The organism is Ureibacillus chungkukjangi (assembly GCF_044795995.1).
Classification (GTDB): Bacteria; Bacillota; Bacilli; order Bacillales_A; family Planococcaceae; genus Ureibacillus; species Ureibacillus chungkukjangi.
The window spans coordinates 1,283,430-1,514,115 of sequence record NZ_CP085009.1 but is presented as its reverse complement, the minus strand read 5'-3'; the positions used below and the strand labels follow the sequence as shown (position 1 = coordinate 1,514,115).

Annotated in this window: 219 protein-coding genes (2 of these 219 only partly in view); 29 read left to right on the top strand and 190 right to left on the bottom strand. The window is 37.9% G+C overall.

Annotated elements, in window-relative coordinates; all coding sequences use genetic code 11:
* The 4 genes from LG296_RS07410 to LG296_RS07395 all read left to right on the top strand — a co-directional run.
* On the top strand, positions 1-194 hold the 3' end of the coding sequence (locus tag LG296_RS07410) for a PspA/IM30 family protein (protein WP_251397678.1). The gene continues 448 nt to the left of window position 1, outside the view; only the last 194 of its 642 coding nucleotides appear in the window; its start codon lies off the left edge, out of view; its stop codon occupies positions 192-194.
* 139 nt (positions 195-333) lie between these two features.
* Positions 334-1,014, top strand: coding sequence for a cell wall-active antibiotics response protein LiaF (liaF, locus tag LG296_RS07405; RefSeq protein ID WP_404427830.1), 681 nt, complete (start codon positions 334-336; stop codon positions 1,012-1,014).
* The gene (locus tag LG296_RS07400) at positions 1,011-2,141 is read left to right on the top strand and encodes a sensor histidine kinase (RefSeq protein ID WP_404427829.1); all 1,131 of its coding nucleotides are present in this window, start codon (positions 1,011-1,013) and stop codon (positions 2,139-2,141) included. Before liaF ends, LG296_RS07400 begins: the two co-directional genes overlap by 4 nt.
* 271 nt (positions 2,142-2,412) lie before the next feature.
* Complete coding sequence (locus LG296_RS07395) at positions 2,413-3,045, top strand: response regulator transcription factor (protein ID WP_251397672.1); 633 nt, start codon at positions 2,413-2,415, stop codon at positions 3,043-3,045.
* Between the two features lie 56 nt (positions 3,046-3,101).
* On the opposite strand, the gene LG296_RS07390 is transcribed toward LG296_RS07395, so the two are convergent.
* The 5 genes from LG296_RS07390 to LG296_RS07370 form a co-directional block, all read right to left on the bottom strand.
* Positions 3,102-3,860: a CPBP family intramembrane glutamic endopeptidase gene (locus LG296_RS07390; protein ID WP_404427828.1), complete on the bottom strand. Its 759-nt coding sequence runs from the start codon at positions 3,858-3,860 to the stop codon at positions 3,102-3,104.
* A gap of 667 nt (positions 3,861-4,527) precedes the next feature.
* Complete coding sequence (locus tag LG296_RS07385; protein WP_404427827.1) at positions 4,528-5,619, bottom strand: GGDEF domain-containing protein; 1,092 nt, start codon at positions 5,617-5,619, stop codon at positions 4,528-4,530.
* Between the two features lie 114 nt (positions 5,620-5,733).
* Positions 5,734-7,728, bottom strand: a complete 1,995-nt coding sequence (gene tkt, locus LG296_RS07380) for a transketolase (RefSeq protein WP_404427826.1) — start codon at positions 7,726-7,728, stop codon at positions 5,734-5,736.
* A 126-nt stretch (positions 7,729-7,854) separates the two neighbouring features.
* Complete coding sequence (locus LG296_RS07375; protein WP_404427825.1) at positions 7,855-8,085, bottom strand: DUF896 domain-containing protein; 231 nt, start codon at positions 8,083-8,085, stop codon at positions 7,855-7,857.
* A 245-nt stretch (positions 8,086-8,330) separates the two neighbouring features.
* Positions 8,331-9,371, bottom strand: coding sequence for an NAD(P)-dependent alcohol dehydrogenase (locus LG296_RS07370; RefSeq protein WP_404427824.1), 1,041 nt, complete (start codon positions 9,369-9,371; stop codon positions 8,331-8,333).
* Positions 9,372-9,669: 298 nt separating this feature from the next.
* Here LG296_RS07370 and LG296_RS07365 point away from each other — a divergent pair, with 298 nt between their 5' ends.
* Positions 9,670-10,074, top strand: coding sequence for a MerR family transcriptional regulator (locus LG296_RS07365; protein WP_251397662.1), 405 nt, complete (start codon positions 9,670-9,672; stop codon positions 10,072-10,074).
* A 59-nt stretch (positions 10,075-10,133) separates the two neighbouring features.
* Here the strand turns inward: LG296_RS07365 and LG296_RS07360 are convergent, their stop codons facing one another.
* Both LG296_RS07360 and LG296_RS07355 read right to left on the bottom strand, forming a co-directional pair.
* Positions 10,134-10,793 carry a recombinase family protein gene (locus tag LG296_RS07360; protein WP_107933100.1) on the bottom strand — a complete coding sequence of 220 codons (660 nt, stop codon included), beginning with the start codon at positions 10,791-10,793 and terminating at the stop codon, positions 10,134-10,136.
* Positions 10,790-11,128, bottom strand: coding sequence for a LysM peptidoglycan-binding domain-containing protein (locus LG296_RS07355; RefSeq protein ID WP_404427823.1), 339 nt, complete (start codon positions 11,126-11,128; stop codon positions 10,790-10,792). Before LG296_RS07355 ends, LG296_RS07360 begins: the two co-directional genes overlap by 4 nt.
* 171 nt (positions 11,129-11,299) lie before the next feature.
* Between LG296_RS07355 and lexA the strand changes: the two genes are divergently transcribed.
* A complete protein-coding gene (lexA, locus tag LG296_RS07350) occupies positions 11,300-11,920 on the top strand; it encodes a transcriptional repressor LexA (RefSeq protein WP_107933099.1) in 621 nt (206 codons plus the stop codon).
* Between the two features lie 233 nt (positions 11,921-12,153).
* Here the strand turns inward: lexA and LG296_RS07345 are convergent, their stop codons facing one another.
* Both LG296_RS07345 and LG296_RS07340 read right to left on the bottom strand, forming a co-directional pair.
* Positions 12,154-12,888 (bottom strand): gamma-glutamyl-gamma-aminobutyrate hydrolase family protein, encoded by a 735-nt coding sequence (locus LG296_RS07345; protein ID WP_404427822.1) that lies wholly within the window; start codon positions 12,886-12,888, stop codon positions 12,154-12,156.
* An 88-nt stretch (positions 12,889-12,976) separates the two neighbouring features.
* On the bottom strand, positions 12,977-13,420 hold the full coding sequence (locus tag LG296_RS07340; protein ID WP_404427821.1) for a hypothetical protein: 444 nt from the start codon (positions 13,418-13,420) through the stop codon (positions 12,977-12,979).
* A gap of 305 nt (positions 13,421-13,725) precedes the next feature.
* On the opposite strand from LG296_RS07340, the gene LG296_RS07335 reads away from it, so the two are divergent.
* A complete protein-coding gene (locus LG296_RS07335; RefSeq protein WP_404427820.1) occupies positions 13,726-14,469 on the top strand; it encodes a hypothetical protein in 744 nt (247 codons plus the stop codon).
* Between the two features lie 61 nt (positions 14,470-14,530).
* Entirely contained in the window at positions 14,531-15,892 is a 1,362-nt protein-coding gene (locus LG296_RS07330) for a polysaccharide deacetylase family protein (RefSeq protein WP_404427819.1), read from the top strand.
* 108 nt (positions 15,893-16,000) lie between these two features.
* Here LG296_RS07330 and LG296_RS07325 read toward each other — a convergent pair whose 3' ends face one another.
* The 10 genes from LG296_RS07325 to LG296_RS07280 form a co-directional block, all read right to left on the bottom strand.
* A complete protein-coding gene (locus tag LG296_RS07325; RefSeq protein ID WP_404427818.1) occupies positions 16,001-16,753 on the bottom strand; it encodes a prepilin peptidase in 753 nt (250 codons plus the stop codon).
* A gap of 83 nt (positions 16,754-16,836) precedes the next feature.
* Entirely contained in the window at positions 16,837-17,556 is a 720-nt protein-coding gene (locus LG296_RS07320; RefSeq protein WP_404427817.1) for a potassium transporter, read from the bottom strand.
* On the bottom strand, positions 17,556-18,143 hold the full coding sequence (locus LG296_RS07315; protein ID WP_404427816.1) for a PilN domain-containing protein: 588 nt from the start codon (positions 18,141-18,143) through the stop codon (positions 17,556-17,558). Before LG296_RS07315 ends, LG296_RS07320 begins: the two co-directional genes overlap by 1 nt.
* Complete coding sequence (locus LG296_RS07310; protein WP_404427815.1) at positions 18,140-18,661, bottom strand: hypothetical protein; 522 nt, start codon at positions 18,659-18,661, stop codon at positions 18,140-18,142. The genes LG296_RS07315 and LG296_RS07310 overlap by 4 nt, the downstream gene beginning before the upstream one ends.
* 8 nt (positions 18,662-18,669) lie before the next feature.
* Complete coding sequence (gene pilM, locus LG296_RS07305) at positions 18,670-19,119, bottom strand: type IV pilus biogenesis protein PilM (RefSeq protein WP_404427814.1); 450 nt, start codon at positions 19,117-19,119, stop codon at positions 18,670-18,672.
* Between the two features lie 100 nt (positions 19,120-19,219).
* On the bottom strand, positions 19,220-19,720 hold the full coding sequence (locus LG296_RS07300) for a prepilin-type N-terminal cleavage/methylation domain-containing protein (RefSeq protein ID WP_404427813.1): 501 nt from the start codon (positions 19,718-19,720) through the stop codon (positions 19,220-19,222).
* A 48-nt stretch (positions 19,721-19,768) separates the two neighbouring features.
* Positions 19,769-20,977, bottom strand: a complete 1,209-nt coding sequence (locus LG296_RS07295; RefSeq protein WP_404427812.1) for a type II secretion system F family protein — start codon at positions 20,975-20,977, stop codon at positions 19,769-19,771.
* 18 nt (positions 20,978-20,995) lie between these two features.
* A complete protein-coding gene (locus LG296_RS07290; protein WP_404427811.1) occupies positions 20,996-22,039 on the bottom strand; it encodes a type IV pilus twitching motility protein PilT in 1,044 nt (347 codons plus the stop codon).
* An 8-nt stretch (positions 22,040-22,047) separates the two neighbouring features.
* A complete protein-coding gene (locus tag LG296_RS07285) occupies positions 22,048-23,706 on the bottom strand; it encodes a GspE/PulE family protein (RefSeq protein WP_404427973.1) in 1,659 nt (552 codons plus the stop codon).
* Between the two features lie 23 nt (positions 23,707-23,729).
* The gene (locus LG296_RS07280; RefSeq protein WP_404427810.1) at positions 23,730-25,124 is read right to left on the bottom strand and encodes a VanW family protein; all 1,395 of its coding nucleotides are present in this window, start codon (positions 25,122-25,124) and stop codon (positions 23,730-23,732) included.
* A gap of 523 nt (positions 25,125-25,647) precedes the next feature.
* On the opposite strand from LG296_RS07280, the gene LG296_RS07275 reads away from it, so the two are divergent.
* The 7 genes from LG296_RS07275 to LG296_RS07245 all read left to right on the top strand — a co-directional run bounded on the left by LG296_RS07275 (position 25,648) and on the right by LG296_RS07245 (position 31,862).
* A complete protein-coding gene (locus tag LG296_RS07275) occupies positions 25,648-26,103 on the top strand; it encodes a prepilin-type N-terminal cleavage/methylation domain-containing protein (RefSeq protein WP_404427809.1) in 456 nt (151 codons plus the stop codon).
* Positions 26,096-26,656 carry a type II secretion system protein gene (locus LG296_RS07270; RefSeq protein WP_404427808.1) on the top strand — a complete coding sequence of 187 codons (561 nt, stop codon included), beginning with the start codon at positions 26,096-26,098 and terminating at the stop codon, positions 26,654-26,656. Before LG296_RS07275 ends, LG296_RS07270 begins: the two co-directional genes overlap by 8 nt.
* Positions 26,657-26,673: 17 nt before the next feature.
* Positions 26,674-28,380: a hypothetical protein gene (locus LG296_RS07265; RefSeq protein WP_404427807.1), complete on the top strand. Its 1,707-nt coding sequence runs from the start codon at positions 26,674-26,676 to the stop codon at positions 28,378-28,380.
* A gap of 185 nt (positions 28,381-28,565) precedes the next feature.
* Entirely contained in the window at positions 28,566-29,018 is a 453-nt protein-coding gene (locus LG296_RS07260; protein ID WP_404427806.1) for a prepilin-type N-terminal cleavage/methylation domain-containing protein, read from the top strand.
* Positions 29,011-29,565 carry a type II secretion system protein J gene (locus LG296_RS07255; protein WP_404427805.1) on the top strand — a complete coding sequence of 185 codons (555 nt, stop codon included), beginning with the start codon at positions 29,011-29,013 and terminating at the stop codon, positions 29,563-29,565. Before LG296_RS07260 ends, LG296_RS07255 begins: the two co-directional genes overlap by 8 nt.
* A gap of 25 nt (positions 29,566-29,590) precedes the next feature.
* Entirely contained in the window at positions 29,591-31,279 is a 1,689-nt protein-coding gene (locus LG296_RS07250) for a hypothetical protein (protein ID WP_404427804.1), read from the top strand.
* A gap of 148 nt (positions 31,280-31,427) precedes the next feature.
* On the top strand, positions 31,428-31,862 hold the full coding sequence (locus LG296_RS07245) for a hypothetical protein (RefSeq protein WP_404427803.1): 435 nt from the start codon (positions 31,428-31,430) through the stop codon (positions 31,860-31,862).
* 59 nt (positions 31,863-31,921) lie between these two features.
* On the opposite strand, the gene LG296_RS07240 is transcribed toward LG296_RS07245, so the two are convergent.
* From LG296_RS07240 to LG296_RS07200, 9 genes are all read right to left on the bottom strand, one after another.
* A complete protein-coding gene (locus LG296_RS07240) occupies positions 31,922-32,803 on the bottom strand; it encodes a hypothetical protein (protein ID WP_404427802.1) in 882 nt (293 codons plus the stop codon).
* A 273-nt stretch (positions 32,804-33,076) separates the two neighbouring features.
* Positions 33,077-33,631 carry a signal peptidase I gene (gene lepB / locus LG296_RS07235; RefSeq protein ID WP_404427800.1) on the bottom strand — a complete coding sequence of 185 codons (555 nt, stop codon included), beginning with the start codon at positions 33,629-33,631 and terminating at the stop codon, positions 33,077-33,079.
* A 248-nt stretch (positions 33,632-33,879) separates the two neighbouring features.
* Positions 33,880-34,251 carry a VOC family protein gene (locus tag LG296_RS07230; protein WP_404427799.1) on the bottom strand — a complete coding sequence of 124 codons (372 nt, stop codon included), beginning with the start codon at positions 34,249-34,251 and terminating at the stop codon, positions 33,880-33,882.
* Positions 34,252-34,513: 262 nt separating this feature from the next.
* Positions 34,514-34,723, bottom strand: coding sequence for a hypothetical protein (locus LG296_RS07225; RefSeq protein WP_404427798.1), 210 nt, complete (start codon positions 34,721-34,723; stop codon positions 34,514-34,516).
* Positions 34,724-35,137: 414 nt separating this feature from the next.
* Entirely contained in the window at positions 35,138-36,514 is a 1,377-nt protein-coding gene (gene nhaC / locus LG296_RS07220) for a Na+/H+ antiporter NhaC (RefSeq protein ID WP_404427797.1), read from the bottom strand.
* 472 nt (positions 36,515-36,986) lie between these two features.
* Positions 36,987-38,321 carry a type I glutamate--ammonia ligase gene (gene glnA, locus LG296_RS07215; protein ID WP_404427796.1) on the bottom strand — a complete coding sequence of 445 codons (1,335 nt, stop codon included), beginning with the start codon at positions 38,319-38,321 and terminating at the stop codon, positions 36,987-36,989.
* Positions 38,322-38,400: 79 nt separating this feature from the next.
* Positions 38,401-38,802 (bottom strand): MerR family transcriptional regulator, encoded by a 402-nt coding sequence (locus LG296_RS07210; protein WP_404427795.1) that lies wholly within the window; start codon positions 38,800-38,802, stop codon positions 38,401-38,403.
* Positions 38,803-39,111: 309 nt separating this feature from the next.
* Positions 39,112-39,726 (bottom strand): Bax inhibitor-1 family protein, encoded by a 615-nt coding sequence (locus LG296_RS07205; protein ID WP_404427794.1) that lies wholly within the window; start codon positions 39,724-39,726, stop codon positions 39,112-39,114.
* A gap of 190 nt (positions 39,727-39,916) precedes the next feature.
* Entirely contained in the window at positions 39,917-41,164 is a 1,248-nt protein-coding gene (locus LG296_RS07200) for an aminotransferase class I/II-fold pyridoxal phosphate-dependent enzyme (protein ID WP_404427793.1), read from the bottom strand.
* A gap of 232 nt (positions 41,165-41,396) precedes the next feature.
* On the opposite strand from LG296_RS07200, the gene LG296_RS07195 reads away from it, so the two are divergent.
* Positions 41,397-42,062, top strand: coding sequence for a trimeric intracellular cation channel family protein (locus LG296_RS07195; RefSeq protein ID WP_404427792.1), 666 nt, complete (start codon positions 41,397-41,399; stop codon positions 42,060-42,062).
* Between the two features lie 166 nt (positions 42,063-42,228).
* Here the strand turns inward: LG296_RS07195 and LG296_RS07190 are convergent, their stop codons facing one another.
* From LG296_RS07190 to LG296_RS07150, 9 genes are all read right to left on the bottom strand, one after another.
* Positions 42,229-42,531: a rhodanese-like domain-containing protein gene (locus LG296_RS07190; protein ID WP_251397605.1), complete on the bottom strand. Its 303-nt coding sequence runs from the start codon at positions 42,529-42,531 to the stop codon at positions 42,229-42,231.
* A gap of 170 nt (positions 42,532-42,701) precedes the next feature.
* Positions 42,702-42,935: an RNA chaperone Hfq gene (gene hfq, locus LG296_RS07185; protein ID WP_107933038.1), complete on the bottom strand. Its 234-nt coding sequence runs from the start codon at positions 42,933-42,935 to the stop codon at positions 42,702-42,704.
* Between the two features lie 63 nt (positions 42,936-42,998).
* Complete coding sequence (gene miaA, locus LG296_RS07180) at positions 42,999-43,916, bottom strand: tRNA (adenosine(37)-N6)-dimethylallyltransferase MiaA (RefSeq protein WP_404427791.1); 918 nt, start codon at positions 43,914-43,916, stop codon at positions 42,999-43,001.
* Positions 43,913-44,800, bottom strand: a complete 888-nt coding sequence (locus LG296_RS07175; RefSeq protein WP_404427790.1) for an alpha/beta fold hydrolase — start codon at positions 44,798-44,800, stop codon at positions 43,913-43,915. The genes miaA and LG296_RS07175 overlap by 4 nt, the downstream gene beginning before the upstream one ends.
* A gap of 38 nt (positions 44,801-44,838) precedes the next feature.
* Positions 44,839-46,476 (bottom strand): glycerol-3-phosphate dehydrogenase/oxidase, encoded by a 1,638-nt coding sequence (locus LG296_RS07170; protein ID WP_404427789.1) that lies wholly within the window; start codon positions 46,474-46,476, stop codon positions 44,839-44,841.
* Between the two features lie 231 nt (positions 46,477-46,707).
* Complete coding sequence (gene mutL / locus LG296_RS07165; RefSeq protein ID WP_404427788.1) at positions 46,708-48,636, bottom strand: DNA mismatch repair endonuclease MutL; 1,929 nt, start codon at positions 48,634-48,636, stop codon at positions 46,708-46,710.
* A 303-nt stretch (positions 48,637-48,939) separates the two neighbouring features.
* On the bottom strand, positions 48,940-51,549 hold the full coding sequence (gene mutS / locus LG296_RS07160; RefSeq protein ID WP_404427787.1) for a DNA mismatch repair protein MutS: 2,610 nt from the start codon (positions 51,547-51,549) through the stop codon (positions 48,940-48,942).
* A gap of 274 nt (positions 51,550-51,823) precedes the next feature.
* Positions 51,824-52,444: an outer spore coat protein CotE gene (cotE, locus tag LG296_RS07155; RefSeq protein WP_404427786.1), complete on the bottom strand. Its 621-nt coding sequence runs from the start codon at positions 52,442-52,444 to the stop codon at positions 51,824-51,826.
* Positions 52,445-53,714: 1,270 nt separating this feature from the next.
* Positions 53,715-54,755, bottom strand: a complete 1,041-nt coding sequence (locus LG296_RS07150) for a M14 family zinc carboxypeptidase (protein WP_404427785.1) — start codon at positions 54,753-54,755, stop codon at positions 53,715-53,717.
* Positions 54,756-55,088: 333 nt separating this feature from the next.
* Between LG296_RS07150 and LG296_RS07145 the strand changes: the two genes are divergently transcribed.
* Both LG296_RS07145 and LG296_RS07140 read left to right on the top strand, forming a co-directional pair.
* Positions 55,089-55,418, top strand: a complete 330-nt coding sequence (locus LG296_RS07145; protein WP_404427784.1) for a BRCT domain-containing protein — start codon at positions 55,089-55,091, stop codon at positions 55,416-55,418.
* A 32-nt stretch (positions 55,419-55,450) separates the two neighbouring features.
* Complete coding sequence (locus LG296_RS07140) at positions 55,451-55,753, top strand: hypothetical protein (protein WP_404427783.1); 303 nt, start codon at positions 55,451-55,453, stop codon at positions 55,751-55,753.
* Positions 55,754-55,787: 34 nt separating this feature from the next.
* Here the strand turns inward: LG296_RS07140 and LG296_RS07135 are convergent, their stop codons facing one another.
* From LG296_RS07135 to LG296_RS07075, 13 genes are all read right to left on the bottom strand, one after another.
* On the bottom strand, positions 55,788-56,339 hold the full coding sequence (locus LG296_RS07135; protein WP_404427782.1) for a hypothetical protein: 552 nt from the start codon (positions 56,337-56,339) through the stop codon (positions 55,788-55,790).
* Between the two features lie 125 nt (positions 56,340-56,464).
* Complete coding sequence (locus tag LG296_RS07130) at positions 56,465-56,806, bottom strand: DUF4181 domain-containing protein (RefSeq protein ID WP_251397580.1); 342 nt, start codon at positions 56,804-56,806, stop codon at positions 56,465-56,467.
* Between the two features lie 42 nt (positions 56,807-56,848).
* A complete protein-coding gene (locus LG296_RS07125; RefSeq protein ID WP_404427781.1) occupies positions 56,849-57,043 on the bottom strand; it encodes a hypothetical protein in 195 nt (64 codons plus the stop codon).
* Between the two features lie 61 nt (positions 57,044-57,104).
* A complete protein-coding gene (locus LG296_RS07120) occupies positions 57,105-57,704 on the bottom strand; it encodes a hypothetical protein (RefSeq protein ID WP_404427780.1) in 600 nt (199 codons plus the stop codon).
* A 16-nt stretch (positions 57,705-57,720) separates the two neighbouring features.
* On the bottom strand, positions 57,721-57,855 hold the full coding sequence (locus LG296_RS07115) for a hypothetical protein (protein WP_404427779.1): 135 nt from the start codon (positions 57,853-57,855) through the stop codon (positions 57,721-57,723).
* Positions 57,856-57,900: 45 nt separating this feature from the next.
* A complete protein-coding gene (locus tag LG296_RS07110) occupies positions 57,901-58,623 on the bottom strand; it encodes a hypothetical protein (protein ID WP_404427778.1) in 723 nt (240 codons plus the stop codon).
* A 45-nt stretch (positions 58,624-58,668) separates the two neighbouring features.
* A complete protein-coding gene (locus LG296_RS07105) occupies positions 58,669-58,896 on the bottom strand; it encodes a DUF3953 domain-containing protein (RefSeq protein ID WP_404427777.1) in 228 nt (75 codons plus the stop codon).
* Positions 58,897-59,056: 160 nt separating this feature from the next.
* On the bottom strand, positions 59,057-60,238 hold the full coding sequence (locus tag LG296_RS07100; protein ID WP_404427776.1) for an acetyl-CoA C-acetyltransferase: 1,182 nt from the start codon (positions 60,236-60,238) through the stop codon (positions 59,057-59,059).
* A 16-nt stretch (positions 60,239-60,254) separates the two neighbouring features.
* Positions 60,255-61,001, bottom strand: coding sequence for a 3-hydroxybutyrate dehydrogenase (locus LG296_RS07095; RefSeq protein WP_404427775.1), 747 nt, complete (start codon positions 60,999-61,001; stop codon positions 60,255-60,257).
* 1 nt (position 61,002) lies between these two features.
* Positions 61,003-61,950, bottom strand: coding sequence for a 3-hydroxyacyl-CoA dehydrogenase family protein (locus LG296_RS07090; RefSeq protein WP_404427774.1), 948 nt, complete (start codon positions 61,948-61,950; stop codon positions 61,003-61,005).
* 19 nt (positions 61,951-61,969) lie between these two features.
* On the bottom strand, positions 61,970-63,280 hold the full coding sequence (locus LG296_RS07085; RefSeq protein ID WP_404427773.1) for a GntP family permease: 1,311 nt from the start codon (positions 63,278-63,280) through the stop codon (positions 61,970-61,972).
* A 20-nt stretch (positions 63,281-63,300) separates the two neighbouring features.
* Positions 63,301-63,933, bottom strand: a complete 633-nt coding sequence (locus tag LG296_RS07080) for a 3-oxoacid CoA-transferase subunit B (protein WP_404427772.1) — start codon at positions 63,931-63,933, stop codon at positions 63,301-63,303.
* Positions 63,920-64,606 carry a CoA transferase subunit A gene (locus LG296_RS07075; protein ID WP_251397561.1) on the bottom strand — a complete coding sequence of 229 codons (687 nt, stop codon included), beginning with the start codon at positions 64,604-64,606 and terminating at the stop codon, positions 63,920-63,922. Before LG296_RS07075 ends, LG296_RS07080 begins: the two co-directional genes overlap by 14 nt.
* A gap of 96 nt (positions 64,607-64,702) precedes the next feature.
* Between LG296_RS07075 and LG296_RS07070 the strand changes: the two genes are divergently transcribed.
* A complete protein-coding gene (locus LG296_RS07070; protein WP_404427771.1) occupies positions 64,703-65,302 on the top strand; it encodes a TetR/AcrR family transcriptional regulator in 600 nt (199 codons plus the stop codon).
* A 66-nt stretch (positions 65,303-65,368) separates the two neighbouring features.
* Here the strand turns inward: LG296_RS07070 and LG296_RS07065 are convergent, their stop codons facing one another.
* From LG296_RS07065 to LG296_RS07050, 4 genes are all read right to left on the bottom strand, one after another.
* Entirely contained in the window at positions 65,369-66,985 is a 1,617-nt protein-coding gene (locus tag LG296_RS07065) for a thiamine pyrophosphate-binding protein (RefSeq protein WP_404427770.1), read from the bottom strand.
* 459 nt (positions 66,986-67,444) lie between these two features.
* Positions 67,445-68,050 (bottom strand): hypothetical protein, encoded by a 606-nt coding sequence (locus LG296_RS07060; RefSeq protein WP_404427769.1) that lies wholly within the window; start codon positions 68,048-68,050, stop codon positions 67,445-67,447.
* Between the two features lie 37 nt (positions 68,051-68,087).
* The gene (locus tag LG296_RS07055; RefSeq protein WP_404427768.1) at positions 68,088-68,684 is read right to left on the bottom strand and encodes a hypothetical protein; all 597 of its coding nucleotides are present in this window, start codon (positions 68,682-68,684) and stop codon (positions 68,088-68,090) included.
* A 99-nt stretch (positions 68,685-68,783) separates the two neighbouring features.
* The gene (locus tag LG296_RS07050) at positions 68,784-68,957 is read right to left on the bottom strand and encodes a hypothetical protein (RefSeq protein ID WP_404427767.1); all 174 of its coding nucleotides are present in this window, start codon (positions 68,955-68,957) and stop codon (positions 68,784-68,786) included.
* A 304-nt stretch (positions 68,958-69,261) separates the two neighbouring features.
* On the opposite strand from LG296_RS07050, the gene LG296_RS07045 reads away from it, so the two are divergent.
* Together LG296_RS07045 and LG296_RS07040 are read left to right on the top strand one after the other, a co-directional pair.
* Complete coding sequence (locus tag LG296_RS07045; RefSeq protein WP_404427766.1) at positions 69,262-69,666, top strand: Rrf2 family transcriptional regulator; 405 nt, start codon at positions 69,262-69,264, stop codon at positions 69,664-69,666.
* A 79-nt stretch (positions 69,667-69,745) separates the two neighbouring features.
* Entirely contained in the window at positions 69,746-70,648 is a 903-nt protein-coding gene (locus LG296_RS07040) for an NAD(P)/FAD-dependent oxidoreductase (RefSeq protein ID WP_404427765.1), read from the top strand.
* 323 nt (positions 70,649-70,971) lie between these two features.
* On the opposite strand, the gene LG296_RS07035 is transcribed toward LG296_RS07040, so the two are convergent.
* From LG296_RS07035 to LG296_RS06920, 24 genes are all read right to left on the bottom strand, one after another.
* Positions 70,972-71,751, bottom strand: a complete 780-nt coding sequence (locus tag LG296_RS07035; protein WP_404427764.1) for a sulfite exporter TauE/SafE family protein — start codon at positions 71,749-71,751, stop codon at positions 70,972-70,974.
* Between the two features lie 42 nt (positions 71,752-71,793).
* On the bottom strand, positions 71,794-72,021 hold the full coding sequence (locus tag LG296_RS07030) for a sulfurtransferase TusA family protein (protein WP_251397542.1): 228 nt from the start codon (positions 72,019-72,021) through the stop codon (positions 71,794-71,796).
* Positions 72,022-72,112: 91 nt separating this feature from the next.
* A complete protein-coding gene (locus tag LG296_RS07025; RefSeq protein ID WP_404427972.1) occupies positions 72,113-73,225 on the bottom strand; it encodes an MBL fold metallo-hydrolase in 1,113 nt (370 codons plus the stop codon).
* Between the two features lie 93 nt (positions 73,226-73,318).
* Positions 73,319-73,714, bottom strand: coding sequence for a DsrE/DsrF/DrsH-like family protein (locus LG296_RS07020; protein WP_251397536.1), 396 nt, complete (start codon positions 73,712-73,714; stop codon positions 73,319-73,321).
* Positions 73,715-73,740: 26 nt separating this feature from the next.
* Entirely contained in the window at positions 73,741-74,304 is a 564-nt protein-coding gene (locus tag LG296_RS07015; RefSeq protein ID WP_251397532.1) for a sulfurtransferase TusA family protein, read from the bottom strand.
* Positions 74,305-74,367: 63 nt separating this feature from the next.
* Complete coding sequence (locus LG296_RS07010) at positions 74,368-74,664, bottom strand: rhodanese-like domain-containing protein (RefSeq protein ID WP_251397529.1); 297 nt, start codon at positions 74,662-74,664, stop codon at positions 74,368-74,370.
* Positions 74,665-74,687: 23 nt separating this feature from the next.
* Entirely contained in the window at positions 74,688-75,035 is a 348-nt protein-coding gene (locus LG296_RS07005; protein WP_251397526.1) for a rhodanese-like domain-containing protein, read from the bottom strand.
* Positions 75,036-75,100: 65 nt separating this feature from the next.
* Positions 75,101-75,406, bottom strand: coding sequence for a metal-sensitive transcriptional regulator (locus LG296_RS07000; protein ID WP_251397523.1), 306 nt, complete (start codon positions 75,404-75,406; stop codon positions 75,101-75,103).
* 276 nt (positions 75,407-75,682) lie between these two features.
* Positions 75,683-76,432, bottom strand: coding sequence for a hypothetical protein (locus LG296_RS06995; RefSeq protein WP_404427763.1), 750 nt, complete (start codon positions 76,430-76,432; stop codon positions 75,683-75,685).
* A gap of 177 nt (positions 76,433-76,609) precedes the next feature.
* Positions 76,610-76,879 carry a hypothetical protein gene (locus LG296_RS06990; protein ID WP_107932983.1) on the bottom strand — a complete coding sequence of 90 codons (270 nt, stop codon included), beginning with the start codon at positions 76,877-76,879 and terminating at the stop codon, positions 76,610-76,612.
* 157 nt (positions 76,880-77,036) lie between these two features.
* A complete protein-coding gene (locus LG296_RS06985; RefSeq protein WP_251397517.1) occupies positions 77,037-77,474 on the bottom strand; it encodes a RicAFT regulatory complex protein RicA family protein in 438 nt (145 codons plus the stop codon).
* Positions 77,474-79,021, bottom strand: a complete 1,548-nt coding sequence (gene miaB / locus LG296_RS06980) for a tRNA (N6-isopentenyl adenosine(37)-C2)-methylthiotransferase MiaB (RefSeq protein ID WP_107932979.1) — start codon at positions 79,019-79,021, stop codon at positions 77,474-77,476. Before miaB ends, LG296_RS06985 begins: the two co-directional genes overlap by 1 nt.
* 452 nt (positions 79,022-79,473) lie before the next feature.
* Positions 79,474-80,040 (bottom strand): hypothetical protein, encoded by a 567-nt coding sequence (locus LG296_RS06975; RefSeq protein ID WP_404427762.1) that lies wholly within the window; start codon positions 80,038-80,040, stop codon positions 79,474-79,476.
* 565 nt (positions 80,041-80,605) lie between these two features.
* Positions 80,606-81,556, bottom strand: coding sequence for a nuclease-related domain-containing protein (locus tag LG296_RS06970; RefSeq protein WP_404427760.1), 951 nt, complete (start codon positions 81,554-81,556; stop codon positions 80,606-80,608).
* 254 nt (positions 81,557-81,810) lie between these two features.
* The gene (locus LG296_RS06965) at positions 81,811-82,536 is read right to left on the bottom strand and encodes a 5-oxoprolinase subunit PxpA (protein ID WP_404427971.1); all 726 of its coding nucleotides are present in this window, start codon (positions 82,534-82,536) and stop codon (positions 81,811-81,813) included.
* Positions 82,537-83,406, bottom strand: a complete 870-nt coding sequence (locus LG296_RS06960) for a biotin-dependent carboxyltransferase family protein (protein WP_404427759.1) — start codon at positions 83,404-83,406, stop codon at positions 82,537-82,539.
* Between the two features lie 3 nt (positions 83,407-83,409).
* Entirely contained in the window at positions 83,410-84,105 is a 696-nt protein-coding gene (gene pxpB / locus LG296_RS06955; protein ID WP_404427758.1) for a 5-oxoprolinase subunit PxpB, read from the bottom strand.
* On the bottom strand, positions 84,098-84,712 hold the full coding sequence (locus tag LG296_RS06950; RefSeq protein WP_404427757.1) for a pyroglutamyl-peptidase I: 615 nt from the start codon (positions 84,710-84,712) through the stop codon (positions 84,098-84,100). Before LG296_RS06950 ends, pxpB begins: the two co-directional genes overlap by 8 nt.
* A gap of 94 nt (positions 84,713-84,806) precedes the next feature.
* Positions 84,807-86,351: a methyl-accepting chemotaxis protein gene (locus LG296_RS06945; RefSeq protein ID WP_404427756.1), complete on the bottom strand. Its 1,545-nt coding sequence runs from the start codon at positions 86,349-86,351 to the stop codon at positions 84,807-84,809.
* A gap of 129 nt (positions 86,352-86,480) precedes the next feature.
* Entirely contained in the window at positions 86,481-87,605 is a 1,125-nt protein-coding gene (locus LG296_RS06940; RefSeq protein ID WP_404427755.1) for a Ger(x)C family spore germination protein, read from the bottom strand.
* Positions 87,580-88,695 carry a GerAB/ArcD/ProY family transporter gene (locus LG296_RS06935; protein WP_404427754.1) on the bottom strand — a complete coding sequence of 372 codons (1,116 nt, stop codon included), beginning with the start codon at positions 88,693-88,695 and terminating at the stop codon, positions 87,580-87,582. The genes LG296_RS06940 and LG296_RS06935 overlap by 26 nt, the downstream gene beginning before the upstream one ends.
* Positions 88,692-90,035: a spore germination protein gene (locus tag LG296_RS06930; protein ID WP_251397495.1), complete on the bottom strand. Its 1,344-nt coding sequence runs from the start codon at positions 90,033-90,035 to the stop codon at positions 88,692-88,694. Before LG296_RS06930 ends, LG296_RS06935 begins: the two co-directional genes overlap by 4 nt.
* Before the next feature lie 626 nt (positions 90,036-90,661).
* Positions 90,662-91,528 carry a 2-oxoacid:ferredoxin oxidoreductase subunit beta gene (locus tag LG296_RS06925; protein WP_251397493.1) on the bottom strand — a complete coding sequence of 289 codons (867 nt, stop codon included), beginning with the start codon at positions 91,526-91,528 and terminating at the stop codon, positions 90,662-90,664.
* Positions 91,528-93,267, bottom strand: a complete 1,740-nt coding sequence (locus tag LG296_RS06920) for a 2-oxoacid:acceptor oxidoreductase subunit alpha (protein ID WP_404427753.1) — start codon at positions 93,265-93,267, stop codon at positions 91,528-91,530. The genes LG296_RS06925 and LG296_RS06920 overlap by 1 nt, the downstream gene beginning before the upstream one ends.
* 326 nt (positions 93,268-93,593) lie before the next feature.
* Between LG296_RS06920 and LG296_RS06915 the strand changes: the two genes are divergently transcribed.
* A complete protein-coding gene (locus tag LG296_RS06915; protein WP_404427752.1) occupies positions 93,594-94,508 on the top strand; it encodes a nuclease-related domain-containing protein in 915 nt (304 codons plus the stop codon).
* Positions 94,509-94,587: 79 nt separating this feature from the next.
* On the opposite strand, the gene LG296_RS06910 is transcribed toward LG296_RS06915, so the two are convergent.
* The 21 genes from LG296_RS06910 to LG296_RS06810 all read right to left on the bottom strand — a co-directional run bounded on the left by LG296_RS06910 (position 94,588) and on the right by LG296_RS06810 (position 115,198).
* Positions 94,588-94,755, bottom strand: a complete 168-nt coding sequence (locus LG296_RS06910) for a hypothetical protein (protein ID WP_404427751.1) — start codon at positions 94,753-94,755, stop codon at positions 94,588-94,590.
* A gap of 753 nt (positions 94,756-95,508) precedes the next feature.
* The gene (locus tag LG296_RS06905; protein ID WP_107932954.1) at positions 95,509-95,775 is read right to left on the bottom strand and encodes a stage V sporulation protein S; all 267 of its coding nucleotides are present in this window, start codon (positions 95,773-95,775) and stop codon (positions 95,509-95,511) included.
* A gap of 711 nt (positions 95,776-96,486) precedes the next feature.
* Positions 96,487-96,696, bottom strand: a complete 210-nt coding sequence (locus LG296_RS06900) for a hypothetical protein (protein ID WP_404427750.1) — start codon at positions 96,694-96,696, stop codon at positions 96,487-96,489.
* A 50-nt stretch (positions 96,697-96,746) separates the two neighbouring features.
* A complete protein-coding gene (locus LG296_RS06895; protein WP_251397487.1) occupies positions 96,747-97,544 on the bottom strand; it encodes a TIGR00282 family metallophosphoesterase in 798 nt (265 codons plus the stop codon).
* Positions 97,545-97,865: 321 nt separating this feature from the next.
* Positions 97,866-98,573, bottom strand: coding sequence for a CpsD/CapB family tyrosine-protein kinase (locus LG296_RS06890; protein ID WP_404427749.1), 708 nt, complete (start codon positions 98,571-98,573; stop codon positions 97,866-97,868).
* Between the two features lie 5 nt (positions 98,574-98,578).
* Entirely contained in the window at positions 98,579-99,289 is a 711-nt protein-coding gene (locus tag LG296_RS06885) for a YveK family protein (protein WP_404427748.1), read from the bottom strand.
* Between the two features lie 127 nt (positions 99,290-99,416).
* Complete coding sequence (gene galE / locus LG296_RS06880; RefSeq protein WP_404427747.1) at positions 99,417-100,388, bottom strand: UDP-glucose 4-epimerase GalE; 972 nt, start codon at positions 100,386-100,388, stop codon at positions 99,417-99,419.
* A gap of 19 nt (positions 100,389-100,407) precedes the next feature.
* A complete protein-coding gene (locus LG296_RS06875; protein ID WP_404427746.1) occupies positions 100,408-101,004 on the bottom strand; it encodes an acyltransferase in 597 nt (198 codons plus the stop codon).
* 93 nt (positions 101,005-101,097) lie between these two features.
* Positions 101,098-102,111, bottom strand: a complete 1,014-nt coding sequence (locus LG296_RS06870; protein ID WP_404427745.1) for an NAD-dependent epimerase/dehydratase family protein — start codon at positions 102,109-102,111, stop codon at positions 101,098-101,100.
* Between the two features lie 18 nt (positions 102,112-102,129).
* The gene (locus LG296_RS06865; protein WP_404427744.1) at positions 102,130-103,452 is read right to left on the bottom strand and encodes a nucleotide sugar dehydrogenase; all 1,323 of its coding nucleotides are present in this window, start codon (positions 103,450-103,452) and stop codon (positions 102,130-102,132) included.
* Positions 103,453-103,476: 24 nt separating this feature from the next.
* The gene (locus tag LG296_RS06860; RefSeq protein WP_404427743.1) at positions 103,477-104,607 is read right to left on the bottom strand and encodes a glycosyltransferase; all 1,131 of its coding nucleotides are present in this window, start codon (positions 104,605-104,607) and stop codon (positions 103,477-103,479) included.
* 18 nt (positions 104,608-104,625) lie between these two features.
* Positions 104,626-105,363 (bottom strand): WecB/TagA/CpsF family glycosyltransferase, encoded by a 738-nt coding sequence (locus LG296_RS06855; RefSeq protein ID WP_404427742.1) that lies wholly within the window; start codon positions 105,361-105,363, stop codon positions 104,626-104,628.
* Positions 105,364-105,367: 4 nt separating this feature from the next.
* On the bottom strand, positions 105,368-106,438 hold the full coding sequence (locus LG296_RS06850; RefSeq protein ID WP_404427741.1) for an O-antigen ligase family protein: 1,071 nt from the start codon (positions 106,436-106,438) through the stop codon (positions 105,368-105,370).
* Positions 106,439-106,603: 165 nt separating this feature from the next.
* Positions 106,604-107,218 carry a sugar transferase gene (locus LG296_RS06845; protein ID WP_404427970.1) on the bottom strand — a complete coding sequence of 205 codons (615 nt, stop codon included), beginning with the start codon at positions 107,216-107,218 and terminating at the stop codon, positions 106,604-106,606.
* A 119-nt stretch (positions 107,219-107,337) separates the two neighbouring features.
* Complete coding sequence (locus LG296_RS06840) at positions 107,338-108,630, bottom strand: glucose-6-phosphate isomerase (protein WP_404427740.1); 1,293 nt, start codon at positions 108,628-108,630, stop codon at positions 107,338-107,340.
* Positions 108,631-108,662: 32 nt separating this feature from the next.
* Positions 108,663-109,799, bottom strand: coding sequence for a dTDP-4-amino-4,6-dideoxygalactose transaminase (gene rffA, locus LG296_RS06835; RefSeq protein WP_404427739.1), 1,137 nt, complete (start codon positions 109,797-109,799; stop codon positions 108,663-108,665).
* Positions 109,786-110,706, bottom strand: a complete 921-nt coding sequence (gene rfbA, locus LG296_RS06830; protein WP_404427738.1) for a glucose-1-phosphate thymidylyltransferase RfbA — start codon at positions 110,704-110,706, stop codon at positions 109,786-109,788. The genes rffA and rfbA overlap by 14 nt, the downstream gene beginning before the upstream one ends.
* Before the next feature lie 52 nt (positions 110,707-110,758).
* Positions 110,759-112,228 (bottom strand): lipopolysaccharide biosynthesis protein, encoded by a 1,470-nt coding sequence (locus tag LG296_RS06825; protein WP_404427737.1) that lies wholly within the window; start codon positions 112,226-112,228, stop codon positions 110,759-110,761.
* Entirely contained in the window at positions 112,213-113,190 is a 978-nt protein-coding gene (locus tag LG296_RS06820; protein ID WP_404427736.1) for a glycosyltransferase family 2 protein, read from the bottom strand. The genes LG296_RS06825 and LG296_RS06820 overlap by 16 nt, the downstream gene beginning before the upstream one ends.
* 167 nt (positions 113,191-113,357) lie before the next feature.
* The gene (locus LG296_RS06815) at positions 113,358-114,263 is read right to left on the bottom strand and encodes an LCP family protein (RefSeq protein ID WP_404427735.1); all 906 of its coding nucleotides are present in this window, start codon (positions 114,261-114,263) and stop codon (positions 113,358-113,360) included.
* A 431-nt stretch (positions 114,264-114,694) separates the two neighbouring features.
* Entirely contained in the window at positions 114,695-115,198 is a 504-nt protein-coding gene (locus LG296_RS06810) for a competence protein ComK (RefSeq protein ID WP_404427734.1), read from the bottom strand.
* 351 nt (positions 115,199-115,549) lie between these two features.
* Here LG296_RS06810 and LG296_RS06805 point away from each other — a divergent pair, with 351 nt between their 5' ends.
* The gene (locus LG296_RS06805) at positions 115,550-116,044 is read left to right on the top strand and encodes a sigma-70 family RNA polymerase sigma factor (protein WP_404427733.1); all 495 of its coding nucleotides are present in this window, start codon (positions 115,550-115,552) and stop codon (positions 116,042-116,044) included.
* Between the two features lie 353 nt (positions 116,045-116,397).
* The gene (locus LG296_RS06800) at positions 116,398-117,102 is read left to right on the top strand and encodes a hypothetical protein (protein ID WP_404427732.1); all 705 of its coding nucleotides are present in this window, start codon (positions 116,398-116,400) and stop codon (positions 117,100-117,102) included.
* 77 nt (positions 117,103-117,179) lie between these two features.
* On the opposite strand, the gene LG296_RS06795 is transcribed toward LG296_RS06800, so the two are convergent.
* From LG296_RS06795 to LG296_RS06655, 29 genes are all read right to left on the bottom strand, one after another.
* Positions 117,180-118,079, bottom strand: a complete 900-nt coding sequence (locus tag LG296_RS06795; RefSeq protein WP_404427731.1) for a ParB/RepB/Spo0J family partition protein — start codon at positions 118,077-118,079, stop codon at positions 117,180-117,182.
* 356 nt (positions 118,080-118,435) lie between these two features.
* Complete coding sequence (locus tag LG296_RS06790) at positions 118,436-119,233, bottom strand: hypothetical protein (protein WP_404427730.1); 798 nt, start codon at positions 119,231-119,233, stop codon at positions 118,436-118,438.
* Between the two features lie 90 nt (positions 119,234-119,323).
* Positions 119,324-119,569 (bottom strand): hypothetical protein, encoded by a 246-nt coding sequence (locus LG296_RS06785; RefSeq protein WP_404427729.1) that lies wholly within the window; start codon positions 119,567-119,569, stop codon positions 119,324-119,326.
* A gap of 80 nt (positions 119,570-119,649) precedes the next feature.
* The gene (locus tag LG296_RS06780) at positions 119,650-119,817 is read right to left on the bottom strand and encodes a hypothetical protein (RefSeq protein WP_404427727.1); all 168 of its coding nucleotides are present in this window, start codon (positions 119,815-119,817) and stop codon (positions 119,650-119,652) included.
* A complete protein-coding gene (locus LG296_RS06775) occupies positions 119,810-120,823 on the bottom strand; it encodes a TIR domain-containing protein (protein ID WP_404427726.1) in 1,014 nt (337 codons plus the stop codon). The genes LG296_RS06780 and LG296_RS06775 overlap by 8 nt, the downstream gene beginning before the upstream one ends.
* 163 nt (positions 120,824-120,986) lie before the next feature.
* Positions 120,987-122,675: a phospho-sugar mutase gene (locus tag LG296_RS06770; RefSeq protein ID WP_404427724.1), complete on the bottom strand. Its 1,689-nt coding sequence runs from the start codon at positions 122,673-122,675 to the stop codon at positions 120,987-120,989.
* A gap of 93 nt (positions 122,676-122,768) precedes the next feature.
* On the bottom strand, positions 122,769-123,740 hold the full coding sequence (galE, locus tag LG296_RS06765) for a UDP-glucose 4-epimerase GalE (RefSeq protein WP_404427723.1): 972 nt from the start codon (positions 123,738-123,740) through the stop codon (positions 122,769-122,771).
* A 27-nt stretch (positions 123,741-123,767) separates the two neighbouring features.
* Positions 123,768-125,153, bottom strand: a complete 1,386-nt coding sequence (locus LG296_RS06760; protein ID WP_404427722.1) for a sugar phosphate nucleotidyltransferase — start codon at positions 125,151-125,153, stop codon at positions 123,768-123,770.
* A 38-nt stretch (positions 125,154-125,191) separates the two neighbouring features.
* Positions 125,192-126,646, bottom strand: a complete 1,455-nt coding sequence (locus LG296_RS06755) for an oligosaccharide flippase family protein (protein ID WP_404427720.1) — start codon at positions 126,644-126,646, stop codon at positions 125,192-125,194.
* 27 nt (positions 126,647-126,673) lie between these two features.
* A complete protein-coding gene (locus LG296_RS06750; protein WP_404427719.1) occupies positions 126,674-127,768 on the bottom strand; it encodes a nitroreductase family protein in 1,095 nt (364 codons plus the stop codon).
* A gap of 42 nt (positions 127,769-127,810) precedes the next feature.
* Positions 127,811-129,010 (bottom strand): polysaccharide pyruvyl transferase family protein, encoded by a 1,200-nt coding sequence (locus LG296_RS06745; RefSeq protein ID WP_404427718.1) that lies wholly within the window; start codon positions 129,008-129,010, stop codon positions 127,811-127,813.
* Between the two features lie 126 nt (positions 129,011-129,136).
* On the bottom strand, positions 129,137-130,339 hold the full coding sequence (locus LG296_RS06740) for a hypothetical protein (protein WP_404427717.1): 1,203 nt from the start codon (positions 130,337-130,339) through the stop codon (positions 129,137-129,139).
* 13 nt (positions 130,340-130,352) lie between these two features.
* The gene (locus tag LG296_RS06735) at positions 130,353-131,243 is read right to left on the bottom strand and encodes a glycosyltransferase family 2 protein (protein WP_404427716.1); all 891 of its coding nucleotides are present in this window, start codon (positions 131,241-131,243) and stop codon (positions 130,353-130,355) included.
* A gap of 34 nt (positions 131,244-131,277) precedes the next feature.
* Positions 131,278-132,498, bottom strand: coding sequence for a glycosyltransferase (locus tag LG296_RS06730; protein ID WP_404427715.1), 1,221 nt, complete (start codon positions 132,496-132,498; stop codon positions 131,278-131,280).
* A 26-nt stretch (positions 132,499-132,524) separates the two neighbouring features.
* The gene (locus LG296_RS06725) at positions 132,525-133,337 is read right to left on the bottom strand and encodes a WecB/TagA/CpsF family glycosyltransferase (RefSeq protein ID WP_404427714.1); all 813 of its coding nucleotides are present in this window, start codon (positions 133,335-133,337) and stop codon (positions 132,525-132,527) included.
* A 72-nt stretch (positions 133,338-133,409) separates the two neighbouring features.
* The gene (gmd, locus tag LG296_RS06720; RefSeq protein WP_404427712.1) at positions 133,410-134,489 is read right to left on the bottom strand and encodes a GDP-mannose 4,6-dehydratase; all 1,080 of its coding nucleotides are present in this window, start codon (positions 134,487-134,489) and stop codon (positions 133,410-133,412) included.
* A 14-nt stretch (positions 134,490-134,503) separates the two neighbouring features.
* On the bottom strand, positions 134,504-135,457 hold the full coding sequence (locus tag LG296_RS06715; protein WP_404427711.1) for a GDP-L-fucose synthase family protein: 954 nt from the start codon (positions 135,455-135,457) through the stop codon (positions 134,504-134,506).
* Positions 135,458-135,469: 12 nt separating this feature from the next.
* Complete coding sequence (locus LG296_RS06710) at positions 135,470-136,135, bottom strand: sugar transferase (protein WP_404427710.1); 666 nt, start codon at positions 136,133-136,135, stop codon at positions 135,470-135,472.
* A 45-nt stretch (positions 136,136-136,180) separates the two neighbouring features.
* Complete coding sequence (locus tag LG296_RS06705) at positions 136,181-137,506, bottom strand: UDP-glucose dehydrogenase family protein (RefSeq protein WP_404427709.1); 1,326 nt, start codon at positions 137,504-137,506, stop codon at positions 136,181-136,183.
* Between the two features lie 18 nt (positions 137,507-137,524).
* Positions 137,525-138,409 (bottom strand): UTP--glucose-1-phosphate uridylyltransferase GalU, encoded by an 885-nt coding sequence (gene galU, locus LG296_RS06700; protein WP_404427708.1) that lies wholly within the window; start codon positions 138,407-138,409, stop codon positions 137,525-137,527.
* 144 nt (positions 138,410-138,553) lie between these two features.
* The gene (locus LG296_RS06695; protein ID WP_404427707.1) at positions 138,554-139,843 is read right to left on the bottom strand and encodes a glucose-6-phosphate isomerase; all 1,290 of its coding nucleotides are present in this window, start codon (positions 139,841-139,843) and stop codon (positions 138,554-138,556) included.
* 534 nt (positions 139,844-140,377) lie between these two features.
* Entirely contained in the window at positions 140,378-141,142 is a 765-nt protein-coding gene (locus LG296_RS06690; RefSeq protein WP_404427706.1) for a tyrosine-protein phosphatase, read from the bottom strand.
* Between the two features lie 81 nt (positions 141,143-141,223).
* The gene (locus tag LG296_RS06685; protein ID WP_404427705.1) at positions 141,224-141,928 is read right to left on the bottom strand and encodes a CpsD/CapB family tyrosine-protein kinase; all 705 of its coding nucleotides are present in this window, start codon (positions 141,926-141,928) and stop codon (positions 141,224-141,226) included.
* Complete coding sequence (locus LG296_RS06680; RefSeq protein ID WP_404427704.1) at positions 141,921-142,673, bottom strand: YveK family protein; 753 nt, start codon at positions 142,671-142,673, stop codon at positions 141,921-141,923. Before LG296_RS06680 ends, LG296_RS06685 begins: the two co-directional genes overlap by 8 nt.
* 102 nt (positions 142,674-142,775) lie before the next feature.
* Complete coding sequence (locus LG296_RS06675) at positions 142,776-143,546, bottom strand: hypothetical protein (protein ID WP_404427703.1); 771 nt, start codon at positions 143,544-143,546, stop codon at positions 142,776-142,778.
* Positions 143,547-143,959: 413 nt separating this feature from the next.
* A complete protein-coding gene (gene eis / locus LG296_RS06670; protein WP_251397469.1) occupies positions 143,960-145,186 on the bottom strand; it encodes an enhanced intracellular survival protein Eis in 1,227 nt (408 codons plus the stop codon).
* A 149-nt stretch (positions 145,187-145,335) separates the two neighbouring features.
* Positions 145,336-147,057: an S-layer homology domain-containing protein gene (locus tag LG296_RS06665; protein ID WP_404427702.1), complete on the bottom strand. Its 1,722-nt coding sequence runs from the start codon at positions 147,055-147,057 to the stop codon at positions 145,336-145,338.
* A gap of 273 nt (positions 147,058-147,330) precedes the next feature.
* Complete coding sequence (locus LG296_RS06660) at positions 147,331-149,547, bottom strand: EAL domain-containing protein (RefSeq protein ID WP_404427701.1); 2,217 nt, start codon at positions 149,545-149,547, stop codon at positions 147,331-147,333.
* 165 nt (positions 149,548-149,712) lie between these two features.
* Positions 149,713-150,333 carry a TetR/AcrR family transcriptional regulator gene (locus tag LG296_RS06655; protein ID WP_404427700.1) on the bottom strand — a complete coding sequence of 207 codons (621 nt, stop codon included), beginning with the start codon at positions 150,331-150,333 and terminating at the stop codon, positions 149,713-149,715.
* Positions 150,334-150,542: 209 nt separating this feature from the next.
* On the opposite strand from LG296_RS06655, the gene LG296_RS06650 reads away from it, so the two are divergent.
* On the top strand, positions 150,543-152,105 hold the full coding sequence (locus LG296_RS06650; RefSeq protein ID WP_404427699.1) for an AMP-binding protein: 1,563 nt from the start codon (positions 150,543-150,545) through the stop codon (positions 152,103-152,105).
* Positions 152,106-152,125: 20 nt separating this feature from the next.
* The gene (locus tag LG296_RS06645) at positions 152,126-153,460 is read left to right on the top strand and encodes an MFS transporter (protein WP_404427698.1); all 1,335 of its coding nucleotides are present in this window, start codon (positions 152,126-152,128) and stop codon (positions 153,458-153,460) included.
* A gap of 338 nt (positions 153,461-153,798) precedes the next feature.
* Here the strand turns inward: LG296_RS06645 and LG296_RS06640 are convergent, their stop codons facing one another.
* The 18 genes from LG296_RS06640 to LG296_RS06555 all read right to left on the bottom strand — a co-directional run bounded on the left by LG296_RS06640 (position 153,799) and on the right by LG296_RS06555 (position 177,314).
* Positions 153,799-154,320 (bottom strand): hypothetical protein, encoded by a 522-nt coding sequence (locus tag LG296_RS06640; protein WP_404427697.1) that lies wholly within the window; start codon positions 154,318-154,320, stop codon positions 153,799-153,801.
* 144 nt (positions 154,321-154,464) lie between these two features.
* Positions 154,465-156,024 (bottom strand): ribonuclease Y, encoded by a 1,560-nt coding sequence (gene rny / locus LG296_RS06635; protein ID WP_404427696.1) that lies wholly within the window; start codon positions 156,022-156,024, stop codon positions 154,465-154,467.
* Positions 156,025-156,941: 917 nt separating this feature from the next.
* The gene (gene recA / locus LG296_RS06630; protein WP_285842036.1) at positions 156,942-158,009 is read right to left on the bottom strand and encodes a recombinase RecA; all 1,068 of its coding nucleotides are present in this window, start codon (positions 158,007-158,009) and stop codon (positions 156,942-156,944) included.
* Between the two features lie 300 nt (positions 158,010-158,309).
* Entirely contained in the window at positions 158,310-159,566 is a 1,257-nt protein-coding gene (locus LG296_RS06625) for a competence/damage-inducible protein A (protein WP_404427695.1), read from the bottom strand.
* Between the two features lie 12 nt (positions 159,567-159,578).
* Positions 159,579-160,157, bottom strand: coding sequence for a CDP-diacylglycerol--glycerol-3-phosphate 3-phosphatidyltransferase (gene pgsA, locus LG296_RS06620; protein ID WP_404427694.1), 579 nt, complete (start codon positions 160,155-160,157; stop codon positions 159,579-159,581).
* A 137-nt stretch (positions 160,158-160,294) separates the two neighbouring features.
* Positions 160,295-161,179 carry a helix-turn-helix domain-containing protein gene (locus LG296_RS06615; protein ID WP_404427693.1) on the bottom strand — a complete coding sequence of 295 codons (885 nt, stop codon included), beginning with the start codon at positions 161,177-161,179 and terminating at the stop codon, positions 160,295-160,297.
* Positions 161,180-161,320: 141 nt separating this feature from the next.
* A complete protein-coding gene (locus tag LG296_RS06610; protein WP_404427692.1) occupies positions 161,321-162,121 on the bottom strand; it encodes a DUF3388 domain-containing protein in 801 nt (266 codons plus the stop codon).
* 404 nt (positions 162,122-162,525) lie between these two features.
* A complete protein-coding gene (locus tag LG296_RS06605) occupies positions 162,526-162,783 on the bottom strand; it encodes a DUF3243 domain-containing protein (RefSeq protein WP_404427691.1) in 258 nt (85 codons plus the stop codon).
* A gap of 47 nt (positions 162,784-162,830) precedes the next feature.
* Complete coding sequence (gene ymfI, locus LG296_RS06600) at positions 162,831-163,559, bottom strand: elongation factor P 5-aminopentanone reductase (protein ID WP_404427690.1); 729 nt, start codon at positions 163,557-163,559, stop codon at positions 162,831-162,833.
* Complete coding sequence (gene yfmH / locus LG296_RS06595; RefSeq protein WP_404427689.1) at positions 163,560-164,855, bottom strand: EF-P 5-aminopentanol modification-associated protein YfmH; 1,296 nt, start codon at positions 164,853-164,855, stop codon at positions 163,560-163,562.
* A gap of 6 nt (positions 164,856-164,861) precedes the next feature.
* Positions 164,862-166,127, bottom strand: coding sequence for an EF-P 5-aminopentanol modification-associated protein YfmF (gene yfmF / locus LG296_RS06590; RefSeq protein ID WP_404427688.1), 1,266 nt, complete (start codon positions 166,125-166,127; stop codon positions 164,862-164,864).
* A 997-nt stretch (positions 166,128-167,124) separates the two neighbouring features.
* Complete coding sequence (locus tag LG296_RS06585; protein WP_404427686.1) at positions 167,125-168,084, bottom strand: ABC transporter permease; 960 nt, start codon at positions 168,082-168,084, stop codon at positions 167,125-167,127.
* A 1-nt stretch (position 168,085) separates the two neighbouring features.
* A complete protein-coding gene (locus tag LG296_RS06580; RefSeq protein WP_404427684.1) occupies positions 168,086-169,135 on the bottom strand; it encodes an ABC transporter permease in 1,050 nt (349 codons plus the stop codon).
* Positions 169,128-170,672 carry an ABC transporter ATP-binding protein gene (locus tag LG296_RS06575; RefSeq protein WP_404427683.1) on the bottom strand — a complete coding sequence of 515 codons (1,545 nt, stop codon included), beginning with the start codon at positions 170,670-170,672 and terminating at the stop codon, positions 169,128-169,130. The genes LG296_RS06580 and LG296_RS06575 overlap by 8 nt, the downstream gene beginning before the upstream one ends.
* 432 nt (positions 170,673-171,104) lie before the next feature.
* Positions 171,105-172,190, bottom strand: coding sequence for a BMP family protein (locus LG296_RS06570; RefSeq protein WP_404427682.1), 1,086 nt, complete (start codon positions 172,188-172,190; stop codon positions 171,105-171,107).
* 55 nt (positions 172,191-172,245) lie between these two features.
* Positions 172,246-172,974 (bottom strand): GntR family transcriptional regulator, encoded by a 729-nt coding sequence (locus tag LG296_RS06565; RefSeq protein WP_404427681.1) that lies wholly within the window; start codon positions 172,972-172,974, stop codon positions 172,246-172,248.
* Positions 172,975-173,142: 168 nt separating this feature from the next.
* Positions 173,143-175,494: a DNA translocase FtsK gene (locus LG296_RS06560; RefSeq protein ID WP_404427680.1), complete on the bottom strand. Its 2,352-nt coding sequence runs from the start codon at positions 175,492-175,494 to the stop codon at positions 173,143-173,145.
* 152 nt (positions 175,495-175,646) lie between these two features.
* Complete coding sequence (locus tag LG296_RS06555; RefSeq protein WP_404427679.1) at positions 175,647-177,314, bottom strand: ribonuclease J; 1,668 nt, start codon at positions 177,312-177,314, stop codon at positions 175,647-175,649.
* 1,090 nt (positions 177,315-178,404) lie between these two features.
* On the opposite strand from LG296_RS06555, the gene LG296_RS06550 reads away from it, so the two are divergent.
* A complete protein-coding gene (locus LG296_RS06550) occupies positions 178,405-179,181 on the top strand; it encodes a nuclease-related domain-containing protein (protein ID WP_404427678.1) in 777 nt (258 codons plus the stop codon).
* A gap of 107 nt (positions 179,182-179,288) precedes the next feature.
* On the opposite strand, the gene dapA is transcribed toward LG296_RS06550, so the two are convergent.
* The 6 genes from dapA to LG296_RS06520 form a co-directional block, all read right to left on the bottom strand.
* Complete coding sequence (gene dapA, locus LG296_RS06545) at positions 179,289-180,191, bottom strand: 4-hydroxy-tetrahydrodipicolinate synthase (RefSeq protein ID WP_251397324.1); 903 nt, start codon at positions 180,189-180,191, stop codon at positions 179,289-179,291.
* A gap of 13 nt (positions 180,192-180,204) precedes the next feature.
* Positions 180,205-181,242 carry an aspartate-semialdehyde dehydrogenase gene (locus tag LG296_RS06540; protein WP_404427677.1) on the bottom strand — a complete coding sequence of 346 codons (1,038 nt, stop codon included), beginning with the start codon at positions 181,240-181,242 and terminating at the stop codon, positions 180,205-180,207.
* An 86-nt stretch (positions 181,243-181,328) separates the two neighbouring features.
* Positions 181,329-181,913 (bottom strand): dipicolinate synthase subunit B, encoded by a 585-nt coding sequence (locus LG296_RS06535; protein ID WP_251397318.1) that lies wholly within the window; start codon positions 181,911-181,913, stop codon positions 181,329-181,331.
* Complete coding sequence (locus LG296_RS06530; RefSeq protein WP_404427676.1) at positions 181,907-182,689, bottom strand: dipicolinate synthase subunit A; 783 nt, start codon at positions 182,687-182,689, stop codon at positions 181,907-181,909. Before LG296_RS06530 ends, LG296_RS06535 begins: the two co-directional genes overlap by 7 nt.
* Entirely contained in the window at positions 182,690-182,956 is a 267-nt protein-coding gene (locus LG296_RS06525; RefSeq protein ID WP_107932814.1) for a YlmC/YmxH family sporulation protein, read from the bottom strand.
* Positions 182,957-183,295: 339 nt separating this feature from the next.
* Entirely contained in the window at positions 183,296-184,522 is a 1,227-nt protein-coding gene (locus LG296_RS06520; RefSeq protein WP_251397312.1) for a pitrilysin family protein, read from the bottom strand.
* A 260-nt stretch (positions 184,523-184,782) separates the two neighbouring features.
* Here LG296_RS06520 and LG296_RS06515 point away from each other — a divergent pair, with 260 nt between their 5' ends.
* Together LG296_RS06515 and LG296_RS06510 are read left to right on the top strand one after the other, a co-directional pair.
* Complete coding sequence (locus LG296_RS06515) at positions 184,783-185,478, top strand: ABC transporter ATP-binding protein (RefSeq protein ID WP_404427675.1); 696 nt, start codon at positions 184,783-184,785, stop codon at positions 185,476-185,478.
* Positions 185,468-186,751, top strand: coding sequence for an ABC transporter permease (locus LG296_RS06510; protein WP_107932808.1), 1,284 nt, complete (start codon positions 185,468-185,470; stop codon positions 186,749-186,751). Before LG296_RS06515 ends, LG296_RS06510 begins: the two co-directional genes overlap by 11 nt.
* An 841-nt stretch (positions 186,752-187,592) precedes the next feature.
* On the opposite strand, the gene pnp is transcribed toward LG296_RS06510, so the two are convergent.
* From pnp to fliP, 38 genes are all read right to left on the bottom strand, one after another.
* Complete coding sequence (gene pnp, locus LG296_RS06505) at positions 187,593-189,707, bottom strand: polyribonucleotide nucleotidyltransferase (RefSeq protein WP_107932807.1); 2,115 nt, start codon at positions 189,705-189,707, stop codon at positions 187,593-187,595.
* Between the two features lie 404 nt (positions 189,708-190,111).
* Positions 190,112-190,381: a 30S ribosomal protein S15 gene (gene rpsO / locus LG296_RS06500; protein ID WP_107932805.1), complete on the bottom strand. Its 270-nt coding sequence runs from the start codon at positions 190,379-190,381 to the stop codon at positions 190,112-190,114.
* A 133-nt stretch (positions 190,382-190,514) separates the two neighbouring features.
* Positions 190,515-191,468: a riboflavin biosynthesis protein RibF gene (gene ribF / locus LG296_RS06495; RefSeq protein WP_107932803.1), complete on the bottom strand. Its 954-nt coding sequence runs from the start codon at positions 191,466-191,468 to the stop codon at positions 190,515-190,517.
* A 19-nt stretch (positions 191,469-191,487) separates the two neighbouring features.
* Positions 191,488-192,396: a tRNA pseudouridine(55) synthase TruB gene (truB, locus tag LG296_RS06490; RefSeq protein ID WP_107932801.1), complete on the bottom strand. Its 909-nt coding sequence runs from the start codon at positions 192,394-192,396 to the stop codon at positions 191,488-191,490.
* 529 nt (positions 192,397-192,925) lie between these two features.
* Positions 192,926-193,267 (bottom strand): 30S ribosome-binding factor RbfA, encoded by a 342-nt coding sequence (gene rbfA / locus LG296_RS06485; protein ID WP_404427674.1) that lies wholly within the window; start codon positions 193,265-193,267, stop codon positions 192,926-192,928.
* Positions 193,268-193,496: 229 nt separating this feature from the next.
* The gene (locus LG296_RS06480; RefSeq protein ID WP_107932798.1) at positions 193,497-193,775 is read right to left on the bottom strand and encodes a DUF503 domain-containing protein; all 279 of its coding nucleotides are present in this window, start codon (positions 193,773-193,775) and stop codon (positions 193,497-193,499) included.
* On the bottom strand, positions 193,775-196,249 hold the full coding sequence (gene infB, locus LG296_RS06475) for a translation initiation factor IF-2 (protein WP_107932796.1): 2,475 nt from the start codon (positions 196,247-196,249) through the stop codon (positions 193,775-193,777). Before infB ends, LG296_RS06480 begins: the two co-directional genes overlap by 1 nt.
* A 14-nt stretch (positions 196,250-196,263) precedes the next feature.
* The gene (locus tag LG296_RS06470) at positions 196,264-196,566 is read right to left on the bottom strand and encodes a YlxQ family RNA-binding protein (protein WP_107932794.1); all 303 of its coding nucleotides are present in this window, start codon (positions 196,564-196,566) and stop codon (positions 196,264-196,266) included.
* The gene (gene rnpM / locus LG296_RS06465; protein WP_107932792.1) at positions 196,563-196,841 is read right to left on the bottom strand and encodes an RNase P modulator RnpM; all 279 of its coding nucleotides are present in this window, start codon (positions 196,839-196,841) and stop codon (positions 196,563-196,565) included. The genes LG296_RS06470 and rnpM overlap by 4 nt, the downstream gene beginning before the upstream one ends.
* A gap of 66 nt (positions 196,842-196,907) precedes the next feature.
* Positions 196,908-198,059, bottom strand: coding sequence for a transcription termination factor NusA (nusA, locus tag LG296_RS06460; RefSeq protein ID WP_107932790.1), 1,152 nt, complete (start codon positions 198,057-198,059; stop codon positions 196,908-196,910).
* Positions 198,060-198,081: 22 nt separating this feature from the next.
* Positions 198,082-198,558, bottom strand: coding sequence for a ribosome maturation factor RimP (gene rimP, locus LG296_RS06455; RefSeq protein ID WP_107932788.1), 477 nt, complete (start codon positions 198,556-198,558; stop codon positions 198,082-198,084).
* A 362-nt stretch (positions 198,559-198,920) separates the two neighbouring features.
* A complete protein-coding gene (locus tag LG296_RS06450; protein WP_107932786.1) occupies positions 198,921-203,249 on the bottom strand; it encodes a PolC-type DNA polymerase III in 4,329 nt (1,442 codons plus the stop codon).
* 214 nt (positions 203,250-203,463) lie between these two features.
* Positions 203,464-205,170 carry a proline--tRNA ligase gene (locus LG296_RS06445; protein WP_107932784.1) on the bottom strand — a complete coding sequence of 569 codons (1,707 nt, stop codon included), beginning with the start codon at positions 205,168-205,170 and terminating at the stop codon, positions 203,464-203,466.
* Between the two features lie 719 nt (positions 205,171-205,889).
* Positions 205,890-207,056: an IS256 family transposase gene (locus LG296_RS06440; protein ID WP_107937934.1), complete on the bottom strand. Its 1,167-nt coding sequence runs from the start codon at positions 207,054-207,056 to the stop codon at positions 205,890-205,892.
* 469 nt (positions 207,057-207,525) lie between these two features.
* Positions 207,526-208,785: an RIP metalloprotease RseP gene (rseP, locus tag LG296_RS06435; protein WP_107932782.1), complete on the bottom strand. Its 1,260-nt coding sequence runs from the start codon at positions 208,783-208,785 to the stop codon at positions 207,526-207,528.
* 49 nt (positions 208,786-208,834) lie between these two features.
* Positions 208,835-209,980 (bottom strand): 1-deoxy-D-xylulose-5-phosphate reductoisomerase, encoded by a 1,146-nt coding sequence (gene dxr / locus LG296_RS06430; RefSeq protein WP_107932780.1) that lies wholly within the window; start codon positions 209,978-209,980, stop codon positions 208,835-208,837.
* 56 nt (positions 209,981-210,036) lie between these two features.
* Positions 210,037-210,828, bottom strand: a complete 792-nt coding sequence (locus LG296_RS06425) for a phosphatidate cytidylyltransferase (protein ID WP_107932778.1) — start codon at positions 210,826-210,828, stop codon at positions 210,037-210,039.
* A gap of 5 nt (positions 210,829-210,833) precedes the next feature.
* Positions 210,834-211,616 (bottom strand): isoprenyl transferase, encoded by a 783-nt coding sequence (locus LG296_RS06420; RefSeq protein ID WP_107932776.1) that lies wholly within the window; start codon positions 211,614-211,616, stop codon positions 210,834-210,836.
* Positions 211,617-212,004: 388 nt separating this feature from the next.
* Positions 212,005-212,562 carry a ribosome recycling factor gene (frr, locus tag LG296_RS06415; protein ID WP_107932774.1) on the bottom strand — a complete coding sequence of 186 codons (558 nt, stop codon included), beginning with the start codon at positions 212,560-212,562 and terminating at the stop codon, positions 212,005-212,007.
* A complete protein-coding gene (gene pyrH / locus LG296_RS06410) occupies positions 212,562-213,287 on the bottom strand; it encodes a UMP kinase (protein WP_107932772.1) in 726 nt (241 codons plus the stop codon). Before pyrH ends, frr begins: the two co-directional genes overlap by 1 nt.
* 111 nt (positions 213,288-213,398) lie before the next feature.
* Entirely contained in the window at positions 213,399-214,283 is an 885-nt protein-coding gene (gene tsf / locus LG296_RS06405) for a translation elongation factor Ts (protein ID WP_107932770.1), read from the bottom strand.
* A gap of 658 nt (positions 214,284-214,941) precedes the next feature.
* The gene (gene rpsB, locus LG296_RS06400; protein WP_107932767.1) at positions 214,942-215,664 is read right to left on the bottom strand and encodes a 30S ribosomal protein S2; all 723 of its coding nucleotides are present in this window, start codon (positions 215,662-215,664) and stop codon (positions 214,942-214,944) included.
* 157 nt (positions 215,665-215,821) lie between these two features.
* The gene (locus LG296_RS06395; protein ID WP_107932765.1) at positions 215,822-216,406 is read right to left on the bottom strand and encodes a hypothetical protein; all 585 of its coding nucleotides are present in this window, start codon (positions 216,404-216,406) and stop codon (positions 215,822-215,824) included.
* 10 nt (positions 216,407-216,416) lie between these two features.
* On the bottom strand, positions 216,417-216,728 hold the full coding sequence (locus LG296_RS06390; protein WP_107932763.1) for an RNA polymerase subunit sigma: 312 nt from the start codon (positions 216,726-216,728) through the stop codon (positions 216,417-216,419).
* Between the two features lie 168 nt (positions 216,729-216,896).
* On the bottom strand, positions 216,897-217,664 hold the full coding sequence (locus tag LG296_RS06385) for a FliA/WhiG family RNA polymerase sigma factor (RefSeq protein ID WP_107932761.1): 768 nt from the start codon (positions 217,662-217,664) through the stop codon (positions 216,897-216,899).
* 1,489 nt (positions 217,665-219,153) lie between these two features.
* Positions 219,154-219,516: a hypothetical protein gene (locus LG296_RS06380; RefSeq protein ID WP_251397263.1), complete on the bottom strand. Its 363-nt coding sequence runs from the start codon at positions 219,514-219,516 to the stop codon at positions 219,154-219,156.
* Positions 219,517-219,527: 11 nt separating this feature from the next.
* The gene (locus LG296_RS06375; RefSeq protein ID WP_107934049.1) at positions 219,528-220,031 is read right to left on the bottom strand and encodes a chemotaxis protein CheD; all 504 of its coding nucleotides are present in this window, start codon (positions 220,029-220,031) and stop codon (positions 219,528-219,530) included.
* A 1-nt stretch (position 220,032) separates the two neighbouring features.
* Positions 220,033-220,665 (bottom strand): chemotaxis protein CheC, encoded by a 633-nt coding sequence (locus tag LG296_RS06370; RefSeq protein ID WP_107934047.1) that lies wholly within the window; start codon positions 220,663-220,665, stop codon positions 220,033-220,035.
* Positions 220,666-220,707: 42 nt separating this feature from the next.
* On the bottom strand, positions 220,708-221,145 hold the full coding sequence (locus tag LG296_RS06365) for a chemotaxis protein CheW (protein WP_251397261.1): 438 nt from the start codon (positions 221,143-221,145) through the stop codon (positions 220,708-220,710).
* Between the two features lie 27 nt (positions 221,146-221,172).
* A complete protein-coding gene (locus LG296_RS06360) occupies positions 221,173-223,233 on the bottom strand; it encodes a chemotaxis protein CheA (protein ID WP_107934043.1) in 2,061 nt (686 codons plus the stop codon).
* A gap of 17 nt (positions 223,234-223,250) precedes the next feature.
* Positions 223,251-224,375 carry a chemotaxis response regulator protein-glutamate methylesterase gene (locus LG296_RS06355; RefSeq protein WP_107934041.1) on the bottom strand — a complete coding sequence of 375 codons (1,125 nt, stop codon included), beginning with the start codon at positions 224,373-224,375 and terminating at the stop codon, positions 223,251-223,253.
* Positions 224,376-225,248, bottom strand: a complete 873-nt coding sequence (locus LG296_RS06350; protein WP_107934039.1) for a MinD/ParA family protein — start codon at positions 225,246-225,248, stop codon at positions 224,376-224,378.
* Positions 225,248-226,390 carry a flagellar biosynthesis protein FlhF gene (flhF, locus tag LG296_RS06345; RefSeq protein WP_107934038.1) on the bottom strand — a complete coding sequence of 381 codons (1,143 nt, stop codon included), beginning with the start codon at positions 226,388-226,390 and terminating at the stop codon, positions 225,248-225,250. The genes LG296_RS06350 and flhF overlap by 1 nt, the downstream gene beginning before the upstream one ends.
* Positions 226,387-228,426: a flagellar biosynthesis protein FlhA gene (flhA, locus tag LG296_RS06340; protein ID WP_107934036.1), complete on the bottom strand. Its 2,040-nt coding sequence runs from the start codon at positions 228,424-228,426 to the stop codon at positions 226,387-226,389. The genes flhF and flhA overlap by 4 nt, the downstream gene beginning before the upstream one ends.
* Positions 228,427-228,447: 21 nt before the next feature.
* Positions 228,448-229,536, bottom strand: coding sequence for a flagellar biosynthesis protein FlhB (gene flhB / locus LG296_RS06335; protein ID WP_107934034.1), 1,089 nt, complete (start codon positions 229,534-229,536; stop codon positions 228,448-228,450).
* Positions 229,537-229,539: 3 nt separating this feature from the next.
* The gene (gene fliR / locus LG296_RS06330; RefSeq protein WP_107934032.1) at positions 229,540-230,319 is read right to left on the bottom strand and encodes a flagellar biosynthetic protein FliR; all 780 of its coding nucleotides are present in this window, start codon (positions 230,317-230,319) and stop codon (positions 229,540-229,542) included.
* 4 nt (positions 230,320-230,323) lie between these two features.
* Complete coding sequence (gene fliQ, locus LG296_RS06325) at positions 230,324-230,593, bottom strand: flagellar biosynthesis protein FliQ (protein WP_107934030.1); 270 nt, start codon at positions 230,591-230,593, stop codon at positions 230,324-230,326.
* A 12-nt stretch (positions 230,594-230,605) separates the two neighbouring features.
* On the bottom strand, positions 230,606-230,686 hold the end of the coding sequence (gene fliP / locus LG296_RS06320; RefSeq protein WP_107934028.1) for a flagellar type III secretion system pore protein FliP. Its footprint extends 585 nt past the window's final position; only the last 81 of its 666 coding nucleotides appear in the window; its start codon lies off the right edge, out of view — the gene reads right to left on this strand; the stop codon is at positions 230,606-230,608.

The following is a 230,686-nucleotide window of genomic DNA, read 5'->3' as shown; positions in this document are numbered from 1 at the left end:
GTGCACATCATAAAATGGATGAGGTTTTAAAATCAAAGGATGAATCAGAATTCGATGATTTATCAGCTTATATCGAAAATTTAGCCGATAAAATCGAACAAGATTATGAAAGAACTCAGCTAGAAGCTCGCCTAGCAGGCCTTGAAAAAGCTAACCCTGCCCCAGCTACTATCGAAATAAAAAAAGAAGCTTAAAGCATAAGAAAATCTACCAGCTCGATTACTGAATCATGCTATAATGACAATTGTTAGGAGAAGGCAAATACGTCTTCTCCTATGGTTTTTGAAAAGAGTAGAATGGCTGCATACAACAAGAGCAAAAGGAGGAACCGATATGAACAGATTTAGTACGAACCAATTAACGTTTATGGCGATAGCAGTTCTTTTAATTGTGTTCGTGGAGCTTACAATTTTCGGGAATGACAGCACCTTTTTGATAATCATTGGCGCAATTCTACTTTATTATAGCTTTTCAAAAAGTAAGAAATATTTGTTTTGGAGTGGCTGTTTCCTTATCTTTCTTGCGATTTTGTCCTTATGGAGCTTACGTCTATTAATCGTTGGGGTTCTAATTTACATACTTTATAAACATATGACAAAAGAACAAAAAATCGTGACCTTCAATACACAGGAGCTTCAAGCTAAAATTGATAATAACGATTTGATTGGCAACACCTCTTCCCCACTAGATAGCTATAAATGGGAAGATATCCAAATGCAGAAATTCATCGGGGACGTGTCGCTTGATTTAACCGATACAATATTACCTGCTGGAACGTCCGTCATTACAATTCGCCAATCCATTGGAAAAGTAACGATTGTATTACCTTACGAGATCCCTTTCCGACTTCAATATTCTACAATCCTTGGAGAAGCGAAGGTTTTAGGAAATAATCCAAAACGATTAATCAACGAAAAACTAATTTTTGAGGATGGTAATGCTCTTGAGGCTAAGCGTAAATTGGTAATCCATGTAGCGACTTGGCTTGGGGACGTGGAGGTGATCCGTAAATGATTTCATTTCTATTTCGAATGATTACGTTATTTTTCTTATTTAGTAGCACCACATTTGGATTCCTTTACATCTTTTTCGGATCACCAACAGATGAGGATTGGGGCTTCTTACTTGATATTGAATTCGATGAAATACCTGTAATTGCCATCATCCTTATTTCCCTTGCTTTCCTAAGCCTTATAATTAGCATCTGGATGAGTGCCGTAGCAAGATCAAGAGAGACCTCTGCAACACGCTATGTAAAGCAATTAGTGGAGCCGGACTTTTCACTAAAGAAGAAAAACCTTTCCTTTTCTTTAAAGAAAGCCTTGATTCAAGCAAATGATTTAATCGAAACACAGCGCAAAAGCTTACAGCGCATGACAAACGAAAAAGCAGAAGCTAATGACAAACTGATTCAGGAGCGAATCATCGCCGAACGCCAACGTTTAGCTCGTGAGCTGCACGACTCCGTTTCCCAGCAGCTTTTTGCCGCATCAATGTTATTATCTGCAGTAACTGAGCAGGAGGATGAGCTAGCAGCTTCGAAACCTACCCTACAGCAGGTTGAAAAAATCGTTCAGCAGGCTCAGCTAGAAATGCGTGCATTACTGCTACACTTAAGACCAATTGCCTTACGAAACAACACCTTAGCACAGGGCCTAACAGATTTAATTCAAGAGCTACAACAGAAGGTTTATTTCAATATTGATTATCGCATAGAAGAAATCGAGCTTTCAAAAGCCGAAGAGGACCACCTATTCCGAATTGCCCAAGAAGCCCTCTCCAACACATTACGTCACGCCAAGGCTTCAGAGGTAGAATTGCTACTAATCGCCCGGGACAACATCGGCATCCTGCGCATCCAAGACAACGGCGAAGGCTTCAACATCGAACAGGACAAATCCACATCGTACGGCCTACGCAACATCGCCGAACGCGCCGTCGAAATCGGCTGCTCCTACAAAATCGTCTCCATCCCAGGAGAAGGCACAATTGTAGAAGTAAAAGTCCCACTGGGCAACAAAGTAGTCGAAGTGCCTAAAAATGATACCCCAGTCGATTTGGAAAAAAATGGTGAAATTGCTCAATCTACGGGTATCGGTGAAATGGAGCAAAGGTTGGATTTTAAAAAAAGATCTGATTGAGGGTTTGTGTGCGGATACGCTGTGGTTCCGTGCGCATAACCGTTTTTACGTGCGCTTACGCTGGGTTCCGTGCGCATAACCGTTTTTGCGTGCGTTGATTGATCACTTAAAATCGAATGTGATCACATAGGATACATTTATGATCACATAGCATATATTTGTGATCACTTAAAGCCGTTTCTGATCGCTTGGGCCCCTATCTGATCATATAAACTCGTTTCTGATCACATAGCCACAAACGATTCAACACATTAAAAATTGAGGTGAGAAAATGATACGAATTTTGATTGCGGATGATCATGAGATGGTACGGATTGGTGTTTCTGCTTATCTTTCTGCCCAGGCGGATATGACCGTTGTCGGTGAGGCGGCAAATGGGCAGCAGGCAGTGGAAAAGGCACTTGAGCTGAAACCCGATATTATTCTGATGGATAATGTCATGCCGATTATGACTGGTGCTGAAGCGACTGCTCAAATTTTGCAGCAATGGCCGAACGCGAAAATCATGATGGTTACAAGCTTTCTTGACGATGACAAAGTCTACCCGGCATTAGAAGCAGGCGCGGTTAGCTACATATTAAAGACATCTAACGCGAAGCAGATTGCCGAGGCAATTCGCAAAACCATCAATGGGGAAACTGTGCTTGAGCCTGAAGTAACAACGAAAATGATAACTCGAATGCGCGGCAATGCCAATGTGCCCCTTCACGAACAGCTTACTGAGCGTGAAATGGAAGTACTTTTATTGGTTGCCCAAGGAAAGACAAATCAAGATATCGCCAACGAATTATTTATCGCCTTAAAAACGGTGAAAACCCATGTCAGCAATATATTGGCGAAGCTAGATGTACAAGATAGAACGCAGGCAGTAGTTTATGCATTCCAAAATGGAATTGTGAAATAAAACATTTAAAAAGCTCAGCCTATTTTATTATTAGGTGTGAGCTTTTAATTGCTGCATCAGATAATAAACCCGCTATATACCATCCCTACGTTAACTACAAAATGAAAAACCATACTTGGATAGATACTATTTGTTTTAAGTGTAATGAGAGCGTAAAACACTCCCGCAACGGCGATTAGCAAACTAAGCCCCATCGAAAAACCAATAGCAAGATGCAATAGTCCAAAACCAACACTTGTAATAAAAACTACATATCCTGGTGATGTAATTTTCACTAACGTAGAAAGCATAAGTCCTCTCCAAATCACTTCCTCAAAAATTGCATTGATTAATGAAAAGCCTATACAAAACCAGAAGAGTGTTTGGAGTGTTTCCAAATCTTTCTGAACAATAAAAACTAAATATACTATCGCATTAACAATTATCCCAATCAACCAAAACCAAAAAATATTTATTTTGTGAAACGGCAGGACAATTGGTTCTGTCCAGTTAGGCTTGTTATTATACCAAACTATTTTTCTAGGGAAAATGAGAGAGTGAACAACTAAAGAAAGGATGATGAATATAAGAGATAGTCTATTAAGCACTATTTTGATTTCCTTCGTAAAGGAGGTAGCTTCTAGAAAATTATTAGCAATCATAAATATAGAAAATCCAATTAGAAACGCAAGTAAGACTGAGGTAATATATCGTTGTTCTCTATTGAAAAATAACAAAATAAGGAGTCCCATAAAAATACAAGCGGTAAATATACCCTGTTCATAGGATATAGAAATAATCCCTATAAAAAATATTGCGATAGTTATATTTAACATAGATAGTTCCCTTCCCCCTTAATACAACAAAAATACTACTGCAAGAAAAGCATTGCAGTAGCAAATCAGGGTTTTACTAGAATTTGACGAAAGTAAACTTAACACCTTATTATATGAGATTCGAACACTAGATTATTCCTATTTCAGTGAGAATTTAATAGTTTAGTCGAATGACGGGCTCGATTATCGTATAGACGTACTCCTACACTTCCTTCACCCCAACCTCTTCCCTTCACTTCTCTTCAATTGAGAAAAAACATCGGCAGCATCCGCCAGCTACGGAAACTATTTTGGGTGAACAAAGGAACTTACCTCAATCTAGTCAAGACCAGCCTCACCAAGCTGTTTGATAAAATGATTTCTATCAATTGTCGTAACAAAGGTTGTTCATTTTGCAGGCCATCTCTTGAAGCAACTTCTTTTATTCAGATGTGCTTTTTGCTCACCTACTCCCCTTCCTGAACAGCGACTTTCTCTGGAATCAGAAAGCGATATACACCTCCATAGATATATATCTGGACGGGAATTATAACATTCAGTTTATATGAACAGTTGATAGAGTTATGTTGTGAAATTTGACCAAATGAAAAAAGGTCAACCAGAATAATCCGATTAACCTTCCACTATCACAAGCTTATTTAAGTATCAGTTTTTACATCAATCTCGTTTATTTATTTGCAATACATACCTTATTTCGTCCAGTACGTTTTGCTTGATACAGTGCATCGTCCGCATCCTCGATTAAGGAAGAAGCTACTCGAGTTGTCTCCTTATAGCAAGCTACACCAATTGAAACAGTAATGGAAATTTTCTCTCCAGAACTAAGAAGAAACGGATGATTTTCAACAGCGACTCTTATCTTTTCACTTATTTCTACGGCTCTATCTAATGAACAGTCTAAGAGGATAACGGTAAATTCCTCTCCACCATTTCGACTAACTATATCAAAGGATCTAATGGAATTTTTAAGAGTGGTACCAAGCTCTCTTAGAACGTTATCCCCTTCTTTATGTCCATAAGTATCGTTCACCTTTTTGAAAAAGTCGATATCAATATATAGTAAAGATAGCATTTCATCTTTGGCATCTGCATTTTTTAACAACTCATTAAAAATCGTATCGAATTTCCTTACATTATTGAGACCAGTCAAAGCATCAGTAGAAGATTCCATTTTATATAAGTTAAACAGTCGCTGAGAATTGCGAATGTAACGAACTAAAAAGATGGAAACAATGGCTGATAAGTAAGAAATAGCCCAATAAACAGGTAAAAGAATGACAAGTACCTTAATATCCGCTAATACATAAGAGATTAGAACGGAGAAAGTGATATTTGCAATCGTTACTGAAATAAGTATCTGAATTCGTCTAGATAATTTCGTTTTGAACACAAAAATCGACCCAAATGTCACGATGAAAATTAGTAACACAGCCAGATAGGACGCCAGATTAAAACCAAAGTAAAAACGACCAATAATTACTAGAATCATACCAATAATCGCAGGCAATGGACCACCATAGAAAGCCATTAAAATAATGGGGATATGTCGCATATCAACAATCGTATCGCCAATATGAATACTATATTGCATTAAAACATTACTGAATAACCCACCCATCAAACCAAATAACAGGCGTTTAGAAAAAGGACTTGTCCGAGTAATTGGAGTGGCACTTGTAAAATGAGTATGCAAAAAAATAACAGACCAAAGTAAGGCCAAATTAGAAATTAAATCTTTAATTATCATCTTAATCACCATCGTAAACATATCATATATTTTTCCTAATGTAACGAGACAAATCTTGCATTTGAAATCTTGTTTAAAATAGCATAAAAAAACCTGCGAACTCTACGCTCGCAGGTTTTTTTATAATTATAATGCTTTAACTTTCGCTACAACATTTTCCACTGTGAAACCATATTTTTCAATAACGATTTCCCCAGGAGCACTTGCACCGAATTGATCGATGGCAAGGATATCTCCTTCAAAGCCAGTATATTTATGCCAGCCAAATGAAGAGCCCATTTCGATAGCTAAACGTTTTGTCACAGCTTTTGGTAATACAGATTCTTTATATTCTGCTGTTTGTTGCTCGAAGCGATCCATTGAAGGCATTGAAACTACTGAGGCATCGATTCCTTCAGCTAATAATTGTTTTTGTGCTTCTACAGCAAGACTTACTTCAGAACCCGTTGCAATAAGAATTGCATCTGGAGTTTCTTTAGTTGCAGGAGAAACCACATAGGCACCTTTTGCCACACCATCTTTTGCAAGTTCTGCTGATTTATCAAGAACTGGTAAGTCTTGACGAGAAAGAACTAATACAGTCGGTACGTTCTTAGATGATACAGCTAATTTCCATGCTTCCGCTGATTCGTTAGCATCAGCTGGACGAATTACTGAAAGGTTTGGCATTGCACGTAATGATGCTAAGTGCTCCACTGGTTCATGTGTTGGACCATCTTCTCCAACTGCAATTGAATCATGAGTGAACACATAAGTTACAGGTAAGCCCATTAAAGCAGATAGACGTACCGCTGGACGAACATAGTCAGAGAACACGAAGAATGTTCCACCAAATACATGTAAACCACCGTGTAAAGCCATACCGTTTAATGCTGCACCCATTGCAAATTCACGAACACCAAACCAGATGTTGCGACCTTCTGGAGTTTCTGCGAAGAAATCACCCGCACCCTTGATAGTAGTTTTGTTAGAACCAGCAAGGTCAGCACTTCCTCCAAAGAATGATGGTACTTTTTTCGCTAAAGCATTGATTACTTCACCTGATGAAGAACGTGTCGCAACTGATTTTCCTGTTTCGTAAACTGGTACTTCTGCATCAAAATCTGCTGGAAGCTCGTTGTTCATCGCTTTAATGAATTGATCAGCTAATTCAGGATATTCTGCTTTATAGCTTTCGAATTTCGTATTCCATTCAGCTTCTGGTTGAACGCCTTGTTTTTCAGCTGCTTCGTTGAAGATTGAGTAAACCTCTTCAGGAATTTGGAAAGCCTCATGCTCCCAGCCGTAAGCCGTTTTCGTTAATAAAGTTTCTTCAGCACCGAGTGGAGCACCGTGAGAATCTGATTTACCAGATTTGTTTGGTGAACCAAAACCGATAACTGTTTTCACTTCGATTAATGTTGGTTTTCCTTCTGATTGCTTCGCCTTTTCGATAGCAGCATTTACTGCATCTACATCAGTTCCATCTGCTACATGAATGTAGTTCCAGCCATAAGATTCGAAACGTTTTTGTACGTTTTCAGAGAAGGATTTAGCTAAATCCCCATCTAAAGAAATATCATTTGAATCGTATAAAACGATTAATTTATCAAGTTGTAAGTGACCAGCTAAAGAAATTGCCTCAGCAGCAACACCTTCCATTAAATCGCCATCTCCACAAAGTGAAAATGTATAATGATCAACGATTTCATGTCCTGGTTTATTATATGTAGCTGCTAAATGACGTTCAGCCATAGCCATACCAACAGACATCGCAATACCTTGCCCAAGAGGACCCGTAGTTGCTTCAACTCCTACAGTATGACCAAACTCAGGATGTCCTGGCGTTTTAGAACCCCATTGACGGAAGTTTTTAATTTCTTCCATATCTAAACCATATCCACCTAAGTGAAGTAAGCTATATAGTAACATCGAACCATGACCAGCTGATAGAACAAAGCGATCGCGATTCACCCATTTTGGATTTTGTGGATTGTGACGTAATTGTTTTGTCCACAAAGTATAAGCCATTGGTGCAGCCCCCATTGGTAAACCAGGGTGACCAGAGTTCGCTTTTTCGATTGCGTCAATTGATAAAGTTCGGATTGCATTAATTGCTAAAACATCAGCAGAATGTGCCATTATGTGATATCCTTTCTCACGCTTAATATTGTACTTTTACAGTTTAGACAAGATTTTCTAAGAAAACAATCTATTCTGAGGACATTTTTAGAATAATGTTATACTTTTCGTTATTATGTCACATTATTAGTTTAATTTATTTCGTTGAATTTCTTTAACTTTCTCTGGCGTTACATCATTTCCAGTTGCATCAATGATTTGAACGTTTTCGATAGTATTTCGGAAAGAAGAACGGAATGAATCCAAATATTCTTTTCGAAGCTGTGTACGTTCCTTCGCTTCAACCTCTGTTAATTTACCCTCTTTAGCCTTTTTTGATAGCTCATTTATTCTTTTGATTTTTTGTTCTGATAACATATGATCTCACCTTTCTATTTCAATCAATTAGTATGGAAGATTTTAAGTATTATGCTAAAACTTATACTAAATGAAGATACTCAATACTTCAAAGGTAAGTAAAAATGGAGGGAAGTGCAAGTATTTCATCTTGCTTAATAGATATGTAATAAATGATGGGGTAAATTGTAGAAAACTAATTAGAGAAAAGGGCGTCGCAAAAAGTAGTTTAAATTTTGAACACCCTTTTCTAAATTTCAAAATTGTTACATCGTACTAATATCAATCACAAATCGATACTTCACATCTGAAGCAAGAACGCGTTCGTAGGCTTCGTCGATTTGGTCTGCTGAAATAACTTCTATTTTTGGAACAATATTATGCTGTGCACAGAAATCTAACATTTCCTGTGTCTCTCGGATGCCTCCGATTAATGAGCCAGCAAATGAGCGACGTTGCCCGATTAAATAATGGACATTGACAGATAATGGTTCACCTGGAGCACCAACGTTAACAAGTGTACCGTCTAATGTTAGTAATCCAAAATATGCATTAATATCGATTTTCGCACTAACTGTATTTATGATTAAGTCAAAATGGCCAGCAAGGGTTTCAAATGTTGCTGGATCACTTGTAGCATAGTACTGATCTGCCCCTAATTCCAAGCCATCTTCTTTTTTACTTAATGTTTGTGATAGCACCGTAACTTCCGCGCCCATTGCATGTGCAATTTGAACAGCCATATGGCCAAGACCACCTAGACCTATAACCGCCACTTTTTTACCTGGGCCTGCTCCCCATTTATTTAAAGGAGAAAATGTTGTGATACCCGCACATAGTAATGGCGCTGCATCATCAAGAGAAATATTATCAGGTATTCTTAGTACAAAATCCTCTGTTACGACAATATGAGTAGAGTAGCCACCTTGAGTTGGTTCACCGTACTTATCAACTCCTGCATAAGTTGGGACATGTCCATTTAGACAGAATTGTTCTTCGCCTTTATGACAGTTCTCACAATCGCCACAAGAGTCAACCATACATCCCACACCTACACGGTCTCCTACTTTATATTTAGTAACCTCTGTACCAACATCAGTTACAATTCCTGCAATCTCATGCCCTGGAACAAGTGGAAAGTTCACTGCACCCCATTCACCATGAGCGGTATGGATGTCTGAATGGCAAATGCCTGCATATTTAATTTCAATTAATACATCATGTAAATCTAAATCACGACGTTTAATTTCTGCAGCATGAAAGGATTTGTTTGGACCATCGATTGCTCGCGCTTTTGCAATTACCATTTAAAATTCCTCCAATTATAAGTTTATCAAGAGAATCTTATTTACTGGGTAATTTGATGATTTATAAACCTGTGTAATCATTATTGCCCCAATTTTCCCTTGTACATATATGTTAATCCTTATAGTTAACTCTAGGTCAAGCAATGGACTTCACTTTTATATAAGCAAAATAGGTTAAATAGATTCATTTTCTTTTAAAAAAGAAGTCGATTTTGAATTCTAATACAGAAGGTGATAAAATTTTCCATAAAATTATAAAGTTTACTAGAAATATAGCTATTAAGAAAAGGTGAAAAAGATGAAAACATATTCTATAAGCGAAGTGGCAAAGGAATTAAATCTCACAGCATACACCTTGCGATACTACGACAAGGAAGGACTTATGCCTTTTGTTGAAAGAACACCTAGTGGAAAACGAATATTTACAGAGTCGGATATTGGATTTTTGAAAGTGATTCAGTGTTTGAAATTAACAGGGATGCCTCTTAAGGATATAAAAAACTTCATAGCTTGGTGCTCTGATGGAGATTCTACTCTACAGCAAAGATATGATATGTTCGTAGATCGTAAGGCTACTGTAGAAGCACAGATGGAGGAATTAAAGAAAACGCTAGAAGTCATTGAACATAAAACCTTCTATTATAAAACAGCATTAGAAGCTGGAACTGAAGAGATTCATAAGGAAAATAAGGTTTGGATTTAAACTATTTATAGGATAGGGCTAGCTCATTTTAGAGCTAGCACTAATAAGTTAGGCAAGAACTAAACTTCAAGTCCTTCAACATATTCAATATATCTGCGATGTACTGTCGCTTTACTTACTTCGAAACCTAGTCCTTTTAAAGTGGACGCAATTTCTAGGAATGTTAGTCCTTTTTCTCTAAGATTAACAATCTCTTCGATTGGGACCTCTATCCGCTCGCGACCTTCATGATTATGTCGATTTTTAATATTCAACTCAGGACGATAGCCATTATCAACGGCACGTCTCATTCCTCTTTTAATTTTTGCATTGTGAATTTTGCGTTGATATTCTTCCACAATTGCTAAAATTTCAAGTAGCATCGTATCCATCTCATTTAAGCTCATTGGACCGGCGTTATTTAACGAATAAACTGTTGTCTCATTCTTGTGTAGTAAATGCAGTACCGCCATTCGTGCATTACCACGTCCTAAACGTGTTTCGTCTTGCACAAATAATACTTGGACATTCTTTTCTTTTATATAATCTAGCATTTCTAAAAGGCCTTCTCTTTCAACCTCGTAACCGCTATGCTGATCTTGAAATACCTCTAGAACTTGAAAGTCCATGTCCTTTGCAAACGATCGCAGCTCCTCTTCTTGTCGAACAAGTGACGTCTCTTGCGTATTTTTCTCTGTACTTACCCGTGTATAAATGACGGCTTTGTTTTGTTTACTCATGGGTTTTTAATCGCTACCTCTACTGAATGAAGCTCTTCTTCACTCTTTAAATTTGCAATATAGATACTTTTTTCATTTACAGGAATAGTTAAAGGATGTCCTGCAACAATATGCTCTCCATTAAGTGCATTTTCAGCTTTCACTTGTTTAATCCACTCTTGCTTTGTCATTTTACCACGGTATTGTTCTGCTAAAGTCCATAATGTATCACCATGTTGAACTTCGACTTGTTCGTATGTTGTACTGCCATTATCAGTTATTAATAGAAATGCACCCATCACAAAGAAAGCAACGAATAACACAACGATATAAGAATTTTTTTGTAAATATTTCATAATTAAAACCTCTTTTCGAATATTTGTTCTCACGAATGTATGTTCTTACTTTAATACGAACACTTGTTTTTGTCAACAGCATTTTCGAACCTATGTTTGCATTTCTGTTCTTCCACTGATATACTATATGTAACTAATAGAGATACATATTCACAAAAAGAGGTGATAGAGTTGAAAAAAATATCAAAAAGGCAGGAAGATATTTTAACATTCATAAAAGAAGAGGTTCGCACTAAAGGTTATCCACCTTCTGTTCGTGAAATTGGAGAAGCAGTAGGACTTGCCTCAAGCTCAACAGTACATGGACATTTAGCTCGCTTAGAAAGCAAAGGCTTAATCCGACGTGACCCAACAAAACCGCGCGCAATCGAGATTTTAGATCAAGAAGAAGCGGCAGTTCAAAAGCAATCTGTAGTCCATGTTCCTCTTGTAGGTAAAGTTACAGCTGGTCTACCAATTACAGCGATAGAAAATATTGAAGAATACTTCCCTCTACCAGATGCTTATGGCACTAGCGAAGAGAATCTTTTCATGCTAGAAGTAATGGGAGAATCAATGATTGAAGCTGGTATTTTAGATGGAGATTATGTAGTAGTTAAGCAAACAAACACAGCGAACAACGGAGAAATTGTTGTAGCTATGACTGAGGACGATGAAGCAACGGTAAAACGCTTTTTTAAAGAGAAAACTCATTTCCGTCTTCAACCTGAAAACTCAAGTATGGACCCAATCCTAGTAAATCAAGTATCGATTTTAGGTAAAGTTGTAGGATTATATCGTAATATTCATTAAAAAAGGTTGTCTCGTTGGTCATTAGACTGTGAGACAACCTTTTTAATGTGGTTTTGAGTTAGTGATTGATCACATAAAGTTGCTTGTGAGCGTTTAAGGGTGCGTTGTGTTCATATAATTTGATTTATGATCACTTGGCAAATTTTCTAGTATGAATAACCTAGCTTTCTCGCGGTTAACTGCATGGGTCATACATACACCAACGCTGGCTATGTCATCGCGTATACCCTACCCTATGACTGAATAACTCCAACCCCATTTTCAACCTTACTCTTACAAGCATCGATGAATGACTTGAACAGATTTTTCGCATGCTCATCCTCTGCTATTGCCATTTCCTCTGGATGCCATTGGACGGCTACGCAATATGGATAATCCTTCATTTCGATAGCTTCAATGATGCCGTCACTTGATTTGGCTGTGATTTCGAATATTTCGGGCACCTTTTTAAGGGCTTGGTGATGGAATGAGTTGACTGCAATCTTTTCTTTGCCTACTATTTCATGCAACTGACTGCCCTTTGTAATCTCGATAAAATGCGATGCCTCTCTCCTGCGCGCATTTTGTTGATGGAGAATTGGCGTTTGCTCATATTGAGAATTGATATCTTGATAGAGTGTCCCACCTAAAGCGACATTCAAAAGCTGAATTCCACGGCAAATCCCGAAAATCGGTAACGTTTTCTTTAGAGCAGCTTCTGTTAGCATTAGCTCAACTTCATCACGCTCTAGCATAATATGGCCGATTTTAATATGGGGCTCTTCATCGAAAAAGTGAGGGTGCACGTCTACCCCACCCGTTAACAGTAAGCCATCAATTCCATCAAGCAGCTGATCTACATCACTTTCAACGCCAAAAGGAATATTAACCGGAATCCCACCTGCTTGAATAATAGATTTTACATATGCTTCATTAATACAGTATTGCCCATTGTTCGTTGTCATTGTTACACCAATAATCGGTTTCATCCAAACACCTCCAAAATCTTTAAATAGTTACTTGCTTTAGAATATTCTAGATTAAAATGGTATTTCCTCTTATAACTTGCATGAAGTTTCAATCCCAGTGCCAATCATTATATGTGTAGTAATCCGCTAAAGAGATAGGCTTGTAATTTGAGCAAAAATCCAGGAGATGTTGCCTTCTTTTCTCCAGATTACTTGCGTCAGAAAAAATTTCACATACTTCACTTTTATTTTTAAAATCAAAATCTATCAAACAGAATATTTCATTATCATTATCACCATAGGGGGAAAAATTTCCGTATCGACAAGTTTGACAGGCTGCGATTCTTATATTCTTTGGTAGTGCTTTTTGAAAATTTTTTACGCCAAGCTCCGTAACATTCGATATTTTAGAAATGACATGTTGATTTTCTAAAAAGACTTCATATTGAATAATTTCCAATTCGCCGTCTATTGTTCGCTCAGTCAATGCTTTTGTAGGAAGCGTTGACAACTTATCGTCAATCAGATAATTAACTAAAATTATTCTAAGCAAATTGTCATCCCCTTTCTATAACGAAGCATCTAATCTATTAACATTAAATAATTCCTACTATTTAAAATATCGGAATTACAAAATATTGTAAAACTACTTAAAAATTTAGCTGAAAATTTATCCCGAAACTAATCTCCTATTTTATCAGCTTAATATTTACGAAAATCCTTATATATTCTTAATCTATCAAATAAAACAATCTAACCAGTAGTTGACTTTCTACCATATACATTTAAAATTAAATTAGTTAATTCGATATATAATAAGACCATAAAATAGGATTTACATAGGAGTGGACATAGAGGATGGAAATAACTGAGAAAAAGAAAGGCAATTGGTTTAAAAATGCACTAAGTAATCAAAACCAATTAGAAGATACAGTAAAAGAATCAATCGAGACTGAAATAGAATTGGAACAAGAGCCACAAGAACAAGTGGATACTATCACAAATACGGTAGAAGAATCTGCTCCATTGGTGACGGATAATACACCATCATTATTCTCAAAAGAAAATCAAGACAAAATTGCATTAGATGTAATTGTTTCTATTGAAAATATATTAAAGGAACGTCAGCTACTTGCCTACAAAAACGATGCTATGATGGACCAAATTAATGCTGCAAACGAAACAATCTATCGATTTAAGCGTGAAATGTTAAAAAAGGATCAGCTTCTACAAGATAAAAATAAAGAAATTCGCGAGTTAGAAAATACGCTAACGAACAAGCAAATGAGCTACGACCAGCTTCTTGAGGATTACAAAGAGTATCAGCTTTCATCCAATTTGGAATTTGATAAGATTTCAAATCAACTTGATACTGAAAAAGCAAAATATAACAAGCTATATGAAGAGTCGACTAAAACTCACTCAGTTCAAGTAACGAAGATTAACGAGCTTGAAGAGAAAATTAGAAATCTCGAAATCGAAAATCAGAAATTTGAAGAGCAATATCACAAAATTTCTAATGAAAAAGCTGATTTAATGAAGAGCATTAATGACTTTACAGAAAGAATGTCTTTCTCTTTTACACCGAAAAATAACGATTAAAAATCATAGTTATTATTAGTATAAATCACAAGTGATGCCTTTTTTGAGAAGGGAGGTAACTATGTCTGTTAATTTTGTAAAAATCGTTGAAGTACTATCGATAGAATCTAAAAATGATGCGAGTTATTTACATATCAAGATTTATTTGGATCAGGAGCTGGAGTTATTTTGGGAGATTGATGCTTCAACCGCAAATAGCTTAAGAAGTATTTGTGAATTTGATGAAACCCATAAATACCGTTTATCTTTGAGGACAAAAACATACTCAGATCCAGGTAACTATATTAGCTATGTAACGAAGACATACTTAAGTAATAGCAATCGACTTACTTTTTCTTGTTCAGAAGAATTTGTACATCAAGTCGAGCTCCTTAAACAGTGTACTAGTAATAAAGACTTACTTGAATTACCATTTTTCGATAAGAGTTTGCCTGAAGATGATATAGAAGATAAGGAAATTGAAGATACTATTCAATCACCTATTGAGGAACAAGTTGAAGCAAATTCAGTTGTTACTATAAATAATAAACAAATGGCGAATATCAACGAGTTTAGCAGTGAGATTGTACCTTTAAAATCCCAAGAAGCTATTATTGAAAAAGAAGTAGTTCAAGACGTTAAAGCCATTGAGTCACTGCTTAAAACGGCTCCTCATAAGGTGAAGTTAAAATCAAACAAATGGGTATACATTGCCTCTCTTAGCTTATTAGCTATAGTTATTCTCGTTAGCTTAGTTATTTTCAAACCAGACCAAAAAGTTACTCAACACCAAGAGAATGAGGAAGTAAAACCCGTTTTACAAGATACAAAGCTTGACGCACCAAGTTCTGACAAGCCAAATTCACTAACTATCGATGAACCAATTACCTTTAACTTACCAGAAGGCTATATTGCATTTACATTCAATGAAGGACCTTCTGCATATACAGAACAAATTGTCGACGTTTTAAATCAATTTGATATTGGAGCTACCTTCTTCTTTATTGGCAAAGAAGTTGAAAAATATCCTAATTCTGTTCAGTCCGTCTATTCTAATGGATATACAATTGGCAGTATGACGATGAACAACGCGCCAATCGCCACTCTTCCCTACGAAGAACAAGAAAAGGAACTACTGGCATCCATGGAGTCACTTCAAAGAGTAACAAAAGAAAAAGTCCATTTATTCAGGCCACCTGCCGCCCTTTTTAACCAAGACACTCAAGATATCTTGGCAAATACTGCTGTAAAATTAACTCTTTGGAATAATAATCCTCAGGAAAAGCAAACTGGAGATTCTGCTCAGCTTCTCGAAACAATTAAGGAGAGCGAATTATCAGGCTCTATTGTTTATTTACAAGAATCTCAGGAGGTTGTCGATTCATTAGCAGCTATGATTGAGATGGCACAAAAGCAAAACCTTAAAATTGTCAGTATCAACTAAAATGCTTTATCAATATCCTCAAACACAAGCAGTGGCAATCGTGTTTGAGGATTTTATTTCATAAAAAAACAATTCGACGGAAGATATCCACCTTCGAATTGCTACATTTTAAAATAGATTCATATACCAATCTAAAATATTATTACCATAAAAATAAACGATAACAGCAGCTGCTGCAATGGATGGTCCAAATGGAACGGGCGTTTTTCGCCCTTGATTACGTACCTTTAGGACAATGATTCCTACTATCATGCCGATAAAAGCAGCGATGAAAAGTGTTAGCAATGTGTTCATTGTGCCTAGTACTAGACCAATTAAAAAGAAGAGTTTAATATCTCCCCCACCCATGCCCCCTTTGGAGACAACTGCAATCAGATAGAGTATTCCGAACCCAATTACTGCACCAAGTAAACTATCCCACCAAGGATCTAGTGGTGACAAAATCCTACCTACCAATAAAAACGGTAGGAAAAATAACAGAATTTTGTCTGGAATCAGCATATAGGCAAAATCAGAAACAACTATAATTACTAATAGGGATATGAAAAAAAGGGCTACAGCCGTTTCAACCGTTAAACCTAAGCTCCAAACAGTAAAAGCAAACAAAAGTCCTGTCACAATCTCAGTAACGAGATAGATTGGTGAAATCTTAGTATGACATGTGCGACATTTCCCTCGTAAAATTATGTATGATAAAACTGGAATAAGGTCAATCACTGTTAGACGGCGTTGACAGCTCGTACAATGTGATGGCGGTGTTGAAATGGACTCTTTTTTTGGTATCCTTAACCCAACTACATTAAAAAACGAGCCAAAAACAAGCCCAAATATAAATGCAAAAACGGTATAAACAATCTCCATAACTCTTCACCTTCCTATAATATAAATTGTCGGGACCCTAAAAGAAGAATCCCGACAGTTTTTTATAATTTATTTTGAACCGATTAAGATTCACCTTCGTAATAGAAAGTAGTAACTTGGATTGAGGCATTTAAGGATTCAGCCACATCTTCCATAAATTCTCCCTCTTCACCTGGAAGAGTAAAGCTAATCGTATCCACATGCATGATTCGAGGAAGCTTTTCAAGCTCCTTTATAAAGCTTTGTAGACTTTGATACTCTGGTACCTCTAATTCAAGGTTGAAAGTTATTAATTTTAACTCAGGCGGCAATGTCTCAGCAGCAATATCAGAAACAGGTGTTTCAGCCACTTCTTCAGCTTCAGTACCTTCTGTTTCTCCTTCAATTGCAGGTTCTTCAGCGGTATCTTCCTCGGAAACGATTTCTTCTTCTGGAGTAGGTGCAATTGCAGATTCTGACACTAATGTATCATAGCTATTGAAGCCAATCGACGTTATACGTGCCTCTGACACAAATTCGATTTCCTCTAAGTTTAACAACAACTGATCAATTTCACGTGACTTTGGCAGCTTTTGACGAATAGTAAATATATTTTCTACCTCAATTGCTGCTTGTTCATCCATCGAAGACATTTGGCCTTCTAATGTAGTAATTTCAGTTTGCAAAGCATTAATTGAGCCTTCAATGGATACGACATTGTCTATTTTCGGTAAGACTATATAATAATAAACTGCAAATAATAGAGCAGCTACTAAAACTATAAGCAATAATAAAGAAGTATTTTTATTACTAGAGAGCTTCATTATTGAACACCTCCAGTAGTTAAATACGTCTCATTTATAAGGAGCGTAATTTCAACAGATTGTCTTGGAATGACATCAAAATTCGTTACTCCCTCAGTTCCAAGCTCCTCGCCTAGTCCAGAGTTTGTAATCGAAAGGACTTGTCCATCAGTAAAATATGAACTATTTGATAGTCTAGATACATATGTCGCTACATCACTTAAAGTTTCGAAATCCACAGAGATTGAAACACTTCCAGGGTTAAATGTATAATTACGCAAATAAGAATTGCTTGGTTGTAACCCTTGAATTTCATCCATTAATGGAGAAACTGGATAGGATACCGTTTCAACAAACCTTAACGATTGTTCAAGAGACCCTTGATTAACCGATTGTGACGTATTGACGTCTGATAGTAGCTGATCACGTTGTGTGATTAAATTAGCTTCCTCAGCTTGTAATTCTGTAATTTGTGCACGAGCACCAAAATATTGCCATAAAAATAAAGACAATAGCAATAATGCAACGATACTCATTAGAATGTATAGTAACTTTGAGCCTTGTTGATTTCTTTCGACTTTGGGTATGAGGTTAATATCTGGAATCATGAATGAACCTCCTTTAAAGCCAAGCCTAGTAACGATGCATGTTTTGCTTTAAACCCAGGATAGTACAATGATATTAAGGAGTCACTTACCAACTTCGCTGAAACTGGTAAAGTATCTCGTATATAACTATAAATATTATCGATCAATGGATTATCGCCCATGACAATGATTTCATCTACTGACTTTTCCCCTTTATGAAGAGAGAAACGGAAGAAATTCATAATTCGGTCAAGCTCTAGCACTTGGTCCATTACCGTCATTCGATAATCTTCTAAATCACCCTCATATGTAAATTCAAGCTCATTCTCTTCTGAAGTCTTGGCATGCCATTGGGAAATCACTGTTGGAATTTGCTGATATCGTAAAAAATCCACATGCCCATTCGAGTAAATACAAATGGATAATTCGTTAACAAGCCAATTAGCAATTAAATACGTCTTTTCATTATCAATCATTTGAAGATTTTCAAGTAAGCGTAAATTACATAAAGCACGGATGTCTGCAGCTTGAGGCTCCATATTGATATCTAAAAATAAGTTAATATATTAATTACTTCCTCAGAGGCAGCAGCAAAAATCATTGCCTGTCCGTCCCCCTCAGTAGGATCATATACATCAATAAGTGGATCCTGGAAAGGTAAGTGAATACTATGACCAAGCTCCATCTGAACATACTCTTTTAGTTTATTTGCTTCCACATCACGTGGATGCTCAAAGGATTTTAATAGGACAGTTGGATCCGGAACGAAAAATCGAACATGCTGATTTTTCCCGCCCCATTTGGATGCATTTTCTTTAAAAATCTCAAATAACGCCATTTCATCTTTTAAAGTGGCTTCATCGATGATTTCATGAGGCAATGCCGCTTCAAACACCTCAGCCTGTGACAAATCTGAGCCCTTCGAAACAAGCGCGCGAATCACATAATCATTAATTTCTATGGAAACATGGGAATTCTTTTTATTTTTATTGAACATGCGCAGGGCTCCTTTAAAACAATTAATTAGTACATCATTGGAACATCCAATTAATATTGGATGTTCTATAAATTACCAATTTCAAACAATTATCCTGTTATTAACTATTCATAGCAGCAAGGATAGTCTCTTCCGGAACAGCCGCAGTTCCAGCTTCTAGTGCATCTACACCAGTAATTCTTTTAAAGTCATGATCACTATCCCAAGTTAAAGACCATAAACCAGTAGAATTATTATATGCAGCAATAATTGAAGTTTTATTCTTTAATTTTGCATCTAAGTAAGTATTAAGTTCTGCACCCGAACAAGAATCATCAACACAAGCTCCATCCGCGTAAGCAATTTTAGCTGCACTGATAATTGATGTTGCATCACTTAATACTGCTTTATCTCTTTGTTTACTTACTATATTTCCAATTGCAGGAATAGCAATTGCAGCAATAATAGCTAAGATTACTACTACTGCTAAAAGTTCGATTAATGTTAAACCTTTTTCGTTTTTAATACGTTTTTTCATTGTTTTAAACATATTAAATCCTCCTTTTAATTTTTCATTTTGTTTTTGGTTAATTTTTAGTATTTGCGTGGACGTTGGTTGCATACCTTTTCACCTCCCTGCAAAACGTCCCAGTCCAGTTATATTTTTTCATTACATTTGCTCGTATAGACTAAACATCGGTAAGAAGATGGCTGCTACGATAACACCTACAATACAAGCTAAGAACAGAATCATTAAAGGTTCAATTAATGATTTAAGGGTATCTACAGAGCGTTCTACCTCTGCATCATAGAACTCAGCAACTTTTTCCAACATATAATCCAAAGAACCTGTTGACTCGCCGATTTTTGTCATGGAAGTTACAAGTGGTGGGAAAAGCCAGCTTTCTTCTAAAGGTTCGGAAAGTGTATTTCCTCGTTCAAGACTATCTCTTGCCTCTAAAACCACTTTACTCATAACAGGATTTCCAACTACTCTCTCTACAATCGTTAAGGACTGTAAAATAGGTACAGCACTGCTAAATAATGAAGATAGAGTTCCCATCATACGAGAAATTGCCGATTTTTGTAGCAATGGTCCAAAGATCGGCATTCTTAGCAATGCGTAATGGACGGCATAGTTAAATTGAGCATTTCTTTTATAAAGCATCTGAAATGCAATAATTGCACCAATTACCAGTAACAAGACTAACCACCAAAACCTCTGTAACCATTCACTGAGAGCAATAATGGCAACTGTCATCCAAGGTAATTCAGCTCCCATGCTTTCAAAAGACTCTACAAAGGATGGAACTATGAAAACCATCATGAAAATCGCTACAATTATCGTTATTACAAAAAGCACCACAGGATATGTCATCGTCGATTGAACTTTTTTCTTCAAGTTGTATTGCTTTTCAAATGAATTCGCTAAACGCTCTAGCGTATCATCTATATTTCCTGTTGCCTCACCTGAACGCATCATGTTCGAAAACAATAGTGGGAATACTTTTGGATGCTTTGCTGTTGCTTCTGAGAATGAAACCCCTGTGCGAATATCGTCCTCTACAGTTTCTAAGGCTTTTTTCAAGGGCTTACTTTTTGTCTGATCTGCTAATATGCGAGTGGACTCCACGATTGAAACTCCAGCTCTTATTAGAGTCGCAAACTGTCTTAGATAGATAACAAAGTCTTGGTTTTTAACCTTTGCAGCTCCAATATTCAATTCCTTATGCAGAATACTATTTGATTCGTTTACTTCTCGAGGGTTAATCCCTTTAGCTCTTAGTTTTGCTATGGCCGCTTGTTTATTCATGGCATCTACAATGCCCTTCGTTGGAGCACCCTGCTGCGTACGACCTATATATTTATAAACAGTCATTTACTCACCAACGTTCATTTACTTATAATCTTCAAAATGTAGATAAGGTCTTGCTTCCTCCATCGATACCTTGCCAGTGGAAACGAGTGATTGAACAGAAGTTTCTAAAGTATGCATCCCTAGTGCTCTGCTTGTTTGCATGACACTTGGAATTTGGTGTACTTTCTCGTTTCGAATTAAGTTGGTTACTGAAGGAGGTGCAGTTAATATCTCGGTCGCAGCGACACGACCATTTGTATCTCTTCTTGCAAACAGTCGTTGTGAAATAATTCCTTGTAGTACGTTTGCAAGCTGAATTCGTATTTGGCCCTGCTGATGCGGTGGAAATACATCGATAATGCGGTCAATTGTTGTAGGAGCACTTGATGTATGCAATGTTGCAAACACTAAATGTCCCGTTTCAGCTGCTGTAATTGCAGTAGAAATCGTTTCTAAGTCACGCATCTCGCCAACTAAAATGACATCTGGATCCTGACGAAGAGCTGCTCGTAAACCACTTGTAAAATCCTGTGTATCGATTCCAATTTCACGTTGATTGACAACTGATTGTTTATGATGATGTAAATACTCGATTGGGTCTTCAAGTGTGATGATATGCTTTGATTTTGTTTCATTAATATAGTCAAGCATTGCTGCTAAAGTTGTTGATTTCCCTGAACCTGTTGGACCAGTAACTAAAATAAGTCCTTGAGGCTTGTCCGCTAGATCATAAAGAATCTTAGGCATACCTAGTCCTTCGATGGTTGGTATTTTAGATGGAATTAAACGAAATGCTATGGCGCTTTCGTTCCTTTGATGATAAGCATTTACACGAAATCGACATAAGTCACCAAGAGAAAAATTAAAATCTGTTTCTCCTTTTTGTTCGTATTCTTCAATCTTGTAATCAGGAAGAACTTCCCTTACAAGCGCCTCAGCATCATTAGGGGAAACTGTATAATCACCAAATTGCTTCAGCTTTCCATTTATACGATACATCGGTGGTATTCCTACCGTTATGTGTAAGTCCGATGCCTTTTCTTCGTAGGCTCTTTCTAATAATGAACGTATACTAAACATCATTTCACTTCCTATTCAACTGTCGCTACGTGAAGTACTTCTTCAGTTGTTGTATATCCGTCTAATACTTTTAACAAACCATCCTCTACCAGTGTGTGATAGCCTGCTTCTTTCATGTAATTTCTTAACGTACTAACACTTGCACGTTGTAGGATAAAATCTTTCAGTGTTCTATTAATAGGTAAAATCTCATGAATGGCAATACGCCCACGATATCCAGTATGATTACATGCTGGACAGCCACGTCCACGATTTACCGTTTCAACAGTCATACCAACCTCTGCAAAGATTTCCTTTTCGCGGTCAGTTGCAGGAACTGTTTTACCACAGTCTCGACAAACTCGGCGAACTAGACGCTGTGCCACTACTCCTACTAATGAAGATGAAATTAGGAATGGTTCAATTCCCATGTCATTTAGTCTTGAAATTGACTCAACTGCACTATTCGTATGGAGTGTACTTAAAACTAAGTGTCCCGTTAGTGAAGCACGCGTTGCAATTTCAGCTGTATCTAAGTCTCGGATTTCCCCTATCATGACAATATCAGGATCTTGACGAAGAATTGAGCGTAAACCTGCAGCGAAGGTTAGGCCAACCTCTTCTTTTACTTGAATTTGGTTAATACCTTCTAATTGATACTCCACTGGATCTTCTACCGTAATTATATTGACGCCTTCCTTATTAAGGTGCGAAAGCGCAGCATATAAGGTTGTTGACTTCCCTGACCCAGTAGGACCAGTAATTAAAACAATCCCATTTGGGCGAGAAATCATTTTTCGGAAAAGCTCTTCGTTTTTAAAGTGCAAGCCTAATTTATCTACATCGGTTGCTGCGTTACTTAAATCAAGAATACGCATAACAATTTTTTCACCGTAAATGGTTGGTAAAGTCGATAAACGTATATCTATAGGCTTAAAGTTCACTGATGTTTTAATACGTCCATCCTGAGGAACACGGTTTTCAGTAATATTCAGACCACCCATAATCTTCACACGGGCAGATAGCATATTTTGCATGTGCTTCGGCAACGAACGTTCTGTACGCAGCTTCCCATCAACACGGTAACGGACACGGAAATCAGTTTCCTGTGGGTCAAAGTGAATATCACTCGCACGCTGCGCTACGCCGTTTGCGATGATTTGGTTCACTAGACGTACAATTGGCGATTCTTCATCCGTGATTTCCGGCTGTGATTCTGGAGTTGTTACTCCTAAATCGGAAAGTGCCGCTTCCATTGACTCTTGCAGGTCATAGTACTTTGTAATGGTACGATACAAGTCATCTTTTGCTGCAATACTAGTTTCAATTTGACAGCCAGTCGCCATTCGGACTTCCTCAATAGCGAAATAATCCATCGGGTCAGCCATTGCGATGAATAATTTGTTTTTATCTCGTCGAATCGGCATGATATTAGCACGCTTTGCTAGTTCAGCGGGAACTAATTGCAAGAGCTCTGGTTCAATCGAGTATTGGTTTAAGTTGATATGTGGGACACCTAATTGAAATTCGAGTACCTCGATCAACTGTTGTTCAGTTAAATAATTTTCTCGAATAAGGAAGTCACCTAGTTTTTCGTCCCGACTTTTATTTGATAATGCATAGTCAAGCTGTTCGTTTGTTATTACACCTGCTTCAACTAATAAGTCACCTAGTCGTTTTCGTGTCTGCATTCGCAATTGCCAAACTCCCCTTCCTATGGAGTAATTAAGTTACCACCTTTGTCATAGTAACTACCATCTGGTAACTCGTTTTCGTTCTCATTAGTCGGCATGTCAGGTAAACCGTTATTATCTAAATCAATTTGTGTATATGAATCTTGATTTTGGTTCTGATTCGTATTTGGATTCGTGTTTACATTTGGATCCGTCGTTCCTGGTGTTTGTGTACCAGTTCCATCCGTATTTACGTTAGGTACAACCGAGCCATCTGTTGTTCCTGTAGTATCTGGCGTACTAGCCGGTTGTCTAGCAGAAAGCAATACAATTCGGTTTGTTGGTGCGTAGTAATCACGGCTGATTTGTTCTTCTGTCGTACTGCCACTTTCAGAAATAATTCGAGTAACCACTACTCGCATACCATTCGTACCTTCCTGTATCAATTGCTGCTGTCCAACTGATAAATCCTCTGAGTATCTGTTAATGATACGAGGCGCAATTTCTTCATTACTTACTTGTACTAGAACTTCTTTACTTTTTTCGTTTGCAAAGATTTCAACCTTTAAATTTGAACCTTCGACCGTCGCATTAATTTGCACGGGACTTGTTGAGCTGTTTAAAAACTGTAAATCTTCAGTATATTGAATATTAACCTTAGCATTTATGCCTGGTTCTAAATAAGCTGGTATTTTTTCCTGTGAGTGACGCTCTACAATTTGGAACTCTGTATTCAATACCACATCGTATAAAAGTGAAGCAACAAAATTCTTTGCTTCATTATTTGCAGTACTTTCGCCTACTTTTGTGATGAATGAAAAAGTCTCGCCAGGATAAAGAATTGTTCCATTTAACAGACTCGCGACATTTGAAACACCCGTTGATTCTGTTGGAATTGCTTCAATCGAAAGTGCGATACGTTCATTATCAATTTGAGTCAAATCATTCATGACCGGTGATATTTCATGTTCCTTTAAAAAGGAAGCTTGAGTAGCAACAGAGTTGACTGTAGCTTCTGCATCCCAGCTTCCTACTGTTGAAATATCATTCACCAGTTCATCTGGAACAGTTACTACTAATGGTAAATGAACAACTCGGTCTGATTCCCAAAAAGCAAACCAAGGCTTGTCCACTGTTGTTGTATATTGTTGTACTGTACTTTCTAAATCAAACACAAATTGTGAAGGATCTACTTGGACTTCGCTCACTCCATCACTTACTGTGATAGGCTCTCCTACCCATGTATTAATTGCTTGTTGTAGCACTTCCTTCATCTCGTCTTCCTCTAACCCTGAAACTTTAACGCCGGCGATAGTTGATCCTGAATCAGACTCATCTGCAGAGGCCGTTTTAAAAATATTTCCTTGGATACATAAATACAAAATAAGGATTAAACTTAGTGCAGCTAAAATAATCGGTTTCATTTTTAATGGCATGCAATCACCTCAAGTTTCTAATTAAAACTATTACTAGTAGGATGTTTCAAAATTTGACTTTCTTCGCATGTAATTTCAACTAACTTAAGCAAAATTACCCAATAGGTAAAAATAAAGCTAGTAATTGAAAGAATTTTTATCTCTTACTATGAATATCCTTACTATCATTCTACTATAGTTAAATTAATAGTTCTGTAAAATTTGTAAAATTCTCTGTAAAAATTAAAATTATTGCACTGTTTTACATTTTTTTCTTTTGTCTATTTATAAAATACACAATTTTTTTCACATTGTATATATCTTTATTACTAAAAATAATTTTATATTTCAAAAGTTACGTTTACATCTATGACTTTTATATTATAATTTAAATAATAGAATTAAGATTTGAAATGGTATACTTAATTTATAGATGGAAAAATATAAATCTATATTATAAAAAGCAGATACAGAGTTTTAATTACTTTGTATCTGCTTTTTTAAAAATAATTACTTGTTACTAAGAGAACTTGGAGATGAAATTGTGACTAAAAATTATTTTCAAAATTCCAAAGGCTTCACCCTAATTGAAGTAGTCGCTTCTATTATTATCATCACTATTATCTTACTGAGTTTTTCACAGCTCTTTATTCAGACAAACAAAACTGCAGCTAAGAATACTGAAAAGCTTGTGACAATTAATTTAGCTGATGCAATGCTAGAAAAAGTACGCGCTGGAACTTATACGAAATCTACTGATATCCAAAGTTACTTTGTCGATAATAGTCAACCTAACAAAAAATTAAAGAATCCACCTCTTGAAATTGATTTGAATGGAAGAACTTATTCAATTTCTTATAAAGCAACGCAAAGTTCGACAAAGTCCCAAAATGCTAATTTCACAGAAAAAGAGCTTAATCTCATCAAAGTGGTAGTTACAGTGACTTCGCCAGATGGTAAAACAAAAGGTTCTTCAGAGGGGTATGTATCGATTGAATAAAAACTATTTAAATAATAAAGGATTAACCTTGGTGGAGTTGTTAGCAGTAATAATTTTGATTTCATTTATTGGGATATTTTCCTTTTCACTCATTGTTCAAAGTACAGAGACTACCCGCCAAATACAAATTGAAAGCAATATGAGAGATGAAGCAGACATTATTGTAAGCCAATTAATGAAAACTCTCTACGAAACAAGACAAAATCAGATTATAGAAAATCAAACTGGTACTGGTTTTAGCTATTTGAATGTTACAACTGACCCTTCAAAATGTAGGAGGGATGAAATTACAGGGGCTTGGATAGTTGACCAGCCTTGCCGGAACACATTTGAAAAAATCGGATTTGAAACACAAGGTACCACAACAAGATTGATTATTAAAGGTGAAAGCTATCATATTTCAAACACTAATATCAAAATACTAAATGATTCTAAAATTATCGGCAATCCTACTTCTCAAAATTCTTATGAAATTCTTTTAAAACTAGAATATAGTGGTAGAAAAGAAACATCAAAATCAATGGAGTTTAAAAATATTATTCAACCATTCTAACGAAAGGAGCATCATACATGATAAATTCATTAAAAAACGAAAGAGGATATTCTCTTTTACTCGTAATGGCTGTAATCATGATATTCGCTGTCTTAGGTTTAAGTCTAATGACCATTACGACAAATGGCATTGCAAAAAATCAAAATCGGGAAAATACTGTACAAGCAACCGACTTAGCAGATAAAGGGATCGACTTTTTAATCAAAGACATACAATTAGAATTAGAAAACTTTATTAAATCTGGTAATGTTGGAAAAAGCGAATTCAAAAGTAAACTAATTAGCCTTATCCTATCAAATGGTATTAGCTGTAAAACGGGCGGTATTGAAATTCCCGGTGATACAGGAAAAACAACAGTATGTATTGATGTTGATAAAATTGAAGATGTTTATTTAACAAAAGCAGATGGTACAAAAGAATTACAAGAATTTAAAAAGAACGTTCCAATCATTAGTAAAGGAATCGTCAACGGAAAAGAAAAAACAACCACTGCAAAAGTGATTATTGGTACAGACGCAATACCAGACCAACTTAAATACGCACTCTCTACGAACGAAGGAGGCAATTTATATTTTCATGGCGGTGTTGAAATCCAAGGAGATGTTAAAACAGACGGTAATTTAGTCATCTCTAATCAAGCAACATATGTAAAGAATAATTATCTATGGGAAGATAGCGTTCCAGCCAGAATTATAAGAGATTCAAAAAGTATTACTCCCAAAATTATTATTAATGAAAACAAAAATGTATACGTCCTTAAAAATAATAATCTAGGGTACGAGAACCACATCTCTGGTGCTCATCTAAACAACACTACCTATTATGAAAAAATTAGCCCAACAATAACTAATGCTTCAGCAACAATCTCATCGAAATTTTTTAGTAGCCCTAACCTTCAAGTAGTGAAGAAGGAAACATTGCCGGATGATAAAGTTGAAGTAAAGAATACAATTGAAAAGCAATATAACATGGTCACAAAAAGATTTACAACTAATCATCAAGCAAATTCTTTAAGTTACGGTAGTAGTGGAAGTCCCTCTTCTTATAAAAAAGATACAACAATGTTTATAGGAAATTATACTTCCACTAGATTATGTGATGGCTCAGTATTTTTGGGTGTATGCTTGGGTACCTGGGTTGGACCTGGTTTTTACGGTGGGAACTTCACAATCAACTCAAGTAATAAAGACTTAAATCTAAAAGGAACCTATTTTGTAAATGGAAATTTAAATATCACAAACACTAAACTAAAGAGCGATGCGTTAATCTATGTAAAAGGAAATGTTACCATTCGAGAAAGTACATTAAGTGGCATTGATAATAATAGTACTTTGATTATTTTTGCAGAAGGTGATATTTCAATATCGAATATATCCGAATATAGCAACACGCCAAGTATTATTAAAGGATTCTTTTATACAAAGTCAAATATGATTATGTATGGAGTAGGTTCAAATATTAATATACATGGTGGCCTTTCCTCGAAAAGGTTAATACTCACAGCACTTAGAGGGAGCTCAAAGGACAAGAATGGATTTGTTGAACCTACACCTTTAAGTACACAACAAATTCTGGATAGTTCTGGAAACCCCACAGCATTTTCACGACTCAAAGTCATATATGATCAAAATCTAATCACTCAATATACAGAATTCAAAAGAGATCAAGAAGAAGAATTTATTACTGAGTTAAACAAACCTGAAATTATAGAGCGATCTAATTAGACAATGCATCTCCTTAAACCAAATAAACTATTTAAAATTGCTTAAGATAATTTTCTTAAGCATTTTTTATTTGTACTTTTTTTCTCCCCTACTACTACTAATCGGAATATTTGACACCTTTATAACGCAACATAAATAGAATTATTGTTTATTTAATCAAAATTCTTTACAAGGTGAGACCATCCATGAAAATACTCCAACATAACAACAAAGGCTTCACCCTAATTGAAGTCGTTGCTGCCATCATCATCATTACCATCATCCTGCTTAGTTTTTCGCAACTGTTTATTCAGACGAATCGGACGGCGGCTATGAATACGGAGAAGCTTGTGACGATTAATTTGGCAGATGCGATGCTGGAGCGGGTTCGTGCTAGGACTTATCCGCGGGCTACTGATATACAGAGTTATTTTGTTGATACTACGCAGACGAATAAGAAGTTAAAGAATCCACCACTTGAGGTTGATTTGAATGGGAGAACTTATAGTGTTTCGTATGTTGCGAGCCAAAGCACGGCAAAATCTAAAAATGCCACTTTTTCAGAAAAAGATCTTAACCTCGTGAAGGTGGTTGTTACTGTCACAGCACCAAATGGGAAAACAAGAGGTTCCTCAGAGGGGTATGTTTCAATTGAATAGAAAACGACTAAACGAAACCGGAATTACTTTAGTTGAATTATTGGCCGTTCTTACTCTATTGTCGTTTGTCTCTATTTTTACGATTTCCTTAATAGTGAAAAGTACAGAAACGACAGATGCCATTCGGGTTGAAACGAGTCTTCGAGATGAGGCCGACATTATCGTGAGTAGCCTGATCAAATCCCTCTATACAACAAAGCAAGCACATATTATTCAAAATGTTACAGATAATGATAATAGTTATTTAAATGTGTCTAGCTCCCCTGCCCTCTGTACGCGTGATACCGCTGGCAATCTGATTTTGGATACTGCTTGCAGGAATAGCTTAAAGCCTGTCGGATTTGTTACGAGTAATGGAAAGACAAGATTGCATTTAAGAAATGACATTTATGAGGTTTCCAACAATAATATTTCCATAATAAAAAGCTCACGAATTATTGGTGATCCGAATACTGCGACTTCATATCAAATCGTTTTAGTGCTTCAATATAAAACGCGAAATACCTTAAAAGAAATTCAATTTGTCAATGAAGTCCAGCCCTTTTAACTGTTAGTCTAGGGAGTCGAATATCATGCACATCACGAAGTCCGAAAAAGGTTATGCCTTATTATTAGCACTAACCGTTCTCATTATTTTATCGATTTTGGGGTTAAGTCTTATTACGATTACGAACAATAGCATCGTTAAAAATGAAAATAGAGAAAATGTAGTCCAAGCAAAGGATGTGTCCGATAAGGGCGTTGAATTTCTAACCGCTTCTATTCAAAAGGAATTGCAGACTTATATTAGTGCTGGGACTGTTGGAAAAGCTGATTTTCAAACAAAATTAAATCAAATCATTCAAAACTCTAGATATAGCTGCACTGCTGGTGGTGTAGAAATCCCAAGTGAATCAGGCCAAACGAATGTATGTGTTGACGTGAACAATATTCAAAATGTCTACAATGAAAAAAACGAATTGCAGGAGCTAAAAAAAATCGTCCCCATCATTAGTACCGGTATAGTAAATGGAAAAAGAAATGTAACTACTTCCAGAGTCATGTTCGGGACAGATGCGATCCCTGATCAGCTTAGATATGCGATTTCTACCAATAATGGAGGGAATCTTTATTTACATGGGGGCGTAGAGGTTCAAGGGGATTTAAAGTCAGATGGCAACCTGATATTATCCAGACAAGCGACATGGTTTTCAGGGACAACCGCTAGATGGGAAGATAGTGTAACGACACGAATTCGTCAGGCGGCAAATAGTGTAACACCGAAGTTAATATTGAATGATCAGAAGAATGTCTTTGTGTTAAATACGAACAATAAGCCTACTTACGATGAGCATGTGGCTGGCACAAGACTAACAAATACAGCGAACTATACACGCTTTAGTCCTACTGCTACCAACGCTTCAGCAGCGATTTCAGCCCAATTTTTCAATAGTCCCCAGCTTAATGTGATTACGAAGGATCTGTCTGACGATACTGTAGAAATAACAGGAACGATTTTAAACAAAGCAGCAAGAGGTACAAACAAAAGATATACTTCTTTGAACATCACTACGTCCACTCACGAAACGAGGAGTTTTGCTAAAAACTATGAAACCCTTGTTGCTGGTGAGACGGAGCAATGTGTGTCCTGGTTTGTTTTTTGGTGTACTAAGTACGAAAAGACATTAACGAAAAGCAGCCTAACTATTAACGGGGCAACTAACAGTGGAAATCGAACGATTGATTTATCGGGAACGTATTATGTTTATGGCGATTTGAACGTGACGAATACGAATCTCCGAACGGATGCATTAATTTATGTAGATGGGAATGTCACCATTCGTGAAAGTACTTTAAATGGGATAAGAGAAAATAGTACCCTTATCATTTTTGCAACCGGTGAAATTAATATTTCCAATATCTCTGTCGATAGAGACACCCCGAGTATCATAAAAGGCTTTTTCTACACAAAATCGAACATGATTATGTACGGGGTAGGTTCACATATTCAATTACAAGGCGGCATTTCAGCGAATCGACTCATTTTAACTGCTGTACGGGGAATCTCAAAGAGTAATACCTTTGAATCTGGCGCCGCGCAAGCTCTTCTATATGACCATGACCGAAATCCAATCACGCCAAATGTGCCTCAACGAAATTCACGTTTGACAGTAATTTATGATCAAAACCTCATCTCGGAGTATACCGACTTTATGAGGGATAAAGAAGAGGAATTCATCACAGAAATCAATGCACCGGAGATAATCGAACGGTCACATTAATAGCGATGATAGCTAGATTTCGCATTAAATTGTAACAAATCTTTCTCAGAAAAATTGTCAATTCATGTAACTCTCTAGTCTTTTGCCCGGCCTTCAGTTACATTAAACTTAAGCAATTGATTCACAATTGAACTAAGAAGGTGTATTTATGAAAGCACTGAACCAAAAAGGCGCCTCCACTACTAAAATTATCGCAATCACAATTATTATCTTGATCCTTATAGGTGGAGCCGTAACAATTTTTTACGATGTGGCAGATAAAAGCGTGACATTTTCTGAGGAGGAAATTAGCTCGGCAACAGCTATCGCTCAGCAAGAATTGAACCTAGCCTCAACAGCCGCCGAATACTTCACATTCGACAAAAGAGCAGCAGCGATTCAATCGATCGGTTATGGTGAGCCAGAAATCGAGAAGTCCACAATGACCTTTGAAAAGCATAACGAAACAGACGTCTATGTATTATTAAAGCTACAGCCACACGAAAGCTACGAAGAATTATCTCGTGTACTAATTCAAATTTTCGATAAAGAAAACGGCGCCATGATTACCGAGCTTGATAATGTTTTGACATGGAAAAAATAAACGAAACCCACCTCCCCTTTAGCTTGGGTGAGGTGGGTTTTAATCATTATAATACATCATTATTTTCGTATAAATTCAGCTTGAGTAACAGCTGTAACACTCATATATCTGCCGACTGCAAACTTGCGTCCTTTTTCCGTAACAATCACATGTGTATATTCATAGAAACTGCCCTTCATACCAACATGAGGAACATTTTCATAGAATTCATATGGAATGAATTTTGTAATCTTCTCTTTTTCAACAGTTCCATTTGGACGCGTAATTGTGACAATACTTCCTTTTTTTACTGGTAATTGGATTTGTACCTTTGTTACTTGCTCACTTACATTTAATTCATAAGAAAATGCTGACTTTGTCTCACTAAATTTAATTTCAGCTTCCCCACCTGCACAATATTCATTAACCAAATCTCCGGAATACATGCCGTGACATCCTTTAAATGAATTTGATTTTTCATCATAATACATAAAAGACACGCCATCCATAGATTGATTATAATTATAATCAAATCCAAATAAAGTTGATTGTGGAGGTACTAGCGATTTTACTGGATATCCATATACTGCAATAGCCTGTTCGTATATTTTTTGTGGAAGTTGTTCAAATTTAATAATTTCATTTCCTTGAACTGTTACTCCTCCACCAAGATAGTATTTGGTAGCTTCAGCTATTTTATTTAGTTTGAGGTTATCGTACTTTCTAATTTTCTCAATGTCATAAACACGATATGCCTGTCCCTTTTTTCCTATAATAACGGATGTCGAACCATTAGGATTTTGCTTATACAATTTTACATCTGTAGAAAATTTTACGATTCCAATTTGGCCTGAATTTATAGTATAGCTCCCCCATTTTACCGTACTTGCCGAAGCACTCTCATTCACAAGTAAATTACAGCTTATAAATAGTAGTAATAAAAATACTAACCTCTTCATCATTAACCCGCACCTTCTCCAAAAATATTAAGAATAATCCTTCAATTTTATTATTATTCTAGCATTATTAAAAACTAAAAGCGATATACCATTATATTTAAAGTATTTGGCCAAATAACTCGACCGTGAAAAAAGGCGCAATTCTTACTGGAGAATTGCGCCAAATAAGGGAAGAATATAATCAAAGCCCGATTCACCTTTAAAATTGAACCCCTTATTTGAATAATAAAACCTGTATAGCAATCCTTTACTTTAAATTCGCGACTCTCTATTGAATTAATTACTGTCTATTAATTGAATCTTTTTAATAGGATAGAAAACGAAATTCGTTGTTCCCACTACCTTTTCGATAGGTATAGCACCGATATGACGACTATCTTTACTGAATCTTCTATTGTCCCCCATAACAAATAGATGTCCTTCTGGAACTATATCACTTTGTACGGGAGTCTCTTGTAAAGTAAATGAATTAGTTAGCAATCCATCTGTCACTTCATGTTTAGCTTGCTCTAAGTATGGTTCGTCGTAGGATATTCCGTTTATAAACAAAGTATCATTCTTATATTCAATACGGTCTCCTGGCAACCCTATTACACGTTTTATATAGTCTTCGTTCTCTGTTGCGTGAAAAACAATAATATCAAATCTTTTGGGTTCCCCTATTTTTGTTACAATCATACGTTCTTGATCATATAAGGTTGGTTCCATAGACGCACCATCCACTACAATTGGTGTAAAGAAAAATAGACGAATTATAAAGGTCAACGCTATAGCAATTAAAATAGCCTTAATCCATTCCAAACTCTCATTTTTTATTTTATTTACTATCATTACTTCTCACCCTCTCAATTACTCTACTATAAATATATTCAATTCCATGTTAACATAACTTCCTATTTCACTTTCAGTATTTTTCCATAAAGTGTATTTAATAAATAAAGACCACATTTCTATAACCGAAATGTGATCCATAATGATGTGTAACTTAACTTCACAAGGCTATCTTTTTCTGAAACTTTACAGACATATAAACATTAAATATGAAGTTTCATTACTTTAATGAAATAAGGTACTTTACCTTACCAGTGTACTTGAAGTTTATTACCATTCGGATCATAAAAGTGGAAAAAGGCATGGCCATTATCTTCTTTTATAGCCTCGACCTTAACTTGATTATCAATTAAGTATTGATGAAATTCAGCTAATTTCGGACTTGTAAAGCCAATGCTAAATTCTTGTTCGTTATCAATTGTAAAATGTGCAAATGTTTCATCCTTGGTAGGAACTAAGATAAGTAAGAAAGGCCCTTCATTTACTTTTAAGATTGCACGTTCCTCAGTATTATTTAGCAACTGGAGCCCTAAGACATCTCTATACCATTGTGCAGACAGTTCTAAATCTTTTACAGGAATTCTAATATAATGTAATTGTTCAATAAATGATTTACTCATATCTTTTCTTCTCCCCTTTATGTAATCCGGTATATCTAATAATTCCTTTTCGATATACCTTTTTCCTTCCTATTAGAGAAATAGCTTGCTCTTTAACGAACAATAAGCTCCATAATTGGGCACTTAAAAGGAAAAGAGCCCTCTCAAAAGAAATGGGCTCTATAATTGAAATTTAGCTGCCGATAAAATATGTAGATTTCTAGTGTCAAAGAAGTATGATTCCTATTTAACAACTAAATTTCAAGGTTTAGGAAGTTCACCGTTAGTATTTCTCGATTGTTACCTTTACATTTTCTTCGCTAATTGCAACATTCTCTGTTTCAGAAACTACTGAGATACTAGCAGCTATTACAGAAGAAACGGAAATTGATCGTGAGGCAATAGCGATAATGTTAGGTGGTAATCTAAAAGAAATGTCGATTTCAGTAGGTTTCTCGAAGGATTTAAAAGTTGATGATACCGAGATTAGCAAATTATTGAAGATTCAATTCAGATCCTACCACAATAGTTGAATATAAAATACATCCAAAATATCTTTAGGGCTTATGAAAAAAGGGGTTAAAAAAAGGAAGGGAATTTGCGAGGTTTTTATATATTATAATGAACAACTTTTAGAAGAAATCATTTAAAAAATGTTTATTGAAAATATTCAAATTTTAATACAAGCTCCATTGCTTCAGTACCAAACCCTTTACCTGATTGTTCCGCACCAAATAATGAAATTCTAAACCCAGCTTTAGAATGATTTACATCTATTTCAAAAATTATTAGTTCCCCATCAAATGGTTTTCTAAATGTTCAAAGTTGCTGGTCGACTTCTCTTCACTTCTACTAAAAAAAGTAGCACAAACCCTAACCTTGATTTGTACTACTAATGCTAGTATGTTTAGTTTCTTGATATGGTTAGATTTAACCATCCAAAAATTATAGTAAGAACTGGACTCAGTAAGCAAAAGAAAGCAAAAGGCAAATAGTCAATAACGGAAACGTCAAGCATCGAGGCAATAAATAAACCACAAACACTCCAAGGTACAAGCGGATTAACAACTGTCCCCGCATCTTCCATTACCCTGCTTAAATTTTTCGAATGTAAACCTAGTTCCTTGTATTGTTGCTTAAAGGCGTCTCCTGTTAATAAAATTGATAAATACTGTTCGCCAACTACTATATTAATCCCAATTGCTGTAAAAGCTGTCCCTGTAATCAATGCACCAACTGATTTTAGTAAATTTTCAATTTTGCTAAGCAATGTTTGAATAATGCCTAAAGCAAACAATAACCCACCCATACTGAGACTGAGCACCACAAGCATAATTGTAAAGAACATACTACTGATTCCACCACGAGTTAAGAGTGAATCAATTACTTCAACCCCTGTTTCAGAAACATATCCACTATATAAAATTGCACAGTAAGCACTAACTGATAAAGACGTATGAAATATTGATAAGAAAAGCGCTACAAGAGAACTAACAATAAGTGTTAAAATTGCCGGCACTTTTTTGAATGCACAAACAACCAAGACAAGGAGTGGCACAATCGTATACCAATGCACAAAATTTGTAGCTTGTAAACTAGCCTGATAGAACGCAACGGTTGTATTATTTACTCCAGCAACTGAAGGGGATAAAGCAGCATATAGTACACTGCTAATTAAAAACGCAGGAATCGTTGTCCAACTCATATTTTTAATATGTACAAATAAATCAATATTGACGATGCTCGCAGCTAAATTTGTAGTATCTGACAATGGAGACATTTTATCACCAAAAAATGCTCCGGATACTATAGCTCCAGCCGTCAAGACTAGCGACGCATCAATTGCTCCTGCAATACTTATAAAAGCAACTCCAATAGTCGCTATAGTTGTCAATGAACTACCAATTGCTGTACCGATGATTGCTGTAATGATAAATACAATCGCATAAAAGAAACTTGCCGATACGAGCGAAAGACCCATATATAAAAGCGTTGGTATTGTACCACTTACAATCCAGCTACTAATCAGTATTCCTATTAATAAGAAGATATAAATAGCCCCGATTCCTGTAATGACTCCAGATCGTATACTGTCTTCCAACACTTTAAATGGCACACGTTTTAGCAAACCGTAAAAAATGAGAAGAATTATGGATAAAAGAATAGGGATATGTGGTACAGCACCTAGCTTACCTATCGCAATAGAAATTATTGAAATAACAATTATTACAATGAATAATGCTTCGAATAGGGATGGTTTTGTTTTTGCCTCGTTTGAAAACATATGATTACTCCTAGATGATATAATTTCACGCTTTAAACTTCAACGCTTCAACGCATTGAAGTTATTTATCATTCTAGCACGTATTTGTTAAATGTCAATTGTTGTAGAGATTTTACGAGATATAGAAGTTAAAGAATTTGCCTTTTAATATACTTCTAAACAGAAAGAGCTTTGGATTCCACTTTTTGAGCTAATTGTATTAATCCATTTTTACGAACAACCGCCTCTCTAAATAAACGCTCCAGATTTTTAAAAACCAAGTAAATTTAAAACAAAATGTCTGTGTCAAAGAAGACTAATCATTTTCAAGCTTCTATTAAATTCTTTATTCAACTTTTCATCCGCTATCTTATTTATACATTCCTGCTTCAATATCGCTATTGTGTTTTCTAATTCTTGTCTTATATGTCTCTCCCTACAATTTCACCCCATAAGAAAAACCTGACACAAAATGTGCCAGGCTCCATAAATATTAATACATTTTTAGGTATTGCTCGCGTTCCCATGGGTGAACTGCTGTACGGAACATATCGAATTCGATTTCTTTTGCTTCACGGAAGTTTGCATAGATGTGTTGACCTAATGCTTTTTTGACTACTTCGTCATTTGAAAGTGCTACTAGTGCATCATCAAGTGAAGCTGGTAAGTTATCGATACCGTTAGCTTTGCGTTCTTCTTCGTTCATCACATAGATGTTGCGGTTAACAGCTGCTGGAGGAGTTAACCCTTGACGAATACCTTCTAAACCAGATTCTAGGATTACCGCTAATGCTAAGTATGGGTTCGCAGATGGATCTACTGAACGAATCTCAACACGAGTTGATAGTCCACGAGAAGCTGGAATACGAATTAATGGTGAACGGTTTTGTGCTGACCATGCTACGTAACATGGCGCCTCATAACCTGGTACTAAGCGCTTGTAAGAGTTCACTGTTGGATTTGTAATCGCCGTGAAGCCTTGAACGTGCTCTAAGATACCTGCCATAAATTGCATAGCTGTTTGAGATAAGCCGATTTCAGCACTTGGATCATAGAATGCATTTTCTTTTCCTTTAAATAAAGAAACGTTACAGTGCATACCTGAACCGTTGATGCCATATAAAGGCTTCGGCATGAATGTTGCATGTAAACCATGTTTACGAGCAATCGTTTTAACTACAAGCTTGAACGTTTGGATGTAGTCACAAGCTTCGATTGCACTTGCATATTTGAAGTCGATTTCGTGTTGACCAGGAGCTACCTCATGGTGAGAAGCTTCGATTTCAAAGCCCATTTCCTCTAGCTCTAGCACGATATCACGACGGCAGTTTTCACCTAAGTCAGTTGGTGCTAAGTCGAAGTAACCACCGTTATCATTTACTTCAAGAGTTGGTTCACCCTTTTGGTCAAGCTTGAATAAGAAGAACTCTGGCTCTGGCCCAAGGTTGAAATGAGAGAATCCTAATTCTTCCATATTTTTTAATACGCGTTTTAAGTTATTACGTGGGTCCCCTTCAAATGGTTTGCCATCTGGCGTATAAATGTCACAGATGAAACGTGCAACTTTACCATTATCAGTAGTCCATGGGAAAACCATGAATGTGTCAAGATCAGGATATAAGTACATATCTGATTCTTCAATTCGAACAAAACCTTCGATAGAAGAGCCATCGAACATCATTTTGTTGTCTAATGCTTTGTCAAGTTGACTTACTGGAATTTCTACGTTTTTAATTGTCCCTAAAATGTCTGTAAATTGTAAACGAATATATTTTACTTCTTTTTCTTGAACTAGACGTTTAATATCGTCTTTTGTGTATTTACCCACAGCATTCCACACTCCTAATTTTCCCTTATTCGTAAATGAACTAGCTCATTCACTTGTTTCTATTTATAATTCACGCGTATTATTGGTAAAAACGCGATAAATCCCCTTGTCGTAATGACGTTTTTTGATTACGTCCACTATTAATCATCTCTTCACGCAAAATGCGGCGCAATTCAGCATCCGAAATTTCTTCTTTTGCCTTTGCTTCTTGAACTGCTGGATTATTTCTCATTTCAAATACTTTTTTAATACCTGCCATATTAACGCCTTGCTCTAACATGTCCTTAACATCCAGGAGCGTATCTACGTCGTTTAAGGAAAACATACGTCGATTCCCTTCTGTACGGTGCGGCTGAATTAAATCATGTTCTTCGTAATAGCGAATTTGACGCGCAGATAGCTCGGTTAATTGCATTACTATACTAATTGGTAAAAGCGGCATGGATCTTCTTAATTCACTTGATCTTCTATCACTACCCATTTAATCCACCTCCCTCACGACTATCTTACTCCCAGTGAGGTAGAATGTCAATGTTGCGTAAGAAAAACTAACATTAAGAGGCAGATAATAAATTATGTATTTATTAGAATATAGCCCTAATAAAGAACTTTTACAATAGTTTAACTATTCATTTTATTACGACATCATTTGTCTGAAAGTTGTTGTTTTCTGACGTTCCTTGTTATATATAGGGGTTTCAATGTTATATCAAGCTTCACTATTCTTAAAACTTCATTTTCCAGACAATTAAAAGACTGCAGTGCAAAATTTTAGCACTGCAGTTCAAGATTATCTTCTACGTGATGAAATTATGAGATTGATAACGATATAAGCAAGATTTAAATAGAGTCGAAGTGCAAAAAACAGTACTTCATTTTCTCGAATAAAGTTATTCCGTATGCTATCCAATTCATAGACCGTGTATAGTGCGAACGCCAACACAAAGATTCCCGCCACGACTAGGAAGAACGGACTGCTGACTGGAATGAAAATATAAATAAATGCAAAGACAACAAAGACGATTAATATCGTAAACGCGTACATCAATGCCTCAGAAATCTGATATTCAATGAGCTTGATTCCCATAAAGGCGATCGTTAAGAAAATGATTAAAGTTGCTACAAACACCGAAATGATTAATGCTGCACCCAGCCAATCAATTAATATAATGAGAAGTAAAAAATGCAGTACGCCAAACAATATAGGAATCAAAAAAATTATAAAGTTCCCTAATCGCATCAAAAATGTGAGTACAACCAATGCAATTCCCAATAGCGAAAGAATGATCACTATCGAAAGCGGCAACAATAGCGCAACCAACATCCCTATCACACTCAAAATCCACATACCTACAAAATAGAAGATTATGAGGTCGTAATTTCTATTCCTTCGATAATGCCCCATAAACAACCCCAATCTTAGATGATTTACTATCACTATATTTTTAAACAGTATATGTTATTAATAATTTTTTGCTTGGGGTGTGGGTTTTTGTGGTATTTCGTTTTAGGAGATGGAGCGAGCTTAAATTAGCTTAAGAAGATTTCATAAAAAAAACGACCCAGATCCTAAAACCTGAGCCGCCGTCTACTATTTATCTCAACTTTTGAACTGCACTGCAAATCGCATATTTCACGTGCTCATAGGTTAATCCACCTTGAATGAATGCTGTGAATGGTGGACGAATCGGACCGTCAGCAGTTAGTTCGATGCTTGAGCCTTGTACGAAGGTACCTGCTGCCATGATTACGTCATCCTCATAGCCAGGCATATAAGCAGGCTCTGGTGCAAAGTGAGCGTTAACCGGTGAAGCTGCCTGTATTTCCTGACAGAAGGCTACCATTTGCTCAGCTGTTTGGAAGGAAACCGATTGAATCAAGTCCGTACGCTTGGCAGTATAGTGTGGATACGTTGCCATCCCCACTTCCTCAAGCATTGCCGAGGTGAAGATTGCTCCTTTCAAGCTTTGTGCAACCACGTGAGGTGCTAAGAAAAAGCCTTGGTAAAAGTCAGCTAAAGTGTTCAAGGATGCTCCAGCTTCTGCCCCAATTCCTGGCGACGTCATACGGTATGCACATTTCTCCACTAGCTCGGTCTTTCCTGCGATATAGCCGCCGATTTTAGCTAAGCCACCACCTGGATTTTTAATCAAGGAACCGGCCATTAAATCTGCCCCAACTTCTGTCGGCTCCATTGACTCCACAAACTCGCCGTAGCAGTTATCTACAAAGATAATTACATCTGAATTAATCTCACGGATTTTTACACACATTTCTTGTATTTCTTCTATAGTATACGAAGGGCGAGTCGCATAGCCTTTTGAACGCTGAATGGCTACCATTTTCGTTTTTTCATTAATTGCTGCACGTACGCCATCCCAATCAATATTACGATTCTCGATTAAATCCACGTGGGAATAGCCAATGCCGAAATCCTTTAATGAACCTGTATCCTTCTCTCCGCCATCGACAATGGATTGCAGAGTGTCATACGGTTTCCCTGTAATATATACAAGCTCGTCACCAGGTCGCAGTACGCCGAATAGACTTAACGTAATGGCGTGAGTCCCTGAAATAATCTGAGCGCGCACGATGGCTGCCTCTGCTCCAAAAACTTCAGCATATACTCTCTCTAAGTTATCGCGCCCTTCATCGTCGTAACCGTAGCCGCTTGATGGATGCAAATGAAAGTCACTTACTTGGTGCTTACGAAAGGCTGCTAGTACTTTTTGCTGATTGAAAAATGCCATTTCGTCTACCTTTGCGTGGATGGGTCTTACTTTAGCTTCCACTTCATTTGCTAGTTGCAGCGTTTCCGGCTTTAGTGTTGAGATAAATGTCATGAATAATTACTCCGTTCTATACAAATCGCATGTTGCGATCTTCTGTTAAATAATGTCCTTTATTATCTTAACAATTCCTGCTAGCTTTTCAACTATTTTAGAATTTTGGAGATTCTGTTCGTGTTAGTTTTTATTATTCAAATTATTATTATTTTTAATAAAAAATTACTTTACGAAAAGCTATTAAACTGCTATTCTCAATCTTGCATGTTCATGTAAGGAGGCAATGTCTATGGCATGGGAAGTCTTTAGTATTATTGGCACCATCGCATTTGCGATTTCAGGTGCAATTGTAGCCATGGAAGAAGAATACGATTTATTTGGTGTATATTTATTAGGGATTGTCACTGCGTTTGGCGGGGGTGCAATACGAAATCTGTTGATTGGCTTGCCAGTTTCGACTTTATGGAGCCAAGAAATGATGTTTCAAATTGCCATTGCTGCGATTACGGTATTTTTCCTAGTACCTCACCATCTTATTAAGCATTGGAACCGTTGGGGGAACTTTACGGATGCAATCGGCTTGTCGGCCTTTGCGATTCAAGGTGCAATTTACGCTGTATCACTTGAGCTTCCAATTAGCGCTGTCATCGTGGCAGCAGTTTTAACGGGATCAGGTGGAGGAATAATTCGCGATTTATTAGCACGGAGAAAGCCATTAGTTCTTCGTGATGAAATATATGCCGTTTGGGCGGCAGGTGCTGGTTTAATCATCGGGCTTCAGCTTTTAGATGGAGATATTTTATTATATGCTCTATTCATCGTCATTACGGCGCTACGTGTTTTATCATACACGAAGCATTGGAAGCTACCTGTAAGAACGCTGAAACAAACAGGAGAAACTGAGTCTAAAAATACAACAATCAAAATCGATACAAATAAAAGAGCACATAGATGAGTAGATTTGCTACTCATTTATGTGCTTTTTTGTGGATTGTCGGGATTATTTGAGAAAGTGTCCGGAAAATTTATAAAAGTGTCGGAATTACAATGCGAAGTGTCGGGAAAATCAGCAATTTTGTCGGGATTCGCAACCCACCCACCATTTCCAACACACAAAACCCTTACTTAAACTCTAATTCTCCATCATAAGCCATCATGCCGCCTTCAAGATTTATCACTTGGAAGCCTTGAGACTCTAGGTATTCGCCTGCGTTAGCACTGCGAACGCCACCTTTACATACCATGATGTATTCTTTGGATTTGTCTAGTTCAGGAGCTTTTTCCGGAATTGAACCTAGAGGAATGTGGATAGCACCTGGTACCATACCTTGCTCCACTTCGAAATCCTCGCGCACATCGATAATGTTTAAATCTTCATTTGCATCTAATAGATTAACTAATTCTTCAGTTGTCATTGTTTTCATGATTAAAATCCTCCATCTTGTTCCATTTCAGCTCGCAATACTGCTTACACGAGCTAGCCCACTTTAGTATAATGAAAAAATTCACCCTTCGCAATTAACGTGATTGTACTCAAAGTCACCCGTTTTTTGGGCACCAAAAAATCGGCAAGTAAACTTAGCCGATTCGGTCATCATTGATCATCGTTGTCTGAAGTGATTGCTACATTTTTTGATGGAGAAAATGTCGAGATGGCATGCTTGTAGATTAAATGCTGTTTGCCGTCTACTTCTAGTAAAACAGTAAAATTATCATAGGATTTCACTAAGCCCTTAAGCTGGAAACCATTTAATAAGAAGACTGTTACAAAAGTATTGTTTTTTCGAAGATTATTTAGAAAAGTATCTTGAAGATTGATTGATTTCAACGTATACACCTCGTCCATAGTTTTCTATAGTTAGATATTCGCCATCGAAATCGATTTCCCTTCTTAATATTTGAATAATTTTGAATATTTTTCGATTTTATTCCATTCATTTCCTATCCATTCGACATCCATCTTGTTACGGAAGTATGTCAGCTGGCGTTTGGCATATCTTCGAGAGTTTTGTTTTAGCTGCTCAATGGCGTCATTAAGAGTTAGACGGCCATCCAAATAAGCATACAGCTCCTTATAGCCGATTGCCTGTACGGATTGCACATCGCGAATGCCGCGCTCCCACAATCCTGTCACTTCATCCAGTAACCCTTGCTCCATCATAATGTCCACGCGTAAATTAATGCGCTCGTACAGCTTTTCACGGTCCATATCTAGTCCGATAATCAAATGCTGGTAGAGTGGGATATCTCCACGATTGTGTTCCTCACTTGCCTTTGAAACTCCATGAAGCTCTACCATTTCAAGCGCACGAATAACCCGTCGCGTATTGTTCGGATGAATCGTTTCAGCCGTTTCCGGATCAAGCTCCATAAGCTTTGCATGCATTGCATCAGGCCCGATTTTAGCTAATTCATCATAATAGCTTTTACGTGCTTCCTCGTCCACGTCTTCCTTCGTGAATTGGAAATCGTATAATACCGACTGGACGTAAAGCCCCGTACCTCCCACAATGATAGGAAGCTTGCCGCGACCTTGGATATCGGCAATTTTCTCCCGAACCAATGTCTGATATTCAGCAACGGAAAAGCCTTCTGTCGGCTCCTTAAAGCTTATAAGATGATGGGAAACGCCCTCCATCTCCTCTTCGGTAATTTTGGCTGTCCCAATATCTAGCCCCTTATAAATTTGCATGGAGTCGCCATTGATAATTTCCCCATTAAAAGCCTTTGCCATTTTAATACTTAAAGCTGTTTTACCTGAAGCTGTCGGTCCAACTATGGCGACAACTTCGATTTTTTCATCATTCATCTATTTAACCACCGTGTAATTACAGAATATACATGTTTTCGATTAATCTCTTTTAAAATCTCGTGGCGCATGCCTTCAAAAAGGTACACCACTACATCGGTTAGACCTGCTTCATTCATTCCTTTAGCGACCTTAAAGACTCCAGAGCCCTTACTGCCCACTGGATCTTCACTACCACTAATCAATAAAATCGGTAAATCCTTACGAATGTTTTTTATCTCTTCTTTTTGATTGATTAATAATAATCCATCTGTTAAATCTACGAAGTACTGATTGGTTGGGATGAAGCCGCAATATGGATCCTTTATATATTTTTCGACTTCCTCCTCGTTGCTGCATAGCCAATCGTAAATTGTTTTAGGATTTAACACACTTCTACTAAAACTATTGAAGCTTAACTCGTTCATTATCGGACTTTGCACATTTTTCCCATTCAAGGAGCAGAGTGAACGAGCAACTGTATTTCCTATTTGATGAAGAGCCGTTGTTGCACCCGTTCCACATAAAATACATTTGTCAATCATCCCACTATAAAGTTGAATAAATCTCCGCGCGATAAATGAACCCATACTATGCCCAAAGAGTACAATTTCCTGATTATTGGGATCCACACTGTAATGCTGTAGGATGTCAAAAACATCATCTACCACACGCTGGAAGCCACCCTCATCCCCAAAATAGCCAAGCTGACCGTTGATTTCTGCAGTCTGGCCATGTCCTCGGTGATCATGTGCCGTGACAAAGTAGCCTTGACTCGCAAGGTTTTGTGCAAAGGCCTCGTAGCGTCCACCGTGCTCTGCCATGCCATGTAAGATATGAAAATTCCCTATCGGTGTACCTTTGGGTTTGTAAATGCGTACATAAACTTGATGACCATCATCCATTTGCAAGATCTCTGCATGCTCTACCAACCGAAATCACCCTATTTCATCGGATTTTTTGCTTCGTCAATAAATTGCTCTAGCTGTGCACGGTAAAATACCGTTTCACTTTCAGAATACCCGAGAATATTGCTCATAATCTCTAAAATGGCTTCCTTATATTGCTCTACTAATGCAATATTGAAATATAAGTAGCCCGTTCTACGGATTAAGAAATCACAAGGCGTCATAACCATTTCATAGTAAATTGCGTATAGCAGCTCCGCATAAAGAGACGGTGGTATATCTAGCTCGCAGTTATGAACCGTTTTGACATATTGGAATACCTCATCCACGTTTGTTCCATATTTACGAACTAGTCGCTGCGTATCGGAATTGCTAATCCCAAGCTCAGTGCCTTCTCTTGATTTGTTCGCTACATAATCCTCAAAATTTAAAGAGTTTAAACCTCTCGCACCAGATAAAGCAAGCTCCTTCGTAATACATTCAGTAGCATGCTTGTATTTCTTCAGCCTAACAACCTTGTCAACAATGGTTTCTGCCATTTGACGATAGCCTGTTAATTTGCCGCCAGCCACCGTTAGAAGCCCACTCGGTGCAACCCAAAGCTCATCTTTTCGCGAAATTTCAGATGGGTCCTTTCCTTCCTGGGAAATTAAAGGTCGCACCCCTGCCCACGAAGACTCAACGTCATATTTCGTTACAGTTGCGTCTGGGAAGATAAAGCGGATCGTTTTTAATAGATAGTCTACATCTTCCTTAGTTGCGGAAGGTTGGATCGGGTCATCCTCATAGAAAGTGTCCGTTGTTCCAACATATGTTTTACCATCACGCGGTATTGCAAACACCATACGTCCATCTTCCGTATCGAAGTAAACTGCCTGCTCTAAAGGAAGTCTTTTTTGGTCAATTACTATGTGAACCCCTTTTGTATGGCGAATTGTTTTCTTGTTCGTGATTTTATCCAGCTTACGCACGTCATCTACCCAAGGACCTGTTGCATTGATAATTTGATGTGCGTGAATCGTGATTTGCTCACCAGAAATTTCATCTCGAACATTTGCCGCAACGATTTTCTTCTTTTTGTAGACGAAATCTACTACTCGAGCATAGTTTAGACAAATCGCACGATATTCAACTGCTTTTTTCAACACCTCAATCGTTAGGCGGGCATCATCTGTTTTGTATTCCACATAATAACCTGCACCACGTAAGCCCTTTGTTTTTAAGAGCGGGACCTTTTCCAAAGCTTCTTTTTTAGAAAGCATTTGGCGACGCTCATCTTTTCTGACCTGTGCTAAGCGATCATACAGTGTAAGAGCCGCGCGCGTCGTCATTTTGCCAAGCGTTCCCTCTTTGTAAAGCGGGAGCAACATCCATTCAGGCTGTGTGACATGAACCGCATTTTCATAGACAATCTCACGCTCACGCCCAACCTCTGCCACAAGTCCGACTTCTAACTGCTTTAAATAGCGAAGTCCCCCGTGCACAAGCTTCGTTGAACGACTTGACGTCCCTGCAGCAAAATCCTGCATTTCCACCAGCGCCACAGAAAGTCCACGTGATGCAGCATCCAGGGCAATTCCTGCTCCTGTAATGCCCCCTCCGATCACAAGCACATCGAAAGTATAACTATCTAACGTATTAAGTATGTTCGGACGCTCCTTGAATGAAAACATTTGCAATTCCCCTTTACAAAATATTTAGGTGTATCTTTAGTGATTGATTTGGATTGAGTTATTTGGTGAAGCGCTAATAATTCGCATTTGAGTATTGTTCAGTCATAAGTTGCGCTCATAATTTCATAAGTCGCAAGTTTTCTAGTCAAACTCGAAAGTAAATCTCATTAACTCGCAACTATTTACGCGAAGGTTGCAAGTAAACACCTATATACTAAAAACAACTCCCACCTACATTACTCGTTTAAACATTTTTTCCACTTCGTATGTAGAAAAGTGTATCAATACTGGTCTGCCGTGTGGGCATGTGAATGGATTGTCTGCCTTTCTTAAATCATCCAGGAGGACAACCATTTGTTCTTTTGTTAAGAAATAATTGGCTTTAATTGATTTTTTACAGCTCATCATAATCGCCGCTTCTTCACGCAATTTCTTCACATCAGCACGTCGAGTTTTGAACACCTGCTCGATCAGCTCCTCGATTAGCTCCTGCTCGAAGCCTTTCGGGAACCAGGTTGGATATTCGCGCACCACAAAGGATGATTGCCCGAAATCCTCCAAAAACACACCCACTTCCTCTAAAGCATGGACATTTTCCTTTAAAATCAACGCTTCATCTGCTGAATAATGGAAGGTTAATGGTAGTAGCAGCGATTGTCTCTCATTCGGGTTTACATCGCCCACTTTTTCACGGTAGTACTCATATTTAATGCGCTCCTGTGCCGCATGCTGGTCGATTAAATAAAAGCCATCCTCCATTTGCGCCACAATATACGTCCCATGTATTTGCCCAACAATCTCAAGGTCTGGGAAGGGCTCTTTTTTCTCAGTTACTTCCTCTTCGATAACTGGTACTTCCGTTTCGACTGGCGTTTCATCAATTAATGGAGATGAAGCTGGAGTTGGAGTTGGTGCTGACCAATCCATTTCTAATTCAGTTGGAACATTCTCAACTACCGGATTAACTGCTGGCTCTGGAGAAATTTCTCCCGCTCCATCGATTGGCCGCGATTGGACTACCGGCTCTCTCACAATCGAATCATCAGATGTAAGCTTTTGCACAATGGCATTCATTTTATTTTCATCAAAGGATGGCGTATACGGCTTCCAAATATTCATTTGCTCTGTCGGAACACGCACAGGCTTCTCCTTTTTCTCGGCTACCGGCACATGAATGGCTGCACGAATCGCTTTATTGATAGCCTCCTGCACTAACGGCAATAGCTCCTGCTCTTTACTTAAACGAATTTGCAGCTTCGCAGGATGCACATTCACATCGGTTAAATACGGGTCCCCTTCTATATAAAGAACCGCAATGGGGTAACGTTCGATCGGCAAATACGTGTGAAAAGCATCCACAATTGCCTTTTGTACCAAGTAATGCCTCACCCAACGACCATTTACGAAGATAGAAATATAGTTTTTATTTGCGCGCGTCACCTCTGGCAAACTCACAAATCCATGTACTTTATAATCCTTTGATTCTGCACTAAAAGGAATCATCTTTTTGGCGTTCTGCATCCCGTAAATGGCAGCGATCACCTGCTGAACACTCCCTCGCCCATTTGTCTGCAGGAGCGTTCCACCGTTATGTACAAGCTTGAACGCAATCTCTGGATACGCAAGGGCTAGACGATTCATATAATCAATCGAGTGACCTAGCTCCGTCTGAATTGTTTTCAAATATTTAAGACGCGCGGGTGTATTATAAAACAGCTGAGCAATCGTAATATCCGTTCCTCTACGAAAGGCAGTCGGTTTTTTCGAAATAAGATGCCCACCATCCATCTGAATTTCGAGACCATTATTCTCCCCATCAGAGGTTTTCAATGTCACCTTCGAAACAGACGCAATCGAGGCAAGTGCCTCCCCACGGAAACCGAGCGTGCGAATTCGGAAAAGATCAGGCTCCTTTGAAATTTTCGAAGTGGCATGGCGTGAAAAGGACTTCAACGCATCCTCTTCATCCATCCCACTTCCATTATCAGTAACTTGAATGGAGGTTAACCCCGCTTCTTCGAGAAAAACTTCAATTGATGTACTTCCTGCATCAATGGCGTTTTCAACAAGCTCTTTCACAACTGACGACGGGCGCTCAACCACTTCCCCCGCCGCAATTTTGTTCGATAACCACTCATCCATAATTTGAATTTTTCCCATTTGAAGAACCTCCTTTTTATTTTGAATAAAACACTAGATACTTAAGCGAATTGTTAAGAGAGTTGGGATAGCTTTTTAATGAAAGGTGCTCGGTTCTGAGAATCTAGCCACTTTTGGGATTAATCTAGCCACTTTCTCGATTAATCTAGCCACTTTTTGTCGAAATTCAGCCACTTCATAAAAAGCAGCAAAACTCGCAGTAACTTTCAATCAAACTAACTATTTTTTGATACTTATTTGACTGAGTAGTAACTGTTGCAAATTAATCCCGACACTTTCAGCAAATAATCCCGACACTCCAAATTATTTCTTACTCAACAAAGCTTGTTGTAGCTCATACAGCACATTAATCGCCTGTATTGGCGCGGTGCCCATGATGTTGATTTTCTCTAGACGTTGCAGCACATCTTGCTCCACATCAGATAATTCAGCAGCAACTACTGCACTAGCTTTTTCTTCCTCTGCAAACAGCGATAACTGAAGCTCATCCTCTGCCACAACCTCACTCACAACCGTAGCCGCAACACTCGCCACCCCATGCTCCTTCGATTCAAACTGTTCCAGCAACACACGGGCACGGTCGATTATTGCGTCTGGCATTTCTGCTAGCTGGGCAACGTGCACCCCATAGCTTTTATCTGCTGCACCCTCACGAACTTTGTGCAAGAAGACAACCTTGCCATCCTTCTCCGTTGCACTCACGTGTACATTTTGTAAACGAGAAAGCTGCTCCTCTAAAGCAGTTAACTCATGATAGTGAGTCGAAAACAGTGTGTTGGCACCGATTTTATCATGAATATATTCCATCATGGACTGAGCCAACGCCATCCCATCATAAGTCGAAGTTCCGCGGCCGATCTCATCGAATAATAATAAACTCTTCTCAGTTGCATTCGTAATCGCATTTTGGGACTCCAGCATCTCTACCATAAACGTCGATTGACCCGCTACCAAATCATCTGCTGCCCCAATACGTGTAAAAATCTGATCCGTAATCGGAAGCACTGCCTCATCAGCCGGCACATAACAACCCATTTGCGCTAGCACAACAATCAGCGCTACCTGACGCATATACGTACTTTTCCCGGACATATTTGGTCCCGTAATCAGCATCATATTTTTATCATCCGGCAACACACAATCATTTGGTACATACATTTGCTTATTTAACATTTTCTCAACGACCGGATGACGACCACCTACAATTTTCAACGCTCGTCCCTCATGGAAGGCAGGCTTCACAAAACGATACTTTTCCGAAACGTGTGCAAAGCTTAAATACACATCCAGCTCACTAATTTCTGAAGCTAAGGCTTGAACCCTCGGAATAAAGGCCTTCAACCGGTCGCGAAGCTCAACGAACAAATCATACTCTAATGCCAGGCTCTGCTCCTCGGCATTTAAAATAATCGCCTCTTTTTCCTTTAACTCCTCAGTAATATAACGCTCCGCATTCGCCAAAGTTTGCTTTCGCTCATAACGAGACAAATCCGCACTCGCAATATTCGACTTCGTTATCTCAATATAATATCCAAAAATACGATTATAGCCGATTTTCAAATTCTTAATCCCAGTCAGTTCGCGTTCCTTCTGCTCCAGCTGGGCAATCCAATCCTTCCCATTTCGAGAAGCAAAACGCAATTCATCGAGTCTCTCATTATACCCCTCACGGATCACGTCCCCTTCCTTAATCGAAATCGGTGGATTATCCGTAATCGCATTCGACAAAAACCCTTCAATATCCGCACACTCATCGAGCTTCTCTCCTAGGCGAGCAAGAGTCTCCTTCCCCGAATCCAGCAGCTGTTGTTTAATGGAAGGAACTTGGCGCAACGATTCACGGAGTTGGGCCAAATCCCTTCCGCCCACATTGCCAAACGCCACACGACCTGCTAACCGTTCTAAATCATAAACATTTTTCAACAATTCCTTTAATTCATTACGAACAAAAAATTCATCCAGTAAATCCGTCACGATGGAAAGACGATTTTCGATCGCAGAACGGGTTGCTAAAGGCTGGTGTAGATATTGCTTCAGTTTTCGACCACCCATAGCAGTGACAGTTTCATCAAGCAGCCAAAGCAATGTCCCTTTCTGATCACCACCGCGAATCGACTCCAGCAGTTCTAAATTTCGCTTCGAATTCGTATCGATTCTTAAAAGCTGCTTCGTTTCGGTATATGTAAACTCTTGAATATGCGACAAACTGCGCATTTGAGTTCGTTCTACATATTGCAATAAGCTTTTCGCAACGCCTTTAAGCTCAATCGGTAGGTTCGCGATATATTGAGACGCCTTTTCTTCTGACATTTCATCCTGCTCAACAGATAGGACAATGCCGAGATTGCTTGCCTGCTCGGCTAATAAAAGCTGGAGCTGCTCTGTTACAACAAGCTCACGAATCGTAAAGGCCATTAATTGCTGAAGTAAAGCCTTCGTACCGCCTTCAACAATAGCCGTATTCGCTTCACCAGTCGACACATCTAGGTAAGCAAGAGCAAACGTGTTATTCGCCAATTGCTCCGCACAGGCGATGAAATGATTTGTCTTTCCATCAATAGTTTTGCCTTCCATAATCGTGCCAGGTGTAATTAGCTGTACAACTTCACGTCTTACAACGCCTTTTGCTTCTTTCGGGCTTTCTGTTTGCTCACATACCGCCACTTTATAGCCCTTTGACACAAGGGTTTCGATATAGCCCTTCGCCGAATGAAAAGGGACACCACACATCGGAATTCGTTCCTTCGATCCTGCATCGCGTCCTGTTAAAGTAATTTCTAATATTTGAGATGCTTTTACCGCATCATCGAAAAACATTTCATAAAAATCCCCAAGTCGATAAAAAAGGAAGGCATCCTCATATTCAGACTTGATGGATAAGTATTGCTGCATCATTGGTGTATATGTTGTCATTTTCATGGTACCTCTCTAAACTAAATCTTTCTCTAATAGTAGAAACACGTTTTATTCATGTTTTCCGTTTTAATTATATTCCTAAACAGTATAACAAAAATCGGCTCACAATCGTTGGCTGGCGCGCATTTATTTTACAGTAGGAATACTCTGGAAATAAGAAAACAGGATTTCCGCCTAATGGAGCGAAAATCGCTGTTTTTGATGGAGCCATACAATAAAGAAGAGCGCCTATTTGTTCTACCTTTTGAAGGTAGATGGCGCTCTCACTTTATTAACGAAATGATGACGAGTCTTCAATAAATTTAAAGCCATCGCTAGAAGATGAAGACGATGATGATGACGAAGAACTTGAGCTTGAGCTTGAGCTAGAGCTTGAGCTAGAGCTAGAGCTAGAGCTAGAGCTTGATGATGATTCATCTTGATATACCCATTCTTCTTCATAATCTACTTCGTGAACAGAAACAACCACTTTTGTCTCGCCAACGATTTCTACGATGAATTCACGTTCGATTACTACATTGAAGCAATCACCATTTTGGTTAATTACCGCTTCGATACAGTTTGGTTGTTGGATGACACGTACGTGACAGTTATCTGATTCAATTACATCGTTATCGCGGTAGTGAAGCTTGATGCGATCTTTGTAACTGATTGTTTCAGAGTGAACTGCTGTTTTTGTATTATTATTGTACGCATACCATACGTTTACATCGAACTTACCTGTGATTTCTACAAATTTCCCTACTTTTTTGGCATTGTAGTGATGGTTAATCACCCAGCACCCCAAAATACTTGTTGGCGTAGATGAAGGGCGAATTACTTCACTCGCTTCAACTCTCTTCTTACCTTTAGCGACAACCGCTTTTGTCACTATTTGACGCAAACGTTTCAACGCTTTTTCCTCCTTTAACATCTAGTCGAACTATACTATGCGGCATGTGCCTAATTGGTGAAATGTCACGGATTCGTTTTTCGTAGATTTTACAAATTGTTTTCTCTTGCACATTTTCGGGGCAAAGTGACATCGTGACACTTCTTGTATGTTTTAAACCTAGCCGCTACCTTACTAAAAGCCGCGCTCGCCCCTCAAAAAGAAAACAATAGCGTAAATGTACTCTGGATTTTCGAATCTTTTGCTGCTGACAGTTTATAGTATTATAGGTGGGCGAATAGTGTGACTAAAAAATAAATAAGGCGTATTCCCAGAAAATGACTCGCTCATAATAACCCTATAAATTCAAACGTTAAGGAGCTTATTATGCCTAAAAAAATTTTCACCACAGCCTCAATACTATTGCTATGTCTCGGACTCGCAGCCTGCAACAGTGAAGAACCAACCCTTTTAGAAGAAGAAGTCGAAGCCCCAACAACGGATGATCCAAACACGGAAAACGACAACTGATGGTTTGGGAAGAGTTCTTTGTATATGTGTGAAATTGGGTTTGGGTGGGGAAGTGGCTTTCATCATGGTTATGAATGCCACTTTTCTTGTTTGGGTGTGTGGGAATGGCTTTCATCTCGGTTATGAATGCCACTTTTTTTGTTTCGGTGTGTGGGAATGGCTTTCATCTCGGTTATGAATGCCACTTTTCTTCTTCGGTGTATGGGAATGGCTTTCATTTCGGTTATGAATGCCACTTTTCTTGTTTCGGTGTATGGGAATGGCTTTCATCACTCCTATGAAAGACACTTTAATTAGAATTCTTTTCCATACTGTCTTTCATCACTCTCATGAAAGACATTTTTCTTTGACTCCTTTTTCAAACTGTCCTTCATCACTCCTATGAAAGACATTTTTCTTTGAATCTTTTCGCAAACTGTCCTTCATCACTCCTATGAAAGACATTTTTCTTTGAATCTTTTCGCAAACTGTCCTTCATCACTCCTATGAATGACACTTTAATTAGAATTCTTTTCAATACTCTCTTTCATCACTCTCATGAAAGACACTGTTCTTTGAATTCCGTTCCAAACTGTCCTTCATACTCCTATTGAAAGATACTCAGACCGAGTATTATCTTTATTTCCTTCTATCAACTCGCACAATGACAAAAAAAGGATAGCAGAATCGCTATCCTTTAGAATTCTCGGGGTTGTTTACTTGGCAAAAGGCCCTCAGTTGTTTAGAATGACGAAATAAAAAACTAAAGATTGTCCCCTTTTTATTCAGACTCGCGTATCGTTTGTGTAGCTAATGTGTCCCAGAAGCTGTAATCGACCGTTTCGATGGAGTCGTCTGCGATTGCTCGCACTGTTGCATCAAGTGTCGTGATAGTTTGCTTGATTAAGTAGCCGTTACTTTTTTGGCCAATGACACGCGAAGGGTCTTCGTGATCTGACATTCCACGCATTTCGAATAATAGCGTGGCAATATCGTACTGTACCGCGGCACCGTTTCGGCCAATGTTTTCTCCACTACCACCATTGTATTTTCCAATATGACCCCATCCAGTTGAATCCACTGCGTTAAATACAACGGCACCAAGTTTTTGGGATTTCACTAGCACTTCCGGTTTTACATTTTCGTTCGTTGGATAAAGCATTGAGCCAGAAACTAGTTTTCCATCTCGCTCGTAATCTGTTCCTTGGTGATGCAAATCGATCATGTAATCGATATCATATTTTTGGAGAACATTTTCATGCAGCGCTTGTGTTTCAGGCTGGATTTTATCGACATGGTCACGATTTAAATCCGTTCCGACTGCGTTATAGCGAGTCAGATGACGTCCTCCATCTGCAATATAATCTTCTAGAGAAAAGTTCACATCGCCCATCGCCCCATCCGCATTGAGCATCGGTACAATCAGGATATTGACATTCTCAAGAACGCCCTTTGTTTTATTTGTGCCTAGATGCTTGATAAATTCCAGGGCACCCTCTGTTGTTAGTTGTTCGTTACCATGCTGCTGCGTTAAGAAAAGCACAGTCGGATTACTTGGGTTTGTTATATATTTTGCCAGATAGATATCTCGATTTTTGACCGTTTGCCCTATCACCTCAATCTGTAGCGCGTCTTGCTTGGCATCCTGCTTTTTCAGATACTCTACCATTCCCTCGTAAGTATAGAGATTAGAAGTTTGAATGGATTCATTTCCCCCATAGCTTGGACCGTTTCCTACAGCTAAAGCCGTTGATGCAGCTGGAGTTATAACCCCAAGAGCTAATATTCCTGTGACAGATAGTGCGATAATTTTCTTTTTCATTTGACGCCTCCATTTATTCATAATATTAAAACTATTCACTCTATAAGAATATCTAGCAGACTGTCGAAAGTATATAGAGGGAATCTATCAATTATTCGCCATGATAGTTAGTTAAAACATCATAAAATTTCGCGTTTAATATAGATATAATGGAAGATTTCTTTTGGAATCTCGCCACTTTGGGTAATAATTCAGCCACTTTTATCAATAATTTAGCCACTTTTTGTCGAAATCTAGCCACTTTCTCTTATAATCTAGCATCTTCCAAGTGCAACCACTTTTTATGATAAAATAGATTAATCATTATGCCCGATTCACTCAAGGAGAAGTTATATGAACGAAAATATAGACAACATAGAGGTTATTCAGTTTTCTAACCCGGCACAGCAATTAGTACATCCCTTTTCTAATAAACAAATTGTCTTTACAGGAGCCCTTTCCACGATGACACGTGTTGAGGCTGCGAAAAAGGTGCGCGCTTATGGAGGGATTTTGCAGGGGGCTGTTACAAAGGAAACGGATTTTGTTATTCTTGGGGACAAACGCCGCGGGGTTAGCTCCAAGCAATTAAAGGCCGAGCAGCTGATAAGCCTAGGCGTGGACATTCAAATTATGCTCGAAGAAGATTTTCTTTGGGTTTTATCGATGAAAATAGAAAAGTAGTATCAGCTTCCACTTTGAAAAAGGAGAATTCTATGAAAAAATTATTTGTTACTGCTGGGTTATTAGTTACCCTTGGAGGAAGTGTTTTCGGTTTCATAATCTATCAAAAAAACAATCTAGAAAATGCTGTAGTCGACTATTTAATATCTGAAGAGAAAATTGCTAAATCCAATATTATTACTAGTGAAGCCTTTATCGCAAATTTAAGTGGGGCAAGAAATTATATGGTAAGTGTAAAGTTGAAAAATGATGATAAAAGTTATTTTTACTACAGAGAAAATGGCAAAATTCATCTTGAATCCTATACAGAAAACGGAAGAGGGTTTGTTCAGTAAAGCGCTTAACCCACTTACAGGGAAAGCGCTAAAATCAGTATAGAGACTGCTGTGTATTTTCGTTAACTACGTCCGATGTTTCTAACACTTCGATACCTGTCCAAATATCTGTTAAGGTTTTCTTTCCGTTTGTAAGGAAGAATACAATCCCATCGATCCCTAAATAAAATATATAGAGAGCAATTGGTAAAAGTAAGTAATCAGAATCCATATTATTACCTCTATGATAAGCACAAATAAATATAAAAAGACCCGCGATACCGTTTCTTATAAACCACCATGTAAACAATCGAAGCTTACCGGAATTTCCAAGCATTAAACCGTTCAATTTGTATCCCCATGTTAAGGTGAATTTGAAGTTTACACCAAGTGACGTCACCACAAACGCTAAAAAACCTAATAGCAGCAAACCATTTATAATTGCTGATAAAATCGGATTCCATGTTTCTCCGTAGCTTGCAACGAAAGGCAAGAATAGTAAAGTTATAACTGCTATAACTAGAAACGCTAGAATTGAAAGAATGATACAGAAAGCTATTGAAAGTAGAAAGTCTATTACAAAGCCACGTATACGTCTTACTTTCACATGACCACCTCCTACTAATATTTTACAATAGGACTATGTAAATTAAAGGGTCTTTCTTCATAATACTTACGATTCAATTTAAAATTTCATTGCATAAAGAATAGGCAGTTTAATATAATTATCCACTAAAACATAAACATAAAAATATAAATTAGGCCAATCATTAACACCATTAGCGAAACCACATACTCCTTTGACTCCCTCAGAAACGTCCACTCCATGATTGCATGAAAACCTACTGCTAGTATAAGAAAAAATAACCAAAACCATCTCATGGTATTTGCTTCTAGAATGTCAAAAATAAAGAAAATACTACAGAGACCAATGATTGCAATTACGATTAATCCCCCTATTTGAATATATTTACCCTCAGTTTCAGAAACTTTTCTTCTATTATTTCCAAGAATTAATTTACTAAGAATGGCATTCGCAATACTGACAATCAATACTAAAAAACCAGCTGTCATCCCCATTTTAGCCCTCCCTCTATAATAATCCGGTTGATGAAGTTATTCTTCCTTCGTACTCCCAAACATCCTTATCCCAAGCGCTCCCACAGAAAGCGTAACTATTATGACTGTGACAAAAAACATAGTTTCTCCTGTTGTAAAAAGGGTTTGTCTTTTTAGGTAGAACCAAACTATTTCCACAATCAGTATAAATACCCAAAGTAAAAAGGCTGCTTTTGTTTTTTCTCTATCCATTTTTCCACCTCATTCTCAATTTCTTTCACTTGCACAAGTTCCTCTTCAAATGAAATTGATTTTACCTATCTTCCGAAATCACATTATTGTAATCTATCTCCAAAAAGTAGATTGCTTCGCTTAGGGCATCGTAAAAGAATGGGGTGAACTCCTTATCTCTAAAAACGAAGACTTCTATTTGCTCGTCGTTGCTTTGATAGGCCTCATAAATTCGGTGGTTTCCGTTGATGCAATAAGGTTTATCGTTCGTTAGATATTTGCTTTGAAGTACCATTATAGGGTTTTTATGATTTGGTTTTATGCGATTTGGATCCTTATTGATGTTGCCCTGGTCGACAACATCAATAATTTTTGAGGGAGAAAAACCAACCGGTTGAATTCCTTTTGCCTTAATAAGTGCAGTGGCACCGTCGATATCCAAAGCATATTCAAAAACTCCAGTTGGAAATTCAGCGTATAATGAAAATGTCTCCTGACCAATCGGATGAATTACAGGATAGGCTTCATAAATTCGAGTTTCCTTTAGGAGCTCAAGCCATTTCACCGCAGCCTCTGCCCCATAGCTGGATTTCTGCTCCATCTCTTGAATACGGGAAATAAAATGCTGATAGGGGTTGAAATTCTGATAGGTCTTTTCATAGATTTCAATTTTATTTTCCAACTTTAGCCCCCTCCTTTCAAAGCTTTCTTTTCAAATATTCTATTTCAGCTAATATTTTTTCATTTTGAGCTTTTAATTCCTCATTCTGCTTCCTTATCGCGTGTCCATCAAATAACAGAACGAACATAATTATCATAAAGATGATTGCCAAAGCAATCCCTCCTTCAGCACTTAATTCTTCACTATCTTCAATTTACTATGAGTTCCCTAAGATTAAATCACGGGTTATTCGAAGCATGTGCTCTTGCATTTCTTTAGTATTCCTATCCTTATCGATTAAATAACCTATGTGATACACGTACCCATTGTAATAAGTGTAAAATTCATTCGCAGCTGTTCCAACAGTATCAATGCTATTTTTATTTTTATCATAATTATAATATCTGTATAACATTGCACTATCAGTAGTAATTATTTGCTGGTAAATAGGAATATCTTCAGTTAAAAGATCTTTTCTTAACTCGTTTCCAACTAAATCTACTTCATCAAAAATACGATTATTTTCTATTGGATTTTCCCTAGCTTCAGTTATAGAAATAATGAAAAATTCCTCTACTGACTCGTATTCCGATTTGTTTAGATAACTGAATTGTATTTGATTTATATCATTTCCATTACTATCTTCGGAAGTAACCAAGTATGCCATTTCTTCATCCACCTCAAAGGGTAGATTCTCAGTACTTATTATTTCAACATTTTTAAAGGTATTGATTGAGTCCATTTCACTAATCGGAACTGGTTTATAATATGTAACGTTTTCTCTTTCATCTAGCTTATCTAGTTCCTTAAAAAACTCACTATAAGTCAAGCCAGATCCCTTTATTTCTTCAAGATCAGTTATATTGTTAGAGCAACCCCATAATAATGAACAAATTACAAAACATAGAGTTATTAAGTTTAAGATTTTTTCCTTCGCCATTCCTACCTCCACTAAATCAGGTCGCTTAGAACCTTTACGGTACTGTTAACTAAAAAATATATAAACACAAACAAAAATACAAAACCCCGCCGATAGGAACGACAAATACGCATTCAGTTTACGCTTTTCTTGAAGTTCAATAATGCCTGAGACTAAAGTCATTAGCCCAGCAGCTAATAGAAGAATCGGGATTGTTCCAAATTCATCAGTCCATAAACTATATCCTGCTATAGCAAACACGATAATACATAAAATTATTTTTAAAAGTTTCATAACGATTCCTTTTCCATCCTTTTTGTATATTCACCCCCAATTTTAACATAAATATCCAACTCAAAGGACTTCAATTACAAATCGTCTAATAACTCCTTCAAATAAAAAAAGACGCATTTCCTAAGAAACACGCCATTTAATGAAAGCTTTTTAAATCCTACTATACATTTGGATTCTCTAGTAATATAGAAATTCCTTGACCGCCACCGATGCATAGGCTTGCTATGCCGTATTTGACACCTTGTTTTTGCATTTCTAATGCGAGGGAGTATGTGATGCGGGCACCACTTGCACCTACTGGATGGCCAAGTGCTACTGCACCTCCGTTGACATTTACTTTTTCTTGATCGATGCCTAGCTCTTTTACGACTGCTAAGGACTGGGCGGCGAAGGCTTCATTGAGCTCGAATAGGCCAATGTCTTCTAAGGATAAATCCGCTTTTCGCAATACGTTACGAATGGCTGGCGCTGGACCGATTCCCATAATTGTTGGGTCGACTCCTGCTGTTGCAGAAGTGACGATTTTAGCTAATGGGTTTAGCTGGTTCTTCTTTAAGAATTCTTCTGATACAACGACAACCGCTGCTGCGCCATCATTAATCCCACTGGCATTTCCTGCTGATACAGTTCCATCCTTTTTAAATGCCGGCTTTAATTTGGCTAAGCCGTCCATCGTAATTTCTCCACGGATATGTTCGTCAGCTGTTACTTCAACTATGCCTTTTCTTGTTTTCACCGATACAGGTGCAATTTCTTCGGCAAAACGACCGGAGCGGCTTGCTTCTGCTGCACGTTTATGTGAATTATAGGAAAACTCGTCTTGTTCTTCACGGGAAATTCCATATTTAACTGCCAGGTTTTCAGCAGTCATTCCCATACCGCAGCCTGCAACTTCATCGTACAAAGTCGCCCATAGCATATCCTCAACAAGCGGTGCTTTATTCGGTGAACCAAAGCGTGTACCGCGTAAAACTTGTGGTGCCTGGCTCATGTTTTCTGTACCACCAGCAACTAATGCATGAGCATTCCCAAGCTCAATTTCCTGTGCCGCTGAAACAATCGCCTGTAAGCCTGATCCACAGAGGCGGTTGACCGTAAGTGCCGTACTTTCTTCCCTTAATCCACTTTTCAAGCCAATATGACGTGCCAGGTACGCCGATGAGCTTGTTGTATGGATAATATTTCCGAATATAATTTCATCGATTTGTGCTGCTTCCACCCCTGAACGCAGCAATGCTTCTTTTACAGCAACAACGCCAAGCTCAATATCTGTTGTGTCAGTAAATGCCCCTCCAAATTTCCCAAATGCTGTTCTACTACCGTTTACAATATATGCTGTCATCTGTTTCATCCTCCCTTTACATTCCACCTGATACACTTAACGTTTCGCCTGTTATTCCCTTAGCGTGCTTCGAGGAAATGAAGTATACGCCATCTGCAATTTCTTCTGCAGTGATAAAACGCTGCATCGCTTGCTTTGGATAAACAATTTCATTTAACGCTTCCCCTTCTGTCATACCTCTACTTTCTTCAAGATCCTTTAGCTGCTTCACTAGTAAAGGGGTTTTTACCGGACCTGGCAGAACAGCATTTACTGTAATCCCATGCATCGCCCCTTCAAGTGCAGCAACGCGAGTTAATCCAATCACACCATGCTTTGCTGCTACATATGCGACCTTCTCTGGTGTTGCCAGTTCCCCATGGACAGAGGAAATATTGACAATACGTCCATGCTGCTGCTTTTTCATATAAGGAAACACATATTTCGTCATTAAGAAGGGGCCCTTTAGCATGACATTTTGAAGTAAGTCCCACTTCTCTTCTGGAAAATCCTCTATCTTAGCACGATATTGGATACCGGCATTATTTACGAGAACATGAAGCTCATTTTCCTTGCAAATATAATCTATTACACTTTTAACAGAATCTGAGTTGGAAACATCCAGCTCAAGTGCCTCTACCTTGCCTGGATAAATTTGCGCTACTGTTTGGGCATTTTCTAAGTTTAAATCTGCAGCGAATACATAATCCCCTTCTTCAACAAACTTCTTAACCATCGCAGATCCGAGTCCGCCTCCAGCACCTGTTACTAAAATATTACGCATCCTAGTTTCCCCCTTGTACTTTATCGAATGTTTTTAGTTGTTGGATTAATGAACGATCTCGCTCGATTACGTAGTCATCCAAGCCTTTTCCTGGATATTCAAAGAAGCCCTTTGAAGCTTTGACACCTAGATGACCTTGTTCTGTTTTCTCCTTAATGACGCCAAACGAGCATACATTGGATTCGATTTCAGGCTGCAATTGATCCATTACGATTTCCCATACATCCAATCCTCCAAAATCCATAATCTTCAGCAGGCCACTTGTCGCAAATCGAAATCCAGGTCCTGCAAATATTGCACTCTCTAAATCTTGTTCAGACACAACGCCCTCTTCCAATAACGATAATGCTTCACGAGCCAAGGCAGTTTGGATGCGATTGGCTACAAGGCCGGGCATTTCTTTTCGAACTTCAATCGTAACCTTGCCCACTTTTTCCATAATGGCATTCACTTCATCATAGGTTTCCTGTTTTGTTTCAGGTCCCTTTAAAAGCTCCACAAGCGGGACGATATGTGCCGGGTTAAAAAAATGAGTCAGCATCACTTTATCCTTATGCTTTTCCACATCGCGAATGATGTCTGAAAGCTTCAAGCTTGATGTATTGGACGTCAGGATTGCATGCTCAGCACAAATTTCATCTAGCTGTCTAAAAATCTCCTGTTTTAGTTCAAGGTTTTCCGTTGCAGATTCAATGACTAAGTCACAATCAGCTACCTCCTGAATGGATGTTGAAAGTGTTAGTCTATCGAAAATCACCTCATCTGAATCCTTAAACGATTTCTCTTCTTCACGAAAAATGGTTAGGTATGTTTTTATCTTTTCCCTTGCTAAATTCAAGGATTCTTCTTTGATATCCTGCAAGACTACAGGAATTCCATTGGTGATAAATTGAAAAGCAATTCCAAAACCCATTGTTCCTGCTCCAATTACTCCAACTTTTTGTATCATCCTTCTACCTCCTTCAATTCTAGTAGAATAAAACTGCTGCTATTAGCATTGGGATACTTGCAATCAATGGTGCAACTACACAAGTGGCAAAGACATGCTTGTAAGCGTCTTTATGAGTCAGCTTTGATGCAACTAATATTGTGATTACTGCTCCATTATGCGGCAGTGAATCCAAGCCTCCCGAGGCAATGGCAGCTACCCTGTGCATGGCATCCGGGTTTAGTCCGAGCTTCAGGTAGGTTGATGACAACGCTTCCATCGCTATTCCAAGACCTCCACTTGAGGAGCCAGTAATTCCGGCAAGTGCTGTTGTTGCAAGGAACAGTGAAATGAGTGGACTGCCTGGAATATCCGTCATAACCTCACTGAAAATACCAAAGCCTGCTGTAATAGCAATAACAGAGCCATACCCAACGTCAGCACTTGTGTTGATGATCGGTAGGACGGCAGAGACCGCGCCATCATTAATCGAATTCTTTTTGATTGCGATGTGTTTCCAAAACAATATAACCGTTAGTACAACAACCGCCATTAGCGTGTAAACAATGTCAACCTTAAAAATATTTAATAAGACCAGTAAGGCGATTGGGGGAATAAAGCTCACCCATACATTTGGCAATGCACGACCTTCAAAGTGATCCTTGATGCCTCCATCGCTATCTTTATCAGGATTTGTCATGGCTGCATAGGTTTCATTGCGTTGTTCTGAGCGTTTTAGAGCAAACTTCATGTACCATAGGTTTATGGCAAGAACAAATACCGTTGCAATAATCCCAAGTAATGGCGCTGCTGTCACAGTTGTGTCAAGATACTTTGTGGGAATAATGTTCTGTACAGAAGGTGTCCCCGGCAGCATTGTCATGGTGAAGGTTCCGATTCCGGTAAAGAAGGGTGCCATAAATAGATGCCAAGGAATATCTAATTCCTTGAATAATGGCTTTGCGATAGGTAATACGGCGAAAATTACAACGAATAAACTTATACCGCCATACGTTAAGAACGCACAAATAATCATAATTGCTACTAGCACTTTATATTTACTATTTTTTCCTATGAGTTTCAGTAAAAGGTTGGCGATTTGGCGAGCTGCACCACTATCATCCATCAGCTTTCCAAACATCGCTGCAAATAAAAAGATAAGGAAGTATTTCTGAACATAACCGATAAATCCTGTCATATATGCACCCTGGAATGTATCCAAAATCGGCAATCCGTTTGTTACCATTACGAACAAACTGACAACAGGAGCAATGATGATAATACTAAATCCTCTTAAAGCTAAAGTGATTAATAGAATTAACGAAATACCTATCGAGATTAAACTCCACATCCCCTTCCACCCCCACTATTCTATTTTTGTTTTAACGGCAACCCAATTCGCTCTTTTAACTCTTCAAATGATAAATTACCATAGATATCGTCTATGAAAATATCACCATTTTGGAAGGTAAAGCTCGCATATTCTGTTACAAATTGCTCAACCCGACGTTCACCACTCGAGTCCAGTGTTAATGATTCTACTAATTTAGGAGATCCATCCTTTGTAAAGAGAGTACTAGCTACAATTACTTTCTTTGCTCCGGCTACTAAATCCATTGCCCCACCAACACCTAAAATTGGTTGATTTGGAACAGACCAGTTTGCAATCTCACCATACCGGTCAACCTCGAGCGTCCCCAAAACTGCTACATCAATATGATTTCCCCTGATCATACCAAATGAGAAAGCGCTGTCAAAAAAGGAAGCTCCCGGCATAATAGTTACAGTCGCCTTCCCCGCATCTATTAAATCGATATCTACTTCATCCTCATTTGGTGGCGGTCCCATCCCTAGTAGACCGTTTTCTGTTTGAAGATATACTTTTTTATCACCAATATATTTAGAAACAAGTGTTGGAATGCCGATTCCTAGATTTACGACATCCCCATCTTTTAGCTCCTGTGCTATACGCTTTGCGATGATTTCTCGACTATCTAATTTCAACGTAAGCACCCCCTTGTTTTGTGTATTTACTTTCCACTACATAATCGACATAGATATGTGGTGTTACGATTTCTTCAGGATTCAATTCACCTATTTCAACAATTTCATCTACCTCTACAATGACTGTCTCTGCAGCGGTAGCCATTAATGGGTTAAAGTTTCTAGCAGTTGTATGGTAGACTAGATTTCCTGCTTTATCGGCCTTCGATGCTTTGATGAGAGCAATATCGCCTTTGATGGCCTTTTCAAATAAATAGCGAACCCCATCAATTTCGCGAATTTCCTTGCCCTCAGCCAGTCTTGTTCCTACAGCAGTCGGTGTATAAAATCCACCGATTCCGGCACCTCCACAGCGGATGGCCTCTGCCAAAGTCCCTTGCGGCATTAAACTAATATCCAATTCTCCCTTCGACCAAGCGATAACAGCTTCTTTGTTAATGGTGAAAAAAGAGCCAATTGCTTTAGTGATTTTCCCCGCTTCAAAAACCTTATGCAGCCCCTTCCCATCATCCCCCAAATTATTACTCACAATTTCATAGTTTCCTGCTTCAAATTTTGCTACAGCATCCAATAATGTTAATGGTGTACCTGAAATTCCGAATCCTCCGACGAGCAAACGCATATTATCCTTAAATAGTGGCGCTAATTCCTCTACATTCCTTAGTTTCTCCATTTCCATCCCCTTTTGACTAGACTGTAGTCTAATGTTATAATTATATTAACTGAAAAATATAAAAATTCCAACAAAAAAATTATTTAAGGAGAAAAAATGGTTAATTTAGAGAATAAAACGGCAAAAGGGATTCAAACTCAGCTTCACATCATGGAGGTGGCAATCGGGTTATTTAAAAAATATGGTTATGATAACGTGTCGGTGGATCGAATTGTAAAGGAAAGCAAAACGTCCAAGGGCTCCTTTTATCAACACTTTCCTTCCAAATCTAGTATTTTCATGAATCGTTTTATGGAATTGGATGAACGGTATATAAAGATTTACGAGGAGCTAAAGCCACAATATCCTACTGCACTAGAAAGATTGGAAGCCTTTTGTCATGCGGTGCTTCACTGCATCGAGGAAGATATGGGCAAAGAGCTGATGCGTGTCATCTATTCCGCAGCGATTATTAGTAATGAGCATACTTTTTTTACAAATGAGGACCGCAAGCTCTATATAATTCTTCGACAGATTATTGATGATGGAATAAAGGATGACTCTATCAAAAATATTGAATCTACCCATATTTTTTATAAAATACTTGTACAAAGCATACTGGGTGTCATTTATTTCTGGGGACTACAATTAGATAATAATAGACTGGAGGATTTAGGGAAGCCACTTATTAAACAGCTCATCTTGAGCATTCGATGAGAATGTAGATTGCTCATAAAAAAGTGGTGACCGACTATTATAAGCTAGTTCGATCACCACCGTTTTTTATTCAGTTTCTGGGAAGAATACCTGGGCCGTGCTGATATCTACTAGAGTAGGCGCATTCGTATTGAGTGCTTGTTCTAGCAGCGATTCAAGCTCTGTGTCTGACTCTGCACGGAAGCCTTGCCATCCACAGGCTTCTGCTAATTTTATAAAATCAGGGTTGGTTAAATCTACCCCAACCTCTTTCTTGTTTTCAGCCTGGATTTTGTCTCTTTCCATTTGCAGAGACTCATTATTTAAGACAACGACTGTAATGTTGAGCTTATAGCGGGTAGCTGTCAATAAATCAGCTAGTACCATTTGAAGTCCACCGTCGCCCACGATTGCTACTACTTGTTTTTCAGGCTTCGCAAGCTTAGCTACCATTGCAGCTGGAAGGCCAAAGCCCATTGTACGCCAATAGCCTGAGAATAATACAGATTGCTCCTTTTGTCGGAAGATACGATTCGTCCAGACAGTATTATCACCTGTATCAAGGGCTAGTATTGCATCCGCTGCAACTGTTCGATCAAGGGCACGGATAATTCGCGCTGGATGAACTGGGAAACCTTTTGTATTGCCTTCCTTCTCGTTTTGTGCCGCCCATTTGTCTTTTACTTCTAGGCAACGAGCGACCCAATCCTCTGAACGAGAGAATCCCTGAAGGCTCTCTGTCAAGAATGGCAGGACTTCTTCTGTTTTGCCCGAGATTCCAAGCTCTGTTGGAATATCTTTTACAAATTTATCGAATTGGCGGTCAATCTGGATGATTCGTGCATCCGTTGGGACATACCCTTCTGGCCACCAAGTCGTACCGGCAAGAAGCACCACATCCGCCTGTTTAAACAATTCAGAGGCATGAGGATTACCACCTTCCCCAATCCCTTGTAAAATATATTTGGAGGACTCATCGAACAATCCCTTTCCTCCCAAGCTAACAAGAATGCCGGCTCCCCACAAATCTGCAAGCTTCTCTAGCTCCTCTGTAACAGAAGTCGCTCCAGAACCTGCAAGAATCATTGGTCGCTTCGCTGTTTTCATGATTTCCGTTGCCTTTTTTAAGCTTTCCTTCGTGAAGATGGCAGGACCCTCAATCACTTCCGGTAATGCTCGCGGCTTTCCTGTAGCAGGCTTCATGAAAATGTCCTTTGGAACAGATATATGCGATACAACCCGCTGTCCGAGCGATGTTCGCGCCGCTTTCTGAAGTACAGCAATCGTCGCATCGGGGCTTGCTAGATTAGCAGAATAAGTAGCAAAAGGACTCATCAGCTCCTGCTGGTCAACATACTGCTGATATTCCGTGCCGATTTTATCAGTCGGGGCCTGTCCCGTAATTGCAAGCACTGGCGCTCTGTCTGCATATGCATCACCAAGACCATTTAATAAATTAGCTGCACCTGGCCCCATCGTCGCGGTACAAACGCCCAGCCCACCTGTTAGTTTCGCTTCCGCGGAAGCCATAAAAGCAGCTGTCGACTCATGCTTCACCGCAATGTATTGAATTTCATCCTGCTTAGCCAGTGCATCAATAAGGCCAATAGTTGCATCACCCACAACACCATAAATCCGTTTCACACCAAACAAAGTCAGTTGTTCCAGCATCAATTCAGCAACTGTTTGTTCTGTTTTTCCCATTTGCTATGAACCTCCTCGATAGATCCTTTACCCCACAAGGCATAAAGCATCCTTTAATTTGCGTTCATCATATTTTTTCCCCAAATAGCGCCGATTAATCCTCATTTTCCCAAAGGAATAGAAGGAGGTTTTTTTGTTGTGGGGGTGAGGTTGGTTGGAATGAATTTTATGGGGGGAATCTGGAGAATTTTTGGAGAGAGAGGCATTTCGAAGTGGGGATAAGGGGAAGTTTTTCGGTTATTGTTGATAGAGAGCGTCTTTGAAGCTGAAATAAGAGGAGATTTTTCCGTTATCCGGTTAAATTAAGGCTAAATTTGATAATTTTAACCAAATAACAGGAAATTCTTCCTTTATTTCTACTAAATCAACCATATTTTCCAGTTTAACCGAAAATTTTTCCGTTATTTCATTTTTATAAATAGCATCCCCAAGTACTCTTCCCTTATCTCCACCACGTGCTTACTGATGAACTATTTGCAATTTAATTAATGCTATGATTTTATCGTCATTCCCGGTTTCAATATACACTTGCTTAGTATTTTCAATTATATCATTGTAGAAGTCTTCCCCGGCCGGATAGTTACCATCCCACCGTAATGGCACATTGTATACATTAATCGTGCCATCCCCATTTCCACTATAAGTGACTGACCCATCTACTAAACGGGAACCGGCTAGCTGGATCACATCTTCTGGATAGTTGGCACTTGTTTCATCATCAGGATTGATTGGTTCGCCAGCAGAAATCTTTCGAACATTCAATTCATCTATCTCTTGGTTTGGTCCAAGCTGCAACCAAACTCGTGCGTATTCAATTTGTTCACTAGAATACTGGGATAGTAAATTTTTGCTATCGTCATTATCGACATTCACGTCACTATTTTCAGAAGCAATTGGATTTGTAATAGCTGTGGAAATTTCACTCGACAAAGAACTATCCGAGGATTCTTTATTCACTTCCGGCTGATCCTGATCCGTAGTCTTTTCTGATGAATTTCCACAGGCAGCTGAGATGACTAACAATCCGACTAATAAGGATGTAACGAAAATTTTATTTTTCTTCAACTTTAAAACTCCAATCTCTACGAACAAATTAAAATAGTTATTTTACTAATTTGACTTCACCTGTATTTTTAAACGAGTTCAACCGTTTCAATGTATGTTCAGCTAGTAGGAATCCGATAGTACCGCCAATAATGTTAATGAACAAGCTTATTATAGTCATTAAATAGTTCATACCACCTAGAATCATGCCCATTTTGCCAAATAGAAGGTGAATTATTTCAATTCCAATACAAATGAGAGCAACGAGTGTGACTGCTTTTAAATTACTTTTTAAATCGAAAAGAACGGATAGGTATATTCCCAAAGGTAATAAAATTACGAGATTATAAAAGATAGCCGAATAACTAAAAGTAGAGATGTTGAAATGCATTGTATCGAATAGGCCAAACCAAGCGCCTTCATAAATGAATGTGCTTTGGCTATCAGCAGGGTCAATAAGTGGAAGTGTAATACCACCAAACTTGATTTGAATTAAACTTAACAAATAAAATAGAAAACTATATAGAAGGATTCTATTTAAATTACTGCTTTTCGATTTTCTAAAATAGTCGAGAAATATATCTATAAATATGTAACTAAGTAAAAGTATGAACCCATAAGGGACAATATTGTAGATTATATATGTAGCTGACACAAAATTACCTCCTGAATGCCTGTCATTTATTTCCTTATTATACCAAAGAACTAAAAAAAACGCTCTCCTACATTGAGAAAAGCGGTCAATAATTAATTACTATGCAAGGAAATTTTTAAAAAGGTCCACGGTTAAAACCAATGTTAAAAGGCAACCAAAGGAAGTTAAGATAATCGTTTTTCGATTGTTTTGCTTTTCTTTGGGTTTATTGAATTCGTTAATTTGTATAAACCACACTGCCATCGTGATAAGGGCTAAAATTCCCATTGTCAAAACGCTCACCTCCGGAATACTATTCTTGCTTTTTATTTTATCATAAAAGATGATTCTGCTTTGTTTTAGCTTGCTATCCTTCTTGCCGATAGTTATTGTATTCTTATATTTCTACTAAAAAATGACACTTTTCCCCTCACACTATCAATAAAGAACACTCATTTCAATTTTAACATAATTTTCCATAAATTTATAATGGATTCTTCATTTAATTAGATTGTCGATAGTTGTTGAAACCAAGTACTTGCCTTTAAAAACCTAAGTTGATATCATAGACACATTAAGTCTACAATTGGGTGATATTATGAAGTTAACGAAAGCAACGAACTATGCGCTTCACACGATGATGTTTTTGGCTGTTAATCCACCTAATGAGCATATAGGTGTGGCAAAGTTGGCTGAGCATCAGGATGTTTCAACGACCTATTTATCTAAAATACTTACAAAGCTAGTAAAGTCGGGGATGGTTGAATCTGTCTCAGGGGCAAATGGTGGCTATAAGTTAAAAGCTGGCTGGGAAAAGCTTTCAATACTGGATGTTATAAATGCGATTGAAGGGTTGACGCCTATTTTTGAATATTGTCACAGTCATAATCCAGATTGTTTAATTCAGAAGGCGATTGAATCGGCTGAGGCAAAGCTTTTAAATGAATTGAATCAAACACTCATCGTTGACCTTGCTAACAAAATGAATGAGACGTCTATCTAAATTTTGATGTCTTTTATTCACCTTAATTGTAGATATTATGACTCTATAATATACATTAAAGATACGGAGGAGATTTAGGATGGAAAAATTCGATTGTGTTGTAGTTGGTGCAGGACCTGCCGGATTAAGTGCGGCGTTAACTTTAGGGAGAGCCCGTAGAAAGGTTGCCGTAATTGATAATGGAACAAATCGAAACCGTGTAACGCAAGAGTCACATGGTTTCTTAACAAGAGATAATATTAAACCGCAAGAATTTAAAGATATAGCAATAAAAGATTTAGAGCCCTACCCTTCTGTGTCAATTTCAAATGAGACTGTGCTAGAAATAACTAAGGATATTGAGACGAATTTATTCTTAGTTACATCAAACAACAAAACCTATCTAACAGAAAAAATATTGTTAGCAACCGGTGTACAGGAGGAATTTTCCTTAGAACAAATTAGACAATATTACGGTAAAAGCTTATACAGCTGTCCATATTGTGATGGCTGGGAGCTGAGAGACCAGCCAATAGCTATCATTGCAGAAAATGAAGATCACCTACTTCATATGACTAAATTGGTTTTTAACTGGTCGAAGGATTTAATCGTTTTCTCTAATGGTCATCAAATATCTGATAATACGCAAGATACAATTGAAGGTAAAAAGATTAAAGTCTATACGGAAATGATTAAAAGCTTACATGGAGAGAATGGGAACTTGGAAAGCATTGAATTAGAATCAGGTGATCATATTCCAAGAAGTGGCGGATTCGTAGTTCCAAGCTTTTATCGCCCAAATAAATTCGCAGAACAATTAAATTGTGGAGCAGATGAAAACGGTGGTATTATCACAGACGGTTTTGGACGTACAACAGTAAATGGCGTCTACATTGCAGGCGAGACAGAAAAGGGTGGCCCCTCTTCTTTGATGATTGCTGCAGCTGACGGCTTTAAGGCAGCTACCGGTATAAATATGGATTTAACGTTGGAAAGATTTTAAAATTTAAATGTCCGGGACAAACTAGAAATTTCTTTGAATGGGATAAATATTAATATTTTAGGCTTGCAGGGGGAGACTCAGAATTTGGGAGAGACTATAGGCTTGAGTCGTGTCCCAGGAAATCGTGTAATACGGGAATGAATGAAGCAAAAAAACATCAATTTCTTAGAAACGAAATGATGTTTTTTTAATTTACCCCATCTTGTTTAAAGAACTAAAGACTACTTCTCTGAATCCAGAAAACACATGCTAGATATTGGTCCTACCTAATCGAATGGGCAATCTCCTTCGATTTTAGAAGATTATTTTAAATAATCTTCTTTCTATTTTAAAATATCAATCCATATTTTCACTGCGGTTGTAAGAATTAATACAGCTAAAATATTTTGTAATACCTTTGCGTTCATTTTTGTACTTATTTTTGCCCCCATAGGAGCTGAGATTATTCCGGCTGCAATAATTATCACTGCTGGTAAGAATTCTACTTGTCCAGTTGTCACTTTCCCAATTGAACCCGCAACAGACGAAATAAGCGTGATTGCTAAACTTGATGCAATTGCCATACGTGTTGGGATATGAAGAATTAATAGCATAATCGGAATTAATAAAAACCCCCCACCTGCTCCTACTATTCCTGAACTGATCCCGACAACGAATGCCAAAATTGCTGCCAGTGGTTTGTTGAAAATCACTTCCTCTAGAGGAATATCATCAACTTCTTTTTTAGGGATAAACATCATGATTGCCGCTATTATTGCTAGAATTCCATAAACGATATTTATTTGGTTTTCGGATAAAATATGGGAACCAAAACTACCGATAAATGTACCAATTAATATAGAGATACCCATTAAAGTTATTAATGATTTATTTAGATAGTTACCTTTCCAAAACCCAATGACGCCAGCTATAGAGACAAATAATACATCTAATGCACTGATTCCTGTAACCTCATGTGCTGTTAATTCATGTAAACCAAATAGTAGGGGAACCATAAGGAGCAAAGGGTATTTCACGATCGCCCCACCAATTCCCAACATTCCGGACAGAAAGGAGCCGATAAATCCTATACCAAAAAGCACCAGTATATAATATAGATCCATGTCCTTTCCCCCTTTCAATGAGTTGGCGAAACTCGTTTTCTACTATGCTTTTTTAATAAAGAATGTAATTAAATCAGCAGTTTCTGCTTGTTCAATAATTGTGTGTCCTGCTGCATTTGCCCAAGCAGGCATATCTGCTAATGCACCTTTATCTGTTACATGAACTTCTAAAATATCACCTGAATTTAAAGTATCCATCTCTTTTTTTGTACGTACGATTGGCATAGGACAAGTCATTCCTTTTACATCTAAAACTTTTGTTGGCTCCATCTGAGTAATCATCCTTTCATTCGTTTTTTATAAGAATCTACTAGTACCGTTCCTTTTAGGTAGTGTTATTGGCTTATCCCTTACAATTCAATTATCGAACAGCACATCGGTTTGGACCAATTTCCATCTCAGTTTGTTCCTCATAACTTGGAGTAATTTTACCCATGTTCACTTGTCGAATTTGTTCGTATGCATTAGGTTGTGGAGGCAAGTTATCTGTCACAGTATGATGGAATACTTCTTCGCTTTCGATATTTAAACCGTGATTATGTGCAAATAAGTCTCCTAGCCGTTTTGCAACTGTACCGTCTTCATTTAACTCATCAATTATCATAAAATGAGCCGGTAGCACCACTAAGTCCTCTGCTAATTCACGGTAACGACGATATAATGTTTCACGAAGATCACCTACCCAATCATCCGCAACACCCGCTAAGTCCGGGCGTCCAATTGAATCAATAAATAAAATATCACCTGTTAATAAATACTTGCTGTCCACAATGAATGAGGTTGAGCCAATTGTGTGACCCGGTGAGTAAAGTGCTCCTACTTCTATTTGAGAGGCGCCAATCTTCACTGCTAAGCCATCTTCTAGAGTTGTGTAATCAAATACCACTTCGTCTGCATCTTTTGGTGGTAAATAATATGTCGCATCGGTTACTTCTGCGATATGGCGCCCACCTGAAATGTGATCGGCATGTAGATGGGTATCAAATACATGGACAATTTCAACATTTTTCTCTTTTGCAAAATTAGTGAATACATCAGTGAAACGAACAGCATCAATAATAGCCGCTTCCCCTTCCGAAAGCACCATATAGGAAAGACAACCTTTCCCCAGACGAACAAATTGATATAGTTCCCCGCCTCCTGTTAAGTCAGCCACTTTAATTGGTTCAAGATAAGAACTCCAGGATTTCATGCCACCCTCAAGGTAAAATACCTCTCTACCTGCTTCTGAAAGCATTTCAGCTACCATAAGAGACGAACCTTCTTTTGCACATACCACCAATACATCCTTGTCCATTGGAAGTGTCGGTAAAATTTCATCTACCCCATCCAATAAATCAAAATAAGGAATATTTAAATAATCAAAGCTATGTCCTTCGATTTTCCAGTCTTCATATGCATCTTTGTTACGTACATCTAAAATAAATAACTCTTTATCATCAATAACTTTACGTGCTACTTCTGCAGCTGCCATTTTAAGAACTGTCACAACCGATTACCCCCACAGGTATAATTTTTATTTTTTTTAAAGTGGAAGGACTTTCCCTTCCACTAGATTTCTAATAATTTAAAATGTTAAGCTTGGTGCTGCATCTTTAGCAAATTCCAGGAATGTTACAGCTCCGCCAACTTCAATGCCATCAATAAAATCCACTTTTCTTAAGCCCATCACATCCATTGTCATTTGGCAACCAATGAATTTAACACCCAATTCTTGCGCTATTTCAACTAATTCTGGGATACTTGGTACATTTGCTTTCGCAAAACCTTCTGCATAGTTTTCACGACCTTCTGGCATAGGCAACTGTTGCATTCCTTGTTTATGAATTAAATTCAATCCTTCAAATGTAAAGAAGATAGCAACCTCTTTTTCAGTTGCCGCCGCTGCCGTTGCGATATTAAATACTTTATATGCGTCGAAAAGACCACCGTTACTTGCGATAATTGCTACTTTGTTAGACATAATAAAATTCCTCCAGTTAATAATTTTTATATTTTTTTTGATAAATTGCCGTTCCAAGAATTCATTCCTGGTAGCACGTTTACTACTTTTGCAAAGCCTTTATCAGCTAATTTTTGCGCTGCTAAACCACTGCGTACTCCTGTACGACAAATCACCAAGATTTCCTTATCTTTATCAAGCTCAATTAAACGTTTTTCTAACTCACCCATTGGGATCGATTTAGAACCTTCAATATGACCAAACGCATATTCAGCTTCTTCTCTAACATCTAGAATAATACTGCCATTTGATACACGCTCTAGTATCTCTTCATTTGAAATCATTTGCTCATATGTCTTCCCTTCTACTTCATCGTTACTGCTTTTACGAAGATAGTGAAATAACACATCTTTTTCATCTACTGTTCCTATATACTGATGGCCAACACTTTCAGCCCATGCTTTTAAATCAGCCAAAGAGCCTTTATCTGTTGCCTGCACTTCTAATACTTGACCCTCCGATAGATTGTTCATTGCTTTTTTTGTTTTCACTATTGGCATTGGACATGCAAAGCCTTTTGCGTCTAAGTGTACATCCGCTTTAATAGCCATATTTCACAACCCCCAAATACCCCTATAGGTATATTTTTATTTAAAAAATTTTGAAGCCAAAGTTTATTCAACCTTACCTTCCCAAGAAAGCATTCCACCAGTCATATTTTTTACATCAAAGCCTTGAGCCTCTAAATATTGTGTTGCTTGGCCACTGCGACCACCTGAACGGCAAACCATAATATAAGGTTTACTTATTTCGAGTTCCTGGATACGGAATTCAAGTAACCCTAATGGAATATGAATAATACCAGGAATATGAGCTTCTTGTATCTCAGCCACTTCACGTACGTCGATTAAATTTAGCTTTTCCCCATTTTCTAAACGTTGTTGAACTTCAATTGTGCTAATTTCTTTCATTTATTTTATGCTCCTATCTTTTTTCAACTTCTCCAAGCACTCATGCCCCCACGAACATTCGTAACTTTTTCATAGCCTAACTTTTTTAGCTGATTACATGCCTGTGCACTTCGCATCCCACTTTGACAAATCACCACTATTTCTTTGTCTTTAGGTAACTTCGAAAAATCGGATCCTAACGGTATATTTTTAAATTGAGGGATACTTCTACCTTTATATTCACCGGGCGTTCGAACATCTATAAATACTTTATCACGATCATTCAATATACCCATGAGAGTATTGGTTGAAATGGTTTTTGTCCCTTTTGATGGTTTCATACGCCAAAGGATAAATAAAATTGCCGCTATTATAATAAACCAAACTTCCATATAGCACCTCCAATTATACCTGTATGGGTATTTTTTTATTTAAAAGTAAAAGTCGATTAATATAATTAACGACTTTTTACAAATAGACTTACAGCTTCTTGTACCGATTCATTTAATGCTGCCTCATCTCCGTTAGCATTTTGGATACATTCAATTAAGTTTTGACTTACAATTAAACCAATTGAACGATCCACTCCTGAACGAACCGCTGAAAGTTGTGTGATGACATCCTTACAATCTTTTCCTTCGTCCATCATTTTTAAAATGCCCCGAAGCTGACCCTCCATACGTTTCACTCGATTTCTAACTTTATCATCATATGAATTCAAGTAAATCGCCTCCTTCAGTAATTGATTAGCTGATACACACATATTATACCCCCATAGGTATAATGTCAACAAATTTAATTTAAAGTTACCACCGAATAAAGAAACCATTTTTTCAGTGCCATATATCCTCTATTCTTTTCGGCTTAGCATTAATACATACTCCTACCCAATAACGGTGAAAAAATACTAAGTGTTTTACAATATTAAGAAATAGAAAAAAGCACTTTCCTATATTCCTGGAAAGCGCTTGACTGATGACTATAGAGAACGCAAAAGAGCTCTATAGTCTCTCTAATTTAAAGTCTATAAGACGGTAACTTATTCAAACGTTACAAGCCAATCCAGTGTTTTGTCACCGAAATCGGTTAGTGTATAAACGATGTTCTGCTTTTGCCATTTGGCTAGACTGCCGCTTTCTTCAGCATCAACATGCAAATGACCATACTCCTTTGGAATTGGCATTGTATTCGTTTCCAAAAATTCTACCGTTTCTTTTGCTGTTGCCAAGCTTTCTTCTGACTTTTCTGTTGTTGAACGAGCGGTGATTGCCCAGCGACCTTCATTCCAGCTTGTAAATAAGGAACCCGCGCCTCCATCCTGATAACCCATTATGCCATGCCCTAAATCAACCGGATCTCCATCAGCGAATACAGTTTGATCAATCTCTTCACCTGCAGCCTCTGCTGTTTCATATTTAGTAATTACTAATTTCCCGATAAATTGACCAGATTTTTTTACATTCGGATCATTTATAGGTAGCTCTTGATCTGTTTCATAAAATTCGTAGGTTACTTCATTCTCCTCTGAAGATGTGATAGCAGTTAAATGCTTCCCTTCTGTGACAGGAAAATCCGTTGGTAATGTCACTTCCCATTCGCTAGGAATAGTACTTTGAAGGCTTTTTGGATCTGCTTCACTTGAATCAGCTTCAACAGATTCTTCATTTTCTTTCCCTTGTTCTCCCTGATCCTCTGCTGCTTCAACTTCTTCTACGATCTGTTCGTCAGTTTGCGGCTGCACTTCTGTTTCATCAGTTCCACAAGCAGTCAATACCACAGCGATGACCATCAGACTTATTAGTTTTTCCAGAAAAATTCCTCCTTTTTTTTGATTATATATTTTTTTGCTATTTTCAGATTATTTGTAGTAACAAATTGCCCGGTTTTCTAGTTCCTAAACCTTGTTTTTGCTAGAAATTCAAAACTTCTGGTAGCACACCTCACGCGGTAAGGGCTGGAACCTTAATTAACCTATCGTCTTCTTAATTATAGAGATGAGATGATCCCTTTTGATAAAATTATGTCGATATTGGAAGAAAGCATCATTAAATTGATTGATTTCTAGCCAATGCTCCTCTTGACCTCCAAAGGATTTCACGATGAGTTTTTCTGTACGGATAATTACTTCCTCTAAGAATTGATTGCCCTTTACACTGCTTACCATTTGAAGTGTCTCATTCATCGTTTGCTCTTTTTTGATTAATAAATCATAAAGGCCAAATAATTCATCTATCATATACTCACTTCTCTCTCTTTTTGGCTTCTTGTTTTATTTTTCCCTCTCCCAACAATTAAAAAACTCATAATTTGGAGGTAGATACAAAACAAAATAGAGAACCCCTACAAACCATAGAGGATGTAGGGGTTCTCGAGCATTTCATCTAATTTAAATCTTATGAACAGCTTCCTGGTTCACTGTTGCGTACTTTTGAGCCAGTTTCACCTTTAAGAATGTCGCCACCAGTTGATTCAACGATTTCATTTGTTACGCTATTAGCGATTGCGTTTGATACTAATTGTAGCAAATTGTTTACGTCCATTTGTGATTGCTTGAACTGTTGCACGATTGGTGTTTCATCGATTTCTTCTTCGATTTTAGCGATTTTACCTTCAACTAATTTTACAGCTTTTTCTTTACCTAAGTGCTGGAAATTTACCACTTGTTTTTGTAAAGTTTTAAGGCTCGCAATTTTTTCACGGATGTGTTGGTTTTCGTTAATTTGCTCTTCAGCTTTTTTGAAAAACTCCACTTCCTCCGTGTTAGCAATCATATGTGCGATTTCTTTTGCTTTTTCTACGATTTCGTCTTTTGTGTAAACTTTAGTTGTCATTATACTTCCACCTCATGTCGATGTACGACCTCTACAAACTCACCACGTAGGGAGTAAGATTTCGCCTCGAGTATTTTTACTTTTACAATGTGGCCCACTAATTCTTTAGGACCGTCAAAGTTAACTAATCTATTTTTGCGTGTGTAACCAGCAAGTACGTCATCACGTTTTTTACTGCTACCTTCTACCAACACTTCAACTACTTGCCCTTCAAGTGGTTTCAATCCGGCAGCCGAGAACTCTTCTACCACCGCATTTAATCGGTGTAGACGCTCCTTTTTCACTTCCTGAGGAACATTATCAATCATTTTCGCAGCTGGTGTACCTTCACGTGGAGAATAAATATAAGTGAAGGCCATTTCAAATCCAACCTCTCGATACAAATCAAGTGTTTCCTGGAATTGCTCCTCTGTTTCATTCGGATATCCCACAATGATGTCAGTTGTTAATGTTACATCAGGAATAGCTACCTTGATTTTACGAACTAATTCTAGGAAGTGCTCACGTGTATACTTACGAGCCATGATTTTCAGAATATCATTCGAGCCTGATTGCACAGGTAAGTGAATGTGCTCCACAAGATTGCCGCCTTTAGCTAGCACCTCGATTAAATGATCGTCGAAGTCGCGCGGGTGACTCGTTGTGAAACGGATACGCGGAATATCAATCTTGCGCAGCTCGTCCATTAAATCCCCTAGTCGGTATTCAATATCCTCAAAGTCTTTCCCGTAAGCATTAACGTTTTGACCTAACAGCATAATTTCCTGATAGCCCTGAGCTGCCAACTCACGCACCTCTTGAATAATCTCATCTGGACGTCGACTGCGCTCTTTCCCTCGTGTGTAAGGAACGATACAGTATGTACAGAATTTGTCGCAGCCGTACATGATGTTCACCCAAGCCTTAATGGCACCATTACGTTGCTTTGGAAGGTTCTCAATTACGTCCCCTTCCTTCGACCAAACCTCGATCACCATTTCCTTGGACATGTAAGCTTCTTTTAAAATGTTCGGTAATCGGTGAATATTATGTGTACCGAAAACCATGTCTACATGTTGATATGTTGTTAAAATTTTATTTACAACCGACTCTTCCTGTGACATACAGCCACAAACGCCGATTAACAATTCAGGATTTTGACGCTTATATTTTAATAGGTAGCCAAGCTCACCAAATACTTTATTTTCAGCATTTTCACGAATTGCACATGTGTTTAATAGAACAACATCTGCCTCTTCTATTCTGTCAGTAGGTTCATACCCAAGCTGCATGAAAATCCCAGCCATTACCTCTGAGTCATGCTCGTTCATCTGACATCCGTATGTACGAATGAAAAACTTACGCCCATTGCCCATACGCAAAAACTCTTCATCGATATCGAAATCCTTGTGGTACTTTACTTCCTCTTTCCCACGCTTTTTCGCATCTTTCAAAGAAGGAGCTGTAATCACTCGTTCGAAATATTGGCTATAATCTTTTTCAGGCTTAGCACTCTTAGGCTTTGGTTGATTCACTTGCTGACTCGCTAATCGTTGTTCCTCATTCATTGAATCTTAGAAACTCCTTTCAAGATTGGTTTCATACATTCGAACTCCATTTAAATATTATAACTAATTATAGGTAGAAAGAACAATAACGTGTATTAAAATTATAATTTATTTTTGAATTGGAAGGAATATGGGATGAACATCTGCTTGGAGTGCGAGTTGACGGTGGTTTGGAGTGTTATGAGGTACAGTTTTGGCTTAGGGAAAGTTAACGAATTTGTCACAATGAGGGGGGGGGGTTGGAATAACTGGAATAGGCTTGGGTTTCAGTTTACCACTTTGATAGGCGATTGCTTGTGGATTAGGTTGGGCGCGGGTGTGGAAGCGATTTCAATTTTGAGCTATGTAAGGCTGCTCGACTCGATAAAGGGATTTGTAACTAATTCGTCGTAGAGTACGGATCCTTTTCTAGATACTCCTCCGCGCGAGAGGCACGCTCTGCCCCTTGCATACTAATTCGTCACAATAAACTCCAAATACTGCTGAGGATCATTCTTCTTCAAAATCGCGAGAAACGTAAAACATAGCTGCACCACCGAATGCCAATTCATCTGATACCGCTCCTCAAACTGAAACTTAGGCAGCTGCAAAACTTCTTTAAAAACAGCTTGCGGCTCCAGCTCTTTTATCTCCAAATATTTCAAAAATGCTAAAAAAAGCTTGTGATCCTGCACCGCAAGCGACTTCTCCTCCACCAACTTGTCAATTTCCTGCACATCCTGCAGCGAATTCGCCTTCCGAAACATCCTATCAAGCTTCTCATCCTGTTTTTGCTTTTTAATAGAAATGAAATCAATAATCTGATTCAAGCTGATGACCTCTTTTCCTTGGGTTTGGGGTGTGTTTGGCTTGGGTTTGTGTTTGGGTTTGTGTTTGGGTTTGTGTTTGGGTTTGTGTTTGGGTTTGTGTTTGGGTTGGAATCTCGCCACTTTTGCAGATAATCTAGCCAGTTTGCCAATTATTCTAGCCACTTTTTGTCGAAATTCAGCCACTTTCTTCAATAATCTAGCCACTTCCATTTACACAGCCAAAACTTATTATAAATCACAAATTTTCATCACGAGCAAACATCACATTCAATCTTGATTTAAAGAAAAGTTACTTTAAGTGAATTGTTAAGAGCAAAAACTCTAAATTTGCAGCTTTTATTACCTGCAAAGTGCTCGCTTAGAAGAATCTAGCCACTTTTGCAGATAATCTAGCCAGTTTGCTAATTATTCTAGCCACTTTTTGTCGAAATTCAGCCACTTTCTTCAATAATCTAGCCACTTCCATTTACACAGCCAAAACTTATTATAAATCACAAATTTTCATCACGAGCAAACATCACATTCAATCTTGATTTAAAGAAAAGTTACTTTAAGTGAATTGTTAAGAGCAAAAACTCTAAATTTGCAGCTTTTATTAGCTGCAAAGTGCTCGCTTCAGAAGAATCTAGCCACTTTTGCAGATAATCTAGCCAGTTTGCTAATTATTCTAGCCACTTTTTGTCGAAATTCAGCCACTTTCTTCAATAATCTAGCCACTTTAAAAAACACAAAAAAATTCTATTAATTTTCAATCAATTATACTCTTTTTCTGCAATCAAAATCTCCAGATATCTTCTGGAATCAAGTAACTTTTGCTTTTAGTAGTTCCTTTAGAATAAAAATTCAATTTCGCAAGCATTTTACTAGCAGAGTGCTGACTATCTATTAAAAAAAACTCCCTAAACTCGCGATTTGCAATCCACTCATCAAACAAAACTCTATAGTCATGCAAGCCTTGATATAACGGTTCTCTTGATTTCATCCCACAAGTGCAAACAAACTTGCCATAGTGAAAACTCATCCCCCGACCACAGTCACAAATCGCCCCCATCCGCAGTGGCGGAATTTCGAATCTAGGCGCATAGATACCGGTCTTATGTATGCTTTGAAGATGGGCAGTTAGTAACTCGTAGTGAACTGGTGAAAGTGCGGTGTTGCTATACTTTAATAATAACTTTTTTAGCTCTGCAGGCAAACCAATCGCATGGAAAATCTGAAATTCTTCTGGAATGGAGCCAATAATCGTCGAGGATTCCGCAATCACAACCGCTTTGTGTATCGGCAGCGACAAGCCCAAACGTCCAACAACTCTATCAATCATCTCTGCATGACGCTGCACCTGATCGAAGGGGCTCTGAAAACTTTCAACCTCCCCCGTTCGCTTCCTACGCAGAAACTGATGCTTATCTTCTTCGTACCAAATCGTGCCGGAAACATTCTTAATTTCGAGAATAAAAATAAAGTGGGGGCACACAAACAACGTATCCATCTGATGCGAATTGCCGATATCATTTGTAGTTTCAAAGCTATGTATGAGAAGAGCGTTGGTCGGCACGGCAAGCTCCTTCCATAGGCGGTCAACCTTCATCTCCCCTTGGTAGCCAATTTCTGCCCGTCGCAACAAAGAACTTACGTAGCCATGTTGCGGATGATTGACATCAATCCGACGTTTCAAAGCATCCAAAACAATAATTTTTGAAGAAATAGGTCGGTCTTTTATGAACAAAAGCATTCTCCTTTTCCGGTGGGTTAAAATAAAGTGAGGTGTTCTTAATAGAGGATAATTCGAGTGTAATTCTGCTTAAATTTTAACTTGCTAGAAGGAAATCTTGCAATACATTCTCGCAAGATTTTATTTTGGCGGATATTTGTGATGAAGTGGCGGATTTCCCACAAAAGTTGACGGATATAATGAAAAAACTGGCGGATTTCTGCCTTAAAATAGCGGATATACTTAATCTTACAAAAATCCTCCCAGCACTAACCCAGCTCACTAATTCTACGCGCGAACTGCATAGCGTGCGCACCATCACCATGAATGCATAGAGTTTGTGCGTTTATTTTGATCACTTTCTTTTGGATCGTCATGACTTCATTAGATAATAGAATCCCTTTTACATGCTCGAACATTTCATCCTCATTCGTTATCAACGCTTGTTCACTATAGCGCGAAACTAATGTGCCGTCTTCGTTGTAGTTGCGATCTGAAAAGGCTTCTTCAAACACAGCGAGCCCCTTCTCTCGAGCGAGTTTAGCGATTAAACTGCCCGCTAGGCAATAGAGCTTCAGCTTGGGATTCAAATCATATACCGCATCGATGACAGCTTGAGCTTTAGCTAAGTCATTGGCACTTTGATTGTAAAGGGCTCCGTGGGGCTTTACATGATGCAGCTCGGTCTTCTCCACATCAACAAAGCCACGTAATGCCCCGACCTGATAAATGATCATGTTATAAATTTCTTCGGGGGTGAAATCCATATTGCGTCGCCCAAATCCCTGCAAATCAGGATAGCCTGGATGGGCACCAATCTTCACACCTTTTTCGATCGCACGCTTGACAGTTTGGCGCATAATCATTGGGTCTCCTGCATGAAAGCCACATGCCACGTTGATGGAAGTTACATAATCTAGTATTTCGTAGTCATTTCCCAGACGGTAGGCACCAAAGCTTTCACCCATATCACAGTTAATATCCAATCTCATTATCTAGTCGCCCTCCTCCATCAAGTGAAACATCACATTCCCAAACGTACGCAGTTGTGCGAGCTTGCTTAAATCATCCTCATGCACCGTTCCGATAATCGGGTAACCGCCCACTGTTTGTGCATCGGCCATTAATACGATTGGCTCTCCGCTTGACGGAACCTGAATTGTCCCAAATTGCGTCGCCTCAGAAATGATTTCATTCTTTTCCTGTAACAAAAGCTTTCCACCCTTAAAATAATAGCCCATCCGGTTGCCACCTATGTATTGCAACGAATGAGTCAAAAACCGTTGTATACTCTCATTTGTGAATAACTCAAAATGTGGCCCCTTAAAAAATCGAACTTGAACCAAAGTTTCAAACTTTGGTCGATAATTCGCCATTAACCCTCGTATATTTGGAAGGGGCTGTACCTCGCTGCCATATAGAATACTTCCAGTAATAATTGACTCACCGATGTTAGCAAGAGGATAACTGGATTGGCTTTTCAAAACGAGTTCCACATTCAAGCCACCCTGGGGAATTAAATAAAGAATTGATCCCTCAACAGCACATTTCAATGATAAAATATCCCCTTTTTTCACTCGAAAGCTCTTCCAGCTCTCAAGCGCTGCACCATTCAAATAGTAATCTCCGACTGCACCGGTGAGGACGTATGTATGATCACTTAAGGCTTCAAATTCAAAGCCGCCCATGAAAATTTCTAAACAGGCTGCATTTGCTTGATTGTTTAATATTTGATTGCCAAGCTCGTAGGAATACCGATCCATAACCCCGGAAACGGGAATTCCTTGTGCTCGATAACCAAACCTGCCATAGTCTTGTACGCTAGCATGTACTCCCTGGCGTTTCACCTTGAGTAGTGGCTTCATTTACTACACACTTTCTTGATTTAATTTATGAAATTCCTGTTTTGAAATTGCGTAAAATGTTACGGAATCACCTACTTGAAATAACGTAGGCTCGTCACTTTTCACATCAAATAAACGATAGGGAGTCCTGCCGATAATATTCCAGCCTCCTGGAGAGTCGATAGGATAAATGCCGGTTTGCCGTCCACCGATTCCTACAGAAGAGGCATCCACAAGCTTTCGTGGCTTCTGCAATCTTGGCACATGGAGCCGTGAATCCAGCTCCCCTAAATACGGAAATCCGGGCAAAAAACCAACTAAATGTACAGCATAGCTTCTCCCACTATGCAAGGAAACAATCTCTTCAAAGCTCAGATTCGTATGCTCCATCACTCGTTCCATATCCGGCGCGAACTCCTCATCATAGCAGATTGGCACCCTTAACTCGCGCCCAATCAATTGCGAACCACTAGCCGCTTCCCTTTGATAGTCCTGCCATTGTTCAAGCAATTTCTCATAGCTTACATGCTGACGTCCCTTTAGATAAACCGTAATCGTATAGTAGCCAGGTACTGTTTCTATAATCTGATGCTGCAAAATTTTGCGAATAAATCGATTAAAATGTTGGACTAACAGAAAGCTTTCCTGTGAAATTTCCTCGCTAAATGCAAAACGAAGTGTGTTCTGGCTGACCCACATCATCTTTGGAAAGTCATTCATTGGCGGAGCTGACCGTTTCCTTTATACATAGCTCTATAGCATTTACTAAATCGCGGATATTCCAGCCCGGAATTTTGCCATGTTGAATCGCTAGCTCAAATGACGCAGGTATGTGAATAAAACCAGCCAACACATTGCCCTGATTCTTTGCATAAGCAAGCCCCTCATACATAATGTTGTTACATAGATACGTCCCGGCTGTGTTGGAGATTTCTGCAGGATAGCCCTCCCCATTCAATCGATCTACCATTCTTCGGACCGGTAAGGTTGTTAAATACGCATCCGCACCTTCTTCAGCAATTTTTGCATCAACTGGTGCGAAGCCATTGTTGTCAGGCTCGCCATCCTTCATATTGATGGCAATCCGTTCAGGCGTTATTTTGTAGCGTCCACCTGCTAGCCCTAGAGAAATAATGATGTCAGGCTGCACCTCATCGATATACTCCTTCAATTGATTGGAGGACTTATTAAAATCGACCTCCATAATACGGCCGCAAATCTCGAAATCATCAAAAACCTTTCCATTCAGTACTTCGACAATCTGCATCGTGGGATTGATTTTAAAGCTTAAAAACGGTTCGAATCCAGTTAGTAATATTCTTTTCATTTTACATCGCCTCTATTTTTCTTGGTCTTTCAAAAATAACAAAAAAAACTATTAATCTCAAGTAATATTCTGAAAATTAATAGTTTTTAATTTATTATATTGTAAACCTTTTAATAGCTGTTGTAAGCGTGCGAATATTTCTTGAGATTTTCTGGATCTCATCGTGAATTTCTTTGTTTGCGTCGAGCTGGTCGGTTGTTGAAGCGGATACTTGCTCTATCATTTTGGCGTTTTCCTTTGAAACCTCGCTCAGGTGCATGGAGTTGTTGGCCACCTCTTTTGTATTTTCCGTAATGACGTTAATTGTCGATGCTACCTCTCCTATGTGAGGACCGATTTCATTGACTGCTGACACGATTTGCTGAAACTTCGATGCGGTTTGATTAGTCGTATCAATTCCAGTTTGAACGGACTGTAGTGCACTGCTCATGAATTGTACAGATTGCTTGGAGTCCCCTTGAATCTTCTGTATGATTTCTTCAATCGCTTTTGTGGAATTAACGGACTGTATGGATAGTTTGCGTACTTCGCCTGCCACAACGCTGAAGCCCTTGCCGTATTCCCCTGCTCGAGCCGCCTCGATAGCCGCATTCAATGCCAATAAATTTGTTTGCTCTGCTATGGAATTAATGATTTGTATAACCTGCTCGATATCCTTTGAGTGCTCCACTAAAATCTGCATCATATCATAGGACTTCTTCACGGCCAGTTCGATTTCATGCATTTGTTCATTGTTAAAAATGACAAACTGCACACCAGCATTCGCTTCCTTAACAGTTTGCGATATATTTTGTTCTATAAAATCAATACGCTCTGCAATCAAGACAACCCCATCGGCAATTTCCTGTAACGCGTTCGTATTCACATTCAATTGCTCCGTTGACCTAATTGTGGCAGTTGTTAAATCAGACGCATCATGAGAGATATGTATAGATGCTTTTGTTGTTTTTTCTGAAGCAGTCTGTAATTGATCATTCGCTTTATGAACCGATGCAGCACTGCGTTGAACCGTTTTTAACAATTCCTTTACTTCAGTAGCCATTTGATTGTAGCTTAACATTACCTCGCCAAGTTCATCCTTTGAATCATATTTGGCTGTCTGTGTGAAATCCCCTTGCTGTGCTTGCTTCAGTAGCTTTTTCAGTTGTCTTGTTGGCAGATTTACGGACCTAGTAGCCCCGATACTTAAAATGATAATTATAAAAATCATCACAACAGAAACTCCTGTCAACAGCTTGTAGCCAAATGCAATGTCCTGCTGATGGGAATCTAATTGATTTTCGGCTCTAGATGTTACATACTCTTTCATTTCCTGAGATACAATCAGGATTTCACTTTCATTGCCACCTTCAAATACTGAAGCTAAATTAGTTATGTAAAATTCCATTTTTGAATCAAACTGATATTCCTTTAACGAGGCTTGAATTTCATTTGCTTGATTCAGGTCACCTGTATGTATGAACGCCTCCATGTCAGCAATTGCATTAACAGCCAAAAGCTTTTCCTTGTACATCTTTTCTGTGTTATTTTCCATTTTTCGCAAATAATCCATACTAAAAATTGCAAAAATACAATTTGAAAGTATACAAACAATCATCAAAACCATTAGCCGATCCTTCACTTGAATATAGCGTTTCATACGCACCTAAATGCACTCCCCTACGCAGTAATACTTTTAGCATAGTTTAGTACTATAAAGTACCTATATAAGGAATGTTAAATTTTTGTAAATAAAAAAAGCCTGGAAAATCTTTCTCCAAGCTTTTGACTATTGAATTGCCCCAGTACTCTTTAATCCCGGAATTACTTCCACTTTTATTTTCGCATTTTTGTACGCTTCTTTCCATTCCTCGTCCGTCATGCGTTTATTATGCCATGTACGTGCCTTATAATCTAGACCAAACCCAATGGGATCAAGCCCTTTCTTGGTCAATTCAGAAAGAGCTTCTACAAAGTTCTCTTCCCCCTCCATTACAAAAAGCTGGTTATAGTACTTTAGTTCTTCTGCTTTTAACGGCTTTATTGATTCAGTTATATATCCATTGAGGTGTATTTTTATGTCAAGTTCTAATTGATTGTTATCCAGGATGTTTACTTTATATTTGGATTTTATTGAATTTATTTTCGCAAAAAAATAGTGTCCTTCTTGTTTTACGAAAAGATCCGCAACCTCCACAGTCTCTAATATCATGTTAACTAATAATGTAGAATAGATTCCAAGTTCATGGGGCTCACCATCATCAGTCAATACTAAGGATTTATTTACCTCAAAATGAGACTCCTCTTTTTTAATCTCGATAATGGGTAGTATTGTGTCAACTCCGCTTTCCTTTATTTTTCTTGCGAAATCAAATAAGTAAGTGGTTACAATATATTGACTTTCGGTTCCAATGCCATCAAAGTAGTTAAATAACGCAGGGTATGCTGCATTTTCTCCCTGAGGAGCCATTTTTATAACCTCCTCTGCAGAAGGCTTTCCAACCGCAACCCAGGAAATCAGTTGAATTTCCGGTCTTCTTAGAAAAAAATCCAGTAATTCCTCCGCTTTTTTTTCCTTTAATAGTTCTTCCCCGATTACAATTAGCTTCGTATGGCCAAATTCCAATTCTTTGTCTGAATAGGTTTCAAGGATACGTATTGCCTCGGTCAAAGTCTCCCCAGTTTTCGAAATATAAGAATATTCCGGTTCTGGAGACTGTTTAAAAGAGCTAGTAGGTACGTAAAGCTTCAGACTAATTTTGTAAGGTTTATCATCATCACCGGAAAAATCTATGCCTATCATCGAAACAAATACATCTTTGTCTATATCCTTAAATTCACAACCTGATAGCAAGGAAATTATAGGTAAAAGAATTAGAAGGAATAATTTAGTTTTGTTTTGCTTTTTCGGCATCCTTCATTCTCCTTTTTATAAAGTAAAAAAGTATTATCAACAACGGGAATAATAATATTAAACCGTCATAAAAAATGCTAGAAGTATGAAATAATTGATATTCATCAAGACTACTTACAAAAAATAAAGATATAGCTACAAAAATAGGCACCGGGATAAATTTTCCTACCTTAAAACCTTTGAATTTAATATTGTCTAAATTGAAAACAAACCTCAAAAATTCCATCGAAACATGCCAGTGAATCAGTATACTTAAAAAAGCAATCCCCAAATAGAAGAATAGAAAAACAAACAGCACACGTTCAATCATGAAAAATTCCATCCTCAACGAATCACTGGTTGAAATCCATGGGTAAACAAGTTTATCTATGCTCTCAAAACCGTTGAATCCTATTGGGATAAAATAAGTAGTAAATAATGTTAAGGTAGCGATAATACCGATTATCGAAATATGCTTCAATTTGAACTTTTGTTTTTGTGTAAAAAATCGGTTAAAGATAAATAGATTGGCTACACCTAGAAATAAAAAAAAGCATGCACCGAATGAATTTACATGCGGCATTTGATTCACATATAATGCTGCTTCCATTATAAAGTCCCGATTTAAACTATCGCTGCTATATGCCTTGTAAAAAATAAACAGTATTAATGGAAAGGTAAGTAACAGCACAAGTTCAACAGTGTATAACACACGGTCAGTCCTCATGAGACACCCAAAAATGACAGATAATATAAGTGTCAGACTAATTTGGGTAATTGGCATCTCGGGAGTAACATATCGCACTAGGAGGAAGGTAAATGTTACTAACGTAATTAATCCTGCCAAAAACCACATTACAGCCAAAAAAAACAAAAATGGCTTGTAGAACCATTTAGAGGTGGTTTTCTTTAATAAATCAGGTAATGTCATCCCCGGAAAGCCATTAAAAAAACGTGTATAAACAGTTACGAGAATAGTACCCGCAACTATCCCAAATATCATCGAAGAAACCGCCCCATTCTTATGATATTGAAACAGAATCGCTGGCACTGAAGCGATAATATTGGCCACCATATTAATCAATATTAAGTAGTAATAATATCGGCTCACGTTTTCCCCTCCGAGCTTTTCTTGTTTTTAGAAAATGCATATAGTCTCAAATAAGGCTCTCCAAAGCTATCCATATTGACTAAATACATCAGTAATACGAAAAAGCCCAATACTAACCCGGCCAAACCAAATACGCTTGTGACTAGTATCAGTAATAGACGTACTACTCTTATGGAAAACGCCATTTCATTAACCGGTATAACAAAGGTTGAAATAGCAACCGCCGAAACGATAATAACCATAATATTGGATGCAAGTGATGCTTCTGTTACAGCTGTTCCAAGAATTAGCCCCCCTACTGTAGTAGCAGTGGCACTTACTGCTTTTGGCAGACGAATACTGGCTTCCAATAATAATTCCATAAAAAAAAGCATGAACAATACTTCTATAAAGGATGAAAAAGGAACCCCTACTCGACTTCCGGCTACCGTCAAAGCCAGTTCAGTTCGGAACACCTCAGGAGTAAACGAAGTAACGCCTACATACATAGCAGGTAGAAGAAGACTTAGAAATAGTCCGGCAAATCGAAGTATCCTTAAAAATAACGAAATTACGAAAGTATGATAATTATCCTCCATGGTTGTCATGAAATCGAAAAATACTGCTGGCGTTGCAACAGCCTGCGGATTTCCATCCACAAAAAGAATAACTTTACCCCCGGCCAAATTGTAGATGATTCGATCCGGTCGTTCAGTCATAATCATTTGAGGAAAAATCGTGATTGGCTTATCGTTTATATAATTATTCAATTGAGTTGTTGACGAAATTAGCTGTTTATCAACCTTTTGAAGCTTCTCTCGAATGGTATCTAATACATGGGTTTTCACTTTAGCTTTATCATAGATAATCGCAACTTTATGTTGATTCACTTCGCCTTGAACAATATACTCAACCGTTAAGGAAGGCTGGTGATAGTTTGTTCGGATGATATTAATGTTGGTTGCCAGGTTGTCACTGAAGGCAAGTTGTGAACCATGAATCGTGGTCTCAATCGATGTTTGGTTGACTTCATCGTTTTTCGATAATCTAAAATCAAGCAAGTAATATTCATTTTGAATGACAATTAAAGTATTGCCCTTCATCACTTCCAGCTGTACCTGTTCTCTTGATGTAATCTCCTGAAACTGTGGCAATGCGTGCAAATATAAATTAAGCTGTTCTTCCGTTGACATCTCAAAGAAGGGCTTAATAACAAACTTTTCAAGCATATCCATATCAATTAGCGATTTTATATAAAACAGCAAAAGATGTTTATTATCGTATTCCATGTTCTTCTCGATCAATTCATTTGTATCCTTGAACTGTTCGTATATCCACTTGATACTATCCTTTGAAGACATTTAAATTCCTCAATCCTCTAGTAAGAATCATCTTTAGCTTAACCAATAATAGGATGACGATTCATTGTTTTGGAAAATTGAACAATGTTTGTTATGAGGGACGTTTGTTCTTAAAGAGGAAGTATGCAGGATGCGATAAAAATTTTTGATTTACAATAAGTTTCGGCTGTGGATTTTGAAAGTGGCTAGATTATTGAAGAAAGTGGCTGAATTTCGACAAAAAGTGGCTAGATTAATTGCTAAAGTGGCGGGATTATTGCTCAAAGTGGCTAGATTCTCAGAAGTGTACGCTTCTCTATATTTCGTGTGCAAGAAGCAGCATGTTGATTGCGATAAAAGTTTATGATTCTTAATAAGATTTTGCTGTGAAATTTCAAGTGGCTAGATTAATTGCTAAAGTGGCGGGATTATTGCTCAAAGTGGCTAGATTCTCAGAAGTGTACGCTTTGCATAAACGTTAAGTCATTGCACTTAACAATTCACTTGAGTAACTAATTCTTACAACTAAGTAAAGAAAAGCAGAAGAGTTTTAATAAATTTGTGCCAAATTTATTGAACTGGCTAGATTCCCCGTGTCCCAGAGCATACAAAAAAACTCCCATCAATAACTGATGGGAGCCTCTTGCTTACATAAATTCTTTTACTAAATCGTTAAATTGACCTTCGTCTAGGTTCATGTCTAGCTCAGAAAGTGGTTGTTCTGAGTAGCCTGGTACTTTTTCTTGGTATGACTTTGTTTCTAGGTCTTGGTAGATGATACCTGTTACTAGGCCTTCTTTTTCCATGACTGTTTGCATTGCTAGCTCTCTATTTTGAGGGTCATAACCTTCGATGTCAGCTAGCTTTGTTAGGTGCTCTTTGAACCATTCGTATGTGTTGATTTTGTTGTAAGTTACACATGGGCTGAACACGTTGATGAAAGAGAATCCTTTGTGCTGGATACCAGCTTCGATTAAAGCTGTTAACTCTTTGATGTCAGTTGAGAAGCCTTGTGCTACGAATGTTGCCCCCGCAGATAATGCTACTTCTAATGGTTTTAATGATGGCTCGATTGCCCCACCAGGAGTCGATTTCGTGATGAAACCTTGTGCTGAACGTGGAGAAGTTTGCCCTTTTGTTAAACCATAGATTTGGTTATCCATTACTACGTAAGTTACGTCGATGTTACGTCGGATGGCATGTACTGTATGTGCCATACCGATGGCAAATCCATCTCCGTCTCCACCTGACGCGATTACGTTTAGATCACGGTTGGCCATTTTCAAACCTTGTGCGATTGGTAGCGCGCGGCCGTGAATTCCGTGGAATCCGTATGAGTTGATGTAACCAGCGATACGACCTGAACAGCCGATCCCAGCAACTACTGCTAATTCATGTGGCTCGATGCCGACATTTGCTGAAGCACGTTGAATTGCTGCTTGTACTGAAAAGTCACCACAGCCTGGGCACCAGTTTGGTTTCACTGAGTTACGAAAATCTTTAAAAGTTGCCATTAGTCAAGCAGCTCCTTTACTTTATTTTCTAGCTCACGAGGTAGGAACGGTGTACCGTCATATTTCGTGATGCTGTGAGTTTTACTGTGACCGCCAATATTTAACTTCATAATATTAGCAAGTTGTGCTGTTTTGTTGTTTTCCACAACGATAACCTTTTTCGCACCGTTTACTAATGCAGCCATTTCCTCTGATGGGAATGGGAATAGTAAACGAATATGTGCGTGGTTTACCTTCTTGCCTTCAGTAGTTAAACGCTCCTGCACTTCTTCAAGCGCCCCGCGAGTTGAGTTAAATCCTACTAATAACACATCTGCGTCATCATGAGGAGCATTCGTGTAAACTGGCGTATCGAAGTTTAGCTTCTCTAGCTTGCGGAAACGTTTGTCCATTTGAACTTGACGGTTTCCTGCTGATTCACTTGGTTTACCAGTTTCATCATGCTCAACCCCAGTAACGTGGTGAATCCCGTTTTCAGTACCTGGGAATACACGTGTAGAAACGCCGTCTTCTGTATTTTCATAACGCTTGAAGTAATCTTTGTTTTCCACTGGCTCAAGATCCTCGAAGGCAATTTTCCCACGACGAATTTCGATTTTACTATAGTCAAATGGTTCTGTTGTTTGCTTTCCAAGTGATAATTGTAAATCTGTCATGATGATGACAGGTAATTGTAATTCCTCAGCAATGTTAAATGCTTGGATTGTATCGAAGAACGCTTCTTCTAATGTTGATGGAGCGATTACTACTTTCGGAATTTCACCGTGAGTACCGTACAGCATCGCCATAAGATCCGACTGTTCTTGCTTTGTTGGAAGACCAGTTGATGGACCACCACGTTGCGTATCCACAATCACTAAAGGTTGCTCAGTCATACCTGACAAACCGATTGCTTCCATCATAAGTGATAGACCAGGACCAGCTGAAGCTGTGAATGAACGCACGCCACCGTAGTTTGCACCGATTGCCATTGTTGCTGCTGCGATTTCGTCCTCTGTTTGGATAACTGCCCCACCGAATTTCGGAAGCTTCTTGATTAAGTATTCCATGATTTCAGAAGCTGGTGTAATTGGGTAAGCTGCCATGAAGCGTGAACCTGCTGCAAGTGCTCCTAAAGCGATTGCATCATTCCCGATCATGAACATACGGCGTTTTCCGTCAGCAGGAGCAAGTTCCCACTCACCAACGCGATCACCTAGAAGCTCACTCATTACGTCATATCCTTGTTGGATCGCTTCCATGTTTTTCTTAACAACTTCTTCACCTTTGCGTCCGAAGATTTCATCGACTAAGCTTTGGAATACAGAAGTATTTAAGTTTAATAATGCCGCTGTCGAACCAATGGCAACCATGTTTTTCATAAGTGACGTTCCTAATTCTGTTGCAATTTCAGTAAATGGAACGATGAAAACTGGAGCTTTTGAATCTTCTGGCTGAACCGGCTTGAACTTCGCATCCGCTAGAATAATACTTTTCTCAGTAAGCTCCTTGTAGTTTACTTCTATTGTTTCTTGGTCAAATGCTACTAATATATCTAAATCGTCCGCAATTGAACGAACCTCTGTTGGACGAACTGTAATTTTATTATTCGTATGGCCACCTTTAATACGTGAAGAGAAATGACGATAGCCGTAGAGGTGGTAACCTAAACGATTCATAGCCATTGAGAAAATTTCACCAGTACTCTCAATACCTTCACCTTGCTGCCCACCGACTTTCCACGAAAGCTGATGTAACATAATAACAACTCCTTAAAAACGGTTTTTATATCTTTTTTTCCTTCATTAGTTTAACACGAACAAATCCCATAAACTATCGGAAATACTGCATTTTCTTTAAAATCAGACCTTTGACGGAAACATTGTTCACGAGATTGTTGACATTGGTTTGCGCTTAGTACGAGCCTGGTTAGATTTGTTATTTAATAAGAAGAAACTTTTACCAAAATCTGAGTTTTCATTTGATTAAATCTAGTAAAAAATTATTTTGGAGATTTGTTAGATTTTAGGTAATATTTTTACTAAAATATAGGTATCTACTAACCTAGCGAAAGGACTTAAACAATTTGATTTATAAAACTCGAACAGAATCCCCAGAATTAAGGCTACTAAGATCCCTCAAAAATCGGTATCCTTCCCCTACTACAAATCAAACCTACCATAATCTCAATAAAGGCTATATAGGAGAGGTCTTATTTGATAAGCTAATAGAAAAACTTACATGTCCATGTCTAGTTTTGAACGATTTGCTTTTCAAGGTAAACAACCAAATTTTTCAAGTGGATGCATTAATGATTTTAAGTAATCAAATTCATGTTTTCGAAGTGAAAAATTTAGAAGGTGATTATTTTTACGAAAAAGAGTGCTTTTTTCCGAGAAATAAACCCGGAAATGAAATCTCCAACCCCTTACTGCAATTAGAACGAACAACCTCCCTGATTCGTCAACTATTACAAAAATTAGAATTCCCCATTTCGATTCAGTCTTCAGTTATCTTCATCAACCCTAAGTTTGTTTTGTACAAGGCTCCTATGGACAAACCAATACTTTTTGCAAATCAACTCGACCGTTTCATGCAAAAATTTAACTCGGTTCAATCACCACTAGGCAAAAAACATCAACAGTTAGCAGCAAAATTACTTTCTTTAAATGAAAACGAAAATCCTTACAAAAGGCTCCCCTCCTACCAATATCAAGACCTACGCAAGGGTATTTCTTGCTCAGTTTGTCATTCGTTTTCCGTAGAGGTCCATCATAGTAAATGTATATGTATATGTAGCGATTGCGGATTTGAGGAAAAGGTGAAGGCTGCCGTTTTGAGGAGCGTTGAGGAGTTTAAGTTGTTATTTCCGGGCGAGAAAGTCACGACTAACCGAATATTTGAATGGTGTAAGATTATAGCTCCTAAAAGGAAAATTCAACGGATTTTAGAAAAGAATTATACTAAAGTAGGTGTACACCAGTGGATGTACTATGAATAAAAATGTAAAGTTACTTGTTTCAGCTTATTCTTGAATTATTAAGGAATCGAGGAAATAGGTAGGTTTTATCTCCTAATGTTTATGAACGCCAGAAATATTGCTGGCTTTTTTGGAAGTGGCTTTCATCTTTCTTATGAATGCCACTTTTTTTACTGGCTCCTTCGAAAGTGGCTTTCATTCCTCCTATGAACGCCACTTTTTTGCTCGCCTCTTCGAAAGTGGCTTTCAGCTCTCCTATGTACGCCACTTTTTTTTACTTGCCTTTTCGAAAGTGGCGTTCAGCTCTCCTATGAATGCCACTTTTTTACTCGCCTTTTCGAAAGTGGCTTTCATCACCACTATGAACGCCACTTTTTTTACTCGCCTCTTCGAAAGTGGCTTTCATCTCTCCTATGTACGCCACTTTTTTTACTCGCCTCTACGAAAGTGGCTTTCATCTCTCCTATGTACGCCACTTTTTTTACTCGCCTTTTCGAAAGTGGCTTCATCACCACTATGAACGCCACTTTTTTTGCTGGCTCCTTCGAAAGGGGCTTTCATTCCTCCTATGAACGCCACTTTTTTTACTGGATCCTTCGAAAGTGGCTTTCAGCTCTCCTATGAATACCACTTTTTTTACTCGCCTTTTCGAAAGTGGCGTTCAGCTCTCCTATGAATGCCACTTTTTTTACTGGATCCTTCGAAAGTGGCTTTCATTCCTCCTATGAACGCCACTTTTTTTACTCGCCTCTTCGAAAGTGGCTTTCAGCTCTCCTATGAACGCCACTTTTTTTACTCGCCTCTTCGAAAGTGGCTTTCAGCTCTCCTATGAATGCCACTTTTTTTACTCGCCTCTCCGAAAGTGGCTTTCATCACCACTATGAACGCCACTTTTTTTACTCACATCTTCAAAAAGTGGCACTCATTTTACCTACCAACATATACTCCCACAATTCACACTAAAAAAGCCCTCCAAACCAGCATCTCTGCCGGTTTGAAAGGGCTCCAACTTTTTAAACGTTTATCGAGTTCTTTTTTCAACGACTAACTTTAATGCCGTGCGATCTTCCCCACCGATAGTGATATCTGCGAACGCGGGTGCACAAATTAAGTCCGTGCCACTTGGCGCAACGAAACCTCGTGCAATCGCAACTGCCTTTACTGCCTGATTTAATGCACCTGCACCTACAGCTTGCATTTCTGCATACCCTTGCTCTCGAATAACAGCAACAAGCGCACCTGCAACAGAATTTGGATTAGAGCGAGACGATACTTTTAATGAATCCACATTTATTCCTCCCCATATTAGCTATATTTTTAGATGTTGAATGAAGCATCGGTTAGTAGGCGTTCATTCAAAGGACTTCAACTTAGTGTCCGTATCACATTTTATGTCGCTAATTTACAAATTAGAATCGCATCTAGTCCAAATTGGAAGTTAAAACGATTTATTTTTTTGAGATTTATAGAAACATATTATTTTGGGGATGAAAATATGCGTTGGGGTGCGTGTTGTGTGTGCTGGAGATGGATCTAGTTTGTGTAGGGAGCTTATATTTATTTGAGAAGATAAAGATTAACGCTTTCATTATGTTAAAAAGCGCACACTTTTGAGAAACCTGCAAGTTCATTATGAAGTGAAGCATCATAATAAATTCTCAATAATTTGGCACAAATTTATCAAGCACTCTTGCTTTTTCTTAACTAGGTTGCAAGATTTAGTTACTCAAGTGAATTGTTAAGGGCAAAGACTTAAGGATATGTTACTTTCTTTATTTGAAAAGTGCTCGCTTCTGAGAAACCTGCAAGTTCATTATGAAGTGAATCATCATAATAAATTCCCAATAAATTTGGCACAAATTTATTAAACACTCTTGCTTTTTCTTAACTCGGTTGCAAGCTTTAGTTACTCAAGTGAATTGTTAAGGCACAGATTTAAAGATATGTTACTTTCTTCAATTGCAAAGCGTACGCATCTACTGAATCTTGCCACTTCGAGCTATAATCTTGCCACTTTTCGAATTATTCTAGCCACTTTTTGTCGAAATTCAGCCACTTTCTTCAATAATCTAGCCAGTTCAAAATTCCACTTGCCTTTGTAGTTTATAATTAATAAATTTATCATAAATTTATTAACACTTTCTATCTTTTTTCTATTTTTATTCGAAAGTAATACTCCGAAAATATATCCGCCAAATAAAACGTGCAATGCTCCTCCAGCAACTAGAAAAGCCCACCAAAGTTGGTGGGCTTTTCTTACTACCCTTTAAAAGGATAATCAGCATTGATATAGATACGCTCGCAACGTAGAGCTTTTCCTGTCTTATCATCAATCTCAACGAAGAAGCCGCTCAAGACTTCGCGGCCTTCTTTTGGCACTTCGAAGCGGGCCGGCATGTTGGTTTGGAATTTGTAGATGACGCTTTCTTTTTGCATTCCTAGGATTTCATCGTATGGGCCTGTCATGCCTACGTCAGTAATATAGGCTGTGCCTCCTGGGTAGATGCGGCTGTCGGCAGTTTGGACATGTGTGTGCGTGCCCACTACTGCTGAAACGCGGCCGTCTAGATGCCAGCCTAATGCGATTTTCTCACTTGTTACTTCAGCATGGAAATCGACAAATACTAATGGAGATGTTTTGCGCGCTTCCTCAACTAGCTTGTCGGCCATTGCAAATGGGTCCTCGTGTGGTGGTAAGAAGACACGGCCGTGTAAGTTGATAACCGATAATGTCACACCATTCTTCGAGATTTGGACCATCCCTTTACCAGGCGCCTCCTCGGAGAAGTTGGCAGGGCGAATTAAATAATCCGCATCGTCGATAAAGTCGAAGATGTCTTTATTATCCCAAGTGTGGTTTCCCATTGTGATGACATCCACACCAACCTGTAGCAATTGCTGGTAAATCTTTTGTGTAATTCCGCGACCAGCTGCTGCGTTTTCACCATTTGCGATCACGACATCGGCAGCATATTTTCTTTTTAAACGTGGCAAATATTTTTCAACGGCTTCACGGCCAATCGATCCTACGATATCACCAATAAAAATTACTTTCATTTTATAAATCACTCTTTCTCACTAAATCAGTCTATTCATTTTAACACTCCAATCACAATTTGCGCAAAATAACTGGAAAAATAAAAAAATCACTAGTGCACTCTCGCCTAGTGATTATGGTTTCAATGCTCGACTAATCGACTGAAACATGCTAAACATAGCTATCCATAAAGGAATCGACAGCAAAAATGCTATAAAGACCCCTTTGAAAAAGTTCCCGTCTTCTTTCATGAACCTCAAACCCTTTTTTACTCATGCTCTCCATTAAGTAAAAAAGTTAATCAATCTTACGCATAACAGTGACACCGTTCATTCCCTCGCTCAATTTGAATAAGTATAGTAATTCTTATAATAATCCTTGGGCATTTTGTAATTGTTTAAGATGGTGCCTAGGATTTTGGCTTTTGAGGTTTGGAGGATTTCTTCTGATTTGAGGAAGTCCTCTTTCTTGGAGACACCTGAATTGACGATTAGTAGGGTGCCGTCGCATTTGTTTGCTAGAATTTGTGAGTCGGCGATTGAGATAATTGGTGGACCGTCGAAAATTATTAGATCATATTTTTCTTTCATTTCCTCTATTAAATTGTCCATATTTTTGGAGGATAGTAATTCGGTCGGATTTGGTGGAATGGCTCCACTAGGTAGCACCTCTAGCCCTGTAACTGGCGTTTCTTGAATCGCATTGAAATAAAAGTTTTTCCCGATTAGAACATGGGATAGCCCGATATGGTTTCTTACATTAAATGTGAATTGTAAAGTTGGTTTACGTAAATCAGCGTCTATTAAGAGTACTCTTTTTCCTTCTTGCGCAAAAACTACCGCCAGATTGGCAGCATTTGTCGATTTCCCCTCGCTCGGCTTTGAGGATGTTACTAAAATGGTCTTCAATTTTTTTTCAGGAATTATAAAATTGATGTTTGCTCGAATTGTTCGGAACTGCTCAGACAAAATTGAATTTCCATCGGTGATTGTAACAAGTTTCCGAGCCATTTTGGCATTCCTTAATTTCTTTTTCTTCTTCCCAAACATTCGATTTACCTCCCCCTAGCGATGTGACTAGCTTTTTTCTCAATCTCAAACGGACTGATGAAGCCTATAATTGGAATATTGCTTATTGTTTCAATGTCGTTTTCATTTTTAATGGTAGTGTCAAATATCTCGATCAAAAATGATAGGCCGATTGCACTTAAAAGGCTAACCACCGCTGCAATTGCGACATTTAGTATTTTACGAGGTTTAATTGGTTTTGGATTTTCTCTTTCAATGGCTGGGGACAGGATATTAATATTATCCACATCCATTAGTGAAGTAATTTCTTCTTTAAAAACGGTTGCTACATTGTTTGCAATCTTTACTACCTGCTTCGAGTCGGGATCCTCTACAATAATGTTGACGACCTTCGAGTTTTCTTGGTGGGATACTGTTATTTTGTTAGCTAATTCCTCAGAGTTCATCTTCATATCCAATCCATCGACAACTCTATCTAGAATAGCAGGGCTTTTTATAATGACATTATACGTATCGATTAGTTGAAGGTCTGATTCGTTTCGAGACCATGTATCGCTTTCTTGACCAGTACTTTTTTGGTTTACTAAAATCTGTGTATGGGCTTCATAGATATCAGGGAGGAGATAATAATTTATCCCTGCTGTTATTCCTGTAATTACAACTACTATACTAAAAATAAAGAATGCCCTTTTTTTTAGTACCTTCATTATTTCCTGCACACCATTTTTTTCTTTCATTTTATATATCCTCCCCGAGTAGATACTAAAAATGAATGCAAATAAATTCTCATTTTTGTCTAGGATTCGAATTCTAGTATTCAATAGTCTTCCAAAAGCTATCTACTATCCGAAACAATTTACTTCGTTAGAATCTCTTTTCACGATGCCAATTCCAAGCACTTTCAATAATTTCCTCTAAATTATGCTCAGCCTTCCATCCAAATACCTGCTCTATTTTACGAGCAGATGCAACTAAACGAGCTGGGTCACCAGGACGCTTTTCACAGTTTTCAACAATACATTGTAAGCCGGTCACTTTTTCGCAGGTTTCAATTATTTCTCTCACAGAATAGCCCTGTCCATTCCCCAAGTTGAAAATTGCGGACTTGCTATCACTACTGAGTAAATTGTCCAATGCTAAAATATGGGCATTTGCTAGATCTGTTACATGGATATAATCACGAATGCATGTGCCGTCCGGTGTGTCGTAATTTGTACCAAAAATCGATACCTTCTCACGAAAACCTGCTAGTTGCTCCAAAACTATTGGAATCAAGTGAGTTTCAGGCTCATGACTTTCACCAATTACAGACGATTCATGAGCACCAGCAGCATTAAAATATCTTAAACTCACAAACCTGAAATCATAGGCTTTTGCATAATCTTCAAGAATCTCTTCAATCATTCGTTTCGATTTCCCATAAGGATTAATGGGATTTAGAGGTACTGATTCATCGATATATTCTATATTTGGCGTCCCATATGTTGCTGCAGTCGATGAAAAGATCATTCTCCCTACTCTGTGCTTTACCATGACATTCAATAGATTAAGTGTTGCACCTACATTGTTTGCATAATATTTTTTCGGGTCTATCACAGACTCTCCCACCAAGCTTGATGCAGCAAAGTGCATGACCGCCCGAATGGGATATTCTGAGAAGATTGTATCTAAATGATTAAAGTCTCCAATATCCGCTTGTATAAATGTAGCCCTTTCATCCACTGATTCTAGATGCCCCGTTGAAAGATTATCTAAAACCAAGACTTCCTCTTTTTCTACTAACTCTTTTACAAGATGGCTTCCGATATAACCCGCTCCACCTGCTACTAAAATCATGTAAGTAGCTCCCTTAAATTTATTCCCATTGCACATTTGACTTTATAACTTTTGCTGGTACGCCACCAACAATCGAATGCGCCGGAACATCCTTTGTTACAACTGCACCTGCTGCAACAATAGCTCCTTTTCCTATAGTCACACCTTTTAAAATCGTTGCGTTTAGCCCAATCCACACATGGTCTTCAATGACAATTGGTGCAGTCATTTGATAGCCTTCATAAAGAATCTGATGATCATCAGAATCACGGATTGTAACACCCTCTGAAATTTTCACATCGTACCCAATTTGGATGCGCTCAAAGCATGAAATATTTGACCGATAGCTGATATAACCAGAACCGATCTCAAGCCTAGCGTTTTCTCCAAGCAGCATGAAAAACCCAGTAAACAAACTGAAATGTCCATTTACAACAAGCTCTGCCCCTTCTCTTAAGCTTAGGCTCGAGTCAAATAAACCGCAGTCATCGGTAAAACCTAAATTTAGTTTTCCATTAATATGGATTGATGAATTTTTAGCGAGGCCAATCTGTACCTTTCTATAAACCCTCGCCTTCAATCGAGCGCTCTTATAAAAATTTAACTTGACAATTTTTTTAAGTTTCCCTTGAATCATAGAGCCGCTAACCCCCAACCGAACCACAAATCAACAAATCAAATCAAATACAGGTATTGCATAGAAAATTAGAATTCCCTGAACCAATTTCCCTTACTTCACTTCAGCAACTTCATCCAAAGACTTCCCAACCCACCATGGATTGGCTTTTGCCCATCCAATTGTTTTTGAGATCCCTTCCTCTAGCTGAATTTCAGACTTCCAGCCCAAAATTTCCTCAGCCTTATCCACTTTAGGGATGCGGCGGATAATGTCCTCGTACTGCTTTCCGTATTCCTCACTTGTGATAAATTGCTTGTAGCCGATATCACTTTGGGCTGTTGATAGAACAGTTTCGATGACATCTTTTACTGTTACTTCAACAGAGTTTCCTAGATTAATAGCTTCTCCAACAGCTTCTTCAGTTACAGCAGCAAGGATTAGCCCTTTTACGATGTCATCTACATAAGTGAAGCATCTTGTCATTTTGCCATCGTCATAGAGTAATGGCTGTTCGTCGCGCAATACCTTGTTAATGCTTTGAGAAACAACAAAGTTCGGACTTTGTCTTGGACCATATACATTAAAGAAGCGAACAATGACAAATGGAAGGCCACTTTGCTTGTACATACCGTAAAGCATATGCTCACAAACAGCTTTCCCTGTTGAATAGCTCCAACGATCTACATAGGTTGGTCCTAAAACACGGTCTCCGTCTTCAGCCCATGGTACCTCAGGGTTTTTCCCGTACACTTCGCTTGTACTAGTAAAGATAACTTTCGTATTTGACTTTGCTGCTTCAGCTAGAATATGACGTGTGCCAATAACAACAATATCAACCAGCTTCAGGGGATCATCGATATAATGGTTAATGCCCACTACTGAGGCAAGATGATAGATGGCAGTGGCATCCTCCTGCCAAAATGCCTGGATGTCCTCTTGTTTTCGTAAGTCTCCAACAAAGTAATGCAATTTTTCATGATTACGTACTTCCTTAAGGTTATTTGCCTTTTCAATTGGCACCACATCAAATACGTACACTTCGTTATTATTTGCTAATAGAGTTTCAACTAAGTGACTTCCGACAAATCCTGCTCCACCTGTTACCATTACGACTGAATTTTTCATATTTTAATCGCTCCCCAGTTATCGCCCTACGCCTTTATAGCTTAGGCCTAATCGATTCAAAATTTTAATCTCTTCCTTAGTAAAGAACCTACGTCCATCAAAAATTAAGGCATTGTCATTGGCTAACTCGGCAATGCGTTCTAAAGGCAGCTCCTGAAATTCATCATGACCAGCTAAAAAGGCTACACAATCAGCACCGAGCACTGTTTTTTCAATATCTTTACTTACTGGCAAACTAGTTACCATTGCTTCATCATGCTCACTTGTCCATGGATCACAAATTTCAAGGTTGTAGCCGTAACGAAGGAGTTCATCTATCACAGGCTTTGTCGGGGTGAAGCGACAATCCCCTGTATTATTCTTAAAGGCAATGCCTAAAATCGCAATTTTCAAGTTACTTGGCTCTCCTAAGCTCTTCAAATGGGAATCGATTAGCCCAGCAGAATAGTGAGGCATGCTATCATTGACGATTCGTCCAGCCTTCGGTAAGTTAAGCTCAATTCCATACTCGGTGCCTAAATGCTGAACAAACCAAGGATCCTTCGTTAAGCAATAGCCCCCCACTCCTACAGATGGTGTTAAAATATTTACGTGCTGTCCCCTACTACCTTTAGGTAAACTATTGGCCGCTCCTATAATCTCTAACACATCGATTTGTAATTGGTCTGCTATTTTTGCCAGCTCCCCGGCTAGGGCAATATTCAAATCAATCCAAAGATTATCAGAAAGCTTGACCATTTCGGCTGTAGTCGCATCTGTTACTTCCATTACCGCAATCCCTAAAGAATTACGCCAAAAATCAGCTGCTGCACTTGTGCTCGACTCGTCTACTCCACCTACAACAATCGGGATTGTCTTAAACTCTTGAATTGCCTTTCCTTCAGCTAATCGCTCTGGACAAAAGGCAATCTTCACTCCCTTTACCTCACGTAGCAGTGGGGCAACAAGTTCCTTAGTTGTATTAGGCGGAACCGTACTTTTAATCATTACCAGTGCATCCTCTTGTAGATATGGGGCAATTGATTTAATAGCAGCCTCGATTTGGGATGTATCAGCATTATACGCTTCGTTCAAAGGGGTACCCACTGTCACGATTACTGTCTCACAATACTTCACAACAGAAGAGTCGTTTGACACAAATAATCTTTCACTTGCCACATTCTTTTCTATCAACTCTTCTAGCTCTGGCTCTCTAAAGGGGCTTTTTCTATTTTGAACAGCACTAATTATGCGCTCGTTATTTTCAATTCCGTAAACTGTGTAGCCCTCATCTGCAAGGACCGCACCGATTACTGAACCAATATATCCGAAACCTACAATGGCAACCTGACCTTTACTCATAGCACCCTCCAAATTCAACTTTTTTCAAATTTTTAATACAGCTTCTAATTTTTCTTTATAGGATTTGCAGCGAACTTCCCAGGAGTTTTCCTTTGCAAGCTCAATTCGCTTGTTTCTTTTTTCCCCGGAATCGTTTCGGATGGCAGAGAGCACCTTGCTTGTAAATGACTCTGTATCCTCACCAATTTCGATTACATCGCTAAAATGAACTAAATCCGGCAATGCCGTTGCGACTATCGGCTTTCCGGTTGCAAAGCATTCAAACAACTTCGCTGGGAATGTGCCCTTCGTAAATTCAGTCACTTTATAAGGTAAGATTAAGACGTCACTGCTACTTAATGCAGCAGGCAGCTCATGATGTGGAATGGTGTCATGATGAATCAGCCTAGAATGCTTCAATGGAATCCCTTCAGGTGCTGGACCGATTAACTTAACCGTAAGCCCACTATCAAGGAGCCCTTCAATGATCTCCCAATCAAACCGGTAATGATCAATTCCACCAAAGTAAGTAGCCTCTTTCACGACCGTGCTTTCAATTTCTGCAACGTAGATTTCATGAAAGTGTTCAAAATTAACCGCCGCAGGTATTTGAATAATGGGATTCTTTTTACTCTGATGCTTTTTGTGCAAATGCCGAGAATCGACTATTAATACATCAGATTTTTGGATTAATTGGTCCTCAGTTTTCACAATATCCTTTGGAATACCAGGGAAGTTTTCGAAATTTAACACACAATCATAAATCGTCTTAATGGGTTCTAGCTGCTCCATTAAAAACAAGGAAGTACTAGTTGGAATATAGGTAATAAATATGATAGGCTTCTGGGAGTATTTTTTTATCTTTTTTACGAGATTCGGTGTAAATAGTTTTTTGTTTAGAATACGAAATAGCTTGTAGGTAGGAGGTGCGACGATTGGGGGTAGAATTGTTAGGTTATCAATTTTACTAGTATTTTTCAGTTCTTTTTCTGCTGTTAAGCCTCTATTCAATCGTTCAAAGGCCTTCGAGACATTTGGATTTCGTAAGCCTGTCGTTTCTATGAAGGTTACTTCGGTAAATTGTGAGAAATATTGTGCTATAATCTGATGCCTTTGCCATAGGAAATCCCATTTTATGCTGGATAATATTACTATATGAACATTATCTAATTTCATGTACTCTCTCCCTATCAATTAAGCAAATTTCAGCTGTAAAACCTTTAAAATATATTTAAAATTTCCAAAGATATATCGTCTATATAATCTTCTTGGTTCCTGGACTAATCGAAATAACCATTCAAATCCTGTCTTTTGCATAAGCACTGGGGCTCTTTTTACATTGTACGAATAATAGTCATATAAGCCCCCACAGGTAATGAGGGTTGTAGCCTCTAAGAAATCAGCATACTGTTGAACCCATTTCTCTTGCTTTGGATTGCCTAGTCCAACAAATAATATATCAACATTTAGTGTGTTTATAAGGTTAATAACGTTAAAACTCTCTAAATGGTCAAAGTATCCGTGATGTGTTCCAGCTATCGTTACATGGGGATATTGCTCTAAGAAATTTTGCTGTACCTTGGCTGCTGTTCCTTGCTCTCCACCAAGTAAAAATACCTTTAAATCGCTTTTCTCAGTATTTAGCTTTTTAAAAAGGGCCGGAAATAGATCGGTCGTGGCAATACGTTCCTTTGCAACTGGGATTTTAAGAATTTTTTGCGCATAGATTACCCCCATCCCATCCACATAGACTAAACTCTCTTTTTGATTGATAATCCGACGATATTCCTCGTCCTTCCAGTAATTGAGCATACAGTCCGAGTTGATGGCAAAGTAGGCTTGTCTTTTCTTGTCGTTCGAATTTGCCACAATCAACTGCAGGAGCTCATCTTGACTACCTAAAAACACTTCCTTTTCAATGAAGTTCTTCATCCATTCATTCCTTTTCAAAGAAGATACGGTTACTTTTAATCAGTAAGGCTACAAAAATAAAATAAAAAACAATGAGCCAGTTTGAACCATCTATATCTTCTACTAGGAAAACTATAGGCATAATGAGCATGAATATTGTCAGCATTTTACTAAACGGATTTTCTTTTGCAGATATGATTTTTAACGTAATAATGATAAAAACGATTGTCCCCAATAGTACACCAAGGATGCCTGTTTTATACATAAACCCTATAAAAGTTGAATGTGAGCCCAACGGATAACCAATTGCTGAGCGATCCTTAATACCCATACCGATGATAGGGGAATTTTCAAAAGGAATTCGTATGCTTTCAACCATTAAAAAGGTTCGACTATCATTACTACCTTCCCTAGCACTAAACAATTCAAGTAGATTCGTCATAAAGGACTCCGATAGATCGGTGTAAAAAAATGCGGTAATCACAGTCGCTAGTGACAAAGTGTAAATAACGACTATTTTTTTGTAATCTAGGTATTTATGGAGATAGAATAATAATAGAGCAGCTAACCCGATGACAATTACGAGATACCCACTGCGTGAATAAGTACTAATAATCGGCAATAGCCCTAAGACAATGAGAAATCTAGAAGCCCAATACCTTTCCATCCCTAAAGCATGCTTACAAAAAAGCGGGTAAAAAAACAAACAAAACATAATGATTAAATTAGGATATTCCATCAACCCAACAAAGCGTACAACCTCTGTCCCACTAAACCATTCTGTATAATACAAAACCTTATCAGATATACTTATTTCTCTTATGCCTGTAACAAAATAGATGCCCTGGCTCACCATCCACAAACCGATTAAGCCGATATAATTATAAAAGGAGATTTTTTGAATCGCCTGAAGGTCAATTTGCTCAGTTTTATAAACTAAGTAGTAAAACAAAGCAACAATCCATATACTAATCGTATTTAATGTCGCAAGAATTCGTTCAAATCCAAAGGAATAGGTCACCAGATTCACGACTACCGAAAAGATATAAATCGAGATATAAAAGATTAAAAAGTAGCTTAGCACATCAAATTTCAATTTTTCTTGGCGGAATAAACACACTAAAACGGCAGCTATTATAACGAATTGGACTTCCTTAGGTAAAAGAATCAGCGGCCAAAGTAAATAGAATAATAGAAGCTCACTTCTAGGAAATTTCCTCAGGATTATCACCAAACTTTTTTCGTATAATGTGTCAATTTACTAATAAGCATTTTTTGAGCCAAATAGCACAAGCACTGTTTTGAAAATTAGCTTTAAATCGATGAGATAGTTTCGTTCTTGAATATATTTTAAGTCCAGCTCTACCCATTCCTTAAATCCGATATTACTTCTTCCGCTCACCTGCCAATAGCAGGTCAGTCCTGGTCTAACAGTTAAACGTTGATATTCATAGCTCGTATACTGATCGACTTCTTCTGGTAATGGAGGTCTTGGTCCGACTAAAGTCATTTCTCCCTTTAATACATTAAATAGTTGGGGCAGTTCATCCATACTAGTTTTCCTTATAAATCGCCCCACCTTTGTGACGCGTGGATCTTGTTTTATTTTAAATACTGGTCCTACTGCTTCGTTCTGGTCGACTAAGAATGCCTTTAAATCCTCAGCATTCTCAACCATTGACCGAAACTTATACATATAAAATTCTCTTCCGTCTTTCCCGACTCGAATCTGTTTAAATAGCACTGGAGCTTTTTTGTTGGCTAGCTTGATGATACAGGCAATGACCAAGAAAAGAGGAGACAAAAGAATTAAACCTACTATTGTAAGAACTAGATCTGTCATTCTTTTGCCCATCAAATACAATTTACCATCCATAGCTGTAATTACTTCGTTAGAGCAATTCTTTGGACTTCCCTGTGAACTCTCCTCAAAAGATTTTACTTTCAATTGAAATCCACCATCTCTTTTTGCAGATTATTGTTTTTTCTAGCGCATTAAAGGTAAGCATTGTCTACTTGTAATAGGTTTTGAATTTTAGATTTATAGGCTTCAACACCTGGTTGGTCAAAAGGATTTACATCTAGCAAATAGGAGCTCATAGCACAGGCCTTCATGAAGAAATAGATTAAGTAGCCCATATGGAAGGCATCTAATGATTTAAATTCCATGAGAAGCACTGGTACTCTCCCCTCGGAATGTGCCGCTACCACCGCATTTTTAAATATGTCATTGATCTCATTAAAGCTTTTACTCGACAAATAGTTCAGGTGATCTACATCTGTGTCATTATAGGGAATAAAACAATCCTCTTTTGTTTCATGAAAATGAAGAACGGTTTCAAAGAGAATTGGATTTCCCTCTTGAATGAATTGACCAACTGAATGGAGATCCGTGGAGTAATTTACCGCTGCTGGGTAAAGTCCCCGCTTTTCCTTCCCTTCACTTTCTGCAAACAATTGCTGCCACCACTTATGGAAATTTGCTAAGGACGGCTCAAAGGAGGCCAAGAGCTCGATTTGATAGCCTCTTTTGTATAGCTCATAACGAATAACTGCATAACGATAGGCGTCGTTGTGTTCAACATTTTCTTCCTTGAGCTTTAAAGCGGCAATTTTGGCTCCCTCTAAAAGCTGGCTAATATCGATACCTGCTACAGCAATAGGCAGTAGTCCCACAGGCGTTAACACAGAATAGCGTCCCCCAATATTCGATGGAATGGCAAATTGTCGATAACCCTCTTGATCAGCTAATTGCTTTAGGATGCCTTTTTCTCCATCGGTTGTAACAATAATGCGTCGATGTGCTTCTTCTCCGTAACGTCCCTCCAGGTAGCTGCGAAGAATTCGAAAGGCTACTGCCGGCTCAATGGTATTACCAGATTTAGAAATCACATTAAGATAGACTTCTCGATTTTCTAAGCTACTTAAAAGCTGGTTGATATAGCTACCACTCATGCTTTGCCCAACATAAATGACCTCAATCCCATTAGGGTGACAGCCAAAATAGGGTGTCAATGCATCTTGAATGGCCTTTGCTCCTAAATAGGAGCCCCCAATCCCGATTACGATAAAAACATCAGCATTTGTTTTAATCTCAAAGGCAAGCTCCTGTATATCTCTGATGATGCAATCCTGCTGTTCTAAAGGATGATTAATCCATCCTGTCAAGTTAATATTCGCTTCTTCCATATGATGATGGATGTCAGAAACTAGTGAAGAATAAGAGGCCCAATCAATTTGAGGAAAAGAATCATTTACCTTTACTTTTCGTAGAGAACTAATTACCAAAGTCTCCCTCATTCCTTCAAAAATATTAAATTTTAAGCTTGCTTCACAGTCAAAAAGTACTCATTAATTGTTTCATAAACCGTTTTCGTCTTTTGTAATTCATAGTAAATTGGCAATCTTATTAAGCGCTCGCTATCAGCTGTTGTATGCTCATCCTCCCCGTGGAAGATGGTATAGCGTTTGCCAGCTGGAGAAGAATGTAAGGGAACATAATGGCTTACACATTGAATTCCATTTTCCTTCAGGTAACTCACGAGCTGCTGTCGCTCTGACGCTTTTTTTACTTTTATATAAAATATATGACCGTTTGCCACGCATTCTTTTGGAATGATAGGAAGCTCTAATAAATTTTGACTTTCAAAGATTTTAAGATTTTCATAGTAATCATTCCAAATCTGTAAGCGCGCGGCTAAGATTTCTTCATTATTTTCTAGCTGAGCATACAAATAAGCTGCATTTAACTCACTGGGCAAATAAGAGGAACCCATTTCCTGCCAATTGTATTTATCTACCTGACCTAGTACAAATTGCGTTCGATTAGTTCCCTTTTCTCGTATAATTTCTGCGCGGCTTATAAAGCGTTCATCATTAATGAGAAGGGCGCCTCCCTCACCTGACACAAAATTCTTCGTTTCATGAAAGCTATAAGCACCAATATGGCCAATTGTCCCAAGCATTCGTCCCTTATAAGTACTCATTAATCCTTGTGCCGCATCCTCTACCACGAACAAATTATAACGATTCGCGATTTCCAAAATCGTATCCATCTCACAGCCCACACCAGCATAATGTACCGCTACAATGGCCTTTGTTTTCTCTGTAATAGCCGCTTCAATTTTAGTTTCATCGATATTCATCGTATCTGGACGAATATCAACAAACACAATCTTTGCCCCGCGTAGAACAAAGGCATTTGCAGTTGATGTAAAGGTAAAGGATGGCATGATCACTTCATCATCAACCTGGATATCTAGTAACAGAGCTGCCATCTCTAGTGCATGGGTACAGCTAGTTGTTAAAAGAGCCTTTTGTGTTCCGGTAACAGCTTCTAGCCATTCATGGCATTTCTTTGTATACTTTCCATCTCCTGATAGTCTTCTATCCTCTATGGCATCTGTAATATATTCGAGCTCTTTTCCTGTTACTGGCGGTGTATTAAATGGAATCATAGGATAATACCTCCTGTAGTCGTTTTGTAGTTGTCGCTGGGTATTGTTTTGAAACTTCTACTAAGTATTTCCCATACTCTGTTTTCATAAGTGGCTTGGCAAACTTCAGGAGCTCATCTCTTGTCACATAGCCTTTTCTGTAAGCTATTTCCTCAATACAAGCAATGTACAGACCTTGTCTTTTCTGAATTGCTTCAACAAAATTCGAAGCCTCGAGCAGCGATTCATGGGTACCTGTATCTAACCAAGCAACCCCACGCCCAAGTACCTCGACCTTCAGTTCTCCACTAGTTAAATATTCTTCAATAATAGAGGTAATCTCTTTTTCTCCTCTTTTAGAGGGCTGCACGCTTTTCGCAATGTCTACTACACGATTATCGAAGAAATATAAGCCTGGAATTGCATAAGGAGACTTAGGATTTCTAGGCTTTTCTTCAACAGAAATAGCGTTCATATCATCATCAACTTCCACTACACCATATGCCCTTGGATCCTTTACAAAGCATCCGAAGATTAAGCCTCCTTCTGTTAAAGCGGATGCCTTCATGAGCTGCTCACTAAAGTTAGAGCCATAAAATATATTATCACCTAGCACTAATGCCACTGGAGAATTTCCTATAAACTCCTCCCCAATGATAAAGGCATCAGCAAGTCCTGTTGGCCGCTCTTGAACTGCATATTGAATGTCGAGCCCAAGCTGCCTGCCATCCTCTAATAACTCTTTGAATACCTCGATATCTCTTGGAGTAGAAATGATTAAGATTTCCGTAATCCCTGCCAGCATCAATACAGATAAGGGGTAGTAAATCATCGGCTTATCATAAACTGGTAAAATCTGTTTGGAAATTGATTTAGTTAAAGGGTAGAGTCTGGTCCCTGAGCCTCCAGCTAAAATAATTCCTTTCATTTATCAATCTCCTTTTTGTTTATATTAAGTGGAAACGCACTTGTTAATATTGTTAGGAAGCTCCTTCTAAGGATACTTTTTTACCTCTTTGCTTTCTTAAAAGAGAGAGTAAATAAGTAAAACACTCGAGTTTAAGTAAGCTAGCTGCACAAACATAAAATATTATCCCCGCTAGTACCTGGAGTAAAATTGTTGGTAAGTCGGATAAGCCCAACCACTTAATACAGTAAATACAAGCACCCATTAATACGGAGAGTAAAATAGCCGGAAGTGCATCCTTCCATTGCTCTATTAGGTGATAATTAAGCAGCTTCTTATTTGGATAGCCATCCACAATTGGCGCAATAATGCCATTTACGAGCATCCCTAAAGCCATTGCATGAGTCCCAAATGGGATCGTAATCGCTAAGATTATTAACCCTACAACGATTTTAATAATCTCTAATTTTAGATAGATATCACTGCGCCCTACCGCTTTTATGGCCTGTAAATTCGAGATATCCACGGTCCATAAGGCGTAATAGATACAGAAGATTTGCAGGAAAGGTACAGTTGGAAGCCATTTCTCTGTTAATAACAGCCTGATGAGCGGCTCTGCGATGACAGCCAGTCCTACCATCATCGGAAAAACGATAAAGGTGCTCAAGCTAATTAGCCGCCGAACCATCTCCTTTAGCTTTACTTTGTTATCCTGTTCGGCTGAGAGTGCTGGAAACATAACATTTTGGATAGAGCCATTGATATTATCTACAATGATATTGGGAAACTGCATCCCTCTGTTATAGAAGCCCAAAAGTGCTGGGTTAAATAATTTCCCGATTAATAGATTTTGTAAATTCAAGTAAAAGGTATAAATGAGTGAGGACACTAGCAGCTTCCAGCCATAATTGTATAGCTGCTTGATACGTGTGATCGAAAATATTAATCTCGGCCTCCAGTTCACTGTGAACCAAAGAATCATTGGAACCATAAAACGATGGATTAATTGCTGGGCAACGAGTGCCCATATTCCAAAATTCAACAATGCCATCGCAATTCCCACAGCCCCTGAAAGTACGACTGCTATTAAACTACTGACAAATAGATTCTTAAACTGCATATTTCGAGATATGATAGCATTTTGAATAGATAATATCGCCCCAGAAAATAGGGTGAGCGATAGGATTCTTAAGACCGAGACTAATTGTGGTTCGTCAAAAAAGGAAGCAATCATAGGAGCCGAGAAGTAAAGTATGAAGTAAAGTAAGCTAGCCACAACTAGATTCAGATAAAAAATGGACGAAAAATCGATTTCATCTGCGTCCTTCTTTTGGATAAGAGCTGAGCCAAATCCGCTTTCTACTATTAAACTACTGATTGTTATAAAAATCGTTACAATGACAATTAGACCAAAGTCCTCTGGTAATAGAAGACGGGCTAATAGAATCATCACTAGAAATTGAATGCCTTGGGTTCCCCCTCTTTCTAGTACCTTCCAGATAATAGAGGAGAGGATTTTACCTCTTGTTATGTGGTAGTCCAACCTACCAGCCTCCTATTAACCGTTCTAAGGAACTTAGAGAGCTTCGGAGAGTATTGATCTACAAAGTAAATCAGCTTTCTTTTCGTAGGTAATTCATCGTAAAGCTTTCGATACTCGCCAGACTTTAATTCTTTAAACTTACCTTCTTCTATTAATAGTAAAAACTGATTACTTAGGTTGGCTCTTTTGATAGCTTCAGCATATTGGAAATTGGTGAATTCATTAACCTCACCAAGCATCACCTCAAGCTTACGAAAGGACTCCTTCTTTTTTTCAAGTTCAGAAAACTCTCTTTCTGTCCACGAGCCACTTACTCCTACTCTGTAAGCAGACATAAACTCATCCATATAATAGACCTTACCTTGCAAGCCTAAGTTAATAACTAAATGGTAATCATGAATATCTGGTACAACGTTGAAGAAAGCAGGTCGGTTTTGATCACATTCTGTTCTATACACCATGGCATTTGTATTAAAAAGTCCGCCGCCACCTTCTATTAACTCATCAACGCTAAAATATTTGTTTTCTTTATGTGGCCGACTTTGACCAATGGTTTTTTTGTCCTCGGCAGACACCATATATCCTGCATGAAAGCATAGACTGCAATCTGCATTGTCTTCCATAAAATCAATCTGCTTTTGCAGCTTATTCGGATCTGTCCAATAATCATCTCCCTCACAAATGGCAATGTATTTCCCATTTGCCCGGTCGATATTAAAACGGTCAACCATCTTCTTTTTAGAGTATTGGTTTTCGGTTTGATAGATGGGCTTGATAATATGTGGATATTGGCTTTCATAGCCTCGAATGATTTCAGCTGTAGTGTCAGTAGATGCATCATCATAAATTAAGATTTCATAGTTAAAATCGGTCTTCTGCATTAGCATACTTTCAATCGCATCAGCTATAAAATCCTCGTGGTTATAAGTAACACAGCTAATGCTAACTAAAATATTATCCATCTAACAAACACTCCTAATTGTAAATTTCTTAGTACCTACTACCTTGAATACCCTCAACTTTTTAAGTCTTACGCATTCTATGTAGTAAATGTTGACTATATTCTTTCGTAGTAAAAAATAAAATTTTGTCGATTTCTCCAAAAACCTATACGAATTATCTAAATTTTTCAAAGCTCTAAATGCTCTTTTAACGTTTCATGTATTTCTTTTAGCTGATTTTCATCAGGCATATAGTAGTAGATCCCATTCATTATGGAATCTGTCCCGTTATTCAGGTATAGCTGTTCGATTTCTCCAAAGCTATTCCGATAATCCTTTTGAATGGTAAGTAAGTCATCAAAAACCATATTCATCTCTAAATTCTTCTCTAGAGATTCAAAAATAGATTTATAATTAAAAACTGTATTTAAGGACAGACTCTTTTTTAAAACAGCCTGTATCACTTGTTTTTGTCGATTTTGTCTGCCAAAATCACCCTCTGGATCGTCATAACGCATTCTTACATATTTCAATGCCTTTTGTCCGTTTAGTTGAAGCTCTCCCTTTTTGAAATACTCACCCTCATAGGTAAAGTCAAAAGAGTTTTCCACTGTTATTCCACCGACGATATCAATAATTTCAACAAAGCTCTCCATATTAACCTTTGCTACATAATCGATTGGAATATCTAAAAGCTCCTCAACACTTTGTATTGTCGTTTTCAATCCCCCATATGCATAGGCATGGTTTAGCTTATCCTTCATGTCCAACCCTATTAATTCTGTATAAGTATCTCGTGGAATACTTAACATTTTAGTAGAGTTAAGAGTAGGATTGACGGTTAAAACAATCATCGTATCAGATCGCCCCATGTCTCCATCTCGTTCATCAACGCCTAAAATAAGAGCTGAAAATGGGTCCTTTGCTGCCACATCAATAATCTTCTCCCGTTTTACAGAAAGTTCGTCATGAAAGGGCTTGTACACCACTTCGACCGTTTCCTTTACATCACTATAGACTTTATAGACTGCCGCACAGCTTCCAGCACAAACGACGAACACAACAATCGCAGCCCACTTCCATATCCCTCTCATTCCATCTATCTACTCCTTCAATGGGACATTATTCATAGCATAAATATATATTTGAAATACCAATTTTATTCGTTAAATTACTCATTTTGAAAAAAATAAAGTTTTGAATAATGAATTAGGGGATATGAAGCTTGGGAAATTTCAAACAAATGCTTATTCTTCTAATATAACGTCTTGGTTTTAGAGAAATCATTACTTTCTTAATATAATAAATTAATGATAGATTTGATGGGTGTGAGATTAGTAACACTCAAATGACTTATAACACATATATAGATTGAGGCTAGGAATTTTGTATTACGGTTTTAAAACCTAAAATCCCCATCAACGAGGTTAATGGGGATAGACGCTTGGAAATCAAATTTTTCACATCAGGGTTTAGTCAATTGTTTGAAAATCCTTTTGTAGCGAGTAAATCTATTTAGATAGATTTATGTATAATGAGGCTCTTTTGAAAAGGTCATATACATTTGATAAGGCTTGGGGGAACCAATTTTCTGTTGAAGTTGATAGGCTTTAGCTTTATGTCTCAGGATGGCACATTCTCTTGCCTTTACTTTTATTCGTAAGCCATTGTCGAAAACGAGCTCGCTAAAGTCATGCTGTGGGTTAATGGTGAAATTTAAGTCGAAAATATAAACAATGCCAATCGTATCATATGCGGGAAGCTGCATGGCAATCAATTGGAGACGCTCAGATATGATTACGGGTGGCCGCTTTTTAATATTTAACAGCTGACGAGCACCATCACGCCTTCCCTCTAGGTTTGAACCGTAATTTAAGCAAAAATCATTCATTACGTCATCTTCTGTTTTTAGGGATTTAAGTGAACCTCGATTTGTATGAAGCATTGATAAATGTGTCCCATCATGATGTGGAGTAACTGCGATGCAATAACCTGATGTCAAAAACTTGATTTCCTTTTCTACAATCACTAAACCTTCCTCCAATCAACATTTTAAGAATGTACTGGCTAGTACTTATGTAACGAGTGTATGAAAATATTACCATAAAAGTCAATATACTCAAAAAACTGACACAAAATGTTATTATTTTCAAATTATTTGCGGCAAAATTCATCTTTGGAGAAGGGATTTTTATAGCTGATTCAAAATACTTACTATTTACGCAATCGTTTAAGGCTATTTCGCAAATAAGCTAGGAGTTTCGATAAAATAACCCCCGAGCTATTTCATCAATAGTCCATTCGATTCCCAAGAGTTTCTAGATTACGATAGACTCACCCAGGGAATAACCGGCTAGCGCGCAGTCACTAGGATAAGAGAATGGATACATTTACGGAAATTTACGAGCAATACGAACCAATGATTACGAGAGTACTACAAAAAGCCCAAATTTATAAGGATCAGGACTATTACCGCCAATGTGCAAGAATCGCCCTTTGGAAGGCTGTTCAAAACTACAAGGAAGACAAAGGAGAATTCGCACCTTTCGCCTACTGGACAATGCTCACTTCCCTCTACACAGAAATGAGGAAGGACAATCAGTACCGCGATCGCAACATCACCTACGAAAAAGACGATCTAACAAATATCCTTCACTATAACCAGATAGAAGATGAAACAGCTGAAAAATTCGAAGAGCTGGAAGAATTACTAGCACACTTATCAGAGGTGGAATACAAGCTCATAAAATCCGTATACCTATACGGCCAAAGCTACGAAGAAATCGCCGTTATCGAAGGCAGAACCGTTGCTTCTATTAAAAAGCGCCGGCAACGAGCAATGGACAAGCTGCGAAAATTGGTCGGAGAGAATTAGGAGTTGAAAAGCAGAAACACTGGATCGGTCATTTGACGTCCAGTGTTTTTTTATTTGTGCCAAATGTGCAGTAAAGGAAGCCTCGGAACCTTACGTAATAAAGGAGTTGAGAGAAAGATATACTGAATAGTATGGGACTACTACTCAGAAAAAGATTCTATTATAAAAATATTAATTTACAGAATATTCAACAAAAGTTCACAATTTAAGTGCTAATCTGTGACAAAAATCACAGTACCTACCAATAGATAGTTGTATAATTTAATTGTGAAAATTGTAACTTTTCACTTAACTCAACTCATGACATACATAATTCAAATTGAAACCACATGTAAGCTAGAGGAGGAATTGAGATGGAGATGGATTTGGTAGAAGAGTTTTATTTTAATCGGACGGCGCTGTATTCAGAAATGCAGAATCTTATTAAGCAAAATAGTACGGTAGAATTAGAATGGATTGTGAATGTGATTCCAGTTGGGAACTTATTTGAGGAGTATTCCTATTATGCCATGAAAGAGGATCCTAAAAATAATCCATGGATTAATAGGTATTTAGAGGAATTTATGCCTGTTTATGAAAAGATGTCATTATACATGGATTATTATGAATTACGACATAAGACTATTGCTGAAGCCACATTACATGTGGAAACCTTAGTCAATATTTTCTGCAAGGTTGGAAAGGAACTACTGTTAAATACGGACGAGCGTGTTAAAGTAATTGAAGCATTAGACCCTTTAGAGCTTGAGCAAAGAGATGTATCAAAAGACAAACTTCTTTACCTTGCCACTCATACACCTACAACATGGGAAATTTACGATTTACTGAAGGTCAGAATGCTTAACAATCCATTACTCTTCCCTTCTACTTCTGACGAGACGACCGAGAATCTGATTCGGTTCTTTCAAAATCTTGAAGATTTAATGGATAAAGTCTATTTCACTGATGAAATGGAGATGGTTCCATTTAATATAACAGACGTATTAGTTCTTTTCTATGAAGATTTTAGAGAAACAATCGATGCCATGAAAGGGAGAAGAATGAGGATTAGACAGTAGTATTAGTGAGAGGCATCCAGAAAAATGGGGTGCCTTTTTTGATAATTTCAGTTTTAATTTAAGTATATCTTCAAAATCTAACTTATTTCCTCTGGAGGATTTAAAAGAATGAATAGAATGCTAAGTTCTTTATTCAATTTAGACTTCTGCTTTGTAGATAAATACCTTAAAAAAATGCTATTACTAAGAATCTTTTCTAATTTACCAATTAACTTTAAAGTTAAATTATAAATTACTTTATGACTACTCTCGTTATATTCATCAAGCAAACTAATTTCATGTATAATTTCTCTAACAGCATTGAAGTTTCTAGACTGATGTTCAATTATATGATTTATACACTCTATTAGATTCTCTTCTGGAATTTCTTTAAACGTTTTTTCCTTGGCAGCTTTTTTAATGATTTCTAATGTTCTTATAGTAATCTCTTTATTCTTATATAAACTAAAGAGATATTCTTTAACTCCTTCGCTTACATCTAACTTATGAATAATAGTTAGAGCATGTCTCCCAATATTAAGCTCTTCAGCGTCATCTATCCATTCGGTAGGTACATCGAAACCGCGTACATATTTAGCAATAGTTTCTTCCGTAACTTTACAATTTCTTGCTATCTTTTTGACATCAAATTTTTTACTTTCTAATAGATGTTTAATCATTCTTTCTAATTGAAATGCAGTTCTTTGTTGGCTGTGTAATTCCACTTCTAATCTCTTGATGATTCTTTCTTCTTCAGATGTTTGTTCTTCAACAATACAAATTACACTCTTAATTTCTAAAAACTCAAGTGCATAAAAACGGCGGTATCCATCCACTAATACATATCTATCTTTACTTTCCTCTTCTACAATTAACGGGGTTCTTATACCGTTACTTTTTATAGACATTTCTAAACTCAAATCCTTTACCTTGTTTCGAAAGAATGTTTCTAACCTAATCTGTGAAAGTTCAACTTGTTGGTTTATCTGTTTAATCATGCACAACCTCCTGTTCCATTTTTACTATGATTATTCAGGATGAAAGTTGTCCTATTACAAAATTTGGAATTTGATTAGTTGAAAGGTATTTAAAGACTAAAATGTGCTGGAATTAGACGCTAGGGGTATAAAAAAATCACTAGAGCGATTTTTCTACTCTAGTGATTTTGAAATTTATTTATTTAATGGCAATAGAAAAACACCTTCCCAACCTGATAGAAAGGTGTTCCCCTTAGAGCTTCTTAACTCACTTTCAAGATTATTATATAATAGTATTCATAGAATTGCAAGACATATTAGAATATTTAGATTTAAAATGACAGAATCAAAATGAAACACTGAAAACCCACCAGTGTTTAAAGACTTTCTAGCTCTTTTACCAACTGTTGCACCGAATCGAAATACCCCAGCTTTTGTATTCGATCATAGATTATTTTTCCGATAACTTCATTACCCTTTTCATTAAAATTCTCTTTCTTGGATAATAGGCTTGGTGGCACACTTCCTACACCCATGGCTGCTATATCATCATAGGTAGGGTTCAATTTTGCAATCTTTAAGCCATTTGTACTTACTAATTCGCGGAGATTCACATACCGCTCGCCAAAGGCTGATGCCATGTAAGACTCCAATTGCATTCGTGATTTAGCTGTACCACTTGTTAAGCCAAGAACCAGATACTTTTCGTGGGAATTATAGTTATTCACAATCAGTTTTATATGTTCAATCATTTGTTCTTTCGTTTCAAAGTTATCACTTTGCCCGAGAAAAATAATCGGTATATAATTTTTATATTCTTGATTACTCTCATTTGAAGTATCCTGAACCTCTACGGGAATGTCATTATATACATGCTGAGAAATAAGCTCCTTTAATATGAGCGGATATGTAACACTATTCCCCACTGCTCCAGATGCTGCAGAGTCCCACACGATAAAACCAGGCAAATCTCTATTAATGGTTTCATGAAGCTGGTTTGTGACAATTCTTTGCTTTTCTTGACGCTCAGTTGAAACTGCAAGATAAGTGGAAGCAACCTCTGCGTTCGCAACTTTTTCTGTTTTTTGTTTATACTGCCCAACCACAATCGCCAAAATCAACGTAAATACTAACAAGTTTAATGTAATGAATCTAGCTTTATCGATACCTTTCATAAATCAGCACCTCCTATACCTAATCAATTCTTCCTGTTGCATGTAAAAAATATACATTATCAAATAAAAAAGCCCTCAAATGAGGACTTATTATTTATTATGAAACTGATTAAAAGCTTTATTTAACTTTTCATTTAATGGTTCAACATCGTATTCAATCTTATATATCAATTCAGAAAGCATATTTCTCAATTGTTGGATATTGGTTGCGAGCGCACCATCCATTTTGACGTCTGTCAGTTCATAAATTCTTGCATTTTCAAGCTGATCAAGCTTATGTTTTATATCCATTATTTCTCTATCATATTTATTTATTATCTCAACTTTTTTATCCATTGTATTGCCCCCTTTTTGTACTGATATCAAAAAAAGCCCATCATTTGATGAGCAAAAGAATCACATTTAACAATAGTTTATTACCGAATATTTGAAGGTTTTCTATATTCAGCTTTTCTTTTATAAACTACTTCTCCAACTACTTCAGTCCCATTTAATGATGTAGCAATTACCTTACCCGCTTTTACAGCTTTTCCTACTTTATAAGAGGATGATTTTGCAGAGAGAACTTTTCCATTTTTACTCATTTAGCAAACCTCCAAACAAATAATTTATTGTTGACATTAGTTCATGGTTCGTTAAAAATAATTGATCTAACTCGTTCTCTTGAAGAAGTTTAGTACCTCGAATATGTACGGTTAAGACCAAATCTTTACCTATAGGATAACATATGAGGTAGGTTTTTATCAAAGTATCTTCTAATAATGTGACTTGCTCTACTGAAGAAAGAAAACTATCCACAACTAAAATTTCATTACCTTTTTGGCGGTCATCATTTATATTGAAAGCGTAGAATTTACTATTACGGCCCTCGTTTCCAGAAATCAATTCTAAGCCTTCGTTTTCAGCAACTTTCCATACACCAGCACCTGCTACATTAAATCCTTCGGGAGGATAATATGTACTTCTAAACGCTTCATATAAATGCTCATATTTCTTATTACTATCCCCAATCAACGACTTTGTAAACTGATGATAAAAACTTAACAATGTATTGCATTTTATAAGATCCTCTTTAGTTTTTTCTAATAACACTGATGGGTCTTCAAAAAAACCATCCGTTCTAATTATAGTATTAATCTTTTGAGCTGCTCTACTAACTGCTGCTTCAAAATTATTATCCGTTCTCATTTCATAATTCAGAGTTGTTAATCCACTTAAATCAGTAGGCAAAACATAGTCATCATTACCACTATTCAAAGTTTTAAATTCATTAGGAACTATAAAAAATACTCTTCCCTTTCTTAACTTGCCCCAAAAAAGCCCTAACTCAAATAATGTATTATCTCGAGTCTTAAGCATTGTTTTTTCTCTCATTTTAACAGTATCATCGGGTGAAAATATAAATACTGCATAATCATTAGCATCCAGTTGCTGTTCTAGGCTTTCCATAGTGTAATCATTTACATTAAATACTCCCGCAAACCAAGGTGTTACTTCTGCATAATAACTCAATGCTTCATGCAATGCATTAACATAGTCGATTGATTCTCTGGCGGATCCTATAAATACTTTAGGTTTCTGCTTTCTCATATTGCCTCCATTACTTTTTATACTTATTATACTTCACCCAATCAGTTAAATGTTAACTTTTATAGTAATTATTGTAAAAAATATTTTTTGAACTTAGATAAGTATCCATGGCAAATACATATTTTTCACACTAAAAAACCTCCCAAACGGAAGGTTTTCTAAATTATAATAATGCACTCTTCAAATCAGCCAACAAATTATCGGCTGCATCATTGGTATCTGCGACTACGCCAAAGTAATACTTACATTTTGGCTCAGTACCCGATGGGCGTATAGCGATCCATGAACCGTTTTCCAGTACAAACTTTAAAACGTTTTCTTTAGGTAACAAGATTTCTTCCTTAGAACCGTCAGCTAAGGATGCCTCTCCTGTTAGATAATCTTCTACTCGTATTACTGGAATACCAGCAATGCTTATAGGGATATTCTCACGGAAGCGACTTAGGATTGCTTGCATTTCTTCTTGACCATCCTTGCCCTCAAAAACCTGAGAAACTAAAGCTTCTTTATGGTAGCCAAATTCTTCAGATAGCTCGTTTAATACAGCTAATAAAGTTTTACCTTCTTTGGCATAGGCCGCTGCCATTTCAGCTACTTTTAAAGCAACTTGGACCGCATCCTTATCACGTACGAATGTTTTGATTAAATACCCGTAGCTCTCTTCATACCCAAATAAATAAGAGTATTGTCCTGACTGCTCATATTCTTCAATTTTTTCGGCGATGTATTTAAAGCCAGTAAGGGTATTAATCGTATCGATATTATAGTGAGCAGCGATTTTAGCTCCAAGCTCTGCTGTAACAATGGTCTTAATAATTGCCCCATTAGCTGGCAATGTTCCATTCTTCATTTGAGTTTGCAGAATATAATGTAATAGTAAGGCACCTAATTGGTTTCCTGTTAGCAATTCATATCGATCACCAGCTCGAACAGCAACGCCTAAACGATCGGCATCCGGATCTGTCGCTAATAGTAAATCAGCTCCTACCTCTTCTCCAAGCTCCATTGCCATTTTAAAAGCATCCGGCTCCTCTGGGTTTGGATAAGAAACTGTTGGGAAATCTCCATCCTGTACAGCCTGTTCTTCCACTAAATACACATTAGTAAAACCAAACTGTCTTAAACCTTCACGAACCGGAACTAACCCAGCTCCATGAAGAGGACTATAAACAATTCGTAAATCTAAATCTATCTCAGCATTCTCTTTTAAAGTTAAGAGATGACTAGAAAATTGTGTATCTAAATCTTCAAGAATCCACTTAGTAATACCCTGTGACTCTAACTCATTGATATCACGAGTTTCGATTTCAAAGATATCTTCAATTTGTTCCATATGGGCAATAATCGCATTGGCACCGGAAGGAACAAGCTGCGCCCCATCTTCTCCGTATACCTTAAAGCCATTATATTGCTTCGGATTATGACTAGCAGTAATCACTACACCAGCAAAAGCATTCAGCTCACGAACCGTAAAGGACAATTGAGGTGTTGGGCGGGATTCTATATATATATAGGAAGAAATTCCATGTGCACCAAGTACACTTGCAGTCTCAACTGCAAATTCTTGTGAGAAATGACGCGTATCATAGGCAATCACAACACCACGTTTTTTAGCTTCTTCCCCATTTGACTCGATGTAACGAGCAAGTCCCTCCGAAACTCGACGAATTGTATAAATGTTAATACGGTTTGTCCCAGCTCCGAGAATTCCGCGCATACCTCCTGTACCAAACGATACATATTGATAGAAGCGATCTTCTATTAGTTTCTCATTTTTGGATATAGAATTTAATTCTACTAAAAGATTTTCTGGTATCTCTCGTTTTTTCCAAGTAGTGTAGACTGCTTGCATTAGTGCACCTTCCTTTAATCAACTGAATTGAGTTATCAATACCTCTTAAATAAAAACTCGGCTCATTTTAGCCGAGTTTCATGTAGTTTAAGATTAATACCTTGGATTTTGATGCCATCTCCAAGCACTTTCAATAATTTGCTCTAAATTTCGTTCTGCCTTCCAACCAAGCTCTTCTAAAATCTTTTTCGAAGAAGCAACTAATCTAGCAGGATCTCCTGGTCTTCTATCAGCAATTTCAATATTAGCTGTTAAACCCGTGACCTTTTCACACGTCTCAATAACTTCTTTTACAGAATAACCTAGACCATTACCAAGATTATATATGGCCGCTGTATTCTTACCTTCAAGTAACGATTGAAGTGCTAAAATATGGGCATTTGCCAAATCAGTAACATGGATATAATCGCGAATGCATGTCCCATCTGGAGTCTCATAGTCATCTCCGAAGATTGATACAGTCTCTCTTTTACCAACAAGATGCTCTAATACTATCGGAATTAAATGTGTTTCAGGCGTGTGACTTTCTCCAATTTCAGCAGTTTCATATGCACCAGCTGCATTAAAATATCTTAATACCACATAATTTAAATCATATGCATTTGAATAATCTTCGAGAATTTGTTCAATCATTAGCTTTGATTTTCCATATGGATTTTTTGGTTTTGTATCTGTAACTTCATCAATAACATCCACTGTCGGTATTCCATAAGTGGCAGCTGTTGAAGAGAAAATAAAGTTTTTCACATTATGTTCTAACATGACTTCTAAAAGGGTTAGAGTTGCTGAAACATTATTCAAATAATACTTTTGTGGATTCGAAACAGACTCTCCTACTAAACTATTAGCAGCAAAGTGCATCACTCCACTCACTGAATATTGCGAAAAAACAGTATGCAACAAATCTTTATTTCCAATATCCCCATGTACAAAAATTGCTTTTTGATCAATAGCACTCTCATGACCTGTAGCAAGGTTATCTAATATAATTACTTGTTTGTGTTTAACTAATTCTTTTACTAGATGACTCCCTATATATCCAGCTCCACCAACTACTAAAATCATTGGAAAACCTCTTTTCTTAAACTACTCTTATACTAGACTTTCTTCTAATATAGAGTAACAATGCTCCTCAACTTCATCCCAATTCATAAATACGCGAACAATGTCTTCTTCAATTAGCTGTGTACCTGTTTGAACTTCAATCATTTCTAAGTCAGTTACAGCTTTAAGACCGTGTTTATCAGTAACAGGGATTTGTAATACATCACCTTGACGAACTACACGAAGTTTATCATTTTGAACAAATACACCCTCACCTTTAATAATTGTCCATACTTCACTACGTTGATGGTGGAATTGATAGCTTAAATTCTTTCCAGCTTTTACACCAATACGCTTCGTTAATACCTCATAGTTATCATCGGTTTTTAAGTGATCAAGCACCTTGTACCAACCCCAGCGTCGCTCTTCATACATAGGGCGATTTTCATATTGACCAATAATTTCTTTAATTTGAGGGCTTTTATCTTTATCCGCAACTAAAATACCATCTGGACTTGCAGCAACAATTACATTAGAAACTCCTAATACAGTAATCGGAATATCCAATTCATTTATCAAATGAGTCTCTTTACAATCTTCAGTTATATTACCTTTACCAATTTGATTTGTACTCATTTCTTCTGTCAAAGTTCTCCAAGTACCAAGATCCTTCCAGTATCCATTGTAAGGCAGTACCACTACATTTTCAGTCTTCTCAACCACTTCATAGTCAAAACTGATTTTCGGTAATCTATCATAACATTCCAATAATTCATAGTAGTTAGTTGGTAATCCTCGTTCTTCAAGGATTTGTATGATAAAACCTAACTTAAAGGCAAAAACACCACAGTTCCATAATGCATTTTGTTCTATCAACTTTCCAGCAGTTTCTTCTGTTGGCTTCTCAGTAAATTGTTTTACAGTATTATATACCAAGTCTAAATCATTATTAGGAATAATATATCCATACTTTGAAGAAGGGTAAGTTGGAGTAACACCAATTAATGCTATCTCCGCATTTGAATTTTCTAAAATCTCTTCTAATTCATTTACTTTTTCGAAAAATCCGTCTTGGACATAGGGATCCACAGGTAAAACAGCAACAGTCTCTCCTATTGGAATATTTTTGATAGAAAATAAATAAGCTGCAGATAAAGCTATTGCTGGAAATGTATCACGTCTACTGGGTTCAGTAACTAAATCAGTTTTGTATCCTAGTTGGTTTTGTATCATATCTACTTGAGTTTTACTCGTAGCAATAATTGTAGACTCTGATAGATTAACTCGTTTTAGTTGCCCCCACACCCGTTGTACCATTGATTTTAGTGTTTGATTATCCTCTTTTAATACTTTTAAGAACTGCTTAGAGCGAGCATCATTGGAAAGTGGCCAAAGGCGTTTTCCTGAGCCACCGGATAATAGAATTATATTCATTTCACTTCTCCTTTTGTAAAATAAAATATTAAAAAATACTAATTAGTTTTTAAAAATTTTAAAAGATTTAATATATGACTCTTATCAAGAAGTATTTGAGAGGACGAATATGAAATAACTCCTGCTAATACACTAACAAGTAATTTCAAATAAATGTTTATACTAAAATAATATTGAACTGATAAGACGAGAAGGCACATTATAAAAATTGAGATTACTATATTTTTCAATCTAAAAATATATTCATAAAACTTATAATTTAAAAATTTACTTACATATACTTGCAATATTATAGCTTTTGAAATTATATATGCTGTATAAATATATAAAACCATTATTAAACCCTGTTCACTAAATAAGAATAAACATATTAAATAAGTGGTTATAGTAAAAATATCAATATATAATACAAGTTTAGGTTTATTAAGAGAATATAATGTGGAAGTTGCAACATTTGCAGTTAATATTTGAAACAACATTGCTATAGATAAGATTTTTATTATTTTTGTAGCCCCTATCCATTCGCTTCCAAAAATTATTGGTATAATCAGATCTATAGTAAGTGCAATTCCAATCAAGATTGGAAATGCTAACATTGCTGTATAATAAGATATTTCAAGATATGATTTTTTAAATGTCTTCAAATCGTTTTTAAGTCTAGAAAAAAACGGATATAATACTTGAGAATATGAATTGCTAATTACCGTTTGTACTTGTAATATAAGTCTTTTTCCAAAGTAATAAATTCCCATTTCATTTGCGGTAAGTACTCCAGCTACTATAATTTCATCAATTCTTTGACTTAAAAATGTCAGAATCCTTTTTAGAGATATAGAGAAACCAAACGTAAAGAATGGTACTATATCCTTGATATTAAAATGGAACAATAAATTAATTCCTGTTTTATTTATAGAAATAATTATTATTAAAAGAGAATATATAATTGTTGATATTAGGACTCCCATCACATATCCAAAAATACCAATTCCTTTAATTATTAATAAAATTGAAATTAATATTTCAATACTTATTTTTGAAATTTGAAGTAGTGAATACTCTTTGAACAAAAAATACTTCTGCAAATTAATTCTAAATATAGCAGATATACCATTACAAATTAGTGTAATACATAATAATTTAATAATAAGAAGTAATTCAGGTAGAAATTTATAGTAATTTTGGATATAGGGAGCTAAAAGATAAACTATACTAGTAAAAAGTAGTGTAATTATTGAATTAAAATAAATTAAGGTAGATAATTCTTGATTTGATACCTTCTCTTTTTGGATTAAAGCCTCTCCTAAGCCAATTTCACAAATTAATGCAGAAAATCCAATTAATATACTAATAACCGCAATATATGCAAATTCTTTCGGTGATAATAATAAAGCTAAAAAAATTTGGTAAAATGGAGCAATAATTGAATTGAATAAAGAAGTAATAGTTGTCCATTTAATACCACTAATTGCATCTTTTTTAAGACCTTTTTCCATTAAATCACTCGTTCTTTCTAAATTTTATTAATTATAAACTCTAATTTCCTCTAAATCTTTCTTTTTTGAATATGCAACTTTCCCTTCAATATCCGGATATCCAATTGCTATAAGCATAATCACTCTTTCATTCTTATTCAAATTTAAAAATTTAGAAATTTCTTTTTCTCTTGATTCAATATCTGGCCAGTTTATAATACATGAGCTTAGTCCCTGAGTTTCTAATCCTAAAATAAATGACATTGCTGCCAAAGAAGAGTCTATATAAATTAGATGTCTATCTCTTTCATTAGGATAAGCACTTAAATCTCCTACTATAGCTACCATCGTAGGAATATTTTCCCAATATCCAGAAGTTCCCATGGGTAATTGCGATAAAATACTAACTAACGAACCCTTATCAAAAATTCGAAATGTATACGGTTGTCTATTACAAGCACTAGGCGAATAATTCCCAATTTCTATCGCCCTATCAATTAACTCTCTTGAAACTTCTGTTTGTTCGAACCATCTGACAGATCTCCTGAATCGAACAAGATGCAATAAATTATCATATGAAATTTCAGGTTTATTTTTAAAATCCCTAGCGTAAGGTATATATTTTTCACTTTGCAAATTTATGAATGAATGCGTATGATCTATATTTTGAAAAATCTCCTTCATATATACAATGAGTGGATGTTTAGCAGTGACTTCAAAATACTTAGTTAAAACATCGTTTGCCCATTTTAATTCATTTAATAAAGATTTTTCTCCATTATTAAAATCATTAGATAGTATTCGATAAGTTATAAGCGTCTCTTCAATATATTTCAATGCAAATATATCCCTCATCGGTTTCATTAGTAGGCCTTTTTCTATTCGATGTATATTCCTTCTCAAAAGATATCGATTTGACTTTCTATTCTTAATATCCTGCAAATATTTTAATTTACCGTATAAAACACTCTGATGTTCTCTACTGAATTCGCCTGAAAATAAATAATATATAGAGGATGTAAATCTAGTTTTAGACATTACTTTTGACATAATGATACTTAACGAATTACTAACATTATTTTTCTTATTTATTATTAAATGTAATTGTTTTTCTGATACAACTTTTTTTATTACCTTTTTCAATTATATCCACCACCACATATGAGTTTATGGAAACCTAACATATTAAGTTAATTCGTTAAAAATGTCATAATTTTGTATTTTTTTTAACCTCTTAATAATTGTTAATGATTCATCTTTGTTATTTGTTAACATTTGCTCAACTGTATTTAATAATTTTCTTTGATCAATATTATTTCTTACATCAAATATATAAGATTGTTGATTAAATTCTTCCAATAATTCATGGTATTTTGTTGCCCAGCCCATTGCAATACATGGAACACCATTTTTATATGCATGTACTATTGAGTGATATCTGGATGCAATTAAAAAATCAAACTTTTTAACTAATTCATCGAATTCTATTGAACTCATATCGTCAGATAACAATATAACTTTATCATTATTTATATTTCTTTTTTTAATCAATTCACATGCAACCAAATCTTCATAGGAATGTCTTACCAAATAAACTGTTTTCCCGTTAGTATTTAGTAAGTTTATTAAATTATCATACATTTCCATTATTTGCTCAGAATTTCCATGTTCAAAATTTCTCATATTCGGGACAATAGCAACATCTTTTGCATGTTTAACTTCTTTTATATTATAATTAGACATGTATATATTTGATGTTTCTATACCTTTATTTAAAAGAACAATGTCATGGGATTTTTCTACGTTATTTAATTTTAATGTATTTTTCAAGATATCATATCCTTCATTTTCTCTTGCGAAAACTTTATTTGGATACTTTAAATATCTCTTCAATAATCTATACATAATTTTATTAAGCAGTGATGTTGAATACAAAAATGGTCCAAATGATTGAGGCATTAAATATATTTTCACCCCAAATTTCTCGGCTAATTTTATTCTAAAAAGATAAGCTATTGATCCCCTTACTCCCCACTGTGAAGATAAAGCATATCCACTAATATCAATTATCATTTCTGTTTCATTTATAATCTGATTTAAACGCAATACACTATTATCATGTATTTTACTATTCTTATTTTTAACTCTTGAAATCAAGGAATATATCCCACCTAATAAAGATAGCGTAATATTTAAATTTAGTGGTAAAATTTCAAATGAATATTTATTTTTATTCTCAGAATTTCTTTTAAAATCTTCAGTTGATAACAATACAATTTCTTTCTCTGGATATCGCTTTTTAATTTCATCAACTGTAATAAACGTCATAGATTGTGCGCCTTTATTAAATAATTCCCCGCCTGTTATTAATATATATTTACCCAATTAATATTAGCTCCTCTACACTTAATATATTTCTCTTAAACTCTATATAATATAAACAAGATATAAAATTTCATAATTCTAAAAGTCGCAATACTACTAGAAATTCAAATATTAACCAGTTTTAAATCAATTGTTAACATATTTCTTTTGTGACTTAATTATAAATCCTATTAATAAGCCTGAAGAGATATAAAAGCCGTATGAAAATCTAGGACTTTCTAACCCCGGATTAAAAGAAATAATAATTAAACTATATGCAAAATTTGCAAATGCCCATAATAAATACTTTTTCTCGTTATTATTAATATTTTTATAAACCTTTGCAAACCAAGCAATTAAAGTGATATTCATAATTAGAAAACATATACCGCCCATCAAGCCTAATCTATAAAACATATTAATTATTGAATTATGGTTTGCAACTAAAAAAAGCTCTGATAAGGTGCTATACATATTTGAGTTATCAACTTCATAAAAAATATTATTATCTACATATGCTGTACCAAATCCCACTCCAAATCCTAATGTATTTTTTAAATTATTAATTTCATTCATCCAAACATTTAATCTCCATAAAGAATTAGCATCAGAACTTATTATTCCCATTAAGCTATTAGAGACAATAATTAAAAGTAAAGCTACACTTGTAAATATAAACAGCGTTTTAAATTTGTAGTTTTTACTAAAAAAGTTGATAATTGATTTCCTAAATATAAAAATAGAAATTAAGACTATGTTAGCCAATAAAAAAGAGGACATTCCAACAACTTCTACAAAGATTATAAACAGTAAGAATATAACGGAAAAAATAGATTTCTTTTTAATAAGTATTAATGATCCTAGTAATATTACAAGTAAACTATATACAATAATATCAATATCAACATACTTAGTTACTACAAACAGTCCAAAGAGAAATAAATAAAGTTTATATAACTTTAAATTTTCTATATAATTACTTTTTAAAACACACAAGTAAACGCTAAAGAGTATGGCAAAGGAGGGAATAAAAGACGCATGTCTAAAAATATAACTACTATCATACATTAAGTTATTTAAGTTAAACATATCTGGTATATTAAGAAATGAAATCACTATATATATTACTGATATTAAAAGAAAAACTATCAAACTTCTTCCAAATTCAAATCCGCCATATTCTCTCCAATTGAACAATCTACTTTTAAAAAAAAGGTGAAAAATGAAATACATTAAACATATTCCTAAGAAAATGTAATAAAAATTCATTCCTCCTACAATGTTCATCTGCAGAAAAGATTCTCCGAATATTGCAGATAAAGTCCACACAAGGACTATAATAAATATCATATTTCTTACTCCCTTAGTATCCCTTTAATAATCTACGAGCTCTTAGAAGTCCACTTCTTAAAGGAAAGTAAATATTGTAGATAGAATTCCATTTTTTTTGTAATGCTTGTTTATAAAAAAATAAACTCTTGTCGTATACTCCACTCATTAGAAGTTCACCTGCTATAGTATTTAACTTTTTATTATAAAAATTTATATTATTTTCAAAATACCTATTATATTTTTTCAAAAAATATTCATAACCTTCAATTTTATGTTGAACATTTGTTGTAATAGATTCGTTCATAATATAGTAATTTACTAAAGGTAACTCACAATATACACATTCAAATCTTTCAGCAATCCTTATCCATAAATCTAAGTCTTGAGCAGATTTAAGTTTTTCATCAAATTTGCCACTCTCTAACACCGCTGTTTTACTAAGTAACGGAAATGAAGTAGAGCCTATGAAATTAGCAAGTAGTAAATTCTTTAACTTACTTTCTTCGCTAGTCTTTGGGACGTTCTTATGCAAACTTTTCCCACTTTTACTAATTATATAATTATCGCAATAAACCAACCCTATATCATTAGATGTGAAGTATTTTATCTGTGTTTCTAATTTTCCAGGAAGCCATTCATCATCATCATCCAAAAACGCAATGAATTCTCCTGCTGCAATATCAATTCCAGTATTTCTAGCTGCACATGCACCTTTATTATATTCGTGAGAAATATAAGCAATATTCAAATCACGATACTCATTGATTAAATTCTTAATTGCTATTTCAAGAATATAATCTTGGGGATAGTCATTAACAATAATTATTTCTATATCCTTATAAGTTTGTTCCTTTATACTATGGATTGCTCTTTTTAATATACTAACCGGTCTATTATATGTAGTAATGATACATGAGATCATCCTATCCCTCCTTTGACCTAAAGAAACCTTTTGTTTAACACGATTTTGAATTGTATTCTATTATTATTTTTTTATAAATAGAATTTAAATAATGGTAGTTACTTTTCTCATTGTAGTTATTCTCATAACAATCAAACGAAGAATCTACCATGTCAGTTATTCTATTAACAGATTCAATAAGACTATCAATTGAATTATATTTAAAAGTAAGACCATTAACCCCTTCTTTTATCAAACTTCCTACATTACCTAAATCACTTCCTATAACTGGCGTTCCACTTGATAAACTTTCAACAATAGTCATAGGAAATCCTTCGTACCATTGAGTTGGCAGGATTAGTGCTTGTGATTCTGCTATTAATTTTTTAGCAATATTATTTTCGACAAAACCAAGTATTTTTACGTTTGTCATACCATTATTTAAGATATAATTTTCACACCAATTTTTATCAGGACCAGTACCACATATTATTAATTCATAATCACATATTTTTTTCCAAGCCTCTAACAAAAGCCTTATTCCTTTTATTTTTTCTAGTCTTCCAACAAATACAAATTGTTTTTTTCTTTCATTAAATGATAGTCTCATATAAGAGTATTCCTCTGCATAATTAGGCTTTACAAATACTGAGTTACCTTTGATTATTTCATTATTTTTGGAATTCAATTGTAATAACTTTTTTTTATTAAATTCAGTAAGAGTTATATAATGTATTTTTCTATAAATACCTAACATCCTATGAATTCTTAAAGTAATTACACTAGCAAAAGTTTGAAGTTTACTATCACGGTAACAAGAGTATTTTACTGCATTGAATAGTCCCTTTTTAATACATAACTCACAAACTTCACCTGAATTATTTTTATTATTTCTGTAAAAAGTTGCAGCTGGACATAGTAATCTAAAATTATGAATAGTCTGTACTATAGGAACTTTCATAGCGAGAGCTGCATAGTAAACTGAAGGACTTATTAAAGTTAAAGTATTGTGAACATGAACAATTTCAATTTGATACTCTTTTATTATTTTTTTTATTTCTCTATAAGTTTTCAAAGAAAATATGGTTGTAAAAGGCAAAAATAATTTTTGGTATCCACTTAATTTTTTCAATTCATTATTATGCCGACTGTACAAAATAACATTATGTCCGTTTTTTTCAAGTAATAATTTTTCATTAGCAACAACAATATCTTCCCCGCCTGTATATTGATAATAATTATGAACTAAAAGGACATTAACCTTATGATTATTCATATTAATATTTCAATTCCTCTACATATTTAATTATTGTTTTTTGAATTTCCCCGAATAATTAACCACAAAAACTTTGAATTTGTTCTCAAGTATCTATTTAACAGTCTCTTTGGATTTTGTAGTAAACGATATACCCATTCTAGGTTTTTATTTTGCATCCATTTGGGAGCTCTTTTAATATTACCTGCAAAATAGTCAAAACCAGCACCAACACCTACCATTAAACCATTAATTTTCCCTTTATGTTTACTCATCCATATTTCTTGTTTCGGAGCACCAAGACCTATCCAAATAAAATCTGGTTTTAAATCACTAATATAATTAATAATTTCTTTATCTTCAGTAGCAGTCAGTTGCCTAAAAGGAGGGCTATACATACCTACTATATTTATTTTTGGATATCTTCTTTTTAACTTCTTATTTAATTTCCCTAGAGTTTCTTGAGTAGATCCATAAAAAAAATGACGATAATTATTTTTTTCAGATAAACTAAACATCTCATGCATAAAGTCAGGACCAGTAGTTCTATTCATACTTGTATAACCACGGTTTTTCCCAATTGTAGATAAAGGACCACCATCTGGAATAGCTAGAATTCCACTATTCTGTATCATACGATACTCATCACTTTCGTAGCTTAATACTGTAGTGTGTACATTCGATACACATATGTAGTCACCAGAAAGTAATTTTAAATTTTCTTCAATAAAGCTAATTAACCATTGCATATTTATTGCAGCTATATCGACTCCCAGTATTCTACAAGTCGGTATTTGTTCTTTATTAACTTTCCTTATATATATTTCATCAGTTTCAGTAACCTTTAAAATCTTAGACACATATATCATCTCCAGCAATAAAATGTATGGATTAATAATGATATTAGCTAATGTTTATTGTAAAATTATACCTTAATCAAACATAGCTAATAAGCGATCCTCTTTGGAAGTTTTTTCCATATCTTTCTTCACCATTATTTTCACTAACTCCTCAAAAGAAGTTTTCGTAGGATTCCAACCAAGTAATGTTTTAGATTTTGTAGGATCTCCTAATAATTGCTCCACCTCAGCTGGACGGAAGTATTTAGGATCAACTTCAATTATTACTTCACCAGTTGCCTTGTTGATGCCGATTTCATTAACCCCTTCACCTGTCCACTCGATTTCGATATCCACATGTTTGAAAGCTAGTTCCACAAATTCTCGAACAGTATGCATTTCACCTGTTGCGATTACAAAGTCTTCAGGAACATCATGTTGAAGGATTAGCCACATACATTCTACGTAGTCTTTTGCATAGCCCCAGTCACGTAAAGAGTTTAAGTTTCCTAGTTTTAAAACCTTTTGTTTTCCTTGTGCTATTCGTGCAGCTGCAAGTGTAATTTTTCTTGTAACAAATGTTTCTCCTCGACGTTCAGATTCGTGGTTAAACAAGATTCCATTTACTGCGAACATATTATAAGATTCTCTGTAGTTTTTCGTAATCCAAAAACCATAGATTTTCGCTACCCCATATGGCGAACGAGGATAAAATGGGGTTGTTTCTTTTTGCGGTACTTCTTGCACTTTACCAAACAGCTCAGATGTCGATGCTTGATATACTCTTGTTTTTTCTGTTAGACCTAATATTCTCACAGCTTCAAGAATATTTAATGTCCCTTTTGCATCTACATCCAATGTATAAGCTGGCATATCAAAGGAAACTCGTACATGTGATTGTGCTGCTAAGTTATAAATCTCATCTGGTTGAATCTCACCAATGAGCCGTGTAACATTTAAAGCATCCGTTACATCACCATAATGAAGATGGAAGTTTTGATTGTTATATAGAGCAGTAGATTCTTCTTCTGATAGAAGGTCTTCTAATCTTTCTTGGTTATATGAAGAGCTACGGCGGATAACCCCGTGAACTTCGTATCCTTTTTCTAGAAGAAATTCAGCTAAGTATGAACCATCTTGTCCTGTAACCCCTGTAATGATTGCTTTTTTCATATTAAATCCTCCCATTAGTTCGATGCACTTGTTACTGCTTGTACTTCATTTACTAAAAACCATTCATACGCTTTTTTTAGACCCTCGTCTAAAGAAATAGTAGCTTCCCACCCAAGACTATTTAATTTTGTTACATCTACAAGCTTTCTTGGCGTGCCATCTGGTTTCGATGTGTTAAATACAATCTCACCATTAAATTCAGTAACTTTTTTTATCTTCTCGGCAATTTCTTTAATGGATATATCCTTACCAACACCAACATTTACAAATTGATTACCGTTATAATTGTCCATAAGATAAACGACTGCATCGGCTAAATCGTCTGAGTATAAGAATTCTCTTTTAGGAGAGCCTGTTCCCCATACTTCTACTGAAGGTTCGTTAGCGATTTTCGCTTCGTGAAACTTACGAATTAATGCAGGTAATACGTGAGAAGTTTCAAGATCAAAGTTATCGTTTGGACCATATAGATTAGTAGGCATCGCTGATATGTAATTCGTGCCATATTGACGGTTATATGATTCACACATTTTAATGCCTGCTATTTTTGCAATAGCATAAGGCTCGTTTGTTGGCTCTAAAACTCCAGATAATAAAGATTCTTCATTCATCGGCTGTGGTGCAAATTTTGGATAGATACAAGTACTACCTAAGAAAAGTAGCTTTTCAACATTATTACGATAACTTGCGTCAATAATATTAGTTTGGATAAGCAGGTTATCACGGATAAACTCAGCTGGATATTCATTATTTGCTACAATTCCACCTACTTTTGCAGCTGCAAGGAATACGAATTCAGGTTTTTCTTGTTCAAAAAACTCATCGACTTGTGATTTATCTCTTAAATCTAGTTCTTTACTTGTTCTATATACTAGATTTTTATATCCTTGCTCCTCTAATTTACGAACAATTGCTGATCCAACTAAACCTCTATGACCCGCTACGTATATTTTTGATGTTAGCTCCATATTCTCCACCCTTTAATAAGCATCTTTTGATCCTAGTAAAACTAATACAGTTTTCAGAATAAGCTTCAGGTCTATTAAGAAGTTTCTTTCCTGTATATATTTGAGATCTAGACGAACCCATTCTTCAAAACCAATCTTACTTCTACCACTCACTTGCCAGTAACATGTTAAACCTGGTGTTACTGATAAACGTTGTCTTTCATATTGTGTATATTGTGAAACTTCACTTGGTAGTGGAGGTCTTGGTCCGACTAAGCTCATTTCACCCTTTAATACATTGATTAACTGTGGTAATTCATCAATACTTGTTTTTCTGAGAAATCTACCTAGTTTTGTCACCCTAGGATCTTGTTTCATTTTAAAAACTGGTCCATCTTTAATTTCGTTTTGTTCAAGTAGCTGCGCTTTTAATTCTTCTGCATCTTCTACCATAGATCGAAATTTATAAATATTAAATTCCTTGCCATTCTTCCCTACTCGAATTTGTTTGAAAAATACCGAACCACGAGAATCTTCAAATTTAATGAGTAAGCTAATTATCAAAAACAGAGGTATTAAAATTATTAGTCCGCATAATGAGCAAATAATATCTAATAATCTTTTACTAATTAAGTAGCCTTTACTGTCATTTAATTGAATTAGCTTTATCGGTTCTTTTACTTTTTTTATGGACGCCACTCTGTTATTCGTTGTGACAGACAAATCATTCACCACTCTCACCTATTAAATTAGAGCATTTGTCATTTCTCGCGTTATCACTGGTCTACCAATGGAATGATATTCAATCATTGAATCTTTTAAACTATCAAGTTCAAAACAATTTCGACCATCAAAGACGATTGGTGTTTTCATCGTTTTAAATAAATCGAGATTCATGTACTTTATTTCATCCCACTCTGTAAGGATTAATGCGACATCTGCATTTTGAATTGCTTCCTCTACAGAATTTACATATATAATAGAAGAAACTAATAGTTTTTTTGCGTTTTCCATCGAAATTGGATCGTATGCAACCACTTGTGCCCCTTGTTTTACTAGCTCTTCTGTTATCACAATTGACGCAGCTTCACGCATATCGTCTGTATTTGGTTTGAAGGCTAATCCCAATACAGCAATTCGTTTTCCTTGTAAGGAATCAAACCTATTTTTCAACTTCTGTAGTAGAAGCTCTTGTTGGTTTTTATTTACCGTAACAACACCTTTTAATAATTCAAAGTCGTACTCTACGTATCCAGCAATTTTCAAAAGTGCTTTTGTATCTTTTGGGAAACAAGAGCCCCCATAGCCAATTCCAGCTTTCAAGAATTTATTACCAATACGTTGGTCCATTCCAATGCCCTTTGCTACTTCTTCTACATCTGCGTTCACTCTTTCACAAATGTTAGCAATCTCATTAATAAAGCTAATTTTTGTTGCTAGGAAGGCATTTGCAGCATATTTGATCATTTCAGCACTTCGAATATCTGTTTTATAGACAGGAACTCCGAAGGGCTTATTAATTTCTTCTATTATATGGGCAGCCTGTTCGCTTCTTGCTCCAATTACTATGCGATCACCATGGAAAGAATCGTATATCGCTGAACCTTCCTTTAAAAATTCAGGGTTTGAAACTACTTCGATTGTGACATCGGTTCTCTTGTGGTTATTAATCAATTCCTGTATTAAATCATTTGTCCCTACTGGTACAGTACTTTTTATAACTACAATAGTATTTTTTGTAACCAGCTCAGAAATTTTCAACGCTACCACTTCGACATAAGTCAGGTTAGCAGATCCGTCCTCATTTTCAGGGGTTCCTACTGCAATGTAAATAACATCTGCAGTAGAAAATCCTTCTTCGTGTTTTGTAGTGAAAAATAATCTCTTTTCCTCAATATTTTTCGCCATTAATTCACTTAATCCAGGCTCATAGATTGGGGAGATTCCCTTTTTCATTTTTTCAATCTTATCAGCGTCAATATCAATACAGGTAACCTGGTGGCCAATTTCAGATAAACTAACACCTGTCACTAGACCCACATATCCTGTGCCAACAACTGCGATGTTCATTGCAAACCTCCTAATCTACTAGACCTGTGTAAATGATCTCTTTGCTAATATTTCTTTTAACAATTCCTCAACCTGTGGACCAAACTCTTCGTTTTCAAGTGCGAACTCAATCGTAGTTCGGATAAATCCAAGCTTTTCCCCAACATCATATCGAATGCCTTCAAAGTCATAGGCATAGACATTTTCTAATTCATTCAGCTTTTGTATTGCATCTGTTAGCTGAATTTCACCGCCAGCACCTGTTTCTTGTTTTTCTAAAAACTGAAAGATTTCAGGTGATAGTACGTAGCGTCCCATAATGGCTAGGTTTGATGGAGCTGTACCTAGTGCTGGTTTTTCAACGAATTGATTTACTTGATATAAACGGTCTTCTTTTCCACTTGGGTCGATAATGCCATAACGGTTCGTTTCTTCATCTGATACCGTTTGGACACCAATCACTGAACTTTGCGTTTGTTCATATTGTTCAATTAATTGTTTTGTACAGGGAACCTCGCTTTGCACAATGTCGTCTCCTAAGAGAACAGCAAATGGTTCATCACCTATGAACTTGCGTGCACACCATACAGCATGTCCAAGTCCTTTCGGTTCTTTTTGACGAATATAGTGTATTTCCACCTGTGAGGATTGGTTAATCTTTGCGAGTAAATCATGCTTCCCTTTTTTCGCTAGGTTATCCTCTAGCTCGAAATTACGGTCGAAATGATCCTCGATGGCACGTTTTCCTTTACCTGTTACGATAATGATTTCTTCAATACCTGATTGGATCGCTTCTTCTACGATATATTCGATTGTTGGTCGATCCACGATTGGTAGCATTTCTTTTGGCATGGCTTTTGTCGCAGGCAGGAAACGAGTACCTAATCCAGCAGCAGGTATAATGGCTTTTTTCACTTTTTTCATCAAGAGGGCTCCCTTCAAAATAAATACTTAATCAATTTCGCCTTGGCGTAATTGCGTCCGTATTTTAATTGTGCTTGCACAATTATCTCCTTTAAAAATACGTGACATCCGCCGGAGGCATCTTCATTCGTTTATGAATGAAGACTAGTGAGCAACACTTTCTTCTATCAGTAGCTCTGTTATTTTCTTTTTATAGGCTTCGACACCGGGTTGGTCAAACGGATATACTTCTAGCAAGTAGGCACTCATCGCACAGGCCTTCATAAAGAAGTAGATAAGATAACCTACATGGAATGCATCTAGCTTTTCTACCTCGATTTGAATAATCGGTACGCCACCTTCAGCATGGGCTAATACCGTACCTTGCTTTGAGATTGAATTGATTTCATTGAAAGTACGATTACTTAAATAGTTCAATCCATCATCGTTTGCTATTGTGTAAGGAATTGAGTAATCCTTTGAGACTTCTTTAAAGTGTAAGAAGGTTTCAAACAGGATCGGACTACCTTCCTGTACGAATTGACCTAACGAGTGTAGATCAGCCGAATAGCTAACAGCTGCAGGGAATAGACCCTTTCTGCTTTTCCCTTCACTTTCGCCGAACAATTGCTTCCACCATTCATGGATATAGCTAAGCGCTGGCTCAAAGGAGGCTAATAGCTCAATTCGAAAGCCTTGTGTATAGAGTGCATGACGAATCATGGCATATCGATAGGCTTCGTTCTTTTCTAAGCTTTCTTCCTTTAAATCAAGAGCAGCTTTTTTTGCACCCTCCATTAGTTCCACAATGTTAACTCCCACTACAGCAATCGGTAGCAAACCAACTGCAGTAAGGATGGAATAACGTCCTCCAATATTGCTAGGAATCTCTAAGCGTCTGTAGCCTCTTGTATCAGCAATTTCCTTCAGTAGCCCTTTTTCAGGATCTGTCGTTACGATGATGCGCTCTTTCCCTTCTTCTCCGTATCGCTCTACTGTATATTTGCGTAGAACACGGAAAGCAAGTGAGGATTCCATCGTTGACCCAGATTTTGAGATGACATTTACATAGAATTCCTTCCCCTGAAGGCTGTCAATGATTTGCTTCATATAAGAGCCGCTAAGGTTATAGCCAACGTAAATGACCTCAATACCATCCTCATTCTTTTGGAAATATGGCGTTAATGCCTCTTGTACGGCTTTTGCCCCTAAATAAGAACCGCCAACTCCAATCACTATTAATACTTCTGCATTTTTCTTAATCTCATCTGCCATTGTTAAAATCGGGTAAAGATTTTGACTGTCCATTGCTATGGGCCCGTTTAACCATCCAGTTGGTTCGTTTTCCGATTGTTCTAACCGATGATGAATTGCAGAAACCGATGATGTATATTGTGATACATCTAAGTTTAGAAATCGCTCATTAATAATGGTTGTTAATAGTAATTGAGTCAACTTTCATCCATCTCCTGTTCTAGAAACTTTTCTTAACCCAAATATCGAAAGTACGTTTAACAGGTTGTTTTTATGTCCGCAAATAAATTACATACTTTAATAATTTAAATTTTCTGAATTAAATAGATTTAGAGGTTCCAAGAGTTTATAAAATACTTGTCAATACTATTCTATTAAACTATTTATCACTGTGAGTAAGTTAGAAATGTCGTGCAAGTAGCTAATACGAAACCTAGCTACTAGAGGCATTTTGTGAAGGGTTCGATCATTCTATTTCTGAGTATAAAAACGAAAGATTAGAATCTTCATAACTTTTACTTTGATAACAGGACTCCAATTATTTAAGTGAAATTTAGATGCGTTAAATTTTAGATATAAATTCCAAACTTTACAGTAAATGGGTTATTTTGAAACAATTATACCATTAATTTGGAAGATGGGAAGTCGTTTTTGTAAAATAACTAAATAAAAAGTACCGATTTTACAATTTGTTTACATTTACGATGAAATCCTGTAAGAATATATGACTACTCGTTAGGCAAAGCTCCACCATTTTTTCTTAATTTGAAGGTCTGGCTCATACATTAGTAATGGTTTTTTCTCAAGAATCCGCCCATTATTCTCTAAAAAAAAGTCAACCGACTCGATTTGCTTATGCTTCTCCAGGTAGGAAAGTCCCTTTTCGAACAAGAAAGGTCTTGTTGATAGATTATGGGCATCTGATCCATAGGTATGGACGAGGTTCGCTTTTACTAACTCCATAGACGTTTTTTGTACACCACGTCCAAAATGACCTGCAATACTTCCCGCTGTTAGCTGTGCAGCTGCCCCTTCTCTAATAAGCCTCTCAAGACGCTCGGGTTTTTCTGCTATGGCCTTATTTCTTTCTGGATGGGCAATAATTGGGGTAATATCTTCTTTTAATAATTCTTGAATAATGTTTTTTGTATAATTTGGGATATGACTAGATGGAAGCTCTAGTAGTAAAAATTGAGAATCTGCTAAGGTTAGAATCTGCTTTTCTCTTACTAACTCTATTATTTGTTCACAAAGACGAACCTCGTGACCCAGGTGGATGGTCAGTGGGATTTGTTGCTTATTTAGTTCATCTTGTAGCTGGGCAACCTGTTCTGTTACCTTACTCGCTAGTACATTATAGGATGGATGCTGTGTATGGGATGTAGAAATAATTTCGGTAATTCCTTCTTTTGAAGCGACTTCAAGCATTTCAATGGCCTCATTGAAGCTTTTCGGTCCATCGTCCACATTAAACAAAATATGACTATGCATGTCTATCATTTTTCTACACCTACTTTAAGTATTTTAAAGAGGTACCTATTCTCATAGCTTTGGTACCTCTTAGTAAACTATTTCATTACCCTATTTCGCGTCACCATAGTACTGGTAGTAATAATAGTGGTCCTTTTCTAAAATGAAGTTATTTAGAATGACACCAATTACATTTGCCTTAGACTGGATGAGTGTTTCTTTTGCTTTTACAGCCGTCTCTTTCGGCGTAAATCCAGAGTTGATGACTAGAATTGTTGCATCACATTTATTGGACAGAATTTGTGAATCTGTTACAGAAAGTACTGGTGGTGTATCGAAAATGATTAAATCAAATTGCTCCTGTAATTCAGAGATTAGCTGATTCATGCGATTTGAATCGAGTAATTCTGCCGGATTTGGAGGAATTGCTCCACTTGGTAGTACAAATAGCCCTTCGATATCTGTTTTTTGAATGGCATCATTCAATTCGCATTGTCTTGTTAAGACTCCAGATAAGCCGTAGCTATTCGTTAGTTTAAAGGTATAGTGTGTTGTTGGTTTTCTCATGTCTGCATCGACTAAAATAATTCGCTTTCCTTCTTGAGCATAGATACCTGCAAGATTGGCAGAGGATGTCGATTTCCCTTCCCCTGGCCCAGCTGATGTCACAAGGATTGTTTTAAAGTCACGATCCGGCATGGAAAAGTTAATGTTTGTTCGAATCGTTCTATATTGCTCTGAAATAATCGATTTTGGATTTTCCTTGAAGATAAGCTTTCTCGCCAAGGAATGTTTTTTTCGTTTGTGCTTAAACAAGCTTCTCCCTCCTATTTCCACTGCGACTTAGCTCACCTTTTGCTGATTTTTTATCTTTTTCGATTTCTTCCTCAGGGAACGGGCTCACAATTCCAAGAATCGGCAAGCCTAATAGGTCCTCCACATCCTGTTCTGATCTTACAGTTGTATCTAAATACTCAAGTAAGAAAGCTAACCCTACACCAAGCATGACACCGATAACTGCTGCAATTGCAATATTCATTAGCTCGTTCGGTTTTACATGACTAGGAAATTCCAAATGAACTGCTGGAGATAGAATATTAACGTTATTGATATTCATTAATACCGGGATTTCCTCTTGGAATACCTCAGCTACTGTATTTGCAATATCCACAGCCTTAAAGTGCTGTTCATCCTCAACGCTGACACTGATGACCTGGGAATCACTTGCATTGGAAACCGTAATTTTTTCGGATAACTGTGAAGGAGTCAGTTCTAAATCCAGGCGTTCAATTACTTGCTCTAAAATAGCTGGACTTTTAATAATGACATTGTACGTATTGATGAGCTGCAGGTTTGCTTGAATATCCTGAGTTTGGATTTGCTCGACTTGTGTTTTTTGTTGGTTTACGAGAATTTGTGTTGAAGCCTGGTATACAGGTGTTAAGACAAAATAGCTTATAATTGCTGCAATAATACCTGCAATCATAGTTAGCGAGACTATTAAATAGAGTCGTTTTTTTATAATTTTAAATATGTCCTGTAAGCTAATTGTTTCTTCCATTTCTGCCACTCTCCCGGGTTGACGTATTTTATAGCATCATTTTTTACCGAATTCCACTAGTCTATTTGTTATTCAAGCCAATCCATGGAGAACTTTAATGCCTTATAGACTGCTCATTGCCTTATCGTATAAACTTTTGCGAAGTCTTTCCTTTGTAGCTGCATACTCTGAACGGAAACTATCTCCATAAGAAGGGCTATAGCCATTAACAACAAAATCTGTCTCCACAATCGCCATCACACTGTCAAATACTGCGTCTGTGCTTCCTTCAAGCGCTGTTGCTGCTCCCATATACTTTTGATAGAAGTATGCAACACTAATTTTTTCCCCATTTGCTTTTTTCTTTTGATATTCGGCCTTTGCCTGAGAGACAAGTCCGTTAATCTTTCCACTTGCTTGTGCTTCTAGGGCTTCTAGTGTTGGTTTATATTTACTTTTAATCTCTGCAACGGTTGGTTTTTCTGTTTTTGTATTGGTGGTAGGTGTTTTAGCAGCTCCAGTAGAAGGTGCTGTGCTGTTATTAGTGTTTCCTTGCTGACTTGAAGCTGTGTTAGTTTCCTTGACTCCCTGTGAGTCACCTACTGAAGAGCTTTCACTCTGATTGTTTGTCCCAGTAACAGCTACAGGCAGCTTCGTTTGCTCTTCTACAACTTTGCCGTTTCCATCGATGACTAATTCAGTGCCATCTGGTAGATTGAGCGTATAGTTTTCCTCTGTTATTTTCTCTATTTCAGGATCAGCTACATCATAGGTTTTAAACTTAAAGATATAGAGGGTATATCCTCCTACGACAAGTAGAAGTAATACGATGGATAGTAATATATATTTCCACTTATGTCTTTTCTTGATTTTTTTCTTTATCTTTTTCTTCATAAGAGCTCCTTTAATAGTTTTCTGATTATTTCGTAATACATTATGTATAAATATAGCAAATTTTACAGATTATGAGTATATTATTTTTTACAAATTCCCAGAGATTTATAGGTATTTTTTCTTTAAATCTTACTTTAAAATGGTAAACTGTTAAATAGTGGTAAAATATAGAGGTAAAACTGACCTATTAATCATCCTTTTTCTTACTTCTTTATACTTAAAATAATATAGCATGGTTTAATTTGGTATATCTAGTTATTTTACATAATTTATGTATATTTTACATTATTTATGTAGTCTATCAATTTATGGTAGCGTTTTCTATTAAAATAAATTTCGATTTGACACAAAGTTCTCACATTGTGACAATTTAAAAACGCAGCCCTACGTATTTTGGACTACGTTTTTTTAGTTTAAAAGTAATCTATGAAGGTAGGTATCCCCACAGGTAGAATATCCTCCAACACCGCTACTGTATCTCCCGTACCCTTCACCCGTTCGATTTTCTCCAAATATTTAGGACGTTTGTAGCCCAAAAGCATAGTCGTTAAGGTTTGGATCGACATTTTTACAGTGATGTCTTCTCGGTCGTTTTCTTCGAGTTTTGTGATTTTGACCTTCCAATCCTCTGATTTGATGTCGTAGGTGCCGTTATTCCATTCGACTAGGCGATCGGTTACTGTAAAACGAATGTGGAATTTGGGTTCGTCGAAGGGATAGGTTTCTAGGAATTTTTCCACGTCCACGATTCTTGCCATGAAGTAAGGAGAGACCTTTTGAATAATCTCACTGTCCTCCAGTAAGAATGCAACCGGTTCGTTCCCAGCCGTTTTCCCGTAGGCATTATAGACCATGGATTTGTGGGCAGAGACGAAATTCCAAAGTCCCTTTCTTGCCTCTTCTTGAAGGTAAACGATTTCATCGATGTAGAAATTTTCTTCCATGATACGATAGTAGATATAGCCCTGTGGTTCGTTGTCTTCGTTGTAGTAAACGGCTGCTTGAAGCTGCACATCGGTATCCACGAACTTTTCTTCCCAGAAGTCCTCGTGAAATTTTTCATTCCACGCGATGGTATTTCGAATCATGGCGCCATGTGTGCGAGAGGCATATTGCTCGTAAATGCTCACAACGTCCACTGCCCGAGTATCAACACGACGAATTTGGCCAGGTAGCTCCATATAATTGGGGAACTGGGTATCCTTCACCTGGAATTCCACTATGTCAGACATAATCTCCCAGCCCTTTTTGCGATAGTAAGGAATCGAGAATGGGAACAGGTAGGAAATATAGCGCTGTTCGCTGCGCATCACCGTGAGCGTCTCTTTGATAAGTTTGTCCATCAGCCCCTGCTTGGAGTATTCCGGGTAGGTTCCGATTGCCGTGATTCCCCCCATTTCATAGGGCACACCGTAAATATTCACTTGGAACGGAAGACTAAGGATTTGCGATACAAGGTGGTCACCATCAAACCACCCCACCGCATGCCCAACGTGAAACTGCCTGCTCTTCTCACTGACAAACCGTCGATCCTTCTTGATGGACATGGACATTTGAAACACATAATTCAACAGATCAATGGACTTCCCCATTTCATCCATCCGTATCTCCCGCATCACTAGCCCTTTTCTTGGATTCATAATTATCACCTGATTGTTAGTTTTTTAGTGCCTATTTATAGTTTATTCTTCGTCATCCATATTTTTCACAAGAAAACCACTTTTATGCAGGTGAGAGGGGAAAAGAAAAGCTTGGAGATGCTTTCTCCAAGCTTTTAAATACAATTTTTTTAGTCTGTAATTGTAAATGTATAAGTTATTGAACTATAGCCACTAAAATTGAAGGTTACTGTTGTAGATTCGCCAACTAGCTCACTAATATTGGTTGCACCGTCTTTATTAGTATCTACAAAAGCATCTAATTCTTCGATGAATCCCGTCTTTTTAGCAGGGTCTAATAAGTCAGCTTTTGTATATTGTTTATTATTAAAAGTAATCGAAGACAATGCATCATATACTGTACCAGGGTTATAGTCAGCTAAAGCAGGATTTGCAATTATGCTGGCGATTTTGCCTGGAGTATTATCAATTTCAACTAATTTTTCACGAACATCACTTATTGTAGTATCCTCTACAATTCTTAGTGATATTGTATTTGACGTTGCATTAAGTGACGGTTCAACATACCCATCAAGTGAATATAGATATTCACTCAAGCCTACTCGGATCAGTTCATCAACTGTTGGTTCAATTGTAGATGGACCTGGTCCCGGATCAGGATTAGGTCCTGGTCCTGGTCCTGGTGGTGTTCCCGGATCTGGATTCACTGGCGTTTCATTGCCATCTTCATCTACTTCTATAACTTCTTTAATAGCATCCTTTACTTGCTCGTAGTTCGTAATGATATCAGTTAGCTTTGAGCCTTTTGGTACTTCCAGTTTTTCAACCTTAGAGCTAGCGTCTAATGTAAGCTTTGCATTACCTGTCACTACTAGAGTTTTTAATGTGACACCTTGAAGGCTTAGCTGAACGTTTGCCCCAACAGATAATTCTTCAGCTACTACGTTTTTCAGTTCAACATTATTTCCATTTACAGAAACCTTTGAGATTGAATAGCCGCTTGCATCGAATACTGCATTTGGCGCTACTAGAGTAAGAGAATCAATCCCAACGATTTTCAATGCTGCTGAAGTTGTTTCTGCAACAGTGTTTAGAGCTGCTGTTGGTGAAGTTACATTAGCAAACTTAAAATCTACCACCGAATTCTTTAGAGCCGCAGCATTTTTACTATTAAATACCTTTGTCAAATCACCTTCAATAGCATAGATACCTTTGTTTGTGATTAGTTGTCCAGCCTTAATAGATAGAACTTTTTCCACCTTAATGGCTTCTTCTGATTTCACTACGAATGTAGCAAATTGCCCACGTGTTACAGAGGATGCTGGAGAAAATGTCGTTGGTGTTGTACCAGTAGTAACCTGATTTGCATAAAGAGCAGAAATTTGTTCAATATACGGGTTACCTGCAAGGTCTTTAAATGGTGCTTTTTCATCACCCGCTTGAAGGTTATAAGCATTTGTTAGAATGACTGCCATCTGTCCGCGAGTCAACGTTTTAGTAGTACCAAAAGTCTTATCTGGGAAACCTTTAATGATTCCACTGTTTGCTAATGCCGCTATTTCTGCATAGTACGGGTGGGATTTTGGTACATCCTTAAAATTAGGATCATTCACGCTTTTTGTATTTAAATCTAGCACCTTCGCAAGAATCAATGCGGCATGCTGACGACTTAAAGCTTGTCCTGGCTTAAATGTTCCATCCTCATACCCTTTTATAATACCTCGGTCTACTAAATTCATAATAGTAGAATAGTGAGAATTAGATTTATCAAGGTCTTTAAAGGATAGAGCTGCTGCTTCAGAACTAGAAGGTACTGCTGCAACAACCGCGCCTGTCGCCAATGCTGAAGCGATCGCTAAGTTAAATAATTTTTTCTTTGTTACTTTTTTCACCTGTCTTACCTCCTATTTCCATAATAGTAAAAATAATCTATGTATAATAATACCATAAAGAATTTTTAAATAGATACGTAAATTTCACCTCTTTCTAGAAAATATTACAATTTATAGAATTTTATAAAGATAATAGTATCATATGTTCTTCATAAGAATACATATTTCCCTATAATTTCACAATTTAATAGGACAAAAAACCTCTTTTGACAAGCTTCCCATTTGTCAAAAGAGGTTAGATTTTATGTGTATTTCGTTAGGTTATGCTAATATTCATTTCCTACTAAGGAGCAATTCCTCAACCTTCCCAATCGGCATTGGCTTCCCATAATAATACCCCTGTGCTTCATCGCATTGAAGGCTGCATAGGTAATCGGCTTGTTCTTCGGTTTCGACCCCTTCAGCGATGACTTCTAGGTTCAGTGTATGGGCTAGCTGGATGATGGCACTGATAATTTTAGCGTCGTTTCGGTCGGTTAATATGTCATTGACAAAGGAACGATCGATTTTAAGGCGTTTGATCGGGAAGTTTTTTAGATAGTTGAGTGAGCTAAATCCTTTCCCGAAGTCATCGATGGCGATTTGTACGCCTAACTGATTTAGTTCCTTCATGATTGAGATGGCATTCGAGACATCCATGGCCATGGATTCTGTAATCTCTACCTCCAAAAGACTTGGATCGATTTGGAAGTGCGTAATGGCTTCTTGGACACTTTCAACAATCGTATGACTTAAGAAATCCTGTGGTGAAAGATTGATGCCGATTTTCATCGGGGGGAGCCCACGATTGGACCACTCCTTTAGCTGATGACAGGCCTTTTGTAAGACGAACTCACCTAAAAGTGTCGCAATCCCCAATTCTTCAGCTAACGGGATAATGTCACTTGGCAGTATCAGTCCAAATTTAGGATGGTTCCAGCGAATTAATGCTTCAAAGCCGACGATTTCCTTTGTGCAAAGACTTACCTGTGGCTGATAATACAGCTCCAGATGCTCTTGTTCCATCGCATTCTTTAGTTCTTTTTCAAAGCTTAGCTTCTCAAAATAACGATGATCCATATCGGCGTCATGCATAACAAAATGGTTTTTGCCATTCTCTTTTGCCTGGTACATAGCAGTATCTGCTCTTCGGATCAAGGAAATCTCACTTTCCCCATTTTGATAAATGGAGATGCCAATGCTTGCACTCATCTGAAATTCATAGCTTTCGATTTCAAGACTATGCCTGAATACTTCAATCAGTCCCTCTGCCATGGCAGTTACCTCTTTGGCATTCTCAAAATCTTTTAGAATGATGGTAAATTCATCGCCACCCATACGGAAAAGCTCCGCATGATCTGGTAAGAAATCCTTTAACCGCTTGCTTAATTCGACAAGTACAAAGTCACCTTTGTCATACCCTAGTGTGTCATTGATGAATTTAAAGCGGTCCAAATCCAACAAAAATATTGCTATTGTTCCCGGCTCTGATTTTAAAAGCTCGAGTCTTTCCTTTACTCTCTCATGGAAGCTTCGACGATTCGGAAGACCTGTTAGATCATCATGATAGGCTAAATAATTAAAGCGTTCGTTTACTTTAAAGCGATCGGTTATATCCTTTATTTGTCCAAAGGCTGCAGTTAGCTTACCCTCTTCGTTGTATAGCGGAATTCCATCAACTAAGGTAACTGTTTCTTTACCGGTGTTTTCATTTGTAACCCACACTTCCACATCTGTTAAATCTTCCCCTAAAAGGACGTCCTTCAGATGGGTTCCCAAGCGACTCGTACCTTCAATGAGATTGCCTTTTTCCCATCCAGTCATCTCCTGTGCTTTTGTGTTGATTTCAGTAATTTCACCCGTTTTATCTATTTCAATAATCCCGTTTTTTGAGGATTCGATAACGACTTGGTTTAGAATATTTAACCGTGCATTGGTTTCTCTTAAGCAGATTTCACGTTCAATCGAATTGACTACAGAGTTTAACATGGTTAAAAGGAGTGGACTTTGAAAATCTATAAAGGTTGCAATGGAAATTGTCCCTCGTTTTGTTCCATTTGCTTCAAAGGTGAAGGGCACTGAATAACAAGCATTGCCATGAAGAAACGGCTGAAAGTGCTGACTCCCCACTACTTGAACGGGTTCATTTAACCGTAATGCTAGGTCTACTGTATTTGTCCCAACGATACTCTCAATAAACTTCGTACCAGGCTTTACACCAATAAGCTCCATCACCTGTTTAATCTCTGGATCACCTTGAATATCTAAAATAACGCAATTGTCATCCGTTACGATAAAAATAAACGGTAGCCCGTCCACCATCTGGAACAGCTGATCGGCAAAAAAACCAATTACATCAAACAGCTTTTGATAGTCAAATAATGTATCCTTTAGCTCCTGTGCACTAATATACTTATGCTCCGGAATCGCTTCAAGGTCTATTCCAAATGTCTCACAGCGTTCATGTGACTCTTTAATATGGGGCGGTAGTGGCCTCTGCTGTCTATCCATGTAGTTAGCACTCCCTTCAAAACAAATGTTCAATCCGACAAACTATTGTTTGTATAATATTGTTAACATTATAACATAAATTACCTAATTATATTTATTTTTTTGAATGTTCTCTATTGTTTATGACTAGTTTTTATTGAAAGAGGTTCCATGCGTTTGGAAGATTTAATCGTTTGCCTTGGGGGCATATTTTTTTAATATTCCCTCCATAAATAGATCAATAAATTGTTTACTCTCCTCTTGAAGGTCAAAGCCTTTCCCAAAAGCAATCCAATCATACAAATTTCCGCGCATACACCGGGCAATCATCATCGAAAGCTGCTCATTATTCACTTCTGGTAATAACTCGCCACGCTCAATCGCAACCTTAATAAAGTCGTATAAGATTTTATAGACGCTACGATCCGTATTCGTAAAGTAATGATTTTCGGATTCGATTAACCCGTTTGTATAAACACTTCTCATTAAATCTTTGCCCATTTCATGCTCTAAATATTGCATTTGCCCTTGAAATAATTTTAAAATTTTTTCTTTAAGAGCTGCTTCCTCTGGTATGGTCTGTATAAACTCTTCATAAAACGTATCTATTTCAGTAAATTTCTCTAAAAAGATGCCGTATTTTGAATCAAAGTGATTATAGAAGGCACCTTTTGAGCTATTACTTTTTTGCACGATTTCGTCCACAGTTACTTGATCAAATCCCTTTTTCTCGAATAGCTTTAATGCTGTCTCAAAAATTCGCTGCTTTGTTTGTTCTGCCTGTAATTGTCGACTTCCCTTCTTCATGGCTTAGCCTACCCCATTTCAAGTCATTAGTTCATTTGTTAAAACTATAGTCTATATTGTGACTATTTATCTACTTATAGGTAACTAATCTGAATTATCAGAATAGTATTGACATTCAATTTACCGAGTTTTATTATTTAGACTATAGTCTATGAAATAACGTTTCGGGATGATGATAACGTTTTCTTCATTGGGGGAGGAGGATAACGATGGACATTATTGGGGATAGAACGCTTCGTTCACTGTTCGAGGAGAAAGTAAGCTTGCATCCAGACAAAGTTTTTATAGCTTATGAGGATGTACAGGGGAGTCAAACAACCAAAACCTACCGTGAATTTTATGACGAAGTACTAAAGCTGAGTAATGCCTTATTAGATTTGGAGGTACATGCTGGGGATCATGTCACTATCCATTTACCAAACAGTATCGAATTTTTAACCACCTGGTTTGCACTAGCCCATATCGGAGCAATTATGGTTCCAACAAATATTTTGTCAAGTAGCGATGAAATGAATTACATCATCAACCATTCTGAATCTGTTTTGCTGATAACAGAGGAAGACCATGTTGAAAAGTTCCAAGGAATGCTGGACCAACTACCTACGATTCGACACATACTTTTAACCCGCTTCAAGAATCACTCTACTACACTACTAAATTTCGATCATATAATCGAAAATGCTTCTACCGATACAAGCCGTTTCCCGAAAGTGTTAACGGAGGATGTGGTCGGTATGCTTTACACATCAGGTACTACTTCCAAACCAAAAGGCGTTCAAGTAACAAATGCAAATTATATTTTTACTGGCGAATTAATGTCTAAATCCATTCAAGTATCCGAGGAGGACCGGATGTTTATCGTCCTGCCACTGTTTCACGGGAATGCACAATACTATTCCACAATGACAGCACTCGTTACTGGAGGCAGTATCGCGCTAACAGAGAAATTTAGCGCCTCTCGCTACTTTAAACAAGCGAAAAACTTAGGTGCAACGGTTGGTTCCTTATTTGCCGCACCGATTCGAATGATTTTAGCAAAGGACTATGATTCATCAGATCAGGACAATCCAATTCGTTTAATCATGTTCGCACAATCCATAGCAGAGCATCAGATAACTGAGTTTGAGAATAAGTTTGATGTGAAACTCTTGCAGCTTTATGGGATGACCGAAACAGTGGGGATCCCTTTGATCAATCCATTAAATGGGGTTCGGAAAAATCTAAGCATCGGCCGGCCAAGCATTGGTTATGAAGTAAAGCTCATCGATGAAAATGGCGACGAGGTTGAACAAGGCGCAGTGGGACAAATTGCTGTTAAAGGAATTCCTGGTCGTACAGTCATGAAACGATATTTTAAAAATGAAGAAGCCACTCGTGAAACGTTGCAGGATGGCTGGCTGCTGACCGGTGATAATGCCCGTGTTGGTGAGGATGGCTATTTCTACTTCGTTGACCGTGTGAAGGATATGATCAAACGCTCTGGTGAAAATGTTGCCGCTCAGGAAGTTGAAAGCGTTTTAACTCAACATCTAGCCGTCTTTGAAAGTGCCGTTATCGGAGTACCAGATGACATGCGTGATGAAGCGATTAAAGCTTTTGTTATTTTGAATAAGGGGATGAGTGTGACAGAGGAAGAACTGATTGCGTTTTGTAAAGCTCGATTGGCCAAATTTAAAGTGCCCGATTCAATTGAATTCGTGGCAGATTTTCCTCGTACACCAGTAGGCAAGATTCAAAAGCATATTCTTAGAAATTCTCTATCGATTAAATAATGCGGAAGTAGGTGTACTCTATGAAAAAAGCAAAAATTTTAATGGCTAGTTTAGTAGGATCTATTATCGAATGGTACGACTTTTACTTATATGGGACTGCAACAGGGTTAGTTTTCTCATCCCTCTTCTTCCCAAATCATGATCCAGCCGTATCGATTTTAATCGCCTTTGCCACATTTGGTGCCGGATATGCAGCAAGACCAATCGGAAGTATCATTTTCGGCCATATGGGAGATCGAATCGGACGAAAGGCTTCCCTTATGCTCACACTAATTGGAATGGGAGGAAGCTCATTCTTGATTGGGCTATTGCCTACCTACGCGCAGATCGGAATAATTGCACCTGCCATGCTAGTAATCTTACGCTTATTGCAAGGGATTGCCCTTGGTGGTGAATGGGGAGGAGCCGTTCTTTTAGCAACTGAATCGGCAGGTAAAGGCATCCGTGGATTCTTCGGCTCTGTCCCACAATTAGGTGTACCCATTGGACTAGTATTAGGGACATTCAGTTTCACAATCATTAGTGCCCTAACAACTGAAGCCCAATTCATGGCTTGGGGCTGGCGAATTCCCTTCTTGTTCAGTATCGTACTGATTGTTATCGCAGTTTGGATTCGTAGTGGTATTGAAGAAACGCCAGAATTCCAAAGAAAGAAGGAGCAAGGCGAGCTTGTAAAAATCCCTGTTGTCGAAGTATTTAAATACAACTCAAAGGATATTTTCCGTTTAATCGGATTAAAGCTAGGTGACGGCTTCTTCAATGTATTTTTAATGTCCTTTATCTTAGTTTACGCAACAACTTATTTGGACTACTCGCGAGACACTGCATTGTTAGGCTTAACACTGAGCTGTGCAACAATGATTATTACTATTCCACTTGTCGGCTACCTATCCGATTTTATCGGCCGTAAAATCATTTATACTGGCGGGCTGGTTGCCATGATTGTTCTAACAATTCCATATTTCATAGCCATCCCAATTAACACAACATGGTTCTTCACAATGCAAATTGTATTATTAGGCTTTGTATGGGGTGCCATTTTCGCAACCCAAGGAACACTTTTCTCCGAGCTATTCCCTGCAAACGTTCGCTACACAGGGCTATCACTCGGCTACCAAATCGCAGCAGCCATCGTCGGCTTCGGCCCAATGATCTGGACCGCAATGGGCACAAACTTCGGCGCCTCCCCATTCGCATTCGGAGGCTTCATGATCGCCAGCCTTATCGTATCATTGGTGCTAATTTTGTTCGCACCAGATACACGCGTGGTTACAATGTATGAGGATGATGTGGAAGATAAGGTGACGAGTTTGAATAATGAGGTGAAGGAAGAGCAGGCGGTTGAGTTGAGTTAGAATTTGGAGGCTGAAGATGCAAAGATATCGTGTATTCCTTGGCTGTTTTCCGGACGAAAACTGTAGCTTTAAAAATTATAAATAGCTTTATAAAGGTAAAGAAGACATTGATAAACTGATCGTATCAATGTCTTCTTTATAGTTTAATTCCAATTGAAATGTTTCTACAAATTAAATAGTTGTATCTAGGGGTATTGCTAGTTTTTATTAGGTCGGTATATGTCAGTGGAAACAAGCCCATTTTTTCATCTCAAAACACTGCTCAATCAACCTATCATCGATTAAAACATGTACATTAATTAAATCTAAAGCTGAAAATACAATAAAATCACCTATCTTCATGCTAATTTATTACGATCTCTAGAAGCCAAAGGTGTATTAAAAGCATCATCAAATGCTAATTCTGCTTGTTTCCTAATAGAGGAACTTACTTTCAGTTTCATTTGATAAACGTACCATTTGAAATTTTGATACCCTTCTACTGGATCGTCTAGATTGATTCCATCTATATCTGGCTCAACTTTCATACATTTTTCATAGCCGTATTTCTTACCTTGTTCAATATAGCTATTATTAAATAGATGGCTTTTAATTCTAATCTTAGGATTATATCCTTCACCTCGATAAATTACTTTGTATTTTTCATCATAAACTAATTTACACGGGTTTTCATCAAACTTGCAATCCGTTGCTATTAAGTAAAGGCTTGAATAATGTTTAATTTTCTCATCAATGTCTTTTTCACACTTGATTTCTACCCATACTCCATCTAGAAATAACTCTTTTAATTCAAACATTTCTTTAAACTCTTCTCTAAACGATTCTAATAAACAATTAAGCCTTTCTTGCATTTTTTCCATAATACCCCTCACTAAGGTCTTACTTTATTTTCTTTAACACATATATTCATTTTACAATGTTTTTAGAAAAATGCGTACAACTGTTACTACACAAAATAAAAAACCCCTTCCAACACAACTAGTGTGTCAAAAGGGGTTAAATTTCTATTTAGCGTATTCTACCGAGCGTGTTTCGCGGATGACCGTTACTTTGATGTGGCCAGGGTAGTCGAGTTCTTCTTCGATACGTTTGCGGATGTCGCGTGCTAAACGGTGTGAAGCAAGATCGTCGATTTTCTCTGGTTGAACGATGATACGGATTTCACGACCTGCTTGGATAGCGAATGATTTTTCTACTCCGTCATAGCTTTCTGAAATCTCTTCCAGTTTTTCTAGACGGCGAATGTAGTTTTCAAGCGTTTCGCTACGTGCGCCTGGTCTAGCTGCTGATAATGCATCGGCAGCTGCAACGATTACGGCAATAACTGAAGTTGCTTCAGTGTCACCATGGTGAGAAGCGATACTGTTGATAACAACAGGATGCTCTTTGTACTTAGTGGCAAGCTCTACACCGATTTCTACGTGACTACCTTCCACTTCATGGTCAATAGCCTTCCCGATATCGTGAAGTAATCCTGCACGTCTTGCTAATGATACATCCTCGCCTAGCTCTGCAGCTAGAAGTCCTGATAGATGTGCCACTTCGATTGAATGCTTCAATACGTTTTGGCCATAGCTTGTACGATACTTCATGCGACCAAGGATTTTCATAAGGTCTGGATGCAGATTGTGAATTCCAACTTCGAACGTTGTTTGTTCTCCCGTTTCACGAATTTGCTCGTCCATTTCACGACGTGATTTTTCCACCATTTCTTCAATGCGAGCTGGATGGATTCGTCCATCTTGTACTAATTTTTCAAGTGCAAGACGCGCTGTTTCACGACGGATTGGGTCGAAACCAGATAGGATAACTGCTTCTGGCGTATCATCGATGATTAAATCGATTCCAGTAAGAGTTTCCAGTGTTCGAATATTACGTCCTTCACGACCGATGATACGGCCCTTCATTTCGTCATTCGGTAGGTTTACAACAGATACGGTTGTTTCAGCAACGTGATCTGCTGCAAAACGTTGTAGTGCAAGTGATAATATCTCACGAGCTTTTTTGTCAGAATCTTCTTTTGCACGTGTTTCTGCTTCTTTCGTCATCACCGCAATATCCGTTGAAAGTTCGTTTTCAACTTCTTTAAGGATGATTCCCTTCGCTTCTTCGCGAGTTAAAGCAGCAATACGTTCAAGCTCTGTCGTTTGTTCGCGTACTAGCTCTTCCACTTTGCTTTCCATCTGTTCAATATGCTGTTGTCTCTCAGTTAGAGCTTCTTCTTTTCGCTCTAAGCCTGATTCTCTCTTATTCAGAGCATCATCCTTGCGATCAAGATTTTCTTCTCTTTGCAATAACCGGTTTTCTTGTTTCTGAAGCTCTGCCCGGCGTTCGCGGATGTCTTTTTCTGCTTCAGTTCGAATTTTGTGAGTTTCATCTTTTGCTTCAAGTAGTGCTTCCTTCTTCAGCGCTTCCGCTTCTCGCTTAGCTTCATCAATGATTAGCTCAGCTGAATTTTTCGCACCATTTACTTTGGATTCGTTCACTTTTTTCATATACAAATAGATAACAGCGCCACCGACGATGAGTCCAAGCAAAGCGGAGATAATAATGTATTCCATCATTCGAACACCTCCTCTTGCTATATTCGTTTCATTTTCAGTCGGCCCATATATTGACTAAAGTTTTTCAATATATCAAATTCACCCTGTGATTTGATATTCCATTGTTCACAAAACTTACGCTTTCAACATACTGCCTATTTCATTTCAAAATTTAGAAATTATACAATTTTAATTGTATAGCTCTAACCTAGCAATGTCAAGGATTCCCACAAGCTACCCCTAAAAAATGTAAGCTTATTGAAGTAGTCTAAAATCTACTTATGAGCCTTTAGATTTAATTCATCAAATCCTGCGAGAGTCTAATGAATTACTATACATTACAAAATATCTAATAAATAAGATATTTCTTACTATTGTTGTCAAAATCTATGATTAGTATTCATTTTCGAGAAATTTTGCGTATATATGGGCACTGTATGGGAATAATCACAACTTTTTTTATCGGCAAGATAGCAATGTTGTATCGGTTAAGTTTTTTGAAAATAGTTTGGTGGGTGAGTGAAAAAATTTGTGACTTAAGAGAATTGTTAAGAGCAGAGATAAAAAGATTAGTTACTTAAGAGATTGTTAAAAGCAGATATGTAGAGGCAAAGTTAGCTGCTTCAATCAATCTAGTTTGTGGCTCCGCGGTTAATCTAGCCACTTTGGGTGATAATCTAGCCACTTTTGCAATTATTCTAGCCACTTTTTGTCGAAATCCCGCCACTTTTCCCAATAATCTAGCCACTTCAAATTTCGAAGCGTAATTTTATTAAAAATATCAAATTTGCAGCACACTAAATCTCTAAATCTCTAAATCTCTAAATCTCACAATTCTTTTAACACTTTCAACGCTTTTAATTTTTCAACTCTCTTAACTTCACTCTTCCCACAGTAAAACCCACTCCAACTAGTCGGAGTGGGTTTGGATTTAGATTTTATTCTTCATCTAGTAATGAAGCTAGTTCTTTGTCCATTTCTTCTTCTTCGTCATGGGCGCCGATTGTGTATGAGTTAGCTGTCATGCCGTAAGATTCACGGATTTGGTTTGATACTTTTTCGCGGATGTCTGGGTTTGCTTTAAGGAAGGCTTTTGCATTTTCTCTACCTTGTCCAATGCGTTCGCCGTCATATGCGTACCATGAGCCACTTTTTTGGATGATGTCTAGCTCTGCACCGATGTCGACGATTTCACCTTCTTTAGAAATCCCCTCCCCGTACATGATGTCTACTTCAGCTGTACGGAATGGTGGCGCTACCTTGTTTTTCACGACTTTAATTTTTGTTTTGTTACCAATCATTTCAGTGCCTTGCTTGATAGTTTCAGCACGGCGTACTTCTAGACGAATTGACGCGTAGAATTTAAGGGCACGTCCACCAGTAGTTGTTTCAGGGTTACCGAACATAACACCGATTTTTTCACGTACTTGGTTGATGAAGATTGCTAGTGTGTTAGATTTGTTGATGATACCTGATAATTTACGTAATGCTTGAGACATTAAACGAGCTTGTAGACCCATGTGAGAGTCACCCATTTCGCCTTCAATTTCAGCTTTTGGTACTAGGGCTGCAACTGAGTCAATGACGATGATATCGATTGCACCACTACGTACTAATGCTTCAGCGATTTCTAATGCTTGCTCACCAGTGTCTGGCTGAGAAAGTAATAGCTCGTCGATGTTAACGCCTAATTTTTGTGCGTAAACAGGGTCTAATGCGTGCTCCGCATCGATAAATGCAGCTTGTCCGCCGTTTGCTTGGATTTCAGCGATGGCATGTAGAGCTACAGTTGTTTTACCTGATGATTCTGGACCGTAGATTTCTACGATACGACCTCTTGGGTAACCGCCGACACCTAATGCTGCATCAAGTGCTAATGAACCACTTGAAGAAGTCTCCATTTGGCGATCAGATTGCTCACCAAGTTTCATGATAGAGCCTTTACCGAATTGCTTTTCAATTTGCTTTAACGCCATATCTAAGGCAGCTTTACGATCATTACTCAAAATATTTCCTCCTTATATATAAAAACATTATTATCAAAATTCACTTTGGCTTAGGTGCTAATACACCCACGCCATTACCTCATACTTTCTAGCAAAAGATTAATTGACCGCAATTTCTAATTTGCTAGAAACAAGAATTCTAGTTCTTTTTCTTATGTCTCTACTATACTTCTTTTTGAGACAAGTTTCAAGAAAAAAGCGAACATATTTTCGTTTTTCTGGCAAAATAAAAATTTGAGCCCTTTTTAAGCCCAAATTCAAAAAATTGGGTAGTACCATTTAAGATACTACCCTCTTATATTATATCTTTTCGTAGCCTTTCTCAATAAGCAAGCGCATTAAATAGCTACATGCAAATTTTACCGTTCGGATACGATTCGTGTTGCGCATGCCTTGAAGTGAAAGCTTATGCGTTACCGGTTCAGCGTCGCCAATGCTAAAGCCTAACCAGATAGTTCCTGGTGGTTGACCATCATGTGCATCTGGTCCAGCAGCGCCAGTCAAGCCTACCCCAATATCTGTGCCAAACCTTTTGCGAACCTGAGCTGCCATCGCACCTGCACATTCTCCACTTACAACGCCGCATTGCTCGATCAGAGATTTTTCAATTCCTAGCTGATTTACCTTCGCCTCTGGTGTATAGGTTACAACTCCACCGATTAAGGTACCTCCCACTCCTGGAATTTCAGCAAGCTCAGATTGGAACAAGCCAGCTGTCAGGCTTTCTGCTGCAGAAATGGTTAGCTTGTTATGAATCAGCACTTCCACTAATTTGGATGCTAAAGAATCATCATTATAGCCGTAGTGGTACTCGCCCACGATAGCAAGAATCTCTTCTTCCTTTGCTTTAATGAGCTTCCAGGCTTCCTCAACATTTTCAGCCTTTGCCGTGATACGTAATGTAACCTCGCCATCACTTGCAAGCGGTGCAACAGTTGGATTAGTTTGGCTATCTAGAATGTCTTGAACCCGAACCTCGAGCTCTGCCTCCCCGATGCCGTAAAAACGCAGGACATGAGATTGAATAACGCCACCATCATTTAAAAGGGCAGCAAGCTTTGACTTTGCTTCAAATTGGAACATTGGCTCCAGTTCCTTTGGCGGTCCTGGAAGTAATATGTATGTGTTCCCGCTTTTCTCTAAAAGCATTCCTGGTGCCATCCCATGATGATTTGCCAGCACAGTACTACCCTCTAAAATCAACGCCTGCTTGCGATTGTTTTCGGTCATACCGCGCCCGCGTGCAGCGAAAAATTCCTCGATGAACTTCAGTGCCACATCATCCATCACCAAAGGCAATCCAAGATGCTTGGCAATTGTTTCCTTCGTTAAATCATCCTTTGTCGGTCCAAGTCCACCAGAGAAGATGATTAAATCTGCACGGGATTCAGCAATCTCAATCGCACTTTTCAGGCGGTCTGCATTATCCCCTACAACTGTATGGTAAAAAACATTAATGCCTAGCTCAGATAATTGCGTGGAGATGAATTTTGCATTTGTATTGGCAATTTGTCCTAACAACAGCTCCGAGCCAACCGCAATGATTTCTGCATTCATGTCCTAACCCCCTTACTTCGAGTTGACAAACACACGACGGTTTAGATAGAAATATTCCCATCCAGACCATACTGTAAAAATTAATGCCACATAAAGGGCAATCATATCAAATGGAATATTGATCATTTCAAAAATCGTATTGTGAAGCAGTAATGCCGAGATTGCAACGATTTGTGCCCAAGTCTTAATTTTCCCTAGCTGGCTTGCTGCAACAACCTCGCCCTCACCTGCAAGAATCGCACGTAATCCAGTTACCGCAAATTCACGGCTTAGAATAATGATGATAATCCATGATGGCGCCATGCCTAGCTCTACTAAGATGATAAACGCCGCTGCTACTAATAATTTATCTGCTAATGGATCAAGAAACTTTCCTAGGTTAGTCACAAGATTGTATTTACGGGCATAATACCCGTCCACCCAGTCTGTACACGAAGCAATGATAAAAACTAATGCCGCTAAGAAGTGATTCACGGGCATTGTTGCTCCCAAAAAGTTCATATTTCCTAAACCAAAGTCAAATAGTATTACAATCATAAAGACTGGAATCAAAAATATTCTCGAGACTGTAATCTTATTCGGTATATTCATTTGCTAACACCTTTCATTCGAGTAATGTGAAACAGCTAGTGAAGGAATTGCCCTTCCCTTTTGCTTCCTCGATTTCGTATTTATTGCTAAATTTTGTATTCGTTAAACGGGAGAAAAATAGCCATCAAAAATGATGACTATTCTCCTGGCTGTAATGTGATAATGATATTTTGCGTTGTAATTGTTTGAGCATATCGAAGCTGTTCGTCGTTGATAAGTACCTTCGCGTTATTTGCGTTTCCTAAGCGAATACGAGCGTAAGCATTTGCAGTAGCATCAAACTCCACTACCTCGCCTGCCTTGTAAACACGGTCCTCAACTTGCTCAGCGCCCTGTTCATTACGTATACCCACCCAAGTATCTCCTGTAACCTCGATACGAAGATTCATCGTCTCAGTGCCAGATAATTCATAAGTTGTTGTTTCCCCTTGTGCAGTACCTGGAGAAATCGTTTGTGTCGGAGCTGGCTCTTCCTCTGTTTCTTCAGTCGTCTCTTCAGTTTCCTCTGTAGCGTCTTCCTCTTCGTCTACAGCAGGCTTTTCTGTTGGTGGTGGTGTTTGCTGCTCGTATTCAACCGGTGCATTCTCCTGCACTTCATCTGGTTGATCTGACGACATCTTTTTTTGGTATAAAAACCAAAACGCTACCAAACTTACGATGATGAATAAACCAACGATGATTTTCGGCATTGTTTCTAATAATCGATTGGTTGAACGCGTATTGAGCTTACGACGAGTCGGACTTTGAGAAATCGATTGAGCTACCTCTTCCTTTTGTTGGTTCGGAATTTCTTTTTTAAACTCACTTAAGACTTCTTCTGCATCCAGCCCAACAGCCTCTGCATATTGTTTGATAAATGCTCTAACGTAAAAAGTACCAGGCATGATTGAATAATTTCCTTCTTCAATCGCAACTAGATATCTTTTTTGTATTTTTGTAATTTCTTGAAGATCATCCAAACTGTATCCTTTAGATAACCTCGCTTCTTTAAGGCGAGTTCCGAGTTCAGTCAACAATAACACCTACTTTTTTTAATCATTTAACTCGGGGATTTTGTCGTCCACGATTTTAATTTGAATAACGCTTTCATCTTAAAATTTGAGACATTTCCAGGAGCTTAGTCCACTAGTTTTTGTGGGCTATTTTAAATTTACCTTGCTTCATTAAAAATTAAATTCGCCGCCAAATCCACCAAAATGGTCGTTTTGTGACATCATTTCATTTCTTTCAATAATTTCATACGTAATCACTTCGTCTGGATGGTGACGCAGTTCGATAATATAGTCGAAATCCTCAATCTTATATTCAGAATGCTGAACAAACAAATCAGGATGCTCTACTACTTTAATAGCTGGAACCCGCATCATTTCACGAACAAGCTGCTGATGCCGCTCATCTGTAGTCCTGCGCGTCACTGCCCCATCAAGAATAAAGATATTATTCTCACTAAACTCATCACCCATTAACTGATGACGAACCGTTTGCTTGATCATAGTAGATGATAAAAAGAGCCATTTTTTGTTGGCACAAACACTTGCGGCTACAACGGATTCCGTCTTGCCAACACGCGGCATGCCCCTTATCCCAATTAACTTATGTCCCTCTTTCTTAAATAATTCTGCCATAAAATCAACTAAAATACCGAGTTCATCTCTTACAAAGCGGAATGTGTTTTTCTCATCGGCATCCCGTTCTATATAATGACCATGGCGTACAGCTAGACGGTCGCGTACTTTCGGTTCACGAAATCTCGTGACATTGATGTTCTCCATTGTTGAAACAATCGATATAAATCGTTGAATGGATTCATCATTATCTGTTTTTAATAGCATTCCCCGTCGCCCTGCATCTACTCCATTAATCGAAACAATGTTTACTCTTAACATACCCAGGAGTGATGCAATATCACCTAGTAACCCCGGACGATTCACTTGGATTTCATATTCAAAGTACCATTCGCCCATAAAAACGTCCCCCTACTAACGAAACGAAAATTTTTCCTATAAGTTTCATCATAGCGGATTTTATATGTATTGAAAAGTTAGAAACAACCGTTTTTCTTCCAAATTATTAAATTTTATCATCAATAGGTAGAAAATTAACATCCTGGAAAAGTTTTCTGTCGAATTTTGAAGAAAACACCTGCCTGGCAGCAAATTTTAAAAGAGTAAAAAAGTCTTATTTCTCCTATATAATGATAGAAAAAGAAAAGGAGGACGAGCCTCCTTAAACAACTTAGAAGAATTGATGAAACGCATGTAGAAATGTTCTATGATATAAGGATTTTCTAAAGGAAGTAGCATCCATTGCACAGCTTGTACAAGTACTGCTACTTTATAAGCCATAACGGCATAAAGAGTGGATACTACTATTGTACGCGGTGGCTTTGAACCAGCTTGATAATACAGTTAGCTAGAGCGTGCTTCTCATCGCCATCTGCAACGGCCCAAAGGTCTTTTAGTACGCGTTCTTGCTCGTTTTTAGGATCTACATTTTTAGCTAAATAGTCACCAATCTGAATAGCTGATTTCTCAATCATCTTTTTAGACATACCATGCTCTTGAGCTTCGTTGACTTGTTCACCTAAAAATGATGTCCATTTTTCCCAGTTTTCTAAAAGTGCCATATTTATCTCCTCCTCCTTTGCACACTTATTATGCGCAAGTTCGGAATTTATATGTACCATCCACCATTAATTCTAATAATTTGTCCTGTAACATAATTCGCCTGACCACTTAAATAGAAACTGACCAAATTCGCAACATCCTCAACCTTACCCGCTCTCGCTAACGGAATCTCCTCATACAACGCTTGCTTTTCCTCATCATTTAAATGCCCATTCATCGACGTATCAATCAGCCCTGGCGCTAGCGCATTCACCAAAATATGATTATAGGCTACCTCTTTTGCATAGGCCTTCACAAACGCATGCTGGGCACCCTTCACCGCACTATACACCGACTCAAACGCAGCACCCGTCTCTCCCCAAATCGACCCTATAAACAGCACATGGCTCCAGTCATTCTTTCTGAGCTTTGATGAGAGAAGAGCCAAAACGCGCAACGGATTTTGGACGTGCACCCTCCAAAGCTTATCCATCTCTGCAACAGGCGTATCCTCCAGCATCCCATAATAACTATGACCTCCCGCGAACACAACGGCTTTCAGGGAATAGATTTGAGAAGCAAGGCGCTCTGCGCCCTCCTCGCTACCAAAATCAGCCTGTACTAATAGAAACTCCTGCTCAGGAAAAAGATTTGTCAACTCTTCTGTCAAAGAGGCTGCTTTTGCGCGACCTTCATTAAAATGCAAATAGAGCGACCAACCATCAAATGCCAGTCGCTTCGCTATTGCATTTCCTATCGCACCAGAAGCACCTACTACAAGTGCGAACTTTTTCATTTACTGAGCACGCTCACTTGAAGGCAGCACCTTAAATACCGTTTGCTGCTCTTCCCCTTGAATTGTTTTCAGCGCTTCTGTTACATCTTCAAGCGTTAGCTTTTCAATCACAGGCACTGCATCAAACAGATTCATTTCATTGAACTCATAGCGTGTAAATTGGTTCGCGATAAATTCCATCGAGTTTAACGCTCTTAAATAGAAGCCAATTTTCTTGCGTTTAACTCGCTCTAAGCTGTCAGAAGTAAGGAGGCTTTCAGCGTTATTGATAACTTCCTTGATTTTTGTCACTAACTGATCTGGTTGAGCCGAGTCTGAGCCGATTAAAGCAAAGCCATAGCCTTTTTCTAAAGAGAAGTCATAGGCAAAGGATTCATCAATCAATCCGTTTTCATAAACATCTGTATAGAAATTCGAAGCTCTACCATATAGGCACTCCAGGGCAATCTGTATAGAAAGCTCGTGCTTCAGCATTTCGTCGCCTTTTAAGTCCGTTTGCTTCGCTTTTAAGCCAACATAGACTTTCGGCTTTTGCACATCCATTTTAAGCTCGCGTTCTTTAACCGCAACACTTGTTGGCTCTTCATCGAAATGACGCTCGATTTGTGCTGGCTCCGAGAATTCTTTTTTGTTTTGGTTATCCTCGATAAAGGCCATCATCTCAGTCGGGTCAATTGCACCAACCACAAACAATAGCATGTTCGATGGGTGATAGAACGTGTTGTAGCATGTATATAAATGGTCAGCCGTAATTTTGTCGATCGACTCGATTGTTCCGGCAATGTCAATTTTCACAGGGTGGTTATGGTACATATTCTCAATCGCACCAAAGTATAAACGCCAATCTGCTTGGTCGTCATACATCGTAATTTCCTGCCCGATGATCCCCTTTTCCTTTTCTACTGTTTTTTCAGTAAAATAAGGCTCTTGCACGAAATTCAAGAGTGTCTCTGTACTTTTGTAAATATGGTCAGTTGCAGAGAATAGGTATGCCGTACGAGTAAATGAAGTGAAGGCATTAGCAGAGGCACCTGCTTCACTAAACTGCTGGAATACGTCCCCGTCCTCTTTTTCGAACATTTTGTGCTCTAGGAAATGGGCAATCCCATCTGGCACAGTAATCGCTTCTGATTCTCCAATCGGTACAAATGTACGGTCAATGGAGCCATATTTCGTCGTGAATGTTACAAAGGTTTTCGAAAACCCCTTTTTCGGCAAAATATAGACATCTAAGCCATTCGGTAGCTTTTTATAAAATAAAGTTTCATCTAATTGTTTAAATTCAATCGTTTTCATGACGATTTAGGCCTCCTTCCCACATAAGAAATAAACTGCTTCTAACTGTACTTGAGAAGCCATTTTTTGCACATCTTCTTTTGTCACCTGATCCCAGCGTTCTTTCCAAGTATCCACTGAGAAAGTCTCGCCTAAATCCTTATATTGGTCATAAATTTCAATTTGCCCACGTGCAAGGTCAAGCGTTTCCTTCAGCTGATTCACAAGCATCGCTTTTGTTTGAGTCAGCTCTAGATCCGTGATTTCACCATTTTTCATGGCCTCTAATTGCTCTTTAATGACATCTGTTGCCTTCTTTTCGTTTGCAGGCTCAATTCCTGAAACAACATAAAGCAAGCCGTATTGGGAATTATAAGAGCTCGAAGCATAGTAAGCTAAGCTTTCTTTTTCACGCACATTCATGAATAATTTCGAGTGCGCATACCCACCGAACACACCGTTGAAGATTTGCATTTTTGCATAGTCTTCATCGCCAAAGCGCACTGGTGTACTAAAGCCAATATGCAGCTTCCCTTGCTTCATTTCCTGCTGTTCTTTTGTATATTCTTTTTCTGCTTTTGACTCGTTTGTATCTTGTTGCTCCGTTTGCTTTGCTGTGCGATCCTTGAATGGAAGTGCCTCAGTCAATTTCATTTGCACTGCCTCCACATCGATATCACCGACAACATAGATATCAACCTTGTCTTCATTAATCATCGCTTCATACGTCTTTGTTAACGATTCAGGTGTGATTTGCTTCACTGTATCAATCGTCCCGCTCGCTGAAATTGAAGCCGGGTGATTCGGGCGAAGAATTTGTGTTAAACGGTGCTGTGCATACCGTGTTTTATCATCAAAAATTGATTGGATACGCTGTGTCACCATTTCCTTTTCACGTTCAACAATTGATGGCACAAAAGTACCGTTTTCTAAATTCGGCTCAAAAATCGCCGTATTGATAAGATCTAGCACTTCATTAAATACTTTGTTTTGTTGAAGATATTGATCATTCACAGTTTCTACATTAAGAAGAAGTGTGTGCTCGCTCCCACGCTTTGACGCATCAAAATAAAGCACAGTCCCAAACAAATCATCTAAATAGCTTCTGAACTCGGCCGATTTCTTAAACTTCCCATTACTGTGCTGAAGAACATTCGATAGCACCGCTCTTTCTGCAGCAGATTGCTGATCTAATGGGGCTCTAAATTTTATTGAGAAACTCACAGTTTTAAATTGTGTCGTTTGTCGAATATGCAGATTTACACCCTCTGCTAACTGTGTCGATAAAAACAAAAAAATTCCTCCGATCGTCATCAATGAACGCCTGCGCACACTGACTGTTTATTCATCTAGGTTTATGTTTTTGGTCCCTAAAACACAAGTGGAACCGGAAAAATAGTGATAGTACTACTATACATGTAGAATTGGTTATTATGCAAAAATAATCCAATTTCTTTCATATCTTCATCATCCACTAATTAATTTTACCCTCCCCAGTAGGTTTAATGCATGAAAGTGTGTGAGATGAGGGAAAATTGTTTGGAGATGGGATTGGGAGTTGTTTGGTACGGATTAGTTTGGTGGGTTGCGATTAGTTCGGTGGGTTGCGATTAGTTCGGTGGGTTGCGATTGGTTTTGCATACTGATTGGTTTGGCGGATATATTAGCTAAACTGGCGGATATCCTGAAATTTTGGCGGATATTCGAGAAGAAGTGGCGGATTTCTCTCAAAATTTGGTGGATAAATTTGTGAGGGTTAGGATTGTCTGTTAATGTTAGTATGTTTTTATTGTAAATGATATTTTTTGATTGCGAATTTTGAAGTGGCTAGATTATTGGGAAAAGTGGCTGAATTTCGACAAAAAGTAGCTAGATTAATGAGAAAACTGGCTAGATTATCGGCAAAAGTGGCTAGATTCCAAAAGGCTCCACTTTTCAAAACGTATTTCTTCCCTTCGCTCTTAACAATTCACTTAAGTAACTATCTTTTCAACTCGATATTAAAAAAGAGCAGGAGTGTTTTAATAAATTTGTCCCAAAATTATTAATAATTTACTAACTGAACACGTGTGATTTTGAGGTGTCGGGTTTATTGAAAAAAGTGTCGGGATTTTTCAGAGTTTTGTCGGGTTTCTTCATAAAAGTGTCGGGAATCTCAACAAAAGCGTCGGGATTCCCTCACCGCTCCCACCTCCCCAAAACAAAAAACACCTCCCCGCGACCTAACTCGAGGGGAGGCGTTTCTATATACGTCAAACGGTTGGTAGCCCGTCCGACTTAACGGACAAGATTAGCGTTTGCCTTTTACGTAAGGGACACCACTTGCTTTTGGTGCGTGGGCTTTTCCGATGAAGCCTGCTAGTGCTAGGATTGTTAGGACGTAAGGTAAGATTAATAAGAAGATCTTAGGTACGTCTTGAACATACGGAATTGAACCGCCGGCAACACTTAGTGCTTGTGCGAAACCGAAGAATAAAGCCGCACCTAGTGCACCTAGTGGATGCCATTTACCGAAGATCATTGCAGCGATGGCCATGAAGCCTTGTCCGCTGATTGTTGATGCTCCGAAGTTACCTGAGATTGCTTGTGCGTAGATTGCACCACCGATACCACCAAGGGCACCAGACATCATAACTGCTACATAGCGCATTTTTGTAACATTCACACCCATTGTGTCAGCAGCCATTGGGTGTTCCCCAACTGCTCTTAAGCGTAAGCCAAATGGTGTTTTATAGATTACAAACCATGCCACAATCGCAACGACGATTGCTAAGATTGATGTTGCGTATACGTCTACAAAGAACATTTTCCCTAGGATTGGGATATCGCTTAATACTGGAATATCAAAGCGAGAGAAACGTTCTGTAATTGAATCTGTTTGACCTTTATCGTAAATCAGTTTCACTGTGAATACAGCTACAGCAAGACCCAACATGTTAAGGGCAACCCCAGAAACGGTTTGGTCTGCACGTAAAGAAACAGCAGCAACAGCCAAGATTAGTGATAAAAGAATACCGAAGCCCATTGCGACGATAAGTCCGACCCAAGGAGTTGCATTACCTAATTGGTCAGCAAATGTTAAGTTAAAGATTATACTGCTTGCAGCTCCGGCAATCATAATCCCTTCAAGACCAATGTTTACAACACCTGATCTCTCAGTGAATACTCCACCGATTGCTGTTAGAATTAATGGCGCTGCGTAGAAAATTGCAGAAGGAATAATAAAATATAGCACATCTAAAAAGCTCATGTTATTTTTCCTCCTTTCTCTTTTTACCAAATCGCTCAAGCGCCACGCGGATAATGTAGCCTGAAGCTACGAAGAAGATAATTAGCGCGATTACAATCGAAACGATTTCTGTTGGAACGCCTGCTTCACTTGGCATATTTAATCCACCATATTTTAGTGCACCGAACAGGATAGCTCCTAAAAGTACTCCAAATGGTTGGTTCGCACCTAGTAAGGCAACCGCGATTCCGTCAAATCCAATCCCTGTTGCGGCATGTAGTTTAGACATATTTTCAAATGTACCTAGTGCTTCCATCGCACCACCAAGTCCTGCGAAAGCCCCAGAGATAACCATTGCTAAAATGATGTTTTTGTTAACATTCATACCAGCATACTCAGATGCATTTTTGTTAAATCCTACTGCCTTTAGCTCATATCCAAGCGTTGTTTTTTGTAAAATGAACCACATAATCATTACTGCGATTAGGGCGATAACAAAGCCCCAGTGCATACGTGAGTAATCTGTGATTGATTCTAAGAACTCTGAACGTAAAGATGCTGATTCATGAATTCTTTCTGTACGTTCCTCGCCACCTGAAATTACACCAATTAGTGCGTTCGCAACATGCAATGCAGTGTAGTTCATCATAATTGTCACGATAACCTCGTGAACTTGTAATTTAGCTTTTAGTAAACCAGGAATGAAGGCCCATAGAGCACCTGCTGCAGCTGCAGCGATTAATGCTAATGGAATGTGTACGACTGCTGGTAGTTCAAAAGCTTGTCCTACCCAAGCAGCTGCTAGCCAACCCATGATTAACTGACCTTCAACACCTATGTTGAATAGTCCAGTACGGAAGGCGAATGCTACCGCTAAACCTGAGAATACATAAGGTGTAATTTGGCGAATTGTTTCACCCATTGTATATGTATCCATAAAGATACCGTTCCATAATGCCACATATCCATCAATTGGGTTAAAACCACTAACTGCCATTACGATAGCACCAATGATTAAACCTAATAGAATCGAGACAAGTGGCACGAGTATATTCACTACACGTTTACTCATTGTGGCCACCTACCTTATTACTTTCTTCTAGTGTTTGTCCTGCCATTAGTAGACCTAGATCTTGCTCAGTTGTCTCATCAGGACTTACTGTGTCGATAATATATCCATCATAAATAACGGCAATTTGATCGGAAACGTTCATTACTTCATCTAATTCGAAGGAGATTAATAGAACGGCTTTTCCTTTATCACGTTGTTCAATTAAGCGTCTATGAATAAATTCAATCGCTCCAACGTCTAGTCCGCGTGTTGGTAATGCAGCAATTAGTAAATCCGGATTACGCTCTACTTCACGACCGATAATTGCTTTTTGTTGGTTACCACCTGAAAGTGAACGGGCTAATGACATTTCCCCCTCACCTGAACGCACATCATATTGTTCAATAATTTGACGAGCAAATTCATTTACTTTTTTGTAGTCAATGACACCATTTTTTGAAATTGGCTTTTTATAGTATGTTTGTAGTGAGATATTGTGACCAATTGGGAAATCTAATACAAGTCCGTGCTTATGACGGTCTTGAGGAATATGTCCTACACCAGATTCCGTAATTTTTCTTGGTTTTAAGCCAGTGATTTCTTGACCGTTTAACTTGATATGACCTTTTTTCACTTTTCGAAGACCAGTGATAGCTTCGATAAGTTCTGATTGACCATTTCCATCAATCCCTGCAATCCCAACAATTTCACCAGCACGAACTGTAAGGGTTAAATTTTTCACCTTATCAATTCCACGATTATCGGCAACTGTTAACGAATCAATCTGTAGAACTACTTCTTTTGGATTAGGAGCAATTTTTTCAGTTTTAAACACAACTTGACGACCTACCATTAGCTCGGCAAGTTCTGTTGGATTCGTTTCTGCAGTTGTAACAGTGCCAATTCCTTGTCCTTTACGGATAACTGTTACTCGGTCTGATACTTCCATTATTTCTTTTAGCTTATGTGTGATTAGGATAATAGACTTACCTTCCTCAATCAGGCGTTTCATAATTTGCATAAGCTCAGTGATCTCTTGTGGTGTTAAAGATGCAGTTGGTTCGTCAAAGATAATCATGTCTGCACCACGGTAAAGCGTTTTCAATATTTCTACACGTTGCTGCATTCCAACCGAAATATCTTCAATTTTCGCATTTGGGTCAACATTCAAGCTGTACTTTTCAGAAAGAGCTTGTACTCTCTTTGCAGCATCCTTGATGTTGATTGAGCCCATTTTCGTAGGTTCGCTACCAAGAATGATATTTTCCGTCACCGTGAAATTTTCAACTAACATAAAGTGTTGATGGACCATGCCAATACCAAGCTTGTTGGCTACGTTCGGGTCAGTAATTTTTACTTCCTTCCCTTGAACACGGATCGTTCCTCCTTCAGGTTGATATAACCCAAAGAGTACATTCATCAACGTAGATTTTCCTGCACCATTTTCACCAAGAAGTGCATGAATCTCGCCTTTTTTAAGTTGAAGGGTGATGTTATCATTGGCTACAAAATCCCCAAATTGCTTACGGATTCCAAGCATTTCAATTACATATTCCAATGTGTTCACTCCCTTGGACACTTTTTATTATTTAAGAACATAGATTTCGCAAAAATACTCGATATCTGATGTTTATTTCATCCTGATATGTTTTTAAGATTGTTACCAGTATGAAAATAGGTTACTAGTGTTGTATATAAATTAACACAAGAAAGGTTTTAATTTAAGATGGTGATTCTATGTAAATTTTGCTAAATTTAAACCTTTCGTCTATCAATTCAGTAATGGCAAGGCTTTCCATAAAAAACGCTTTCACAAATTTCTTTATTCTGAAAATTGATAATAGATTTGTCTATGTGATTAAACATGATATTCGAATAATTTTCAAGTCCGATTTTTAAAGTAATTTTGATTTGGCTGAAAATTTAAACTAATACCTGATTACAAAACATGAAGACTAGCAAAGCTAGCCTTCATGATTAATCTTGATGATTATTTTTCTGGTTGTTCAGGAACTGTTACTTCACCATCAATGATTTGTTGTTTAGCTTCTTCTACTTTTGCGATTGTTTCTTCAGAGATTGCACCGCGAGAATCAGCTAAGTCAACTCCACCATCAGTTAAACCGTAAGTGATAGTTTCGCCACCTGGGAACTTTCCTTCTAATGCTAATTTTGCGACTTCTTTAGCTGCAACGTCAACACGTTTTAATACAGAAGTTAAAACGATGTTTGTTTCTGCATCAACTTGTCCTTCGTCATATTGGTCACGGTCTACACCGATTGCCCATACGTTAGCGTTTGGATCTTTTTGTTTACGTTCTTTAGCTTCTGTGAATAAACCGTTACCAACTCCACCAGCTGCGTGGAAGATAATGTCTACGCCAGAATCATACATTCTTTTTGCAATTTGTTGACCTTTAGCTGCATCTGTGAAGCTTTCTGCATACTCAACGTCTACTACGATATCAGGGTTAACTGAAGCTACACCAGCTTCGAAACCAGCTTGGAATCCACCAATAATTTCACCAGTCATACCACCGATGAAACCGATTTTGTTAGATTTAGTTTCTAGGGCTGCTGCTACACCAGCAAGGTAAGAAGCTTCGTTAGCTTTGAACATAATTGAAGCTACGTTTTCTTTGTCAGCTACTACTTCATCGATAATAGCGATTTTAGCGTCTTTTTGTTGATCAGCAACTTCTGCTACTGCATTGTGTAATGCAAAACCAACTGCAAATACTAAGTCGAAATCACGACGGATTAAGCTATTTAAGTTTGTAACATAATCAGATTCTGCTGCAGATTGTAGGTAATCGTAACCACCGTCGCCTTTTTCAAGACCGTTAGCTTCACCAAACTCTACGATACCTTCCCAAGTTGATTGGTTGAATGATTTGTCATCCACACCACCTGTATCAGTTACCATAGCTACTGAGAAATCAGATGTTTCTTCAGTTGCACCAGTATCAGAACCTGTAGTTGTTTCTTCTTTTTCTTCGCCTCCGCCACATGCAGCAAGGATTGATCCAGCCGCAAAGATTGAAGCAAGAGCTAAACCAAATTTACGTTTTTTCATTTGTGTTACCCCCCAAAGATTAGTAATTAGCAGGAATCTTACTTGAAGAAATGTTCTACACCCGTTTTCGAATTACATGGAAGCTGAATTTATCAGCTCTAAAGTAGTTCTTAGAATAAAGAACAACTCGATCATTATCATCATAATGAAGTTGATTTAATACGAGCAATGCTGTTTCTCGTCCGCAATTTAAGATTGGTGATACTTGTTCATGATAGCCTACTGGATCTATGTAAGTGACTGCATAAGCAACATGGATATCACCAGCTTGTTCAAGCGACGAGAAAATGGATACTTTTCTGTTTTGAACATAATCAGCTGGAAGATGTTTCGCTAGTACTTTGTCTAGACAATAAACAACTGGCTCCTCATCAGCAGTTCTAACACGTTCAATTGTTAATACTTGGTCATCCTTGTCACATTGGAAGCGTTCAATATCATCCTCTGTTGGCTCACTTTCGGTTGCATCAATAAAGATGGTCCCCGGTGTCATTCCAGCATTTTCAATCATGGACGAGATACTTGATAATTGCTCAATGCCTGATGTAAAGACAGGCTTTGGATTTACAAATGTCCCGACTCCATGACGTCTAACGATGATGTTTTCTTCTTCCAATAGCCGAAGTGCCTCACGAAGAGTTGCTCGACTTATTCCAAGCTTTTTCGATAGCTCGAATTCTGAAGGTAATTTTTCGTTTTCACGATAGATACCCTTTTCAATATCCGCCTTTAATCGATCAATAACTTGGAGATATAAATGACGATGATCTGTTTTTATCGACAATTTCATCACCACCATACTACGCAAGATCAGACATCTGATGTTGAACATTCCTACTAATCGATTCATAATATACCATTTTTCTTGAATAATGAAAATAGTAAAAAAAAAAATCTGTTGTGTAATAGGAATATTTTTTATAACAGCACCATGTTATTTACATATCTACCATTATTCTACATTCGCTTTATCTAGTAAAACCTGTCTCGGACGACTTCCATCCGGAGGACCAACTACTCCCCTAACTTCCATCTGATCTACGATGCGAGCGGCTCTGGAATAGCCTATTCTAAAGCGTCTTTGGAGCATAGAGACCGAAGCAGTCTGCATTTCTACAACAAGCTGTACAGCATCATCGTACAAATCATCCGTTTCTTCCTCAAAGGATTTTTCTGGTTCGTCCGTTGGAATCATTGCTTCGTCATACTGTGCTTTTTGTTGTTCTATAACAAAGTCTACTACCTCTTCAACCTCTTCATCTGATAAAAATGACCCTTGAACACGTACTGGTTTAGATGAGCCAGCAGGAAGGAATAACATATCTCCTCTTCCAAGTAAACGTTCAGCACCACCCATATCTAGTATTGTACGCGAATCAATTGCAGATGATACGGCAAAAGCTATTCTAGACGGGATATTTGCTTTAATAACACCTGTAATTACATCCACTGAAGGTCGCTGTGTTGCAATGATTAAGTGAATTCCAGCGGCACGTGCCATCTGTGCTAATCGTGTGATCGAATCCTCTACATCATGGGATGCTACCATCATTAAGTCAGCTAACTCATCGATAATTACGACAATATATGGAAGCTTCGGCTGTTTTTCTTCTGTTTCCAGGTTGTGTTTGTCAATATGATCGTTATAGCCTTTAATATTTCTAGTCCCTGTATGTGAGAACAGATCATAACGTCGCTCCATTTCAGAAACTACCTTTTGTAATGCCTGAGATGCTTTTCTTGCATCCGTTACAACCGGGGCAAGCAAATGCGGAATCCCGTTATAGACATTTAACTCAACCATTTTCGGGTCGATTAACATCATTTTCACTTCATGTGGAGCAGCTCTCATTAAAATCGAAATGATAATTCCGTTAATACACACCGATTTACCACTACCAGTCGAACCGGCCACAAGTAAGTGAGGCATTTTGTTTAACTCTGAAAGGATCGCCTGTCCTGTAATATCTCGACCAAATCCAATTAACAGCTTAGAATCTGGCTTGTTATTCTCTTTCGCTTCAAGCACCTCACGCAGGGTAACCATCGCAATTTCACTATTTGGCACTTCAATCCCAATAGCAGATTTCCCTGGAATCGGTGCCTCCATTCGAATATCCTTTGCCGCAAGTGCCAGTGCCAGGTCATCTTGCAAGCTCACAATTTTACTAACTTTTACGCCCACGTCCGGCATAACCTCATATTTTGTAACAGCTGGCCCAAGGTGAACCTGCGTAACCTTTGCTTTTACACCAAAGCTTAAGAATGTTTGCTCCAGCTTTTTCGCGTTTGCTTGAATGACTGAATACTCCCCACTTTGATCATAGGAAGGGGGCAATAGTAACAAGTCCATGGAAGGTAAACGATAATCCACATTTTCTATATTTGTTTCAACTGCTTTTTGGATAACCTCATCGATATTCGTTTTATCATCAGGTGCCGGCTCTTCCTTTAGACTAATTTGAGCTGCTGGAGCTGGCTGTGTATTATGCTGAATATGTTGGGTAAAGGCTGAGATGATCGGTTCTTCATCATAATCATCTTCATCTTCTTCTATAAGTTCTTCCACAATCGGCTCAGGCTTAGGTTTACGTTTCTTTTTACCACGGGCAGGAGCTTCGGATGTTGCAGCAATTTCATCTGAGATTGGTTCGTCCTTTGTGCGAGAGCGTTTCGGTTTTTTCTCATCCTTAACTACCGGCTTTGCTCTTCGTTTTCTGCGCGGGAATTTCTTTTTCCATTTTGGTGCATTTTCAACCAATATCGGTACTAACGCTTTTCCAGTAATTAAAATAAGCCCGATAAAGAATAGGAACCATGCAGCAATTTTCGCACCAGCAGAATCAAATAAAATATGGAACATACTAAATAGTAATGCTCCAACCATACCGCCCCCAATAGCACTACTACGGGTTTGAACCCCTTCCATATCTACGAGTATTCGCCAAGTTTCACGAATAACTGAGTCCGATAATAATCGATCACTGTTAACTAATTCCTCAAATAGTACACTATGGCTAAAAATCGATAAACTACAAACGATTAATAGTGCCCCTTGAACAATTCGATCCGTAAATCCAACGCCTTCTCGGTTTATCATTAATAGAACGGCAATCAGTACCGAAAAGAATGGCACCATTACATGCAGATTACCAAATAAGAACATCGAAACCGTTTGGATTGTTCGCCCAACTACACCGTATTCAAAGAAGACGATAATGGCAAAACCGATTAATAATAATCCGATAATTTCATATGCTAGTGGATGTAGTCCTTTTTTGGCTTTTGTTTTTTTCTCTGCCATTTTTTTCACCTCTTTACATAAACTTCTTCTTGAAGACAAAAAGGATTTCCTCGACCTGTGACGGTTAAGAAAATCCTTTTTGTTGTGACAGCTCCTCACTTTAGGTAAGGAAAAACTTATTTTATTGTCTACAACGCACCTTTACTTAGGGCTTAGTATTCCATAATTATTGGGATAATCATTGGGCGGCGCTTTGTTTTTTGGAATAAATAAGCATTTAGTGTATCACGGATTTCTTGTTTAATGTTTGTCCATTCAAATGTATCTTTATTTACATACTTTTCAATAACAGTTCGTGCAAGTTCAGTTGCTTCAAGGATTAACTCCTCTGACTCACGCACATAAACAAATCCGCGCGATAAAATTTCAGGGCCAGACGCAATTCTTTTTTGTCCACGATTCAATGTAACAACAACGATGAAAATCCCATCTTGAGATAGTAATTTACGATCTCTCAATACGATATTTCCTACGTCACCTACACCAATTCCGTCAATCAAGACATTGCCCGCTTGTACACGGCCACTCATTCGCATTTTACCATTTTTGTACTCAACGATATCCCCTTTGTCGGCGATAAAGACTTGTGATTTTTTCATTCCAACCTGTTGGGCAAGCTTAGAATGGGCAATTAACATTCTGTACTCCCCTTGAATTGGGATAAAGTATTTTGGTTTCATCAGATTTAGCATCATTTTCAGATCTTCTTGACTACCATGACCTGAAACATGTACTTTTTTATCAGCTGTTAAGACGTTCGCCCCTGCTTTCGCAAGATTGTTCATCGCATTACCCATTTGAACTTCCATACCAGGTGATGGCGTAAATGTAATCAACACAGTATCCGTATCTTTAATGCGGATATCACGGTGCTGTTTACGAACGATTTTGTCAATCGCTTCTAGTGGTTCACCTTGATTACTTGTTACTAGGATAATCAGATTCTCGTCCTCATGCTTTTGAATTGTATTCACTGGAATCAACGTATCATCATCCACTGTTAGATAGCCTAAATTTAAACCGATATCGATTACTTTTTCTAGGCTTTTCCCAACAACCGCCACTTTTCTTCCAGATTCATGTGCATGATTGAAAACCTGCTGAATGCGAATAAAATTCGATGCATACACAGCAACAATTATACGTGCTGGTGCCGCATGGAAATACTTCGCAAGCTTTTCTTCAATCACAACTTCACTAGTCGTATGGCCTGGTCGCTCTGCTTCTGTTGACTCGGAAAGTAGCATAAATACGCCTTCTTCACCAAGCTGAGCCATTTTCGCAATATCCGGTTTAAATTTGCCTGTCGCTGACTGATCAAATTTAAATTCACCCGTATGAACGATTGCTCCCTCCGAAGTATGGAACACAATCCCCAATGAATCCGGAATGCTATGAGTCGTATGGAAAAACGTTACATATGTCGTATTAAAATTCATACGACTTTTATTTGTTACTTCAAAGAACTTCACAGGTTGTGGAACTGGCAAATCCTTTAAGTGCTCTTTCGCTAAAGCAACCGTCAGCTTTGAACCATAAACCGGCGCTTTAATCTTTTGTAGCACGTACGCAATTGAACCAATTGCATCTTCATGTCCGTGTGTAAGGAAAATCCCCTTCACACGCTCTTTGTTTTCTTCTAGGTATGTAATATCCGGAATCACGATATCTATCCCAAGCATTTCATCTTCTGGGAACATTAGTCCACTGTCCACAATGAAAAGCTCGTCATCGATTTCGATTACATACATCGATTTCCCGATTTCTCCAACTCCGCCAAGAGGGATTACTCGGATTACTTCATTTTTAGTCTTAGTCACTTGATTTCCTCCTATAATATCCCGAACGCAACCACTTATAACTCATTATACGGTTTCAATGTGTGAAGCACAAATAAAAAAGCGAATTTTTTACAAAGTATGGGATTGGGGGTTGGAAATGGGATGGGTTGAGGGGGTGGTGGGATGGGTTTGTGTGATGCGGGTGGGGTAGGTTGCTTATTATATGAAGGTATGGGACTTGGATTGTTGTAATGCTCTGGGTTTTGCTACAGTTTGGGGCGATTATTCTCCTGGAGTGTCGTATTCCAATCTGGTTTGCTACCTTCTGATGCTGGTTTCCGAGTAAGTTCCTTCTCCTATCGTCGCAATCTGATCCGGTTTGCTACCTTCCGATACCAGTCTGCTCTTCTATCGTCGCAATAATCCCTGTTTTACTACCTTCCGACGCCAGTTTCCTCTTCAACCGTCGCAATATCTCCTGCTTTGCTACATTTCCAAGCAAGCTCTCCCTCCTATCGTCGCAATCCTGCCCGCTTTACTACCTTCCAATACCAGTTTGCTCTTCTATCGTCGCAATCCCGCCTCTTTTGCTACCTTCCAATACCAGATTCCTCTTCAATCGTCGCAATCCCTCTCACTTTGCTACCTTCCAATACCAGTTTGCTCTCCTATCGTCGCAATATCTCCTGCTTTGCTACATTTCAAAGCAAGCTCTCTCTCCTATCGTCGCAATCCCTCTCACTTTGCTACCTTTTCGAGCAAGCTCTCTCTCCTATCGTCGCAATCCTGTCTCTTTTACTACCTTCCGATACCAGCTCTCTCTTCAATCGTCGCAATAATCCCGCTTCGCAACACACCCACTCCTTCCTACATCATTTACTCACTCAAAAACTCGGTTTTGCTTATAAAAATATAGTCAAAAATTTATTTTCTGAAGACCTTTTGATTTATTCATCTCTTTCTTTTAAAATATATTTATTATGAAAGAAAGGGTGGTCCCACTGTTATATAAATCTAGAAAAAAACCGGCTGAATTAATTATCCTGGAGTCTCTTAAACATCGGATGCAGTTGTCGAATAACGACCGGCAAAACTACTATAATCTTAATAAGGGCTATGAAGGAGGCTTTTGTTTGATTCGCTGACTGAGCAGATTGAAGGTAATTGTCTTATATTAAATGACTTACGGCTTACTGCGAACAACCAAAACTTTCAAATTGACGCTTTGTTAATATCGAAAAACACACTTTATATTTTTGAAGTTAAAAATTATAGTCGGGATTATTATTACACTTCAGACAAAATTCTTAAGAATGATCAATCCGAAGTAACAAATCCTTTAATCCAATTACAGCGTGCTGAATCGCTACTGCGTCAATTGTTACTTAAATTCAATTTCTCTATCCCTATTCAATCATATGTAATTTTTGTGAACCCTGAGTTCATGTTATATCTAGCTCCCCCAGATAAACCCTTCATTTTCCCAACTCAACTTAATCGATTTCTAAAAAAACTTAATAATGATCAATCACAATTACAGCAACATCATATGAAATTAGCAGAAACCCTTATATCTCTAGATAAATTGGAAAATCCATATCAATATCTCCCTCACTATGATTACCAACAGTTGCGTAAAGGTATGATTTGCGCAAAATGTAATTCCTTTTCCCTTAAGATTGCTGGTATGAAATGTATATGTACGTCTTGTGGAAACACGGAACATATTGATATAGCTACCATTCGAACAATAAATGAATTCATATTACTTTTCCCAAACGAAAAAATAACTACTGGAAAAATTTTTGAATGGTGCTACATAATCACCTCAAAAAAGAGAATTCAACGTATCTTAAAAACTAATTTTAAACAAATGGATGTTCTTCGAAGAGTTTACTACGAATAAACAAGTATATTACACTCTCCCTCGCTAACGTAGAGTGCTTTTTTCCAACAAAAAAACAAACACCACATAAGCAGTGTTTGCTTTCTTTTTCCCTGGACATTCTCCTATCACGAATGACTCTTTATCTCACTCACTCGCTCCTGGAATTCTTGCCATATTTGATCGTACTTCAGTTTGTCTTCGTCTAGCATTTCTACTAAAGGAAGGCGGACGTGCTGTACTTCGAAGCCTAGTTTGCTTAGTGCGTATTTGACTGGGACTGGGTTTGGGTCTATGAATAGTTGTTTGGCTAGTGGTAGCATAGCTTGGTGGTATTCTTGCGCGATTTGGTGACGGCCTTCTTCATAGGCGCGGATCATTTCCTGCATTTCGTTTCCGATTACGTGTGAGGCAACGGAAATGATGCCACGACCCCCGATAGATATGAGCGGCAGCGTTAGGGCATCATCCCCACTGTACACGTAGGTGTCATCAGAAACACCTCTTAGGATTTCAGTCATTTGCTCCAAACTACCGCTTGCTTCTTTGACAATGCGGATGTTTGGAATTTTGCTTAATGCAATGGTTGTGTCAGAAGAGATATTGACACCAGTGCGTCCCGGGACATTGTACACCACAATTGGCAGATCCGTTACTTTAGAAACGGCCTCGAAATGTGCGTAAATGCCTCTTTGGTTCGGCTTGTTATAGAAGGGTGCGACGACCATGATGCCGTCAGCACCGAATGCTTCTACTACTTTTGTTGCTTCGATTGTGTACGCAGTGTCGTTGTAGCCAACACCGGCAATGACCGGAATGCGTTTATTGACCTTTTTGATGGTAAAGTCGATAAAGGCTCTCTTTTCCGGTATTGACAATGTTGGGGTTTCGCCTGTCGTCCCACATACCACGATTGAATCTGTACCATTAGAAATTAAGTGCTCAATTACTCGCTCTGCTACTTCATAATTTATAGCTCCATTATCGTCAAATGGGGTAATCATGGCAGTAGCAACTCGACCTAAATCCACTAATAAACACCCCTTAGAGTAAATTATCCTCTAACATGCTTTCGGCAATTTGAATTGAGTTTAAAGCGGCGCCTTTTAGTAAGTTGTCTGATACGACCCATAAATGGAATCCTTTTTTGTTTGACAGGTCTTGGCGGATACGGCCAACATAAACTGGATCTTCCCCTTCAACAAATAAAGGCATTGGATAGTCTTGTGTTGAAATATCATCTTGTAGAACAATGCCTGGAGCATTTCTTAACACATCAAAGATTTCTTGCACACTAACTTCTTTCTCTACTTCTATATAAACAGATTCTGAATGTCCTGAAACAACCGGAACACGTACACAAGTTGCTGCTACTGGTAGACCAGGCATGTGCATGATTTTTTTTGTTTCGTTGATCATTTTCATTTCTTCGTATGTAAAGCCATTGTCCGTAAATACGTCGATTTGCGGAATGACATTACGTGCGATTGGATAATGCTTTTTGTCTGATTTTACCGGAAGAATTTTTGCCTCAACATTTTTACCAGCTTCCCACTCGGCACTTTGTTCGCGAAGTTCTTCAATTGCCGATACTCCTGAACCTGACACGGCTTGGTAAGTCGAAACAATTACATTTTTTAAGCCAAATTGCTCGCGAATTGGTTGAAGTGCAACAACCATTTGAATTGTTGAGCAGTTCGGATTCGCAATAATTCCGTTATGATGGCTCAAATCTTCACGATTTACTTCAGGTACCACTAAAGGTACGTTTGGATCCATGCGGAAGTGACTTGTGTTGTCAATAACCACTGCCCCACGTTTGGCAGCTTCTGGTGCTAACTTCGCTGAAACTGAACCTCCTGCAGAAAATAGCGCTACGTCTACACCTTCAAAGGCTTCTGGTGTCGCTTCTTCAATTGTATACGTTTTACCGCCAAATTCGATTTCTGTTCCAGCAGAACGAGCAGATGCTAAAAATTTTATATGTTTAATTGGAAATTTACGTTTTAATAGTTGTTCTTTCATTTGTGTTCCTACTGCTCCTGTTGCACCTACAATTGCAACTGTCAATTCTTTTGCCATAACTCATCTCTCCTCAAAATACAAATAACATAATGTTGAAAATTGTATCATAAAAAGGACTAGTTGTGTTAGAATTTTTAGTTATTTCAGTATTGGATTAATAGAGGCTGTAGCTGTTTTTTATGGTTGATAGCATGGTCAACCGTCTCTACCATTTTCGTAAAGTCAGAGATTAGTGAATTCGGCTTGCTCTTTGGATCATCCTGGCCGAATGGAATAAAGTAAATATTTTTTGAGTTCATCAGCTTCATAATGTTGACACCGTTCAAACCAAGGGCATCATTTGTTGAAATACCTAGTACAACCGGTGAACCATTACGAAGTGTAGCCTTAGCCGCCATTAAAACGGGGCTATCAGTTGATGCATTTGCAAACTTACTAATCGAGTTACCCGTCATCGGGGCAATTACCATACAATCTAATGGGTTACTCGGTCCGAATGGCTCAGCCTCTACAATGGAAGAAACCACTTTTTCTCCAGTTAGTGCCTCGATCTTTTTAATCCATTCTTCCCCTGTACCAAAACGCGTTGCAGCTGTTAACACGGAATGTGTGATAATAGGAACTACCGTTGCTCCCACTTTTGTGAAGTTCTCAATTTTCGGAATCACATCTTCGTACGTACAGTGGGATGCTGTTATACCTAGCCCTATTCTTTTACCTTCTAGCAAGTGTGTCTCCTCCTTAATTGTTCAACAATTGATTCATATAGTACATTTCCAGCATCTTCAGGGAAAAACTTTCCTGGCAATGCAGGCAACAGTTCATACTGCTTTCTACTAATACCGTCTTGAATACACCCAGGATAGGAGGCTAAATCGTAAATTGGTATCGTAATTTTCTCATTAAATTGTTCATCAAGCCATTTTGCAGGAATTGTGTTGATAAAGAAATCCCCTTCGATTTCCCCAACTTCGTTAATATCCACAGCTTCATAACGGAATGCCTTCGCCTCGTTTAACTGCACATCAGAACGCACCGCAATGCAAACGTCTGCCCCGATGCTTCTTAAGATTTGTGCAACCATCTTCGCTACTCGACCAAATCCGGTAATAATGAACTTTTTCCCCATAATTGCTCTTTTTGTATTGTAAAAGCTAGATACAAAAGCTTCTGCCGTTAAGACTGCATTGTGCCATATAAATCCTTCATCTTCTAAATAATAGTGAATTTCGTTTTCTTTTAAGATTTCATGCCATTCATCATTCAGCTTTCCAGTGAAAACCACCGCCTTCGAAAGTCCGACTACCACAGGCACTTCAATCGGTAGTGGATGAATGGGCAGCACGACAAAATCAGGATGAAATTCAAGAACTGTTTTGTTAAGCTCCTCATCCCACACTGCCAAGTTTTTATAATAAACTGTTCGGTTATCATTGCTTAGATTTTTCGCTAACACTTTCATGCGCGTATCTGTACCTACAACGAGCCATTTCTCTTCAGTCATTTAGTCAAACTGCCTTCTTTTTGATGATGTTCGGTGGAATAAAATTCGATCTTCGCCAATGAGATGAATTTCTTCCCAAGGAATAAATAACGGTGCAGCAGCTTTTTTCTTCTGGAATGGCATTTTTGAAGTTTGTTCGTGTAATTCAAAACCAAAAATCTTCCCCGTTTTAGGGTCAAATAGACATTCCGTTTCAGACAAATAGCCGTACCTCACACCATTTTCCATTTCGATTAATTCCTTCTCCGCAAGCTCCGATAGCAGCATGTTTTCCCTCCTCCATGAGCTTATTGTTACTATATGCAATGCCAGATTTGTTGGTGCCCCTTTTTTACGAATCCCCTACTAACGAATGAATCTAAAGGCGACATATCAAGAGCTTTTTTAGCTAGGCCATAAAATACATTTTTGGAGTAGTCTGTAGTTATAGGAATCCCGTTTATTACTTCAAAAAATTTCTCAGATATACTAATTTACTGAAAGTCACCTACTCATTATTACTAAATCACTTAGAAAAACATAATTATCGATAATAATAGAGAGAAAACATGAATTTCAGACAAAAAAACGGCTGCCTCCTAAAGATAAGAAGACAACCGTTTTTCATTATTTTACCCCTTGCCCGATAATTGCAATGGCAGGGTCTGCTGTTAAAATTGAGTTAATGAGGTGATTCACTTTATCCATCGAAACCTCGTCAATCTCTGAAATAACTTCGTCGATTGATTTATGACGACCGTGAATAAGCTCGTTGCGACCATTACGGCTCATTCTAGAATTTGTCCCCTCCATGCCCAGAACAAAGCTCCCCTTAAGCTGCTCTTTCGCGTTCAGCAGCTCAATATCCATAATCCCGTCTGTACGTACCTTTTCCAATGTCTCATTAATGGTATCCTGCATCACGGAAAGCTGTTGATTATTTGTACTTCCATAAATTGTAAATGCACCAACATCGGCATAACAGGATTGGTAAGAGTAAATTGTATAGGCTAATCCCCGCTCTTCCCTTACTTCCTGGAATAGTCGAGAAGACATATTTCCTCCTACAATGTTGTTTAATGCAATGAAATCATTTAACTTTGGATCCATAACACTAATAGCAGGGAAGGAAATTGCAAGATGAGATTGCTCCACATCACGTTCCTTCACGAATTTACCAGAGTGGAATTCAGGATTTGTTAAAGTTGCTTCAACTGCATTTGGAGAACGTTCAAAGCTACCGAAAAGCTCTTCAATATGTAAAAGCAAATCCTTCGTTACATTCCCGGCAATCGACACCACAATATTTTCTGGGCAATAATGTTTATCTATATATTGTCGAATTGTGTCGGACGAGAAGGTTGAAAGTGTTTTATTCGTCCCCAAAATTGGGAGACCTAAAGCATCAGTTGGATACATGACACCCCATAATTGCTCATGCACATCATCGTCTGGTGCATCTTCACTCATGAGAATCTCTTCTAAAACAACCTGACGCTCTTTGTCTAGCTCGTTTGCATCAAAAATAGAATTGAAGAACATATCTGCTAGAATCGAAACAGCTAATTCCCCGTGATGATCCAAAACTTTTGCATAATAGCATGTGTTTTCCTTTGAAGTGAAGGCATTTATTTCCCCACCGATTCGGTCAAATTCCTCTGCGATTTGTCTAGCCGATCTCGTTTTTGTTCCTTTAAACAACATATGTTCAATAAAATGTGTAATTCCGTTTTCTTCTGGTGTTTCAAATCGTGACCCTGCTCCTACCCAGATACCTACTGAGATGGAACGCACATGAGGAATCTCCTCCGAAACAATTCGAACACCGTTTTTACAAGTATAAACTGTCACCAAATTTTCCCCACACCTATCTAAAATTCTTTTAATCTGAAGCTTACTTCAGTTATTTTTATCTCTGTGATTTCTGCCACTTGCAAACAATGGCTTATTTGATTAATCATATGCTAAACTTCCCCAACCTTCAACTTAGAAACTTTTAATTTTGTATGCATATTTTCGAATTTCTTAAGAATATCTTCATATTTATGCTTCCTTTATCTTCAGAATCACCCTCTACAATGAAGTTATCACAACAGATAAAGGAATGAGTAACTATGATTACAGTGGATGCTTTACATCATACCTTCTCGATTGGGAAGAAGGGTCATGAGAAAAAAGTAGAAGTTTTAAAGGGAATTAGTTTTCACATTGAGCGTGGAGAAATCATCGCGATTGTAGGAAAAAGCGGTTCAGGCAAGTCAACTTTACTGCAAATTATTGCCGGATTTATGAAGCCTGATTCTGGCTCAATTTTAGTAAATAATATGGAGATTGCAGGCTATAACGAAAAGCAAAGTGCGGCATTTCGCCTGGATAATTTCGGCTTCATCTTTCAAAACTTTCAGCTGCTGCCGGCACAAACGGTTTTCGAAAACATTGAGCTACCATTGAAGCTAAAAGGTATAAACCGTGATTTACGTGCGCAAAAAGTAACTGAATTACTAAATAAAGTGGGGTTAACAGAGGTTGCAGACCATTATCCAAACGAACTTTCTGGAGGGCAGCAGCAACGTGTTTCTATTGCAAGAGCCATGATCACAAACCCGCCCATTATTTTAGCGGACGAGCCTACAGGAAGCCTTGACTCCCAAACCGAGCAAGAAATCTTAGCCTTGATTCGTAAGCTAAATAAAGAAGAAAATTTAACTTTCGTTATCATTACCCATGACGAAGAGGTTGCAACGATTTCTGATCGACAATTTCGCATGACAGATGGCGTTTTAGTTGGAGGTATGAGCCGTGTTATTTAAGGACCAATTACAATTTGTCTTACAGCATATGAAGAAAAACAAACTACGCGTTACCATGACCGTTTTAGCTGCCATGATTGGTTGTGCGTTTTTAATCGTTCTAGCCTCGATTGGATTTGGAATACAGCACACTTTAAAAAGTGAGCTTTTAAATGATGACGCAATTACCCAAATCGAGCTTTGGGGCGACGAAACGCTTGCAGAGGAAGATGTGGCTTATATCGAAGGCATCGATCACGTAAATGTAGTCTTAAATAGAGCAGAAATCAACGGTATGGTGAAATCATCTTTGGATGATCGTACAGGAGAAACCAATGCATCCATTGCCGATATGACTGCTCAAAATAAGCTCCCTTCTAGCCTTAGTGAAGGTCGTTTACCAGAAAATGCAAATGAAATTGTCGTGGGCTATCATTATGGCCAAAGCTTATTGAATGAAGCTGATTTAGCGGAGCTTGAAAGAAAGTCGAGGGAAGCTGAAGAAGCCGGCTCATATTATGATGGTTCTGAAGAAGGCTATAAGGATGCGCTTTTAAATAAAGAAGTAAATATCCAGCTTTACGATGAGAACACACAGGAATACATGGAACCTGCTGCTTTTACAATTGTCGGGATATTAAAAGAGCCTTCTTACGATTGGTACAGAGACACAAGTATTCAGTTTAGTGATTCATTATTAGTATCGTACCCTGATTTAATAACATATCCATCGACAACAATTTATGTGGATTCGATGGAAAATGTCATGCCCGTGTTAGAATTGCTGAAAGAGCAAAATTATCAAGTATATTCACAGGTAGAACAATTAGAAGAGCTCGATTTGTTCTTCTTAATCTTTAAAATCGGACTCGTATTCATCGGGACAATCGCAGTTCTCATCGCTTCAATCGGTATTTTCAATACAATGACGATGGCCGTAACAGAAAGAACTAGGGAAATCGGTGTGTTAAAGGCGATTGGCGCTTCCCCATCGTTGATTCAACGACTCTTTTTAATGGAAAGCACATTCATCGGGCTATTAGGAACCGGTTTAGCGATTATTGTTTCATACGCTGTAAGCTTCGCCGCAAACGCGATTTTACCTTACGTTGTTTCCTTCGCCTTCTCAGATGAAGACTTATCGTCCTATGATATTACATTCTCATTGATTCCATGGAGCCTAGTCGTAATCGCTGGAGGCATCAGCTTAGCAGTAGCCATCCTATCCGGCTTACGTCCAGCACGAAACGCAACAAAAATCGAAGTAATCCAGGCCTTGAGACAGGAGTTATAGGATTGGACTTTGAATATAGAGTTACCTCGGGAACCGGTCAGTGTTGATCGGTTTTTCTTATTGAGATGGGGGCGGTTTGATGTACAAAGTGGTGGGCGTGGTGGGTTTGCTACGTTTCATGAGGGAACTTTCTTCGGATTGTAGCATAGGAGGCTGGTTTGCTACATTTCATGTGGTTACTCGCTTTGAATCGTAGCAATGCTGAGCTTTTACGACGTTCCACGAGGTCACTCGCTCCTAATGGTAGTAATCCAAGCCGGTTTGCTACTTTTCATGAGGTTACTTTTTCCAGATAGTGGCAATCCAAGCTGTTTTACTACTTTTCAAAAGGATTCCCGCTCCTATCGGTAGTAATCCAAGCCGGTTTGCTACTTTTCAAACGGATTCTCACTTCGGATCGTAGCAATGCTGACGCTTTTACGACGTTCCACTAGGTTACTCGCTCCTAATGGTAGTAATCCTAGCTGGTTTGCTACTTTTCAAACGGATTCCCGCTTCGTATCGTAGCAATGCTGACGCTTTTACGACGTTCCACGAGGTCACTCGCTCCTAATGGTAGTAATCCAAGCCGGTTTGCTACTTTTCAAACAGATTCTCACTCCAAATCGTAGCAATGCTGACGCTTTTACGACGTTCCACTAGGTTACTCGCTCCTAACGGTAGTAATCCTAGCTGGTTTGCTACTTTTCAAACGAATTCCCGCTTCGTATCGTAGCAATGCTGACGCTTTTACGACGTTCCACTAGATCACTCGCTCCAAACCGTAGCAATCCAAGTGGTTTTCCTCCCAATCCCCCAAAAAAAGCAGAGGAAACTTACTCCCTCTGCTTTAAAGTTATTATTATTCGCCTTGTTCAGCGCGTTCTTTTTCTTCTTTGATGACTACTTTGCGAGATAGGTTGACGCGGCCTTGGTTGTCGATTTCGATTACTTTTACTAGTAATTCGTCGCCAAGTTTTAGGACGTCTTCTACTTTGCTTGTGCGTTCTTCTTGGATTTCAGAGATGTGTAGTAATCCGTCTTTTCCAGGGAAGATTTCACAGAAGGCACCGAATTTTTCGATACGTCTTACTGTTGCCATGTAGTACTCGCCTACTTTAGCTTCACGTACGATTGATTCGATGATTTCTTTAGCACGCTTGTTCATTTCTTCGTTTGCTGAAGAGATGTAGATTGTGCCGTCTTGTTCTGTGTCGATTTTTACGCCAGTTTCATCGATGATTTTGTTGATTGTTTTACCACCAGAACCGATTACGTCACGGATTTTATCTGGATTGATACGAATCACTTCGATTTTTGGAGCGTATTTCGATAGGCTTGTACGTGATTCAGCAAGTGTTGCAAGCATTGATTCTAGAATGATCATACGTCCAGCTTTCGCTTGTTGTAATGCTTCTTCAAGAATGTTGCGTGATAGACCATCAATTTTGATGTCCATTTGAAGTGCTGTAACACCTTTAGCAGTACCGGCAACTTTAAAGTCCATGTCGCCAAGGTGATCTTCCATACCTTGGATGTCCGTTAAGATTGAGTAGTGCTCACCTTTTTTCACAAGACCCATTGCAATACCAGCAACTGGTGCTTTAATTGGAACACCAGCATCCATCATTGCAAGTGTTGATGCACAAATTGATGCTTGAGAAGTTGAACCGTTTGATTCTAATACCTCAGACACACAACGGATTGCGTATGGGAAGTCTGCTTCATCAGGAATAACTGCAAGTAATGCACGTTCACCTAAAGCACCGTGACCGATTTCACGACGACCTGGTCCACGAATTGGTCCTGTTTCCCCAACTGAGAATTGTGGGAAGTTATAGTGATGCATGAAGCGTTTTGATTCTTCAAGCCCTAAGCCATCAATGATTTGAACATCGCCAAGTGGACCTAATGTACAAATTGAAAGTGCTTGAGTTTGTCCACGTGTGAACAGACCAGAACCGTGAGTACGCTCTAATAGGCCTACTTCAGAAGATAGTGGGCGAATTTCATCGACTTTACGACCATCTGGACGAACTTTGTCTTCAGTGATAAGACGACGAACTTCTTCTTTTACCATTTTATCTAAAATTGTTTTTACTTGTTTTAATGTTGCATCATCAGCTTCTTGCTCTTCAAAGCTAGCCATCACGCGCTCTTTTACGACACCGATTGCTTCTTCACGAGCATGCTTTTCAACCGTTTGGATAGCAGCGATCATATCTTCTTCACACATAGCTTTTACTTGTGCTTGAATTTCTTGATCCACTTCGTATAATTCTACTGCGATTTTTTCTTTGCCCATTTCAGCAACGATTTGTTCTTGGAAGGCAATTAATTTCTTAATTTCTTCATGACCGAACATAATTGCTTCTAGCATGATTTCCTCAGGTACTTCTAATGCACCTGCTTCTACCATGTTAATGGCATCTTTGTTCCCTGCCACAGTTAAGTGAACAGTGCTTTTTTCTGATTGCTCAGTTGTTGGGTTAAGAACGAATTCTCCGTCGATATACCCAACATGCACACCTGCGATAGGGCCATCAAATGGAACATCCGAAGTAGCTAACGCTAAAGAAGAACCGAACATTGCTGCTACATCAGTAGGGCAGTTTGGATCAGAAGACATTACCATAGAGATAACTTGTACCTCGTTACGGAAGCCATCTGGGAACATTGGACGAATCGGACGGTCAATTAGACGTGAAACAAGGATTGCGTGCTCTGATGGGCGTCCTTCACGTTTAATGAAACCTCCAGGAATTTTACCTGCTGCATATAGACGTTCTTCATAGTTCACTGTTAATGGGAAGAAATCTAATGGCTTCGGTGATTTTGACATTGTTGCTGTTGATAGTACTGCTGATTCACCGTATCGAATTAATGCAGCACCGTTTGCTTGTTTTGCTAGCTGTCCTACTTCTACTACTAGTTGTCGGCCAGCCCATTCATATGAATAGACTTTCTTTTCGGTCATTTAATGAACCCCTTTCTTTTGAAACACACTTTCATCACGAATATAATCATAGTAAGTGTATCAAAAAACCAATATCTATGCTAAATATTTTCAATCTAATTATGTCTAATTCGTATAATTTTTACAATTATTTTAGGAGATCTATATCTATTATCTAAAAATCAGGCCATTTTTATGACTGATTGATCTTTTAAAGAGAAACTTTTTATTATCAATTTGTCCAAATTTTACAATTAAATACTGATAATCGGTTTAATTGCTAGATTTGACCATATACTTTTTACATAAATAAAAAGCGGGAATGTTCCCGCTTTTCTTAAACAGAGATCGTTCTCTGCTTCCTTATGTGTAGCTTTAGCAGCTAGGCTTGAATCTAATCGAGCCTAGCTGCACCTGCTTTTGTATTATCGACGTAAGCCTAAACGTTTGATTAGTTCACGGTAGCGTGCTACTTCGTTTTCACGAAGGTACTTTAATAAGTGACGACGACGACCGATTTTTTTAAGAAGACCACGTTGTGAGTGATAATCTTTTTTGTGAGTGCTTAAGTGAGCGTTTAAAGCGTTGATATCAGCAGTTAATACTGCGATTTGTACTTCTGGAGAACCAGTGTCCCCTTCGTGAGTTTGGTACTCAGCGATAATTTCGTTTTTACGTTCTTTTGTAATTGCCATGTTGAATGGACCTCCCAAATAATAATTATTTTACACCTCTAGCACAGCAGTCGTTGGAGAATCGAAAAGCCGAGCCAAGGTTTGTGCTATGCACTTAATGAATAGTACCATACTTCTGTTTGACAATCAACTATTACGAATGTACCTGGAAATATTCAATAGCTTCGTTTTTGTCCTTCTCAATCTGAGCTTTCAACGATTCGATGCCATCAAATTTCTTCTCGCTACGGATGCGTTTATACCAGCCTACTTTAACTTCTTCCCCGTAGATGTTTTTGTCAAAGTCTAAAATATGCACTTCAATGGATAGTTGCTTGTCCTCAGGATTCTTAAAGGTCGGTTTATAGCCCACATTACATACGCCATCATACCATTTATCCTGTACAAGGATTTTAACAGCATACACACCTGTAGCAGGTATGAAGCTTCCTTCTATGGACTGAATATTCGCTGTAGGGAAACCGATTGTACGTCCTCGCTTGTCTCCGTGAACTACAATACCTGGCACCTCAAAAGCGCGACCTAAAAGCTTAGCAGCGCTTTCCATGTCACCATCTTGAAGATATGCACGAATTCTTGTAGAGCTGATTTTCTCTTCTTCATCACTCTGCTTTTCAATAACCGTTACGCCATATTCTCCGTTGCTTAGCTCCTGCATTGTCTCCATCTTCCCTTTTCCAAATTGGCCAAAGGAGAAGTCAAAACCAGCTGTAACATGCTTCACATTTAGGTCTTTTATAAAGTATTGAATAAAGTCCTCTGGTGAAAGCTTTGCAAAATCAGATGTAAAATTAACAACAAAAACATTTTCCACACCGAACTCTTCTAGTACATCAAGCTTTTGTTGGAGAGGTGTTATGTAAAATACTTGTTCTTTGCGCCCTCCTAGAACTATCGATGGATGCGGATCAAAAGTCATGACAGCGCTTTCGATATTCAGTTGCTTTGCCATTTCCTTTGCGTTTTGAATTACGGCTTGATGTCCTTTATGTACGCCATCAAAGAAACCCACTGCTAAAGAATATGCAGTAGAAAATTCGTTTACTAAATTAAGTTGATGCGGGTATTTTAAATGTACTACCTTCATGACGGATCTTGCCTCCTAATCAGTTGATCGGGAACATTTTCTCTGGTTTCATGTACCCTTCTTTTGTTGGATGTTGAATATAGACCGCGTAAGCCTTACCTTGGATGCTATAAACTATTTTATCATTTTCTTTCAATAATGCATGAATTGGAAGAACTTGTCCATTCAAAATTTGTTTTTCAATTGATTCGTCAACCTCAATAGATGGATAGGCTGTCAATGCATATTCAACAGGAAGGATTACCTCATTGATATTCCCTTCGTTCATGATTTCTTCCACCTGTTTGAGTGTAACGCAATCTTTTTTAGTAAATGTGCCAGATGCCGTACGAACAAGGGATGCCATGTGTGCAGGGTAACCAAGCTTCTCCCCAATTTGAACAGCAAGTGTTCGGATATATGTGCCTTTACTGCAGGCGATTCGAATTCGGAAAGTAACTTCTTCCCCCTCGAAGCTTCGTGCATCATCCAATAATTCAAGCGAATAAATCGTTACTTTTCTAGTTGGACGTTCAACGATTTCTCCTTTTCGAGCATACTCATAAAGTCTTTTTCCATTTACTTTTACTGCTGAGAACATCGGCGGAGTTTGTTCAATTTCGCCTGTTAGTTGCTGAAGTGCTTCTAGTAGCTGCTCACGTGAGAATGTTTTAGGAGATAAATTCTCCTCAACCGTTTCGCCTTCTGCATCCTCAGTTGTCGTAGTTCTGCCGATAGATACAACTGCTTCATATGTTTTGCCCGCGTCAGTTAAATATTCTGCAATTCTTGTTGCTTGCCCAATACAGATTGGCAATACGCCTTCTACAGCCGGATCGAGTGTCCCGGTGTGGCCAACCTTTTTCGTTTTTAAAATTTTACGTAGCTTGAAGACGCAATCATGACTTGTCATGCCGCGCTCTTTCCATAGAGGTAAAATGCCGTTCATATGTAAGCTCCTTTGGATGGGGTGGCGGAGGAAGACTTGCGATATCCGCCAGAACTAGAGGCGTTTCCGTCAACTCAAATTAACCCATCAATTTTTTATTGAATTTGATGCAATTTTATCATTCTTTTGACTGCTAATTAATAAACGTAGTCGCTCTTTTTATAATCTAGCCACTTTTGCTGATAATCTAGCCACTTCAAAAGTGCATAGTGCATTATTAATAAATTTGGCACAAATTTATTAAAACACTTTAGCACTTTTCTTTAATCAAGCTTAAAACTTAAGTGACATATTAATAAGCAATAGTTTCCTACTACTAAGTTTGTGCAAAAGCTTCTTTTGAAATAATCCCGACACTTTTGCTGAAAATCCCGACAGTTTCTTGATTAATCCCGACACTTCACAAACCCTAGTCAATATTTTACTTGTTTCCCTAAATTTTTATCAACTGAAGTAGCTTGCGGGCAGCAAGAAAAAGCCTACATCGCACTTGCTTATGCAGATGTAGGCTTTGCTTTTAATTGATCGATTAGTCGTTGTTTAGTGAACGTAGAAGTGCGTCGATTTTGTTGCCGTATTCTACAGATGAATCGAATTCAAATGTGATTTCTGGTGTGCGACGCAAGCGAATACGATGACCAATTTCAGTGCGGATGAAGCCTGCAGCTTTTGCTAAAGCCTTTAGCGTTTCTTCACGTTCACGGTCATTGCCTAGTGATGAGATGTAGACTGTTGCTAGTTGTAAGTCACCAGAAACTTCTACATCTGTTACTGTAATAAACCCAACGCGTGGGTCTTTTAGTTTACGAGTGATGATATTACCAAGCTCTTTTTTCATTTGTTCTGCTATTCGATTTGAACGTAATGACATATAGTGACACCTCTGTATAAAGATTAGAAAACTAGGCTAATTGCCGAGCTTTTTGACAATTAGCCTTAGTTACACTTATGCGGATAAGAAGGATTTATTCTTTCTTATCCGCTAAAATATTGCCTCCTACTTTACGTACCCATTGCCTTGTAAAAGCAAACGATTCGTAATAAAAGGAGCATCAAAAATTTCTTAAAGCTATAGCTTAACGAGAACGAGTACCGCCATTTTATAAGTAGTCTGTCCAGACCTCGAGTTGCTCCCAGGAAGGGTTAGACTTTAGGAAGTGAAGTGCATGATTGATTTCTCGCTCTGCACTCATCTTAGATGAAGACACGCAGACAAGAGCGATTCTTGTCCGTTGCCATACATTTTGATGATCTATTTCTGCCACAGAAACATTAAATTTCTGCTTTGTTCGGGTAATCATTCGCTGTAGAACAGCTCGCTTTTCCTTTAACGAATGGGATTCAGAAATGATAAACTCAACTTCCGCGTAAACGATCATTATCGTTTAATTTCTTCCATTACGAAGGCTTCGATAATGTCGCCTTCTTTAATGTCATTGAAGTTTTTGATTGTGATACCACATTCGTAACCTTTTGCTACTTCTTTTGCATCGTCTTTGAAACGTTTTAGCGTATCTAAATCCCCTTCGAAAATAACGATACCTTCGCGAATGATACGAACGCCTGAGTCACGAGTAATTTTACCTTCAGTTACATATGAACCAGCGATTGTACCAACTTTTGATACTTTAATCGTTTGACGAACTTCAGCTTGACCGATAATTTTTTCTTCAAATTCAGGATCAAGCATCCCTTTCATCGCCGCTTCGATTTCTTCGATTACTTTGTAAATAATACGATGTAAACGAATATCAACGCCTTCTTCATCTGCAGCACGTTTTGCATTTACGTCCGGACGAACGTTAAATCCAATAACGATTGCGTTTGAAGCAGCTGCTAATGAAATATCCGATTCTGTAATCGCACCAGCGCCAGTGTGAATGATTTTCACGTTAACGCCTTCTACATCGATTTTCATTAATGATGCAGCCATTGCTTCCACAGTACCTTGAACGTCAGCTTTAACGATTAAGTTTAATTCCTTAACTTCGCCATGTGACATTTGTTCGAACAGGTTATCTAACGTTACGCGTTGTTTTTCAGAACGGTTTGCTTGGATTGCAGTCATCGCACGAGATTCACCCACTTGACGGGCTGTTTTCTCATCTTCGAAGACTACGAAACGGTCACCAGCTTGTGGCACTTCGTTAATCCCAGTGATTTCAACCGGTGTTGAAGGACCTGCTTCTTTTACACGACGGCCAAGGTCATTAACCATTGCACGTACACGTCCATAAGCATGACCAACTACGATTGGGTCACCAACACGTAAAGTTCCATCTTGTACTAATAATGTTGCTACAGAGCCACGACCTTTGTCTAGCTGTGCTTCAATTACTGAACCAATAGCTGAACGACCTGGGTTTGCTTTTAGTTCAGCTACTTCAGATACTAATAGTATCATCTCTAATAGCGTATCAATACCTTCACCTTTTAAGGCAGATATTGGAACGAAAATTGTTTCGCCGCCCCAGTCTTCAGGAACTAAGCCGTGCTCAGTTAATTCTTGCATTACACGGTCAGGATTCGCTGATGGCTTATCCATTTTGTTTACTGCAACAATAATTGGTACTTCAGCAGCTTTCGCATGGTTGATCGCTTCAACTGTTTGTGGCATTACACCATCATCAGCAGCTACTACGATGATTGCTAAATCCGTGATACTTGCACCACGAGCACGCATTGTTGTAAACGCAGCATGTCCAGGAGTATCTAGGAATGTGATTTTTTTGCCATCGATATTTACTTGGTAAGCACCGATATGCTGAGTGATTCCACCTGCTTCACCAGCAGTTACTTTTGTGTTACGGATTGAGTCAAGTAAAGTTGTTTTACCGTGGTCAACGTGACCCATGATTGTTACAACTGGTGGACGTACTGATTGTTCTTCTTCGACAACTTCAGCTTGCTCGAAGTAAACATCTAAGTCAGTTTTGTCGATACGAACTTCTTCTTCAACCTCTACGCCGTAATCAGCACAGATAAGCTCGATTGCATCTTTGTCTAATTCTTGGTTAATCGTTGCCATAACGCCAAGCATGAATAATTTTTTGATGATTTCAGATGGCTCACGGTGTAGCTTTTTCGCTAATTCTGCAACTGATAAAGATTCATAAAACGTGATTTTTTCCGGTAGCTCTTTTGGAGCTTGTGGAATTGTTGGTTGGTGTGTTTTAGGATGGCGACGTTTGCCTCCATGGATACCTGGCTTTTTACGTTGGTTGTTGTTAAAGCCGCCTTTTTTGTTGTTATTGTTGTTTGAGTTGTTATTATTATTTTGGGACATATTTCGATTTTGGTTACCTTTTGCATTCTTAAATTTTTCGCCACTGTTTTGTGACGTTGATCTTTGTTCGTTAGACGAATTGTTTGGACGATTCGCTGTATTATTGTTAGACGGACGGTTTGATGATCCGTTTGCTGGTCTGCTTGCAGAGCCATTTGATGGACGATTTCCTTGGCCATTTTGTGGGCGATTCGCCGATCCATTTTGTGGACGGTTTCCTTGACCATTTGATGGACGATTCGCTGATCCATTTTGTGGGCGGTTTCCTTGACCATTTGATGGTCGGTTAGCTGAAGAATTTGCTGGGCGATTTGGACGGTTCGATTGGTCGTTTGACTGAGTTCTTTGTCCACTCGGTGCAGCTTGCTTCTTCTCTTGACGTACTTCTGTGTGTCTTGGTGCAGAATTAGATCCTTTAAAAACAGTATCCAATTTTGTAACAGCGTCACTTTCAAGCGTCGACATATGGTTTGAAACCGTAACGTTTAGCTTTTTAAGCTCTTCGATTACTTCTTTACTTGATTTATTTACTTTTTTCGCATATTCATGAACTCTTACTTTGGTCATCTGCTCACCCCCGATTAATTTTCGTTGAGTAGACTAGATATCTTTTTCGCAAATCCACTATCTACGATAGCTATTGCGACACGTGCTTCTTTACCAATTGCAGTCCCTAGCTGGTAGCGATCACCAAACACATGATACTCAACGTTATAATACGTACATTTATCTTGAATCTTCTTGCTAGAATTCTTTGAGGCGTCATTTGCTAGTAGCACCAGCTTAGCTTTATTTGTACGTATTGAATTCACTACTAACTCTTCCCCAGTAACTATCTTCCTTGCTCTAGCTGCTAAACCTAGTAGTTGGAGTAGTTCACTCATAGAATTGACTCCCTGCGAATCAGTTTAATCAATTCATCATAAACCTCTTCAGGGATTTTCACTTCTAGCTGGCGTTCTAATATATTTTTCTTCCGAGCAGCTTCCACTGCATCTTCCGATTTTGAAATATAAGCCCCACGTCCTGATTTCTTCCCAGTAATATCAACAGATACCTCGCCCTCTTTTGAGCGCACAACACGTATCATTGATTTTTTAGGAAGCATCTCGCCTGTTACGACACATTTACGTAAAGGAACCTTTCTTTGTGTTGCCATAAGAATTCACCTTCCCTTATGATTAAGCACATTCCTTAACCATATTTACGCTTTATAGCTTCTAGCTTATTCTTCGTCGTCTTGATAAAGATCATATGTTACATCTTCATCATAGAAATCACTATCATTGTTCGCCTCTTCCACTGGAACAAAACGACTTGACTCGTTTGGATAAATTCCTGCTTCACGTGCGTCTGTTTCACTCTTAATATCGATTTTCCAGCCTGTTAATTTCGCTGCAAGACGTGCATTTTGTCCACGTTTTCCGATAGCTAGTGATAATTGATAGTCTGGTACAACAACCGTTGTAGATTTTTCTTCTTCGTTTACAATTACATCAAGCACTTTTGAAGGGCTTAAAGCATTTGCCACAAAGACGATTGGATCCTCTGACCATTCTACGATGTCAATCTTTTCACCATTTAACTCGTTAACAATATTTTGTACACGGGCACCCTTAGCACCTACACAAGCACCTACTGCATCAATTTCTGGGTTGTGAGCGAATACAGAAATCTTAGAGCGATCTCCAGCCTCACGAGCGATTGATTTGATTTCGACGATACCCTCGAAAATTTCTGGAACTTCCATTTCGAAAAGTCTGCGAAGTAATCCTGGATGTGTGCGAGAAACAATTACTTGAGGTCCGCGTGTTGTACGCTCAACTTTTGTAATATAAACACGTACGCGGCTTTGTGGTCGATATACTTCACCTTGGATTTGTTCATTCACAGGTAATGCAGCCTCAACTTTACCTAAGCTCACATAGATGTTACGAGCATCTTGACGCTCGATTGTACCATTTACAATATCATCAGTACGATCTACGTATTCTTCGTAAATAATGCCGCGCTCTGCTTCACGAACTCGTTGTGTTACCACTTGTTTTGCTGTTTGAGCAGCAATACGTCCAAAGTTACGAGGCGTTACCTCTTGTTCTAGTACATCCCCAATTTCATAGGCAGGGTTAATGTCTTTTGCATCCTCTAGAGCAATTTGAAGACGATCATCTTCAACTTCCTCTACTACATCTTTACGAGAATAAACTAGCATTGAACCGTTATCTAAGTTTAAATCTACACGTACATTCTGTGCTTGATTAAAGTTTCGTTTGTATGCAGTTACTAATGCAGCTTCGATTGCTTCAACTATTACTTCTCTTGAAATACCCTTTTGTTGCTCCAGAGCAGTTAAAGCATCTAGTAAATCACTACTCATTTTGTTCACTCCTAATATTCAGTTATGATGAAAAATCGATAGCAAGTCGTGCTTTTGCGATTTTTTCATTTTCAATAAAAACAGTTAATTTACGTGTTTTAATACGAACTTCTAGCTCTAAGCCTTCACTAGTATATGATCTTAGATAGCCTTGGAATTCTTTCATATCTTTTATGGGCTCATATGTTTTCACATAGATAAATTTGCCTACTGATTTTTCAAAGTCTGATTCTTTTTTCAATGGTCGTTCAGCACCTGGTGAAGAAACCTCTAAGTAGTAGTTTTGCTCGATTGGGTCTTTTTCATCCAGAATTTCACTTACTCGCTCACTAACGAGTGCACATTGTTCAATATCAATGCCGCCTTCTGGTGTATCAATATATACACGAAGGAACCAGTTGCGTCCTTCTTTTAAAAACTCAATTTCGACAAGTTCAAGGTTCAACTCTTCAACAATTGGCGTAACAAGTTCTTCAATTACTGACGTTACTTTGCTCATAGTATCCTCCCAACGTAATTGTCTCTTGCCTTTTTTTCACAAAAAATCGGTTTATATAAACTAAAATTTCACTAAAAGATGAGATTTTATGCTTTTTTTATACTAATTGTTCTCTGGATTTTAAATCTCAATCAGTATAAAAACAGAAATTCCACCAGGACATGGTGAAATTTGAGAAAGTACCGAATTTGATGGTAAAAAAATTTGAATAAGCGTAACAACAGAAAAGAGCGGGAAAAGCCCCACTCTTTTGCTGCAAAACTATCAACAAATTATTACCATTACAATAGCACAATTTCTAACTTAATGCAAATTTACGCAAATGTGTTACATAAATGGTAATACACATTATCAGCTCTCTTTTAGAACAATGATAATTGGTTTGCATCCGGTAGACCTTCTAAGCAGCCTAGTGTATCCATATACTCGATAAGAGATTTCGATACTCTACCACGCTGCTGTAAATCCTCTTTAGATAAGAACTCTCCGTCTTTCCTTGCTGCAACGATTGCTTTTGCAACGTTTGTACCTAGACCAGGAATTGCATCAAAAGGTGGAATTAATGTATTGCCTTCAATGATAAACTCACTTGCCTGAGAGCGATACAGGTCTACCTTTTGGAAGCTCATCCCGCGCTCGCACATTTCTAAGGCAAGCTCCAATACCGTCATTAAATCCTTTTCCTTTTTCGAAGCATCTAAACCTTTTACATTAATATCATCAATACGTGAGCGAATCATTGCTGAGCCCTGTGTCATGGCGATTAAATCAAAGTCACTCGCACGAACAGTAAAGTATGCTGCGTAATAAAGAATCGGATGATGTACTTTAAACCAGGCAATACGTACGGCCATCAATACATAGGCAGCGGCATGGGCTTTCGGGAACATGTATTTAATCTTCTTACATGAATCGATATACCATTCCGGCACGCTTTGAGCACGCATTTCTGCTTCCATATCCTCTGATAAGCCCTTCCCTTTACGCACAGACTCCATTATTTTAAAGGCAAAGCTTGGTTCTAGTCCCTGATAGATTAAGTACACCATAATATCATCACGACAACCGATAACCTCTGAAAGTACACAGGTTCCGTTATGGATTAATTCCTGGGCATTTCCTAGCCAAACGTCTGTCCCATGGGATAAACCAGAAATTTGGACAAGCTCACTAAATGTAGAAGGCTTTGTGTCCTCAAGCATTTGTCGAACAAATCGTGTACCAAACTCAGGAATCCCCAAAGTACCCGTTTTTGTGCCTATTTGTTCTACCGTTACACCAAGAGATTCTGGTGTGGAGTAGATTTTCATAACTTCTGGATCATCAGTTGGGATTGTTTTCGGATCAATACCAGATAAATCCTGAAGCATCCTGATCACAGTCGGATCATCGTGTCCCAGTATATCAAGCTTTAACACGTTATCATGGATGGAGTGGAAGTCAAAATGGGTAGTCTTCCATTCAGAATCCTGCGCATCTGCCGGGAATTGCACCGGTGTAAAATCATAGATGTCCATATAATCAGGTACTACGATAATCCCACCTGGATGCTGACCAGTTGTACGTTTTACTCCTGTACAGCCTTGTACAAGACGGTCAACCTCTGCTCCCCGAATGGTAAGATTATTATCAGTTGTGTAGCCTTTTACGTAGCCATATGCCGTTTTTTCGGCAACAGTACCAATTGTACCCGCACGGAATACATAGTCTTCTCCGAACAGTTCCTTTGTATAATTATGGGCTTGTGGCTGATATTCTCCCGAGAAGTTTAAATCGATATCGGGAACCTTGTCTCCTTTAAACCCAAGGAAGGTTTCAAAGGGAATATCCTGTCCATCTTTTTTGTACCCTGTACCACACTTCGGGCACTCCTTATTCGGTAAGTCGAAGCCACTACCAACAGAACCATCATCAAAGAACTCAACGTTTTTACAGCTCGGACAAATGTAATGTGGTGGTAATGGGTTTACTTCTGTAATTTCCATGAAGGTCGCAACTAGCGAAGACCCTACAGATCCACGTGAACCAACTAGATACCCATCTGCTAGAGACTTTTTAACGAGCTTAGCGGAGATTAAGTAAATTACGCCGAATCCGTTACCTAAGATCGATTTCAGTTCTTTTTCAATACGAGCCTGTACGATTTCTGGTAGCTCTTCCCCATAAATACGGTGCGCCATTTCGTAAGTTAAATTCGTTACTTCATCATCAGAGCCTTCAATTTTTGGTGTATAAAGGTCGTCCTTAATTGGCTTTACGTCACCAATCATATCAGCAATTTTTTGTGGATTCGTTACCACAATCTCTTTAGCTAAATCCGGCCCTAAAAAGTCGAATTCAGCAAGCATTTCATTTGTTGTACGGAAATGCACTGCTGGCAATTTGTAACGATTTAGTGGATTTGCCCCACCTTGCGAGCCGACTAAGATTTGACGGAATACCCCATCATTTTCATTTAGATAGTGAACATTCCCTGTTGCAACAACAGGTTTTTCCATACGCTTCCCAAGCTTCACTAATTTGCGTATGATATCCTCTAGATTCCATTCATCATGAATAACGCCACCCTCTATTAAAGGTGCGTAGACTGGCTTAGGTTGAACTTCGATATAATCATAGAATCGCGCTACCTTTTCAGCCTGGTCACTTGATTTGTTCATCATCGTTTCAAACAATTCACCGTTATTACAGCCAGAACCTACGATTAGTCCTTGTCGATGCTTCGTTAAATCAGAACGGCGAATACGCGGTACACGGTGATAGGTTTGTGTATGGGCAATTGTAATTAGCTTAAATAAGTTTTTTAATCCATCATTGTCGACCGCTAAAATCGTACAGTGATATGGACGAGACTGTTTATAGCTTTCATCTCGATTGATTTGGTTATTAAATTCATCATGATAATAAATGCCATGATCCTCTTTTGCATCCTTTAATAGATGCAGCATTAGCTCACCTGTCGCCTCTGTATCATAGATGGCACGGTGATGCTGAGTTAGTTCGATACCATATCGTTTACATAAGGTATTTAAACGATGACTTTTTAATGTAGGGTTAAGGAATCTTGATAATTCTAAAGTATCGATAACTGGGTGGGTTACCCCTTGAATCCCCGCTTTTTCATAGGCTGTATATAAGAAGCCCATATCAAAGGAGGCATTGTGGGCTACAACGATTGACTCCCCAATGAATTCCTTAAACTCTGTTACAACTTGGTCGACTTCTGGTGCATTTGTAAGCATGTCGTCCGTAATATGAGTAAGCTCGATAATTTTGGCTGTTAAAGGTCTGTGAGGATTAGCAAAGCGTTCGAATTTGTCGATTACTTTTCCTTCCTTAATCTTAACAGCAGCAAGCTCAATAATCGTATCGTATGCAGTTGAAAGACCTGTTGTCTCTACGTCGAATACGACAAAGGTTGCATCATCAAGTTCGATATGCTGCTCTGCATAAGCAATCAGTGCCCCATCATCAACTAAATTGGCTTCAATCCCATAAATAATCTTAATGCCATGCTTTTTACCTGCTGCATAGGCATCTGGGAAGCCTTGTGCAACAGCATGGTCTGTAATGGCTATTGCCGGATGACCCCATTTTGCAGCTTGTCCTACTAGCTGTTCAATTGGCGTTACGGCATCCATTTGACTCATTGGTGTATGTAAATGAAGCTCGACCCGTTTTTCTCCCTCTGGTGCTGTGTCCTTACGTGATTCCTTGAAGACCTCGTTGATATCCTGAGCCATTACAACTAAATCGCGGACGAAGGTATCGTTTTGAACTGCTCCGCGAACTTTAACCCACATACCTTTTTTCAGCTGTGCCATGCGTTCAGCATCTTCTTTATCACGAGAGAACATTTTCACCATGATTGAATCTGTATAGTCGGTCATTTTCAGCTCTAGAAGGGAGCGTCCACTTCTTAGCTCCTTGATGTCTACAGCAAATACAAATCCTTCAAGAACAACGCGACGCTCTTCTTCTACTACGCGGCGAATTTCCATAACATCTGTATCCTTGATAAGGTTCCCAAGCTGGAATGGTCCACTGCTTGCAACTGAATCTGGATTATCCGTTTTCGCTTTCTCACGACTTTGGAAGTCTTCCATTGCTTTTCTCGCAAGCTCAGCTTCCTCTAGCTGACGTTTCTCAATATATTGCTGCTGTTCTTCCTTCATCTCGTCTGTTGCTTCAACTAATTGGAAGTCTACCGAAAACTGAGGGAAGCCAAGTGTCTCATAGGCATCTACAATTTTCTGCACGTATTTTGCTTTTAGTGTCAGCTGTTCCATTTCGGCCATACAAGAAACTACTAATTTATTCCCTGTCCATTTTGGAATTTGTGAGACTAAACGATTTTTCACTGGAGGTGATGCGTCTAGCTGCTCCACTGCTGATAACCAATAATCTGTAATCAACTGCTCCGTCACTACAGGGTTTCTAGCCTCAATTGTGATGGAGGCTTGGGCAATATGTGAAAACTGCTCGGCCATTCTTGTACGGAATAGTTGGTACAATTGGAAGGGCAAGATATTTTCTAGTTGAATGGCAAAACACCAGACACGATTTTTTTTATGGACGGTTAGTCGAGTAAGCTCACCTTTTTCAAAAAAAGACATGTAGACATCTTCTGTTAGTTGGAGCTGTTGTAATAGCGTTAAAAATCGTTCTCTTGCTTCTTGGTTGTCTACCATTTTACTCACCACCTGTTTAATATTTGTAATGCTAGTCGCTACCCGAAAAAATACGATTTTCGTAAGTTTACGAAAATCGATTTGTCTTTGTGCTTTTGTGAAGGCCCGCTCAAATTTGTTATTTCTCCTTAAACTTCTGGATATACTGATCTTACGTGGTAGGCTCGCGACGTCTTAAATAGAAGCCTATTTTGGATTTCATAAGTATAATAAATTAATTCGTTCTAAAAAGTTCATTTAAGTGGTCGATTAGTTCTTCTTTTGCCCACTCGTAGGTATCACCAGTGCTTCTGATTTTGACTTCTACGATGCCTTCGCTTGCACGTTTGCCTACCTTAATGCGGACTGGTAGACCGATTAAGTCTGCATCTGTAAATTTATCTTCTGCCATTTCGTCACGATCATCAAATAGCACCTCAAACTGATAGAAGGTTAATATATTGTAGAGTTCTAATGCCAAATTAAATTGCACTTCATCTTCTCGATCGACCGGTAACAGATGAAGGTCATATGGCGAAATCGGTTTTGGCCAATAAAAACCGCTGTCATCCTGATAGTTTTCAGCCATTACAGCTAATATTCTTGAAATACCTAGATGGAAGCTGTTCATGAAAATGGCTTGAGATTGTCCATTTTCATCAGTAAAGCTAGCATTAAATTGTTCTGATACACTAACACCTAGTTTGCAAATCTTGCCTATTTCGATTCCTCTTTTAAAGAGAATTGTTCCTTGTCCATCAGGTGAAGGATCCCCTTCTCTGATATATCTGATGTCCTCATACATACTGATAGCAAAATCTCGTTCAGGCGAAACATTCGTATAGTAATAGCCCTCTTCGTTCGCTCCAGCCACTCCACCTCGAATGGATTGAATTGCATAATCTGCAATAACCTTCACATCGATAGGCAGCTTTATGGGGCCAACCGATTCTAGCTTGCAGCCTAAAAGCTCTTGCACCTCATCTTCAGTTGCTAATGAAATTGACGTAGCCTTTAAAACATTCTGTAGTTTATAAGGGTTTACCTGATGATCTCCACGTGTCAATACAACGACAAAATCACCATCCACCTTAAATACGAAAGATTTAATATAATTGCTTTCTTCTATATTAAAAAATGTGCAAACTTCTTCTATCGTTTTCAAGTTAGGTGCTTCGAATTTTTCCAATGGTTTGATTGGCAGCTCTGAAGGGCTAAACTCATTTACAACCTGTGCCACTTCGATATTTGCCGCAAATCTAGAATCATCTGAATAGGCAACGATTGTTTCACCAGCCTCAGAAGCAACGATAAATTCCTTTGCAATAGCACCATTTGCAGCTCCTGGATTTGCATCGATTATTTCATAATGCAAGCCTAGCTTACTAAATAAATTCGAATAGATTTGGATTATTTCATTAAAGGAAGCCTCTAAACTCTCCTCATTTGCATGGAAGGAGTAGGCATCCTTCATCAAAAATTCTTTACTTCGCAACAAGCCATTTGTTTTGCGTTTTTCATTGCGATATTTTGATTGGATTTGATAAAAAGTAATCGGTAAATTTTTATAGGATTGGCTTTCCTCAGCGAGCAACATTGTAACAGCTTCCTGATAGGAGGGCGCCAGTATTAAATTCTGTTGGTTCTCGTTTGTTAAATGAAAGATTTCATCTCGACTACTAGCAAAATTTGTAGTTTGCTCTAAATTCTCTTGCAGCTGCAAGGTAGGCAAACCAATCTCTACTGCACCAATGGCTTCCATCTCTTGATGAATCATTTTTTCTAATTTGTTCAATACACGTTTAGCTAATGGTAAATAGGAATATACACCACTTGTCGTTTCTCGGATGAATCCTGCACGAAGTAGCATTTTGTGAGACTTCACTTCAATTTCTGAAGGTACATCCCTAAGTGTAGGAATTAACGTAGAACTTTGTTTCATGTGCTCCACCTTTTCTCTTCTAAATCACATATTTAGCATATCATACAATGAAGTTACATCGTACGTACAACTGCTATTTGGATTGAAATTTCGATTATTATTTATAGCCTAAATCCTAAAATATCCAAGTTTTAAAAAATGTTACAAAAGTTGATTTTAGAATATAAATCACAATTTGAAATAACTCGGCATTCATGAGCGGTTTTTTTAGTGAGATGAACACTTTAGCTGAGATTTTCATCCTGGGTTATGAAGGTCACTTTTAGTTAGAATTTTATCTAAAGTGCCTTTCATCTTTGGGATGAAGTACATTTTGAGTCAGATTTCTATCGAAAGTAGCTTTCATCTTGGAGATGAAGTACATTTTCAGCGAGATTTCCAGCTAAAGTGGCTTTCATCCTGTTTATGAAAGACATTTCCAGCCAGATTTCTATCGAAAATGGCTTTCATTCTCTTTATGAAAGACATTTCGATCCTGATTCCCTTCAAAAGTGGCTTTCATCCAGTCAAGTCCTAGTTATTGTGTAAATTCAATACAGATGTTTTCAACTATATTTTGTGGGCATGTAAACCAACCCCCACTACATTTTTCATCCTTAACTCCCATGGCTTATTAACTCCATATTCAGTAAAGGCTGTCAAAGGCTCTTTTCACTTTGACTGCCTTTACTGAATGTGGAATACTCCATTAATGGGAGTTGAAGATGTAAAACAAGGTACTATCTAGAAAGTCCTTTTCTTTTTGAATAATCGTTTTCTTGATAATGCATTAACACAGCACCAACTAATCTGAAGGCAGATTGGGTATTAGGGAAGATACGGATTACGGTCTCCCTTCTACGTACTTCTTGATTTAATCGTTCCAGAGAATTCGTACTTCGAATATTAACACGTATTCCTTTGGGAAAATTCATATATTGAATGGTATCTTCGAAACCTTCATCTAGTACTGTAAGTGCTTTTTCATATCTGCGATCTTCTGCATACTGATTCATTAACTCATCTTTAAATTTGCGCATATCCTCAAGGGTAACTGCATCAAAGATGCGTCTAATCATGAGACGGAAATCTCCTGAATCCTTTTTCGGCAGCTTTTCAATAATATTACGTTTAAAGTGTACGTTACATCTTTGCCATGTAGTTCCGATGAATTCCCGTTGGATGGCCTTTCGTAAACCTTGGTGAGCATCAGATATAACTAACTTTGGGGATTGAATTCCTCGCGATTTTAAGTGTTGTAGAAAGCGACTCCAACTTTCATAACTCTCTACATGGTCCACGCTTAAACCAAGAATCTCACGTTTATTCTCTTCGGTAATAGCCGTTGCAATATAGACAGCTTTTGATACAACTTGGTGATGTTCACGCACTTTAATATACATTGCATCCAGAAAAATATAAGGATAGTAAGTAGTGTTTAAAGGTCTGTTCGCCCAAGTGTTAATAATGGGATCTAGTTTTTGTGTCAGTGAAGACACCAGTGATTTCGATACAGTTTCACCACAAAGCTGCTCCACAATTTGAGTTACCTTTCTTGTAGAGACACCATTTACAACCATTTCTATCATCGATAGAATCAATGCTTGATCATGTCTAGCGTACTTTTCAAACACACTGGTAGAAAATTCGCCATTTCGAGTTCTAGGAACTTTTAAAGTTAATTTTCCAACACTCATAACAATTTCACGCTCGTAGTAGCCATTTCGATAATCAATTCGATCGCTCGAACGTTCATAAGCCGCTGCATTTAAATATTCGTCTCTTTCTTTTTCCATGAATTCATTTAGAACTAGTACTAAAGCAGATTTTACAACAGTATTTAAATCAGAATTTAGAACAGAATCTTTTAAAAAGTCCATATCTAAGTTAAACTGTAATTGAGTCATTATTATTCCCTCTTTTCATGTTTATCGTCGCTGAAAACATTGTATCCAAGAGAGAATAAAATGACTCTTTTTCTTTTTACACAATTATATGGACTTTATCCTTTCATCCTGTTTATGAAAGACATTTCCAGCCAGATTTCTATCGAAAGTGGCTTTCATTCTCTTTATGAAAGACATTTCGATCCTGATTCCCTTCAAAAATGGCTTTCATCCTGCTTATGAAAGACATTTCAAGCCAGATTTCTATCAAAAGTGGCTTTCATTCTGCTTATGAAAGACATTTTAACCCTGATTCCCTTCAAAAATGGCTTTCATCACCATAATGATTCAGTAAATCTCCCTAAATCTAACTTTACTATCCGCAAAAAAAGTTAACCTTATTCACTATGGATTTTACCACAAATGAATAAGGTTAAGAAATTCGTGTTTGGGTTGTTTTAGACTTGCTTAGAACGCGGGTCAGTCAGCTCTAAAAGAAGAATCTCTGTATATCATTCCATGTTACGACTACCATAAGGATCATTAGTAGTACGATACCTACAAAGTGAACGAGGCCTTCTTTTTGACGGTCTACTGGTTTGCCGCGTAGTGCTTCGATACCGAAGAATAATAATCTTCCTCCATCTAGTGCAGGTAGTGGCAATAGGTTCATGATACCTAAGTTAATGCTTAGGACTGCTGCCCAGTTCATTAAGTTATAGATACCATATTGGGCAACTGTTTCTGTTGCCTTGTAGATGCCTACTGGACCAGAAAGGGCGTCAATTGTGAATTGACCTGTAATTAAGTCGCCTAATAGACCTAAAATAAGAACAGTGTAATCATATGTTTGCGTGACACCGAAAACGATTGCTTTTAGTGGATTTTTCTCCACTGGACTTTGGTACATAACACCAATTTGTCCGTATTCCTTACCGCTTTCCACAAGGGTGTCTGGCGTCATTTTCAGCTCGATATTTTGTCCATCACGTTCCACGATAAGCGTTAGCTGCTCACCTGGTTTTTCTTGAACAGTGCCGGATAGCTGCTGCCAGTCTTCAACAGGTTGTCCATCGATTGCTTTTACATAATCGCCAGCTTTCATACCAGCAGTCTCTGCCGGTCCATTATCTACTACATCATGAATGATTGGCTCGTAGGTAGGAACACCCTGCATCAAGGCGATAAAAGCAAATACGAAGAATGCTAAAATAAAGTTGAAGAGCGGCCCAGCGAAGATAGCCATTGCTCGCTGCCCAACCGTTTTTGAATTAAATTGACGATCATATGGTGCGATTAATGTTTCAGTGCCATTTTCAATAATCGACGCTTTTCTAGATAAATTGATTCTAACAAATTGATCGTCCTCGTCGTACCCTTCAATCCATAGCCCTTTTTCAAGGTCGGCACGTTCTACTTCCAAAAATAGAACATTTGGATTTTGTACATTTTGATTCAAGTAAATTTTTTCGGCTTCGTTATTTTTGTTTAGGATTAAACCTACTCGATATCCTGGCTGAAGCTCTACTGAGTCGGTATCTTCCCCCGCCATTCGGACATAACCACCGATAGGCAGTAAACGAAGTGTATATAACGTTTCACCTTTCATCATTCCAAAGATTTTCGGACCCATTCCAATTGCAAACTCACGAACTAAAATCCCTGCGCGTTTTGCAAAAATGAAATGCCCAAGCTCATGGAAGAATACTAGGGAGCCGAAAACAACGATAAATGCTATAACTGTTTGCATATCATCCCACCTTCAAAGTGCAAGTTAACTTATTCTATGCTTGTACTCTCTATTTTACCATGCTCTCTACTGATTTTCTTGTTTCGGTATCTACATGCAATATAGTTTCTAAATCTGGAGCTAGAATATTATGATGATTATTCATAATTTGTTCAATAATCTCTTCAATTTGAAGGAAAGTGATTTTTTCTTGCAGGAATAAACCTACAGCCGCCTCGTTAGCTGCATTCATTGCTGTTAGCATCGTGCCACCTGCTCGTCCAGCATCATAAGCAAGCTTTAAAGCGCGGAATCGATCAAAGTCTACTTCTCTAAAATTGAGTTGTCCAATCTTCGCTAAATCTAATCGAGTACCTTCAACAAGTGGCAGTCGATCTGGATAGCTTAGTGCATATTGGATTGGTACACGCATATCCGGTGTCCCAAGCTGCGCAATGACACTTGTATCATGATACTCAACTAGAGAATGAATAATACTTTCTTTATGTAATAAAACATCAATTCTATCAAAAGGCATATCAAATAATACATTTGCTTCAATAACTTCTAAGCCTTTGTTCATCATCGTTGCAGAATCAATCGTGATTTTAGCACCCATTGACCAGTTTGGATGATTCAATGCATCTTTAACTGTTACATTCTTTAGTTCCTCACGCGTTTTGTCACGGAATGAACCACCTGATGCTGTTAGGATCAGTCTTTCGATTTGCTTTGGATTTTCACCATTCATAGATTGGAATAGCGCGGAATGCTCACTATCCACAGGTAGAATCGGTGCGTTATATTTTTTTGCTTCTGCCATTACTAAATGACCTGCAGTTACTAATGTTTCTTTATTAGCAATCGCAATCGTTTTAGACATTCGTATTGCAGCTAAAGTAGATTCTAGACCCACACTTCCTAGAACAGCATTCACAAGAACTGTAGAATCTGGGTGTGTTGCAACCTCTACTAGTCCCTTAGCTCCGAATGTGAAATGGATTTGTGGAAACTCTTTTGCCAGTGCAACTGCATCCTGTTCATCTTGTACAGAAACAAGCTCTGGATTTAGCTGAGAGATAATTTCACGAGTTTTTTCGATGTTTTTCCCTGAAGATAATGCAACAAGCTGAAAACTCTCTGGATTGTTCAACAATATATCAATGGTTTGTATCCCAATCGAACCTGTTGCTCCTAATAAGCTGATTTTCTTCATGATTGATTTTATCTTCCCTTCAACAACTAGAAATAGTACTTTCTTTAAACACAGATTTAGATTAATTGCAGGAAGTGTAATAGAGGTAATACAAATAACAGACTATCAAAACGGTCTAATATTCCTCCGTGACCCGGCAGTAAATTACCAGAGTCCTTTACACCATAGTGACGTTTAATAGCTGATTCCACTAAATCACCCATCTGCCCGAAAATCGACGCAATTATTGCAATCACGATTAGAGCAATCCATGATGACGAAATCGGGAAAATCATTTGCATAATCGATGCAAACACTACCGCTGTAATAATTCCGCCAACAAAGCCTTCTACCGTTTTGTTAGGTGAAATCTCAGGCCATAATTTCTTCTTGCCGAGTTTTCGGCCGATAAAATAGGCACCTGAATCAGTCGTCCAAACAATTAGTAGAGCAAAAATTAGATATTCCAAGCCACCATTACGTGTCTCAATTAAATAATAGAAGCCCATTCCAACATATACCGTACTCAGTAATATGAATCCTACATCATCAAAGGTAAAATGATTTTTTACTAGGACCGAGTAAATTAATAATAGGATGACACCAATCAGTAAAAAGTCTAGCTTTGTATATACTGATGCCTCTAAAAAATTGAGTGTTATCGCTTTCGGTAGCAATAAACTAAATGTAATGAGTAATGCAAGAATACCTGGGATTGAATAGATTTGAATATTCTTCATCTTTAACAGCTCATATATTGCAACTGCTGCTAATGCATATACTAATAACGTGAAGGGTAGGTTACCTAGCACAAGAAAAATGATAAATAACGCTCCTGCTACAACCCCCGTTATAATTCTTTGCTTCAATGTAATTATTCTCCTTTCAGCCCACCATAGCGCCTGTTACGTTGCTGGTAAGCCTGTATAGCTTCCATAAAGGTTTCTTGGTTGAAATCTGGCCAAAGTATATCAGTAAACCAAAACTCTGTATAAGCAAGCTGCCATAACATAAAATTGCTAAGACGAACTTCTCCACTTGTACGAATAAGCAAATCAGGCTCTGGAAGATTTGAAGTTAGTAAATATTGATCAATGAGTGTTTCATCCACTTCATCTAGAGTCAATTTTCCGTTATTCACTTCTACCATTATATCCTTCATTGCTTTAACAATTTCAGCCCGACTACCATAATTCATAGCAAAATTTAAAATAAGGCCAGTATTATTCTTTGTTTTTTCCATCGCTTCATTCAAAGCCACTTTAGTACTAGTTGGAAGTCCTTCTTTATCGCCTATCATTTCAACTCGGATGCCCCGTTCCATTAACTCTGGCATAAAGGAGTTCAAGAACATTTGAGGAAGGCTCATTAAATAGTCGACCTCTGATTTTGGTCTCTTCCAATTTTCAGTAGAGAAAGCATAAAGAGTTAAAACTTTGATACCCATATCATCTGCAATACGAGAAATTTTACGTACAGTTTGCATTCCTTCATGATGACCTGCGATTCTTGGCATGGCTCTTTTTTTCGCCCAACGTCCGTTGCCATCCATTATGATTGCGATATGGGAAGGTACACATTCATTATTGATTAGAGTTTCGTTAACCTCCAAAGAGTGCTTTCCTTTTTTTGACTTACTTAATAGCTTTTTTAACATCAGCAATTCCCCCACCTGACAACTTTTTGGACGTTTTTCTTCTTATAAGATACGATACCAAAATTCTTAAAGTTATAAAAAATCCCGATTCCCGCGTAAATTAGCGAAAAGCGTATTTTTCTAATCATATCAAAAACAAATGATTGTGTCTTACGTTCTTTTGAATAACTTCTAAATTTTTCAATTTATTGTTGCTTATTATGTATTTTATTTCTATTTTACCATATTAATTTGCGCAGATTTGGCTTACTACCCGGTTCTACACATCATCAACATTGAAAAAAGACGTCCCATTTAATAGGACGCCCTACTGTCTGAATAAGTTCATGATTCATTTAGATTTACAAAAAGTTTGCAAATGATAAATATCAATCAAGATTGCATTTTATTAAACAGATAAGATTTCTTTTTCTTTATCTTTTGCAACCTGGTCGACTTTAACGATGTAGTCATCTGTTAATTTTTGAATATCTTCTGTGAATCCACGTAAATCGTCTTCTGTAATGTCGCCGCTTTTCTCTAATTTTTTCAAATCATCGTTAGCGTCGCGACGTACGTTACGGATTGCAACCTTTGCACTCTCCGCTTCTTTACTCACAACTTTCACAAGCTCTTTACGACGCTCTTCTGTTAAAGCTGGAATTGTTAAACGAATTACGTTACCATCGTTTGTCGGAGTAATTCCGATATCTGATTTCATAATCGCTTTTTCAATTTCACCTAAGATTGATTTGTCATAAGGCTGGATTACAAGTAAGCGCGCTTCTGGAACTGAAACACCAGCTAATTGGTTAATTGGTGTTGGTGCACCGTAATAATCAACTGACACTCTGTCTAGAAGTGACGCATTTGCACGTCCTGCACGAATTGAAGCCAATTCACGAGAAAATGCAGAAATCGATTTGTCCATTCTGTCTTTTGCTTGGGCTAATACTTGTTTAGGCATTAAAAATTCCTCCTAACAACTGTACCGATTTTTTCACCGAGTACCGCTCGTTTAATATTTCCTTTATTCATAATAGAGAATACTATTAATGGGATATCGTTGTCCATACATAAAGTGGAAGCAGTTGAATCCATTACCTGTAATCCTTGTTGAATTACGTCTAAATATGTGAGTGTGTCATATTTAACAGCAGTTGAGTCAGTTTTTGGATCAGCAGAATAAACACCATCCACATTATTTTTTGCCATTAGAATTGCATCGGCATCAATTTCCGCAGCACGTAATGCAGCTGTCGTATCTGTAGAGAAGAATGGATTTCCTGTACCAGCAGCAAAAATGACAACGCGTTTCTTTTCAAGATGACGCACTGCTTTTCTGCGTATGTAAGGCTCTGCTACTTGTGTCATAACGATAGAAGATTGAACACGAGTTCCAATTTCTAATTTTTCAAGCGCATCTTGAAGTGCTAATGAGTTCATCACTGTAGCAAGCATTCCCATATAATCTGCTGAGGCACGATCCATACCCATTTCGCTTCCTACTTTTCCACGCCAGATGTTTCCGCCACCTACTACTACTGCAACTTCAACGCCAAGCTCTACTACTTCTTTAATATCCTCTGCAACTGACTTAATGATTTTTGGTGATAGACCGTAACCTGCTTCTCCTGCTAATGCCTCACCGCTAATTTTAATAACAACTCGTTCATATTGTGGCACACTCATAGTAAACCTCCGCAATTCAATTTTATTCTTCAAACATATCAGGTGATTTTTCAATCCCTTGAAAAATAGGGAACACTGGTTTGTGTCCCCTATTTTTACTTATTATTTAAATTAGTTACCTTTAACTTGGTTCATAACTTCTTCAGCAAAGTTGTCTTCGCGTTTTTCGATACCTTCACCAACAGCAAAGCGTACGAATGAAGTGATGTTACCACCAGTTGATTTTACGAAATCACGTACTTTTTGATCAGAGTTTTTAACGAAAGTTTGATCAAGTAAGCAAACGTCCTCGAAGAATTTACCAAGGCGACCTTCTACCATTTTAGCAACGATATTTTCTGGTTTACCTTCGTTTAGAGCTTGTTCAGTTAATACTTTACGTTCACGGTTAACTTCTTCTTCAGAAACTTCATCACGTGATACATATTGAGGATTAATAGCAGCGATGTGCATAGCTACATCTTTAGCAGCTGATTCATCAGTAGAACCTTCAAGAACTACTAATACACCAATACGCCCACCCATGTGTAGGTAAGAACCGAAAGCATCTGCATCAGTTTTAGCTTTTACTTCGAAACGGCGAAGATTGATTTTTTCTCCGATTGTTGCTACAGCTGTTGAAATTAAGTCAACAACTTTAACGCCTTCTGCATTTGTAAGCTCTAATGCAGCTTCTACTGATTCTGGTTTGTTAGCTAAGATAAGGTGAGCTAATTCAGAAACTAGTACTTGGAATTTTTCATTTTTTGCTACGAAGTCAGTTTCAGCATTAACTTCTAAGATTACCGCTTCGTTTCCTTCAGATAGGATATAAGTTGTCCCTTCTGCAGCGATACGGTCAGCTTTCTTAGCAGCTGAAGAAAGACCTTTTTCACGTAAGAAATCAACAGCAGCGTCGATATCACCATCTGTTTGTACTAAAGCTTTTTTACAGTCCATCATACCTGCGCCAGTTTTTTCACGAAGTTCTTTTACTAATTGTGCAGTAATTGCCATTTGAAGTTTCCTCCTTGAGTTGTGTGAGTTATTTAGTTTTTTTGTTTTTGTCTAGTTGCGGCGGTTAGCCCCTCAAAAAACTAATTTCCTCCCGCGCATGCAAGCATGCTTGTCGAAAATCTCCGTAGCACATGGATGTGCCAGTGCCGACAATGCAACAGGACGTTGCGTTATTGTCGGCCAGTTTCGAGGCTCACACGATGTGAGCCATGTCGACGTTGCAACAGGATGTTGCGTTTTCGTCGACACGGAGCTGAACGAACCGCTTCCACTTTTCTTCTGTCTAGTTGCAGCGCTCAGCCCCTCGGCCGTTTCGGTACCTTCCCACGTGTGCAAGCACACTCGTCAGGTCCCTCCAACGTCTGTCGTGGCTAATCGGAGCGCTTCCACTTTTCTTCTTGTCTAGTTGCAGCGCTCAGCCCCTCGGCCGTTTCGGTACCTTCCCACGTGTGCAAGCACACGTGGGAAGGTACCTCCAACGTCTGTTGTGGCTAATCGGAGCGCTTCCACTTTTCTTCTAAAAAAAGGTGATAAGAGGGTTCATCCACTTATCACCTTTGTAGAGCTAAGAAAGTTTATCACTTCCTTAGCTGCTTAAGAGCAACTAAGGCTTTTCATAGAAAACTGACTACTTGCGCCAAGTTTTCTAATAAGTGAATTACTCAGCAGCTACTGCTTCTTCAGCTGTAGCTTCAGATTCACCTTGTTTAGACTCAATTAGAGCATCAGCCATTTTAGCAGTTAATAATTTAACAGCGCGGATAGCGTCATCGTTAGCAGGGATTACGTAGTCGATTTCATCTGGATCACAGTTTGTATCAACAATCCCTACGATAGGAATATTTAATTTAATAGCTTCAGCAACAGCGATACGCTCTTTACGTGGGTCAACCACGAACATAACGTCTGGAATGCCAGCCATATCACGGATACCGCCTAAGAATTTAACTAGACGTTCGTGTTCTTTTTTAAGTTGGATAACTTCTTTTTTAGGTAGAACTGTGAAAGTTCCATCTTCTTCCATTTTTTCGATTGCTTTCATACGAGCAACACGTTTTTGGATAGTTCCGAAGTTAGTTAAAGTACCACCTAACCAACGTTGGTTAATGTAGTAGTTACCAGAACGCTCAGCTTCATCTTTGATAGCTTCTTGAGCTTGCTTTTTCGTACCTACGAAAAGTACTTTACCGCCATCTTGCCCAACTTGGCGCATGAAGTCGTAAGCTTCTTCTAATTTTTTAACCGTTTTTTGTAAATCGATAATGTAGATACCGTTACGTTCAACAAAAATGTATTTTTTCATTTTTGGGTTCCAACGGCGAGTTTGGTGACCGAAATGTACACCAGCTTCAAGTAATTGTTTCATTGAAATTACTGACATGTGTGTTTCCTCCTAATGTTTTGGTTTTTTCCCTCCGCATTTTTCATCTATAACAAGCAACTTTTTTTACAAAAAAGCACCACTTACTACATCAAAATGCGTGTGTAATTAACACCAATTGATAATATATCACACTAATTTTCCTCGTGCAACAATTTTATGCATGGAACTTGATGAGCAATTCGATTTCCGTCTTCCCTTTTTGCGTGATTTTCGCAATTTCGTCAATTGATTTTCCTTGTCGGTAAAGGTTTAATACCTTTTGTTCGAAAGTTGGAAGAGAGGACATATCTTTTTCTACAGTTTTAGTTTCTTTTGCTTGTGGAACAGCTGGAGTTTCATTTACCGCTTGCTGTTTATAGGCATTGGCAGCCATTTTTTTTGGTACAAACGCCTTCTGGGCAATGTTTTCCACCGGCTCTTTTTTCTGTAGACTTTCATCTTGAGTAGCACCAGCGGTTTCCTGTGCCTCCTCCAAGTTAATCATTGCCATTTTTTGATTTTTTATATCATTATTTTTGAACTCACGTTGTTTTATAGATGAAAGTTCGTCAATGAGACGATCATTTTCTTCCTTCATCTCTACTAGATATAAACTAATCGCATCATCCATTTCTCGAATTAGCTGATCCTGTCGTTTTTCTAAATCCTTAAATTTTGCTATTTTCGTATTTAAAATAACGATGAAGTAAAAACAAATGAGTTGAGAAATAACCAATATGATGATTAGACCTATGACCATACATGTGCTCCTATCCGCTAAAATCGATAAAATTACCTTTAAAAGGATGCTGCATTGGCTGCTCTACATTCTTCTGTTCAGTATCTTGCTGCTTTTCACCAGCTAAATTTTCTTCATGATTTTGCTTTTGATTATTATCATTAATTTTTTCGATTTTTTCTGTATCGCTAACTTGTAATTGTTTTTTTCTAATCTCTTTTTTTAATGCCTCATTGGCATTTACCTGCTGACCCAGCACATTTTGTTGGTGCTGATCGGCCAGCTTCCCCGCATCAAAGGTCTTTGGAATAGCAATCTGAAGTTCTAATGCCTTTAAACTCATATCGTATCAGCTCCCCTCTTACTATTATAAGATTCAGATGAGTGATAAACAATACAGAGGGCTTACATCTAGCCCCATAGCTCAAGAAAATGCCCAGATTTCTCGTGCTAACTTTTTAGGAGCTAGCTCGAGAAACCTGGGCTGTTAATAATGAACTCTCTTATGTTATTAGCTTAACATTTCATTTGAAAGAAGCTTTCTTAACTTTAATAATGCTTTTGAGTGGATTTGTGAGATGCGTGATGTTGATAAATTAAGCGTTTCACCAATCTCAGTTAAAGTTAACTCTTCAGTGTAGAACAAGCTTAAAACCAACTGTTCCTTTTCACTTAGGTTTTTAATATTATCGGAAAGGTCTTTTATTAATTCCATGTGGACTGTTTCTTGCTCTGGAGTTCTTGTATTGTCATCTCTGATAACAAATGCTTTTCCTTCTGATTCTTCCTGATCTTGTTGTTCGTTGATCGATAAAACACTCGAGAAGAAATGCTCTTGTACTGTTTGGTATACCTCATCAACAGGTAATTCCATATGCTGTGCAAGCTCGTCAGGTGTAACTGTACGCATTAGCTTTTGCTCTAATTTTTCAATATGTGCTTCCAACTTCTTTGCCTTGTCGCGAGCTGAACGAGGAAGCCAGTCCTCTTTTCTTAGCCCATCTATAATAGCTCCTCTTACACGAAAGGAAGCGTATGTATCAAACTTTAAATCTCTATTTATATCAAATTTATTTAATGCGTCAAATAGACCCATCATGCCTAAACTCATTAAATCATCACGTGATACATTTTTAGGAACACTCGAACCTATTCTTTGAACATGATAGGATACGATAGATTGATATCTTTTTATTAGCATATTTCCTGCATCCGGATCGCGATCGTTAATCCAGCAATTCCAAAGAGTTTGTTCGTTGTCTAATTGTAGTTGTACCATTATATGCACCTCACTAAAATTGTTTGTAGGATAAGCAATCGTCAATCACTTCGCTTCTGATGTTACTCTATCCACCGTATCTTTACCTCATACTTTTATATCAGATTTAAGATTTATATTCAATAAATTCACAAGACTTTATTACTATTCATTAACAAATCCAATTATATCATCTATTAAGGACTTAAGCTATTATTAATAGGTCTTTTTTACTCCCTATTTATTTTCAGGCTTGTGCGTTCCTTACTACTCAATAATATAACAATTGATAATAAAAAAACACACATTTCTTCTAAACTTATTAAATTTCCTCACAAACCAAAATTTGAAAGAAACTTCGAGTCTATTACGAAGATTTGAGTGATATAAAATCTAGGTTATTTATTTATATAGGAAGAATGTCTACATTAATCCGTGATTTCCGTTACATCACAAGGTACAATTTGAAGCTATTATGGTGCGGCTGCTACTTCGGCTGAAGGCTACAGTTGACTGGTTCTGGTTTAGTTTGGTTTTCTGTATAATTTTGTTGTGAGTAGAGTGTGCAAGTGCTTGTAATAGATGTTAGGTGCTCCTGTTTGGTCTAGGACAGGCGTGTTGGTCTTGGTTATACAACGATTTGCTCCTCACAGTTGGCTGAAACGTCGCATTGTCGCTCGCTTTACGACGTTTCGCTCCTCAGATCTGGCTCGATCGTCCCATTATCACTCGCTTTACGACGTTTCACTCCTCACACCCGGCTCGTTCGTCCCATTATCACTCGCTTTACGACGTTTCACTCCTCAGATCTGGCTCGATCGTCGCATTGTCACTCGCTTTACGACGTTTGGCTCCTCACACCCGCCTCGATCGTCGCATTGTCACTCGCTTTACGACGTTTCACTCCTCACATCCGGCTGGACCGTCGCATTGTCACTCACTTTACGACGTTTCGCTCCTCACATCCGGCTCGTTCGTCCCATTATCACTCGCTTTACGACGTTTCACTACTCACACCCGCCTCGATCGTCGCATTGTCGCTCGCTTTACGACGTTTCGCTCCTCACATCCGGCTCGATTGTCGCATTGTCACTCACTTTACGACGTTTTGCTCCTTACATCCGGCTCAATCGTCGCATTAACCGTCTCTTTGCTACTTTTCACCACTAACTTCCGCCACTACTGTCGCATTATTCCTCCTACCATAATAAAAAAAAGAGCCGTTATCTCGACTCTTAAAGTTTTATCATTTTCGGCATTGAATATTCTGAATTGCTTCCTTGAGGACATCACAATATCCTCCTGAAGGTTCAATCTTTGGGCTGTGCTTGAAAACGTGGTAATACGTTCGCTGGAGTATCAGTATTTAGTAACTTAAGGAAAATTGGTTCTTTGGTGTTACAAAATTTTCGGCCGCATTCAATCCTCAATAACCCTAAACGTTATCTCGAATCTTAAGCTTCTGCTCAAGACCCAATCACACTTCCCCGATACTTCTTCCCGTCAATACCTAGCTCTTAACAGATTCTTCCTCTTGTAGCATGGATTGGACGACTTTTGCTATTTCTTCGGAGCTTTGGTCCTTGAATTCCATAGTTGAGTTGTTTACTCCCGAATCGGCCGTGTCGCTTTCATTGTTTGCCAATTGCTCACGCATTCGTTCGTTTTCTTTGTCTAAGCCTTTGAATAGTTCATCGCCTGGCATGTATAATATATAGCCGAGCAGAAATCGGAAGGCGAACATGCCAACGAATGCTACAGCAGCCGCTATTAATGAGCCAACTATATTATTAAATGGAATCGAAGCACCTGAGAGTGTACTGAAGAAATAAATTGAAAAACCAATGATGGCTGCCCAAAAGTTGTAAAACATTGATCCATACATTATATTTCGCTCACTCCCTGATTTACTGTTCTTATATTTAATAGACAAGTGTCAGGATTGAATTCAATCGTTCTTCCACTATTGCCGCCCGTATCTTCAGCGATAATTGGGATATTGTTTTTTCTGAGTTCATTTTTTACTGCTTCTACATTCCGTGGCCCGATGCGCATGGAATCTTTGTCAGATGTAAATTTGAACATTTGTGCACCACCAGCGATTTTGGCTTTTAATCGGGATGGTTGGCTTCCAGCTAATTTCAGCTTATCAATGAGTGCCTTAATGCCTGTATTGGCAAATTTTGCTTCATTGATGGTTTCCGTTCTCGCTAAACTTGAATCGGGTAACATGATGTGAACTAATCCTGCAATGTTTTTTGTTTCATCATATAACACAACCCCTACACATGAACCTAAGCCTGATGTACGAATTGTGTCTGGCATTTTAACTATATCTAATTGAGCAATTCCAACCTTGATAACTTGACCAGTACGCGATTGGATCATTTTACGAAACTCCTAGCGCCTTAAAAATACTAGTGAATGAATCAGGATCTGGGAGTAAGAAGAAATGCCCGTGAACTTCATTACGATTATCAAAACCTTCTTCAAAAATGGATGTATTGATGACAATGACTTGATCACTTACCTCTGAAATTTCGATTAGCCCGGTACTGATAATCGCGCCAAACATATCAACACTTAAACCAGGAACTGTTGGATATAGTTTCATGCCTGTAAAATCTGATAATGCAGAAAGGTAAGATCCAGAAAGAATATTCCCTAATTCCTGCATTGCCGAAACACCTAGCTCTGTTAGTTTGCCATCACTAAAGCTAAATTGGTCATCATTGATTAAACTTTGAATAAATCTGTCTGCTTGTTCGATTGGTAAAATGAAGAACATGCTTCCTTCAGAATCACCTTCGATTCGAAGGAAAATTCCAACAACTACGGTTTCAGCTCCCCCAGCCAGCTCCATCATCTCTTCAAATGACACCATTTCCACCTTCGGAACTTGCATATCAATTTTCCTAGCGAGTAAACTGGAAAGTGCTGTCGCAGCATGGGCAGCACCTATATTTCCAATCTCTTTTAGGATATCTAAATGCAATGATGTTATTTTTTGAATTTCATTCATCACGCAAAATCCCCAGTCTATAACATATTAGCCAGCTCTTATTTATGGATTTAACACTTTGTCTAGATGTAATAAGATCAATAAACGGTTTTCTAATTTCGCCACACCAGATATAAATTCTTCTTCATTTGAACCTACTACCTCTGGCTGTGCTTCAATGGCATCAGCCGGGATATCGATAACATCATTAGCAGAGTCAACGATAAAGCCGACTTCCATTTCTTCAAGTGTGATAATAATAATTCTTGTTGTTTCTTCATGATTGGATACTGGGATACCAAAGCGTTCGCGTAAATCGATTATTGGTGTTACGACTCCGCGCAAATTAATAACACCTTTAATGAATTCGCGCGTTTTCGGAACACGAGTAATATGCATCAGCTTTTCGATTCCCTGTACATTCGCTACTGGAATGGCATACTCTTTATCCGCAAGTTGGAAAACAATCACCTTTAAGTACTCTTGGTCTACAGCAGTCATAAACTACACCTCTTTCATTTCAATTCATTACTTCATTAACGCATTACAATCCACAATTAAAGCAACTTTACCGTTTCCTAAAATCGTAGCACCTGAAATTGCAAAGATATTCAATAGGTAATCACCTAATGATTTCAATACGATTTCTTGCTGACCGATGAATGTATCCACTACTAAGCCGGCAAGCTTGTCTCCTTTACGAACAATAACAACTGAATGATATTCATCCGCATTGTTATCAGTTCTTGGTACATCAAAGATTTCATCTAAGAAGATAAGTGGAACTACTTTTCCTCGGAAATCGATTACTTTTTGATTATGTGCATTGAGAATATCGCTATTTTTAATAATGGATGTTTCAATGATGGAAGATAACGGTATAGCATAAGTTTCTTGTTCAATTTCAACCAACATTACAGAAATGATCGATAGTGTTAATGGAAGCTGAATTGAGAAGATCGATCCAGCACCTTCTGTTGATTCAATTGAAATATTTCCGCCTAGAGATTCGATTGTTGTTTTTACAACATCAAGACCTACCCCACGTCCAGAAATATCTGAAATAACCTCAGCTGTTGAGAATCCAGAAGCCAGGATTAATTCGTTAATTTGCTTGTCGGACATAGAAAGTGCAGATTCTTTCGTTACAATTCCTTTAGAAATGGCTTTCTTCAGAACTCTTTCACGATTGATGCCGGCACCGTCATCCTCAATTTCGATAAATACATAGTTCCCGCTGTGATATGCACGTAATGTAACGTTACCTTCTTCAGGCTTACCATTTGCACGGCGAATTTCAGGGCTTTCGATACCATGGTCAACTGAATTACGAATTAAGTGAACTAATGGGTCTCCAATTTCGTCGATAACTGTACGATCTAATTCCGTTTCAGCACCAATAACCTCTAGGTTGATCTTTTTGTTAAGATCACGAGATAATGTACGAACCATTTTAGGGAATCGGTTAAATACTGTTTCAATCGGAATCATACGCATTGTTAAGACGATATTTTGAAGGTCACCCATTGTACGGCTCATTCGTTCAACTGTTTCATTGAGCTCTGAGTGATTAACTTCAGTTGCGATAGACTGAAGACGTCCTCTATCGATTACTAATTCTTCAAAAAGATTCATTAAAATATCTAAACGCTCGATACTTACACGTATTGTTTTACTTGCAGCATGCTTTGCTGAAGTCGATTTTTGAGCCTCTTCTTTTTTCACTTCTGCTTTTGGAACAAGTGCAGTTTCCTCTGTTACAGATTCTACAAACTCTTCTGTTGCTACAACTGCAGACTGAACAAATAAATCATTAGAGATCTGAGTAATTGAAACCTTTTCAACCTCAGAAACCTTCATGATTTTGCTACGTAGTTCGTCAGCATCTGTTTGAGTAATTAAAGCTACTTTAAAGTCTTGGTCAAATTGTTCTTCTTCAAGCTTGTCTACTGTTGGAGAGGATTTTACGACATCTCCATTTTTCTCTAAAATGTCAAATACCATATACACACGAGCAGCCTTTAAAAGACAGCTGTCAGTTAGCGTTACAGCGATTTCAAAAGCATTGAAGCCTTGCTCTGTTGATTGTAGTATTACTGTTTTTTCAAAATCATCATAATGTAATTGAAGTGCACTATCTAATACAGCCGAAGAAGCTGCAACCTCTGCTGCAGCTGTTGTTGCTGTCGTTGCAGCCTGCTGAATCGCTTCACCTGATTCAATGCGCTTTAGCTTTTCAACGGTTGCTGAAACATCCTTTTTCCCATCGCCACCATCAGCAATGTTCATAACCATTTCTTCTAAGTGGTCTACGGATTCAAAAACTACATCTAAAATTTCAGCATTAACTTGAATCTTTTCGTTACGAATCGCATCAAGTACATTTTCCATTTTGTGAGTTAAATCAGCAAGATCCTCATACCCCATTGTTGCAGACATACCTTTCAATGTATGAGCTGAACGGAATATTTCATTTACTATTGCTAAGTCATTTGGATTTTTTTCAAGCTCTAACAAATTGTCGCTACATGCTTGTAAATGTTCTTTACTTTCTTCGATGAACATTTCTATATATTGATTAAGTTCCACTTAGAAAACACTCCTTTTTAGGGCAAATATTTCATAATAGCTGCAGCGATATTGTCAACATCTACAACCTCATTGACATGCTTTGTTTCTACGGCTGCTTTGGGCATTCCATATACAATGCACGTTTTTTCTGACTCTGCAATCGCCATTACATTTCCTTTTTGCTTTAGTTCAATAAGACCTTTTGAACCATCCGATCCCATACCTGTCATGATGACAGCGACCTTATCGAATTCAGTGATTTTACTTACACTTTCGAACATAACATCTACACTTGGACGATGCCCTGATCTAGGAGGCTCATTTGGATCTAAAATAATCTCAAAGGATACTCCTTTTTTCTCAAGCTTTAGGTGACTACCACCTGGAGCTACATATGCAACACCGTTTTGTAATAGGTCACCATGCTCCGCTTCCTTTACCTTAACTTGGCTCAGTTGGTTTAACCGGTCTGCTAGAGATTTTGTAAAACCAGCGGGCATATGCTGTACGATTAAAATTGGTGCTTTAATGGAGGCAGGTATCTTTGTAATAACCTCTTGTAAAGCTCGTGGCCCCCCAGTTGAAGTTCCGATTAATACGATTTTTTTACTCACTTTATTCCATGCATTCTTTTTTATATCGTCAGATTGTGTGACTTGTGGAGTTTGACTTTTACTTAAAGGTCTCTCCACTGGTAATTTATTTTGACTAGGCACATCAATTTGCTTTGTATTTTTCAGCTTTTTAACTGAGACATGTGCTGCATACTCCACTTTATGTACTAATTCTTCCTTGATTTTGTGTAAATCCAGTGAAATGTTCCCACTTGGCTTAGCTACAAAATCAACTGCACCGTTTTCCATCGCGATTAGTGCGTTTTCGGCTCCTTGAAGGGTCGTACTGGACAGCATAATGACTGGCACTGGAGAGATGTTCATAATTTCCTTTAATGCATCCAGACCATTTAGCTCTGGCATCTCAACGTCCATTGTTACAACATCAGGTTTTAAGCTCAGAATTTTCTTTATCGCATCTTTACCATTACGTGCAGTTCCAACAACCTCTACTTTCGGATGGTCTATGAAAAAGTCACTAATTAGCTTTCTCATAAAAGCAGAGTCATCCACAACTAAAAGCTTGCTTTTTCCTGAGAATTCCAATTAATCACTCCCCTTCGAAAAAATGCCGCGTAATTTTGATAAAAACGTATTTTTCTTATTATATCCATGAACCTCAACCTGATTACGGTCTACAAATTGCTGAACCATCTCTTTTAATGTTTTCGAAATATGACTCTCTGGGTATGCAATAGAAAATGGTACTTGTTCACGTACTGATTTTCGTACTACAGGATCTTCTGGTAATGAACCCAGAATAATGACTTCTTTTTTAAGGAACTGCTTCATCGTGCTATCCAAACGGTTTAGGGTTTCTTGGCCTTCTTCTTTGGAATAAGCTCGATTACATAATAAGTAAACTGTTTTTTCCGGATCTCTTACATGGATATACTTCATCATAGAGTAAGCATCTGTTATGGCCGTTGGTTCTTCAGTGGTAATCACAATAATTTCATCAATTGAGTTGATCAAATCTAGGGACCAATTTGTTGCACCAGCTCCCATATCGAAAAGTATATAGTCAAAGGACTTTTGTAATTGCTCAAATGCAGAGAATAATGCCTCCACCATATCCTTTGACCATTCCATTACAGACGACATGCCTGACCCACCTGAAATATATTTTAATTCATGTGGACCCTCATACATCACTTGTTCTAAAGTTGCTTCACCAAACAAATAATGCTTTAAATTGTACTGAGCAGTTTTACCTATCAGTATGTTAACATTCCCCATACCAATATCCATATCTAAAACGACGACTTTCTTACCTAATTTTGAGAGATTAATGGCAAAGTTTGTAGAGAAATTACTTTTTCCTACGCCACCTTTTCCACTCACAATTGCAATTGATCGGCCTAGCACACCTTGACTCTCCAGCATCTTCATTCGTAAGTTTTCAGCTTGGTCTCTCATTAAAATTCTCCTTGAAAGAACAATTCAAGTACTTTTTCTAATTCGGCTACTTCTATATCTTCTGGTACTTCTTGTCCATTCGTATAGTAAGCAAGTCCTTTATTATATTTAATCATTAAATTATACATCGTGCCAATAGAATTTGTTTCATCTATCTTAGTAAAGATATATTTACCTATTGGTATTTCACTAAATTGTTGGATTATTGCTTCCATATCACTTTCTTTAGCTGTTAAAGCTAATACCAAATACGATTCTGCTTCCTCATCGAAGTTAATCATTTGCATAAGGTCATCTACATATTTTGCTTCTTTATAGTTTCGGCCCGCAGTATCGATAAAGATTAAATCAAGATGAGCAAAATTTTCAATCGCTTTCTTATAATCATTGGCATTATAGACGATTTCAACTGGAGCTTGCAGAAGATTCGCATAGGTTTTTAACTGTTCAATGGCCGCTATTCGATACGTATCTGTCGTGATAAATCCGATTTTTTTCTTTTTCTCTAATACTGCTCTTGCTGCCATTTTGGCAATTGTTGTTGTTTTCCCAACTCCTGTTGGTCCAAAAACATTAATATACTTTTTCTCATAAGAAAGTCCACCCATTGGAAGGTCAAAAAGCATTTTACGGAGTACTTCTTTCGTAATTTCCTTCATGTCTTCTCTCATTAATAGTGTACCTTTTCGTTTTTGATGCACAAAAAGCTCATCACTTATTGCCGTGATGAGCTCTTCACTAAGTTCTTGACGTTTCAAGAAGTCAATATAAGGCAAGAAATTCTCTGGCAATTCGGATTGAATTGTATGCTTTTGCATCGATTTCATCATCAACTTCAAGTCTGCTATTTCATTTTTCAACTCTTTCGATAATGTATCATCAATATGTAACTTCGGCTGTTCCTCAGGTTCCTGATATTGGTTTGTATTTGTTTGTAAATCCGGAAGACGTGGAGACATTATTTTTGTCTCCACCTGGTCCACTCCAGCAAGTACTTCAAAATTCTTTTGTTTTATCAGACCGAACAGCTTTTTTGTAACGACAACTTTAGAATTGATGATAACTGCATCTTCACCTAATTCCGCTCGTACTAATTTCATGGCTTCTGGAATAGATGGTGCTGTATATTTTTTCATTTTCATTCTACATTCACCACTCCAACACTTTGAATTTCAACATTAGAATCTAATTCGTTATAGGACAATATCGGGATTTGTGAGAAGTAACGTTCAGTCAGCTGTCTTAAATACATTCGTATCCCTGGTGAACATAGAATGATTGGAGATTGCTCCATAAAGGATACCTTCTCTACTTCCCTTGCAATTGCCTCTAATACATTTTGAGAATCCTGAGGATCCATTGCTAAATAGTTGCCGTGATCTGTTTGCTGAATGCTATCGGCAACTAGCTTCTCTATTTTCCCCGGAATCGTGATAACTTTTAAGCTTGTTCCACCAGCAACATATTGCGATGTAATTTGTCTTGCTAAGCCTTGACGAACGTATTCAGTCAAAACATCTGTATCGCTTGTCAATTTGGCATAATCCGCTAATGTTTCAAAAATAATAGGTAAATTACGGATAGATACATTTTCTCTTAATAATTTTGCTAATACCTTCTGAATTTCTCCAATTGATAAAGGTGTTGGCGTTAATTCCTCCACTAAAATTGGGTAATTTTCTCGTAGGTGGTCGATCAGTTGTTTTGTTTCCTGACGACCTAGTAATTCATGAGCATTCGCACGGATAATTTCAGTTAAGTGAGTGGAAACTACGCTAGGTGGATCTACTACGGTATAACCAAGCATTTCCGCGTCCTCTTTTACCTTCTCTGTAATCCATTTTGCAGGTAAACCAAAGGAAGGCTCGATTGTATCAATTCCTTCAATCGAATCGTCATCTCCTGGGCTCATCGATAGATAATGATCCAGAAGTAATTCGCCTCTTGCCATTTCATTACCCTTTACTTTAATACGATACTCATTTGGCTGTAGCTGAATATTATCCCGAATACGAACAACTGGAATAACAACTCCAAGCTCCAGTGCCAATTGTCTTCGAATCATTACAACCCGATCTAGTAAATCCCCGCCCTGACTTGCATCAACTAAAGGAATCAGACCATATCCAAATTCAAATTCAATCGGATCTACATTTAACAGATTGACAACATTTTCTGGACTTTTCATCGTATCAGCTGCCACTTCTTCTTCGATTTCAAGTAACTCTTCTGGATCCTCTGTTTTCTTTTCCCTGCTATTAATCATGTATGCACCACCGATTAAGACTGCAGCGATTGGCATCGTAATCCATTCTGGTAGTGGCGTGAATAAACCTAATAGAAGAATTGAGCCACCAGCAATATAAAGTAACTTCGATTGAGCAAATAATTGGTTTGAAATATCTGCTCCTAGACTTCCTTCAGAAGCAGCTCTGGTAACAACAATCCCTGTTGCTGTCGATATTAATAGCGCAGGAATCTGTGCAACTAATCCATCCCCTACAGTTAAAGTAGAGAAATGTGTAGCCGCATCTGCCATTTCATAGCCAAGCTGAAGCATCCCGATAATTATACCGAAAAGTAAGTTAATAAAAACCATGATAATCGAGGCAATCGCATCACCTTTAACGAATTTTGTTGCCCCGTCCATCGCTCCATAGAAATCGGACTCCCTCGATACTTTGTCACGGCGTTCTCTTGCTTCTTTGTCAGAAATCATCCCTGCATTCAAATCTGCATCGATACTCATTTGTTTCCCAGGCATTGCATCTAAAGTAAAACGTGCTGCTACTTCAGCTACACGTTCAGAACCTTTTGTAATTACGATAAAGTTAATAATAACTAATAACATGAAAATTACTAAACCGACTAAAATATTCCCACCAGTTACGAATTGACCAAACGTTTCAACAACATCCCCAGCATCCCCTTGTGCAAGGATTGCTCGGGTAGTAGATATACTTAAACCCAAACGGAATAATGTTAATAACAAAATAACTGAGGGAAAGATGGCAAAATCTAATGCTTCCTTCATATTCATGGCCACTAATAATACTAATAATGACAATGTAATATTGATAATGATTAAAAAGCTTAATAACCATGTCGGCAGAGGGATAATGAGCATAGCTACAATCATAATTACTGCAGCTAAAACACCTATGTCACGAATCTTCATGTTTTTCCCTCCTACTATGGTCTAAATTTTACGCTTTATACGATATACATACGCTAGTATTTCTGCTATCGCTTTAAAAAATTCTTCTGGTACCTGCTGATCGATTTCTACTTGGTCGTACATCGCCCGAGCTAGTGGACGATTTTCTACCATTACAACGTCATTTTCCTTTGCAATCAATTTAATCTTCTGAGCAATATAGTCTGTTCCTTTTGCAATAACCTTAGGAGCCTCCATATTTTGATCGTCATATTTTAAGGCGATTGCATAGTGGGTTGGGTTAGTAATGACTACATCTGCATTTGGAATTTCCTGCATCATTCTTCGCATAGCCATTTCCCTTTGACGCTGCTTAATTTTCGATTTGATCTTCGGGTCACCTTCAGCATTTTTGTATTCATCTTTAATGTCTTGCTTTGACATTTTCAATTGTTTTTCGTACTCATATTTTTCATATATGTAATCTATTAATGATATAACGACAAGTGTTAAAGAAGCGGCTATCCCCATAATGCCTGTTAGTTTAGCCACTGTAGTTAATGTATCCCAAGGGCTTTGGAATGATAACGATAATACTTCCTCTAGGTTCATCCAAATAATAACAACAGTCACAGTCCCTATAAATGATATTTTCAATAGAGATTTGATTAAGTTTACAATTGCTCGTACAGAGATTATTTTCTTAATACCTTTAATAGGATCCATCTTTTTTAAATCTAATTTCATGGGCTCCATTGTAAAAAGAAAGCCGAATTGCATGAAGTTTGCAGCTACACCAGCAACTACTGCAACAGCCATGAACGGTAAAATAATAAGTGCCATTTCTTTTAATGAATCCGTATATACTTGCATGACTGTATCAGCTGTTATTGTCTCAATTAAGATATTTCTCTCAAAGAACTGATGTAAAAAGCTAAAAAACCCTTCAATCATCATAGGACCAGTAAAATATAAAAACATAAAAAGCAATAACAAGCTGATGGCAGCTGTTACATCCTGACTTTTTAAAACCTGTCCTTTTTTTCTGGCATCCTGTCTCTTTTTCGGTGTTGCTTTTTCCGTCTTATCCCCTGCAAAAAATTGCAGATCTAACGTCATTAATAGCTTCAAGCTTTATACACCACCTAACAAACGCATGAAATCTCGCATTGAAAGTATCATCATTTCTATTACTTTTTCCATTACTTCAATCATTACACCCATTGAAATAATTAAAACCAGGAAACCTACTGCAATCTTTATGGGAAACCCAATAACAAATATGTTGAGCTGAGGTACTGTTTTTGCCGTAATCCCCAAAGCCATCGTTACTAAGAATAATGTGGCAACAACCGGGGCTGCCATTTGAAATGCTACCGTGAATACAGAGCCGACCGTTCTAATAACAAACTCGATGATATTGTCATTCGTAAAATCAGGGAAAATTTGATTCATGGGTAAAAATTGATAGCTATAGTAAATCCCATCTAAAATCAAATGATGACCGTTTATGGAAATTAAAACAAACAGGATAAGGAAATTAAAAAATTGCCCCATTAAAGGAGTTTGTGTTCCGGTTTGTGGGTCAATTACATTAGCCATGGCAAAACCCATTTCAAAATCGATAAAGCCCCCTGCAATTTGAACAGCCGTCATCATTATATAGGCAACAAGACCAATCAGTACCCCAATGATTGCTTCTTTTAAAACAAGTAATATGTAATCTCCGTCCATTGGAATCGCTTGTACATCACTAAATGTGTAATAAATCATCCAAGAAAAAATAACGGCTAATCCGATCCTCACCTGAGGAGGGATTCTACTGTAAGAAAAAAAAGGGACTGATACAAAAAAAGCAGAAACTCTGACGATAATTAATAATAAGACGGAGATTTCAGGAATGATTTCTGTCATTAGCTCACCCTATATACCGTGTCAAATTATTTAAAATGTCAGTCACATAAGTAGTCAATTGCTCTATCATCCATGGCCCAAAAAAGACAATCGCTACTAAAACTGCAACTATTTTTGGTACGAATGCCAGTGTTTGCTCTTGTATGGAGGTTGTTGCTTGAAAAATACTTACAATCAAACCAACGACAAGTGCAATTAGAAGCAACGGTCCTGAAACTAGGAGGACAATCCATATCGCTCTCTCTGCAATTGCAATGACCATTTCCTGCGTCATTTATATCATCCCCTAAAAACTTTGAAGTAAAGATTTAATTACTAAATACCATCCGTCTACTAGTATGAATAATAAGATTTTAAAAGGCAGTGA

Excerpts from the sequence above, each read along its gene's own strand:
- liaF (WP_404427830.1), top strand. The coding sequence starts at position 334 with ATGAACAGATTTAGTACGAACCAATTAACGTTTATGGCGATAGCAGTT.
- LG296_RS07400 (WP_404427829.1), top strand. The coding sequence starts at position 1,011 with ATGATTTCATTTCTATTTCGAATGATTACGTTATTTTTCTTATTTAGT.
- LG296_RS07395 (WP_251397672.1), top strand. The coding sequence starts at position 2,413 with ATGATACGAATTTTGATTGCGGATGATCATGAGATGGTACGGATTGGT.
- LG296_RS07390 (WP_404427828.1), bottom strand. The coding sequence starts at position 3,860 with ATGTTAAATATAACTATCGCAATATTTTTTATAGGGATTATTTCTATA.
- LG296_RS07385 (WP_404427827.1), bottom strand. The coding sequence starts at position 5,619 with ATGGTGATTAAGATGATAATTAAAGATTTAATTTCTAATTTGGCCTTA.
- tkt (WP_404427826.1), bottom strand. The coding sequence starts at position 7,728 with ATGGCACATTCTGCTGATGTTTTAGCAATTAATGCAATCCGAACTTTA.
- LG296_RS07375 (WP_404427825.1), bottom strand. The coding sequence starts at position 8,085 with ATGTTATCAGAACAAAAAATCAAAAGAATAAATGAGCTATCAAAAAAG.
- LG296_RS07370 (WP_404427824.1), bottom strand. The coding sequence starts at position 9,371 with ATGGTAATTGCAAAAGCGCGAGCAATCGATGGTCCAAACAAATCCTTT.
- LG296_RS07365 (WP_251397662.1), top strand. The coding sequence starts at position 9,670 with ATGAAAACATATTCTATAAGCGAAGTGGCAAAGGAATTAAATCTCACA.
- LG296_RS07360 (WP_107933100.1), bottom strand. The coding sequence starts at position 10,793 with ATGAGTAAACAAAACAAAGCCGTCATTTATACACGGGTAAGTACAGAG.
- LG296_RS07355 (WP_404427823.1), bottom strand. The coding sequence starts at position 11,128 with ATGAAATATTTACAAAAAAATTCTTATATCGTTGTGTTATTCGTTGCT.
- LG296_RS07345 (WP_404427822.1), bottom strand. The coding sequence starts at position 12,888 with ATGAAACCGATTATTGGTGTAACAATGACAACGAACAATGGGCAATAC.
- LG296_RS07335 (WP_404427820.1), top strand. The coding sequence starts at position 13,726 with ATGGAAATAACTGAGAAAAAGAAAGGCAATTGGTTTAAAAATGCACTA.
- LG296_RS07330 (WP_404427819.1), top strand. The coding sequence starts at position 14,531 with ATGTCTGTTAATTTTGTAAAAATCGTTGAAGTACTATCGATAGAATCT.
- LG296_RS07325 (WP_404427818.1), bottom strand. The coding sequence starts at position 16,753 with ATGGAGATTGTTTATACCGTTTTTGCATTTATATTTGGGCTTGTTTTT.
- LG296_RS07320 (WP_404427817.1), bottom strand. The coding sequence starts at position 17,556 with ATGAAGCTCTCTAGTAATAAAAATACTTCTTTATTATTGCTTATAGTT.
- LG296_RS07315 (WP_404427816.1), bottom strand. The coding sequence starts at position 18,143 with ATGATTCCAGATATTAACCTCATACCCAAAGTCGAAAGAAATCAACAA.
- LG296_RS07310 (WP_404427815.1), bottom strand. The coding sequence starts at position 18,661 with ATGGAGCCTCAAGCTGCAGACATCCGTGCTTTATGTAATTTACGCTTA.
- pilM (WP_404427814.1), bottom strand. The coding sequence starts at position 19,119 with ATGTTCAATAAAAATAAAAAGAATTCCCATGTTTCCATAGAAATTAAT.
- LG296_RS07300 (WP_404427813.1), bottom strand. The coding sequence starts at position 19,720 with ATGCAACCAACGTCCACGCAAATACTAAAAATTAACCAAAAACAAAAT.
- LG296_RS07295 (WP_404427812.1), bottom strand. The coding sequence starts at position 20,977 with ATGACTGTTTATAAATATATAGGTCGTACGCAGCAGGGTGCTCCAACG.
- LG296_RS07290 (WP_404427811.1), bottom strand. The coding sequence starts at position 22,039 with ATGATGTTTAGTATACGTTCATTATTAGAAAGAGCCTACGAAGAAAAG.
- LG296_RS07285 (WP_404427973.1), bottom strand. The coding sequence starts at position 23,706 with ATGCAGACACGAAAACGACTAGGTGACTTATTAGTTGAAGCAGGTGTA.
- LG296_RS07280 (WP_404427810.1), bottom strand. The coding sequence starts at position 25,124 with ATGCCATTAAAAATGAAACCGATTATTTTAGCTGCACTAAGTTTAATC.
- LG296_RS07265 (WP_404427807.1), top strand. The coding sequence starts at position 26,674 with ATGATAAATTCATTAAAAAACGAAAGAGGATATTCTCTTTTACTCGTA.
- LG296_RS07260 (WP_404427806.1), top strand. The coding sequence starts at position 28,566 with ATGAAAATACTCCAACATAACAACAAAGGCTTCACCCTAATTGAAGTC.
- LG296_RS07250 (WP_404427804.1), top strand. The coding sequence starts at position 29,591 with ATGCACATCACGAAGTCCGAAAAAGGTTATGCCTTATTATTAGCACTA.
- LG296_RS07245 (WP_404427803.1), top strand. The coding sequence starts at position 31,428 with ATGAAAGCACTGAACCAAAAAGGCGCCTCCACTACTAAAATTATCGCA.
- LG296_RS07240 (WP_404427802.1), bottom strand. The coding sequence starts at position 32,803 with ATGATGAAGAGGTTAGTATTTTTATTACTACTATTTATAAGCTGTAAT.
- lepB (WP_404427800.1), bottom strand. The coding sequence starts at position 33,631 with ATGATAGTAAATAAAATAAAAAATGAGAGTTTGGAATGGATTAAGGCT.
- LG296_RS07230 (WP_404427799.1), bottom strand. The coding sequence starts at position 34,251 with ATGAGTAAATCATTTATTGAACAATTACATTATATTAGAATTCCTGTA.
- nhaC (WP_404427797.1), bottom strand. The coding sequence starts at position 36,514 with ATGTTTTCAAACGAGGCAAAAACAAAACCATCCCTATTCGAAGCATTA.
- LG296_RS07210 (WP_404427795.1), bottom strand. The coding sequence starts at position 38,802 with ATGGGTAGTGATAGAAGATCAAGTGAATTAAGAAGATCCATGCCGCTT.
- LG296_RS07205 (WP_404427794.1), bottom strand. The coding sequence starts at position 39,726 with ATGGGGCATTATCGAAGGAATAGAAATTACGACCTCATAATCTTCTAT.
- LG296_RS07200 (WP_404427793.1), bottom strand. The coding sequence starts at position 41,164 with ATGACATTTATCTCAACACTAAAGCCGGAAACGCTGCAACTAGCAAAT.
- LG296_RS07195 (WP_404427792.1), top strand. The coding sequence starts at position 41,397 with ATGGCATGGGAAGTCTTTAGTATTATTGGCACCATCGCATTTGCGATT.
- LG296_RS07190 (WP_251397605.1), bottom strand. The coding sequence starts at position 42,531 with ATGAAAACAATGACAACTGAAGAATTAGTTAATCTATTAGATGCAAAT.
- miaA (WP_404427791.1), bottom strand. The coding sequence starts at position 43,916 with ATGAATGATGAAAAAATCGAAGTTGTCGCCATAGTTGGACCGACAGCT.
- LG296_RS07175 (WP_404427790.1), bottom strand. The coding sequence starts at position 44,800 with ATGGATGATGGTCATCAAGTTTATGTACGCATTTACAAACCCAAAGGT.
- LG296_RS07170 (WP_404427789.1), bottom strand. The coding sequence starts at position 46,476 with ATGTTTTCATTCAAGGAGCGTCCGAACATACTTAATACGTTAGATAGT.
- mutL (WP_404427788.1), bottom strand. The coding sequence starts at position 48,636 with ATGGGAAAAATTCAAATTATGGATGAGTGGTTATCGAACAAAATTGCG.
- mutS (WP_404427787.1), bottom strand. The coding sequence starts at position 51,549 with ATGACAACATATACACCAATGATGCAGCAATACTTATCCATCAAGTCT.
- LG296_RS07150 (WP_404427785.1), bottom strand. The coding sequence starts at position 54,755 with ATGAAAAAGAAAATTATCGCACTATCTGTCACAGGAATATTAGCTCTT.
- LG296_RS07145 (WP_404427784.1), top strand. The coding sequence starts at position 55,089 with ATGAACGAAAATATAGACAACATAGAGGTTATTCAGTTTTCTAACCCG.
- LG296_RS07140 (WP_404427783.1), top strand. The coding sequence starts at position 55,451 with ATGAAAAAATTATTTGTTACTGCTGGGTTATTAGTTACCCTTGGAGGA.
- LG296_RS07130 (WP_251397580.1), bottom strand. The coding sequence starts at position 56,806 with ATGACAGCTGGTTTTTTAGTATTGATTGTCAGTATTGCGAATGCCATT.
- LG296_RS07125 (WP_404427781.1), bottom strand. The coding sequence starts at position 57,043 with ATGGATAGAGAAAAAACAAAAGCAGCCTTTTTACTTTGGGTATTTATA.
- LG296_RS07110 (WP_404427778.1), bottom strand. The coding sequence starts at position 58,623 with ATGGCGAAGGAAAAAATCTTAAACTTAATAACTCTATGTTTTGTAATT.
- LG296_RS07105 (WP_404427777.1), bottom strand. The coding sequence starts at position 58,896 with ATGAAACTTTTAAAAATAATTTTATGTATTATCGTGTTTGCTATAGCA.
- LG296_RS07100 (WP_404427776.1), bottom strand. The coding sequence starts at position 60,238 with ATGACAGCATATATTGTAAACGGTAGTAGAACAGCATTTGGGAAATTT.
- LG296_RS07095 (WP_404427775.1), bottom strand. The coding sequence starts at position 61,001 with ATGCGTAATATTTTAGTAACAGGTGCTGGAGGCGGACTCGGATCTGCG.
- LG296_RS07090 (WP_404427774.1), bottom strand. The coding sequence starts at position 61,950 with ATGATACAAAAAGTTGGAGTAATTGGAGCAGGAACAATGGGTTTTGGA.
- LG296_RS07085 (WP_404427773.1), bottom strand. The coding sequence starts at position 63,280 with ATGTGGAGTTTAATCTCGATAGGTATTTCGTTAATTCTATTAATCACT.
- LG296_RS07075 (WP_251397561.1), bottom strand. The coding sequence starts at position 64,606 with ATGGAGAAACTAAGGAATGTAGAGGAATTAGCGCCACTATTTAAGGAT.
- LG296_RS07070 (WP_404427771.1), top strand. The coding sequence starts at position 64,703 with ATGGTTAATTTAGAGAATAAAACGGCAAAAGGGATTCAAACTCAGCTT.
- LG296_RS07065 (WP_404427770.1), bottom strand. The coding sequence starts at position 66,985 with ATGGGAAAAACAGAACAAACAGTTGCTGAATTGATGCTGGAACAACTG.
- LG296_RS07045 (WP_404427766.1), top strand. The coding sequence starts at position 69,262 with ATGAAGTTAACGAAAGCAACGAACTATGCGCTTCACACGATGATGTTT.
- LG296_RS07040 (WP_404427765.1), top strand. The coding sequence starts at position 69,746 with ATGGAAAAATTCGATTGTGTTGTAGTTGGTGCAGGACCTGCCGGATTA.
- LG296_RS07035 (WP_404427764.1), bottom strand. The coding sequence starts at position 71,751 with ATGGATCTATATTATATACTGGTGCTTTTTGGTATAGGATTTATCGGC.
- LG296_RS07030 (WP_251397542.1), bottom strand. The coding sequence starts at position 72,021 with ATGGAGCCAACAAAAGTTTTAGATGTAAAAGGAATGACTTGTCCTATG.
- LG296_RS07025 (WP_404427972.1), bottom strand. The coding sequence starts at position 73,225 with ATGGCAGCTGCAGAAGTAGCACGTAAAGTTATTGATGATAAAGAGTTA.
- LG296_RS07020 (WP_251397536.1), bottom strand. The coding sequence starts at position 73,714 with ATGTCTAACAAAGTAGCAATTATCGCAAGTAACGGTGGTCTTTTCGAC.
- LG296_RS07015 (WP_251397532.1), bottom strand. The coding sequence starts at position 74,304 with ATGGCTATTAAAGCGGATGTACACTTAGACGCAAAAGGCTTTGCATGT.
- LG296_RS07010 (WP_251397529.1), bottom strand. The coding sequence starts at position 74,664 with ATGAAAGAAATTAGCACAATTGAAGTTCAACAACGTTTAGAAAATGGG.
- LG296_RS07005 (WP_251397526.1), bottom strand. The coding sequence starts at position 75,035 with ATGGAAGTTTGGTTTATTATAATAGCGGCAATTTTATTTATCCTTTGG.
- LG296_RS07000 (WP_251397523.1), bottom strand. The coding sequence starts at position 75,406 with ATGTGTGTATCAGCTAATCAATTACTGAAGGAGGCGATTTACTTGAAT.
- LG296_RS06995 (WP_404427763.1), bottom strand. The coding sequence starts at position 76,432 with ATGGTCATCGCTGTGGTATTGACTGCTTGTGGAACTGATGAAACAGAA.
- LG296_RS06990 (WP_107932983.1), bottom strand. The coding sequence starts at position 76,879 with ATGATAGATGAATTATTTGGCCTTTATGATTTATTAATCAAAAAAGAG.
- LG296_RS06985 (WP_251397517.1), bottom strand. The coding sequence starts at position 77,474 with ATGACAACTAAAGTTTACACAAAAGACGAAATCGTAGAAAAAGCAAAA.
- miaB (WP_107932979.1), bottom strand. The coding sequence starts at position 79,021 with ATGAATGAGGAACAACGATTAGCGAGTCAGCAAGTGAATCAACCAAAG.
- LG296_RS06975 (WP_404427762.1), bottom strand. The coding sequence starts at position 80,040 with ATGGAAGTGGCTAGATTATTGAAGAAAGTGGCTGAATTTCGACAAAAA.
- LG296_RS06960 (WP_404427759.1), bottom strand. The coding sequence starts at position 83,406 with ATGAAGCCACTACTCAAGGTGAAACGCCAGGGAGTACATGCTAGCGTA.
- pxpB (WP_404427758.1), bottom strand. The coding sequence starts at position 84,105 with ATGAATGACTTTCCAAAGATGATGTGGGTCAGCCAGAACACACTTCGT.
- LG296_RS06950 (WP_404427757.1), bottom strand. The coding sequence starts at position 84,712 with ATGAAAAGAATATTACTAACTGGATTCGAACCGTTTTTAAGCTTTAAA.
- LG296_RS06945 (WP_404427756.1), bottom strand. The coding sequence starts at position 86,351 with ATGAAACGCTATATTCAAGTGAAGGATCGGCTAATGGTTTTGATGATT.
- LG296_RS06940 (WP_404427755.1), bottom strand. The coding sequence starts at position 87,605 with ATGCCGAAAAAGCAAAACAAAACTAAATTATTCCTTCTAATTCTTTTA.
- LG296_RS06930 (WP_251397495.1), bottom strand. The coding sequence starts at position 90,035 with ATGTCTTCAAAGGATAGTATCAAGTGGATATACGAACAGTTCAAGGAT.
- LG296_RS06925 (WP_251397493.1), bottom strand. The coding sequence starts at position 91,528 with ATGGCAACTTTTAAAGATTTTCGTAACTCAGTGAAACCAAACTGGTGC.
- LG296_RS06920 (WP_404427753.1), bottom strand. The coding sequence starts at position 93,267 with ATGTTACATCAGCTTTCGTGGAAAGTCGGTGGGCAGCAAGGTGAAGGT.
- LG296_RS06895 (WP_251397487.1), bottom strand. The coding sequence starts at position 97,544 with ATGAAAGTAATTTTTATTGGTGATATCGTAGGATCGATTGGCCGTGAA.
- LG296_RS06890 (WP_404427749.1), bottom strand. The coding sequence starts at position 98,573 with ATGTTTGGGAAGAAGAAAAAGAAATTAAGGAATGCCAAAATGGCTCGG.
- LG296_RS06885 (WP_404427748.1), bottom strand. The coding sequence starts at position 99,289 with ATGAAAGAAAAAAATGGTGTGCAGGAAATAATGAAGGTACTAAAAAAA.
- galE (WP_404427747.1), bottom strand. The coding sequence starts at position 100,388 with ATGATTTTAGTAGCAGGTGGAGCGGGTTATATCGGAAGCCATCTTGTA.
- LG296_RS06875 (WP_404427746.1), bottom strand. The coding sequence starts at position 101,004 with ATGATTCAAGGGAAACTTAAAAAAATTGTCAAGTTAAATTTTTATAAG.
- LG296_RS06870 (WP_404427745.1), bottom strand. The coding sequence starts at position 102,111 with ATGAAAAATTCAGTCGTAATGGTAACAGGTGGAGCAGGATTTGTCGGA.
- LG296_RS06865 (WP_404427744.1), bottom strand. The coding sequence starts at position 103,452 with ATGAGTAAAGGTCAGGTTGCCATTGTAGGTTTCGGATATATTGGTTCA.
- LG296_RS06860 (WP_404427743.1), bottom strand. The coding sequence starts at position 104,607 with ATGAAATTAGATAATGTTCATATAGTAATATTATCCAGCATAAAATGG.
- LG296_RS06855 (WP_404427742.1), bottom strand. The coding sequence starts at position 105,363 with ATGAAGAACTTCATTGAAAAGGAAGTGTTTTTAGGTAGTCAAGATGAG.
- LG296_RS06845 (WP_404427970.1), bottom strand. The coding sequence starts at position 107,218 with ATGGATGGTAAATTGTATTTGATGGGCAAAAGAATGACAGATCTAGTT.
- rffA (WP_404427739.1), bottom strand. The coding sequence starts at position 109,799 with ATGATTCCATTTAATACACCGCCAGTAACAGGAAAAGAGCTCGAATAT.
- rfbA (WP_404427738.1), bottom strand. The coding sequence starts at position 110,706 with ATGAAAGGAATTATTTTAGCTGGAGGCTCAGGGACCAGACTCTACCCT.
- LG296_RS06820 (WP_404427736.1), bottom strand. The coding sequence starts at position 113,190 with ATGGATAATATTTTAGTTAGCATTAGCTGTGTTACTTATAACCACGAG.
- LG296_RS06815 (WP_404427735.1), bottom strand. The coding sequence starts at position 114,263 with ATGAGAGGGATATGGAAGTGGGCTGCGATTGTTGTGTTCGTCGTTTGT.
- LG296_RS06805 (WP_404427733.1), top strand. The coding sequence starts at position 115,550 with ATGGATACATTTACGGAAATTTACGAGCAATACGAACCAATGATTACG.
- LG296_RS06800 (WP_404427732.1), top strand. The coding sequence starts at position 116,398 with ATGGAGATGGATTTGGTAGAAGAGTTTTATTTTAATCGGACGGCGCTG.
- LG296_RS06795 (WP_404427731.1), bottom strand. The coding sequence starts at position 118,079 with ATGATTAAACAGATAAACCAACAAGTTGAACTTTCACAGATTAGGTTA.
- LG296_RS06790 (WP_404427730.1), bottom strand. The coding sequence starts at position 119,233 with ATGAAAGGTATCGATAAAGCTAGATTCATTACATTAAACTTGTTAGTA.
- LG296_RS06785 (WP_404427729.1), bottom strand. The coding sequence starts at position 119,569 with ATGGATAAAAAAGTTGAGATAATAAATAAATATGATAGAGAAATAATG.
- LG296_RS06780 (WP_404427727.1), bottom strand. The coding sequence starts at position 119,817 with ATGAGTAAAAATGGAAAAGTTCTCTCTGCAAAATCATCCTCTTATAAA.
- LG296_RS06775 (WP_404427726.1), bottom strand. The coding sequence starts at position 120,823 with ATGAGAAAGCAGAAACCTAAAGTATTTATAGGATCCGCCAGAGAATCA.
- LG296_RS06770 (WP_404427724.1), bottom strand. The coding sequence starts at position 122,675 with ATGCAAGCAGTCTACACTACTTGGAAAAAACGAGAGATACCAGAAAAT.
- galE (WP_404427723.1), bottom strand. The coding sequence starts at position 123,740 with ATGATTTTAGTAGTTGGTGGAGCTGGATATATAGGGAGTCATCTAGTA.
- LG296_RS06760 (WP_404427722.1), bottom strand. The coding sequence starts at position 125,153 with ATGAATATAATTCTATTATCCGGTGGCTCAGGAAAACGCCTTTGGCCA.
- LG296_RS06755 (WP_404427720.1), bottom strand. The coding sequence starts at position 126,646 with ATGGAAAAAGGTCTTAAAAAAGATGCAATTAGTGGTATTAAATGGACA.
- LG296_RS06740 (WP_404427717.1), bottom strand. The coding sequence starts at position 130,339 with ATGATATTTATTATAGTCCTTGTGTGGACTTTATCTGCAATATTCGGA.
- LG296_RS06735 (WP_404427716.1), bottom strand. The coding sequence starts at position 131,243 with ATGATCTCATGTATCATTACTACATATAATAGACCGGTTAGTATATTA.
- LG296_RS06730 (WP_404427715.1), bottom strand. The coding sequence starts at position 132,498 with ATGAATAATCATAAGGTTAATGTCCTTTTAGTTCATAATTATTATCAA.
- gmd (WP_404427712.1), bottom strand. The coding sequence starts at position 134,489 with ATGAAAAAAGCAATCATTACAGGGGTTACAGGACAAGATGGTTCATAC.
- LG296_RS06715 (WP_404427711.1), bottom strand. The coding sequence starts at position 135,457 with ATGGAGCTAACATCAAAAATATACGTAGCGGGTCATAGAGGTTTAGTT.
- LG296_RS06705 (WP_404427709.1), bottom strand. The coding sequence starts at position 137,506 with ATGAACATCGCAGTTGTTGGCACAGGATATGTGGGTCTAGTGACAGGT.
- galU (WP_404427708.1), bottom strand. The coding sequence starts at position 138,409 with ATGAAAAAAGTGAAAAAAGCCATTATACCTGCTGCTGGATTAGGTACT.
- LG296_RS06690 (WP_404427706.1), bottom strand. The coding sequence starts at position 141,142 with ATGATAGACATGCATAGTCATATTTTGTTTAATGTGGACGATGGACCG.
- LG296_RS06680 (WP_404427704.1), bottom strand. The coding sequence starts at position 142,673 with ATGGAAGAAACAATTAGCTTACAGGACATATTTAAAATTATAAAAAAA.
- LG296_RS06675 (WP_404427703.1), bottom strand. The coding sequence starts at position 143,546 with ATGAAGAAAAAGATAAAGAAAAAAATCAAGAAAAGACATAAGTGGAAA.
- eis (WP_251397469.1), bottom strand. The coding sequence starts at position 145,186 with ATGAATCCAAGAAAAGGGCTAGTGATGCGGGAGATACGGATGGATGAA.
- LG296_RS06660 (WP_404427701.1), bottom strand. The coding sequence starts at position 149,547 with ATGGATAGACAGCAGAGGCCACTACCGCCCCATATTAAAGAGTCACAT.
- LG296_RS06655 (WP_404427700.1), bottom strand. The coding sequence starts at position 150,333 with ATGAAGAAGGGAAGTCGACAATTACAGGCAGAACAAACAAAGCAGCGA.
- LG296_RS06650 (WP_404427699.1), top strand. The coding sequence starts at position 150,543 with ATGGACATTATTGGGGATAGAACGCTTCGTTCACTGTTCGAGGAGAAA.
- LG296_RS06645 (WP_404427698.1), top strand. The coding sequence starts at position 152,126 with ATGAAAAAAGCAAAAATTTTAATGGCTAGTTTAGTAGGATCTATTATC.
- LG296_RS06640 (WP_404427697.1), bottom strand. The coding sequence starts at position 154,320 with ATGGAAAAAATGCAAGAAAGGCTTAATTGTTTATTAGAATCGTTTAGA.
- rny (WP_404427696.1), bottom strand. The coding sequence starts at position 156,024 with ATGATGGAATACATTATTATCTCCGCTTTGCTTGGACTCATCGTCGGT.
- LG296_RS06625 (WP_404427695.1), bottom strand. The coding sequence starts at position 159,566 with ATGAATGCAGAAATCATTGCGGTTGGCTCGGAGCTGTTGTTAGGACAA.
- pgsA (WP_404427694.1), bottom strand. The coding sequence starts at position 160,157 with ATGAATATACCGAATAAGATTACAGTCTCGAGAATATTTTTGATTCCA.
- LG296_RS06610 (WP_404427692.1), bottom strand. The coding sequence starts at position 162,121 with ATGGGCGAATGGTACTTTGAATATGAAATCCAAGTGAATCGTCCGGGG.
- LG296_RS06605 (WP_404427691.1), bottom strand. The coding sequence starts at position 162,783 with ATGGCACTTTTAGAAAACTGGGAAAAATGGACATCATTTTTAGGTGAA.
- ymfI (WP_404427690.1), bottom strand. The coding sequence starts at position 163,559 with ATGAAAAAGTTCGCACTTGTAGTAGGTGCTTCTGGTGCGATAGGAAAT.
- yfmH (WP_404427689.1), bottom strand. The coding sequence starts at position 164,855 with ATGAAAACGATTGAATTTAAACAATTAGATGAAACTTTATTTTATAAA.
- LG296_RS06585 (WP_404427686.1), bottom strand. The coding sequence starts at position 168,084 with ATGAGCTTTTTAGATGTGCTATATTTTATTATTCCTTCTGCAATTTTC.
- LG296_RS06580 (WP_404427684.1), bottom strand. The coding sequence starts at position 169,135 with ATGAGTAAACGTGTAGTGAATATACTCGTGCCACTTGTCTCGATTCTA.
- LG296_RS06570 (WP_404427682.1), bottom strand. The coding sequence starts at position 172,190 with ATGAAAAAACGTAAATTTGGTTTAGCTCTTGCTTCAATCTTTGCGGCT.
- LG296_RS06560 (WP_404427680.1), bottom strand. The coding sequence starts at position 175,494 with ATGGCAGAGAAAAAAACAAAAGCCAAAAAAGGACTACATCCACTAGCA.
- LG296_RS06540 (WP_404427677.1), bottom strand. The coding sequence starts at position 181,242 with ATGGCAAAAGAATTGACAGTTGCAATTGTAGGTGCAACAGGAGCAGTA.
- LG296_RS06530 (WP_404427676.1), bottom strand. The coding sequence starts at position 182,689 with ATGACTGAAGAGAAATGGCTCGTTGTAGGTACAGATACGCGCATGAAA.
- LG296_RS06525 (WP_107932814.1), bottom strand. The coding sequence starts at position 182,956 with ATGCTGCTATCGGAGCTTGCGGAGAAGGAATTAATCGAAATGGAAAAT.
- LG296_RS06515 (WP_404427675.1), top strand. The coding sequence starts at position 184,783 with ATGATTACAGTGGATGCTTTACATCATACCTTCTCGATTGGGAAGAAG.
- pnp (WP_107932807.1), bottom strand. The coding sequence starts at position 189,707 with ATGACCGAAAAGAAAGTCTATTCATATGAATGGGCTGGCCGACAACTA.
- rpsO (WP_107932805.1), bottom strand. The coding sequence starts at position 190,381 with ATGGCAATTACAAAAGAACGTAAAAACGAAATTATCGCTGAGTACCAA.
- ribF (WP_107932803.1), bottom strand. The coding sequence starts at position 191,468 with ATGAAGGTAGTACATTTAAAATACCCGCATCAACTTAATTTAGTAAAC.
- truB (WP_107932801.1), bottom strand. The coding sequence starts at position 192,396 with ATGAACGGCATTTTACCTCTATGGAAAGAGCGCGGCATGACAAGTCAT.
- rbfA (WP_404427674.1), bottom strand. The coding sequence starts at position 193,267 with ATGTCATTACGTTCAAATCGAATAGCAGAACAAATGAAAAAAGAGCTT.
- LG296_RS06480 (WP_107932798.1), bottom strand. The coding sequence starts at position 193,775 with ATGATCGTTTACGCGGAAGTTGAGTTTATCATTTCTGAATCCCATTCG.
- infB (WP_107932796.1), bottom strand. The coding sequence starts at position 196,249 with ATGACCAAAGTAAGAGTTCATGAATATGCGAAAAAAGTAAATAAATCA.
- LG296_RS06470 (WP_107932794.1), bottom strand. The coding sequence starts at position 196,566 with ATGAGTGAACTACTCCAACTACTAGGTTTAGCAGCTAGAGCAAGGAAG.
- rnpM (WP_107932792.1), bottom strand. The coding sequence starts at position 196,841 with ATGGCAACACAAAGAAAGGTTCCTTTACGTAAATGTGTCGTAACAGGC.
- nusA (WP_107932790.1), bottom strand. The coding sequence starts at position 198,059 with ATGAGTAGTGATTTACTAGATGCTTTAACTGCTCTGGAGCAACAAAAG.
- rimP (WP_107932788.1), bottom strand. The coding sequence starts at position 198,558 with ATGAGCAAAGTAACGTCAGTAATTGAAGAACTTGTTACGCCAATTGTT.
- LG296_RS06450 (WP_107932786.1), bottom strand. The coding sequence starts at position 203,249 with ATGGTAGACAACCAAGAAGCAAGAGAACGATTTTTAACGCTATTACAA.
- LG296_RS06445 (WP_107932784.1), bottom strand. The coding sequence starts at position 205,170 with ATGAAACAAAGTTCTACGTTAATTCCTACACTTAGGGATGTACCTTCA.
- LG296_RS06440 (WP_107937934.1), bottom strand. The coding sequence starts at position 207,056 with ATGACTCAATTACAGTTTAACTTAGATATGGACTTTTTAAAAGATTCT.
- rseP (WP_107932782.1), bottom strand. The coding sequence starts at position 208,785 with ATGCAAACAGTTATAGCATTTATCGTTGTTTTCGGCTCCCTAGTATTC.
- dxr (WP_107932780.1), bottom strand. The coding sequence starts at position 209,980 with ATGAAGAAAATCAGCTTATTAGGAGCAACAGGTTCGATTGGGATACAA.
- LG296_RS06420 (WP_107932776.1), bottom strand. The coding sequence starts at position 211,616 with ATGTTAAAAAAGCTATTAAGTAAGTCAAAAAAAGGAAAGCACTCTTTG.
- frr (WP_107932774.1), bottom strand. The coding sequence starts at position 212,562 with ATGCCTAAACAAGTATTAGCCCAAGCAAAAGACAGAATGGACAAATCG.
- pyrH (WP_107932772.1), bottom strand. The coding sequence starts at position 213,287 with ATGAGTGTGCCACAATATGAACGAGTTGTTATTAAAATTAGCGGTGAG.
- tsf (WP_107932770.1), bottom strand. The coding sequence starts at position 214,283 with ATGGCAATTACTGCACAATTAGTAAAAGAACTTCGTGAAAAAACTGGC.
- rpsB (WP_107932767.1), bottom strand. The coding sequence starts at position 215,664 with ATGTCAGTAATTTCAATGAAACAATTACTTGAAGCTGGTGTACATTTC.
- LG296_RS06395 (WP_107932765.1), bottom strand. The coding sequence starts at position 216,406 with ATGGTCATAGGTCTAATCATCATATTGGTTATTTCTCAACTCATTTGT.
- LG296_RS06390 (WP_107932763.1), bottom strand. The coding sequence starts at position 216,728 with ATGAGTTTAAAGGCATTAGAACTTCAGATTGCTATTCCAAAGACCTTT.
- LG296_RS06385 (WP_107932761.1), bottom strand. The coding sequence starts at position 217,664 with ATGGTACAACTACAATTAGACAACGAACAAACTCTTTGGAATTGCTGG.
- LG296_RS06380 (WP_251397263.1), bottom strand. The coding sequence starts at position 219,516 with ATGTTTTACAACTTTTGGGCAGCCATCATTGGTTTTTCAATTTATTTC.
- LG296_RS06375 (WP_107934049.1), bottom strand. The coding sequence starts at position 220,031 with ATGATCCAATCGCGTACTGGTCAAGTTATCAAGGTTGGAATTGCTCAA.
- LG296_RS06370 (WP_107934047.1), bottom strand. The coding sequence starts at position 220,665 with ATGAATGAAATTCAAAAAATAACATCATTGCATTTAGATATCCTAAAA.
- LG296_RS06365 (WP_251397261.1), bottom strand. The coding sequence starts at position 221,145 with ATGACTGCTGTAGACCAAGAGTACTTAAAGGTGATTGTTTTCCAACTT.
- LG296_RS06350 (WP_107934039.1), bottom strand. The coding sequence starts at position 225,248 with ATGAGAGACCAAGCTGAAAACTTACGAATGAAGATGCTGGAGAGTCAA.
- flhF (WP_107934038.1), bottom strand. The coding sequence starts at position 226,390 with ATGAAAATGAAAAAATATACAGCACCATCTATTCCAGAAGCCATGAAA.
- flhA (WP_107934036.1), bottom strand. The coding sequence starts at position 228,426 with ATGAAGATTCGTGACATAGGTGTTTTAGCTGCAGTAATTATGATTGTA.
- fliR (WP_107934032.1), bottom strand. The coding sequence starts at position 230,319 with ATGACAGAAATCATTCCTGAAATCTCCGTCTTATTATTAATTATCGTC.
- fliQ (WP_107934030.1), bottom strand. The coding sequence starts at position 230,593 with ATGACGCAGGAAATGGTCATTGCAATTGCAGAGAGAGCGATATGGATT.